We start from the raw sequence: 222,466 nt of genomic DNA, 5'->3' as shown, positions 1-222,466 counted from the left end.
ACTCGTCGCGGCAACGAAGGAGAAGCCGACCGAACAGCACCTCCCGATCGTACCACCGCCCCTGCTCCCCACCCCCAACCCGCCGCGCCCCTCCCACCGCCGCTCTCCATCACTCGACCACTCCATCACCCCATCGATCCGTCACTTCTGGTCGGAATAACACCGCCATAGCGACCTCAAGTGACGGATCGATGCCCGCAGCGTTGTGGGGGCATCAGACCTCGAGGCCGGCGGCGCGGAGAGCAGCGCGCGTGCGCGGCACGGCGACCCTGGGCGCGGAGTCTTTGCCGATGCGGATGTGCGTCCAGCGATCGGCGAGCAGATCGTCGTGGCGCTCGATGTCGCGCTGGTATTGCCGCGAGTCGGTTCGATGCTGCTGGCCGTCGTACTCGACCAGCACCTTCTCGTTCGGGTAGACCAGATCCCCGATGGCGATCCTGCGCCCGAACGAGTCGTAGATCGGATGGTTCGTCAGCGGCTCCGGCAAACCGGCATCGACGAGTTCCAACCGCAGGAACGTCTCCCGCGGCGACTCCACCCTCGGCCGCACCCTTTCGAGCGCGGCGCGCGCGAACCGACCGTGGCGGCCGGCGAACTCTCCGACGCGCCGCGCGAACTCGTCGACGCCGACGTAGGGGCGGGGATCGTCGAGAACCTGCACGATGGGATCGAGGATGAAGTGATCCCCGACCGCAACCAGCCATCGATGATCGAGGACGCCGGCCAACTGCAACCAGGTCGTGACGGGATCGGTGACCAACATGCCCTCGCGTCGCACCACCCGCACATGTGCGCCGCTGAGCTCGTGCCCGACGACCCCGCGCATCCGCACTCGGGATGCACCGGCCCGGCTCGCTACGTGCACGGGGCCGTCATCCATGCCGACGGGGAGAGGACACCCCCAGATCACCGCGGCCGTGACGTGGCTGAAGCAGTGGTCGGCGGACATGACGGCACGGAAGGCGCGGCATCGCTGCGCGTGCGTCACAGCGGAGGAGTTCGCGACCCGCGCACCGCGGAACGGAGCTGCGAGGTCGCGTGCGCGCATCCGTCTGGGCGAAACGCCCTGTGCGCGTGCTTCCCTCACGCCGAACGCCCTCGCACTCAGCGGGTCGGGCAATGGAGATGGCGTTCGCATGCCCCCATGCTCCCCGACCACCCGCCACCCACGTCCCTATTCCACAGCTCCACGCGCCACCCCCGAGTTATCCCCACCTCGATCCGTCACTTGTGGTCGGTATGACGGGCTCAAAGCGACCATAAGTGACGGATCGGCAGGAGGGGTGGGGGGGGGTCAGGCCGCGGGGGTGGGGGTGCGGCGCATCTTGATGAGGGAGGCGATCGTGGCCACCGCCATGGAGAGGATGATGACCGCGAGGCTGGTCCAGGTGTCGATGTCGGGGATCCACTCGATCGGGTGACCGCCGTTGATGAAGAACACCTCGTTCTCGTGCAGCGCGTGGAACACCAGCTTCACGCCGATGAACGCCAGGATGAACGCGATGCCGTAGTGCAGATAGACCAGCTTCTCGAGCAGCCCGCCGAGCAGGAAGTAGAGCTGCCGCAGACCCATCAACGCGAACACGTTCGCCGTGAACACGATGAACGGCGACTGCGTGATGCCGAAGATGGCCGGGATCGAGTCGAGCGCGAACAGCAGGTCGGTGGAGCCGAGCGCCAGGAACACGATGAGCATCGGCGTGAACATCTTCTTGCCGTTGAACGTGGTTCGCACCTTCGCACCGTCGAAGTCGGGCGAGATGTCGATGCGCTTGCGCAGCATCCGCACCAGGCCGTTCTCGCCGTCGCCCTCGTCCTGACTGCCGAAGGCCTGCTTCCAAGCCGTGTAGAGCAGGAACGCGCCGAAGATGTAGAAGATCCAGCTGAGGCTCTCGATCAGCTGCGCGCCGATGAGGATGAAGATGCCGCGCAGCACGAGCGCGATGATGATGCCCACCATCAGCGCCTCCTGCTGGTATTTCCGCGGCACGTTGAAGCGCGCCATGATGATCACGAACACGAACAGGTTGTCGATCGACAAGCTGTATTCCGTGAGCCACCCGGCCAGGAACTGGCCCGCGTGCTCCGCGTCGGCGAACACCAGCATGAGCAACGCGAAGATCAGCGCCAGCACGACGTAGAAGACGACCCAGAGCGTCGCCTCTTTGAACGAGGGAACGTGCGGACGCTTGAACGCGATGATGAGGTCGGCGGCCAGGATGAGCACGAGAACCACCAAGGAGGTGATCTCGAAGGCCAAAGGGAGCTCGAGGTGCAAGGGGAACCTTTCGGTCAGAGTTTCAGGCAGCACGAACTGCCGAAAGTCTCTCCCGCGCGGCACCGGTGAACCGGCCTCCGCGCCACCGCTCCCGGGCACCCGACGACGGATACCGTGATGACGACAACGGCGAGGTGGGATACTCCCCTTCTCACGGCAATACTACAGGGAGCGCCTCGGTAGAATTCCCCTCGTGAGCCAGGACGAGAGCCCCGACCGCCCGACCGCCGATCAGCCCCCGCGCACCTATCGCACCTCCGCGACATCCACCGCGCTCGGCTACTTCATCTTCGCCAGCCGCTGGCTGCAGGCGCCGCTGTATTTCGGCCTGATCGTGGCCCAGCTGGTCTACGTGATCGTGTTCATGGTCGACCTCGCGCACATCGTCGAAGACGTCGCGACCGGTATGACCGAGATCGACGAGACGAAGATCATGCTCGCCGTGCTCGGCCTCATCGACGTGGTGATGATCGCGAACCTGCTGATCATGGTGATCATCGGCGGGTACGAGACGTTCGTGTCGAAGATCAAGGTGACCGGGCATCCGGATGAACCGGAATGGCTCTCGCACGTCAACACCAACCTGCTGAAGGTGAAACTGGCGGTCTCGATCATCTCGATCTCGTCGATCCACCTGCTGCGCACCTTCATCGAGGTGGGCGACATCGGGTCGGAGCACCAGGAGTCGGAGACCGGCGAGACCTACACCGAGGCCGGCGTGTTCTGGCAGGTCGTCATCCACCTCTCCTTCGTGGTGTCGGCGCTGGCGCTGGCCTGGATCGACCGGATGTCGCACAAGCCCGTCTCGGGCCCGAAGAACCGCGGGCGCACCGACTACACCGAACCCACAGCACCGCTCCCCGCTGGGCCTGCCGTCGCCCCGCGCGACCGTCAGCCCCAGCTGGTGGGCTCCGCATCCGGCGAGGCGCCGGTGCCGGTGACCGCCGTTCGCGGGTACCTCGTCGACGGCAAGTTCATCGAGGCCTGAGCCGCTCGACGGCCGGCAGCCGCCCGGCCGGCGACCCCTCCGCGACGGGTGGGTCAGCGGGCCGAGGCGCGGGCGAGCTCGTCGCGCACCTCGGCGGTGACGTCGTTGAGGCGCTGCTTCAGCCGGGTCACGAGCTCGGGCGAGATGCCCTCGCGGGTGGCCGCCTTGCGGAGATCCAGGCGCAGTCGCTGCCGGAAATCGGTGATCGCCGCGTCGGCGTCGCGGAGCGCTTCGGCCGAATCGGCACGGGAGGCACGGGCATCGGACGCTCCGTTCACCGAACCGCCCGACATGGTCCAGCCCGCGCCCGAGGTGGGCGAGCCGGCTGAGCCCGACGGACCGCCAACGCCACCGGAGGCTCCTGACTTGGCGCTCGTGCGCGCCTCGCGAGCTGCCGAAGCGAGGTCGGCCTTGAGACTCTTCATGGCCTGGTCGACCCCCGACCGCACCTCGTCGGCGAGCCGCCGCACCGAGTCGGAGAGCTCCGCCTCGATGTCGTCGAGTTCGCCCCGGCGGGCGTCGAGTTCAGCACGGCCGGCATCCGTGATCGCGTAGACGGTCTTGCGGCCGTCGGCGGTCTTCGTGACCAGACCCTCTTCCTCGAGCTTCGCGAGGCGCGGGTAGATCGTGCCGGCGCTCGGGCTGTAGGTGCCGCCGAAGCGGTCGCTGAGCGCCTGGATGAGCTCGTAGCCGTGCTTCGGCGATTCGTCGAGGAGGCTCAGCAGGTAGAGGCGCAGGTGGCCGTGACCGAACACGGGGGTCATGCCGACGCCTCCTCGGCGGAGGTGCTCGTGGCGGTGGCTCCCGCGCCGGCTTGAGGGTCGGTCGCGGGCGTGGCCGTCTCGTCACGGAAGACGACGGTGATGTTCCCCGACACCGAGTTCGCGCGGAACTCGGTCCATTGCCCGTCGAGGGCGCCGGTGTGGCCGTTGTAGCCGCCGCCGCGCAGTCCCTTGATGGTGCTGGCCCCCAGCTGCAGGGTGCCCGACACCGAGTTGACGTTGTATCGTGCGGCCACGTCGTTGTCGAAGCGCACGGTGAGGTCGCCCGAGACGGTGTTGTTCTGGATCTCGTCAGGGGTTCCGGTGGTGTCGACGAAGACCTCGCCCGAGACGCCGTCGGAGGAGAAACGGCGGATGGCGCCGGAGGCCGTGATGTCGCCCGAGACGGTGTGGGCGTTCACCAGACCCGTGTGGTCGCGGATCGACACCTCGCCGCTGACGGTGTTGATGTCGAGATCGCCGGTGACCGAGTCGACGACGACCTCGCCGGTGACCGTGCTGATGCGCGCATCCGTCGTCAGGCCCGAGATGAGAGCCGAGGCGGAGATGACGCCGAACTTCAGCGCCACGTCGCGCGGCACCATGAGGCTGATGTCGGCCCGGGCGTTGCCGCGCCACGACTTGAAGACCTCGATGAAGTTGTCCCACCGCAGTTGCGGGTGGTCGATCTCGAGGCTGTCGCCGTCGATCGAGATCTTGAGGTCTTTGCCGGTGACCGAGTGCACCTCGATGCGGGCGCCCGGCTCGTCGTGCCCGATGATGTCGATCTGCCCGCCGATGAGGCCGACCTTGAGCGACCGCACCAACTCGATGTCGATGACCTTCGGCCCGTCGACGATCCACTTCTCCAGTACCACGATGTTCTCCAAACCTGCGTCGCGATATATCGCGTTGATGATGAAGACACGTTATATCGCGTTTGGCTAGGTGTCAAGCTATATCTCGATCGTGTACCGCCTCGCCACCTTCCCGCGCCCGGCCGGCCTCCGGCCGGTCAGGCCCTCATTGCTCGCGCCGCCGCTACTGCGGCGCGAGGCGACATGTTCGCGCGCGGTCGGAGGGCCCGGCCTCCGGTCGGACCCTCCGGCCACGCGCTCACCCTGGGTCGTCGAGCGCGGCCCGCGGCTTGCTATCTCGTCCCAGACGCCTTGGGAAGGGCACGATGCGCGGGACGGGTCTCGCGCGTTACCCGATCCCGTGCTCGCTCAGGAACGGCATCGGGTCGTAGCGCACGCCGTCGGCGCCGTACATCTCGAAGTGGGTGTGCTCGGTGGTGGCGTTGCCGGTGCGGCCCGTGAGGCCGATCACCTGCCCGGCAGTGACGATCGAGCCCACGCCGACGGTCAGCGATCCGTCGAGGAAGTGCATGTACATGCTGCAGACGGCCTGCCCGCCCACTTTGTGGGCGATCGAGGTGTAGACGCCGCCCGTTCCGCCGTTGCCGGATGCCGCGATCACGACGCCGTCGGCGATGGCGTGCACCGGGACACCGGGGCCGTTCAGCATGTCCACGCCCTTGTGGAAGCCCTCGGCGCGCGGGCCGAAGCCGTCGGACATCCGGTAGCCGTCGGGGTAGACCGGCGAGAACGCGGCGGATTCGCCGACCGCGTCGGCGCCGGCCTGGCACTGTGCCCCGCCGTAGCCGCCCTCGCTCGAGCCGCCCGACGACGCCACGGGTTTCGGCGTGGGAGTGGGGGTGGGCGTGTGGATGACGAAGCCGTCGCGCGAGACGGCCGGGCCTTCCCCTTCGAGGGCCGAGAACGACTGCTCTCCCCCGACCGCAGCATCGATCTGCACGTTGTCGAAGGAATCCGGGGTCGTCAACGAGGCCGCGGGCACCGATGTGGCGACGGCGACACCGAACACGAACGTCATGGCGACGACGCCGAGCAGTGGGCCTTGGTACTTCATCCGCCCCATTCAACAGGCCGGACCCGCACAACACAACCGGAGGCACCACGGACAGCGCTCATCGTCGCGTCGTGCACGACGCTCCCGGCGAGAAGGGACAGAATCGGATCATGCCACTTCCGATCGAGGATTACGCCATCATCGGTGACTGCCACACGGCCGCGCTGGTCGGCCGCAACGGGAGCATCGACTGGCTCTGCCTCCCCCGCTTCGACTCCGCCTCGACCTTCGGGGCGCTCCTCGGCACGGAGGAGCACGGGCGCTGGTTGGTGGCCCCCACCGACCCGGCAGCCACGTCGACGCGCAGCTATCTCGACGACACCTTCATCCTCATCACCCGGTGGGAGACCTCGACCGGGGTGGCCGAGGTGATCGACGCCATGCCGCACGGCGACCGCCGCGCCGACCTGGTGCGACGGGTGCGCTGCGTCAGCGGAACGGTCGAGATGCGCCAGGAGCTCGCCATCCGCTTCGGCTACGCCGATGCCCTCCCCTGGATGCGCCAGGCGCCCGAACACGGGCACAACGCCGTGGTCGGCGTGGCGGGCCCCGATGCCGTTGTCGTGCGCGGCCCCAAGCTGCAGGCCACCAATCACTTCCACGAATCGGTCTTCACCCTCGCCGAGGGCGAGCAGACCGACATCGTGATGACCTGGTTCCCGTCGCACCGCACGCCGCCCGAGCCGATGGACGTCGACGAGCGCCTCGAGCACACCGCGGCGTGGTGGCGCGACTGGGCGGCGTCGACCGAGTTGCCCGAGCCCTATCAGGCCGAGGTGCGCCGCTCGCTCCTCGTGCTCCGGGCCCTCACCCACGAAGACACCGGCGGCATCGTCGCGGCGGCCACCACGAGCCTGCCGGAGCAGTTCGGCGGGGCGCGCAACTGGGACTACCGCTACACCTGGCTCCGCGACGCCTCGCTCACCCTGGCCGCGCTGATGCTGCACGGCTACGAGTCCGAGGCCGGGCACTGGCGGCGCTGGCTGCTGCGCGCCATCGCGGGCGACCCTGCCGACATCCAGATCATGTACGGGCTCTCCGGCGAGCGGCACCTGCCCGAGTACGTGATCGAGAGCCTGCCCGGATACCTCGGCGCGTCACCCGTGCGCGTCGGGAACGGCGCATCCGGCCAATATCAGGGCGACATCTTCGGTGAGCTCATGGTGGCGTTGCGCGAGGCGCGGCGGATCGGGGTCGACGAAGACGAGTTCTCCTGGCCCCTGCAGCGCGCGCTGCTCGGATTCCTGGAGGAGAACTGGATGCGCCCCGACAACGGCATCTGGGAGATCCGCGGTCCGCAGGTGCCCTTCACGCACTCCCGGGTGATGATCTGGGCGGCGTTCGCGTGCGGGGTCGAAGCCGTGCGGGTGTACGGCCTCCCGGGCGACGCCGACCGGTGGGAACAGCTGCGCGACACGATCCGCGCCGAGGTCGAGGAGCACGGCTACGACCCGGTGCGCAACACCTTCGTGCAGCACTACGGCTCGACCGAGGTCGACGCCTCGCTGCTGCTGCTCTCGCAGGTGGGGTTCGTGAGCGCGACCGACCCGCGGATGCTCGGCACGGTCGCCGCGATCGAAGAAGACCTGCTGCACGACGGCCTGCTGCTGCGCTACCGCACGGAATCGGGGGTCGACGGGCTCGAAGGCGGGGAGCATCCGTTCCTCGCCTGCTCGTTCTGGCTGGTGCAGCAATACGCCCACTCGGGGCGCCTCGACGACGCCCGCGAGCTGATGGACCGGCTCGTCGCACTGGCGAACGACGTGGGCCTGCTCTCCGAGGAGTACGACGTGGCCGGCAAGCGGATGGTGGGCAACTTCCCGCAGGCCTTCTCGCACCTCGCGCTGGTGCGGGCGGCGGATGCGATCGCCACCGTGTCGATCGGGGTCACCCACACGCCTCTGCTCGAACCCTGAGCGCGCGCGGCGCGGCGGGAGCCCGCGTGGCTGGGGCACGGCACCGACGACACGCAGTGCGGCCGCGTCCTCCGGGTTGTACCTGATCATCCCGCCGTTCCACCGAGCCCTGCAGCGCTTGCGGTGGCCGGGCGAGCGATTAAGCTCGAATCGATGCTGCCACTCACCGAGTCGGAGATCCGCGCCTCCTTCACCAACACGAGCGCGCACGAGATCGCCCGCATGACGTTGCCCGGCCTCCACGAGATCGTGTGGGAGGACAGGGAGTTCCTCGGCTGGCGCGACGCCCACGCCATCCACCGCGGCTACATCGTCTACTGGCGCGACGACCGGCCCGTCGGCATCCTGCTGAAGGCAGCGGGCTCACGGATGCGGCCGGGCATCTCGGCGATGTGCTCGCTCTGCCGCACTCCCCTGCCGGGTGGCCAGGTCACCCTGTTCACGGCACCCCGCGCGGGGCAGGCGGGCATCGACGGCAGCACCATCGGCACCTACATCTGCTCCGACCTGACCTGCTCGATGCTCATCCGCATCGTGCCACCGAAGTCCGACATGCAGCCCGACCCGGCCGACGTGATCGCCTCCCGCGCCGAGGGATTGAGTTCCCGCCTGAACTCCTTCACCGACGACGTGCTCCGCGCGGGCTGAGTCACCACGCCGGACGATCGGTGGCGGTGCGCGGGGCCGGACGGCCGGGGGCGCGGCGGCCGGGCGCCGTGACGTCGCGAGCGGCCTCCGAGATCGCGGCGCGAGCGAGCTCCTCGAGGCTGGCGGATGCCGCTTCCGCACTCGAGGCCGCCGCGCCGTACCACCGGCCGCAGGTCACCACGACGACACCGTTGAGGGTCATGTACCAGCCGCGGCTGCCGGGGCGCGGACCGATGACGGGCGTCACCACCAGTTCGTCGATGCGGTCGCGCAGCTGCAAGACGTGCGCACGGGCGCTCGAAAAACTCGGATAGACGTGGGCCGAGCGGCACAATTCCCGGTTGTTGGTGGCGAGGATGCGCCAGATGCCGGTTCGTTCGGCGGCTCCTGACGCGATCGTCGAGGCCACCCCCGGGCGCGAGCCCGCCCGTTCGGGCGAGCCTGCCGACGACACGGGCGCCACGACCTGACGGAAGCGGTTCCACGAGTCGAGCATCGGATCGCCGCCCGCACGGAACGACGAGAAGACGACGCGTGACGTCTCCGACATGCCGTTACCCCCGATGGATTGATTACCGGGGAAACGATCGGGTCGCCGGATGACGGATGCACGCCCACCGGCTGAAGAAGAGGTAGACGGCGGATGAGGAAACACCCGATTGCTCTGTGTTAACGATCGCGGTGAATGGCCTGGGAAGGCGCTACGAAGACCCTCTGAAGAGCCTCAGCCGTCGTTCTCTTCGAGCGTCTGCTCGTCGGTGTCGATCTCCTGATCGGGGTCTTCCGGCTCGTCGGCGAGGGTCTCGTCGACGCCCGACGGCGCCGCATCCGTCGTGGGCCCGTTGCCCACCACGCCCTGACCGTCGGGGTAGCCGGCGCCGTCGGGGTATTCGATGTCACTGAGGTCGGGTTCGTTCTTGTCGGTCATGGTGTCCTCCCGGGTCGGCCGACGGCGATCGGTGGATCAGCCGTGTGCCAGCAGCTTAACCACGATCACGACCGCTGCGAACAACAACTCGCCCACGAACACCGCGAGCTTCGCCCACCACGGCAGTCCGGCGCGTGCCACGGCCGCGAAGGCGATCACCGCGAGGCCGAGGGCCATGGTGCCGATCGCGAAGACGAGACCCGTCGTGACGTCGATCCAGCCGAATCCGGCGGCCGCGAGAAAGGCGAGCGGCCAGGCGCTCGTCGAGTACGGCCCGCGGCCTGCACCTGGAGTTCCCACCTCTAAGGCGATGAGACGCCAAAACACGCCGCAACGACACGCCCCATACCGACCGTTTTTGGCGATTCGGTGACCGGAAGCCTTGGCGAAAGCCGCGGGCCGTACTCGACGGCAGCAGATACACGAAAACCCCCGGTTTCCCGGGGGTTTCGCATGTTGTGACCCCAGCGGGATTCGAACCCGCGTTACCGCCGTGAGAGGGCGACGTCCTAGGCCGCTAAACGATGGGGCCGTTCAGACAACTCATCGAGTATGCCACACACCGGAGGCCTTCTCAAAACCGGCGCGTCGGTGCGGGAGCCGGGCACCACCCGTCGCTCAGACGAGCACGGAGAGCGCCCCGGGCACCAGTTCCACCGTCAGCGGGAGCGGCCCGAACCGCTCCCCGTCGGCGTAGCCCACGATGCCGGGCGACGACACCGTCACGGTGCGCCCGCGCAGGAACTCCACGATCTCGAGCTGGGAGTGGGTGCCTGAGAACACCTTGGGGAACAGCCGGATGAACCGCAACCGCGACACCGGCTTCACGATGAACACGTCGAGCAGCCCGTCGTCGAGCAGGGCGTCGGGGGCCACCCGCATCCCGCCGCCGATCGTGGTGTTGTTGGCCACCGAGAGCAGGCACGAGTCCACCTCGTGACGCACCCCGTCGACGGTCAGCTCGTAGGGCCGGGAGCGCAGTGTGACGAGTTCGGCGACGAGAGCGAAGACATAGCGTGACGCGCCCTTGGGGAAGCGCATGCCGTTCGCCCGCTCGTTCACCCGGGCGTCGAAGCCGGCCGAGAGCACGCCCGCGAACCAGCGGTGAGGCGCGTCGCCCTCCCCTTCGACCCCGGTCACGCGGGCGGCGTCGATGACGCGGGGCTCGCGGTCGAGAGCCGCGCAGAGAGCCGCGATGGCGGCATCCGGATCTCCGGTGGGGATGCCGACGCCGGCCGCGAAGTCGTTGCCGGTGCCGGCCGGCACGATGCCGAGCGGGATGCCCGTGCCGGCCACCAGGTTCACCCCGAGATTGACCATGCCGTCGCCCCCGACCACGACCAGGGCGTCGGTCGGCGTGGTGAGCGCCTCCCGGGCCACCCGCACGAGTCCGTCGAAATCAGGGGCGCTCAGCGGCACGACCTCGTGCCCGCGCTGTTTCACCGCGGCGACGGCGGCCGGGCCCACCCGCCGGGTCTTGCCGAAGGAGGCGTTCGGGTTGATCGCGACGACGATCCGCTTCGCAGGGGAGACCATACCGACCGATTATTCACTACGTTGCACAACCGGATGCGCTGGTGTTGAGTCTGAAGACATGAGACTCACGAAATTCGAACACGCGGCCCTCCTCCTCGAGCAATCGGGCAAGAAGCTCTTCGTCGACCCGGGATCGTTCACGACCCCGATCACCGAAGCCTCGGAGACCGTCGCCGTCGTGATCACGCACCAGCACGCCGACCACTGGACGCCCGACCAGCTGAACCGCATCCTCGAGGCCTCGCCGAACGCCGTGATCTACGGACCGCAGGGTGTCGTCGAGGCCGCCTCCGACTTCGCGATCACTCGCGTCGACCCGGGCGACACCGTGGAGGTGGGGCCGTTCACGCTGCGGTTCTTCGGCGGCGTGCACGCCCTCATCCACTCCTCGATCCCGCTGATCGACAACGTGGGCGTGCTCATCAACGACGTGCTCTACTACCCCGGCGACTCCTTCGCCGTGCCCGAGGGCGTCGACGTCGACATGCTGGCGGTGCCGGCGGGTGCCCCGTGGATGAAGGTCGGCGAAGCGATGGACTACGTGCTCGAAGTCAAACCCAAGCGCGCCTTCCCGACCCATGAGATGGTGCTCTCGGTGGCCGGCAAGAACCTCTCGAACGACCGTCTCGGCTGGGCGACGGCGCAGGGTGGCGGCGAGTACTTCGCCCTGCAGCCGGGCGACACGCTCGACCTCTAGGAATAACTCCTAGGGCGCTCCTCCCCGTCCCCTCCTCGCGAACCGTCGATTTTGGCCCTTCCCGGCGCGTTTTAGGGCCAAAATCGACGGGTCGCGAGGAGGGGTCAGGGGGCCAGGGACGGGGGCTCCGTGCCGAAGACGTCGCGGAGCGCGGTGCGGGCGGCGTGCCAGCCGGCCATGCCGTGCACCCCGGGGCCCGGCGCGGTGCTGGCCGAGCAGAGGTAGACGCCGTCGAGCGGCGTGCGCCACGGAGTGCCCGAGAGCACGGGCCGGGCGAGCAACTGGCCCACCGTGGCGGCGCCGCTCGCGATGTCGCCGTCGACGTAGTTGGCGTTGTAGAGCTGCAGCGCCGAGGCCGGGATCGCGGCCGAGGCCACCACCCGGTCGCGGAAGCCCGGTGCGTACTGCTCGATGCGGGCGGTGACGGCGTCCGTCATGTCGCGGCCGGATGCGCGGGGCACGTGCGTGTAGGCCCAGACGATCGTGCGCCCTTCGGGCGCCCGGCCGGGATCGAACCCGCTCGGCTGCGAGACCAGCACGTAGGGGCGTTTCGGATGCGCTCCCCGCGCCAGTTCGCGTTCGGCCGCGTCGACCTCGGCCGCGGCGCCGCCGAGGTGCACCGTTCCGGCGCGGGCGACGTCGGGGTTCGCCCACGGCACCGGTCCGTCGAGCACGTAGTCGACCTTCGCGGCCGCGTTGCCGTAGCGGAACTGCCGCAACGCGCCGCGGTAGCCGCTCGGCAGCAGGTCGCCGCCGATGAGGTCGAGCGCGCGCGGCGTGACGTCGAGCAGCACGGCGTGCGCCGAGGGCAGTTCCCGGAGCGAGTGGATGCGCGTCTCGGTCACCACCTCTCCCCCGTGTGCGCGCAGGTCGGCCACCAGTGCGTCGACGATCGCCTGCGAACCGCCGACCGGGATGGGCCAGCCACCGGGTGCATGGGCGAGCATGCCGAGCAGGATTCCGGCCCCGCGCGCGCCGAGCGACGCGATCGGGCCGATCGAGTGCGCGCTCACGCCGGCGAGCATCCCGCCCGCCTCGTCGGTCTCGAAGCCGGCATCGGCCGCTCGAGCCGAGGCGAGCATCCGGGAGACCATCGACACCGCCGCGAACGGCCGGCGGGGCAGGCGCAGCATCGGCGACATCGCGAATTCGACCACCGCGTCCTGATGTTCGAGGAGCGGGCCGAAGAGCCGGCGCCAGGCCGCACCGTCGACGCCCAGCCCGTCCACGGTGCGGTCGAGATCGCGCCAGGCGATTCCGGCGCGGCCGTGGTCGAGCACCTGCGCGTAGGAGACCTCCGGGGTGACGAAAGACACGCGCTGCTCGATGCCGAACTCGCGGAAGAACGAGGATGCCAGAGCCATCGGATGCACCGCCGAGCACACGTCATGCCAGTGCCCCGGCAGCGTGAGCTCGGCGGACCGGGAGCCACCGCCCGCCGATCCGGCTGCCTCGAACACGCGCACCGAAAGGCCTGCCCGCGCCATGGTGACGGCGGCGGCGAGCCCGTTCGGCCCGCTGCCCACCACGACGACGTCGACCGGCCCCGAACTCATGTCGCCAGACTACCGAGCCTCTTCTCACGCACTCCGCCTACGACTCGTCCCAGATCGGGCGAGAATCAGAGTTTCTGCCTGAAATGGGACGAGTCGGAGCGGGCGGGGCTACTCCTTGGGGCCCTGAGAGCGGGTGCGGGAGCGCACACGGAGGATCGTGCCGATCGCGTAGGCGAGAGCGCCCGCCACGAGGAGCGCGATCGCCCAGGGCAGCACGTCGTTCAGCGAGAACCCGGTGTTCGCCAGCACCGCCGGCACGACGGGAACCGCAGTCACGGTGAGGGCGACCGGCGCACTCGTCGAGGCGAGGAAGTTCGGGTCGCCCAGGAACCGGGCGGTGATCTGCCCGGTTCCCGTGCCGGTCGTGGTCACCGAGAGCGACGCCGTTCCCGTCGCCGAGAGCGTGGCATCGCCGAGGTGCTGGGTTCCGCGATAGAAGGCCACCGTGCCCGTGGGCACGACGTCGGTGGCCGATCCGACCGTCGCGGTCAGGCGCGCCGACGATCCGGTGCGCACACTGGCCGGGTCGACCACGAGGGTGGTGGTGGTCGGCGCCTTGGCGATGGTGAGCGTCGTCTCGCTCGACGACGGCGCGTAGGGCGAGATGTCGTCGGGGACGAACGCCGCCGAGACCGCGTGGGTGCCGGCCGGATACGGAGCGGTGAGCGTGAACACCGCCTGCCCGTCGACCACCGGAGCGGTCAGCGGGGTGTCGGTTCCGATCATCAGCGAAACCGTGCCGGTGGGCAGGTCGGCCGTGGTGAGGTTCTCGACCGTCACGGTCACGGTGAGATCGTCGGCGAACACCGGCGAGGCCGGGACGATCGCGATCGACGTCGCCGTGGCGTACTCGATGCTGTAGACGATGGTCACGGATCCGTCGCCGAGTGCGGCGAGTCCGGTGCTCGTGTCTTCGAGGCCGGTGGTCGACGATCCGCCGCCGGCTCCGCCACCGCCGCCGCCGCCCAGGCCGAAGGTGATGCCCTCATCGGGCGAGCCCACGGCCGCGTCGGGGGTCGACGGGTCGCTGTCGTCGACGAACGGCAGCGCGCCGGCGTGGCCGCCTTCGCCGCCGGAGAGCCCGTCGCCGAAGTACGAGGCGCCACCGCCGCCGCCTCCACCGCCGAGGAAGTCGACGTCGCCGCCGTTGGTGCCGTCGCCGTCATCCGAGTCGTTCAGCACACCGCCGGCGCCTTCGGCCAGGCAGTGCAACCCGAAGTCGGGGTCGGCCGGCAACGCGTCGTCGTCGCGCGGCGCATGACCGGCTTCGCCGGCATCGCCGGCGTCGCCGCCGAAGCAGAAGCCCACCACACCGCGGCCTCCGCCGCCCGCTCCGGCCGCCGCCACGATCGCGTTCGCCGTGTCGCCGTTCACCACCACGGCCGTCGATCCGCCGCCGCCACCACCCGAACGCGCGAGGAACGAGCCGTGGCCGCCCTCGCCGCCCTCGGTCCAGCCCTGGCCGCCGACACCGGCGTCACCGTCGCTCGGCCCGTCGTAGCCGTCGTCGCCGGGTTCGAGGCGGTAGCCGTCGGTGCCTGCTTCGCCGACGTGCACCTCGAGTTCGTCGCCCGCCGTCACGGCGAGGGTTCCCGAAATGGTCGCCCCCACCCCGGCCGCTCCGCCGTTGGTGCCGCCGCCTCGGCCGCCCGAGGCGCCGTTCAAGGTGAGCTGAACGGAGGTCACTCCGGCGGGCACGGTCCAGGTGTCGACGCTGCCCGGAACGGTGAACTCCACCGGCGCCTGCGGGAGCGCGGCGTTGGCGGCACCGGCGCCGCCGCCGAAGAAGAGGCCGCCGGCCACGAGGGCGAACACGCCTCCCCCGGCGACGGTGGTGCGGATGCGCGAGCGCCCGTGAGCGCGTCGGTCGGTCTTCTGCCCTGGCGTCGTTGCCATCTGGTCCCCCTGAGGTCCACGGACGGCAGGCTCGACCCCGCCGTCGGTGCCGCTCACCCTAACAGTCGACGCCTCGCGGGTACAGACCTCGCGGCGGTCAGCCCCCGGCGTCGATGTTCTGCTCCATCCACCACTCCGTGAACTCGCTGGCCCGCCCGTCGTCGGCGAGGCGGATGACCCAGAGGTTGCTGTAGACCGGCCCGCCGGAGTAGACGGTGGTGCCCTGCACGACCGCGACGGGGCCGTCGACGGCGACCGGATGCCACGAGAACGTCGTCTCGCCCGGGTCGTCCTGCGCCTCGAGCCAGCCGGCCACGATCTCCTCGTGACCCGTCCAGGGGTCGGCGTAGGGCTCGGTGCGGTACTCGCCGTCTTCGGCGAAGAGGGCCCGGATGTCATCCGGATGATTCGACTCCCACGCTCGGCGGTAGCCGTCGATCCAGGCGGAAACAGGGGCGGTGACGTCGTCGGCCATGAGACAGTCTGGGCACGTCGGAGACGCCGGCGCAAGGGTTCGGGATGACTGCGCGGTGTTCGGCGCTGTATACCTGGAATCCGAACAGAACGAGGTCTCATGAGCATCAGCGCCCCCTCCGCACACACCACCGCCGCGGCCGCATCGGCCGGCAACACCGACTACGACCCCACGGCGTTGCGCCAGGTGTTCGAGCAGCATTTCACCTACGCCTCGGCGGTGGAGCGCAACACGCACCGGTACGCGAACCGCGCCGCGATCACCGATTCGACCACGGGCGAGTCCTGGACCTATCGGCAGCTCGGCGAGATCACCGGAGCGCTCGTCGCCGGGCTCGCCGAACACGGCATCGGGGTGGGTGACATCGTGGGCTACCAGCTGATGAACCGGCCCGAGTTCGCCTTCTTGTACGTCGCATCCCAGGGGCTGCGGGCGGTGTCGTCGCCGATGAACTTCCGGCTCGCGCCGGCCGAGACGGCGCACATCCTGGGCGAGTCGAAGCCGCGGATCTTCGTCTACGAAGCGTCGGCGGCCCCGGATGTCCGCACCGCGCTCGGCCTGACCGATTTCGTTCCCGAGGTGCTCGTCGCGGTCGGCGACGGGGCCGCCGTGGCCGCCGCGATCGAGCTCGTGCCGGGCACGATCCCGTTCGCCGACCTGCTCGTCGAAGGCGCCCCGACCTTCCGCGCCCCCGAGGGCGGTTCGGTGTGGGATGAGACCTCCCGCCTCTACACCTCCGGCACCACCGGCATGCCGAAGGCAGTGCCGCTGACCAGCCTCAACGAGGTGCTCACCGCGCACGACGCGATCATGCACTTCCCGCTCGGGCCCACCGACAAGACCATGAACATGTCGCCCTGGTTCCATCGCGGCGGCAACTACTGCGCCGGGCCCAACACCGCCTTCTACGTGGGCTCCGAGGTGGTGACGCTGCCGCAGTTCGAGCCCGGGCTCGTGCTCGACCTCGTGGAGCGGCACGGCCTCACCTACGTGATCGGGGCGCCCACGAACCTCGAGCGCCTGGCCGACGAGCAGGAGGCCCGGCCGCGCGACCTCTCCTCGCTCTCCGGCATCGTCACCATGGGCGCGCCGCTCGAGCGTGCCGCAGCCCTGCGCTACCAGCGCACCATCACGCCGCGCATCGCGAACGGCTACGGCACCACGGAGGCGTTCTGGAACACCTACCTGCGCCCCGACGACCTGCCCGACGCGGCGGGCGCATCCGGTCGCGCCTGTCTCGACGACGACGTGGTGGTGGTGAACGTCTACCCCGACCGGATGGCCGATCCGACCGACACCGTGCCGCAGGACGGCAGCACGGTGGGCGAAGTGATCATGCGCTCGGTGAAGAGCGGCTACGCCTACATGCACAACGCCGCGGAGCAGGAGAAGAAGTTCCGCGACGGCTGGGTGTACCCCGGCGACCTCGCCACCTGGAACGGCGACGAGATCGTGACGATCGTGGGGCGCAAGGACGACATGATCATCTCGGGCGGTGAGAACGTGCATCCGGTGCAGATCGAGGAGGTGCTGGCCGGGCATCCGGGAGTCGCCGACAGCATCGTGACGGCGGTTCCGGATGCGGAATGGGGCGAGGTCGTCGTGGCCTACGTGCAGCGCCGCCCCGGCTCGCTCGAGGACCCGGCCGCCGCCGCGACCGAGCTCGACCGCTTCTGCCAGGACAGCGTCGCCCTCGCCCGCTTCAAGCGGCCGCGGCGCTACGCCTTCGTCGATGAACTGCCCTACACGGCCACGGGCAAGAAGCAGCACTTCTTGATGAAGAGCCAAGCGCCCGCCGACCTGGCCGCGGGGGTGTTCGTGACCCCGTAGCGGCCCTAGTAGCCGGCTCCGGATGACGCGGGAGTGGCCGAGGTGAGCTCCTCACCCGAGGGCGAGACCGCGAACCAGATTCCTCCGACACCCTGTCCGGCCACGTCACCGGGCTTCTTGTCGTTCGCGAAGGTGTAGATCGGGCGTCCGTCGATGGTGATCTGGTTGCCGCCGTCGACGCCCTCGATGGTGGCGACGGTTCCGCTGACGCCGTCGACGACGGGGGTCGTGGTCGCCGATTCGATGGCCGGCCACAGCTTCGCGCAGTCGCCCGTGCACGCGCTCGTGCCCGAGCCGGCGGTGTCCTTGTCGAAGTAGTACGCGGTCATGCCCGTGCCGTCGACCACGATCTCACCGAGCGACGAATTCGCGGTGCTGACCTCGGCCGTGCCCGAGGAGGTGCCCGACGACGAGCTGGACGAACTGTCGGGTGACGTGCCGGCCGAGCTGCCCGACGATCCGCTGGACGAGCATCCGGCGAGCGCCAGGAGGGCGACCGCGGCGGCGGCGGCAGCGAGAGTGATTCGAGTGTTCATGATGGCTCCTTCGATGGTTTCAGCCTGTCGAAGGGGAAGACGGTGCATGACCCGGAATCGTTCAGGCTCCCAGCCGGATCCCAGTTGTGGGCCTGATCTGCACCGGATCGGGCCCACAATTGAACGCAACCGCCCCTCCTCCCGTTGTGGTGGTTGGAGGTATCGATGTCCGAGGATCAAGCCGAGCTGCTGCGGGCGATCCACGACGCCCACGGGCCGGCGCTCTTCCGGTACGTCGTGCGCCTCACCCACGACCAGAATTTCGCGCAAGACGTGGTGCAGGAGTCGCTGCTGCGCGCCTGGCGGTCGCCGGCCATCCTCGAGCAGAGCGACGAGGCCGCCCGCTCCTGGCTCTTCACCGTGGCCCGCAACCTGGTGATCGACGATCGCCGCAGCGCCCGCCATGCGCACGAGTTCCCGACCGACGAGGTACCCGATCGTGGCGTGCACGACGAGACGGATGCGGTGCTCGACAAATGGCTGCTCTCCGACGCGCTGCTGTCGCTGTCACTCGAGCACCGCACCGCCATCGTGAGCTCCTACTACCTCGGCCAATCCGCCGCCGAGATCGCCGAGCGGGAGAACGTGCCGGTGGGCACGGTGCGCTCCCGCATCCACTACGCATTGCGAGCGCTCCGCCTCGCCCTGCAGGAAAGGGGGGTGACCGAATGACCGACCCGAACGCGTCCTTCGACCCCGACCGCGCCCACGATCCGTATCGGGATTGGGATGCCGCCTACGTCTTCGGCATGCTCGGACCTGAGGAGCGCCGCGCCTTCGAACGGCACCTGGCCTCCTGCCCGGCCTGCACCGCCGCGGTCGCCGAACTCGCGGGCCTCCCCGGCATCCTGGGCAAGCTGAGCCCCGCCGAAGCCGTGGCGCTGCTCGACGAGTCGGTCACGCCGACCACGCCGCCTGCCCTCCCTCCCGCCGAGCCCGACCTCGTGCGGCATCTCGCTCGCTCGGTGCGGCGCCGGCGCACCCGCACGCGGCGCCGCACGATCGGCCTGGTGGCCGGGGTCGGCGCGGTGCTCGCCGTCGCCGGCCTGTTCGCCGGATTCGGGCTGGGGTCGGCCGGCGCGCCCGAAACGCCGCTCGCGATCGACACGGCGAGCCCGACGGCTGTCCCGACCGACGGTGCAGGCACCGAGGGCACACCCGGCGACGGCATCGCGCGCGCCATGGCGCAGGTCGAGCCCGGATTCGTCGACGCCGAACTCGCCATCACGGAGAAGACCTGGGGCACCCGGTTCGACTGGAGCTGCACCTACGGCGCCGACCGCCCCGTGTACCCCGGATCCGACACCATCACCTACGACCTGGTGGTGACGGATGCGCAGGGCGCCGAGACCACGGTCGCCAGCTGGTCGGCGGGCGGCGAGAGGGCAGGAAACCTGTCGGCCTCGACGAGCATCCCGACCAGCGAGCTGCAGTCGGTCGACATCCGCGTCGCCGGCAGCGATCGCCCCCTGACGCGCACCACGCTCTGATCGGATCGGGCAACGCCACCCCATCCGAAGTGGCAAGATTGACCCCGATACCTTTTCGTTGCCTGTGCGACTCCACTTGCCGGAGCCCGCGACACATCTTCAGGAGGTGCACTGGCGTGCAGTTGTTCGTAAGCGGTTCCGAGACCCCGATCCGCGGTGAGCTGAACATCCCCGTATCCAAATACCATGCGCATCGTGCCCTCGTGCTGGCGTCGCTGGCTCCAGGGCGCAGCGTCGTGCGCGGCCTCTCCGAGACCCGGCAGGTGGTCTGGACGGTGGGCGTGCTCCGCGCGCTGGGCACCCGTATCGACATCGACGGCGACACCTACGTGGTGCACGGCGGCCGCTACCACACCCGCAACGACGTGGTGGACCACGGCTCGATCTCGGCTCAGGGCGTGCTGAACGTCGGCTCCTCCGGCACCACCCTGTACTTCATGACGGGTCTCGCGTCGCTCGCCGACCGGCCCATCACCCTCACCGGGATGAAGTACTTCCGCCGCCGCCCCATCAAGGCGCTGCTCGACTCGCTCGGGCAGCTCGGCGTGAAGTACTCCGCCGACAACGACCGCCCGCCCATCACGGTGCAGCCGGGCGCCCCCGCCGGCGGTCACGTCACCATCCCGGGCACGCTGTCGCAATGGCTCTCGGGGTTGCTCCTGCTCGCCCCCTTCGCCGAGAAGGAGACGACCGTCGAGGTGATCGGCGAGCTCAACGAACGGCCCTACGTCGAGTTGACGGTGCGGATGATGCGGCACTGGGGGCTCGTGGTCGAGCACTCCGACGACTGGCGCACCTTCACGATCCCCGCCGGCCAGACGGCCACCGCGACCGACTACACGATCCCGCCCGACATCGGCTCGGCCGCGTTCGGGCTCGCGGCCGCCGCGATCCACCCCTCCGACGTGCTGTTCCGGGGGCTCACCGCCACCACCTCGGCCGAGACCGACCACCCCGAGGCCGAGTTCCTCGACCTCGTCGCCGCGATGGGCCTCCCGATGGAGCACGACGAGGAGACCGGATTCGTGCGCGTGCGGCACGACGGCATCGAGCTGAACCCGCTCGACATCGATTGCCAGCCCATTCCCGATCTGCTGCCCGTGCTGGCCGCCCTGGCGAGCTTCGCGCACGGCACCTCGAGGCTCCGCAACGTGTCGCACATCCGGCTCAAGGAGTCCGACCGGGTGAACGCGATGCTGCAGCTCAACAAGCTCGGCGGCGACCTCGTCGACACCGGATCGGAGCTGCTCATCACCGGCGTCGACGAGCTGCGCGGGGCCCCGATGTCGTCGTTCAACGACCACCGAGTGCTGATGTCGCTCTCCGTCGCGGCCACACGCGCCGACGGGGAGTCGCGGCTCACCTATCCGCGCGCCTACCGCATCTCCTATCCCACGTTCCTCCAAGCGATGACGAGCGTCGGGCTCGACATGGCGATCACCTCGCTCGCGGGCGCCGAGAAGTCGCGCTCCGAGCAGGCGCTCGCCTCGTGAGCGGCACCGGAACGGCTCCGTTCGCCTTTGCACCCGGCGTCACCGCCGCCGTCGATGTGCTCGCCCGCGAGCAACCGGATGCGCCGGCCGTGATCGAGGTCGGCGATCGCCCGCGCACCCTGAGCTGGGCGGAGCTCAAGGCCGAGGCCGACCGCGTCTCCGCGGTTCTGCTCGATCTGGGCGTGCAGCCCGGCGAATCCGTCGCCTTCCAGCTGCCCAACTGGGCCGAGTGCGTCACCGTGACACTCGGCGTGTTGCAGATCGGCGCCGTGGTCGCTCCGATCATGCCCGTGTTCGGCGAGCGCGAGGTGGCGATGGTGCTGGCCCGGGCGAAGGCACGCGTGCTGGTGCTGCCGCGCTCGTTCCGCAAGCGCCACCACGCCGAGGAGCTCGCCGCCGTGGTGCGCGAGGCCGCCGCGAGCGGTCGCACCCTGCTCGTCGAGCACGTTCTCGTGATCGGCGACACCGACCCCTCGGGCGCGCCCCGCGCGGGCGCCGCTCCCGCCGACTCGTCCCAAAGTGGGGTGGAAAGGGGTCGTTCTGCCCACTTCGGGACGAGTGAGCCGACGCTCCAGGCGTGGGAATGGCACGACTTCGACGCCGCCACCGCTGCCGCGCACGCCGAGCCGGCCGCGATCGCGGCGCGACGGCCCAGCGAGACGGATGTCGCTCAACTGCTCTTCACCTCGGGCACCACGGGCGAGCCGAAGGGCGTGCAGCACGCGCACCGCTCACTCGATCTCGCCACCGCCATGGAGGTCGCTCACCTCGGCCTCACCACCGACGACCGCATCTACATCCCCTCCCCGCTCGCCCACCAGACCGGTTTTCTCTACGGCCTACTGCTCAGCTGGCAGCTGGGTGTCGCATCCGTCGTGCAGCCGATCTGGGATCCGAAGGTCGCCCTCCGGCAGGCCTTCGGCGGCGCGCACGCCAGCTTCGTTCAGGCGGCCACCCCGTTCCTGATGGACGTGGTCGAAGCCGTCGAGGGCGGTGAGACGCAACCGTCGAGCCTGCGCATCTTCGTGGCGACCGGCGCCGCCGTGCCCCGCGAGCTCGCCGAGCGCGCCACCCGCGTGCTCGACACCGCGGTCTGCGGCGCGTTCGGCACCACGGAGACCTGCCTCGGCACCCTGTCGGCCCCGAGCGACCCGCCGGGCTCCGCCTGGGGAACCGACGGGCGGCCGCTCGACGGCATCCGCATCCGTATCGTCGACGACGAGGGCACCGAGTTGCCGGCCGGGCGCGAGGGCAACTACGAGCTGCTCTCCCCCACCCTCTTCCTCGGCTACCTCGACCGCCCCGACCTCACCGCCGAGGTGTTCACGCCCGACGGCTGGTACAAGACCGGCGATCTCGGCATCGTCGACACCGACGGATTCCTGCACGTCACCGGGCGGGTCAAAGACGTCATCAACCGCGGCGGCGAGAAGATCCCGGTGGTGGAGATCGAGAACCTGCTGTTCACGCATCCGCGGGTCAAGGATGTCGCGATCGTCGCGATGCCCGATCCGCGGCTCGGCGAGCGCGCCTGCGCGTTCGTGGTGACCGCCGACGGGCAGGAACCGCTCGGCTTCACCGAGATGCAGGAGTTCCTGGCCGCCGCGCGCGTGTCGAAGTACTACTGGCCGGAGCGGCTCGAGGCCATCGAGGCCCTGCCCCGTAACCCGGTCGGCAAGATCCAGAAGAACCTGCTGCGGGAGCGCGTCGCCGCGCTGCTGGCAGCCGAGAACGACAGCACCGCATTGGAGAGCACAGAAGCGTGAACACCGACACCGCCATCGACGAGAACGAGTTCCAGCAGCTGAAGGCCGAGATCGAGGCCTGGGTGCGCGGCCCGGGTGAGATCTGGGCCGAGCGCATCGAGGCGGAGGGCGACGTGCCCCGCGAGCTCTACGAGGAGCTGCGCGACCGCGGCTACCTCAGCCTCGCCGCCCCCGTGGAGCTCGGCGGGCGCGGCATCCCGTTCCCCCGCTACCTCGAGCTGCTCGAGATCGTGTCGCGCTCGCACGCGTCGATCCGGATGCTCGTGCACGTCAACAACGGCACCTGGCGCGCCATGGAGCCGTTCGCTAACGCGGAGCAGCGCGAGCTCGTGAAGAAGGCCGTGTCGGGCGAGGTGCTGGTGGCGTTCACGCTCACCGAGGCCACCGCCGGAACCGGGGCCGACCTGCGCTCCACCGTGCGCCGCGAGGGTGACACCTACTACCTCAACGGCGAGAAGCACCTCATCACCTTCGGCGTCAAGTGCGACTACTGGCTGCTCTTCGCCCGGCTCGAAGGCACCATCGGCAAAGACGGCACCGTCGCCCTGCTCGTGCCGAACACGGGCCTCCCGGGCGCCGAGGTCATCGACGACTCGCACACGATGGGCGTGCACGGCACCGACCACGCCATCCTGCACTTCACCGACACACCAGTGCCGGTGAGCGCGCGCCTCGGCGAAGAAGGCGACGGTCTGAAGGTCGCGCTCGGCGGCTTCCTGCTGCCCAGCCGCGTCTCGGTCGCGATGAGTGCCGTGGGGCTCGCAGAACGAGCGCAGGAGCTGGCGATCGAGTACGCGCTGAAGCGCGAGACCTTCGGCAAGAAACTCGCCGAGCGGCCCGTCATCCAGACCTACCTCGCCGAGAATTACGCCGACATCGCGGCCGCCCGCGCCCTCGTGCTGGAAGCCGCGCGCGCCTACGAGAACGACGCCCCGGATGCGGCGCCGCTCTCCAGTGCCTCGAAGATCGTGGCCGTCGACATGCTCGCCCGGGTCACCGACAAGGCGCTGCAGATCCACGGCGGGCAGGGCTACTGGGCCCGCAACCCGATCGAGCGGGTCTACCGGGATGCGCGCGCCCAGCGCTTCGAAGAGGGCACCAACGAGATCCAGAAGACCGTCGTGGCGCGGGCCGTGCTGCTCGACTACGCCGCCACCCATCCGACGACCGAGAACGCCGAGGCCTGAGCATGACCGAGAACACCGAGAACCAGAACCCCCGCGTCGTCGTCATCACCGGCGCCTCCCGCGGAATCGGCCGCCTGCTGGCGCAGAAGCTCGGCGCCCAGGGCGCCGCGGTGGTCGTGAACTACAAGGTCAACGCCGACCTGGCCGAGGAGTCGCTCGCCGACGTGGTGGCGGCCGGCGGATCGGGCTTCACCGTGCAGGCCGACATCGAGAACCCCGACGACATCGACCGCCTCTTCGACGAGGTGCGCCACCGTTACGGCCGGCTCGACGCCTTCGTCGCGAATGCCGCGGCGAGCGCGTTCAAGCCGGTCTCGCAGCTGAAGGTGCACCACCTCGACCGCAGCTACGCCATGAACACCCGCTCCTTCGTGCTCGGCGCCATCCGTGCCGCCGAGCTCATGGACCGGGGCGGCCGCATCGTCACCATCACGAGCTATGGATCGCTGCGAGCCTTCCCGACCTACGCGGCGCTGGGTGCCGCGAAGGCGGCGAACGAGGCCTACGTGAAGTTCATGGCCACCGAGTTCGGCCCGCGCGGCATCACCGTGAACGCGGTGAACGGCGGATTGATCGACACCGACTCGCTCGACTACTTCTACAACAAGGTGCCGGGCATGGCGCCGATGCAGACGGTGCTCGAGAAGATCCCGCTCGGCCGCCCCGGCACGGCCGACGACATGGCGGATGCCGCCGACTTCCTGCTCTCGGCGAAGGCCGGGTACATCACCGGTCAGGTGCTGCAGGTCGACGGCGGGCTCACGATCGTGGCGCCCCCGTTCTGGGCCGACACGACGGGTGATCTGCGCGAAGCGGTTCTGGGCGAGGGGGCATCGGGGGCCGCCGTCACACCGGCCGAATATTCGGGGGAATAGCCTCGGGCGGGTAGCCTTCCGGGTACCCGCACCTTCCTTCGTCCTCAACCCTCGACACATCGGAGCATCCGGATGCACGGCGACGACGCCACCCCCGCGCTCGAGCGCACCTTCTCGCCCTGGCGACTGGGCGCGCTGCAGCTGCCGCACCGTGTCATCACGGGCAGCATGCACACGGGCCTCGAAACGCTCGACGACGGGGGCGCGGCGCTCTCGGCCTACTACGCCGAACGCATCCGGGGCGGAGCGACGCTCATCATCACGGGCGGACTCGCGGTGAATGCCGAGGGCTGCGGGGCCGACGACTTCAGCGTGCTCGGCGACCCGGCGAGCGACGCGCGCTTCGCCGCCGCGGCCGCCGCCGTGCACGAGGCCGGCGGGTTCATCGCGGCCCAGCTCTTCCACGCGGGGCGCTACGCCCTGCTCGACGGGGTGACGGATGCGCACGGCCGGCCCGTGCATCCGGTCGCCCCCTCCCCCCTCGCCTGGCGGAGCGCCGGCGCACAGGTTCCGGTGGAACTCGACGAACTGGGCATCCTCCGCACCATCGACGACTTCCGCGTCGCGGCCGAACGCGCCGTCGAACTCGGGTTCGACGCCGTGGAGATCATGGCCTCGGAGGGCTACCTGATCAACCAGTTCTGCTCGCCCGTCACGAACCGGCGCGACGACGAGTGGGGCGGTGACGCCCGCCGCCGCCGACGTTTCGCGGTGGAGGTGCTGCGCGCCGTGCGTCGGGGCGTGGGCTTCGACGTGCCCGTGATCGTGCGGATGTCGGGAGCCGACCTGGTGCCGGAGTCGAGCACGCAAGACGAGACCGACGCGCTCGCCCGCGACCTCGTGCGGGCGGGAGCGGATGCGCTCAACGTGGGCATCGGCTGGCACGAGTCGAAGGTGCCGACGGTTCAGGCGGCGGTGCCGCACGGGGTGTGGCTGCGCTACGCCGAGGCGGTGGCGCGGGCGATCGCCCTGCCGTCCGACCCGACTGCGCCCACGGCCGTCCCCGTCATCGCGAGCAACCGGCTCACCGACCTGCGCGACGCGGAGGACATCCTGGCCCGCGGGGCCATCACGGCCGTCGCGCTGGCGCGGCCGTTCCTCGCCGACGCCGCGATCGTCGACCGCTCGCGCAACGGCCACTTCGACGCCGTGAACTCCTGCATCGGCTGCAACCAGGCGTGCCTCGACCGCTCGTTCGTGAAGCAGCCGGTGTCGTGCCTGGTGAACCCCCGGGCCGCAACCGAGACGCGGTATCCGCTCACGCTGAGCGCCGCCCCCGCGCACTACGCGGTGGTGGGAGGAGGTCCGGCCGGGCTCATCGCGGCCGAAGACCTCGCCGCCCGGGGCAACCGGGTCACCCTCTTCGAAGCGGATGCGCACCTCGGTGGGCAGTTCACGCTGGCCGCCCGCATCCCCACGAAAGAGGATTACGCACTGACCGTGGCGCACTACTCCGCCCGCCTGTCCGAGCTCGGCGCGCGGGTGGAGGTGTCGCATCCGGTGACCGTCGACGAACTGGCGGAAGGCGGATACGCCGGTGTGGTCGTGGCGACCGGAGTGCGGCCGCGCACGGTCGACATCCCCGGGGCGTCGCTGCCGCACGTGCTCTCCTACGAGCGGGCGATCCTCGACGGGGTGCCCGAGGGGCGCGTCGCGATCATCGGCGGTGGCGGCATCGGCATCGACACGGCGAAGTTCCTGGTGCTCTCGCACGACCCGGCCGTTCGGGCCCGGGCTTTCGAAGAGCAGTTCCAGCTGGCGTCGCCGAGCACGTACTTGGAGTCGGATGCGCTCCCTCAGCGCACCCGGGTGCGCGAGCGCCCCGGAGCGGCACCGTTCGCCCCGCGGCCCGGCAGTTCGGTGACGGTACTGCGCCGCACCGGCAAGTTCGGCGCCGGCATGGGTCTCACATCGCGCTGGGTCGCGCTCGGCGAGTTGCGGGAGGCGGGCGTGCAGTTCGTCTCCGACCTCGACTACCGCCGCATCACGCCGGAGGGCGTCGAGGTGATCTTCGCCGACGGCACGTCGTCGCTGGTTCCCGCGGACGTCGTCATCGTCTGCGCCGGGCAGGTCTCCCACGACCCCCTGAGCGCCGGTCTCGCGGCCCGGGGCATCCGCCACGAGGTCGTCGGCGGCGCCCTCGACGCCTCCCGCGTCGACGCCGTGCGCGCCACCCGCCAGGGCATCGACGCCGCCCGCCGCCTCGCCGCCTGAAAAGTGTGCGGTGCGACACGCCGCGGTGCTCCCGTACTGGGGACACCGCGACCGTTGCGCGCGACGATAAGCTCCCCCTGACATCGCATCTCGACGCACAGATGGAGGATCGTGGGCCGGATCACCTGGACCGATGAGGTCGCAGCCGTAGCGGTTGCGCTCCCCTACTCGGACATCTCGCTCTCCACCCTCTCCACCGATGAACTCGCGCGACTCCGCGCCCTCATCGAAGATCTGCGGGAAGATGCCGCGTACATGACACCGCACTTGGATTCACGCTTCCAAGAGCTGCTGCCCTTGGTCGAGGAGCAGCTCGGCCGTCTGTCGGCCTGAGGCCCTAGCGAAGCCCGGCGAACTCGTCGATGCTCGCTTCCCTCAGTCCGCCGAGCACGGTCAACGCCTGCTCCTCGGAGAGCCCTGACACCCGCACCGTGCCGCTGTCGAGCGTGACGTCGTAGTACGTCGGCGTGGCCTCGTTGTGGGTCACTGCGCCGCCGAGTGCCGAGCCGACGATGTCACAGCCGTACGCGCAGGGGTCGTGCTCGTGACCGTCGTAGAACTCCACGAAGAAGCCGCCACCCGTGCCGCTCTCGCTGGAGAAGGTGAGTTGCATCGAGGGGGTCGATCCGCCGCCGTACTCGTCGGGCAGTTCCACCCAGCCCAGGTCGTAGCCGTCGAGGAGCTCGTCGGGGTCGCCCGCCGGCACGAAGACCGGGCCGTGGTAGGCCGCATTGTAGGCGGCCTGTTCGGCGCCGCCCGCGATGGCCGTGACGGCCCACGAGGCGAGCGAGGCGGCCAGTCCCGCGGCGACCACGACGCCGGCTGCCCGGACCGGGATGAGCGATGCAGCGAACGCGGGCACCACCCACAGCAGTGGCAGCGCGAAGAAGACGAAGAACCCGAGTTCGACTCCCCCGAAGACGAACGGGAAGCCGAATGCGGCGAAGCCGTATCCGGCGATCAGGATCAGCACGAACAGGACCAGCACCGCTTCGAAGGCCCACACGAATCGCCGGCTCCCCGATCGCCGTAGAAGAGCGATCGGCACGCCGAGGGCCAAGATGAGCACGGTGGCGAGCTGAGCGACGCCGAGCATCAGCAGAGCCACGCCGACGCCGGCCCACGAGTTCGGGGAGGCCTCCTCCGCCTGGCGCCGCAGAACGTCTCCGAGCAGCACGATCGCCCAGCGCACGGCCACCACCGCGACGAGCGCAGCAGCGACCACGATGAGCGAATACCGCCAGGTCAGTGCCGGTCTGCCGGCTGCTGCCGCGCTGCCCGCGTCGCTCGTGTGTTCACTCGTCATCGATGCCCCCTGATCCGCCCCGTCCCCGTGGTGACAATCTAGAACTTCGTCCATGCCTCGAGGCGAATGCACCGCACGAGTGCGCCTGACGCGCCGCGGCCACGCGGTATAGCGTGGCTGTATGGCGAATCTGCTGCACCTGGACTCCTCCGCCGACCTCGAGACCTCCCGCTCGCGGGCGATCGGGCACACCTTCAGCGAAGCCTGGCTGGCCGCGGCACCCGGCAACACCGTCACGCATCGTGACCTGCACCGCGACCCGCTGCCGCACCTCGCCGACGCGGCACTGCACTGGCCCGCGCGGCTGCGCCCTGCCGGGTCGACGCCGCCGGCCGACGCCGAGGCGCTGCAGGCCTCGCTCATCGCCGAACTGCTCGCGGCCGACGCCCTGCTCATCGGCGCCCCGCTCTACAACTACTCGCTGCCGTCGAGCCTCAAGGCCTGGATCGACAACATCCACGTTCCGGCCGTGACGGCGCCGTTCGACGTCGACACCCAGCCGCTCGCGGGGCGACCGGCCGTCATCGTCACCAGTCGCGGCGCATCCTACGACCCCGGATCGCCGACCGACGGCTGGGATCACGAGGTGCCGGCCCTGCGGCTCATCCTCGGCACGGCACTCGGCATGACGGTGAGCGTCATCGCCACGAACCTCACGCTCGCCGAGACGGTCCCGGCCCTGTCCGACCAGATCGATCGCAGCCGCCGCGAGCTCGTCGAGGCCCACGAAGCCGCCGCCGCGCTCGCCCGCGAGCTGGGCGCCCCGACCGCCTGAGCAGCCCCACACTGCGTCGACCCGTCACTTGTGGTCGCTTTGAGACGCCCAGAGCGACACAAAGTGACGGGTCGACGAGGGTCGCCTACTCCCCCGAGAGTAGAGCGGACGCGACGTACGGCGGATGCCGCGCGCGAGGGGCACGGATACGATCGAGCCATGCCGTACCCGGGCCGCGCTGACGACGAACGCGGAGACGAGAGCGCCCGCGCGGGGCAAGAGGAGCGCGCGCCGCACGAGTGGCCGGGCCGGCGCGGGTGGTCGGCTGGCGACGGTGCCGGATGGGGCCCGCACGGGAGGTGGAGCGGCTGGGACGACCTCGGCGCCGAGCCGCGCTTCCGGTTCTCGCGCTGGGCGCGGCTGTGGCTCCCGGTCATCATCTCGTTCGTGGTGCAGGTGCCGGCGGCGCTGTTCACGTGGCGCCTCCGTCGGCTCGTCACCGTCGGCGCCGACGAACCGTGGCACCTCGCGGCCCGCGTCGGTCTGGCTCTGCTCGGCGCACTCGCGCTGATCGCCGCGCGCCGCTTCCCGGGCCCGGTGGTCGCCGTGGTCTCGGCCGCCGCGGGCGCCTATGCGCTCCTGGTGGCCGGCGAGTTCGCTCCTCCCTACATCGCGCTCGCCTTCGCGGTCGTCAGCGCGGTGGTGCGCGGCGCGCGGGTCTGGGCCTGGTGGTCGCTCGGCGTGGCCTGGGTGCTCACGGTGGGCGCCGGCATCCTCATCGGCGTCGACTGGCAGCCCGCCGCCGTGGTGGCCGTCACCCTCGGACTCGTGCTGCTGCTGGGCATCGGCGAAGGCATCCGCACGCGCCGCACCCGCATCGACGAACTCCGCCGCCGCGCCGCGGAGCGCCGGCTCACCGAGGTGCAGGCCGAGCGCGTGCGCATCGCGCGGGAACTCCACGACGTGCTGGCCCACTCGCTCAGCCAGATCAACGTGCAGGCCGGCGTCGGACTCCACCTCATCGACACGCAGCCCGAGCTGGCGGCGAGCGCCCTGGCGAACATCAAAGACGCCAGCAAGAGCGCGCTCGACGAGGTGCGCTCGGTTCTCGGCGTGCTGCGGGCGGGCCAGGATGCCCCGGGTGCGGAAGAAGACGCCGCGCCCCTCGTTCCCGAACCCGACCTCTCGCGGCTGGAGGGGCTCGTCGCATCCGTCGTGTCACAAGGGCTCCCGGTCACGCTCGAGAACGGCATCGCGCCAGGCGCTGACGCCGCGCCCCGCACCGGCCCACCTCCGAAGGCGGTCCAGCTCGCCCTCTACCGCATCGTGCAGGAGTCGCTGACGAACGTCATCCGCCACGCCGACGCGACCCGCGCCACGGTCACGCTCGCGGAGACCGCGGAGGCCTACACGGTGTCGGTGATCGACGACGGCACAGTCGCGGGCTCGGGCGCGGCTACGCGTGCGGACCAGACCGCCAGGGCGTCGCGGGCGCGCGATGCGGCACCCGACGCGGAGCCGGTGCGCCTCGGCCGAGGCCTGCTCGGCATGCGCGAGCGCGCCGAGCTGCTCGGCGGCGAATTCTCCGCCGGGCCCCGACCCGACGGGGGCTTCGTCGTGGCCGCGTCCATCCCGCGCCGGCCGGATCTCTCGCCCGTGCCGCCATCCCCCTCCGGCGCATCGGCCTCGCCCGTCGCACCGACGACCTCCACCGCGCCGGCAGCACCGAGCGCGTCGACTGCACCGACCCCACCGAGCGAGCCGACCGCACCCACCCCACCGAGCGAGCCGACCGCACCCACCCCACCGAGCGAGCCGACCGCACCCACCCCACCCATCGCACCGACCCCGACGACCGCGCCGACACCTCCGACCCCGCCCACAGCTGGAGCCACGCCACCCGAGGAGGCCCCGTGATCCGCGTCGCCATCGCCGACGATCAGCAGCTCATCCGCGGTGGGTTCCGCAGTCTGCTCGAGTCGGAGCCCGACCTCCACGTGGTGGGCGAGGCCGGATCGGGAACCGAGGCCGTCCAGCTGGTGCGCACGCAGCACCCCGACGTCATCCTGATGGACATCCGGATGCCCGACGGCGACGGGCTCTGGGCCACCGAGCAGATCACCGCCGACCCCGAGCTCGCCGCGACGCACATCGTGGTGGTGACGACCTTCGAGCTCGACGAATACGTGGGCCGCGCCATCCGGGCCGGTGCGAGCGGGTTCCTGGTGAAGGACACCGAGCCGGTCGAGCTCATCCGGGCCGTCCGCGTCGTCGCAGCCGGCGACGCGCTGCTCAGCCCGGGCGTCACGCGCCGCCTGCTCGAGCGGGTGTCGCACGATCTCACCGACCGACCGGATGCATCCCGCCTCGACGCCTTGACGGCCCGCGAACGCGAGGTGCTCGCGCTGGTGGGCGCCGGGCTCACGAACGAGGAGATCGGCGCGCGGCTCTTCCTCAGCCCGCTCACCGCGAAGACCCACGTCTCGCGGATCATGTCGAAGCTCGCGGCCCGCGACCGGGTGCAGCTCGTCGTGATCGCGTATGAGACCGGGCTCGTGACACCCGGACGGGCGTAGGCGGCGTCGGCCTCTCCGCGCCCCGTACTCCCCCGGGCGTACGGGGAATGCCGCCCGTCGGCAGATTCGCCCGAAGGCCGATGCGGCGAGGCTGTGAACAGAGGGTTCCGCACCGGAGCCCGAGAGAGAAGGAAATCGTGTTCACAACCGTCGCGCTCGCATCCGTCGCCGCCCATGCCGGCCCCTTCGTGGGCGGTTTCGGCTTTCTGTTCTTCCTGATCCCGCTGTTCTGGATCGCCCTGTTCGTCATCCTCTTCGCCACCGTCGGCCGCCGCTGGCGCCGCAACGCCTGGGCCGCCCGCGGGTGGGACCAGCCCGGCCGCCGCGCCGAGTCGACGCTCGCCGAGCGCTTCGCGCAGGGCGACATCGACGAGGTGGAGTACCGGGCGCGGCTGGAGGTGCTGCGGGCGAACAGCTCCTATCCGCAGCGGTAGGGGGTGCCGGGAGGGGTGCCGCTTGTTGAGGGGGCGACCGGACGGGGGTACCGCCCCGCCGCCCTTCGGGCTCGCCCGGCCTTCGGCTGGGCGAGCCCTTATTGCTCGCGCCGCCGCTTCTGCGGCGCGAGGCGACATGTTCGGCTGAGGTCGCTGACGCGGCCTCGGCCTCACCCTGGGTCATCGAGCAGGGCCCGATACGTGCAGTCTCGGTGGGGGTTTTGCGGGAGAATATTTGTATGCACATTGACGAACTGCCATTGCCTACCGGTCCGGCTTCGCTGGCTGCGCTCGACGTCGCTCAGGAGTATCAGTCGGAGGCGTTCGTCAACCATTGCGTGCGGTCATATCTGTGGGGCGCGGCACAGGGGCGGCTCACGGGGCTCGCGTTCGACGAGGAGCTGCTGTTCGTGTCGGCGATGCTGCACGACCTCGCCCTCGAGCCGGAGTTCGACAACCACACCCTGTCGTTCGAAAACGCCGGCGGCCACATCGCGTGGGTGTTCGGAGCCGGAGCCGGCTGGTCGCGGGAGCGGCGCACCCGCGCGGCGGAGGTGATCGTGCGGCACATGTGGGACGAGGTCGACCCTGCTGTCGACCCCGAGGGCCACCTGCTCTGCATCGGCACCGGGCTCGACATCTCGGGCCGCAACGTCGAGCTCTGGCCCGAGACGCTTCGCACCGAGGTGCTCGAGCGCTACCCGCGCCTCACCCTGCGCGACGAGTTCCTGCAGTGCTTCCGCGACCAGGCCGACCGCAAGCCGGTGAGCTCGGCGGCGGATGCGATCGCGTCAGGGGTGGCGGGACGGCTGGACACCAACCCGCTGGAGTGACGAGGGTTCCGACTCGTCCCCACCCAGGTTGCTCCAACGAGACTGAACGCAACAGGCCCTTATCGACGACCCAGGGTGACGGCGAGGCCGCGAAGCGACCTCACCGGAACATGTCGCGCGGCGCCGGGCAGGGACCGGCGACGCCCGAGGACGCCGCGCGAAGCACGGCGCCCGAGGCAGCTAGCACCGCTAGCGTGACCGGAAAAGTCGGCGGAACACGCCCATGACACCAGAGCGCCGCGCCACGGCGGGGGCGTCACCCGCGCGCCACCCGAAGCGCTTCTGCAGCGCCGCCGCCACCAGCGCGAAGCGCGCCGCATCGAGCGCCACCGCCTCCCGCCGCATGCCATCCTGATGCAACCGGAACACCCGCTCGAGGCGCACCCAGCTGGGCCGGCCCGCCGAATCCCAGGCGCCGCTGCCGATGCCCACGTCGTATTGGTCGTCGTGCGGCTTCGAGGTGAGCTGCATCGCCAGCACCGTGCCCCGGGGCTCGGTGGCGACGACGAGCACCGGGCGATCCTTGCCCCGGCCGTCGTTCTCCTCGTAGGGCACCCAGGTCCACACGATCTCGCCCGGATCGGCATCGCCATCGGTCACCGGGTTGTACGCCACACCCACGCGGCCCACCGACCGGGGGTCGATCTCCACGGTGGCGGATGCGCCGTAGCGACCGGGACTGCCGCCCTGGTCGTCGATTCTGCCGCTCATACGCCGACCCTATCGCCCGACCTCGTTGTGCCTCGTCAACGATTTGCGAATTGCCGTCGTCACCTCCCGGCCGCAGGGCCGGGTCGGGGTTGAATATTCCCCTGGGGCGCCGATCCGCGACGTGCCCGAGCTCAGAGGATCCATGGACACGTCACTCCGCGCCCGCCGCCGTACGCGCATCCGTGCCGCCGGCACCGCCTTCCTCGTCGTGGCGCTCACCGCCGCGGCCGCCATCACCGGCGCACCGGCCGCCTACGCCGACGACTACCCCAGCTGGGACGACGTGATCGCAGCCCGCGGCAACGAGGCCGCGAAGCAAGACGAGATCACGAAGCTGCAGACCGTGATCGCCGACAACGAGGCGAAAGCCGCCGCCGCCCAGCTCAAAGTGGCCGAGACCTCCGACGCCTACGACAAGGCGAGCGCGGCCCTCACCGCCGGTCAGCTCAAGTCCGACACCCTGGCCGCCACCGCGGCGGCCGCAGCCACGAAGGCCGAGCAATCGAAGAAGCGGGCCGCGCAGATGGCTGCCCAGTTCGTGCGCTCCGGCGGATCCGACCTCACCACGATGCTTCTCACGAGCGACTCCTCCCATGTCGACGACCTGCTCGCCCAGCTGAGTGCCGCCAGTCAGCTCACCCAGTCGGTGAGCGCCGTCTATACCGCCGCCGAGCAGGATGCGAACACGGCGACGTCGCTCAGCCAACAGGCCGAGGTGGCTAAGCAGGAACTCACCGAACTCGCCGATGCCGCCCAGGCCGCGCTCGAGGCCGCTGCTGCGGCACAGCGCGAGGCGGTGGCCATCCTGCAGGAGAACTACGCCCACAAAGACGAGATGAATGCACAGCTCGCGAGCCTGCAGCAGAATCTCGCCACCACCGAGCAGCAATACCAGGCCGGTGTCGCGGCCCGAGCCGCGGCGGCAGCTGCTGCCGCGGCCGCTGCAGCAGCTGCCGCGCACCAGGGCGGTCAGGTCGTCGGCCCCGTCTCCGGCGATGCGCAGGCCCTCGCCGAGGAGCTCATGGGCTACGTCGCCGCCGGCCAGTTCTGGGGTTCCACGCCCGACCACATCTTCGAGATCGCCTGGATCGCGCAGGGCCAGGATGTCGCGAACTGCGGCATCGACGTCACCATCCTCCAGGCGATGGTGGCCGCCGTGCGAGCCTTCGGCAGCGCCGGGGTCAGCGACATCAGCCGCCGCTGCACCGGCCAGATCGAGGGCGCGGGCACCGCATCCGCGCACTATCGGCAGGGCGGCGGCCACGCGGTCGACTTCACCTCGGTGGGTGGCGTGCGACTGACGGGCGCCAACGACGCCTCGCTCAACCTGATCGCGGTTCTCGACCCGATGATGCCCAACGGATCGCGGGTGGGCCAGTCGCAGTGCCGCTACGCCGCGGGCGACGAGCCGAACTTCCAGAACTTCATCGATTTCGAGGACAGCTGCGACCACCTGCACGTCGACGATTTCTGACTCGACGGGGTCCACCCGCGTGGCGATATCGTGAGCACATGACCTCCCCCGCCTCCGGAGCGCTCGCGCAGGCTGCACCGAGCGTCAAGCGTCTCGTCCAGCTGTCGATCCCGGCGATCCTCATCGGCGTCGTGAGCGCCTTGCTGCTGTTCGGCATCGAGTGGGTCGCCGACCAGCTCGAGTCGGTGATCTGGGATGTGTTCCCGCACGCCGCGGGAATCGACCCCGACAACGGGTGGTGGATCTTCAGCATCCTCACGCTCACCGGGCTGGTGGTGGGCCTGTGCCTGTGGCTGGTGCCGGGTCACGGTGGCCGCGACTCCGCCACGACGGAGCTCATCGCCCCGCCGTTGCCCTTGAGCGCACTGCCCTCCCTCGCACTCGTGGCGGTCGTCGGCCTGGCCGGCGGAGTGAGCCTCGGCCCCGAGAACCCGATCATCGCCATCAACACCGGCCTCCTCGTCGCCCTCATCGCACGCCTCTGGAAGGCGATTCCCCCCGCGCTCGTGATCATGATCACCGCCGCCGCCACCATCGGCGCCCTCTTCGGCACCCCGGTGGCCGCCGCCCTGGTGTTCACCGGTGTCGTCGGTTCGATCGCGGGCGGCGGCGCGCTCTGGGACAAGCTCTTCCTCCCCCTGGTCGCAGCCGGCGCCGGCGCCATCACGATGCGCTTCCTGGGTCACCCGACCTTCGCCCTCCCGCTGCCCGCCTACGACACCGTGCAGCCGTTCGACCTGCTGAGCGCGGCTGTGATCGCCGCGGTCGCCGCCGTGCTGGGGGTGGGCGCCGCCGCCGTGTTCCCACGCCTGCACGGCGCCTTCCGCCTGCTGCGCAATCCGGTCTTCTACGTCACGGCCGGCGGCATCGTGCTCGGTGTGCTGGGCGCCATCGGCGGGCCGATCACCCTCTTCAAGGGACTGCAGCAGACAGCCGAACTCGCCACGAACCGCGCCGACTACACCGTCGAGGCGTTGATCGTGATCGTGCTGGTCAAGGTGGTGGCGCTCACCGTCGCTGCGGCCGCCGGCTTCCGGGGCGGCCGCATCTTCCCGTCCGTGTTCATCGGCGCCGCCGTCGGCGTGCTGGCCAATGCCCTGGTCCCCGGCATCCCGGTCGCCCTCGCCGTGTCGGCCGGTGTGCTCGGCATGGTGCTCGCCGTCGCCCGCGACGGCTGGATCGCCCTCTTCATCGCCACGGCGGTCAGCGGCAGTCTCATCATCCTGCCCGTGCTCTGTCTCGCGATCCTGCCGACCTGGCTGATCGTCACGAAGGCCCCCGAGATGATCGTGCACCCCGACGGCGACAAGCCGATCCCGCTCGCCGGATCCGGCGTCGCGGCCACCGCTCCCTGAGGGCGTGACGGAGCACAGACGCCGAGGCGTCGGTACTCCGTCACAGGGCTCAGCGCCAGAACCCGGCGAGCCTCGCAGCGAGAGCTCGCCCCTGATCGAAACCGGCTCGTGCCGAAGCGGGACGCGAGGCGAGATTCATCATGGAACCGCCGAACGCCGCGAGCGAGTCACCGTCGGGCAGCACGGTCTCGACGCTGCTCCCGCCTGCCCTCAACTCGTCGACCTGCACGGCCAGCTGCATTCCCCAGTCGAGCGGCAGCAGCGTGCGCCCGCCGAGGGGCGAGAGCACCAGCACCCGCTGGTATCCCGCGGCCAGGTCGGCGTTCTCACTGGATCGCCGGTAGCCACCGTCGATGTATCGGCGGGCGCCGATGCGATAGGCGAAGCCGCCGGCGCAACTGGCGGCCACCGCATCAGCCAGGTCGACCCCGCTGTCACGGTCGAACACGACCGGTTCGCCGGTGTGCGCATCCACGGCCGTGATCGCGATGCGGTGTTCGGGCCAGTCCTGGCCGGGTAACCGGGCGGCGACGGTCGATCGCCAGCGCCCGTGCTCCGAGCCGTCCGACGTGACGTCCTTCGCGAGAGCCGCCGCGCCCTGCCGACGGCGCATGTCGACGACGTCCGCGGAGGCGGCGATGATCTCGGTCATCCGGCGCAACTGGTCGTCGGGTGAGCCGACGAACCCGCGGGAGCCGTTGGTTGCGACCGGGGCATGCCGTTGCGGGACCGGGGTGGAGAGGATGTCGGCATACAGCCGGGCCGGGCTCGCGCTGGTGATCTGAGCGGCGGCGGTCGATCCGGCCGACGTGCCGATCATGAGGTCGGCTTCGGTCACGTCGAGCCCGGAGTCGGCGAGCCCGGCGATCACGCCGATCAGCCAGGCGTTGCCGGCGGAGCTGCCGCCGCCGAGCACCAGGGCGCGCTCACGCGAGGGCGCAGAAGGAGACGTTTCGTGCAGAGAAGAAGGTTGTGTGTTCATGGGGGTGCCTTTCGCGATGCGAGGAGGGCGCTCCCGGTGGCGACTACGTCAGTCGCGCGATCGTGCACTGCGAGGGAGCACCCGTTACGGATACTGCGTTCATGGGTCTCACCTCCTGCCGATAGATCTGACGGGTCACGATCGCCCGTACGCTAGCACGCGGCCCGCACGGTGCACAACCGCCGCAGTTCCCCCGCCATCCCCGTTCACGACGGTCGTACAGCGTCACGCCGCCGCGTCAGAAAGGCGATCTCGGCCGCGTTGCCGGCCAGGCCGATCGCGGTGTCGTACGCCTCGCGCGCTGTCGAGACCCGGCCCAGGCGCCGCAGCAGATCCGCGCGTGCGGCATGGTAGGCGTGATACCCCGCCAGCTCGGGCTCGAGGTCGTCGACGAGCGCGAGGCCCGCTTCCAGCCCGTCGCGCTCCCCCACAGCGATCGCACGGTTGAGCCGCACGATCGGCGAACCGTCGAGCCGCACCAGCTGGTCGTAGAGCGCCACCACCTGCGCCCAATCGGTCGCGTCGCCGTCGGTGTGCACGGCGTTGATGGCGGCGAGCAGCTGGTAGCGCCCCGGCGCGATGCCCGAAGCCAGCCGGGAGCGCACGAGCGCGTGTCCTTCAGCGATCTGCGCGGCATCCCACTGTCCTCGGTCTTGATCGCCCAGGGGCACCAACTCGCCCGCCGATGAGACCCGGGCCGAACGGCGCGCATCGATGAGCAGCATCAGGGCGAGCATCCCGGTCACCTCGCCGGCGTCGGGGAGCAGTTGGTGCAGCATCCGTGAAAGGCGGATGGCCTCACCCGTCAGCTCCTCCCGCACGGGCGCGGTGTCGGGTGCGGATGCCAGATACCCCTCGTTGAAGATGAGGAACAGCACCGCCAGCACCCCGGTCAACCGCGCGGGGAGGTCCTCGGCCGACGGCACCCGGAACGGGATGCCCGCCGCAGAGATCTTCGCCTTGGCGCGCGTGATGCGAGCCCCCATCGTGGTGTCCTGTACGAGGAACGCGCGGGCGATCTCGGGCACGCTGAGTCCACCCACCATCCGGAGTGTCAGCGCGACGCGCGCCTCCATCGCGAGCGCCGGGTGGCAGCAGATGAAGATCAGCCGCAGCCGGTCGTCGTCGATGGCGCCGAGCGGTTCAGCGCCTGAATCGTCGACTCTGCCGTACACGAGCTCGGCCTCCCTGTGCTTGGCGTCGCGGGTGCTCTCGCGGCGCATCCGGTCGATCGCCTTGCGGGTCGCCGTGGTGGTGAGCCAGGCGCCGGGGTTGGGCGGGATGCCGTCCACCGGCCACCGCTCGATGGCGGTCGCGAAGGCTTCCGCGGCCGCGTCTTCGGCGATGTCGAGATCGCCGAACCGTTTCGCGAGCGTGGCGACCACCCGCGCCCACTCCTCGCGGTGGGCGCGGGTCAGAGCATCCTGCGCGTCTATTGGGGCTCCGGGAGGACGGGCCGCAGCTCGAGTCGCCGGTTGCAGGCCTTCGAGCCTTCGGCCATGAGCTTCAGGGCGACGTCGAGGTCGGGCGCTTCGATGATCCAGAACCCGGCGGCCCATTCCTTGGTCTCGACGAAGGGGCCATCGCTGAAGATCGGTTCGTCGCCGCGCCCGTCGATGACGGTCGAGACGGTGGGATCGGCGAGACCGGCCGCGAACACCCAGTGTCCGCCGGCCTGGAGCTTTTCGTTGAAGGCGTCGATGGCCACCATCTCCTCGGCTGTGCCCGAGTTGCTGCGGCCGTCGATGACGTTGACGAGATACTGCATGATCCGATCCTGCCCCTATTCCGCGTTCCGTGGCTGAGGTCCGACGCCCTCGGGGATGCCGGTGTGCAGCGTCGGCTTGTAGACGAGCTTCACCGTGCGCCCGTCGAGCACGGTCGACTCGAGGAGCTCGAGGTCGAACTCGGCGCCGTCGTGCAGGAGAGCGGCGTAGCCCGACTTGCCCGTGACGGCCGGGAACACCATGACCTCGAGCCGGTCGACGAGGCCGGCGGCCAGCAGGGCGCGGTTCAAGGAGATGCTGCCATGCGATCGCATCGGAACATCCGTGGTGCGCTTCAGTCGTTCGATCGCGGTGACGGCGTCTTCGTTGATGACGGTGGAGTTCTCCCACTCGAGCGGCTCTTCGAGGGTGCTCGAGAACACGATCTTCGGCAGGGCGGTCAGGCTGTCGTAGTAGGGCTCGTCGAAGATCTTGACGAACTTGCTGAACCCCCGGAAGGTGTTCGCGCCGAAGACGAGCACCTGCTCCTGCTCGAAGGTGCGCACGCGGTCTGCGATGATCTCGGGGCCCTCTTTGCCCCAGTATCCGGGCCAGCCTTCCGCCGATCCGTAGCCGTCCAGGCTGCTGAAGAAGTCGACGGTCAATGTGGTGCTCATGATGGTTCTCCCTGTTCGTCGTGCGGGCCGCCCCCGGTGGGTGCCTTCACTCCTGCTACGAACGGGCCGGGGTCATTTCGACAGGTCGGCGGAAATTCGCCGGGCGCCCGGGTCCAGTCGACGTACGGCGTCATCCCGTCAGCCCTCGCACGAGAGCGATGACAAGGCAGATCGCTCCGACGACCATGATCCCGATCGCCCACAGGCGGGCATATCGCACGTCGTTCTCTGTCGCCTCTCGCGAGCCGGGCCATCCGCGCGCTCGCATCCGCGCTAAGGATCGGGCGAAGACGAGCATCACGATCCCGACGACGACCAGGAGGATGCCGAAGAAGATCAGAAGCGCAGGGTCGTATGCCGCTCGGGCGTAGATCGCCACCGTCATGCTCGGAGTGTATCGGGCGGCAGTCACCGCTCACGCGGCACGGTGGTCGCTCACCAGCCTCACGGCTCCACTACTGTGGGCGCATGAACGACGTCGGGCTCGCCTACTCGCGTCGAGCTGCCGAGTACATCGAGCTCTTCGGCGAGATCGGCGCCGCGCATCCGTCGGATCGCCACCTCATCGCGACCTGGGCCGACACGCTCGAGGGGCCCGTGATCGATGCCGGGTGCGGACCGGGCCACTGGACCGACCACCTCGCCGAACGGGGACTCGATGCCCGTGGTGTCGACCAAGTGCCCGAGTTCATCGCTCGCGCCCGCAGCACCTACCCAGGGGTACCGTTCACGCTCGGCAGTCTGAACACGCTCGACGCGGAGAGCGGTTCGATCGGCGGGGTGCTCTCGTGGTACTCCCTCATCCACCACGAGCCGAGCACGATCGGGATGCCGCTACGCGAGTTCCGCCGCGTGCTGCGACCCGGCGGCGAAGTGCTGATCGGGTTTCTCGAGGGGCCCGTGGTGGAGGGATACGCGCACGCGGTCACCCCCGCCTACCTGTGGTCGGTCGACGCCCTCGGCGAGGAGTTGCAGTCGGCCGGTTTCGAGGTGACCGAGTCGCACGTTCGAAAGACCGCGGGGCAGCGTTCGCAGGCGGCGATCATCGCCCGCACTGCGCAAGACACGCACGAGGCACCTCAAGAGCGATAGGGCGAGCGCCTACGCCGTGGCGCCCGCGCCGCCCGGCAGCGCGCCCGCGCCGCGCAGGCTGCCCATCGTCGGCCCGGCCGGGTTCTGCAGCCAGCACGCCAACGCGCGATCGCCGGCGGCCCACGAGCCGTCGGAGGGGTAGACCATCTGCATCCCGTAACCCGACTGCTCCCACGGCACCCCGAGAAACTCCGAAACGGCCGGGGTGCACTGCGCGGCCGCGGCATCCGACAGCCACTCGGCGCCCGGATAATCGGGCCCGGCCGCTGCCTCGTCGACCGAGCCCACGTAGACGACCTCGGCGTCGTGTGCCTGATCGCATGACACGACGTCGGGCTGATCCATCTCCTGTTCGGCTTCGGTGGCCTGGCCGACGCCCGTGACGCACGATCCGACCGCGATGACGGGTTCGAAGGATGCCGGGGCCTGCGCGTTTCCGGCCGCTCCGCCACCCGATCCGAGCGCCGTCGCAGGTGCGCCGATGCCGCCGCCGTATCCGTTCGCCGTGAGCAGCCCGAGGATGGCGATCGACGTCACCGCGATTCCCAGCGGCGCGAGGAACATCGCGACCCGACCCCCGGCGGTACGGCCGCGCAACAACCCGATCAGGGTCGGCAGCGCTCCGAGCGCGCCGAGGAAGAGACTGAGCGCGGCGCTCCAGGCCACGGCCGCGGCCACCGACGGGTCGGCGAGATACGTGTCGGTCAGCCAGCTCCAGAAGCCCGGTTCGGAGAGCCCGCCGAACGTCGGCTCACTGGGTGCGTACATCGTGCTCGCGTCGAACAGCATCGAGGCGCCCACGCAGACGAGGATGGTGACCGATGCCACCACCGAGATGGCGACGGCGCCGCGAGTCGACACGTGCCCCTTCGCGCCGTAGCGGAAGAGTGCGGCAGCCCCGAAGGCCGTGCCGAACGCGACGATGCTCGAGATCCAGCCCGACTGCCAGATGATCAGCCACACCGGCACCGCGATCGGAACCACCAGCAGCGAGTAGCCCAGCCCCCGGCCGAAGTACCGGTCGTCATCCCGACCCCGCCTGCGCTCGGACGCGCCCCATCCGTAGTCCCCGTTCGACACCGTCGCCACCCCGCCTGTTGCTCGCGCCCGCGCAGATCCGGGCTGTCCGGAGGACACTCTATCGACACCTGTCGTCGATCAGGTGACGTGGTTGCCCAGCGCGGGCTAGTGGTTCGGGAGGCCACGAGCGCGATGGGAAGTCTGTCCACGTCTCCGCCGGCGGTAGCGCGGCGGCAGGTTGAGCGGCGGGTAGTCGGCGCCCGATTTCACGAACGTCGGTGGTCACATGCATTTCGGGAGGAGGAGACGATCACCGTGCCCTGTTCAGGCTGAGGTGTCCTTCTCCTCCTCCCGAAACGGAAGGCGAACGCTGAGCGAGTCGGCCGGCGACCCTATTTCGTGCCGGCGGTGGCCGCCGCCAGCGCGTCGACCAGCGAGTCGAGCCCCCACGGCAGCGACAGCGCGGTGGGCGGGGAGACCGCCGAGATGTTCGAGGTGCCCACGACCTGCGCCACGTGCCCGGACGCCACCGCGGGAATGACGGATGTCTGCGGGGCGGTCAGGAACGAATCCGCTTCGTCCTGCGTGGTGGCGTAGTCGACCAGCACGTCCGAGCTCAGCTTGTCGAGCTGCTCGTAGCTCAGCGTGTAGTAGAAGGTGGAGTCGCCGTTCGCCAGCTCGTCGACCGAGGGGGCGTTCACGAAGCCGAGGTCGAGCAGGAACTCGACCCGCGGGTCTTCCTTCTTGTACACGTAGAACGTGCCCGCCGAGTCGACGACCGCGGCGATGGTCTTGCCCTTGAACTCCGGATGCGCAGCCGCCGCGGCAGCGATCTGGGAGTCGATGTCGGCCAGCACCGTCTCCGCCTCGGCGGACTTGCCGAGCGCCTTGCCGACCGTGGTCACGACGTCGCGCCACGGGGTGCTCCACGCCTGGTCGGGGTAGGCGACGGTGGGGGCGATCTGCGACAGCGTCTCATACTGCTCCTCGGTGATGCCCGAGTAGACGGCGAGAATGACGTCGGGGTCGGCCGCGGCGATCGCCTCGTAGGGTGGCTCGTCGGGCGACTCGGGCAGCACCGTCGGGGTGTCGACCCCGGCCTTGTCGAGGGCGTCGGCCACCCACGGCAGCACGCCGTCGGAGTTGCCCGCGTAAGAGTCGAACGGGATGGCGACGGGGATCGTGCCGAGCGCGATCGCGGCATCCGTGCTCCCCCAGCCGAGCGTCACGACGCGCTGCGGGTCGGCGGGAACGGTGGTCTCGCCGAAGGCGTGCTCGATGGTGACGGGTCCACCGGCGTCGGCTTCGGCAGACGAGGTGGATTCGGCGCTGCTGCCTCCGGCGCATCCGGCCAGCACGAGGGCGGTGGCGACGGTGGATGCGACGAGAGCGGCCAGCTTCAGGCGTCGGGGCATGGATGTTCTCCTGCGAGTCGGGGCTGTGGATGCGACAGAATGTCGCGCAGTAAGGATTGCCTTACCTAACTACCCTAACGCATCCGCTCCCCCGATTTCAGCCCCGCCCGTGGAACCGACCCATCGGCACCACCATCGGGGAGCCGCTCACGGGGTCGTCGATGACGAGCGACTCGAGCCCGAACGCCTCCTTGACCAACGACGCCGAGATGACGTCGCGAGGCCCGCCCTCGGCCACGATCCGCCCCGCCGACATCACCACGAGGTGGTCGGCGTAGCGGGCGGCGAGGTTGAGGTCGTGCAGCACCATCACGACGGTGGTGCCGCGCTCCTGGTTGAGTTCTTGCAGCAGGTCGAGCACCTCGATCTGGTGGGTGACGTCGAGGAAGGTGGTGGGTTCGTCGAGCAGCAGGATGTCGGTCTGCTGAGCGAGGGCCATGGCGATCCAGACGCGCTGGCGCTGTCCGCCCGAGAGTTCTTCGATGTGGCGGGCGGCGAGGTCGTCGGTGCCGGTCGAGCGGAGCGCATGCGCCACGGCTTCGTCGTCGGCCGCCGTCCACTGCCGGAACAGCCCCTGGCGCGGGAAGCGCCCGCGCCCCACGAGATCGGCGACGGTGATGCCCTCGGGAGCGATCGGCTGCTGCGGAAGCAACCCGAGCACGGTGGCGAGCTGCTTGCTCGGGTACTTGTGCACATCCGTGCCGTCGAGGGATGCGACGCCCTCCTCGGGCCGCATCAACCGCGCGAGCGCCCGCAGCAACGTCGACTTGCCACACGCGTTCGGCCCGACGATGACGGTCACGCGCCCGTCCGGCACCACGAGGTCGAGCCCCTCGACCACCCGCCGCCCCTCGTACCCGAGCGCGAGCCCCTCGGCCCGCAGTTCATGCGAGGTCATGCAGCCCCTCTCCTTCGGTCGATTTCATCGCAGCAGGCGAGCCGGATGCGCGCGGTCGCGCTGGTCCTCTCACCGCCCGCTCGGTCAGGTCCCGTGGGCAGCGGGGGTGGGTTCGGCGCACGGCTCATGCGGCCCCCTTCGTTCGGTTGCCCCGCGCCAGCAGGAGAAGCAGGACGGGCGCGCCGATGATGCCCGTCACGATGCCGACGGGCACCTGCAGCCCAGGGAAGGCGTGCTGCGCCACGATGTCGGCACCCGTCACCACGACGGCCCCCACCAGCGCGCTCGTGACGAGCGCCGGCCCCGTCCCCCCGAGCAACCTCCGCGCGATCGGCGCCGACACGAAGGCCACGAACGCCACGGGCCCGGCCGCCGCAGTGGCAACCGCCGCGAATCCGACGCCCACGAGGGTGAGGAGCAGCCGGGTGCGGGTGACGCGCACCCCGAGTCCGGTGGCGGCTTCGTCGCCGAGTTGGAGCATCCGGAGCCGCGGTGCGAGAACAGCGAGCGCCACGGACAGCACGAGCGCCCCGACGGCCGTCACCACGAGCTCGGCGGGCTGCACGGTGCCGATGCTGCCGACGAGCCACACCAGGGCGGATTGCGCGTCGCGCACGTCGGCGCGGGTGAGCAGGTAGCCGATGATGGCCTGGGCGAGAAAGGCGAGGGCGATGCCGATGAGCACGAAGCGGGAGCCGACGGCCCCGGATCGTCCCGAACTCCCGACGGGCCCGAAGCCACCCGCGAGCAGAGTGATCGCCGCCGCGACGATCACGGCGCCCCCGAAAGCGGCGAACGAGACGGAGATGCCGCTCCATCCGAGAAGCAGGATGGCGCCGACGGCCGCGCCACTGGCTCCTTGCGAGATGCCGATGATGTCGGGGCTCGCGAGCGGGTTGCGCAGCAGACTCTGGAACACCGCGCCGACGAGCCCGAAGCAGGCACCGATGAGCAGTGCGAGGGTGAGACGGGGAAGACGGAGACCTTGCACGACGAAGCGGTCGCCGCCCGGTCCCTGGCCGAACGCGGCGGCCAGCACGTCGCCGGGCGCCACGATCCGGTTGCCGAGCATGAGCGCCAGAATGGCGAGCACCACGAGAACGGCGACGAGGATGCCGGTCACCACGAGAACACGCCGACGGGTCGCCGAGCGCACGGCTCCGAGCATCCGGATGTCTGAGTCGAGTGTCGACGTCACCGGATCACCGCCCGGTCGCGGCGCACGAGCACGATCAGCAGGGGTGCGCCGATGATGGCGACCACGATGCCCGCTTCGAGTTCGGCGGGCTGGGCGATGAGCCGCCCCACAGTGTCGGCGAGCACGAGCAGGATGGCGCCGAGCGGGATGGAGTAGGCGAGAATCCACCGGTAGTCGGGCCCCACGATGCGGCGGGCGACGTGGGAGACGACGAGTCCGACGAAGACGAGGGGTCCGGCGAGGGAGGTGGCCGATCCGCAGAGCAGGATGATGGCGATCCCGGCCACCGCGCGGGTGAGGCCGACGCGCTGGCCGAGGCCGCGGGCCACGTCGTCGCCGAGGGCGAGTCCGTTGAGGCTGCGGCCGAGGAGCAGCGCCAGGATCGCGCCCACGACGAGGAAGGGAAGGAGCGGCGGAACGGTGCCGAGATCGCGGGCGACGAGCGAGCCGACCGACCAGAACCGGTACTGCGCGAGGGTGTCGAGGTCGCGTAACAGCACGAGGGTGATGACGCTCGTGAGCACGGCGGTAACGGCGGCGCCCGCGAGCGTGAGGGAGAGCGGGGTGGGTCCGTTGCGTCCGGACGCGACGGCGTAGACGATCACGGCGGCGAGCGCGGCGCCGAGAAATGCGAACCACACGTATCCACTGGGCGCGCCGACGCCGAACACGGCGATGGCCACCACCACGGCGAGGGAGGCGCCGGCGTTGACGCCGAGCAGTCCCGGATCGGCGAGCGGATTCCGCGTCAGCCCCTGCATGAGCGCCCCCGCGAGCCCGAGGGAGGCGCCGGCGACGAGCCCGATCACGGTGCGGGGCACGCGCAGGTCGAGCACCACCATCTGCTCGGTGGCGTCGGCGCTGTGGCCGGTGAGGGCGGCGATGACGGCGCTCAGGTCGATAGCCCGCGACCCGAGGAAGAGGCTCGCCCCCACGGCCAGCAGCACTACCACGAGCAGGGCGACGAGCCCGAGGATGCGCGCGAGCCGCCGCCGCACGAGCGCCGGGCCGGGTGCGGATGCGGGCGCCGAGCCCGCGGGTCCCGCGACCGTCGCCGGCGCGGGGCGCGTCACTGCGCTTCGGCCTTGCCGCGACGCCAGTAGCCCATGAAGGCCACGCGGTGCCGGTCGACCCCCACCTCGGTGACGAGCAGCCGCCGCATCGCCTTGATGCACGCGGACTCCCCCGCCAGCCACGCGTAGAAGTTGGTCGACGGATGCTCGGCGTCGGGCTCCGGCGAATCCCACAGCATCTCCACGTCGACGTCGATGTCGGCGAGCTCCTGCTCTTCGGCGGCGAGCGCCGGGGCGATGCGGTCGCGGTGTTCTCCGACCCACGCGCGCACGGCGTCTTGCAGGTCAGGGTTCCCGGATGCGCGCCCCAGCCACGTGACGGACACGTCGGCATCCGTGCTGATGTCGACGGCGTCATCCGGATGCGGCACTTCGATGAACGCGTGCGCCCGGGTGCCGGCGGGCAGCGATTCGAGGATGCTGCAGATGGCGGGCGCGGCGGTCTCGTCGCCGGCGAGCAGGTAGTCGATGGCGTCGCCGGGTCGCCAGTCGAGGCCGAGCCTGTAGTCGACGCTGAGGTCGTCGGGCCCGACGATGACGATCTCGTCGCCCTCTTTAGCGCGTGCCAGCCAGTTAGCGGCGGGACCCGCGGGCGCGTCATGCCCCTCGTCGTGCACGACGAAGTCGACGTCGAGCTCGCGCTCGGCCTGCCGGATGGCGCGCACGGTGTAGGTGCGGAACGGGTTGCGCTCGGACTCGTCGAGCTCGCGCCACCGCTGATACCAGGTGCCGGCGGCGAGCACGTCGGGATCGAACCATCCGCACTCCCCGTACCCGCCGTCGGCGTGCGGGAGCACGACCTTGATGCGCTGGTCGAGTCCGGCGCTGCCGAACGTCGCGAACTCCTCGCCCGTGAACGTGACCCGTTTGAAGCTAGGGCTCACCTGCACGATCCGCGCCACGGTGGCGCGGTAAGGCCGGTACGAGGGTCGCTTGTCGCGCACGGTCTCGGAGCTCGCAGCATAGGTAAGCATTACCTAAGTATGCCAGGCCGCCTCGATGGGTGTCTCCGCCTGGTTGAACCTCGCCGCATCTCAATGTGCGGCTAGGCGAGACATGCCTTATTAGCTCTCGTCACAAGTCCTCACTTTGCTTTGCGAGCAACTTTTGGCGAATCCCGACAATCGCTGTCTCCCAGTTGTCGGCAAGCTGAGCTGACTTGATCATGCGGTGCACCGCGTTGGATACGTCTCGGGCGGGCTTTCGCAGCATTTTACTCATCCCGGCAAGCGCGTCGAGGGAGCTCTTGAACTGGCCAAAATTCTCCATCGCTTCTCGCGTGGACCTAGCAAGCCCGCCGATGCTATCGAAGAAATCTCCGGTGTCGTCATTAACCATTTCTGGATGTTCGTCGAGATACGCAAGAACTCCGGACAGTTGAGCATCCACGTTCGCCATCTGCTCTTCAAACTCGAGCGTCAGGCCATCAAGTTCATTTGCCTTGGGTTGAAGTTCTGTCGCGAACTTCGCGATGACTCCCAGACGCTGCTGCGCTGTCGCCCCGCTGTTGTTCGCAGACTGCATGTCTGCCGACGACAGCACGGCCAACTGCCCCATTCCCTCAACCACCTCGCCAATATTCGCTGTAGTAGCGACAACAGAGGGAACCACTAATTCGAATGCTGCGATCCGCTCAATGAATCCGTCGCCTTCCAACTCCGGATCGTACAATTCGGCTTCGCTCTCCGCAGTGGGCGGCTCTTCGATCTCTAGAAAGCTGGCACCTCCCGCGCTTCGTTCGTTCCAAAGGCGCGTCGCAGAGACCTCGCCGCTTCCTTCGGCCAAACCAATACTGAGCGCGCGTTCCAACTCCTTTCGCGCATCGATTAGCCCTCGCTCAGAACGCGAAAATTGGATGGTGCGGATTGCTGAAATATCGAAAGGGAGTTGGCCGTACTCTCCGATCTGAATTGTGAGTAGCGGCTTGGTGTGTCGTAAGCCAAGCTCGTACATGACGTTCGGATTACCGCCGCTCAGATCAGCAATCACAACCTCATCGTCGCGCAACCGCCGAAATACTTGTTCCGTGATCTCGCCGGTCGCGGCAATCTGGTCTGCTCGCACCGGATCAAGACCGAATGCGACGCACGCGGGACGCACCACTTTCTCGAATACGTCAAGGGCATCCTCGTAGATATCCCGCGCTGGGTCCCCTATTGGTGCGAATTTACTTCCGATTGGGCCAATCACGAAGCAGCGAAGAATCCGGCTTTCCAGGGTCATCGGGTCAGTCATGCGGCGACTGGCTCCTTTCGAGTAATCGTTCCGCCAACGCTAGACCAGTGGTCGCGTCCGCTTGTGTGCATCGCTGAATTGAGTATTGAGCCTTATGTTTGATGCTGAGCGCGCGCTGGAGTTGGCGACTTGCAGCACGATCAAGGCCTGCCAGGGTGCGAGTCGCTCGATTGTGATCGGCGGCGTTCGAAATTAGGCCCCCGTGGCTCAGAATAATCGCGTCAGACGCATTGATCGATGCAGATACGCTCATGCTGACAGCCGCGTCGAATGCTCCCGATTCGAATGCGTAGTTTGCCATGATGAAAAATTCCTCCGCCTTCGCGATCTTCGATCTGACCGCTAGACGCAATTCAGGCGACGGCACGCCCAAACTCTACGGCAGACCCATTTCGTTTTGGCGGCAGGAGTAGCCAAGTGCGCCTGCGCGGGTATCGACTCCTTGCCCGGGAGATGCAGCGCTCACGCGGTGGTATTGCCATAGGTCGTACCGACTACGGGACCACGCGGATCTAGAACGTGAGCAGCCGTTGCTCATCGTCGCGCTCGTCACCTCAAAGCGCGCCGATCAGGACTTGATTCCAACTCGTCCGCACATTGGGAGCGACCGGATTACTCTAGGATGCCAGGTCGTTCATCGTCCGCCGGATCGCTGCATCGTCAATTTCCACGCGGTCACTGAGCGTCTGCGTCGGCCAGACCTGAGTCCAGCCCGGCCCTGGTTCACGAAAGAAGCTACTCCATCGGCGCGCTGCAATCGCAGGGTTGATCTGGCGAGTGAGGAGCGCAACCCTACCAAGTGCGACTACGTGGTTACCAAACTGCGCTCGCGGCGGACTAAGTGCGGAACCGGTGACGTCGCTGGCGAAAAAGAAGATGCGGTTTGCGAGCATCACTTGGTCGGGCGATGACCGAGTCGCGGCGTACACGCGTGTCGCTCGACTAGGGCGCAGTTCCGTGGCGTCAGCAATCTGCTCGGTACTAAATGATGAGCCATCGACTCGCTCATTCTGAAGGGCGATAGCGACCTTGCATGCCCAACGAGCCAGGGTGAAACTGCCAAAGGGCTGCAGCGCGGGCAAGCCCATGTGCGTCATTGGCGCCAGAATAGGCTTGGTAGCTTCCTCAAGGCTACTCATCCAGCCGTTGTTGCACGAAAAACAAACTGAGGTTGTCGCGTGGAGCGGATGATCGATAGCACGTGTGGGCAACTTGTATCGGATATTCGAACCCGTTCCGAAGACGGGAATGTATCCAGGCAGGGACTCGCGTCGCATACGAGGATCTCGGGCCGCGTAGCCTTGTTCCACTGTCGGCAGTTTCCGCGCCCACTTAGGAATAATGTGCTCCTGCGTGCTCTGGCTCCGAGGGATGAGTACACGACAAAAGGCGCAGCGCTTTCCAGTTGACTCAGTGCCAGATCGGGTCGGCCGCACCGTCAGAGGGTCAGCACGCTTCACCAGTCAATCGTCACATAGCGCGCCGCCCCTCGCATCACCTACGGCACCTGTAAATCAGGACCTGTAGCCATAGGGTCTGCCTGTTGACATGGGCGAAGCATCGAGAGTGAGCTAGACGCTCGACGCTACGTAGTTGATGAGCGCTTCTCGCACTACGTCCGATACCGTTCGCCCTTCGCTCTCCGCCTTAGCAACTGCAGCTGCGTAGAGGTCGGCTGGGATACGGAATCCATGAATCGGCGTCTTGGGCACAATTTAGTGTGACACGACGCGCGTGATTTTTTATCAGTTTTTGCTTGACCAGTGTTCGAACACTGCTTAAAGTGGACCCATGCAGCCAACAAAATGGAGCTGATCGTCGGGGTTCCCGACCAGCTCGAACGGACGGCTCGTCTTATTGCCGCGGCACGAGGCGAGGACATCAATGCAGTGGTCTGCGCGGCCCTGCGCGAATACGTCGGGGCGGTGCCACGATGAACGTGCACGAGCGGTTCAGCAACCGGCTCCGGCGCTGCCGACACTGCGGCATCCGGGTACCCCGCGGGAAGATGATCTACAACCACCGGGCCTGCTCCGAGGACTGCGCCGACCACCTGTGGCTCAAAGACACATACGGGCCGGACTTCTACTAGAGGCGCCGTGCATCCGCGGGATGCGGAGGGGGCTTCCACTCGAGTCGTATATTCGGTCTGCTCAGCGCTCGCGCGGCGGGTCGGAAACGTGTCTCGGTCGGAGCCTCCCCCGCAAGTCGCCGGTCCGGCCGGCTCGCAATGAAGTGATCGCCCTAGTTGCCCATTCGGTACTGCGGATAAGGCACCCAGCGGGCAATTTCATCGGGCGGGACATTGGGACATACCAGTAACAACGGGACGCCCGCGCCCCGCGTAGGTGATTTACGCCCGCTGGACGACCAGACGGCGTAAGGCAGTTCGCACCGGGCACCAACATGGTGATTCGTCATCCTGCTACACAGGCAAACGAGCGCCTGTCGGAATAAGCCGCACTTGAGCGGCTTGCTACGCCGAGCGTGCTTGCTCACCTCGTGGATCACTGCGAGGTCGTGCACCCCACGGATGTGACCGGTGGACGATCCCTCAGCGTCCGAACTTCCCGGTCGTGCGCTTGGACTCCCACCGGTCCAGCTGGTGCAGTTCCTCCCGTGAATGACCGACCGCCGACATCGCTTCCTTGATGCGGGGGAGCGAGAGATTTTCTGCGACTGCGCGTTCAAGCAGCCTCGGCATCATTTCATCGGTCTGCCCATTCCGATCCCACCCGTTATTGCCGATGAAGTGCAGTGTTTCGAGAATTTCGTATTGTTCCTTGGTGAAACCGATCCAAGAAGGATTTGCGGGCGGAGGCATCATGCCTCCATTCTCCTGCTCTCCCTGAGCGCCCGTTACTCGACCCGATCTCTTGGAGGGCGCTATCTGCGGCTATGGCAACTTCCACTTGGCCTTACCATCGCTGAGCGTCAGGCTTAGTTCGCCGTCCATTTCGTGCAAGGTCAGTCCGAGAGAATCGAAGAGATTTGGGTCGTGACCGAATGTGTCAGACAGCGACAATGTTGGACCGCTCACTTCACTGAGCGGCAATGGTGTCTCGATCATGGTCCAGCGTCCGGAAACATCGATGTCTTCGTCTCGAACGATCTCGGTGTCGTCAACCGCCAGGAGTCGCAGTGGCACGTCTGTCAGTTGAAAGGTGCCGTCGGCGCGCAGTTCGAGATCGCCATCGCTTCTCGACGCCCACGAGCCAACGAGGTCCCGAGGAACAAGGGTCTCCGGGGGCGGGGTCGACGGAGCCTCAACACGCGTCAAGGTCAGATGCGACGGGAAGTCGATGTCGCCGTAGTAGAGGACTAGTTCGCTGCCCTGAGGGTTTAGACGGACGCTGCTGTAGATTCCCTCTCGCGCCGTGTCGCTCAGCGACACGTCAATGTCGGCGCCGGGCGTCCAGAATGACCAATCGCCGGTCGAATCGATCGTGTCTGCCCAGCTGAGTTGCGCTGGTCGGTCAGTCGCGACGACGGCCGCAGGTAGACCGGAAACCGTCGACGTTCCATCACCCGAAAGTTCGATCTGCAGGACGTTTTGGCCCTCCCGCGCCTCCCAAACGCCAAGCACATCGCTTCGGGTCATGGGGGCAGGAAGCAGGCTGCATCCTGCTGCTAGAACCGTGACGCTTGCCACACCGAACAAGCTGAGCACGATCCGAATTGCAAATCGCGAACTCATCCTCATACCGGCAGTATGTCAGCGCCGAGCGAGTACAACCGCCACCGTGAGGACTCGCGCTCGTGGAGGAAGGTTGTCGCGACGGCAACTGGCACAGTGTGGCCGTTGGTCGATCCGCGTCGGGCAGTTTCGTGCAACTATCTGAAGATGAACGACCCCCGCTGGAACCTGTTGGAAACCGCCGAACCGTTACTCTCAGCCGCTTTCTCGGCTCGCGGAGTCATCGAGGTACGTTTCGTCGCCGCCTTCCCCCTGTCGGGTCTCGGAGTTTGGTTGGTGACGGAATCGGACTCAACGGCCCAATCTCTGCGAGAAGTTCCGGAACTGAAGGCCAACGTCATTAGCGCGCTGCGAACAGCCGGATTCTTGCGCGCAGAACTCGACGAGCTGGGCGTCGTCGTGCAATCCCAAGAAACCGTGGAACGTGATTACGAGGGCAGCTGGTTCTACGCTATGCGTTAGTTCCGTGGGCAGGAATGTCGTCGGCGCGACATGGTTTGCAACCGACGCTTCCTTCATCGCATTGGATGCGAGACGCTTACTTCGCGAGACATCCGCCCCGAGCATCGCTCCACCCCGAGCGGTGGCAGCTAATCCTTGACTGGCAATCGCGAGCCCGCACAAGTCGACGGAAGGGTCCCACTGCGAAAGTACATGAGGTTGCGCCCTCGTCGCCACCCTCACGAACCAGGACGTACTGTGAGGAGTCATCGCCGACGGGAAGGTGTCATCACGAAGGCGCAGTCCCCCTATTCTCTATTCTCAAGTCATGGTGGAGAGATCAGAGGCGTTGGCGATTGCCGATGAGGTCGTCTCTGGGTGGGCAGTCCGGGAGGACAACGGCAAAGTCGTCATCTGGAGACTCGACGACCACGATCGTGCGTGGATCGCGCACTTCGCGACTGAACGCTGGCTCGAAACGCGGTCGGTCAGCGATCAGCTCGTCGGCCGCTGCCCGTTGGTCATCGAAAAGGTCACGGGTCGCGTTCACCAATACGGTTCGGGACCCGACGAATACGCCCGATTCTTGGAGTGGCTCGACCCCGAAACTGCCTGAAAGACTCACAACGCACAGCTACGATTGTGACCCGCTCGGTAACGACGGGCGCGCATCTCAATGAGTCGTTTGAAGTCATCGACCGCCGCTCTTCTAGGATGGGGACACCGTGAGCATGGATGTGTTTCTTCAAGACTTTTCCGAGGCGCCGTTGGATCGTCGGGGTCTCGTGGAGGACACACTGGCTCCCCTGCTCGATGCGCAGCAGGCGAACATCCTCACCGACGACGGATCGGCAGCGGTCTTCGGTGTCAATGACGTTCCGCTCGAGAGCCTCATGTTCAATCACATCCACGGTGACCAGGCGTGGGACGCGATCTACCGGGTCGCGGCGACTGGCGAGTGGGCGGTGCTTCCCGTCGGTGGACCTGTGTGTGTGCCTTCTCAGCGCCTTCTCGAATCGATCCCCCTCGAACTCGCAGAGGCAGGGCTCGTGGTGGTCACGTCGGGCGCCGAACTGCGCGCGGCGGTTGTCGGCTAGGGGCTACTCCGCGGCCTTATCGAGTTCCAGGCGAAAGGGTTGGAAGCGACTCTCACCGGGCCCGCGTGAACGCGACCATAGCGTCGGCGACGAGAATCAGTTTGGCCCATCCCAGGTCTTGGCCGGCCCGAGCCTCTGACCCAGTCGCGGCCAGAGTCGAATCCGCCACGTGTCATTGGGGTTCGTCGTGCCGGGCCAGCCGATCGCAACGAAACCGCGACCGCTGATCTCCACGAGGTAGTCGCCCGCGGCGAGCGCGTATCGATGCTCGTCGAGCGTCGGGGAGGCGATGAGGATTCCTGCGGCGTCCACCGCGAGCGCATGCTCGGAGACCTGTTCCCAATCACGACGATCGTCCCGCGGGCGGCCGTTCCACAGCTCGATGTCGATCGGCATCGCGAAGTTGTTCTGATGCGGACTCAGAACGAGGATGGTGTGCCCGTCGTCAGTGCTGGGCGGGGAGGCGATGGCCGCCTCGACGAGGGCGACCGGGTCGGACTCTCCCCCACCCGAGATCGTGAACTGGCCGTAATCCATCGCGATCTCGATCGATTCGCGCTCGATCCGATCGCCAGGGTGGATCTGGGCTTTGTCCCACCAGTCGGGATGGCCTTCCAGAATGGTGGCGAGTTCGTCGTAGTAGACATTCAGTGCGACGGGATCGCTGTCGAAGAAGGCTTCCCAAAACCCAGGTTCGCCCCAGGACGCCGGAGCCGTGCTCACCGCTCCATCACCTCGAACGGTCGTGATCCAATTCGGTGGCGCAGAGTCGTCGACCACGCTGAACAGCGATGCCGGGTATATCGGCGGTTCTCCCTCGTCGTTGATGATGCGAATCCAACCCCGTCCGTCTGGTGCGGAATTAGACTCGATCACCGGGTATTCGACGCCGACGGTCAGCGAAGCGCTCGACCCGATGCGATCACACCGAACGATCACCGCAGCACTCCCCTCAACAACCGCTCACGGAGCTCGACCAAATCAGTGCGGCCCTCTGCCCACTCGACGTCGAGAAGCAGCTCCAAAGCACGGAGACCCTGGACCTCGGTCAACCCGCCAACGGTCGAGTGAGGGTCTGACACCCATTCGGTGTCCAGTCCCTCGCGGACCTCCACCTCGGAGACTTCTCCCGTGGCAAGAATCACCCGCTGCATGCCCAATCGCCTTTCACCGTCAGGCTTTCGATCGGCCCAGCGGATGCCACGGCCTTCGAACAGAGCGGTGATCCAGTCATCCCAGTAGACCGGATCGTTCGTTCCGTCGTCCGACCAACCGCCCGTTGCTATTGCGTTGCGGAAGAACTCGAATCTGGGTGATCCGACCGAGATGTGGACGGCGATGAGTTCCGCCCAAGCCCGGCGAATTTCTTCGCTGCTGTAACGAGCCAGCACGGTCGCTCCCCCATTCAGTTACCAACCACATCCTGCCAGCCACGCGACATATGTAAGCGAACGCAGCGCGAACCGCTTGACTGTCGCCTTCTTGTGTGAGGATGTCGCCGCAGGTTAGCTATTGGCTATCGTTTCCGTCATGCGCAATGACGGCCGTCAGGATCGAGCTGGATGGCGACAACTCGACGATCTCGCTGCCGAGAATAGCTGGAATGCCTTCGACGAGCTCTACCGGTTCCGGCCGGGCGTATCTCCCTCGACGTGGCCGGCGATCCACGAACCCGCCCCGTCAATCACCTTCGATCTCTCGACAATTCCCGACGGAGCACCGCGAGCCGCAGCCGCGCGCGCCATCAACAATGAAGCGCGGCGGTGCTTCATCTGGGCGCTCGCCGGCGAGCCGATGGTTGTTCTCGACTGGCAGCACCCGACATGGTCGTTCTCTCCGACGGATGAAGCCTCCAACCTCGAGTACGACAGCCCGTTCAGCCACTACCCCGCTGTCTTTCCGGACGGCGACTACTACGCATTCCTGACCACCGATCTGCGCGAAGGAACGTTCGGCCACCCGTGGGAGCGCACCCTGTGCGTCATGGGCGACCGACTCATCCGAACTCTCGGAGCTTCTCTCTCGACCTGGCTTCCCAGCGTGAGAATCGATGGGCGCGCAATAGACCAGACGAGCAGCCCGACAGCGCCATAATGACCAGATGACCGATCCCACGAGCGGCGAAGTCGTCCTTTCTATCCGCGGCGAACTCGTCACCCAGTTGCGCTTCGATTTCGGGTTCACCATCGTGACCGAGGGCAGCGAAATCCGGATCGAGACACCCTTTCAGCTCATCGGCCTCGACGCTGAGACTCGAATGATCGACCCTGAGCAGCCGAGCCGCGCGGACGAACTACTGGAGCTGCACCAGGCATACGTCGACGGCGACTGCTTCGATGACGGAAGGCTCGAACTGAGATTCTCGAACGGCTTCACGGTGAACGTTGCTTCGGACATCAATTTCGAGGCCTGGGCGCTGACCCGTGGGAGCGGCGAGATGGCAGTGGCGACCCCGGGCGGCGGTGTTGCGATTTTCAGGGCCGGCGCTCCGAGCGAAGTCGACGTCGACGAGTGACGGCACCATCTCGACCTCTCACCTCAGAGGAGCATGCGCTCCTCGCATCCCTCCTCGAAGGCGAATGGGAAGGGGCAGAGCAAGCGCGACTCCAGCTCGATACGGCCACGCATGAAGGCTGGTGGTTCACCGGCTCGAAGAGTTTCGATATCGCGGTCGACTTAGACCGTCCGCTGATCCCTCGGCCCAACGGAATTCTCGCGCCGACGGACCGCGACGTGTACGAGGGCGACACCTGCACCGGCGGGGTTGTGGTCTGGCTTACCGAGGGCAGAATCAGCAGCTTCGAGTACTACTGGATGACCGACGAGATGCCCACGAAACTGCCCACACCCTCTGAGGTTGTGCCGCGATAGAAGTCTCCACTCGCGTTCGACGGAGACCCAGGACTCCCTGGAGCCAGCGACATCCGCACCGAGGTCCGCACGCGCGCCTTCTCTTCAGTTGGAACCAAGACGGAACTTTGGTGATGTGGAGCCCGCCCCCGTTCATTGGGAGTGCTCAGAGCTCGACTTTCCGCTGGCCGTTGGGACGGTCGGATGGCCGGGCCGTCGGGGCATCCTTTTGACAGGCCCACCGAGCCATCCGACCGCCCGTCATGCCACGGTCACTCGCGGGCCGGACTCCTCGATGATCAGTCCCACCAGATGTAAGCAGCACCCGTCACCGACGAAAGCGATTGTCCACGCACCTGCGTGTAGGCGAACGTGTTCCCCCACGAAACCGAAACGTCTTTGCCACCCTGACAACCGATCGCGGTCCAAGCCATACCTCCAGGGCTCTTGAAACTCTTGGCCTGGACGCACAGCTGAACCCCAGACTTGTTCGACCAGTTGTAGACGCGGTTGTAACCCGGATAGCCGATGACGGCGCACCCCGTGGTTGATTCAGCGTAGGAGAACGCTCCAGCCACAGCGTTCGCCCAGTCGTGGCAACCGCCGGACTTGAGCGGCTGGACCCCGTCTGCCTCGCCCGCAGTAGTCGGATCCAATGTTCCGGCGGCAACTCGGGCGCGGATGCTGGCGGCGACTTCAGGGAGTTCGCCGGCGTGCACTGTTGTCAGGACGTCGCCGGCTGTTGTGGCTACGATCACACTGCCTTCATAGGTCAGGGGATCGAGTGTGCCAGTTGATGACTGTCCACCTTCCGACGAGTCATTCTGACTCGCGAATGCTGCAGGCGCCGCCGTCAGGGCGATCATTGTCGCGCCAATGATGGCTGCTGTGATTGCCAGGCGGTTGGTGTTTCCTCTAGTCCGCTTCATTTGTGTGTGCCTTCCAGATCGATATGCTATTACTGAGGATCACTCAGCATGAGGTGAAGCATCCTCGCGGTATTGAAGGAACGCAAGCCCCACATCGAAAACTGTGCAAAGTGAGTGGAAGGCATCATGAATATCGGAAGACGCATGGTCATCCTCGGAGCAGGAATGATCATCCTGTCCGCGGCACTCGTGGTGGGGATTCCGACGATCGGATATTCAGTGTTGAACGCCAGCACTCAATCGGGCCAGGGAACGCTGGTGGCGATCGAGGTCATCGTGCGATTCATAGGTTCAGTGTTGCCTGCTTTCGGAGCATCGCTGATGGCAGCGGGAATCGTAGTCGTCCATGTGGAGCGGCGCGGCAGAGACTAGTGGGCCCGGTTTGGGCGCCTAGACTCACCAGGTGGGGACATCTGAGGAAATGATTTCGTTCGAAATTGGGGAATTGATCGCGACGTTCCGAGACGCGGTTCTGTCCTTGATTCCGGCTGCCGAACGAGCGCATCTCAGTTGGCGTGACGAGGATACTCACGACGATTGGGAGCGGCTGGTCGACATGGCCTTTCGCGTGTTCGTCGAGTCACCGATCTTTCTGGACCCAGCCAATCGGAGAGCAGCACCCCTTGCGCGGTACGACTTCGACCTTCCCACGTACGATTCGCTGAGCTGGATCGAAGTCGAGTCATCTGAGGGCCGGGGTGGGCTCGCCTTGGTGCGCTTCGAGGCAGGCGAAGGGGACTTCCGCGCGATGTGGCTCGCGGAAACGCGCTCTAGCCGGCATTCGGTAGCGGGAGGCGAGCGTCGGCTATGGAGTCCCGACGTCAAGTTCCGGTTCGCGCGGCGTGACCGCAGATCTGGCGTATCGCTGCACGACGTCGTGACGCCGGCTGAGTGAGTGCCACAGGGATCGCGTGAGACCAATAGCAGGTCTGTGTGTCGCTACGCGCTCTGCTCCCACACCAGGCCCGACGCGTCCGCCTGTGCTTCAAGAACTGCGCGAACCGTGCCGACGTCGGGTTCAGCGCATGCGACCGCGATCAACCTCGTCGAATACACGTCAACGAGACAGCCAAGCTGCGCGAGAGCTTCCGCGAGGGGTCTCCATGTGAGGGAGGGCGCGACATCCTCGCCGATCCAGATCCTGAACGTAACGAAGCTGCTGCGCTCTCGTATGGCGTCCACGACGAGAGCGTTGTCGCCCGCGCCAACCACGGACACTCGATCACCGAACCTGACGCCGTACGCCAGCGCAGGAACCGCTCGAAGCTCCAGGAGGTCGGTATCGATGGTTTGAGCGTTCAGAGCTTCCCAAACCTGCTCCCCCTCATTGTCGTTGGGAAGCGCGAGCCAGACCTCCGAATCGGCCTGGCTGGCCAACGAGGATGGCTGGATACGGCCGCCGCTCCACTCGCCGGTGTAGCTCGAGTGTCGTCGGAAGATCGGCATATCGGAAATCTAGCGGAGCGGCAGGTGTGCGGTCGCGAATGTCAGTCCGGTGGTCCCGCTGTCAGGGTCGTGGTTCGGTCGGGTGTTGGAGATGTGATCCTTCGGATGCGGCCATCCGCAACGAGATCTGCCACATCGAGTCGATGATTCGATCGCGGCGCCTCTCCGCCTCCCTAAACGAGATACCTGACTGCGGCGTCGGATAGATCGCCTCCAGCGGCCGGCCCATGCCCGCTGCCGAAGCCGCGAGGATCTTCGCGGTGGCCAGGTGTATCCCATCGACGTCGGGGGGCCGCCAAGATTCGATCCTTCTCGCGGAACCAGTCGGCGGGCTGAGGATGTCCACACTCCTCTAGAAGCTCGATGGCGGCTGCTACTTCACGTCGAAGCTCTTCAATGGCAGTTGTCATGGGCGAATTCTCCTCGGAACGTGCCCGGGCCCGGCGCAGGAACCCACTCGATGGTTCGAGTGCGGGGGTCATTCGCTGTTCGTCCGGGTCAACTCATTCTGCCTCGCGGCATACAACTCCCCAGACCGAGAGAGGGAGAAGAACGGAATGTGCGTGACCTCCTCACGACGCTAATCATGAAGTACAGGGTCCGGCGATAGACTCCACCCATGACCCTCGGTGGGATCGTCTTGTCAGTCGTCGCCTTCGCGCTCGCGCTCGGCTTGGTCGCTGGGATGATCGCCTTTCAGAAAGCCATCTGGAAGCATGTCATCAACTACCACACCAAGCCCAGCAAAGACGGGTTGGACCTGAACTACAGGATGAAATGAGACCGCGGTCGACGACAGCATGATCCAGTGGGGACGCGCGACCTTCTCCGTGAACTCCACCGCGACCACTCCGGAGCGAATCTCAGAGATTCTTGGTCTTATTCCGACCACCGTTGCTCACGCCGGTTCAGAACGCCGCCTCGGGAAGCCGCGCTCTCATCATCACTGGAGCATCGATGGACCGCGGGCTGAGAACACCGCAACGGACCAAACCGGCAAGGCTGCGCTAGCGGAGCTCGTATCTCTCATCAGTCCCGTGGCGGAGAACATCCAGAATCTTCCGGCGGACTGCGATGTGGCCATCTGGTGGTCTGCGGATTCCGATTCGACGCAGGGTGGCTTCGTGCTTCCTGCTGAGCTTTTGCGTGCGATCGCCGCGCTCGGCGTCGACGTCTATGCCACCGTCTATCTCGAGTCCGACGGCGCACACGATCGGGACGACTAGCACCGAGGTCACGCCCGTTTCTGCTCCGACTGTCTTCTCGTTGGCCCATCGACGCACGACCCGATGACGCCCGAGCCACGACTACTGCTCCGGATGCGCGCTAAGTGGGATTAGGACCAGAAGCGTGATTGCTCTGAAGGTCCCGTTCAGTGCAAGTCGAACGTCAAGTCGGGACGCGCACCGGCCAGCGAGTCGAAGAGCTTCTGGCCCGCGTCTGTCGCAATCGCCGCGCGATAGATTACGACCCCTGGGTGTCGCTCGATCAGGAGTTCGAGCATCCTCTTCGCCAAACCCTGCCGACGGTACGACGACGACCTCCACCGTATCGATACAGGCCGAGCCGTCACCGTAGAGCGAGTAATAGAGCCAACCGAAGACGGCTTCCCCGTCGAATACTTCGATCATGCCGCCCTGACCATCCGAAAACGGGAGGAAGCGAACGGACGGCACGGTCATGCGCAGAGCCTAGCGAGGCCGCCACGAGGTGAAACCCGCCATGTTCGTCATGGCCGTCCACCGCTTCGGCTCGCCTCACCGTGCTGTCGCACCTTCGAATGCACAGCTGAGACCACCTCACCTGCGCAATGATGTGGGTATGACGTCAGGCATTGACTACACGAGATTCCGGGCGGCATTCGGCGAAGAACCAGGCATCCTTCCCGATGGCGAGGTGCTCGGGACCTCAGAAGACGATTGGGATGCCGTTTTCGCGTTGCTTCGCGCGAGCGGCTGGAAGGTGACTCGCCGCGACCATGTTTCACCCCTCCCGCCGACGTGGCGCGAGCTTCCTGAGGGTGAGAGCATCGCGGTTTGGCCGGCCGTCGGAGTACAGGTGAACTTTTTTCCCGGCCCGGAAGTGGTGTACTTCGACATCGACTTGCGCGAGTTCGTCAACCAGGCGGCGATGGACGCGCTGGCCGACCTCATGAAGAGGCTCGGCGACGCCCTCGGTGGAGACGTCATCATCCTTCACGAAGGGGCAAGTGGTCCGCCGATCTTGCGGTACTCCCCCACCAGCGGTCTCTTCACTCTGAGCTGATGAAGTAGAGCCGCTGTCGGCATGGTCCCGGCCGGGAGCAGAATGTCCGTGTGAAGCTCATCCTCGATGCCGACATCAGCCACGGCGGCCCTGCGTATACTCCGCGCTACTTCACGGATGAGTTCGCAAGAGCCGGCTACAGCGGACGCTCATTCAACAGAGGCCTGCTGCGGTTTCATGACGCCGCCTCGGGACCGGAATTCCTCGAGTCTGTGCGCGTGGCGTTCCCGTCGATCACCGATCCACACGCATCCGCTGTCGCGTTCGATTGGATGGGCCGGCAGATCGTGTGCGCCCGAACGAAGAAGAGGTTCGGTTGGACCGAGCCGCGGTTGCTGCTGGCGGACGTCGACTTCGCTCAACTGGACGATATCGGTCACCCGGACTCGCTGGCCCGCATCCTCGCGAGCAATCAGTACCGACAAGCCTTCGAGGAGCCAGAGTTCGAATCCTGGCGCCAGGCAACGGGCGTGGAGGCGCTCGCGTTCGATGAGTGCGTCGAGTACGCCATCCCTCCATTTCTCGGCGGAGATCAGACACAGGAGAATCTGGCGCTCGTGGACACGAGCGTGCATTGGGTGCTCGTCAGTCAGCTCGTCGCGAAGACTCGAGGTTTGGCGCCCGGCACGCCGTTAGGGCCATTCACCGTTCGCCCCGAGTGAGGACTGGCGGAGAACATCTCCGACCGCTTCATTCGCACCGATCGATCTAGGACGGAGACTTCGAAGCGCTCGGTAGGTCGGAGGTATCGTTCAGACATGGATTGCCAGATCGACTTGGATCTCGCCGCGGAGGCTGCTTCCGCGAAGATCGCCGCGCTCACAATGCCTGGTCTCCAAGTCGACCCGTTGACGTGGCGCGACGCCGATGAGCCCTGGCCACAGAAATTCCGGACCGATCGGCGCTCCGTGTCCAACCCTGACTCATTCGGCATCCGAGCGCGACGAGCGGAAGCAGAAGGTAGCCTCGTACTCTTTGACGGCGGCTGGACGGATCTGATGTTCTTCGACCCGCGCACCGAAGTGGAGATCATCGATTCAGTCGGATGGGACGAGCGTCTTGACCTCGACAGCTATGCCTCGCTAGTCGATCGGTTCTTTGGTCTGTTCAGGTAGTCACTCCGGCAGCGGTGCTGCCGAGGTCGCGATCTCCCCTTTGGCCACCAGCTGGTGACCCTGGAATACCCAGAGCGGTGTCCCGGGCTGGAGGTATGGCTCTGCGTGTGCAGGCACCAGAAAAAAGAGCGCCACGTGTTCCCAGTCGGTACCTTCGGGGCGAAGGAGCCCCGTGAGGAGTGCTCCCTCGGACGTCGCCGACCGATTTGAAAATCCGGCTGGCGCTGCGCGACGACCAAACAACGAGGCCGGGGCTTCTACACGGCTCGCAGGCGCAGGGGGCACGTGACGAACCAGCCCGGCCCCGCGACGGTCACAAATGTTGCCCCAAGGTCGGACGAGCTGTAAGTCCAAGCGTCGAGGGTAAAGACGGCCCCCATGGTCGACGCGCCTTCGATCTCAAGCACCGTGCTGGTTCGGGGCGACTCGACCAACGTCTGGTGGAGCCGATCCGTCTCATCCGAATCCGGCACCCGGGTGCCGGCGCGGAACTCGGCCAAGTGACTGATGTGGTGGGTCACGCCGTGGTTCACGGCAGCCTCCTCTTGCGAAATACCGTTCGCGAGCCACGTCCACACCGAGGGTTGCACTCGCCCTTCCTCGTCGCCGCGCACCACGTAGGAGGCCTCAACGACGTCGAGAACACCGTCGTGGCCCTGGGTCGAGAACGCGCGCAGCTCGACATCCTCGCTCGTCGACAGGGCGATCGGATGCCCAAACTGTCGACTCACCGACTCGACCGATTCGCCGAACCCCATCCGATCGCCTGTCACGGTTCAGTACGTCGCTATCGGGTTGCCGGAACTGCAGATCCACCCGGCAGTGGTCACGGCTGTACCGCCCGCCATGGCCGATCCGATACTCGTGTAGGGCTCGACGATTCGCCGGATCGCTTGCCACGTCGCGCTATTCGCGGGTGCCGCACCTGAGAGGTTGTACGAACCGGTTCCTCCGGTTCGCCCAGTCGAGATCGTGGCGCTCCAGAGATGGCTGAATGCCTGCCCACGGTCGGGCTTGATTCGGTACCCGGTGCGGAACTGCGTGTTGCCGAACTGGAAGTAGATCCACGATGTTCCACAATCACCGTTCGCTTCCAGGCTCGCCACTCCGGACGACCGACCGTCGCTATAGGAATTGCTGAAATCCCCGGGCGCGTTGGTTACGGGAACCGAGAACTGCTCCCCCGCATCCGTCACCCGCAACTCTTACCCGTGAGCGGCGGCGGCTTCGGCGTCGAACCCAGTGACGCTCATATGCGCTTCTACCGTCACCGGCGTTGGTTGGGAAATCGTGTCGGCCTGCGCCGGCAGGGCGACGGTCATAGCGAGTATCCCTGCGCTGATCGCAGCCACCGAAAGCGAGATGCTGCGGATGGTTCCTCTAGTTCGGTCCATTGTGTGCCTTCCAGATAGATGTGTTATTACTGAGGATCACTCAGTCTTGGTGAAGCATCCTCGGAAAAGAGCACCGGCGCAAGGGGTGCGTTTGGCTCGCGGCAACACTTTGGAGGCGTCATGAACTACGGAAAGCGCGTTCTCACCCTTGGGGTGGCCCTGATCGTCATTTTCGGCCGTGCTCTACTTTGCGATTCCGACCATTGGGTATGCCGTGCTGGACACCGGCGCGCCCGGTACGCAGGCTTCTCTCAACCGTGCCGTCACAGTAGACGATCGACTGTCGGGCATGCGGTGGCCCGCCGTCGTCGTCGCGACAACTTATCCTCAGCGACAACTAGCAGTTCTCGGATTGCACCCAATGCTGACAGCCGCCACGGCACTACGACCAGCGTGGTGGCTCTCCGTCCGGGTCATAGACCCTGAACCCCTCCACGACGCGCACCTGCGGTCCGAGTTCGACCTGCAGCTCTCGCACCAAGCTTTCGCCCTCGGCAATCCATCGCCTGCCGACTTCGGCGTCCGGCCACCGAATTTCCTTCACGGGATCGAGCACCGTCTGCCAGGTGTGATTCCAGTTCCGCAGGCGCAGGCGCAGTGAATCGGAGATCGGCGTAGAACCGAGTAGATCCCTGGGGCCCCACTCGGGCCAGAGCAGCAGGACGTTCTGGCGATCTTTGTCGCCATCTTTTGAAGTGCCCATGACCGCAAGCGTAATGAGGTCGGTGCTGTATTACGCGCCCGTAAAACGGTCCTTCAGCGGGCAGCCAGTCGCCAGCAATTGCGAGCTATGGCAGCAGCGACAAATATTCTTCATGACATTTCGTGATTCTTGCCTCGGTAGCGACATTCCTATAGTGAGGGGGTGCGCATGGACGTAGTCGAGACTTCGGATGCTGAACTGTTGAGTGGTATGGCGAACGGAGACAAGGGAGCGCTAGCTGGCATTCTTCGGCGTCATTCTCCCGCCGTCACTCGATACGCGTGGGCTTTGGTTGCGAACCAGCATGACGTCGAAGAAGTTGTGCAGGACACCTTTCTCACGTGTTGGCGAAAGGCCGACAGCATCGACGTGGTCGACCGATCCCTGCTGCCGTGGCTGCTTTTGACGTGTCGCAACCTCGCGCTGAACCTGAACAGGTCTCGAGCGCGGCACGCCGCCGATGAGCTTCCCGACGACATCGTGATCCTGAACGACGACGACGAAGCTCGCGATCGCTTGCGATGGGTCACAGCCGAGATAGAACGTCTGTCTCCGCTCGACAGACGCGTGTGCGAACTCTGCCTCATCGAAGGCCGCACGTACGCCGAGGCGGCGGAAGCGACCGGCATCAGTGTGGGCGCAGTGCGGCAACGAGTCTCTCGCAGCCGCAGCAAGCTTCGAAAGGCGGCGATTGACAATGAGAACTGAACCTCCCGCGGGAGATGAATTCGAGCTTCTGCTCGACCGCATCACCCAGAACGTCCTCCTCAACGCCGACGCATCTTTGCAGGTGCCCCCACCCGTAGCGCTGCCCCGACGTCGCTTCCGGTTTGGCGCCGTCGTGGTTGCCGTACTCATCGTGCTCGGACTGGGCACTGCCGGTGGCGCCCTGGCCGTGGGCCTCAGCGTTTTCGGATCCGGAGACGCCGACGATGCGCCGCCCGCCCCGCTGCCTACGACCTCGTCGCCGACGCCCTCGCCGACTGTCCCCCCGACAGTCGCACCTCCGATCCCGGCGACACCGACGGTCTCCCTTGGCAGTGTCGCCTTCAGCCCTCCCGACTGGGGCGCCGGAGTCACCGCGAACCTCTCAGGGTTCGCACCCGACACGGAGTACATGCTCTCGATCGATTCTCGATATCGCGGCGAATCGAGCGCGCCCGACGCGTACTTCTCGGTCTTCAGCAACCCGACCATGGTGAGAACCGACGAGAACGGCGCGGCGACGATCACCTGGACCCCGGATGTTTTCCCCGAGAACTTCACGGAAAGCGGCGAAAGCGGTTATCTCCTGGGCAGTTACGTGCGCGTGGATGGCAGCGACGGACCGCAACACGATGATTCGATTTCGGGCTTCGCGGATCCGATCGTGCTCAGCCAGCCGCTGACGATCGAGTTCCTCCCGATCGAGGCCGTGACCGCGACGGCACCCTCCTGTATCGAACCAGCCCAGCTCCTCGCCGGCCAGGCCGGGCTTCCGGTTAGCTTCTCCGGCCTCCTTCCTGACGAGACCGTGTTCGTGGGGAGCGTCCAGACCGGAGGGCCCACGAGCTACAGCTTCCAAGGGTTCGGCACGGCAGACAGCGAGGGAAACGCAAGGATCATCGTCAGCGGCAACTCCGCGATGTATCCTGTGTCTTCCTCAGCCGACATCGCCCCGGGCACGTGGCAACTAAGTTGGTCGGCAAGCAATCGACAGACTCCTACCGATGAGCATCCCCTGGGAGTCCCGCTGACCGTAGGAGGGTGCTGAGACCGATCGTCCTGTCAACCGCATCGTCAATGGATACGGGCGTGTCGTTGTAGGGGGTGCCGGACTCAGCCAAGCTCGCGCGGCACGGAGTGCGACTTCAGGCGAGCGACGACGTCGGTGTTGCGCCCGGCGCGGACAACCGGCTCTCGCGACGGCGCTCGACACTCGATCTTCAACTTGAACAGGCACTGAGGCACCCCGAGTTCCGTGACACTCCTCGACCGCCCCTAGATTCAGAGTGAATCGTGAAGGTACCTCACCCACGGGCACGGCGACCACGCGTTCGGCGTCGGGATGCTGCGTGCAGCGTTCCCGGATGCCCGCATCCTGGCCACAGAGGGAACGATCGCCGAATTGCGCATCCAGACCGAGCCGGCGTACCTCACAGGCTTCTGGAAGAAGCTGTTCCCCGGCCAGATCCCTCCGGTCGAGTTCCCAGAAGCCCTCGACAGCGTCCACTTCGAGCTCGAGGGGAACGAGCTGAGCGTGATCGAGGCAGGCCATACCGACACAGAAGGAACCACATCCCTGTGGGTGCCGAACCTCCGCCTGATCGTGCGCGGCGACGTGGTCTACAACGCCACGTACCCCTATCCCGTCGAGACGACCCCGGAGGCTCGACAGAACTGGATCGCCGCCTTGACACGGCTGAAAGCGCTCAACCCGCGCTTCGTGGTCAGCGGGCACAAGCAACCGCAGCTCGGCGACTCCCCCGACGACATCGACGCGACCATTCAGTACCTTCGGGACGTGGACGAGATCGCAGAAACCTCCACAGACGCCCTCGACGTCGGATTACACCGTGGCATCCACCTGAGTGAGCGGCCGGAGGTGAATTCCGGACCCGTTTCGCATTCACGGCACAGGCCGGCCCCACCCGACCCGTCAGACCGAGTAAGAACCTCGGCACAGCCGGGCTAAGATCGTGGGTGCGTCGCGTGCTGGTGGCAGTCCGTGTCAGGCATGGAGGCGCCGAACCGAAGGACCGTTGATGCTCGCATCATTCCCTTCGTCGTCGCGTGACTGAGCGCGACACGACCAGGCTCATCGCCTGGAGCACCGAATTGCGCGCCGTGCACCGGCGCATCCGTGACGCCTTGCGCGTCACCCGCGAGGCTGCGCGCGAGCCTGGGTCTGCGGAGCAGGCAGGGCGGGACCTGCTGATCTACTGCCACGGATTCTGCGCAGCCCTCGACGGTCATCATCGGGGCGAAGACCGCGCCCTCTTTCCCGCGATCGAGAAGGCGCATCCGCACCTGGCACCCGTGCTGCGCGCCCTCGAGCGGGACCACTCGATGATCGGCCACCTGCTCGGCGGCCTCAGAGACGCGGTCGACCGGGCTGCATCTCCGGCCGAACTCGACCGTCACCTCGAGGGCGTGGCCGCGATCATGGAGAACCATTTCCGTTACGAGGAGCGGCAACTGCTGACCGTCCTGGAGGGCCTCGAGCTGCACGACGCAGTCCGCGACGTGCTGGGGCCGCTGTGAGCCCGCGGCGTTGGACTCTGCAGCCAATCGTCCGAGGAGCTGACACCAATGTCTGGCGCTCGAGACGCTCCTGACGCGAACAGGATGAGACGTCGCCGATTCGCGCGGACAGCTGGATCTCCACGCCGCCGCCCGGCATCTGTATCTCGAGTTCCACGAGGAGTCACCGCCGTGGAACGCGGGTGTGGATGGATTCAGCGTCTGGGTTGACGATTGAGCGAATGCGCCATCGGGCTCAGCGCGGATCGGTCGCCTTTTCGACGGAGACCTGGCGGCGGTAATGCCGCGCCGACTTGGTGCGTGCACCGCAGGTCTCCATGGAGTGCCAGCGGCGGCCACCATTGCGAGAGGTGTCGAAGAAGTACAGGACACAGTCGGGGTGGGCGCACTGCCTTACCCGGTCGGGTTGCGTGGCCAAGAGCGTCGTGTAGGCGAACGCCGCGCTCCAGGCGGCATACCAGCCGGGGTCGGTCTCGATCGCCTTTTCCGGGCGGCCCTCGACCATGAGGACACGTTCGTGGCCATGGCTGAGGACATCGTTGAGTGCGGCATCCGCCGCATCGCCCGGTTCGTCCAAGCATTCGCGGATCGCCCGGCGTGACGCGAGGAGCGCGTCGAGTCTCTCCGACTCAGGATCGAATCCATAGTCGCGGAACCAGACATCGGCGGCATCGGCATCGGCGAGGAAGTCGACCGGTGCACCGTGCTCCACCCATTCCGTGTTCACGAGGTCGAGCGACAGGGTTTCGCCCACGAGAAGTCGTTGCACCATGCCCTTACCTTACCACTCAAACCAGCTTGACAGGTTGGAATGTGCGTGGAATGGTTCTAACCATTCAACACACAGTTGATAGTTAGACAAGGAGATTCACTGTGACCACGTCAACACCCGTGCCGGTCGTCGAGAACAAGATCGAAGACCTCGATGGCTTCGAGATGTTCTATCGAGAGGCCGGCCCGAAGGATGCGCCCGTCGTGCTGCTGCTGCACGGCTTCCCGACCTCGTCGCACATGTTCCGCAACCTCATCCCGTATCTCGCCGACCGCTTCCGCGTCATCGCGCCCGATCTCCCCGGATACGGACAGAGCGCAGCGCCTGACCATGCCGAGTTCGACTACACGTTCGACAACGCTGCCGACATGGTGCAGAAGCTTCTCACGCGCCTGGGCATCACCCGCTACGCGGTGAACGTGTTCGACTACGGAGCTCCCACGGCTTGGCGCCTCGCCCTGGCCGATCCCGACGCCATCACAGCCCTGATCGTGCAGAACGGCAATGCCTACGACGAGGGCCTCGACAACGAGTTCTGGGCTCCGATCAAGCGCTACTGGGCCGACCAGAGCGCCGAGAACCGCAACGCGCTCCGCGGGCTGCTCACGATCGAGACGACGCGCTTCCAGTACACCGACGGCATGGCGAACCTCTCCCGCATCTCGCCCGACAACTGGATCACCGACCAGGCGCTGATGGACCGTCCGGGCAACGACGAGATCCAGCTCGACTACTTCCTCGACTACGGCACCAACCCCGGCCTCTACCCGGCGGTGCAGGAATGGCTTCGCACCAAGCAGCCCGCAACTCTCATCGTGTGGGGCGCGAACGACGTCATCTTCCCCGAAGCCGGCGCCCACCCTTACAAGCGCGACCTGACCGACCTGGAGTTCCACGTCTTCGACAGCGGACACTTCCTGCTCGAAGACCGTGCCGACGAGGTGTTCCCGATCATCCACGACTTCCTCGAGCGCAAGATCAGCTGACCTCGTCGCGCGCGTCGTACCCCGGGTGCCAAGACGGCACCGGGGTGCGACGCGCGCTGCATATCTCCCACCAAGTCCAACCCACCAGGAGCCACCGATGTCGACGCACCACGATCATTCACCACGACAGTGGCACCAGGGCGAAGAGGAGATGCACCGACTGCTGCATGTGCCGCCCAGCGGCAACCCGACGATCCGAGGTCTGCCAGACGCATACGCGCACTGGATGGCGCAGACCCCTCTTCTTGCCCTCGGCACCGTCGACGATCGGGGTCGCGTGTGGACGACGCTGCTGGGCGGCCAACCGGGCGTCACCATCCCGATCGCTCCTGGCATTCTGGGCGTGAGCACACCCGCGCACCTGTCGCCCGCATCCCGCCATGAGACCGGCGCGTGGACAGGGCTCGATCCCGTCCTGAACGCCCTGTTGTCCAACGAGACCGATGGCGCCGCCGGCGGCAAGCTGGTCGCGGGACTGGCCATCGACCTCGAAGAGAGAACGAGGGTCAAACTCGCGGGCCGCATGGTGCGAGGCATCGTCCGCGGCGACGAACCGCCGGCCGCGCGTCTCGGATCGATGGCCGACGCCCCGCGTGTCGACGTGCAGATGGCGATCACGATCGATGAGACGCTCGGGAACTGCCCGAAGTACCTCAACCGCAAGACCGTCTGGCCGCACGAAGCGCATCCAGCGTTGATCAGCGACTCGATGCCGCTGAACGACGCGGCTGTGCGATTGATCGACAAGGCGGACATCTTCTTCATCTCCAGTCGGCACGGCGACGAGAGCATGGACACCAACAACCGCGGCGGTGCGCCCGGCTTCGTGCGGGTCTTGAGCAATTCAGCCGCTGACGGGGTGACCCTGGTCTACCCCGAATACTCCGGCAATCGACTCCTCCAGACCCTGGGAAACCTCACGACCGACCCCGCCGTGGGCGTGACATTCCCCGACTTCGAGACCGGCGACATCCTCTACCTCACCGGGCGAGCCGACATCCTCGTCGGCGTGGCAGCCGCCGCGGTCATGCCGCACAGCACCGTCGCCGTGCGGATCGAGGTCGATGCCGCCCGCTTCGTGGAGGACGGTCTCTTCTTCCGCGGACGCCTGCTCGATCCCTCGCCCTATGACCCGCCCGTGCGCCCGCTCGCCGAAGAGCTCGGCGACCTCGGCCTGTCTCCCGCGACGACCCACCCGGTCGCCAGGGCGACGCTCGTCGGCAGAACGCCGATCACCCCCACCGTCGCACGGTACACCTTCGCTCTCGCGCCGGACACATCCTCGCCCGGTGCCGCCGAGGCGTACTCGACGCTCGAACCATGGCGTGCGGGCCAGCACGTGACCCTGGACTTCTCCGCCGACCTCGACCGGGGCTGGTCGCACATGCGCGATCACGACCCTGCGTCGCTGAACGACGATTACATCCGATCGTTCACGATCACGAGTGCGCCACCGCAGCGAGTCGATCCCGCCGCTGCCGACGCGAACCGCCCCGGGGAACCGGGGAGCATGCGCTTTGAGATCACGGTTCGCGAACACGGGCCGGTCACTGAGCACCTGGCCGAGTGGAAGGACGGCGCCGATGTCACCGCTGCCGTGCTCGGCTTCGGGAGTGACAACCTCGTGGAGCCGGGCACGGATGCCGACGTCGACACCGTCGTTGTCGCGGCCGGCGTGGGGATCACTCCCCTCGTGGCCCAGGCGGCTCCCCTGATCGAAGCGGGGTGTCTGCTGAGGGTGCTGTGGAGCGTGAGGGCCGACGACCTCCCTCTGGCGATCGACATCCTCCGGAGGATCGACGGCCTGGCCCCCTTGACGACGATGTTCATTACCGGAGAAGCACAGGCTGACCACGGCGACGAAATTCGGATGCTCGAGCAGGCCGGAGCCCGTGTTCGCCGCCGTCGGATGCAGCAGAGTGACCTCCTCGCCGAAGGCGCAGAAGGACGTCGAAGCTTCTTCGTCAGCGTCGGTCCCGACTTGCGAAAGTCGGCCATGGGATGGCTCGGCGGCCAGGATGCGCGGTTCACGAGCTTCACCTACTGAACGACCGCCGCCGCCCGCGGCCCTGAGGTCGCGGGCGGCGGATCTCATTGGTCCAGGTCGTCGTCGCAATCCGTCGCGGCAGAATTCATCGGCATCTCGCACACGCCGTCCACGCAGGCGGCGGCGTCCGGAACGTCAAGGGCGACCAGCTTCGACCTCGCCGTTCTCATCACTCCTCGACCACCTTCCGCTGCGCGAGCTGCCGCAATATGTCCGCGAAGGTGGACGGGTCCTGGGCACCCGAGACTCCGTAGGTGTCATCGAACACGTAGTACGGCACACCCCGGATACCGAGTTGGCGCGCGAGCAGCTCGTCGGCGCGCACATCCTCCCGGAAGCGGTTCTCCTTCAGCGCCTGCAACGCCTTCTCCCGGTCGAGTCCGATCTCGGCCGCCAGGTCGGCGAGGTCTTCGTCGCGGCCGACATGCCGCCCTTCCTCGAAGTGGGCGGCCAGGATGCGTTCCACCATGTCGAGCTGGCGACCTTCGGTCTGGGCCCAGCGAATCAGCTGATGACCTTTGAGCATGTTCGTGTGCCGCAGGATGTCGTAGTCGAAGTCGAGCCCGACCGCTTTCGCGGCGCCGACCAATCGCGTCAGCAGAGGCTGCACCTCGTCGGCCGAATATCCGCGGATCTCGAGATAGTCCTGTTCGCTGCCCTCGAACTCCTCGGGCAGATCCGGAGCGAGTTCGTAGGCGTGGTATTCGATCCCCACCGGGATGCCGCTTTCCGTGACGGCGGATTCGAACTTCCGCTTGCCGATGTAACACCAGGGGCAGGCGATGTCCGACCACACATCGACCTTGATCGGCGTCGTCTCGCTCATCGGTTCGCCTCCCGGTGGGGGAAGGCGTGCCCGCGGGCGAAGATCACGACGATGACGGTGAAGAGCACCAGCACCGCGACGGCGAGCAGGAGCGATGCCGAGCCGAGCCCAGCGAGGAGGATGCCGCCGATCAGTCCCCCGAGGCCGATTCCGCCGTTCCACATCGTGACCATGAGTGGCTGCGCTGCGTCGGCGTGCTTACCGGAGGCCGCCATCAGGGCGCCCTGGAACAACGTCGCCGAACCACCGAATGCCAGACCCCAGGCAGCGACGGCGATGTAGTCGACGATCGCGTTCCCCGACCAGAGTGTCAGAGCGACCGCGGCTGCGCCGAAGAAGATCGTGCTGAGAAGCACGAGGCGCCGGTGATGCCGGTCGACGAAGACGCCGGTGAGCCAGATACTCAGGATCGAGGCGATTCCGAAGTCGAGCAGAATCCACTGCACCTGGTCGGCCAGGCCGACCCCGGCGAGCACGGGAGCGATGTAGGTGTAGAGGATGGTGTGGGCGAGCACGAAGACGCCGGTGACCACCAGGATGGTGCGAAGCCCCTTGATCCGCAGGAGGTGGAGAAGGGGAAGTCGTTCGGCCGCTCTCTGACCGGGAACGTTCGGCAACTTCCACAGGGTCCAGCCGATGAGCAGCACCGTCAGGCCGGACATGAGGCCGAACGTCGATTGCCAGCCGACGGCCTGTCCGAGGAACGCCCCCAGGGGAACGCCGAGTGACAGGGCGACGGGCGTTCCGGCGAACGCGAAGGCCATCGCTCGACCCTTCAGGGCGTCGGGGGTGATGCGCTGCGCGTAGCCGCCGAGGATGCTCCAGGTGACTCCGGATGCCGCGCCCGCGATGAACCGCGCGATCATGGTGATGGTGTAGTCGAGGGAGATCGCGGTCACGATGTTCGCGATGAGGAATCCCGCGAGCGCGACGATCATGAGATGGCGCCGCGGCCAATTCGTCGTGAGGATCGACACGGGGATCGCTGTGAGCATGGTGGCGACCGCGTAGATGGTGACGGTCTGCCCGGCAACCGACTCGGAGACGCCGAGCGCGCTGCTCATCTGCGGCAGCACCCCAGCGGGTAGTGCCTCGGTGAGGGTGGTGATGAAGCCGGCTGTGAACAGCGCGATCAGACCGGCTATTGGAAAGCGATCGGTTCGTGAAGCCCCTACCTGAATGTCCCGGACTGTGGTCATTTCTTCTTCCTTCGTTTGACCGGGCAGCGCATGTGAGGCGCCGCCGGTCCGCGTTTCAGTGCCCGCGATGGCGGGACCTCAACGATCGTGCAACCTTGACATTGGTGTGAAAGCAAGCAGCCACAGTCGAGTTGATGAACGGACTTGCATTCACACCGATGTGAAGGTGTGAGGGTTGCTCCCATGACCGTGAACGACCTTCTCGAACCCCTGACCCTGCTGCACGGACCGGCGATGCGAAACCGGTTCATGATGGCGCCCTTGACCAATCAGCAGAGCGAGCCCGGTGGGTTCCTCTCGGAATTCGACCAGGACTGGATGCGCCAGCTCGCGGGCGGCGGGTACGGACTCATCCAGACCAGCGCCACCATCGTCGAGGCCGGCGGAATCGCGTGCGCGCGGCAGCCCGGCATCTTCAGCGACGACCACATCCCGGGCCTGACGGAGATGGCGACGTCGATCCGCGCCGGCGGCGGCCTCTCGGCGGTTCAGCTTCACCACGCCGGGCACCGCGCGAATCCCCATGTCGGCGGCGTCCCGTCGCCGGCCTCGGGTCGCACCGTCCCGGGCGTTTCGGCGCTGTCGACAGCCGACGTGGAACGCATCCGCGACAGTTTCATCGCGGGTGCCCTGCGGGCCGAACGGGCGGGCTTCGATGGAGTGTCCGTGCACGGGGCGTTCGGGTGGATTCTGTCCGAGTTCATGTCACCGCTCCTGAACGACCGCACGGACAAGTACGGCGGCAGCCTCGAGAACCGGGCGCGCTTCACCCTCGAGGTGATCGAGGGCATCCGTCACGCCTGTGGACCCGACTTCCAGATCGGGTGGCGGCTTTCGATCGAACGTTACGGCTTGCGCTTGGAGGAGCTGCGGGAGATGACCGCCGAGATCCTCGACCGGGAGTTGATCGACTACCTGGATCTCGCCCTGTGGGATTACAACCAGATCGTGACGGACGGCGCCTTCCGCGGGCAGACGATGCTCAGCGTCTTCGCGGAACTCCCCCGCAAAGGCGTCCGGCTCGGAGCTGCGGGGAGGATTCGAAGCGCTCGACGCGCAGCGCAACTGCTCGACGAGGGGTGTGACTTCGTGCTGATCGGAAGGGCCGGAATCCTCCAGCGGGACTGCCCCGAGAAGGTGAGATCGGACTCCTCCTACGAGAGCCCGGCTCTCCCGGTTCCCGCCGACTTCCTCCGCCGAGGAGGCGTCAGTGAGCGGTTCATCAACCATCTCCGAGGATGGGGAGACTTCGTGCTGCCCGGTAGTCGGTGACGTGTCAGGCAGCGGCCTCGGTCGGGCGCTTCCCGCCCACCGAGGTCAAGTACTCGTCGAGTGCTTTGAGGTTGTGTGACAGCAGAGAGACCCGTTCCCGGAGCCGGTCTCGTTCCCGGGCGATCCGAGCGACGAACTCCGGATCGTCGTACTTGGAGCACGCTGCTTCGGCCAGACAGGGAAGAACCTCGCGAATGATCTCCGTCGTCAACCCCACGTCGAGGAGGCCGCGGATCTGCTGCACCCGGGCCACCGCGTCGTCATCGTAGGAGCGATAGCCGTTCTCTTCTCGCCGAGGCGTGAGAAGGCCCTGTTCCTCGTAGTAGCGCAGCAGGCGGGTCGACACACCGACCTGCTCGGAGAGCTGTTTGATCCGCATCCGTCGATCCTCTCATCAGCTCAATTATCTTACCAGTGAACACATCTTGACAGGTTAGGAACTTTCCACTAGCTTCGCTCCTGTCAGAGCAAGGAGACCCACATGAGCATCGTCAATCCGTCCACAGAACGTCCCACTGTCGTGCTCGTGCACGGCGCGTTCGCCGAATCCGCGAGCTGGAATGCCGTTCTCGCGCACCTTCAGGCCGAGGGTTACCCGACCATCGCCATGGCCAACCCCCTCCGTGGAGTGGCGCACGACGCCACGCATCTGCGCGCACTGCTGTCGACCGTCTCCGGCGACGTCGTGCTGGTCGGGCATTCGTATGGCGGCTTGGTGATATCCGAAGCCGCTGAGGGGAATGCTCGGGTCACAGCGCTGGTCTTCATCTGCGCTTTCGCCGCCCTCCCGGGAGAGAGCGCCGCGGACCTGTCGAACAGGTTCCCGGGCGGCACGCTGGGAGAGACGCTCGTCGCCATCCCTCTCCCCGATGGTGAGACCGATCTGTACATTGCCCAAGACCGGTACCACGACCAGTTCGCAGCGGATTCCTCGCCCGAAGACGCTGCCGTCATGGCCTCCACGCAACGACCCATCACGGAATCTGCGCTCAACGAGCCTGCGGGAGCGGCGGCGTGGACGTCGATCCCTTCGTGGTTCTTGTTCGGCTCCGACGACAAGAACATCCCTGTCGAGAGCCACCGGTTCATGGCCGAGCGGGCTCACTCGCGACGGACGGTCGAGCTGGCCGGTGGCTCGCACACCGTGGGGATCCCCGAGTCCGCCCAGGTGGTCGACCTGATCAAAGAAGCCGCGGGAAACGCACCGGCCCGGTGACAGACCCCTGGGACGGGCGGAGACAACATACCGGCAGAGGTCGTCTGCCGAGCTGATGTCATGCCGGCCACCGCACCATCAATGAGTCAGGAACCATCGCATGACCGTGTCCGATCTCTTCGCACCACTCACCTTCCTCCACGGCCGGCCGATGCGGAACCGCATCATGCTGGCACCGCTGGTCACGCAGCAAAGCGAATACGACGGCTCGGCGTCTGAGTTCGACCTCGATTGGTACCGTCAGGTCTCCGACGGCGGCTTCGGGCTGGTGCAAACCGGCGCCACCACCGTAGAAGCCGGCGGCATCGCATACGGTCGACAACTTGGCATCCACGACGACAGTCATCTCCCTCGTCTGCGCGAGATCGCTTCGTCAGTCCGAGCTGGTGGCAGTCTGTCCGCGGCGCAACTCCACCATGCTGGCCACCGCGGCAATCCCGAGTTCGGGGGCATCCCTGCTCCAGCCTCCAGCACCACGTGGCCGGGGATCGCCGCACTCACCACCCAGCAGGTGGAGCGGATACGCGACAGCTTCATCGAGGCGGCCGTGCGCGCAGAACGTGCCGGATTCGACGGGGTATCACTTCACGGGGCGTTCGGCTGGGTGCTCTCGGAGTTCCTGTCCCCCGTCCTCAACGACCGGACAGACCGATACGGGGGCAGCGTCGAGAATCGGGCCCGCCTCACGATGGAAGTCATGGAGGGCATCCGGCGCGCATGCGGCCCCGACTTCCAGCTCGGGTGGCGCCTCTCGATCGAGCGATACGGCCTCCGCTTGGAGGAGTTGCGAGAGATCGCGGGGGAAATCCTGCACCGCGAGATGATCGACTACCTCGATCTAGCGCTGTGGAACTCCGAGCAGATCGTCACCGAGGGCGCATTCCGCGGGCAGACCATGCTCAGTGTCTTCACGACATTGCCCCGGAAGGGCGTGCGCGTCGGGGCCGCGGGCAAGATCACATCCGCCGAACGCGCCGCCCAGGTTCTCGACGAAGGATGCGATTTCGTGCTGATCGGCCGTGCCGCGATCCTGCAGCGCGATTGCCCGCGCCAGGTGCAGGCCAATCCCGGCTACACCAGCCCGCCCATTCCTGTTTCCGTGCAGTACCTTCGAGACGCCGGCCTGAGCGAGCGCTTCATCACCCATCTCCGCGGGTGGCCCTACTTCGTCAGGTGAGGATGCTCGTCAGTCTGTCAACGCCTCTGCCACGTGGTCGACAGGTGAGTCGGTGCTGACCGACGGCTCAGTTGCGCAGTGACCGGCCGCCCTACGGGCAGGATGAGCATGTGGACATCCGCTCTGTAATTGCTCGACGTTCGGTGCGCACGTTCGAAGCGTCACCCATTCCGCGAAGCACCGTGGCCCTCATCATCGATCAGGCGCGCTGGACCGGGTCGGCGAGAAATCGGCAGCCGTGGCGATTCGTCGCCGTCTACGATCAGGGCATCCGATCGCAGCTCGCCGGCCTCGGCGCCTATGCCGGGCATCTCGAGGCAGCGCCGGTCGTGCTCGTGCTTCTGAGCCCGGTGGCACAGCAGCTGGATACGGAGTTCGATCTCGGCCGGGTCGCACAATCGATCACACTCGTCGCTGCCGAACTGGGGTTGGGGTCGTGCATCACGAGCCTCTACCCCGAAGCCAACTCGCGGATCGCGGCGGATCTCGTCTCGGCAGATCCGGGATGGGCGGCCCGACACGCGATCGCGCTCGGCGTCCCTGCGCCGAAACCGACGGTCGGTCGATCAGCCATCCCCCTCGGCCGGCGGAGCGTGGCCGAGAGCCTTCGATTCCTCTAAGACGAGACGATGATCGCTGCGCCCTGAATAAGCCGCTCAACCCCCATATCCGGTGCACGACGCTGCGGAGTGCAGCGCGAGCACTGCGATGCTGACTCCTGTCCCGAGAAGGAACACACAAGCAGGGAGGAGCGCAGAGACCCGTGGCGACCGCACGGCCAGGACACTGATCGCAGCGGCAAGCGACGCTAGGGCAGGCCCGGCCAAGGCGATCAGGAACAACAGCCCCATGCCCCACCAGCTCTCGCCCGTGGAAGCTTCCTCGCGTGACATGCCCCAGAATCCGACGCCGAGGAGAGAGACCCAGCCGAAACACAGGACGCCCCCGCAGGCGACAGCCACAAGCCAACCAGCGAAGCCCCACCGGAGAGGATCGCGGCGAACCAACCACCCGGCAACTGCGAAGACCGCGGCCAAGGTAGCAATCGCGGCTGAATACACGAAGGGTTCATCGAACGGCTCGAGGGCTGGTCGGCACAGGGCGAATTGCACGACCAACGTCTGTTCGGCAGCGAACCCGCCGATGACGATTCCTAGGGCAGACAGCACCACCAGCCCCGCCCCTGTCGCGTAGGTGACAGCAGCGTGAGGGATGGGCGGCGCGTCGCTATCCGCCATGCTTCGTGCTGATCACTAGTTCCATGCCATTGGCTGCATCAACCTCGTTGAGTGCTTGCGAGGCGCCCCCCAGTCGGTGACTCCCAGGTACGAGTCTGGGCTCGGTAGGTCGAGGCTAGCGAAGTGCGATGAGACTCGCATTCCTCACACTCATCGGCGCGCGCTCGGTGGATTGGGGGTGGCGAGGCGGCGCGTTGTCGTCAGAGTCGCGGATCGACCGGCTCCGACTCCATGGCCAGCACTCCGAACACGGCTTGGTGCACCCGCCACAGCGGCTCATCGGCGACGAATCGCTCGACAGCCTCGACGCCGAGTGCGTACTCCCGGAGCGCCATCGACCGTTTGTGTCCGACATCCCGGTTGCGGAGGCGCGCCAGATTCGCTGGATCGAGGTAGTCGGGTCCGTAGATGATCCGCAGGTACTCGGGCCCACGCACCTTGATGCCGGGCTGCGCAAGTGATCGGGTTCCGCGCATGAGACCGGCCACCGGCTTCACGACCATGCCCTCGCCGCCCGCCGAGGTCAGCTCCTCCCACCAGCTCGTCGCTGCGGTTTCGGACCCAGGTGACGACAGGTCCACCTCGATGCGCCGGGTGCGGCGGATGAGGTCCCCGTCCGCATCCGCGAGACTGTCCGCTCTTGCGAGGTGCCAGGCGTGATCCTTCCCCAGGTGGCTGGTGCCCTCGGAGGCAAGCAACTGGAACGGGGCGAGCTGGACACCATCGAGCCCCGACACAGGCTGGCTGTAACGCCGGTAGGCGTCGCGGTAGCGGTCGGCATTCGACGCGCGCCGCTCGGTGCGGGCGAGCAGGTCGGCGACGTCGACACCGCGGGCGACAGCGGTCTGCAGAACACGCGAAGCGGCAGGAAGCGCCGACGTCGCTGCTGCCGCCACGCCCGCGTACTGCTCGCGGATCATCGCCCCCGCTTTCAGCGACCAGGGCAGCAACTCCGCATCGAACAGGAGCCAGGATGCGCCGAGCTCAGACCACAGCCCCGCGGTCTCCGCCACTCGGTCAAGGCGCGACAGGAATTCATCCGTCGTTGCTTCGTCGAAGAACGGCCGTCCGGTGCGGGTGTGGACCGCACCGCGCCAGCCCTCAGGCGCACCGAATCGAGATGCGTCGCGGGTCAGGAGCACGACCGCGCGAGAGCCCATGTGCTTCTCCTCGCAGATCACGTGATCAATGCCCTCGCGGCGATAGGCGTCGAATGCTTCGGCCGGATGCTCGAGGATCCCCTCTCGCTTCGACACCTGAGGCGGGCTCATCGTCGGAGGCAGATACACGAGCCGCCGAGGGTCTGTCGCGAACCGGCTCATGACCTCGAGCGCACCCGCGGCGTTGTCTTCGCGGATACCGACGTTGCCGAACGCCCGGGTCTCGACGACCTGCTTGCCGAGCACGTCGTCGATCCTGAGGAGAGCGGGATCACGCGTTGCATCTCGTGCAGAGGATCCGCCGTTCGCGCCCCGGCTACCCAGCGGCTTGGTCGGCTCGTACCAGACCTTCTCGGCCGGAACGTCGACCACTTCCTTCTCGGGGTAACGGAGAGCGCTGAGCTTGCCGCCGAACACACACCCGGTGTCGAGGCACATGGTGCCGTTGACCCACTCGGCCTCGAGAGTCGGGACGTGACCGTAGAGCACGGTCGCCGCTCCGCGATAATCATCGGCCCACGGCAAACGAATGGGCAGCCCGTACTCGTCGGTCTCCCCCGTCGTGTCGCCGAACAGTGCGAATGCGCGAACGCGCCCGGATGCCCGCCCTTGGTACTTCTCGATCAGACCGGCATGCGCCACGACCAATCGGCCGTCATCGAGCACGAGGTGCGACACCAGATCGCGGCAGAATTGCAGCACCTGCTTGCGGAACTCGGGTGTTTCATCCGAAAGCTGGGCGAGCGTCTCGGCGAGGCCGTGACTCACCTGGACCTTCTTGCCCTCGAGTGCGCGCACGAGTTTCGCCTCGTGGTTGCCGGGTACTGCCAGAGCATGACCTGCCGCGACCATGCCCATGACGAGTCGCAGCACGCCAGGGGAATCCGGACCCCGGTCGACGAGGTCGCCCAGGAAGATCGCTCGGCGGCCCTGCGGGTGAACGGCGTCGACTGGTCGTTCCTCGTCGTCACGGACGAGTTCGTAACCGAGCTTGCCGAGAAGCACCTCGAGCTCGGAACGGCAGCCGTGCACGTCGCCGATGGCATCGAACGGCCCCATCTCGGCGCGGCGGTCGTTGAGCAGCGGCTCGCGAACGAACTCCGCCGCCGCGATCTCGTCGACGCCGGACAGCACGTGCACACGCCGGAAGCCCTCCTTACCGAGGTGCCTGAGGGAGCGGTGGAGCTGATCGTACTGACGCTTCACGACGGATGCACCGAACGATCGGTCATCGCGTGCGGCGTTGCGTTCGACACACACGCTCTGCGGCACATCGAGCACGACAGCCACCGGCAACACATCGTGCTCGCGGGCGAGCGCCACGAGTGAGCGCCGGGATTCGGGCTGCACGTTGGTCGCGTCGATGACCGTCAGCAGACCGGCGTCGAGGCGCTTCCCCGCAACGAATCGGAGAGCCTCGAAGGCTGCGGGGGTTGCTGCCTGGTCGTTCTCGTCATTCGAGACCATTCCGCGGAAGAAGTCGCTGGACAGGGTCTCGAATGGCCCGAAATGCTGGGCGGCGAACGTCGACTTGCCGGAGCCCGAGGCTCCGACGAGCACGACAAGGGACATGTCGGGCAGGGGCAGGCGCGTCATCGGTCGGTGGCCTTTCGGAACAGAGCGAGCTGAGTCGGGGAGCCGAGATCCGCGTCGATGTCACCGATGGTGCGGTATTCGACCGTGTAACCACGGCGCAGGGCGACCCCGTCCGCCCAGGCCGCGAACTCGGCGCGTGACCACTCGAAGCGGTGGTCGGCGTGCCGGAAGGTGCCGGCAGCGAGCGACTCGAACAGCGCGTTGTAGTCGCCGTTGGGCGTCGTCACGACGACCGCGCCGGGCGCTGCGGCGCCGAAGACCGAGGCCTCGAGTGCAGCCAGCCGCTCCGGGTCGACGTGTTCGATCACTTCCATGAGCACGATCGCATCGAGGCCGGCCAGACGGTCATCCTGATAGGTCACAGACGACTGAACCAGCTGCACTCGCTCCCGCAGGCGATCGCTCGCCTCGCGCAGATTGAGAGCACGGTCTGCCTTCGCGAGGACGCTCGGCGACACATCCGAGCCGATGATCTTCGTGAAGGAGGGATCCGCGACCAGCCGTTTGAGAAGGGCACCTTCGCCGCAGCCGACATCGGCGACCGAGTGGGCGCTCACATCGCGAAGTGCCGAGAGCACCGCCTCCGCGCGCTGCGGGGCGAGCGGCGCCGGACGGGTCAGCGCACCGGGCCCTGCGCCGTCATCCGGGACGATATCGTCGAGTTCGGTCAGTCGCGCATCGGCCGCCAGGAGATCCGTCGCCGCATCGACCATCGAACGCTGATGGGCGAGGTAGCGGCGCGTGATGAGCTCGCGCTCGGGGTGATCGGGCAGCCAGCCCTGCCCGGCTCGGTGGAGCTTGCCCACTTCGTCGTCGCTCACCCAATAGTGCTTGGAGTCGTCGAGCACGGGCAGCAACACATAAAGGTGACGGAGCGCGTCGCTCAGCCGGATCTCGCCGCGCAGAACGAGGTCGACGTAGACGGAGTCACCCCACTCCGGAAATTCGGGGTCGAGAGGGATCGGTGTCTCCTCGACGACCCAGCCGAGTGGTTCGAAGAGGCGAGTGACCAGGCCGGCGGTGTCGCGGCCCCGGGCGGGCACCGCCGCGACGGTGATCTCGAGGGGCAGCGCAGCGGCCGCGAGTTCCGGAAACGACTCGCTCGTTCCGTTCATGGCCGTGCGGAAGACCTGGCCGAGCGCAACGGCGACCATCGAGGACGAGGCGTAGGGCCGGTCGTTCACGTAGCGGGCGAGAGCTGCGGCATCGCTTCCCTTGAAGTTCTTGTCGCGCACCAGCCCGATGGGATCGACCTCGAGGAGCATGGCCACAGTGCAGCGCTCGTCGGAGACCTCCGGGTAGAAGACGTGCGCCGTGCCGACGCTGAGCGAGAACTCCTGTGCGCGATCGGGGTGCTTGCGTAGCAGGTGGCTCAGATTGGATGCCGTGGGCGCGGTCGAGGTGACGGTGACGAGCACGAGGATCCTTCGATCAGCGGATGGTGGCCGTTCAGTTTATGGCTGTGTGTCTGCAGTTATCCAACGTTTGTAGGAACGACCCCGAACACGCGCGGTTGACGTCCATCACACCGCTACGATTGCCCGCCATGGAACCGTTCTCTCTGACCACTGAGCGCCTGGTACTCGACCAACCGGTTGCGAGGGACGTCGATCTCATCGCCTCGTACTGCGCTGATCCGGTGTTCGAAGGGTTCATGACGACGCCGTGGCCATACGAACGAAAGCACGCGGAGTACTTCGTCAGTTCGTTCGTGCCGGATGGGTGGTTACGCGGCGAGGAATGGACCTGGGCGATTCGCGAACGCCGTGGTCAGGACATGCTCGGCGCCATCGGAGTTCGCACGCACAGCGGGATGGTCGGCTTCTGGCTCGGTGCTCCGCATCGGGGGCGCAGCATCATGCCCGAAGCACTCGCGGCAGTGGTAGACGCCGTCTTCGAGCGGAGCGATCGGGCTGAGATCCTGTGGGAATGCGTCGTCGGCAACACGCCCTCGTTGAGGGTTGCTGAGAAGGTCGGCTTCCGATTCACGGGTGAGGAATTGGGGATCATTCCCGGTCGAGATGGTTCACTGACGCCATCGTGGACAGGACGCCTCGGTCGGAATGATGATCGAACTCCGCAACCAGGTTGGCCGGTGTGACGAGACCCGGCTTCAGACGAACTCTCAGACGGGATTTGCGATCGGCTGCGCGCCCTCGATGGAGTCGGGTGACCCGGCGGCGACGGCCGTGGAACATCGGGTGGGACACGGTTAGGCAACCCGGTGCTGATTGCGGAGGGCCGAGTCGCCCTCATCGACGGCGTTCTCGCCTTGGCCGGCCGATGCCTCAGAGCACCCGTGTCCGCGCTAGCATCACGACATGCGGATCGTCGTCTCGGGCACACACGCGAGCGGAAAGAGCACGCTGATCTCCGATTTCGCGCTTCGCCACCCGGACTTCGCGGTGTTGCCCGACCCCTTCGACCTCATCGACGAGGCCTGGGACCAACCGAGCGCCGCCCTGTTCGCCAGGCAGCTGCGTGTCGCAGCCGAGCGGCTCGGTTCTGACGAGGTGGCGGGAAACGTCATCGCGGAGCGTGGGCCACTCGACTTCCTCGCCTACTTGATGGCTCTCGAGGAGGTGACGGGCGCATCCAGCTCTCCCGAACTCCTCGAGCGGTCGGCGATCGTCACCGCGGAGGCGCTTGGTCATGTCGACCTGCTCGTCGTGTTGCCGCTCAACTCCGCCGATGCGATCGAAGTCGGCGCCGATGAAGACCCGGAGTTGAGGAGCGCGATGAACGACGTGCTGATGGATCTGGTGGATGACCCTGATCTCGTCGGTTCGCGACTGAAGGTGGTGGAGGTCGTCGGGAGCCCGAGCGAGCGGCTCCGCCAGCTCGAAGCGCTCGCGAGCGGGTTCTGACCCTGGCCGCGCCTGAACGCGGCTTCTGCGACACCGCGGCCAGGTGCGGTGTCAGTGACCTTGACGACGACGAAAGAGGAATCCCATGGGGGAAGCCAGCCGCTCGAAATCATCCGGGAACGACTCACGCGCCGCCGGATCGGGCTGCAGCTCGCTGATGACCGAGAGTTGGAATCCCGTAGCCGCGAACGGGTCGCGGAGATCCCCCACGTGCACGTCTGCGTCATCGCCGAGGCGGTGCCGGGCCAGGGCGATCATCTCGGCACTCTTGTCCAGCCCCGTAACGGTGGCGCCCCGTTCACGAAGTGCGGCAGCGAGCGGGCCGGCGCCGCATCCGGCATCGAGGATCCTGTGCCCGGTCACCTCACCGGCCAGGGCGAGCACCGCAGGCCGTTCGTAGTGGGCATTGACGAAATTGCTTTCGTTCTCCGCCGCGTATGCCTCGGCGAAGCTGTCGTAGTCGTTGGTCTGCACGCGGTCAACGCTACCGAGCACTGCCCACCGCACGATCGGCCCGCACGCGTGCGCCCGACGCCCACCACCGCGCCACGCGAAGATCTCCCGCGCCGAACCGGCCCTCGGGGAGTGCCGCTCTGATCAGGTCTTCGCTGAACGGCAGTGACGGCCGGATACCGACCGGAGGCTCTGGCGCGTAGGGCGCAGGCTCATTGACGCCCTCGGCGAGCATGCGCGCCTGCGCCTTCGCCACGAGAGGAGTGACCATCGTCCACTCCGTGAATTGCGCCAGCGCCTTGATCGCCCACACGGGCAGCGGCACGTAAAGGGGCCGCCGACCGGCGACTCGGGCGATACGCCTGACCGCGGCGCCGAGCTCGAGCTCTTCCGCCCCCATGACCGCGACCGTCGACTCCGGCACCTGTCCGGCGAGCGCCGCACGGAGCACCGCCACCGCCTCCTGCACGGGGATCGGGCGAACCTTCTTCTCCGTGAATCCGACGGTTCCGAACACCGGCCACGAGCGCACCGCCTTCGTGACGTGATCGATCATGTGATCGCCGGGACCGTAGATCATTCCCGCCTTGAGGATGGTGTGGTCGATTCCCGAACGGCGAATCAGTTCTTCCGCCGCCCACTTCGTCTCGTGGTAGCCCGAACCGCAGTCGGGCCGCGCCCGCAGAAAGCTCAACATCACGATCCGCTTCACTCCGGCTCGCTGTGCGGCCTCGACGACCGCACGCGTTCCTTCGACGTGCACCCGCTGGAATGTCTGGTCACCGATCTCGCGATTGATGCCGGCACAGTGCGCGACCGCGTCACACCCGGCGAACGCCGCCGTCAGAGCGTCGACGTCATCGATCTCCACGCCCGTACGCCGCGACACGATGACAGTGTCTTCTGCGTCGAGGCTCTCGGCCAGGTGACGGCCGACGAACCCAGCACCCCCGGTAATTGCGATCCGCATGACGACACTCCTTCGCTAATTAGCTATTTGGCTACACCGTATATCGCTAATGTGCTAGATTGCAAACATGACAGATTCGGCGTCGGACATCTTCTCCGCGCTCGCCCATCCGACAAGGCGGCAGATCTTGCAAGACCTCAAAGACGGCGAGATGGCGGCCGGCGAGATCGTGGCGCGGTTCAACGCCACGGGCCCCACGATCTCTCGCCATCTCAGCGTGCTGCGGCAGGCCGGCCTCGTCACCGAGCGGCGTGACGCGAACCGCATCCTCTACTCACTCGTGGGCGAAAGGCTCGCTCTCTCGGTCGGAGACTTCCTCTCGACCGTGTGCCCCGAGCAGATCGTTCTGCGTGAGGTCAGGAAGCGCTCATCGAGCCGACCGACGGAAATCCAGGCGTGATCGTTCTCTAGCCGGAGCAGTACGGCAGGATGAAAGACGGCAGTCAGGATCGACGCTCGGCCAAGGCACGTGCGCGCGGCTCGGGGACTCCGAGCATGAGCAGGCTCGTGATCGTCGGCGCCGCGACTCCGAGCGCGTCGCGCCTTCCGCGCGCTCCGCGGGACAGGTCGTCGTCGGCGATGGCGAACACCGCCGACCAGGCCACCTGGCTGAGGATGTCTGCGGGGAGGTGTCGGCCGAAGACCCCGGCATCCTGGCCCCGTTGGACCAGTTCGGCGAGCGTCTTCTCGATCGGTGCGAGAAGGGCGTGGATGTCTTTCCCGAATTCACCTCGTCGGAGAACCACTAGCACGCGGTAGCGGTGCACCAGCGGCCAGAGGCGCTCGATGAAGTCGGCCCACGCCTCGTCGGCGGCGGCATCGCCCGCGTCGTCGACGGCGGCGCTTTCGGCGAGCACGGCGGTGATCTCGCTCACCGCGCGCTCGGTGAGCGCCAGCACGAGACCGGATCGTGACGGGAAGTATCCATAGACGGTGCGCCTGACGACGCCGGCAGCCGAGGCGACGTCGGCCATGCCCGCATCCGGGTTCTTGCCGAGCACCTCGATCGCGACATCCAGGATCCGGTCTCTCGTCTCAACCACGTCACACGCCCCGGAATTCGATCGTCACGATCCGATCATTGCACACGCGTGTGCAATTGCGTAGTCTGCACAGCAGTGTGCATTGCACACCGGTGTGCAATTCGATTGCGCGCCTCGATCGAGATCAGGAGACCAGATGACCGCATCCACTCCCCCGACAGCAATCCGTCCCTTCCGCGTCACGATCCCGGACTCCGAGATCGACGACCTCACACAGCGGTTGGCCGGAACCCGGTGGCCCGTTCCGGAGACCGTTCCTGATTGGTCGCAAGGCGTTCGCGTGGAGAACGCCCGATCGCTCGTCTCCTACTGGCAGCGAGACTATGACTGGCGCCGCTTCGAGTCGGAGCTGAATTCCTTCCCCCAGTTCGTGACCACGATCGACGGGGTCGACATCCACGTCATCCACGTCAGGTCGGGAAACCCCGGTGCGATGCCTCTGCTCCTGACGCACGGCTGGCCGGGTGCGAACGCCGACTTCTTGAAGCTGATCGGCCCGCTCACCGACCCCGTCGCGCACGGCGGGGCCGTCAGCGATTCGTTCGACGTCGTCATCCCGTCGCTGCCCGGATTCGGGTTCTCCGGCAAGCCGACCGACACCGGCTGGACCGTCACCCGCATCGCGGAAGCATGGGTGGAGCTCATGAGTCGCCTCGGCTACCGCGCGTGGTCGGCGCACGGTGGCGACTGGGGCGCGGCCGTCACCACGGCCCTCGGCGCCCTGCGGCCCGACGGCCTCCTCGGAATCCACCTGAGCACGCCCTACGCCTTCCCGGATCGAATCCCCGACACGCTCACCGCCGACGAGCAGCACGCCGTGGACGGCCTGGCCCTCTACTCCGGACCGCTCGGCGGATCGAACCACCTGCAGGCCACGAAACCGCAGACCGTCGGATTCGCGCTGGCCGACTCGCCGGCCGGCCAAGCGGCCTGGATCTACGAGAAGTACCAGTCCAAGACCGACAACCGCGGACTGGCGGAGGACGCCCTCAGCGTCGACGCCATCCTGGATGCGATATCCCTCGCCTGGTTCACCAACAGTGCCGCCTCATCAGCGCGAATCTACTGGGAGAACCGGTCGGCCACCATGGCCGGGCCGAAACTCACCCTGCCGGTCGCTGTGACGGTGTTTCCCCGGGACATCCCTCGGTTGCCGCGAACCTGGATCGAAGACGCCTACAGCGATCTGATCCACTACGGCGAGGCCGACAACGGCGGGCACTTCGCCGCGCTCGAGCAGCCGGAGATCCTCGTCGAGGAGCTCCGCGCGGGGCTCAGGAGCCTGCGCGACCGACGCGGCATCCGTGCCGGATCCTCCGCGGCATGATCTACTTTTCCGATGCAGGAACGCAGAGTGGTGAAGGCCGACTCGAGCGCTCGATCGGAATTGGAGGCCCGTGGATGGGTCGTGATCGCTCGGTCGTGGGGAGCCGGACTCACGGTCGACGACGCCAGCCATCCGCGGCTGTCGGCTCTCCGTGATGGGGTCGAACCGCTCGTCACCGTCCGAGAACTCGAGCCGGCAGACGTCGACGCCGTGCTCGCCCTGGATCGGGAAACCCTCGACGACTACCCCGGCGATGTGGCGACCGCTCATGAGGCGCTGACGGAGGCCCGGGCGACGCCGACCCCAGACCACCGCGGGTGGGGCGCCTTCGCACACGATGCCCATCTCGTTGCCATGACGTTCGTCGACATCGGCCGCGAGGTCGTCGAAACGGATTTCACGGTGGTGCGTCGAGGATGGCGCGGCCAAGGCCTCGGGTCAGCGGTGAAGTCCGCGTCTGTGCTGGCGTTGAGCGAACAGGGGCACGTGCGCTTCCGCACGGGCGGCTCGATGGACAACCCCGCGAGCATCGCGGCCAACCGGGCCGTCGGATATGAACGGGACGAGGAGTGGCTCACCTTCGTCGCTGACGGCGAGGGGTTACGCGGCCGGCCGGTGAGGGCGGATGGGGCGGGTCGCAGCAACGGCGACGACGACACCGATTCGCGTGATCCGACGCGCATCCTCAGGCGAGCCGGCCGAACGGCTCAGCTCGGTCGATCGGTGGGGATGATCGTTCCCTGGTGAAACCGGATGCGCGGTCCGTGGATCTCCCAGAGCGACGAATGCCTGCTGTCGTGATCCACGCCGTGAACCCGATAGGTGACGAGCACGAATTCCGGGCTGAGCCGATTGAACATCCACTCCGAGGTCGCGGGCGCGTCGCGCGGGGACTCGTTCTGCAGCGCCGCCACCGTCTCGGAACGCGTCCAACGGCGTCCCGAGCGGCCGATCTCGGCGAAATCGGCCGAGAGCAGGGATGCCACGCGCTCCGTGTCGCCTCGAACCGCCGACGACAGGAGGGCGAGTTCGGCGGTCTGCACCGCCTCGTACTCCGAGGCATCCGATTCCCACATGCACCGACCGTAGCGCGATTCCTCGGCCCGTCGGCGCCCGGGCGATGTCAGTGGTCGAAGGAACAATGAAGCCATGAAGTCGGTCATCGTCCCTCCCCTCCTCTGCTCGGCGCTCGTGTACGCCCCCGTTCTCGACACGCTGTGGTCTCGAGGGCAGGTCACCGTCGCAGACACCCGCCGCGACACGTCCATCGCGGCCATGGCGGAGAGGATCCTGCGAGAGAACGACGGGAGCTTCGCCCTGCTCGGAACCAGCTTGGGCGGATATGTCGCCCTCGAAGTGATGCGGCAGGCACCCGAGCGCGTGACCGCACTCGCACTCGTCAGCACGTCGGCGCGGCCCGACACCGACGAGCAGAAGGCGGCCCGTGCTCGGCAATCGGCCCTCGTCGAGGCAGGGCAGTTCACGACTCTGATCGATGCCGCCTTTCCCGGCGTGGTCGCCGCGGAGAACGAGTCCGACGAAGCGCTCCTCACGACCTGGCGCGACGTCACCACCCCGGTCGGCGCCGAGGCATTCCTCCGGCAACAGCAGGCAGCGCTCGGCCGGGCCGACCTGCGTTCGATCTTGCCCACGATCACCTGCCCGACCGCGATCATCCACGGCGCCGGCGATCGCCTGATCCCTCCGGCTGCCGCGGAGGAGTCGGCAGCAGCGATCCCTGCAGCCACGCACACCGTCATCGATCATGCGGGGCACTTCCTGCTCCACGAGCAGCCGGCAGCGGCACGCGCCGCAGTCGCGGCATGGCTGGACCTGGTCGCCGCCTGATCCTCCGGCTCCGCTCATAGATCGTTCCCGTCGCCTCGCGCACCTGGGCGAGAGTGGCCTCGGCCACGGTGTTCGCCGTCTCGCCAGTGGTCACGCCGCGAACTCCCCGCCACCGGCGACCCCGCCAGCGTTCTCGACGACCCCGCCCGCCCCGCCGACACGACCCGCATCGGGCCGGCACCTGTCGACTCCACCACCGCTGCCGACTTCACCCGCTGGCACGCCTAGGGTGTGATGCGTCACTCGTGTTCGGGCAGCAGCGGCGTCGACCATCCCGGGTCGCGGCCGAGCTGCGCGGCCCGCGCGACCGACGTGGCGCCGAAGCGATCGTGCACCGCGTCGAGCACCGCGTCGAGGCGCCCTCGGTCGTTCCAGTCGATGGGCAGCTCGGGCTGGATGCTGTCGGCGCGCGACAGCTGCGAGAGCGAGACGCCGATGAGGGTGATGCCCCTCTCCGCGATCTCCGGCTGCGCAGAGGCGAGAAGCTCGCGCGCCACCGCGAGCAGCACTGACGTGCGGTCGGTGGGAACACCCACGGTGCGCGACCGGGTCGCTTTCGCGAAATCGCCCCAGCGGAGCCGCAGCACCACCGTGCGGCACACCCGGTCGCCGTCGCGCAGGCGCCGGGCGAGCCGGTCGACGATCTGCGTGAGGATGACGTCGAGCTCCCCGGCCGCGCGCGGCCGGCTGCCGAGCGCACGCTGCGACCCGATCGACCCGCGGCGCCGCGTGGTGTCGACGGGGCGCGGATCGCGCAGCCGCGCCAGCGCGTGCAGGTGCGCTCCCGTCGCCTTGCCCAGCAGCCGCCCGGCGGTCGCGGCTTCGAGCTCGGCCAGCTGCCCGACGGTGCTGATGCCGAGCCGGTGCAGCTTCTCGGCCGTCACGGCACCGACCCCCCACAGGCGCTCCACCGGGAGAGGGAGGAGGAAGGCCTGCTCCCTCTCTGGTTCGACGACGAGCAGTCCGTCGGGCTTGCTCACCGCACTGGCGACCTTCGCCAGGAACTTGGTGCGCGCGACCCCGACCGAGATCGCCAGCCCGACCTCCGTGCGAACCCGCTCACGCAACCGCACCGCGACCTGCTCGGGGGTGCCGGCGAGGCGCCGGAGACCGCCTACCTCCAAGAACGCTTCGTCGATGGAGAGCCCCTCCACCAGCGGTGTCGTGTCGCGGAAGATCGCGAACACGTCCTTGCTGGCCGCGGAGTAGGCGTCCATCCGCGGCGGCACGACCACAGCATCGGGGCACAGGTCGCGCGCCTGCCGCCCGCCCATGGCCGTACGCACCCCGCGCGCCTTCGCCTCGTAGCTCGCCGCCAGCACCACACCGCCGCCGACGATGACGGGCCGCCCCCGCAGCGCCGGGGCGTCGCGCTGCTCGACCGAGGCGTAGAACGCGTCGAGATCGGCGTGCAGCACGGTCGCCTCGCCTCGCATCCTGCCTCCCGCGCTCATCCGTCACGGCGATCGTCGCACGCACCGGCGACATCGAGCATCCCCCTCCGTGGGCGACCCTCGCCGGGCGTCCCCGTCGAGGGTCGACGTGCAGCGGTGGAAGGATGGGTGGCATGGGTATGCACCGTCAGCCGCGTCGAGCGGATGTCACGACCGTCGAACTCATCGGTGGCCCCGAGAGGCTCGAGGTCGGGCTGCGTGACGACCACGAGCGGTGGGCGGGCACGTATCGGGAACATCGGGAGCGCATCCGGAACGCCCTCACCGGAGCGGATGTCGCGATCGAGCACATCGGCTCCACCTCGGTTCCCGGGCTGGCGGCGAAGCCGATCGTCGACATCGTGGTGGCGGTCGACGACATCACCGCCGAAGAGGACTACCTCGATGCGCTTCTCGCAGCCGGATACGAGCTGCGGGTGCGGGAGCCCGGGCATCGCCTCGTGCGCACGCCGGCCCGCGACGTTCATGTCCACGTCTACGGGCGCGGTGATCCTGCGGTGCAGGAGTACATCCTCTTGCGCGACCGGCTGCGCTCCGACGCCGACGACCGCGCTCTCTACGAGAGCACCAAGCGGGATCTGCTGGCCACGCGGTGGGACGACATGAACGACTACGCCGACGCCAAGACCGAGGTGATCGTCGCGATCAAGGCGCGAGCCAGAGCCGCTCGCCCGCCTGCCTCGATGTGAGAGGGTGTCGGCGTGCCCTCTTCGCAGTCGCTGAGCCTCGATGATCGCCGGCTGGTCGCCGCCTGGGCGGCCGACTGCGCCGAGAGAGTCCTCCCCCTGTTCGAAGCGGAGGCTCCTGCCGATGGCCGGCCACGCGATGCGATCGAGCGAGCACGAGCATTCGCCCGGGGCGAGCTGGATGCCGCCGGCGAGATCCGCCGACGTTTCGTGGCGGGGCGCGCCGCCCATTCCGTGACCTCCCCCGCGGCCAAAGCCGCCGCCTGGGCTGCGGCCCAAGCCTCGGGAGTCGCCCACATGGGAGCCCACGCCCTCGGCGCCGCCGCCTACGCCGCGAAGGCGGCAGCCGCGGCCGGTCCCGACGGCGGGCGCGGGCCGGCCGAGATCGCATGGCAGATCGAGCACCTGAGCGATCCGGCGAGCGACGCGCTCCGGCGCCTTCCGCTGCTCGGGGACGACTCCTCGGGCCCGCTCGGCGAGGGACTCCTCGCGTCGGGTGCACTCGGGGCGAACATCCGTGCCCTCCAAGCCGCCCTGATGCGGCGCTCCTGAGCCGGTGCGCCCCCAGCGGGCGTTCAGAGAGTCCGAGGCGGGCGGGAAGCCCCACTGCTCGTCGCCACGGAGTGCGTGAGTACCATGCTGGGCATGGCAATCAGACTGGAGAACGTCGGGATCGCGGTGCGCGACCTCGAGGAGACCATCGCGTTCTTCACCGATCTCGGCCTCACGGTGCTGGGGCGCGACACGGTCAGCGGCGAGTGGGCCGACACCGCCGTGGGCCTCGACGGCAATCACGCCGAGATCGCGGTGCTGCAGACCCCGGACGGCCAGGGCCAGATCGAGCTGTTCGAATACATCCATCCCGACGCGATCGAGACGACGCCCACCCTCCCCAACGAGATCGGGATGCACCGCGTCGCCTTCTCGGTCGACGACATCGACGCGTCGCTCGAGATCGCCGCCCGGCACGGCTACCATCCCCTTCGCGGGGTGGCGACCTATCACGACATCTACAAGCTCACCTACCTCCGCGGGCCGAGCGGCATCCTCGTGATGTTGGCGCAAGCGCTGAAGCAGAACTGAAGTCGGGCTCGGCGGCGCGAACTGCCCGGGCGTGCCGATGTTCCACCTGGCCCCCTCCGCAGCGAGGCCATCGTCCCGCGGGGCGGCGGCATCCTGCTGACACTCGGGTCACAGGGCCCGAACGATCAGCAGCACGCCCAGCAGGGCGACCACGCCGTTCCCGATCACCGCCGACACCCTCCGGAACGAGGGCGTCGCCTTGCGCCGCAGGCCCGCCCCGAGCGCGATGAGCAGGGCTTGCCAGCCGAAGGATGCGAGACCGACGCCCGCGACGAAGGCCACCTTGGCCGGCGCCGACGTGGCGATCTGCTCCAGCCCCGGTAGGAGCGCGGCGAAGTAGACCAGCGTCGCCGGGTTGATCGCGGTCAGGGCGAGAAAGAGGCCGAAGTGACGGACGGAGTTCGATGACGTCGCGATCTCCGCGCCGGGATCGGACCTCGACCTCCTGCTCGCGATCAGACCATATCCACCCAGCACGACGAGCGCCGCTCCGCCGACGATCTGCGGCCACGGCTCCCAGGCTCGCACGATCGGGCCGACGAGCACGCCCGCGATCACGGCGATGGCGCAGTACGCCGTGTCCACGGCCGCCACCGCGCCCGCCGCGGGGAGTCCGTGACGCAGACCGCGCGCGATGCCCTCCTGGATCAGCAGCACGCCGATCGCGCCCAGCGGGGCCGCGAGAGCGAGGCCGGCGACGAGTCCAGAGGCGAAGGGGAGCAGCCAGTCCATGGATCGACTCTGAGACATCCGCCCACCCGGCACTGTGTGTTCGGGCAGTCACTTGAGAAGATGTGTCGTATGGATGCGACCGACGACAAGATCATCGATGTTCTCCGCGAAGACGGTCGCGCATCGTTCAGCGGAATCGGACGCCGTGTCGGCTTGAGCACGAACGCGGTCGCGGCTCGTGTGCGCCGCCTCGAGAAGGCCGGCGTCATCCTCGGCTACCGGGTGGTGCTCGACGCCGAGACGACGGATGCCGCCGACGGACTCGAGGCGTTCATCGACGTGCGCCTCGACCCCGCTCTCGACTCGGCGGCTTTCCTCGACTGGGCCCGGCGGGTGCCGGAGATCAGGGATGCCGTGCACGTCACCGGCTCCTACGACTATCTCGTGCAGATCCGCGTCGCCGACACCGGGGCGCTCGACAGATTGCTGCGGCGGCTCAAGCGCGACGGCGGCGCGACCCACACGCAGACCAGGCTCGCCCTCCGCTGAACGTCCGGATGCGGTGAGCCCCGTTCCTCTCAGCGGATTCCAATACCCCCGGGGGTATATTGATCGTCATGAAGATCATCATCATCGGCGGCGTGGCGGGCGGGATGGCAGCGGCCACCCGCCTCCGGCGGCTCGACGAGAGCGCGGAGATCATCGTGCTCGAGGCGGGTCCGTACGTGTCGTTCTCGAACTGCGGGCTCCCCTACCGGCTCGGCGGCGTCATCGACGACCGAGCGGCGGTCCTCCCGCGGTCGCCCGAGTGGTTCGCGCTCCGGTTCGAGATCGACGTGCGCGTCGGTCACCGGGTGACCTCGATCGATCCCCGCGCGGCGACGGTCACGGTCGACATCGCAGGAACCGGCCAGGTCGACACGCTCGGATACGACGAGCTGATCATCGCGACCGGCGCCACCGCCGACCTGCCTCCGACGCTGGTCTCGGATCACACCTTCGCGCTCCGCACCATCGACGACATGGACGCCATCGCCGAACGTCTCGACCGGCCCGACGTCCGGTCGGTCGTGATCGTGGGGGCCGGTTACATCGGGCTCGAAGCCGCGGAGAACGTCCGGCGACGCGGCCTCGACACCACTCTCGTTCAGCGCGGCCCGCAGATCTTCCCGGCGCTCGACCCGGAGATGGTGACCGCGGTGCATCACGAGCTGGTCGAACACGGCATCACGGTACTGACCTCCACGACCGTGCACCGCGTCGATCGAACCCAGGTGACATTCGACGACGGCGCCTCGATCGCCGCCGACCTCGTCATCGACGCCACCGGGATCACTCCGGCAAGCGCTCTCGCCGAAGCGGCGGGTCTCCGCATCGGCGCCGGCGGCGGCATCCGGGTCGACGGACTGCATCGCTCCAGCGACCCCCACATCTACGCCATCGGCGACGTGGCCGAGAAGACCGATCACGTGACCGGCGCGCCGACGCTGATCGCGTTGGCCGGCCTGGCGAACCGGGACGGCCGCGCCGTGGCCGACGCCATCGCCGGGATCGGCGAACCGACGGCTCCCGCGCTCGGCACGTCGATCATCGGGGTGTTCGGCGTCACCGCCGCCGCGGTCGGCTGGAACGAGACCCGCCTCCGTGCAGCACGACGACCGCATCGGATCGTGCACGTGCATCCGTCATCGCATGCGAGCTTCTACCCCGGCGGATCGGCCCTCGCGATGAAGCTGCTGATCGATCCCGACACCGATCTCCTGCTCGGGGCGCAGGTCGTGGGGCGGGACGGGGTCGACAAGCGCATCGACGTGCTCGCCGTCGCGATGAGCGCGGGCATCACCGCCTCGGGCCTGAAGAACCTCGAGCTCGCGTACGCGCCGCAGTACGGGTCGGCGAAAGATCCGGTGAACATCGCCGGATACGTCGCCGAGAACACCGCGCGAGCGCTGGTTCGCACGGTGCAGTGGCACGAGCTCGCCGGGCACATCGCTGCGGGCGCCTCCGTCGTCGATGTGCGCACTCCGGCCGAGTACGACAGTGGTCACATCCCCGGCGCCCTCAACGTTCCGCTCGACGAGATCCGTCACCGGATGGACGGGATTCCGGCCGGGCGGGTGATCGTGCACTGCCAGGTCGGGCAACGCGGGAGCACAGCGACCCGCATCCTGTCGCAGGCCGGACGCGACGTCACCAACCTCGACGGCGGGTATCTCACCTGGCTCGCCGGAACGACCACCACCCATCAGCCCACGATGAAAGAAGCACTCGTATGAATTCGACCACCGTCACCGCCCTCTCTACCGAGAACGCACCCATCGTCATCGATGTGCGGGAAGCCGACGAGTATGCCGGCGGGCACGTTCCCGGCGGGGTGAACATCCCGCTCTCACAGCTCGCCGATCGATTGGACGCCGTTCCCCGGCACTCCACCGTCTTCGTGATCTGCCAGTCCGGGGGCCGCAGCGCTCGCGCGACCGACTTCCTCACCGGCCAGGGCATCGACGCGATCAATGTCGAGGGAGGCACCGGTGCCTGGATCTCCGCCGGACTCCCGGTGGAGAGGGCATGATCATGGGACTGCGTTCCTTGTTCGGCAAGTCCTACGCCACGATCACGCCGGAAGAGGCGGAACGTCAGCTGGCGAGCGGCGCGATCCTCATCGACGTCCGCTCGGCCCGGGAGTTCGCCAACGGCCACGCCCCGGCTGCGCGGAACATCCCGCTCGAGCAGATCGCGGGGCGCGCTCACGAGCTTCCGAACGACGCCCCCATCGTCACGATCTGCCACTCCGGGGCGCGCTCGGCGATCGCCGCCCGCAGCCTCGCGAAACACGGGCACACGGTCTCCTCTTTGCGCGGCGGAACCACCGCCTGGATCGCTGCCGGGCTTCCCACCTCGAAGAAATCCACCTCGAAGAAATGAGGACGCGATGACCTCCCCGTCCAGCGCCGACATCCCGGTCGTGCCCGATGCCGATGCCGACCGTGCCGCACAGCAGCGCAAGATCGTGAACAGGCTGCGTCGAGCTCAGGGGCAACTCGCGGCGGTCATCACCGCCGTCGAGGCCGGTGCCGAGTGCCGCGACGTGGTGACCCAGCTCGCCGCCGTGTCCAAAGCACTCGACCGGGCGGGGTACACCATCGTGGCCACCGCCATGCGCAACTGCATCGCCGACCCCGACAGCGAACCGCTGACGCCCGACGAGCTCGAGAAGCTGTTTCTCACCCTCGCCTGAGGCCGGGGATGCGCCGATGCGCGCCGGCAACGGTAGCAACCGTCGACGACCTCGGCGCTCGCGAAGGCCGCGCCGTCGAGGATCGCTCTCCCGTCTCGGGCCCGAGCTCCCGACGGGGGCCTGCCGCGCCATCCCAGCGCGCACCGACGATGCCGGCGACCACATTCCCCGAGCGGCATACGCCCGCCCGTGCAGTCGATTCATCGCTCGACCGGGGGCTCCGGATGAACGAGCACGACGACGCGAAGGCCACGGCCCCCGCGTCGAGGGTGCTGCATCCGCTGTTCATCGGGCTCGTGACGGCCGTCTCCGCGCAGGCCGCCGATGACGCTGCAGAGCTGGCTCGGAGCAACGACGAGCGAGGTGGTCGCGCTGCTCGATCGGGCCGAGCTGATGACCGTGGAGCAGTTCGGCGAGTGGAATACCTGGCTGTTCGAGCGGGACAGGCGCGTCTGAGCGCAGCCGATCCGGCGCAAGGATCGAAAGTGAGTGAATGTCAGTGGCTCATGTTTGACTGTTCCCATGCAACCCACCCCGTCAGAGTTCCGCGAGATCGCCGCGCGCTTCAGCGCCTGGGGCGACTCCGCGGCCGCGCTCGACGACGGGGCGTTGCTCGCGTTCGCCGCGGCGTTCGACCAGGTGGCGAGGGTCGTGGGGGCGGTGCAGACGAGGGTGGCCGGCGAGATCGGCGCTCGGTCGCGCTCCGAGCTGGGTGAAGACGGCCTGAGTCGATCGCAGAACTTCTCCACGCCGGCCAAACTGCTCGCTGCCGTCACGAGAACGTCGACCCGGGAGGCCAAGGCCAGGCTCGATCTGGGCGAGCGGATGCGCGGAGCCGAGTTGCTCGGAGGCGGAGTCGCGCCCGATCCGTTCCCGCTCGTTCGCGAGGCGATGTCGCGCGGCGAGGTGGGCGTCGAATGCGCGGCGGTGATCACCGCTGAATGCGCCGCCCTCGTCAAACGGGGCACCGACCCGGTGCTGGTCTCCGAGGCCGAAGAGCACCTCGTGGCGGCCGCCCGCAACCCCCTGCTCACCGTGGACGACGTGCCCCGGCTCGCCGTGCGCATCCGGGAATCGCTCGACCCGGATGGCCTCGAACCACGTGCCGAGGCGCAGCGGGAGGCCCGTTCGTTCACCCTGAACCGCAGCACCGACGGGATGTACCGCGGGCGACTGGCCCTGCCGCCCGAAGACGGCGCGCTCTGGCTCGGTGCCCTTCAGGCCATGATCAGCCCGCGCACGACGCCGAGGTTCCGGTCGGAAGACGAGTTCGTCACGGAGACGATCACGGCTGACCCCAGAACTCTGCCGCAGAAGATGGCGGATGCCGCCACCGGGCTCATCGCCCGTGCGGCCGGCGCTCCCGAGATGCCTCACCTGGCTGGGGCGACCACCACCGTGAACGTGCACGTCAGCGTGGCCGACCTCGAGAGTGGTCGCGGCCCGGGGTGGATCGACGGAATCGATGAACCGGTGCCGATGTCCACCGTCGAGCGGCTGCGGTGCCATTCTCCCCAGGTGGTGACCGTGTTCGGGCATCATGGCGAGGTACTGCATCACGGCAAGGCCCGGCGTCTGTTCAGTCCTGCCCAGAATCGCGCGCTCGCGGCCCGCGACGGCGGATGCGTCTGGCCGGGCTGCGACCGGCCGCCATCCGGTTGCGAGACCCATCACGTTGAGGAGTGGAGGTCGCCGGCGCATCCACCCGGGCGAACGGATGTCGAGAACGGCGTGCTGCTCTGCCGGTTCCACCATGCCCGCATCCACAAACCGGCCTGGCGGCTCACCATGCGACACGGGGTGCCGCACATCGTGCCCCCACGGTGGAGAGACCCGAGCCAGACTCCGATCCCCGTCACCCGACGACGAACGTTCGCGCCGGAGTCGAGGTTCACGAGCGCGCCCGGATCACGCCCCGACACCGAGCGGCGCACCGTCTGATGCGCCGTGCGATGCACCATCGGATGCGCCGTGCGATGCGCCATCAGATGCGCCGTGCGATGGGCCATCAGCGGCGGAGGGCCGGAATCGCTCCCGCCCCGCGCACCCGGCGACACTATTCTGTCGCCTATGGAGGGACTCGAAGTCGCCGTCGTGCTGGGCCTCACGGTGCTGGCCGGTGGCCTGGCGAACCGCTATCTCCGCGTGCCGGCGCCCTGGGCCTGGCTCGCCGTCGGCATCATCGTCAGCTTCGTGCCGGGTGTTCCCGAAGTCGCCCTCCCGCCCGACATCGTGCTCTACATCTTCTTGCCGGCCCTGCTCTACTGGGAGTCGCTCAACATCTCGGTGCACGGCTTCCGGTTCGACCTGCGGGTCATCTCCTTGCTCAGCATCGGCCTCGTCTTCGTCACCGCCGCTGCCGTGGCCGGCATCGGCACTCTCATGGGGCTCGCCTTCCCGGTGGCCCTGGTGCTCGGCGCCGTGCTCTCGCCGACGGATGCCACGGCCGTCTCGGCCATGGCCCCTCGCCTGCCGAGGCGCATCGACACCATGCTCCGCGGCGAGAGTCTCGTCAACGACGCCAGCGCCCTCGCCCTCTACTCCGTCGCCGTGGCCGCGGTGGTGGCCGGGCGCGATCCGTCGATCGGCGAGATCTCGCTCAGCTTCGTCTGGGCCGTGGTGATCGGTGTGGCGCTGGGCCTCGCCGCCGGCTACGCCCTCTATCTGCTCCGGCGCATCGCCCGAACACCGTCGCTCGCCGCCACGGTCTCGGTCATCACGCCGTTCGTGCTCTACCTACCGGCGGAGATGGCACACGGGTCGGGTGTCGTCGCCGTCGTGGCCGGAGGACTCCTGCTCAGCCTCCTCCTGCCACGAGTCGTGTCGGCGAATGCCCGCACGCTCTCCTTCGACTTCTGGCGAGTGGCCAGCTACGTCATCAACGGAGCGCTCTTCGTACTGATCGGCCTCCAGGCCCACAGTGTGGTCGAGACCTACGCGACCGACGGCTGGCTCAGCGTGCTCCTGCTGACCCTCGCCGTCACCGTCGCCATTTTCGCCGTGCGATTCCTCTGGGTCGTCGCGATGGCTCCGGCCATCCGGCTGCTCGATCGCCGGCCCTCGCAGCGCGATCGGCGGGTGCCGTTCCGCATCCGCGCCATCCTCATCGGCGGCGGATTCCGCGGCGCCGTCTCATTGGCCGCGGCCCTCTCGGTGCCGGCGCTGATCGCCGACGGCATGGGCTTCCCCGACCGCCAACTGCTCGTCGCCGTCACCTTCGGCGTCATCGTGCTGCTGCTCGTCGGCCAGGGGGCGGCCATGCCCCTGATCCTGAAGCGGGCGCACCTGCCCCACGACGACGGATCGTCGGAGGAGTACCGGCTGGCCGTGACGACCATGGCACACGAGGCACTCGACCACCTCGACGCCGATGCCGCTGCGGCAGGCGCCTCGCCGGAGGCGCAGCGGATCGTGCGCGAGCGGATCGACGAGACTCTTGCGAAAGCGGGCGATCTCACCGACCGGGAGGCCGATGCCGCGGTGCGAGCCCTGCTGCTCACGGCGATCAGCCGCAAGCGCCACGCCATCGAGCAGCTCCGTGCGTCGGGGCGCATCGACGACCTGGTGTTCCTGCGTGTGCAGGGCGATCTCGACCACGAGGAACTGCGCCTGCACACCGAGCGGGAGTGACCCGCGTGTCGCGCAAACTTTCTCATTGCGAAAGTTTTCGCAGTGTGAAAGTATTTGGGCATGACATCCGTGGCACCGCATCCGGTCGACGAGACCCTGGGGCTGCGGGAGCGCAAGAAGCGTGAGACGGCGCGCGCCATCGAGGTGGCCGCCGTCGAACTCGTGGCGGAGTTCGGTCTCTCGGAGGTGACGGTCGATGCCATCAGCCACCGTGCCGACGTCACCAGCCGCACCTTCTTCAACTACTTCGCCAGCAAAGAAGATGCGGTGATCGGTGCCTCGAAAGCGTTCGGTCCGCCCGTGGTGCCGCCGATCGCGTACCAACCCGGGGTTCCCGTGCTCGACACGCTGATCGCAGCGGTGCGCGACGAGATCGCCTCGATCGACTTCGGCACCCCCGAACTGCAGGCGCAGCGGCGAGCCGTCGCGCTGGCGAATCCGTCGCTGCTGGTGAAGGACTTCCAGCGGCTCGGGGCGATCGAAGAAGATCTGGCGCAGCAGGCTCAGCGGTTGCTGCGGGAGGAGGGCCGCGTGCCCGCGCGTGAGCGGGCCGATCGGGCGTGGGCCATCGTGATGTTCGCAGGCGCGGTGCTGCGGCTCGGGCTGCAGACCTGGACGCACGAGACCGGCGTGCGCCGTCCCATCGCCGAGCACATCGAATCCGCCCGCCTCCACCTGCTCGGCCTCGCGGCCGACCTCTGCTGAACCGCCCGCGCCACCCACCGCACCCCGCGTCACCCGCTTTCGCCCACATCACCCGCCCCGCCCACGTCACCGTCCGACACCATTCCGAGGAAGAACTATGTCCAGCCCTGAACTGAACGAGGTCGCCGACCGCGACGAACCCGCAGCCGGCTCGTCCGCCGCCGCACCCACCACCGACGGGCCCCCGCAGCTCTCCCAGAAGCGGATCGGCCTCATCTTCGCCGCGCTCATGGTGGCGATGCTGCTCTCGGCGCTCGACCAGACCATCCTCGGCACGGCCCTGCCCACCATCGTCGGCGATCTCGACGGCGTGAACCACATGCTCTGGGTGGCCACGGCCTACATCCTCGCCTCCACCGTCGTGATGCCCGTCTACGGCAAGCTCGGCGACCTGATGGGGCGCAAGTCGCTCTTCGTCATCGCCCTCTCGATCTTCGTGTTCGGCTCGATCGTCGGCGGATTCGCCAACTCGATGGAGTGGCTGATCGCCGGCCGCGCCATCCAGGGGCTCGGCGGCGGCGGGCTGATGATCCTCTCGCAGGCCATCATCGCCGACGTCATCCCGGCCCGCGATCGCGGCAAGTACATGGGCTTCATCGGCGTCGTCTTCGGCCTCTCCTCGGTGGCCGGGCCGCTGCTCGGCGGGCTCTTCACCGACGTGCTCAGCTGGCGCCTCGCGTTCTGGATCAACGTGCCGCTCGGCATCGCCGCCATCCTCGCCGCCGTCGCCTTCATCAAACTGCCACCGGTGGGCGTGGGATCGAAACCGCGCATCGACGTGGCCGGCATGGTCACCCTCGCCCTCGCCGCGGCCGGACTGGTGCTCACCGCGTCGTGGGGCGGCACCGAATACGACTGGGACTCCCCCGTCATCATCGGCCTGATCATCCTCACCATCGTCTCGGCCGTCGCCTTCGTGCTGATCGAGCGCCGCTCGAGCGAGCCCGTCATCCCGATGTCGCTGTTCAAGAACCGCAACTTCACCCTCACCACCCTCGGCGGTCTGGCCATCGGCATCTCGATGTTCGGCGCCATCGGCTACATGCCGACGTTCTTGCAGATCGTGAACAGCGTCAACGCCACCCAGTCGGGCTTCATGCTGCTGCCGATGCTCGGCGGCCTCCTGATCACCGCGATCGGCGGCGGATTCCTCGTGACGAAGACCGGCCGCTACAAGTGGATGCCCATCGTCGGCTCGCTGATCATCGCGGCCGCCCTGGTGCTCTTCTCCACCATGCGGGCCGACACGCCGCTCTGGCTGATCCTCTCGTATCTCGCCATCCTCGGGCTCGGCATCGGACTCGCGATGCAGGTGCTCGTGCTGATCGTGCAGAACTCGGTGCCGCACTCGATGGTGGGCACGGCGACCGCGGGCAACAACTTCTTCCGCGAGATCGGGGCGTCGCTCGGATCGGCGATCGTCGGCTCGCTGTTCGTGGCACGGCTCACCGACCAGCTGGCGTCATCCGCTGCAGCCGCGGGCGGGGCGGCCGGCGCGGTGCCGAGCGACACCAACTCGCTGACACCCGCCGCGATCAACGCGCTGCCGCCGGAGCTGCACGCGATGATCGTCGATGCCTACTCCAACGCGCTCAGCCCGGTGTACCTGTACCTGGTGCCGCTGATGCTCGCCGCGGCACTGCTGCTCTGCTTCGTCAAGGAGATCCCCCTGGCGACGACGGTGGTGCAGTCCGAGGCCTGAGCACTCGGTGCCGATCAGCGCCGAGGCCGCGTTTCGGGAGGAGGAGAAGCGAACCGAGGCCGAATACGGCCGAGGTTCTGCTCTCCTCCTCCCGAAACGACGAGAGACGACGGCCTCAGGACTGGGGCACCGGTTCTGCGAGCGCGACCGAGGCGAAGAGCTTGTCGAAGACCGCGTGACGGTCGAACTGGAGGGCGTACGCGCGAGCGGCGTCGGCCGCCGCGGCGCGAGCGGCGGGGGTCGTGTGGAGCACCGCCTCGTCGATCGCCGCCGCGATCGCGTCGGGGTCGTTCACCGGCACCACCAGGGCGTGGTCGCCGATGGCCTCCCCGATGCCGCCCGTGAGCGTCGTGATGACCGGGCCGCCACCCGCGAGCATCTTCTCCGCCAGGGCGATGCCGAAGGTCTCCACGAACTCCGGGCGCGGCTTCGACGGCAGCACGAAGGCGGCGCAGCCCGCCATCAGGTGCGGCTTCTCGGCGTCTCCGACGTCGTCGAGAAAACGGATGCGCGACGCCAGCGGCGAGCGCGCGGCCAGGTCGCGGAGCGCGTCGGCTTGCGGGCCCCGGCCCGCGATCACCAGGGGCATGTCCGACGAGCGGGAGAGCGCGCTGCGTTCGAAGCCGGCGATCAAGTCGTCGACCCCCTTCGCATCCGTCAGCCGGGAAAGGAAGAGGAGGTAGCCGTCACGCGACAATCCCCGGGCCTGGAGCAGCGCATCCGTGGTGCCCGGATCGAGGTCGAGGTAGGCTGCCGCGTCGATGGCCGGGTAGGACACCGCGATGCGTTCCCGGCACTGCTCGGCGAAGCGGGTGCCGTGCTGCTCGTCGACGCGGGCCGCCTCCGAGATGATGAGGTCGCGGGTGTACTCCGAGACCGCGACGCAGTGGTCTTGCGACAGGTACGACGAGAGGATGTGCGCGGCCGCGCCCAGTCGCCCCTCCTCCACGGCGGTGCGCACGACGTTGGTGACGTCCGATCCCACCGCCTCGGCGATGGTGGTGACGTTCACCGGCAGGCCCGTGCCCCAGGCCGCGCGCACGGCGTCGGCCACGGCGATGGTGTGGGGTGAGAGGTAGAGCGACAGGGCCACTGTGGGCACACCGTCGGTGAAGAGCTCCACCAGGCGGCCGGTGATGCCCGCGAGGTAGCGTCCGTCCGGCACCTTGTAGTCGCCGACCGGCGCCGGGCGCTCGACGATGATGCCTGGACTGTAGGGCAGCACCGAATCGAGCGGTTTGAGGGGCAGACCGGCGGCTTCGAGGCGCTCGATCGGCCAGGTGACGATGCGCACCTCGTCGAAACCGCGGGTGAGTGCCGTCTCGGCGAGGTTGCGGCCCTCCACGGAGTGGCCGCAGATCACCGGATCGGCGCGAACGACGATGACGAGGCGGTTGCGGATCGCGTTCATGGGGTCTCTCCTGTCGTGAGGGTCGTGGCTGTCGTGAATGATGATGCGGTGGACGAGGAGGGCGGCACGAGTCGCGTACCCCAGTCGCTCGGCTCCGGGCCGAGTTCGAGCAGCAACTCTCCGCCGCCGTGGAACTCGGCGCCGGTCAGCCAGCTTCGGTCGAGCGGATGCCCGTTGAGGGCCGCCGCCTGCACGTACTGCACCGGCCCGCCGGCGACGGGTTCGCGGAACCCGGAGGTGCGCACCGAGAACGTCCCCCCGCCCACCGCGATCTCCGCGGCCCGGAACGACGGCGCGTTCACCAGCACGAGGTTCTGGCCCGCGACGGGGAACAGCCCGAGCGACGCCCAGACGAACCACGAGCTGAGTCCGCCCGAGTCGTCGTTGCCCGGCAGTCCGCCCCGCCCGGTGCCGAACTGCTGGTGCACCGCGTTGTGCACCACCTCGGCCGTGCGGTCGGGGCGGCCGGCGTAGTGATAGGCCCAGGGCGCATCCATGTCGGGCTCGTTGTTGAGGCCCTCGAAGCGGCCGAGCTCGTAGCCCGCGACCAGTTCGGCGACCCCGGGCGCGATGCCGAGTTGGCGCACGGGAGGCGCACCGAAGCCGAAGAATGCATCCAGGTGCGCGACGAACCGTTCGCGCCCGCCGCTCACCTCGATCCGCCCCGCCATGTCGTGCTGCAGGCGGAACGAGTAGTTGTGGCGACTGCCCTCGTAGTAGGTGGAATCCTTGAGCAATCCGGTCGACGGGTCGTAGGCGTTCACCCAGCGCGCGGCGAGCGCCTCGAACTGCGTGGCGAGCGCCCGGTCGCCCACGTGCCGCGCCACCTGGGCGGTGCACCAGTAGCCGAACGCGATGTCGAGGGTGTGCGTGATCGGATGCGCCTCCCCCCGCAGCAGGTACTCCTCGCCGTAGGTGCGGCGCAGGTCGTCGCTCATGTGCACGAGCGCCCAGTCCCAGTCGATGCCGGACACCCCGAGCTGGCAGAGGTCGGCGAGGAAGGTGTGCGCGAGGGCGCTGCCCTGGCGCGAGAAGCGGTCGCTGCCGCGCGCCATCCGGTAGCCGATCGGGAAGTTGCCCTCCTCCTCGCAGATGGTGAGCAGCGCATTCGCGAGCTCGACGGCCTTCTCGGGCTGGATCGCGGTGAGCAGGGGCAGCTGGGTGCGGTAGATGTCCCACATCGTCGCGATGTCGAAGGCGAAGGGGCCCTCGCTCGGCCAGAACGGGCTCTCGGAGGGCGCGAGCGAGGGCTTGATGAGCGAGTGGTAGAGCGCCGTGGAGAACACGGTCTTGCGTTCGGGCGACGGGGTGTCGACGGTGATGGTCTTGAGGTGCTTGCGCCAGGTCTTCTGCGTGCGCTCGCGCCGCGAATCGAAGCGCGCCGGCCCCGGCCCGCAGTCGGCGCGCAGGTTGCGCTCGGCCTGCTCGACGCCCCGCAGCGAGAACCCGATCCGCAACTCGATCGTCTGACCGGGCTCGCTGGGGCCCGCCCACATCAGGCCGAACGGCCGCAGGGTGGTGGGCCGGATGTGGTCGAAGTCGAGCCGCGTGCCGCCCGGCATCAGCCGCCGGTCGTACCAGAGCATCTGCCGCCAGTGCGGGGCGTCGCACTCCACGTGCACGGCGATCGGCGCACCCTCGGCCACCACCACACCGCTCGCGACACCGGGCTCGATGGTCTCGAGGTGCGCCCGCAGCGGGATGGTCGACCCGTAAGGGATCGCCAGGCCGCCGAGCGAGAAGTCGATCACGATGCGGGCGTTCTGGTGCCGCGGGAAGGTGTAGCGGTGCACGGCGCTCTTCGGCCCCACCGTGATCTCGGCGGAGATGCCCGAGTCGAGGGTGGCCGTGTAATAGCCGGGCGACGCCTCCTCCTCGGTGAGCGCCCAGGTGCGGCCCAGCACATCCAGCGGCTCCACCATCGGCGTCACCCGGAAGTAGTTGTAGTACTTGCGGATCGCGCCGGTTCCCGACTGCTGGAAGTGCGTGAACCCTGACGCCAGCTGCGCGTCGTAGATCGTCGGCGGCACGCCCTCGAGGCTGAGGTCGTAGCGGCCGTAGCCCGTCGGGTAGGCGCCCGAGTAGGCGCAGGCCGACACCATGCCGAGCGGATGCGTGGCCCCCGGATGCGTGTTGCCGATCTGCGGTTTCGGCCACCACCAGGTCGCCGCGAGACCTGTCGGCGCGGGCAGCGCCGTGGGCTCGGTTCCGATGAAGGGATCGACGTGGTCGATCATGCGCGGCGCCCGCATCCGGTGGTCATCGTCGGAGCGTAAGTTCCGGATGCGGACGCCGGGTGAACGATCGGTGACCGGTTCGCGAACGGATGCCGCGAGCATTTCATCTGCCGCACGATCCTCGAAAGCTGTTAACATCCGGAGCATGGGGTTCTTCGGGGTCGATCTTTCCGCGCGCTCGCGCCTGTCCAAGAGCATCGTCGCCACGGCTTCGCTGTTCGTTCTCGTCGGGATCACGGTCGCCGGCTGCAGCACGGATGCGGGGGCGCAGACGGCAGCCGATGCCGCGAGCACCGGGGCTCCGTCCGACGTCACCGGAGGCGCCTATGCCGGCGGCACCGGGGTCGGCACGGTCGATCCCACCACCGACGGGCAGTTCGGCATCCCCGACTTCTACACGCCGCCGTCGCCGCTGCCGCACGGCAAGCACGGCGACATCATCGACTCCGAGGAGGTGCCGGCGCCCGACGGTGCGCGTGCCTGGCGCATCCTCTACCTCTCCGAACTGCACGACGGCACGCCCGTCGCCGCGTCGGGCTTCGTGGTGGCGCCCGAGGGCGACGCCCCCGAGGGCGGCCGCAAGGTCGTAGCCTGGGCGCACGGCACTGAGGGCGGGGGCCGCAACTGCGCCCCGTCGCTCGCGCCGAAACCCGCGGTCGACCTGGTGGACTACTTCACCTACGAGAGCCCCTTCCAGCAGGATGTCGGCGTGCCGGCGCTCACCGAGATGCTGGCCGCGGGCTACGTCGTGGTCGCGACCGACTACCAGGGGCTCGGCACCCCGGGCGTGCAGCAGTACACCGTGCTCGACTCCGAGGCCAACAACGTCTGGGACTCGGTGAAGGCCGCGCAGCAGATCGACGCCACGAAGGCCGGCGACGACGTGGTCGTGCTGGGCTGGTCGCAGGGTGGTGGCGCATCGGTCTGGATGGCGCAGAACACCGAGTACGGGCATCCGCTCAACCTGCTCGGCACGGCGGCACTCGCCCCCGCCGCCGACAACGGACCGCAGTTCGCCGGACAGGTGGCACCCGGACCGGAGAACTCCGTCTCGGTCGCGCACGCCGCTGCCCTGCAGCTCAACGTCTACCGCGGGTTCCTCGCCGCCTATCCGGAGCTGAAGGCCTCCGACGTGGTGACGAAGGAGGGCGAGGAAGCCCTCGCCGCCGCCGGGGTCCAGTGCGTCAACCACCTCGCCTACGTGTTCAGCTCGAACCTCACGACGCCGTTCCAGACGCTGATCCAGCCGACCACGCCGGCCGACTGGCAGAAGCGCCTCGACGAGAACACGCCGGGATACGCGGCGCCGACCGCTCCGGTGCTCGTGATGCAGGGCACGGCCGACACGGTCGTGAATCCGAACGGCACCACGCAGTACTTCGAGAGGGCCTGCGGATTCGGGCAACCGGTCGAGTACACGATCTACAACGGTGCGACCCACCAGACCATCCCCACGGATGCGAAGGGCGAGTACACCTCGTGGATCGCCGACCGCTTCGCGGGCGAGCCCGCGCCGACCACCTGCGCTCCGGCCGGCAGCGCTCAGACGGCGCCGAGCCCCGTCCCGACCCCCTCCCCGCTGCCGACGGCGGCTCCCGCCCCCGCCGGCTGAACCGTCGGTCGCGAAAGGCTCGCGCTTCGGGCATGCTGAAGGCATGACAGCAGAGCCAATCATCGTCACCGTCGAGAACTTCGTGCGCGCGGAGACCGACCGCATGTTCGCCGGACTCGCCGCCGCAGCCGGCGGATCGAACCGATGGCGGCACGTCCGTGAGCCTGCTCCCCTCGACGAGCAGACGGTCGTGCGCCTGAACCGCGATACCCTCTACAGCTCGGCGATCGTCGACATCTCGAACGGGGCGACGATCACCATCCCGGATGCCGGCAGCCGCTACCTCTCCGTGATGATCGTGAATCAGGATCACTACATCAACGACGTGCTGCACGAGCCCGGCGACCACGAGTTGACGGTCGACAAGTACGACACCCCCTGGGTGCTCGTCGCGGTCCGCACCCTGGTCGATCCCGACGACCCCGCCGACGTGGCCGCGGTCGCCCGCGTGCAGGACTCGCTCGGTCTCGCGGTCGACTCCGACGCGAGCTTCACCGCCCCCGCCTACGACACCGCTTCGCTCGACGCCGTCCGGCAGAGCCTCCTCGACCTCGGTCGCGGAATCAAGGACTTCTCCGGAACCTTCGGTCGTGCGGCCGACGTCGATCCGGTGAAGCACCTGATCGGCACGGCCACCGGGTGGGGCGGCCTGCCCGCCAGCGAGGCCTTCTACGTCAACGTCGACCCGGGCCTTCCCGTCGCCGACTTCGAGCTCACCGCACGGGACGTGCCGGTCGACGCGTTCTGGTCGGTCACGGTCTACAACGCCGACGGCTACCTCGAACCCAACGAGAAGGGCGTGAACTCGATCAACAGCATCACCGGAGTCACGAACGATGACGGATCGATCACCGTCCGGTTCGGGTCGGGAGATGCGCCGAACACCATCCCGATCGTCGAGGGCTGGAACTACACCGTGCGTCTGTACCGGCCGCACGCCGAGATCATCGACGGGAGCTGGACCTTCCCGCAGGCCGTGCCGCGCTAGCCACGGGCGCGGCGCACGCGAGGCGTGCGCGGCGGGCCATCGTGCACGAGCGCCGGCAGACGGCGGTCGAGCAGTGTCAGGATGACCGCGATGATCACGCCGATCAGCAGGATGACGAGGCAGTTGCGCACGGAGTCGGCGAAGCCGATGAGCGACACGTCGAGGAACGGGTAGGGATACCAGTTCATGATCGCGCCCACCACGAAGGTGAACACCAGCCAGGCCACCGGCCAGATGAAGCCGAGCGCGGTGGTCGTCCAGGGCATCCGGGGGCGCGGACCGAACACGAACCAGCCGATGAGGGTGGCCCACGGCGAGATGTAGTGGAAGCCGATGGTGGCCGCGAGGGCCCAGCCGGTGGGATGCACGAGCGCGGCGAGGATGCCCTCGTAGACGAGCCCCGTGATGATGATGCCGAGCATCGCGTCGAAGCGCAGCACCCGCCAGACGGGCCCGTTCTTCCAGACGTTCAGGGCGAGCACGATCGAGGTGCCGAGCACGAAGAGGTTGCTCTGGATCGTGAAGTAGCTGAACAGGTGGAAGAAGCGGGTGCCGAGGCTCTGGCCCACCGTGCTCTGGAAGGCGTTGACATCCTGCCCGCCGGTGAAGATGAGCACGATCTGGATGATGAGCGCTGCACCCACCACCACGGCGATGCCGCCGAACCAGATGCGGGCGGCCAGGATGCGGCCCGTGCCTCCGCCGGTCACGATCGTCGGCTGCGCCGAAATCGACTCGTTCATGTGTTCGTGCTCCCCCCGAGAGCGGCCCCTCCGCCCGCACCATGCTAGCGGTGGTCACAGGCGTGGCGGCATCGCGGTCTTAGCTCGTGTTCCCTCCTCCTCCACGAAAGGACGAATCCCATGACCGAGCCCATCCTCGAACGCGAAGCCCAAGCCTTCGCCGACGCGGTCGCCAAACCCCCGTTCGTCTACGACCTCGGCCCCGCCGGCGCCCGCGCCGTGCTCGACGAGGTGCAATCCGCTCCCATCGACAAGCCCGACGTCGACGAGGAATGGATCACCGTGCCCGCCGAGGTGGGCGAGGTGCGCGTGCGCATCGTGAAGCCGCGGGGAGTCGACGACCCGCTCCCGACGGTGCTCTACATCCACGGCGGTGGATGGGTGCTCGGCGACGCCGTGACGCACGACCGCCTCGTGCGCGAGCTCGCGGTGGGCGCCGAGGCCGCGATGGTATTCGTGGAATACGACCGCTCCCCCGAGGCGCGCTACCCCGTCGCGATCGAGCAGGCCTACGCGACGGCCCGCTGGATCGTCGCCGACGGCGCCTCGAAGGGTCTCGACTCCACCCGCCTCGCGATCGCGGGCGATTCGGTCGGCGGCAACATGACCGCCGCCGTGGCCCTCCTCGCCAAGCAGCGCGGCGACGTGACCTTCATCCACCAGTCCCTCTATTACCCGGTCACGGATGCGGCGCAGGACACCGCGAGCTACCGCGAGTTCGCCGACGGCCCGCACCTGACGGCCAAGGCCATGGCCTGGTTCTGGGACAGCTACCTCCCCGACGTCGACCGTCGCGGCGAGATCACGGCCTCCCCGTTGCGCGCCTCGCTCGAGGACCTCGCCGGGCTGCCGGAGACCTTCCTGGCGGTCGACGAGAACGACGTGCTGCGTGACGAGGGCGAGGCCTACGGCCGCAAGCTCACGGCGGCGGGCGTGCGCACCACGAGCGTGCGGTACAACGCCACCGTCCACGACTTCATGATGCTCAACCCGGTGCGCTCGAGCGCCGCGGCGACGGCTGCCGTGGAGCAGGCCGTGCACGTGCTGCGCAAGGCGTTCGGCCGTGTCTGATCGTTCGGCACGGATGTCGCGCGGCGGCTCGGTTCACGAGACCGGTGCCGTCGGGCGACCCCCGTTCTCCTGGCGGAGCGCCGGGAGGTAGAGCAAGGCACCGACGACGCTGAAGGCGCCGGCCGCCACGAACGCGACGCCCGTGCCGAAGCCCTCGGCGAGCGGTGTGAAGAGCAGCAGGCCGAGGCTGTAGGCACCCCCGGCCACCATCGAGTTCATCGAGAGCACCACGGCGCGGTTCGCACTCGTGGCCTGCCGGTGCAGCAGCGTGCTGTGCATCGGACCGGCCGCGCCGTGGGTGAGGTAGGCGAGCCAGTAGGCCGCCACGAGGCCGACGACTCCCGCCGTCAACCCCATCACCACGACGAAGAGGCCGTTCAGGATGCGCGCCCCGATCGCCGTCCACGCCACGCCCACCCGACGGCTCGTGACCCCCGCGAGCAGCGACCCCGCGGCGAAGAGCGCCCACGCGGCGGCGGAGGCGGGGCCGAAGAGCGCGCCCGCGGCATCCTCTCCGCCGAGCAGGCCGGCCAGGCGTACCGGCGTGAGCGTCTCGAACGCGATCATCGCGACGCTCCAGAACACCTCCACGAGCACGATCGCGCGCAGCACCGGCGAGCGCCGAAGCAGCCCCAGCCCGGCGAGCACCACCCTCGGTGCCTCCCTATATGCCGCGAGTGCGGGCCCGGCGCCCCACTTTCTCGCCCTCCCTACGGCTTCGGCGCCCTCGCTGTGCACACCCGAAAGCGCCCCGCCGACTCCGCCCGCACCCGCCGCACCCGCTCCACCCGCTGCACCCGCTCGGGGCGGCTCGCGCACGAGCAGGGCGAGCAGCACCGTGTGCAGGGCGTACAAGGCGATCGCCACCGCGAACGGAACCACGAGCGCCGAGACACCGCCCACCGGATGCCACGCCACCAGGCCGCCGCCGGCGAGCGCCCCGACCGCGATCGCCACGCCGAGCATCGTGGCCGCGCGGCTCAGCCCACGCTCGATCGGCGCCGCGGGATCGGCCGCGTGCGCCGTGTCCACGTACCAGGCCTCGAGCGGCCCGGAGTCCAGCGCGCGGAACACGCCCTGCGCGATCATGGCGACCGCGAACATCCAGAACTCCGTCGAGAACGCGAAGAGCACCGTCGACCCGACCGCCAGCACGCCCGAGGCGACCAGCAGCGGTCGCCGGCCCAGCGCATCCGCCAGCCCACCGGTCGGCAGTTCGAGCGCGAGCACGACCACGCCCTGGATGGCGAGCAGTCCACCGACCTGCACCAGCGAGATCCCCCGCTCGAGCGGCAGCAGCACCGTCAGCCCGAACACGAGCCCCACCGGCAGCCACCGGGTCGCGGTGAGCAGCACGAGCCGCCGCTCGGCCGCCCGCACGGTGAGGTCGTCGCGCCCCACCCGGCTCACGCCCGCTCGTCCGCGATCGTGTGCAGAACGCCGTCCCGATTCAGCGCCAGAACGTGCGACCCAACGGGGTAGGGGCGCATCGTCAGGCCTCGGCACACACGCGGCGACGGCGACGGCGCCGACATTGTGCACAGAATCAGCACGACCGACGCCGTATATGGGGTCGGTGTCACGAATTCCCTGCATTCTCCGGCGCCCTCGCGGCATTCTCGATCGGCGGACGGAGGTCGAGGGGGCTCGACTGGAGCGACACGTGGATGCGCCGCGCCGCGGCATCCCCCGCTCCGGCCGCGCGGTATCGCGCCAGCACCGCGTCGAGCTCGTCGCGCAGAGCTGCCGCCTGGGTCGGCGTGACCTCCACGAACGAATCGTTGAGGCCGAGCACGTCGACCCACTCCTGCGGCCACGCCTCGGCCGCGTCGAGCCACCGCTCGGCCCGCACGGCGAACTGGCGGATGTAGTCGCGCTGCAGCCAGTCCAGTGCTGTGCGGGCATCCTCGTCGCCGGCGAAGTCGGAGTTGGTCCACGAGTGGTAGTCGGTCGAGGCCCGCCACAGCCGGCGCTTGCCCACTCCCTCGCCCGTGTCGGCGACGAGGCCCACCGATTCGAGAGCGCGCAGGTGATAGCTCGTGGCGCCGGTGTTGGTCTGCAGCATCGCGGCGAGCGACGTCGCCGTCGCCGGACCCTCGACCCGCAGGCGGCCCAGGATGCGCGAGCGAAGCGGATGCGCCAGCACCCGAACCGCATGTGCGTCCAGTCGCATGCCGGTGTAGTCGTCGTCAGAACCCATGCCCCCAGTGTCGCATGCACACTTTCTATGCACAATAGTTATGCAGAGAAGAGGAGAACCGCCCAGCCACAGGGACTACCGTTGTCGCATGGCCTCCACCAGCACCACCACCGCGTCGGCCGAGGCAGACACTGCCCCCGACTCGCAAACCTTCTCCGACCTCGGCCTCGACGACGCGGTGCTCAAGGCACTGAAAGACGTCGGCTACGAGACGCCTTCGGCCATCCAGGCCGCCACGATCCCTCCCCTGCTCGCCGGCCGCGACGTCGTCGGCCTCGCCCAGACCGGCACCGGCAAGACGGCCGCGTTCGCGCTGCCGATCCTCTCCCGGCTCGACCTCTCGCAGAAGACGCCGCAGGCCCTCGTGCTCGCGCCCACGCGCGAACTCGCGCTCCAGGTGTGCGAGGCCTTCGAGAAGTACGCGGCGCACCTCCGCGGCGTGCACGTGCTCCCGGTTTACGGCGGCCAGGGCTACGGCGTGCAGCTCTCCGCCCTCCGCCGCGGCGTGCACATCGTCGTCGGCACCCCCGGCCGCATCATGGACCACCTCGAGAAGGGCACCCTCGACCTCACCGAGCTCAAGTACCTCGTGCTCGACGAGGCCGACGAGATGCTCAAGATGGGCTTCGCCGAGGATGTCGAGACCATCCTCGCCGACACTCCCGACACCAAGCAGGTGGCCCTGTTCTCGGCCACGATGCCCGCCCAGATCCGCCGCATCTCGCAGAAGTACCTGCACGATCCCGAAGAGATCACGGTCAAGAACAAGACCACCACCTCGGCGAACACCACGCAGCGCTACCTCGTGGTGTCCTACCCGCAGAAGGTCGACGCGCTCACCCGCATCCTCGAGGTCGAGAACTTCGAGGGCATGATCGTGTTCACCCGCACCAAGAACGAGACCGAGACCCTCGCCGAGAAGCTCCGCGCCCGTGGCTACGCGGCCGCCGCCATCAACGGCGACGTGGTGCAGGCGCAGCGCGAGCGCACGGTGAACCAGCTCAAGTCGGGCAAGCTCGACATCCTGGTGGCAACGGATGTCGCGGCCCGCGGTCTCGACGTGGAACGCATCAGCCACGTGGTGAACTTCGACCTGCCGATCGACACCGAGTCGTACGTGCACCGCATCGGCCGCACCGGTCGCGCGGGCCGCACGGGCGACGCCATCAGCTTCGTCACTCCGCGCGAGCGCCGGATGCTCACCAGCATCGAGAAGGCCACCCGCCAGCCGCTCACCCAGATGCAGCTGCCGAGCGTCGACGACGTGAACTCCACCCGCCTGGCCCGCTTCGACGACTCGATCACGGCGGCGCTGGCCGATCCGGAGCAGATCCAGCGGTTCCGCGACATCGTGGGCCACTACGTGGAGCACCACGATGTGCCCGAGGCAGATGTCGCAGCGGCACTCGCGGTGGTCGCCCAGGGCGACACCCCGCTCCTGCTCGACGCCGAGGCCGAGCGTGCGCAGCGCTTCGACCGCTTCGACAAGGACGACCGGGGCGAGCGGATGCGCGGAGACCGCCCCGAACGAGGGCGTCGCGACGACCGCTCCGGCGCCACGGGCTCCTACGACCGCGGCGCCCGGGGCGACCGCCCCGACCGCGCCCCGCGCGGCGACGGCGGCCCGAAGACCACCTACCGCATCGCGGTGGGCAAGCGCCAGAAGGTCGAGCCGCGCCAGATCGTCGGTGCGCTCGCGAACGAGGGGGGTCTCAACCGCGGCGACTTCGGCGCGATCCAGATCCGGCCCGACTTCTCACTCGTCGAGCTGCCCGCGAACCTCTCCGACGACACGCTCCGCCGTCTCGAGAACACCCGCATCAGCGGTGTGCTGATCGAGCTGCGCCCCGACCGCGGCGGCAACTCCGCCAAGCGCGAGGACCGCCCCCGCTACCGCCGCGACTGAGCGGCGCGCATCACCCCAGGAGGGCGATGCGTGCGAGGGCGCCTGCAGGTCACACTCAGGCATGAGGAAATGGTCGGTCATCGTCGTGCTGGGCGCGGCGCAGTTCGTGATGGTGCTCGACGGCACCGTGATGAACGTGTCGATCTCCACCGTGGTGGCCGACCTCGACACGACGGTCTCCGCCCTGCAGGCGGCGATCACGTTCTACACGCTGACGATGGCCGCCGTGATGCTGCTGGGCGCCAAACTCGGCGACATCTGGGGCCGGCGGCGCGCGTTCGTCATCGGCTCCTGCGTCTACGCGCTCGGGTCGCTGACGACGGCACTCAGTCCGAACATCGCCGTGCTCTTCCTCGGCTGGTCGATCATCGAAGGCCTCGGGGCCGTGCTCGTCATCCCGGCCATCGCCGCCCTCGTCGCCGACAACTACAAAGACCGGGAGCGCATCACCGCCTACGCGATCATCGGCGCGGTCTCCGGAGGCGCCGTCGCGATCGGACCGCTGATCGGCGGTTTCGTCACCACCTACTTCAGCTGGCGCTACGTCTTCGTGGCCGAGGTGGTGATCATGGCCGTGGTCGTGATCTTCGCGCGACGGGTCTCGGATGCGACGCCGCGGCAGTCCGCGCACATCGACCTGCCGAGCGTGCTGCTCTCGGCCGCCGGCCTCGTCTTCGTGGTGTTCGGGATGCTGCAGAGCAAGACCTGGGGCTGGATCCGCCCCCTCGCCTCCCCCGAGATCGGCGGCGTCGAGATCGCGCCGCTCGGCGTCTCGCTCACCGCCTGGTTCATGCTGGTCGGCGGCCTGCTGATCTGGGCCTTCGTGGCGCGGCAGCTCACGCTGGTGAGGCGAGGGCGCCCGCCCCTCGTGCACATGCAGATGTTCTCCATCCGGCCGCTCCGCAGCGGGCTCAGCGTGCTCGGCCTGCAGTACACGGTGACCGCGGGACTGTTCTTCATCGTCCCGGTCTATCTGCAGATGACGCTCGGGCTGAACGCCCTCGAGACCGGTGTCAAGATCTTCCCGCTCTCGGTCTCGCTGGTGCTCCTCTCCATCATCGGAACCCGGCTGTCGAAGATCTGGTCGGCGCGGCGGATCGTGCGCGTGGGGCAGCTGATCCTCGTGTTCAGCGCGTTGCTGCTGCTCGGTTCGGCCACCGCGGACCTCCGGAGCGTGCTGTTCGCCAGTGGGATGTTCCTGGCCGGTGCGGGGCTCGGCCTCCTCGCCTCCCAACTCGGCAACGTGAACATGTCGGCGGTGTCGGAGAAGGAGTCGAGCGAGGTCGGCGGCCTGCAGGGCGTGTTCCAGAACCTCGGATCTTCGCTCGGCACCGCCTTGATCGGATCGATCCTGATCGGCGCGCTCGCGACATCCTTCGCCGGTGGAGTGGCGGCGAGCGACCTGCCGGAGGATGCGCGAACCCTGATCAGCCAGGCCACCGAGGGTGGTGTCACGATCGTGCCGGCGGCGAGCGTGACCGAGATCGGGCAAGAGGCCGGGCTCAGCACCGACGAAGCCGAGACACTCTCGGCCATCTACAGCGACTCGCAGCTCTCGTCGCTGCGGGTGGCGTTCTTCGGCCTCACCGCGGTCTCGGTGCTGGCTCTGCTGTTCTCCCGCGGCATCCCGGCCGAGGTTCCGGTGCGCGAGCGCGCACCCGCCTCACCGAGCCGGCGACGGTGAATCGACCCTAGACTGAAGGCACCGGATCGCGCTTGGGTCTTCCGCCAGCCGCTAAGGAGCACGCCATCACCGAACCGAACGAATCCCGCGTCGGCCTCTACATCGACTTCGACAACATCGTCATCTCGCGGTACCAGCAGCTGCACGGGCGCAACGCGTTCCAGCGCGACGGGATCCGCGACTTCGACAAGTCGGCGCCGGATGCCGACCCCGAGATCGCCGCCCGCCTGGCCGCCGCCACGGTCGACTTCAACGCCATCATCGACTTCGCCGCATCGTTCGGCACCCTGGTGGTCAACCGCGCCTACGCCGACTGGTCGGTGCCGGTGAACGCGGCCTACCAGCGCCAGCTGATGTCGCGCGCGGTCGACCTCACGCAGTTGTTCACCACCACCACCCGTGGCACGAAGAACGGCGCCGACATCCGGCTCGCCGTCGACGTGGTCGAAGACCTGTTCCGGCTGCCCGATCTCACGCACGTCATCATCGTCGCGGGCGATTCCGACTACATCGCGCTCGCGCAGAAGTCGAAGCGCCTCGGCCGATTCGTGGTGGGCATCGGGGTCGCAGGTTCGACCAGCACCTCGCTCGCCGCCGCGTGCGACGAGTTCGAGGACTACGACTCGCTTCCCGGCATCGAGAAGGTGGTGGCCTCGCCGCCTCCGACCACGGCCACCGGCACCGCCACGACGGCGACGGGCCGGAGGGGATCGGGTCGCCGCGCCTCGACCACCGGACCGGTCGACACGACCGCGGCGGCCGCTGCCGACTCCACGGACGCTGCGGACGAGCAGCCCAAGAAGGCCCCCACGAAGTCGCGCCGCGTCACCACGATCCCCACGTTCTCGCACAGCGAAGACGCGGCGTACGACGAGCCCGAACCGGCCGAGGACATCGATCCGCAGACCGTGGCGACCGAGCTGCTCGTGCGCGCCCTGCAGATCGGTCATGCGAAGGGCGATGCCGACGAGTGGCTCAACACGGGCACGGTGAAGAACCAGATGCGCCGTATGGACCCGTCGTTCAACGAGAAGCCGCTCGGCTATCGTTCCTTCACCGATTTCCTCTCCTCGCGGTCCGACGTGGCCGAGCTCGAAGAAGAGGGCCCGCAGCGCCTCATCCGCCTCCGTCCGGGGGCTGCCGGGCGTCGGTAGGGCGTGCCTGAGAGATCTGCGCCGCGCAGCCGCCGCAGATTTCTCCGACACGCCCTGGCCACCTCTATGCTGGAATCCGCCGCATCCGGGGGGATGGCCGGTGCGAAAGGGGATGGGCATGCCACGACGTCGGCAGAAGCGGGGGGCGGGTCGACTCGCCGGGATCGGAGCGGCGGCGGCACTCGCCGCGGCGACTCTGCTGGGCGGGATCGCGACATCAGCGCACGCGGCACCACCGGCGCAACCGGAGATCCCGGTGACGCTGCTGACCTCCGAGACCGGGAGCTATCTGCCCCGGGTGGAGGTGTCGATCAACGGCAGCGACCCCATCCCGATGATGATCGACACGGGAACCAACTTCATGGTGGTGTTCCCGGGCGCGATCGTGAATCCCGCCGAACCGGTGTTCGACACCGGCATCGCCCAGGGCATCGACTACGACGGCACGTCGGCGTCGGGCACGATCGCCCGCGCCCGCGTGGAGGTGGGCGGGGTCGTCTCGACTCCGGGCGACGTGGCGTTCCTCGACGCCACCTCCTGCACCCCGCACTGCCTCGGCTATCAGGACGACATCGGCGGTGTGATCGGAATCGGGCAGCGGCTCGCGGATGCGCACAACCAGGGCGATCCGAAGAACGACCTCTTCTCGCCCCTCGCCCAGCTCGACGAGCAGCAGAGCGTGGGCTTCACGGTGGACTTCACCGCCGAGAACCCCGTGATCCGGGTCGGCAAGCCCACGGATGCGGGCGAGACCGACACGGTGCTGCAACGCACGCAAGACGATGACCTCTTCTATCCGACGGGCCAGCCGGTGTTCGATGAACCCGAGGTCTGCTGGACGATCGACTACCAGGGCGACCACGCGAAGGCGTGCAACGACACCGTGTTCGACACCGGGCAGAGCACCGGGATGATCCGCGGCGACCAGTTCACGCCGATCGTCGATCCGGTGCACTCCACACCGGAGCCGGGATCGGGGGCGGTCCTTCTGGGCTGGGTGAAGACGGGCGCCTCCGTGTCGTGGGCGAGCTCCTCCACCGCCGAGCCGTATGCGGAGATCGAGGAGCCGGGTGTCAATCCCTACCGCTACGGCTTGTTCAGCGGCGACAAGAACGAGACCTTCAACGCGGGCAACGGCTTCTACCTCAAGCACACGATCGGCTTCGACAACACCACGGGAGAGGTGATCATCAGCGCGACGGCCGGCACGCCGACCGGGCCCGCGGAGGTGCACGCCGATGCCGGCACCGAATCGATCACCGCGCATTGGCAGGCGCCGCAGGACGCCGGTGGTTCGGCGATCACGCACTACCTGATCCGGGTCGCCCCGGTCGACGGCGGCGCTCCGGTGGTGATGAAGGCCGACGCGGATGCCACGCACAAGAAGGTCGACGGGCTCGTCGCGGGCCAGGCCTATTGGGTCTCCGTCGCAGCGGCCAACGACTACGGCGTCGGTCAGCGCGTGCGGGCTGCCGGGCAGATCGTGCCGACGGCGGCGGAGTCCCCGTCGACGCCGACTCCGACCGCGGGGCCGGCGTTGGCGAACACGGGCGACGGTGGGGTTTCCGGCGCCCTCTGGGGCGTGCTGCTGCTCGCCGGAGCGGGAGCCGCCCTGCTGCTGGTGCGTCGCGGCATCCGTCGGTCGTCGTAGCGTCGTAGCGTCGCTGCAGAGTGCGAGCAGAGCCTGGGCGAGCGTGTCAGGGCATGCGGTCGCGCAGGAACGATCCGGCGCGGTCGGTCGCCTCGGCAGCCTCCGGCGTGCCGAGCATCAACGGGTAGACGTGCGGGAGACCCTCGCCCACCTCGAGCCGCACCTCGACCCCGGCCGCGGTCGCCGCCTCGGCGAGGCGCTCGGAGTCGCTGAGCAGCAGATCGGCCGTTCCCACCTGCACGAGCAGGGGCGGAAGGCCGTCGAGCGGCGCGAACAGCGGCGAGGCCAGCGGCGTCCGAGCGTCGGCGCCGGCCAGGTAGTCAGCAGCCAACCGGGCGAGCAGCACGGGGGTGGAGATCGGATCCTGATCCACGCGCTCGGTCATCGACCGGCCCGAACCGGTCAGATCGACGGTCGGCGACATCAGCACGCCCGCCGCCGGTTCGGTGTCGCCGGCGTCGCGAATGGCCACCATCAGCGCGACGGCGAGTCCGCCGCCGGCCGAGTCGCCGGCCACCGCCATCGAACGCGGGTCCGCCCGCCGGTCGGTCCGCAGCCACCGCCACGCGGCCACGACGCCGGCCGACGCCTCTCTCACCCGCACGTCGTCGGGAATCGGATGCACGACCCCGGCAGGAGTGAAGCCGGCGCGCAGATCTGCCAGAGTCGGCGGTGGCGCGTCGGCGGCTGCACGCTGCCGGTCACGCAGCAGTGCCAGCGCGTCGAGCATCGCCTGGCTCGGCATCGCGAGGTCCTGGTTCCCGGCCGGACGACTACGGCGCCGCGACAGTCGCGTCGACCGGGAACACCTCGGTCAGTCGGCGCGAGGCGAGGTCGTAGACGAAACCGCGCACCGGCACGTCGGCCGAGATCCACGGGTGCGACCGCGCCTTCTGCATCTGCTCGCGGGTGTTCTGCTCGGTGTCGGTGAAGCTGTAGAACCGAGCCGGGGCGATCGGCCAGGCCCCGGTCTCGTGCCGGAGACGGTCTTGCAGCTCGTCGTCGGTGAACACCGTCATCCCGCAGCCGTCGTGGTTGATGATCATGATCTCGGTGGTGCCGAGCACCCGGGTGGAGATGACGAGGGACCGGATAGAGTCCTCGTCGATCACGGTGCCGACATTGCGGATCATGTCGACGTCGGCCTCGTTCAGCCCGAGCACCCCGAGGATGCCGCTCAGGCGCGGGTCGGCGCAGGTGACGATCGCGATCTTCGGCGCCGGAGGCCTCTCGCGATCGGGATCGTTGTCGGTGGCGATCGTGGCGTTGGCGCTCAGCGCGTCGTCGATGAGGCTCATGCCGCCTTCTCCTGACTCCACCGGTCGTGTTCCGATGAGGAAGGGGCGTCGTGCGAAGCCCCGCTTCGACGATAAGACGGTCGAAGCCCCATGATGCGTCGGTTTCCCGACAAGCGCTTGGCGGAACCCCGCCGTCTTCGCCGCCCGATCAGCCGCCGCGCGGCCCCCGGAGCGACCCGGCGATGACCGCGGCCTCGCTGAGACCGACCTCCTTCGTCGCCGTGAGCAGAGTGAGCGGCCCCGCCCCGGCGAGGTCACGGAGGTGCTGCAGCTCGGCGGCCCGCTCGGGCTCCTGGAGTTCGGTGAGGTAGCGGCTGCGGAACTCCTCGAACCGCTCGGGGAGGTGCGCGTACCACTGCCGGAGCTCGGTCGACGGCGCGACCTCCTTGCTCCAGTGATCGAGGTGCGCGCGCTCCTTGCTGACCCCGCGCGGCCAGAGCCGATCGACGAGCACGCGCGCACCGTCGTCGGCGGCGGGGGCGTCGTAGATGCGGCGAACGTGGATGCCGGCATCGGGGTCAGCGGCGGCCGCGTCGTGTCTTCTCCCTGAATCCATCATCGTCCTTCTTCCTGTCGCGGCTCATCCGGGCACCGGACGCCGGCTCTTCGCGGGCCGATACGCGCTCACCGTAGGATCGCCCGGCACCCAGAAGCGCCAGGGGAACTCCGCCCCGTCACCCGCCACACCGCTCACCCCGACCCGCGGACCGATGGCCGGTGTGATACGAGGCGCGTCGGGGATCCGGAACTCCCACTCCCCGCCGAAGAGGTCGTCGCCGTCGTCGGCCAGGGTCACGGCGAACGCCTGGGCCACGCGACCCGGCCCTCGGGCGAGGTCGCGCTCACTCACCGGCGACCGTCGTCGCGACTGCCGCCGGATGCGCGCGAGCTCCTCCCCCTCGACGACCCGCCCGGCGCGGACGAGGCATCCGTAGGGCTTGCCGACTCCGGTCGTGACCAGGTTGATCGCGTAGTGCAGTCCGTAGCTGAAGTAGCAGTAGATGTGCCCGGCCGGTCCGAAGATCGTCGCGTTGCGGGCCGTCTTCCCGCGGTAGGAATGCGCCCCCGGATCGCGCTCGCCGGCGTAGGCCTCGACCTCCGTGATGCGGATCGCGACCGTGCCGTCGGCGCCGGATCTCCTCAGCAGGCACCCGAGCAGGTCGGGCGCGACCTCGAGCACGTCGCGCTCGAAGAAGCTCCGATCCGTGTGCCGGAAGCCGCTGGGCATCATAGGAAGCATCCTGCCCGACCCACGACCCCGGTGTCTCCCTCTCCGACCTGGCGTTCCTCGACTTGTGGCGCCGTTGGCCCTACCCTTGACGAAACAGACTTTCGCGTTCGCCTGGACCTCGCCGGCACGGAGCAACCTACCTCCGAGGGGTGCACAATGACGAACGGATACTGGACCGACGACATCGCCGCGCTGGCGATCAGCACGCCCATCGACGAGATACGCCTCGACCGGCTCACGACCAGTGAACTCGATCGGCTGTCTGCGGCCATCGAGGAACTGCACGCCTCCGAGGGGTTCGCGGAGAACGCCGCCTTCCAGACGCGGTACACGGAGCTCCGGCGCCTCCTCGACCGCAGGACACCGCAGCCGGTGGACTGACCGAGGTCGCGCCGCGACGATCAGCGCTGGTGCGGGATCCCGTCTTCGATGAGCGGGGTGAGGAGGTCGCCGATCTCGGCGCGGGCCGCCGGCGCATCCTGGTCGGCGATCGCCTGCACCAGCCGCTCGTGCTGGCGGGCGTGCTGATCGACGTCGCCCTCGACATCGGCGCGCAGCACGGAGCGGAAGAGGTCGAGCAGCCCGTCGTAGAGCTCGACGAAGAGCTCGTTGTGGGTGGCGGCCGCGACGGCGCGATGCAGGGCGGTGTCGGCGGCCATCCGCTGTTCGATGTCGGGCTGTCGCCATGACCGGGCACGGGCGTCGAGGAGTGCGTGGAGGTCACGCACGTCGTCATCGGTGCGTCGTCGGGCGGCGAGTTCGGCCGTGGCGACGTCGATCGCGAAGCGCAGTTCGAGGCCGTCGCGGCGACCGGATGACGACACCCGGCGCTGCAGGGTCTGTGTGAGCTGGGAGCGTGCGATGACGAAGGTGCCGCGGCCCTGTTCGCGGCGCACGAGGCCGGCCTGCACGAGGGATTGCACGGCTTCGCGCACCGAGTTGCGGCCCGCTCCGGTCCAGCTCACGAGCTCGCTCTCCACCGGGATCCTCGCGCCGACGGCCCAGCGGCCCGAGCGGATCTCCTCGTGGAACAGGTCGGTGAGGTAGTCGGTCACGCCGGAGCGGGTGAATGGCGCGGCGGGCGGCGAGACGCTATTCTCGGGATTCATCCCATCATCCTATCTTTTGGATCGCCATGACCACGACTCCCGCTCCGGCCGCCGCTCCGGCGTCACTGTTCACCCCGCGACGCACGACGCTGTTGGTGCTCACCGCGCTCATCCTCACCGCCGTCAACCTGCGCACGGCGGTGACGGGTTTCAGTCCGCTGCTCGAGCAGATCGGCGGTGACCTCGGCTTCGGAACGGCGCTCTACGGCGCCTTCGGCACGATCGTGACCGCGTCGTTCGCCATCTTCGGCTTCGTGGCCTCCGCGGCGTCGCGCCGGTTCGGTCTCGAGCCCACGCTGGCGGCGGCGACCCTCGTGACGACGCTCGGCATCGCGTTGCGGGCGCTCAGTCCCGATCCGGCCGTGCTGGTGGCGTCGACGATCGTGGCGTTCGCCGGGGTGGGCACGTCGAACGTGCTCATCGTGCCGATCGTGAAGCGCTACTTCGCCTCGCGACTGAAGACGGTGAGCTCGCTCTACCTCGCGCTGCTGCAGTTCGGGCAGTTCGTGGCTCCGCTCATCGCGGTGCCGATCGCGCTCTCGGCCGGATGGCGGTTCGCGATCGGGATGTGGGCGATCCTCACGGCGACGGCGACGGTGCTGTGGGTCGTGGTCGCGGTGTCGGGGCGGGTGCGGATGCCGGGAGTCGGCTCCGGTTCCGTCGCCGGCGGGTCCTCACCCGCATCCGCTCCCCCGGCCCCGCTCGGCGGTGTGCCCGGCGCTTGGCGAACCCCCCTGCTGTGGTCGATGGTGCTCCTGTTCGCGATGACGGCGCTCAACACCTACGTCATCATCACCTGGCTGCCCACGATCCTGGTCGAGGCCGGGGCGGAGCCGGCGCTCGGTGGAACCCTGCTGGCGTTCTTCTCGGTGTTCGGACTGGGTGCGGCGTTCCTCGTGCCGCCGCTGACCCTGCACCTGCGCAACCCGGTGGCGATCGTCGTGGTCTGTGTGACGCTGCTGGCCGTGGGCTACACGGGCCTGCTCGTCGCCCCACTCGCGGGCGCCGTCATCTGGGTGGCCGCGCTCGGGCTCGGGGTGAGCACCTTCCCGATGTGTCTCACGCTGGTGAACGCCCGCACGCGCAGCACGGCCGGATCATCGCTGCTCTCCAGTCGCATGCAGGGCATCGGCTACGCCATCGCGTGCGTCGGCCCGCTGCTGATCGGCCTGCTGCACGATGCGCAGGGCGGCTGGGGCGGGTCGTTCGTCTTCCTCTACCTGAGCCTGGCGATTCTGCTCGTGGCCGGCATCCTCGCCTCCCGCCCGCGCGTGCTCGAGGACGAGGCGGAGCGTGTTCACGCGGTAGACGACTCCGTCGATGGTGACGACGGGCGGCTCGTCCTGTGAAATGCGCCAGCAACCGATTCCTTGCTGTCAGTAGTAGATCTCGGCGACGTCTTCGTAGTCGGGGTTCTCGGGTGTGCCATCCCGGGCGGCGATCCTAAGGTAGTCATTCATCCCTGGCTTGAACAGGTATGGCTGTCCCAGTGGACCGCTCGGGTACGTGCTCCAGAAGGCGTAAGCAGTCCCATCGTCTTCGACGCAGCTACCGGCCGACCCGCCCCAGCCCACGACTTCGACTTCTGGGCCGGATGAGCTGAACGTGCACCAGGCACCGCTAACCAGGCGCAGCGCGACCGGGTAGACGGTCGGCTCGGTTCCGTCATCGAAGGCAGGCTGCACCGGCGCCGTGAAGCCGTAGATAGTCCACGTATCGGTTGCCGGATCGCCACACGCGGCCTTGCTGGCGTCGTGATTGAGGAAGCAATCAGCGCCTGTTTCGCAGGTGACTCGGTCAGCGCGAAATGCACTCTGGTTGCACCAACCCACGAACTGTTCCTCGACGCCGCGAGCTTCGAGGGCCGCATCGTTCCAGGGGTCGACGCGCACGAACTCGGTGCGCGAGCCGGTGTCGGGAGTGGGCCGCGGCTGGCGGAACGCTTCTGCGACGGAGTCGCGGACGGTGAGATAGTCGGCGCGGAGATTCTCCGCTTGGCCACGAATCGTGCGCGTTTCATCGTCCTCCTGGGCGAGACACTCGCCACCACGACTCGTGGAGCTTGCGACCTGGCAGAAGAAGGCGGCCTTGCCGCTGTTGGTCAGGCCCACGGCGACGCGCAGCGTCCCACGGCTTGGCATACCGGGCCATGAGATCGTCATGTCATCCGAGCGCGCACCCTCGAACGGCACCGGCACCGGCGCGCCGTCGGCGTGCGCACGAATCGTCCCTTCGAAAGCGAGGTCACCCTGGATGAGTCCGATGAGCCCGACCGGGCTTGCTGCGTTTGCCGTGATGTCTGCCGCTTCTGGTCCATCGGCAGTCGGGGTGAGCGCACGCAGGGCACCCTCCGCATCCTCTTCCAGCCGGAGCAAAAGCGGCGTCCAGTCAAGCTCTCCGGGTTCGGCCTCGCCGGTTTGCAGCTGCGGCGCACCGCACTGGACGAGCAGCCCGTCGCGCGGCTCGGAGAACGCGCCGTCTGCACTGAACGAGACAGGAAGGGGCTCGGTGGACTTCGATCGCAGGAGCAGCGCCTGCGGGGATGGCAACAGCGTGCCGTACTCCGTCAGCCACACCGAAAGCTCCTCGCCGCAGTTCGTCGCGTCGCTACCCGTCGCATCGAGTTCTTCGAGCGGAGCCGAGAGCGGCACCCAGTACGCGACGTTCGTAGCCTTGCTGTCGAACTGGGCTGGCCGCCCCTCGTTGGTCACCGTAAGGGAGCTGGACGCGGGCTGGAGCACCACGATCACGACCGAGGCGACCGCGAGCGCCGCAATGCACGCGACCACCATCAGCGAACGCCGCCTCATTCCTTGCCCCACAGGTCGTCTAGCGCCGCACGCAAGCTCGCTGTGGTGCACGTCGGGAGCTCAGAGCCGTTGACCTTGCAACGGGAGGCATCGTCGGAGCTAGGGAGGGTGAACACGACGCTCTTGTCACTCGGCATGGCATGCCACTCGATCTCCCGAACGTTCGCCCCCTCGACGGCCGGGATGGTCAGCCGGGACGCCTCTCCCTCAGTAGGGAGTACGTCGACCGTCAGGGTCCCGGTGAAGTCCTCCTCGCCGGTCGGGTGGATCATCACACCAACGGTCTCGCCATCCGTCATGTCGCGCCAGAAATAGTCGCTGACACGCGTAGAGTCCCTCAATGTCGCGACAGCGTCTTCACCGAGTTCGAGCACGAGAACCGACCAGTCAATGTCGCCGCCCTCGCCACCGCCACTGCACTTCACGATCAAACCGGGCTGCGCTGGCGAGACGGTTCCACGCGAGGCGACTTCGGAAAGGCCGACCGTCCCGCCGCTGACATTCCTCACCGTGAACAGGAATACATCACGGTAGACGCCGTACTTCTGCAGCCACGCCCTCGCTCGTGGGTCGAAGCAACCGTCTGTGGTCTCTTCGAGCTCCTCGAGCGGTGCCGTGGCGGGAACCCAGAACGCGGTGTTCATCGTCCACTTCGGCGGTTCGCTCGCCACCGACTCCACCGTTGCCAGCGAGGCTGACGCTTCGGCTGCTCCTCGAGCGGCGCCCGTGATCCCGTTGGCGAGAAGGATCCCCGCTGTCACAACCGCGACCGCGGCCACAGCCACGCCGGCCCACAGGAGGGACTTCCGCCTCCGCGAACTCGATGGCGCATCCTCGAGCGGCGAGGCGGAGGTGTGCGCCTCCATCAGGTTCACGAGCGCGACATCGTTTCGCGAGAGCCGTCGGAATGCCCGTCCCACCGCATCACCGAAGTTGTCGCTCTCGATGTGCTTGTCCGGGCGGAGGGTCTGTGCGTTCTCTCCGAGCTTCGACACGACCGCGGCATAGTAACGGCGGAACGCGATGCTCGTGCCGTACGTGACCGAGTCGGAGCTCACCCCGCCTTGCTTCTTGAGTGTCACGCTGTTGACGCTGATCGACTTCATCAGGGCACGCGTGTCGTCATAGGGCGCCGGCTTCGTGGCGTCCCTCGGATCCGTGCCGACCTCCAGCATGTGGGACGCGGCAATGAGCAGCTTTGCGTCATGTGCGGATTCGGGGGCGCCGTTCGTTACCGCCCCGATCAGGAGCGCCCACGCCGCCGAGCGATCGAGCTCCCGGTCGCGATCCGGCGCGACGTGGTCGAGCCGGTCGGCAACGTGGTCGACAAGCACCTGGTCGAGATCGACCGCTGTCGGCGTACGTTTGCGACCTGCCCGGGCGCCACCCGACAGCAGCAGATCCCGCAGCGCGTCTGCGATCTGGTCGTCCGTCAGCCTCCCCATACAACGTACGTTAGCGGCTCTGCGGAGCACGTTCGAACCGGTGCTGACGTCCCAGGAGGTCCCGGCAGTTCCCAGGGGGCAGAGGACTCTCCCGTGATTCCGCGTACCAGGAAATCGCGTTTGACAACGCCCTGGGAGTGACTGGTGTGGATAGGGACAGCGGCGCTCGAAGGTCGAAAGGAAGCCTCATGAAAAGCACCCGGCCCAACCCGATTCCCCACCTGATAGCGGCGGTCGCCGAGCTCAGCTTCGCGCTGCGCGACCTCGACGCCGCACGCCCGGACGTCGTCGTCCATGGTCCGATCTCGCAGGACGGTGAGGAGTACGTCGACGAGATCGCCGCCCTGACCGCCCTCATCCTCACGCGCCTCCGCGAGGAGAACGGCACGTGAACCGACTCACAGTCCGAGCCGACGAACACCTCGTCACGTTCTTAGAAGTCGTACCAGTGGCCCACCACCCGGCGGCCCAACCAGCCGAAGGCGAAGAAGACCAGTACCCCGAAGAGTGACGCGGCAATGATCGCTGCGAACAGCTGAGGAGATTGCAGGCGTGACTGATAGGTACTGATCAATGAGCCCAGACCAGGCGTTCCGCGGCTGAAGAAGAAGTCGCCGACGATCGCACCGACGATGGTGAGCCCTGCGGCGATGCGGAGTCCGGCGAAGACCGCCGGCATCGCCGCGGGCAGTTCGAGTCGCCAGAGTCGCCCCCAACGACTCGATTTCTCGAGCAGGAACAGGTCCCGCTGCCCGGGATCGGTCGAGCGCAGACCGAAGAGCGTGTTCGACACGATGGGGAACAGCGAGATCATCACGCACACCACGATCCGCGCGGGGAGGTCGTAGCCGAACCAGAATCCGATCAGCGGCACCAGCGCGAGGATAGGGATGCACTGCAGGATGACGGCATAGGGGAACAGCGAATCCTCGACCCAGCGCGCCTGACTCATCGCGATGGCCCAGGCCATGCCGATGATGATCGCGGCGGCCAGTCCCAGGGCGGCGACGAGCGCAGTGCGCGAGAGACCGACGGCGATGTCGCTCAGAGTGGCCGGATCGAAGAACACCGCAATCACCTGGTGCGGTGGCGGAAGGAGGAACTGCCGGCTCGGCTCCAGCACCAGGTAGCTGACGAGATAGGCGATCGCGATCGCGATCAGGAGCACCAGGAGGGGCGCGACCCAGTTGACTCGGCCGCGACGGCGGCGGAGCAGGGTCTGTCGGGTACTCGAGGAGGCGCTCATGCCGAATGTCCTTCGCGGAGGTGGTGGGCGACCTGGCTCGTGACCTCGGCGAACTCCTTCGAGAAGCGGAAGTCGGGGTCGCGCGGATGGCTTTCGGGAATCCGGATGTCGGCGCGGATCGTTCCCGGCCGCCCCGACATCACGATGACCCTGGTACCGAGGTACACGGCCTCGGCAACGGAGTGCGTGATGAACAGGCCGGTGAATCGACGGAGACTGAAGATGCTGCTCAGCTCGTCGTTGAGGCGCTCCCGTGTGATCTCGTCGAGCGCACCGAAGGGCTCGTCGAAGAGGAACAACTGCGGGTCGCGCACGAGTGAGCGGGCCAGGGAGACGCGCATCCTCATCCCCCCGGAAAGCGCGCGTGGATAGTGCTGCTCGAAGCCGGTGAGCCCGACGAGATCGATGGCGTCGGCCGCACGCTGCGCTCTCTCCGCCGCCGGAACCCCGGCGATCTCGGCGAGGAGTTCGACGTTGCGGCGCACGGAGCGCCAGGGCAGCAGCGTGGCATCCTGGAACACGTAGCCGATCTTCTCGGTCGCGACGCGGACGTCGCCGTCGGTGATCGTCTGCAGGCCGGATGCCACGCGCAGCAAGGTGCTCTTGCCGCAGCCGGAGGGGCCGACCACTGTCACGAATTCCCCGGGCAGCACGTCGAAGTCGATGTCCTTCAGCGCTGTCGTCCCCGTGGGGAAGGTCAAGCCGGCGCGCTCGAAGGAGAGCACCGGATGTCGCGGACGCTCCGTCAGCGAGCGGCCTGGGTCCGGATCCGGGTAGCCGGCTTCCCTGCCCACTGGGAGGTGTTGTGGTGCTGACATGTCTGTTTCTCCTGGTCGCATGGAGCGGGTGGGCAGGGACGCCTGGGCTACTCGCTGGTGATCGACGTGTCGATGAACTGGTTGGTGAAGACGTCAGCCGCGGTCAGGCCGGGCTTGATCGTCACTCCCGACGCGCCCAAGGTCTTCGTCAGCAGCTCGAACGAGCTGTCGGCCCGGGTCTGCTCGAAGCTCCCCATCGGCACAGAGAGGTCGGTGCCGGTCATCGTCTGGTACTTCTTGGTCGCCGCGATTCCCGCGTCCGCGACACCGGCCGAGTAGACCCAGCCGGTGTTGTATTGCTCGGCGAGCGTCACGATGAGGTCGTTCGTCGCGGTCGGATCGGCGAGGTACGCCAGTTCGGAGCGCTGCAGCACCGGAACGAGCTTCTCCAGGCAGGGCGCCAGCGTGGTGAGGTCGCCGGAGCGGATGGAGAGGGAGTCAGGGTAGACGTCGTACCCGGCATCCTTGACCAGCTGGTACTTGACCGGCTTCCCCCACTGTGCGACCTCGTGCTCGTAGATGTACGGCTCCGAGGTCACGAAGCCGTCCTGGGCGATGCTCGGGTCGCTCACGAATCGCGCGGGGGTGCCATCGTAGGTCGGGTCGATCTGCGAGGCCTTCAGCACGCCCTGGGCCACCAGGGCGTCGGCGAAGAGAGCGCCCTTGGGCACGACGACGGCGGCATCCGTCTTTCCGATGTCAGCGATCGAGTTCCAGTCAGGGTGAGTCGCCGGATCCCACATCAGCATCAGGGGGCTGAGCTGCCGGGTTGCGAACACGCCGATCGTGGGTTGGGAGGTGGCGCCGGCGATCCGGTCCTCCGTGGTCACGCTGCCGAGAGTGATCGAGGTGTCGGTGTACATCTGGGAGGCCACGGGCTGGTAGCCGATCGCCGACCCCCCGGATCGGACTTCGATCGTGACTCCGGTGTCTTTCCCTCCATCCACGAGCGTGCCGGTGACGCTCTTCTTGGAGGTGTCGATCACGCGATCGGGTCCGACGAGGTTGTAGAAGGGGGCCTGGTCGACCTCGGGCTCCCAGGTCGCCTGCACCACGACCGTGGCCGGGCAGACTCCGCTGAGCGTGCTGGCTGCATCGGCGGCAGGGATGGCGGCATCCGAGGTGGGAGCCGGGGTACTGCCGGCACAGGATGCGAGCGACGCACCGACCACGATGACGAGTGCAGCGACGAGGGGACGCCGGAGACGATGTGCGGGGCTGTGAATCATGGGGATGAGCCTTTCGGATGGGCGCCGGGGTGCCGACGTCAGAAGAGGGAGGTGCAGAGGCACGAGCACCAGGATCGTGCTGTGGTGACAACGAGTCTGTCACTTGTAGGACAAGTTGACCACACTTCTCATACAAGTTAATGAAGTCGAAACACGCGAGAAACGTCGGGCGGGCACACGTCCGAACAAGCACCCCCGAAAGAGGCACGCAGAGGCTCAGCCCCGGGTGACTCTCCGTACCAGTACGTTGCGCAGCTGCGTCGGCGCCGGCAGCTGCACCTCACGGCACCAGTACGCCACGTCGCCCGCCGCACCGAGGCCGCAGTAGCTCAGCACGAGAGCAGGCTCGGGGGCATCGAGATGCATCGCCGCACGCTCGTCGTCGGAGAGAGCCTCGGCGGCCAGTGACACCGTCTCCCAGGCCACAGCCACGCCATTCAGTCGCTCGGCGAGGTCGAACACCGGTTCGGTGGCATCGAGCTCGTCGCGCGCATCCGCACCGGAGCGCCCGCCGACGATCGGGATGACGTCGTCGGCGAGCACATACGCCCGGCCGTCGGCACTCCACACCTTGCGCGTGCGCAGCACCGGCGTTCCCGGGGGAAGATCATGGAAGGGCTCAGGGGCACCCGGCACGGGCATGGCGATCACGTCATACGACGCCGACACCAGCCTCAGCCCCGGCTCGTAACCCGCTCGCGCGATTGCCACGAGGTGATCGCGCTGCTGATCGACGCGGGTCCCGAGCATTCCGAGGTTCGAGTTGATGACCGTTCGGGCGCCGTGCGAGCGATGGATGTAGCCGCGCTCCTCGAGGCGGATGAGGGCTTCGCGCACCGAGGTGCGGCTCGCTCCGGTCTCGGCCGCCAGCTGCGGTTCGGAGGGCATCCGTCCGTGTGCCTCATTGACCCGGGTCCAGATCGCGATCAGGGTGTCGATGAGATCTTCGGTCTCAGAGCGACCCTTCGACATCCAGACACCTCCCCCAGATCAGATCGAGCAGCAGGCATACGACCATCGGCGCCGATTCTACGGCATGCCGCCCGGGGTCCCGCGGGACACCCCGGAGCCGAGAATGCGAGCCAGCCACTCCTGCCGCGCTCGGATCATCCTGCGCGCGAGCGACGATTCCGGCACGAAGACGTCGAAGGCGTGAAATCCTCCGGGCCAGACGTGCAGTTCGGCGTCGCCCCCGGCAGCCCAGATCGCCGAGGCGTACGCCACGTCTTCGTCGCGGAAGATCTCGGCCGAGCCGCAGTCGATGAACGCGGGCGGGAGTCCGGAGAGATCGGTGGCTCGCGCGGGGGCGGCATAGATCGACACGGCATCCGTTCCCCGCCGCTCGCCCAGGAGAGCGGTCCACCCGGTGCGATTGCTTTCCCGGTTCCACGGCCCGCCGCCATCGGCCTGATGACTCGACGTCGACGTCGTCGTCTCCCGGTCGTCGAGCATCGGGTACATCAGCAGTTGACCACACAGCGCCGGCCCGTGGCGATCGCGCGCGAGCAGCGCCGTGCCGGCCGCAAGTCCTCCTCCGGCACTACCGCCGACGATCATCAGGCGATCCGGATCGACTCCCAGCTCCCCGGCGTGCCGATCCATCCAGAGCAGTCCGGCGTAGCAGTCCTCGATCGGCGTCGGGTCGGGGAACTCCGGCGCGAGCCGGTACTCCACGGTCACCGCCACCGCATTGAATCGGTGGAGGGCATCGAACAGGGCGGTCACCCCGGTCCAGCGATCGCCGAGGATCATTCCGCCACCGTGCACGTGGTAGAAACCGGCGCCCGTTCCCGTTCTGCCCTTCGGCCGCAGGATCGTCACGCCGATCTCCGCTCCGTCATAGCCGGTGACGACGGCGTCGTCCGCTTCGATCCCGGCGTCGTCGAGCATGCGCTGCGTCACCTCCCCCGTCTGCTCCCTGCGCAGGCGCGGGATCGCATCCGCAGTGATCGTCGATCGGATGTCGGCGGGCAACTGGGCCAGTGCGGTCGCCAGCTCGGGATCGAGCAGTGGATGCGCGGAGCGGGGGACGATCATGTCAGCCCTTCCATGTAACAAGGATGTAAACCCTATCGAAACTTGTCCAACAAGTTTGCCAACTACTTGTATGACAAGTGTACTCTGCTGTCACGAGGGCGTCGCTTCGAACGTCCCGCGAGGAGATAGGACCGACATGAGTGCGCCCACCGAAACAGTTCACCTCACCGCCGAAGCGGTGACCGACGAGAACTTCCGACCGTTCGGCGTCGTGCTCCATGCGTTGGAGGACGGGACACCGTTCACCGACGAGGAGGCCGCGCTCGACGTCAGCGAGGGAACACCGCGCTTCTACCTGATGACCCTGCGAGACAAGCCGCTCCAGTTCACTCGCATCACCCGCCATCTGCACACGACACAGACGCTGATGGCGGCCGGGGGTGCCGAGTGGTTCATCGCAGTGGCACCGGCAAGAGGGCTGTCGGAAGGCGAGGTGCCGCTCGTGGACGACATCAAGGCCTTCGCGATCCCCGGCGACGTCGCCATCACCATGGCGAAGGGGACGTGGCATTCCGGACCGTACTTCGCGGCGGAGGAACTCGCCTTCGTGAACCTGGAGCTCTCCGACACCAATATCGTCGACCACCACTCGTACCAGCTCGATCGCGAACTCGGCATCCGCATCGTCATCGACCCGGCATGATCGGCGCGACGCTCCCGGTCCCATTGCCCGACGCCCCCGCCAGGCTCGCACGGCTGAGCCGCGAAGCCCACAAACAGGCCAGCATCAGCGACTACCCGACTCCACCCTGGAACACGAACCACCAGGCGGGCACGAGTGTGCTGATCGTGGGCGGTGGGCAAGCCGGTCTGGTCACCGCCTACGGGCTCCGCCGCAAGGGGATAGCCGGGGTTCTCGTGGTCGACGCCGCGCCCGAAGGCTCTGCCGGCCCCTGGGACACCTACGCGAGGATGCACACCCTCCGCACCCCGAAGGACATCAAGTGGCCCACCTGGGGGGTGCCCGCGGCGAGCCCACGCGCCTGGTTCGACGCGCGGTACGGGGAGGACGCCTGGGAGCGGATAGACCAATTCCCCACCGCGGACTGGCACGCGTTCCTCGAGTGGTACCGCATCTCGATGGGGATCACGGTGCGCTTCGACACGACGGTGACCGAGATCAGCGGCGGCTCGGGGAATTCGCCGTTCCGTGTCGGTGTCCGCCACCACGACGGCTCCCGTCACACCGTCACAGCTCAGCGTGTGGTGCTCGCGACCGGCCTGGAAGGCGCGGGGGGCAGGAACATCCCTCGCGAGCTCTTCGCCGGCATCCCCACCGACCGGTACGCGCACACGCACGACCGAATCGACTTCGCAGCCCTCGCTGGCCAGCGGATCGGTGTTCTGGGCGGGGGTACAGGAGCGTTCGACAACGCGGCGACGGCGTTGGAAGCCGGAGCCGCCAGCGCCGTGGTGCATCTGCGGCGCCCGGCGATGCCCACGGTGAGCCCCTATCGCTGGATGGAGTTCCCCGGGATCATCGAGCACTACGCATCGTTCACAGATGAGCAGAAGTGGGCGTTCAACGTGCATCTGAGCCGGGTGGACCAGCCGGCGACTCAGAACGCGATCTGGCGGGCCTTCGCCTTCGAGACCTTCGCCTTCCGCTGCGCCTCCCCGTGGAATTCGGCGACCTGGACGGGAGAGGAGATCGTCGTGCGCACCCCACAGGGCGAGGAGCGCTACGACTTCGTGATCGCCGCCACCGGCATCTCCGTCGATGTCTCCCAGCGTCCCGAGTTGAGCGATCTCGCCGAGCACATCATGCTCTGGCGCGACAGGCTGGCCCCGGAGCTGATCGAGCTGATGCCGCACCTCGGGGCCTACCCCTATCTCGATGAGCACTTCGGGCTGCGCAGCGCGGATGCCGGCCACGAGCAGCGGCTGAGGAGGATCCACTTGTTCAACCACGGCGCACGTCTGAGTACGGGAGTGCTCAGCCACCAGATCTCCGGCCTGTACGGCGGGGTGCGCCGCTTGGTCGATGGAATAGCCGACGGGTTCTTCCGCGACGCTTCGTCTGCGCTTCTCGAACAGTTCCTGGGCTTCGACACCCCTGCAGGAGTCGTGATCGGACCGCGGGACGATGCCCAGCTGTTCCCGTCCGCACGGAGGCACGAACGTGCCTGACCAGTGGAATGCCTTCGTGCACGGCCCGTCCTTGATGGTTCCTCCGACCGGCCCGGGCAGCCTGGACGGTCTGTCTTTCGGGGTCAAGGACATCATCGACGTGCGCGGCTTGCCCACCGGATGCGGTCTCGAGTTCTCGGGGCCGGCCGCCGAGCGCTCCGGCCACGCTGTCGCCGCCTTGCTCCACGCGGGCGCGAGCTGCGTCGGGAAGACGACGACCGACCAGTTCGCCTTCTCGCTGAGCGGAGCCGACACCGCGACACGACATCCGATCAACCCCCGAGACCCGTCCCGTCTGGTCGGCGGCTCTTCGTCGGGGTCGGCTGCCGCCGTCGCCGCCGGGCTCGTGCCCTTCGCGCTCTCCACCGACACCGCCGGATCCGTGCGTGTCCCGGCATCGTATTGCCGAGTCGTCGGATTCCGGCCGAGCTGGGGCGCTGTCCCCCTCACCGGTGTCACACCGCTCGCGCCTCGTTTCGACACGCTCGGCTGGCATGCGCGCGACGTGCGGACGGCGGCGAGGGTAGGCGCGGTGCTCCTGCCCGAGGAACCTGAATCGGCGCCCTCCGTGCTGCGCTCGGCGCTCCTGGTCGACGAGGTGATGAGTGCGCTCGATCCGGGCCTGGCGGCCTCGGTCCTCGAGGCGACGGCCGCGCTGGGGCGTGAGCACGGATGGGCGACGCACCGGCTCCGTCTGGGCATCTCGCTCCGGGAGATCGGACGTGCCTTCCGCCAGTTGCAGTTGCAGGACATCGCCGCCACTCCCCGGGATTCCGCCGGGCTAGACGCAGCGCTCCCCCGCGTGCGCGAGAGATTCGCCGGGGCAGTGGCCTCCCGGGTGGAACCAGAACTCATCTCCCGCGTCGAGGCGGCAGTGCTCGACCTTCTCGCGGCTCTCGAAGAGGGCGCGGTCCTGGTGCTCCCTGCGGCGGGCGGGCCCGCCCCGACGCGCGACGACATCGATTCGGATGCGTATGCCGCGCACCGGGATCTCAGCATCGCCCTGAACGCCCTCGCCGGACTACTCGGTGCCCCGTGCCTGGTGCGGCCGCAGAAGGAAAGCGAGGTAGGGATCGCCTACGTCTCCGCCCCGGGGACGGACCGGATGCTCCTTCGAACGCTGTCAGAAGGCGAAGTCGCGCCCCTGCCGCATCACGACGCCCTGCTGACGGAGTTCTACCGCTACGAGCGCGCTCTGACGTGCGGTGACCTGGACACCCTCGACGCCTTGTTCGCGGCGAGTTCCCCGTGCATCCGTTTCGCGCCGGAAGGAGCCGCCTACGACCGGTCGTCCATCGCGGCCTTGCGCACCGCGCAGACTCGGCCGGCGACTCCGAGAGAATTCCTGCATGTCTCCGTCGAGTCACTGAGTGACGAGATCGCCATCACCGCCCTGCGCTTCCGACGGGTCCCCTCGGGCGTCTGCGGCTACCAGACCCAGACCTGGCAGCGCGACCCCGACGGATGGCGCATTCGCATGGCGCACGTCTCCATCACCGACTCCGCCGGGTGACACCCGGCAGCGACGCGAGAATCACGCGCCCGCCGACCCGACGTGCACCGGAAGGGATCGGGTGCTCTTCGGCTCGGCGGCTCTCCGCATCGCCTCGTCGACGGCAGCGACCGCGCTGCTCGCGAACCCGATCGCGACGGTGCGGCGCTCGTCGAGCCAGGCTCCCTCGAACAGCGCGGGGCGGATCCTGTCCGCCCAACCACCGCTGCCTTCCACCACGACGACGGGAGTGCCGAAGTCGTACGCGATCGTGAGTTCGTTGAGGGTTCCGGCACCGCCGCCGATCATCATCAGGGCATCGCAGCACCGGGCGGTCAGCAGATTCCTCATGGTGCCCATGCCGGTCGGGAAGGCGATGTCGAGGTCAGGACTGGCACGCGAATAGTCTGCCTCCGGCAGGAAGCCGACCACGAAGCCCTCCGCCTCACGGGCGCCCTGAGAGACAGCCGCCATCACTCCAGTGGTCCCGCCGCTGACCAGCACGGCCCCCGCCTTTGCGATCTCCGCGCCGACCTGCCGGGCAAGGCGCATGATCTCGTCTCCGGCGCTACCCGGGATCTCTCCCGAGCTCCCGATGACCCCGATCGTCGTCTTCCTCATATCTCCTCCACACCGGCCGCGATGATCAGGCGTCGGTCTTCATAGTCCTGCCACCTGATCGTGGCGAGATCCAATGGCGTCCTGGCCGCTGTGGCGAAGGATGCCGCGGAGGCCCCTGCGACGGCAGCGGCCACGAGGTCGCCGGATTCCGCCATGGCGGAAGCACAGGCACCCCCGAAGACGTCGCCGGCTCCGGTCGGGTCGAACTCCCCTGAGTCGCGATACACCGGAACGTGCCATCGTCGCCCCTCGCACGACACCACGGCGCCTTCCTCACCGCACTTCAGCACGACGGACTCGGCGCCCCACGCATGAAAGGCGTCGAGGAGTTCCGCCGGCTTCATCCCGGGCAGGAACACCGCTGCGTCCGAGGTGCTGGGCAAGAACACGTCCACTGCGGGGAGGACCTCGCGGAGCACCCCGCTTCCTTCTCGTCGCAGTTGATCCCTCTCGGGACAGTCGAGCTGCAGGTATCCGACCCCTCGCAGGCCGGCGACCAGATCACGCACGCGAACAGCCGGCAGCAGACCGAGGTGCCAGGCCTGCCGATTGCGCTCGTCCCTCGGGCCATCCGCCGAGAGGCTCAGGTCGTGCACGGTCGGCAGCAGCGCGAGCACGAGCTCCTCGCGACGGGTGTTGTCGATGAATCCCGCCCGGTCGTGAGGGGGAATGTCAGCGAGCATCGCTTCGTCGGCGGGCTGGATGCGAGATCCATCCTGCGCGTAACTGAACGTCACTCGGGTGCTCGCCAACTCGTTCCGGCGTATGACGCCGCGGGCGTCGATCCCCAGCTCGGCGAGCCGGGCGAGTGCCCGGGCCGGATAGTCGGCGCCGACGACGGCGTGCACCGAGGCGGCTCGCCCGACGAGCCAGGCGCCAAGGGCGGCCCAGAAGGCATTTCCGCCCAGACGATTCACATCGTACGAGCCATCGGGGTAGCGCACGGCATCGATGCTGAATCCGCCGAGAACGTGGGCACCCGTCATGTCTCAGGCCCGGCGGTCTTCTTCGAAGGCGATCCTCACGAACTCGTCGACGACCGATCTCAGCGGTCTCGTCGCGATCCGCACCGTGGGCCGGGACACCGCGCTCGCGACGGGCCGTCGGTCCACGCAGGTCATCCCACGAGTAGCGGTGCCCGTCAACTCGACCACGACCGGTGCCTCCAGGCATTCGGCAAAGCCGCCATCGATGGCGAGCACGGCCGCGGCCGGGTCGTGCAGGGGAAACCCGACCACGCCGAGGTCGCGTCGATTGAACTCGAGATACCGGGGAAGCATCCCGCGAACGAGGTCGACCCCCGCCCTGTGCGGCGCCGACGAGATCCTCTCGATCTCACGCTGCGTGATGCGGCACTGCATCGTGAAGTCCAACGGCACGAGCGTGATGTTCTCGAGCGCGGCGAAGACCTGATCGGCCGCTTCCGGATCATGCCGGATATTGGCCTCGGCATGGGCTTCCATGTTGCCGGGCACACCGATCGCACCACCCATGATCACGACCGAGCGAAGCAACGACCCCAGGGCCGGCTCGAGGGCGAGGGCGAGGGCGACGTTGGTCAGTGGGCCCGTCGCGAGAAGTGTGAGCTCGCCCGGGCGGTCGCGGGCCAGTCGAACGATCTGTTCGGCCGCCGAATAGTCGACGAGAGCCCCCGGTGGTTCGCTGGCGGAGGCCATGCCGCCGATCCCGTCGTCACCGTGCACCTCGGATGCGTAGCTCACCGGCTGGTTCAGCGGCTCAGCGCCTCCACGAGCGATCGGAACGGCGCCCAAACCGAGTTCGGCTAGCACCTGGCGGGCATTTCGCGCGGCCTGAGCTGACGACGTGTTGCCGTGCACGCTTCCTACGGCCACGATCTCCGTTCTTCCCGAACGCGCCAGATACAGCGCAGCCATCGAGTCGTCGATGCCGAAGTCCATGTCGAGAATCAACGGGAGCGCACTCATCGGGATCGATTCCTTGTCGCGAGGGGATCAGAACAGCTCAGCGGCCTGCGTCTGATTCTCGCACATGTCCCACAACTTACGCGTTCTTGTCATACAAGTTGGGGAATGGTTGGATACCACAAAAGGCGATTCGGTTCGCGATCCGCATCCTCACCGAAGGAAAACGAGCAACAAAAAAGGCCCCTCAGTGAGGAGCCTCGTCTTGCTGGGGTACCTGGACTCGAACCAAGAACAACTGAACCAGAATCAGCCGTGTTGCCAATTACACCATACCCCACCGGCCGCACCGAAGCCCGGGCCGACGGTTTACTTTAGCCTATCCGGGCCGTCTGTCCAAAAGCGCCCGAGCGCTCGCGCGAGACGGGCCCCGGCCGTAGCGTGGAGGACGTGAGCACGAAGACGATCGGCATCCTCCTGTTCGAGAACGTCGAGGAACTCGACGCCGTGGGGCCCTGGGAGGTGCTCGCTTACTGGACCCTCCACCACCCCGAAGACGGCTACGAGGTGCGGATGCTCGCCGACACGCTCGACCCCGTCAGTTGCGCCAAGGGCCTCCGCCTGCTGCCCGACACGACGCTCGCGGAGGCTCCCGCGCTCGAGGTTCTGATCTACCCGGGCGGGCAGGGCACCCGCCCGCGACTGAAAGACCCGGCCGAACTCGACTGGGTGCGCCAGCAGCGCGCATCCGTTCCCCTTCTCGCCAGCGTCTGCACGGGCGCACTGGTGTATGCCGCCGCGGGAATTCTTGCCGGCCGACCCGCCACCACGCACTGGCAGTCGCTCGACCTGCTCTCCGAACTCGACCCGAGCATCCAGGTGCAGGCAGAGGCGCGCTTCGTCGACGACGGCGACGTCGTCACGGCCTCGGGCGTCTCGGCCGGCATCGACCTCGCCCTGCACCTCGTGGCCCGCCTTGCGGGGCGAGAGCGCGCCGTCGAGGTGCGGCGCGGCATCCAGTACGACCCCGAACCGCCCGTGTGACGCCGGGTTTCGGTGCATCTGAGCATGAGTGGTGGCCTATAGGGGCTCGGTCACTCTGAAATGCACCGTTACTCGCCATCAGCTGCGCACCGGGCGGATGCGGTCGTTGCGCAGGTGCTCGTAGACCACCGACGTACGCACATCCGCGACCTCGGGCCGCTCGGTGAGACGATCGATGACGAAGGCATACAGACTCTCGTTGTCGGGCACGGCGACGTGGATGAGGAAATCCTCCGATCCCGAGGTCACGAACACCCCGAGCGTGTCCGGCAGCGCACTCACCCAGTTGCGGAACGCCTCGATGTTGCGCCGCGAGGGCGGCCGGATGCGCACAGCGATCAGGGCCTGCACGGGCCGGCCGATGGCGGGCAGGTCCACGTCGAGCGTCGCACCACGGATCACGCCGCGTTCGCGCAGCGCCCGCGTGCGGTCGAGCGCGGTGGTCGGCGAGACCCCCACGGCCGCCGCGACGTCGCGATTCGTGCGCCGCGCATCCGTCTGCAATTCGCGCAGGATGGCCGTATCTAGTTCGTCGAGCATCGCGGAAAATCCTCTCAGATCGTATTAAGTACGGCCACATTGTAGACATCTCGGATGTGTGCTTACCCTCTTCCTCGCCAGCCGAATTGAGGAGAACCGTGACCATCGAGCATCCGACGCCACCCGCCTTCGCCGTCGACGAGATCGAGACCGGCGAGTCCACCCGATCCGCCCGCCTGAAGTGGGCGATCGTGGTCGACACCGCCCTGCCGCCCGGGCGCATGGTGAACGCGGTGGCGTGCGTCGCGTCGGCCACCGGGGTCGCGATCGGCGGGCTCGAGGGGCCGGACGGCACGGACGCGAGCGGTCAGGCGCATCCGGGACTGCCCTGGGCCGGATGCACGGTGCTCGGCACCACCGCCGAGCGGCTCGAGAACGTGCGCACCAAGGCGATCGCCGCCGACGGTGTCTGGCTGGCCGACATGCCGCTCAGTGCGCAGACGACCCGCGTGTACGACGACTACCTCGCCACCCTCGCCGAGACCGCACCGGCCGACCTCGCGGTGTGCGCCCTCAGCGTCGTGGGCCCGCGCGCCACCGTCGACGCCCTCGTGAAGAAGCTGCGCCTGCTCTGAGCTGCGTGCGTTCCGGGAGCGCCCGCACCCAGAGCGAGGCGGCGGGTAGGCTCTCGGCATGGCGGGATCGGGTCACGAGGATGCGGAACTCGGCGGGCGGCGACGCGGGCGGCGACGCGCAGCGCGGGGCGACACACGCAGCATGATCCTCGAGGCCGCCACCGCCGAGTTCTCCGCACACGGATACGACGCCGTGTCGATGCGGGCGGTCGCCCGGCGGGCCGGCGTCGATCCCGCACTCCTGCACCATTACTTCGACGACAAGGCGGCCTTGTTCACGGAGAGCATCGGGGCTCCGGTGCGGCCCGACCGCGTTCTCGCCGAGGTGCTCCGCGGCCCGCGTGACCAGGTCGGAGAGGCGCTCGTGCGCATCCTGCTCACCACCCTCGACTCCGAGCCGGCGCAGGGCCGAGTGCTGGGCATCATCGCCACCGCCCTTCGACAGCCGTTCGCGGCCGGCATCCTGCGGCAGTTCCTCGTGCGCGAGGTGCTGCATCAAGTGGCCCAGGAGTTCGGCGACGATGCGGGAGACGATGGCGAACTCCGTGCCACGCTCGCCGCCTCGCAGATCGTGGGCCTGATCGTGGCCCGCTACGGACTCCGAGTCGAACCCCTCGCGAGCGCACCCGTCGACGAGCTCGTCCGTCGGGTCGGACCGGTCATCCAGTGGCATCTCGCGGGCGATCCGGAGGGCATCGCCGCCCGTACCGACGACTGACGGCGAACGGATGCTTCCCGCACACTCTTGACGCCGAGGGTCTCGGGTCGAATAATTCATCACATGGTGAATTCGCTCGCGATCGAGTGCGACGCCCTGCGCGTGCGGCGGGGCCGCGAGGAGGCGCTGCACGACGTCGACCTGCGCATCCAGTCGGGCAGCCTGGTCGCCGTGCTGGGCCCCAGCGGAAGCGGCAAGACCACTCTCCTGCGCTCGATCGTCGGCGCACAGCGCATCACCGGAGGGCAGGTCACCGTGCTCGGCTCCCCCGCCGGTTCGGCCGCGCTCCGCCGGCGCGTGGGGTACGTCACGCAGGAGGCGAGCGTCTACGACGACCTCACCGTGCGTCAGAACCTCGGCTATTTCCGTTCCATCGTGGGCGCACCCCGGGGCGATGTCGAGCGCGTGCTCGACGCCACCGGCCTCGCCGATCTCGGCGGCCGGCTCGTCGCGTCGCTCTCCGGCGGTCAGCGGAGCCGCGTCTCGCTCGCTGCGGCGCTTCTCGGCGAACCCGAACTGCTCGTGCTCGACGAGCCGACCGTGGGACTGGATCCGGTGCTCCGCGTGCAGCTCTGGAACGAGTTCCGCGCTCTCTGTGACGCCGGCACCACCCTCCTCGTCTCGAGCCACGTCATGGACGAGGCGACCCGCTGCGACCGCCTGATCCTGCTGCGGGAGGGCACCGTGCTCGCCGACGACACGCTCCCCGCCCTGCTCGCCGCGACCGGGGCGACGGATGCGGAGGACGCCTTCCTGAGGCTCGTCGCCGCCGAGCCCGGCGGTGCCGCATGAACGCCCGCCGAACCCTCGCCACCACCGGCCGGGTGCTGCTGCAGATCCGCCACGATCCGCGCACCATCGCTCTGCTGCTCGTGGTGCCGAGCCTCCTGATCGGCCTGATCGCCTGGCTCTTCACCGACACCGGCACCTTCCAGCAGATCGGCCCGGCCGTGCTCGGCCTCTTCCCGTTCATCACCATGTTCCTCGTGACGAGCGTCTCCACCCTCCGGGAGCGCCGCTCCGGCACACTCGAGCGTCTGCTGACCCTGCCGATCGGCCGATCGGACTTCATCCTCGGCTACGCCCTCGCCTTCTCGCTGCTCGCCATCGCGCAGGCTCTCGTCGCGGTGGGATTCGCGGTCTGGGTGTGCGGACTGGAGGTGGAGGGCCCGATCGGGCTGCTCGTCGTGGTCGCCGTGGCCGACGCCATCCTCGGCACCGCACTCGGTCTGCTCGCGAGCGCCTTCGCGCGCACGGAGTTCCAGGTGGTGCAGTTCATGCCGGCGCTCGTGTTCCCCCAGGTGCTTCTCGGCGGCATCCTGTTGCCCCGCGATCAGATGCCGGAGGTGCTGCAGGCCGTCTCCGACTGGCTGCCCCTCTCCTACGCGGTCGACGCCCTGAACTCCGTAGCGGCCGGCGACGCGGTGGGTGAGGTGGGCCTCGACCTGCTCGTCATCGCCGCCTTCGCCGTGGGCGCGATCGTGCTGGGCTCCCTCACCTTGCGCCGGCGCACCGCCTGAAGGAACTCCTTGCCCCGAAACGCCTTGAATCCGAGATTCTTGGGCGGGAAGGGGCGAGAAGTCGGGGTCAGACGGGCTCGACGCCGGCCGGCACCCGGGAGAAGAGGCCCGGGTACTCCACGACGAACCCGAACTCGTCGACCACCACGTCGCGCGTGAAGTCGCTGTCGAGCGACTGGTAGCGGTAGACGTCGGGCAGCAGCCGGGTGTAGCGCTGCGGGTCGGCCGTGACCGTCATCGTCGGCACATCGACGTAGGCGCTCACGATGTCGGCGCTCTGACCCACCTCAATCCCGAGCCGTCGCACGGGCAGCGTGTTGCTGAACGGGGTCGCGCTGATGTCGACGTCGATCGCGGCATCCAGGTGGCGCAGCAGGCGTCCGTCGTCGCTCGTCCAGCGGCCCTCGCCCCGCGAGCGCATCTCCACGCAGCGACTGCTCGACGTCTCGGAGACGCAGACGTACCGGGTGCGCCACAGTTCGTCGACCTCCACCCGGTAGTACACGTCGAAGGGGACCGGATCGGTGCCCACGATGTGACCCACGGCGACGCATCCGCCGTCGTCGATGATCACCGTGGTCTCTTCGAGCCCGGTTCCGGATGCGGGCGCCCAGGCGAGCGAGCGCGTCACGCTCTCCATCGCATCACCCCCGGCCGGTCGGGCGAATCCTGTGCGAAGAAATCTACTCCTGGTCGGCGGCCTTGCGAACCCCCGATTTGCGAGCGGCTGCCCGCTGACGGAGATAGGCGAACAGGGCGGAACCGACGGTCAGCACGACGATGCCGATCAGCACCCACTCCATGTAGCGCTCGACGATCGACGCCACCGACGGGATCGAGCCGAGCGCGTAGCCCAGCCCGATGATCGCCGTCGTCCAGAGCGCCGCTCCGAGGGCATTGAACCCCGCGAAATGGGTGTACTTCATCTTGCCGACACCGGCGGCGACCGGGGCGAAGGTGCGCACCACTCCGACGAAGCGGGCGATGGTGACGGCCCAGCCGCCGAATCGGTCGAAGAAGGCCTGCGTGCGGTCGACGTTCTTGCGGCTGAAGATGCCGGAATCGCGCCGCTCGAAGATCGCCGGCCCGGCGCGCCGGCCGATCACGTAGCCGAGCTGGTCGCCGAGGAACGCGGCCACGAAGACGCAGAGGATGACCACCGCGAGCGGGAACGGGATCGCCCCGGTGAAGGTGAGCAGTCCGGTGAAGAAGAGGAGGGTGTCGCCGGGTAGGAAGAAACCGATCAGGAGGCCCGTCTCGGCGAACACGATCGCGCAGACGATGAGAAGGCCCCACGCTCCCGCACCTTCGATGGCGCCCTGCATGTTGAAGAGGTCGGTGGGCGCCATGGATCTGACCCTAGTGCGTTCGCCTGCACAGCGAATCCATGCATTCTCAGCCGGATCGGTGGGCGACAGGGGCCCTGCGGAGTGGCAGGCTGGAAGCATGCAGTTCGGTCGCCAACTGACACCCGACGAGTTCTGGACGCATGTCGACGAGACGGATGCGCGACTGCGCTCCACCTTCGCGCCCACCCACGCCTTCGGCCTGGTGCGCTGGCCCGGATTCTCGATGGTGACCGAGTGGGATTTCGGCGGCCAGACCCGCGTGCTGTCGTATGCCCGGGCGATGCCCGCGGTCATCCCGCCGAGCCCGCGAGCCGACGAGGATCCCGCCGCGGTGGGTGGGTTCGCATCCGATCGCGACGGCTACCGCGATTCCCCGGCGACCCGCGACCACGCCGACGCCGACGACGACGCCGCCACCCTCGCGTCGCTCGAGGCACGCCTCACCGGCGCCGGCGGCAGCGCCGCCGCCGAGGGTGCCTCGACGGTCGCGGCGTCGGCCGCCGCCTTGTCCGACCCCTTCGACGTGCACGTGCACTGGCGCACCGGCGACAGTCGCGCCGTCGTGGACCGGCTGCGCCACCGCGAAAGCCTGCTCCAGGCGCGCACCACCTCCTGGTACCGTCCCGTCTCCCCCACCGAGCACCTGCCCGACCGCATCGTCGACCTCAAGGTCGACGGCCGGCGCGAGCCGTTCGAGGTCTGGGTGCGCGGCGCCGTGTGGTGGGCGGCCACGACGCTCGGCGGTCGCACCCTCGCGGTGGTGGCCCGCGACGTGCCCTTCGAAGACGTCGCACTCCTCCGCGTGACCGACATCGAGCCGTACATCGACGGGCGACGGCTGTGGCTCCGCCGGATGCGCGGCGAAGCCTGATTGCCGACTTGGCGCGAGAATCGGCGAGACCTGCCAGATCGGCGGTGCCACGCCCGACCGCCGAGCGATACCATCTCTCAACCCCGCACCATCGAAGGAGCACGACATGAGCGACTACGCCGTCATCAATCCCGCCACGGGCGAAACCCTGCGGGAGTACCCCACGATCAGCGACAGCGAGCTCGAGGCCGCGATCGGCGCCGCCTCTGACGCCTTCGAGGGCTGGTCGCGCAAGGTCGGTGTGGCGGAGCGGGCGGCGCTGATCGCGCGGGTCGCCGAATTGCACACCGAACGCCGCGAGCAGCTCGCCGAGATCGTGGTGCGCGAGATGGGCAAGCCGCTCGAGCAGGCCCTCGGCGAGGTCGACTTCGCCGCCGCGATCTACCAGTACTACGTCGACAACGGCGCCGAGTTCCTCGCCGACGAGCCCATCGAACTCTCCGACGGCACCGGCTCCGCGTTCATCCGCCGCGCCGGACTCGGTGTGCTGCTGGGCATCATGCCGTGGAACTTCCCCTACTACCAGGTCGCCCGCTTCGCCGGACCGAACATCGTCGCCGGCAACACCATCCTGCTCAAGCACGCACCCCAGTGCCCCGAGTCGGCCGCCGCGATCGCCGACATCTTCGCCGAGGCAGCCGCATCCGTCGGTGCACCGGCGGGCGTGTACGTGAACATCTACGCCACCAACGCGCAGATCGCCACCGTCATCGCCGACCCCCGCGTGCAGGGCGTCTCGGTCACCGGATCCGAACGGGCCGGCGCCGCCGTGGCCGAGCTCGCGGGCAAGCACCTCAAGAAGGTCGTGCTCGAGATGGGCGGCTCCGACCCCTTCATCCTGCTCTCCACCGACGACGTGGATGCGGCGGTGCAGGATGCCGTGAACGCCCGTCTCGACAACAACGGCCAGTCCTGCAATGCCGCCAAGCGCTTCATCGTGCTCGACGGCCTCTACGACGACTTCGCCGCCAAGTTCACCGAGGCGTTCACCGCGGCGCAGCCCGCCGACCCGATGGCCGAAGGCACCGTGCTGGGCCCGCTCTCCTCCGCCGCCGCAGCCGAGCGGCTCAGCGAGCAGGTCGACCGGGCCAAGGCGCAGGGCGCCACCGTGCTGGCCGAAGGCTCCCGCTCGGGCAACTACTTCGGCCCCACCGTGCTCGCCGACGTCACCCCGCAGATGGACGCCTACCACGAGGAGTTCTTCGGCCCTGTCGCCGCGCTCTACCGGGTGGCCTCCGAAGACGACGCCGTGCGCCTGGCCAACGACACCCCGTTCGGCCTCGGCTCCTACGTCTACACCACCGATCCCGAGCAGGCCCTCCGCGTGGCGGACGCGATCGACGCCGGCATGGTGTGGATCAACCTCGTGCTCGGCGACGCCGCCGAACTGCCCTTCGGCGGCGTGAAGCGCTCCGGCTCCGGCCGCGAGATGGGCCGCTTCGCACTGGAAGAGTTCGTGAACAAGAAGCTCATCCGCATCGCGTAGAAGGGGCGTCGGCGCCGATCGGTACCAGCGGTGGGCGTGCCTGTACCTCCGGCGGATGCAGCGGCACTTGCGGCCGCCGTAACGTGCCGGGAATGACGTCACTCCCTTCGACGGCGATCACGGCCGCCGGTCCGCTGCTCACCGTCGACCTCGATGCGGTCGCCGCCAACACCCGGTTCTTCGCCGCGCGCACCGCAGGCGAACTGATGGCCGTGGTCAAGGCCGACGGCTACGGCCACGGCGCCGTCGCCGTGGCCGAGACGGCCCTGGCCAACGGAGCCGCGCGGCTCGGCGTCGCCACGATCGACGAGGCGCTCGCGCTGCGCCGAGCCGGCATCGCCGCGCCGATCACCTGCTGGCTGAGCCATCCGGGAGACGACTACCAGGGCGCCGTCGACGCCGGTGTCGACCTCGCCGCTCCGAGCGTCGACCACCTGCGATCGATCGCCGGCACCACGGGCGTCGCCCGGGTGCACCTGCACCTGGACACCGGCATGGCCCGCGACGGCGCCGAGCCGACCGGCTGGATCGACCTCTGCCGCGAAGCGCGGCATGCCGAGCTCGCCGGCCGCATCCGGGTGGTGGGCCTGATGGGTCACCTCGCCGACGGCGACGACCCCGGAGCACCGAGCAACCGCCTCGGCCGCGCGCTCTTCGAGTGGGCGCTCGATGTCGCCCGGCTCACCGGCCTGGATCCGCAGATCCTCCACCTCGCCGCGACCTCGGCCACCCTCACCCTGCCGAGCACCCACTTCACGGCCTGCCGGGTGGGAGCCGGACTGGTGGGCATCGATCTCTCCCGCACCGCGCGACTCACGTCGCCGATGACCCTCACCGCACCCCTGCTCCTCGTGCGGAAGGTCGCGCTCGGCACCTCGGTCGGCTACGGGCACGACTGGGCGGCTCCACGCTCGACCCGGCTCGGACTCATCGGTCTCGGCTACGCCGACGGCCTGCCCCGCAGTGCGACCGGGCGGGCGGAGGTGCTGGTGCGGGGGCGGCGGCATCCAGTGGTCGGGCGGATGTCGATGGACCAGGCGGTGATCGACCTCGGCGATTCCGGCGCCGGCGTGGGCGAATCGGTCACCGTGTTCGGGCCCGGTGGATCGGGCGAACCCACGGTCACCGAGTGGGCGGACTGGGCGGGCACGATCGAGCACGAGATCGTCACCCGCGTCGGGAGCCGGGTGCGACGGCGTACGGTGGGCGGATCGCGGCGCGGCTCGGCCGGCGAGCCGCTGCAGCTGCAGGCCACCGGGGGTGTCGCGTGAGCCGCCTGCAGGCCGTCGTGATCGGCGGCGGACGCAACCCCGAGCACGAGGTGTCGCTGGCCTCGGCCGCAGCGGTCGCGGCGGGGCTCGACCGATCGCGCTACGACGTCATCGCCCTCACCATCGACCGGGCCGGGCACTGGCGCGACGACGCGGGGATCGAGATCGGCTTGGCGCGCGCGATCGACGTGCTCCGCGGATGCGACGTCGCGATCCCCATGGTGCACGGGCGACTCGGCGAAGACGGCGCCCTCGCCGCTCTCTGCGAGCTGACCGGCGTGCCCTACGTCGGGTCGGGCATCGGCGCGGGGGCGATCGGCATGGACAAGCGCGTCACCAAACTGCTCGCGAACGCCGCCGGCATCCCCACCGCCGCTGCCGTGCTGCTGGACCGCACCACGGCGCACGCCTATCGCTTCCGGGAGCCCGTGGTCGTGAAGCCGGTGTCGGCCGGATCGAGCGTCGGGGTGTCGCTCGTGACCTCGGCGGCCGCGCTCACCGATGCCGTCGCGGCCGCGCTCGCCGTCGACGACCACATCCTCGTCGAAGAGCGACTCGAGGGCCGCGAGATCGATGTCGCGGTGCTGCGTCTGGCCGGCGGCGCGACGATCGTCACACCGCCGTTGGAGATCGTGGTCGACGGCGTGTTCGACCGCGGCACCAAGTACGGCGGACACGCCGTCTTCCGGGTTCCGGCGGTGCTGCACGACGAGGAGCGCTGGGAGCTCGAGCGGGCGGCGGAACGGATGTACGACGCCCTCGACTGCTCGGGCGTCGCCCGGATCGACTTCTTCCTCACCTCCGACGGACCGGTGCTCAACGAGGTCAACACCACTCCCGGTTTCACCGCGCAATCGCAGGTGCCGCGGATGTTCGCGGCGGCCGGCATCCGCTACTCCGAGCTGCTCGATCTGCTGGTCGAAGGCGCCCTGGCCCAGCGGCAGACGGCGGATGCTCGGCCGGATGCTCCGCCCTCTGCCCATCCCACTCAGCAGGTCGAAGGATGCTCAGCCTCTCCGGAGATAATGGCATGATGCACTCGCCGATCGTGCGCACCTGGGCCCCCGATGTCGCCATCGGGTTCGTCATCCTGCTGCTGGGCTTCTGGGAGGCCTACACCAACGCGTATTCCGGCTACGCCGGCGGCACGGTCACGCTGGTCGTCGCCCTCGGCACCGCCGTGGCGGTCGCGCTCGTGCGGCACGCCGGATGGTGGTCGTTCGGCATCCTCTGGGCACTCCTGGTGCTGCAGGCCGCCACCACGACCGATCTCATGGTGATCGAGCTCGCGGTGGTGGGCGTGGCCTTCGGGCTCGCGCGCTGGGGCTCACGGCCGCTTCTCTGGGCCAGCGGGCTCTCCATCCCGATCGCGACGTTCTTCGCCATCAGCTACGTCGGCATCCTCGCCAACGGCCTCTGGGGCACCCGGGTGCTGCGCAACGTGATCGTGCCGCTCGTCGACAGCGGCATCTCCTGGCCACTGGTCGTGCTGCCGATGATCGCCGGCGTGCTCGCGCTGCCCTGGTTCGCCGGGCTCGCCGCCCGCTACTGGGGTGCGGCTCGCGCCTCGCAGCGCTCCCAGTCGGAGGCGGAGGCCGAGGCGCTGAGCGCTCAGCTCGAGCGGGCGAGGATGACCGAGATCGCGGCACTCCGGGAGAGTCAGGCCCGACTCGCCCGCGACGTGCACGACGTGGTGGGGCACTCGCTCACCGTCATCCTGGCGCAGGCGGAGTCGGCCCAGTTTCTCGACAGCGCCGACCCGGTCGCACTCAAGCGCACGATGGCGAACATCGCCTCCACGGCTCGCACCTCGCTGCAGGAGGTTCGGGGGGTGCTCGCGTCACCCGACGGCGATCCGGAGCACCGCACCGACCTCGACACGCTCATCGACACCACGCGCGCCAGCGGCAACGAGATCCTCGTGACCGACCTCGGGTCGCCGCGGCCGCTGCCGCCCGAGCTCGCCACGGTGGCGTTCCGGGTGCTGCAGGAGATGCTCACGAACGCCCTGAAACACGGTCGGCGCGACGGCGCGATCGCGGTCACCCGGCAGTGGGACGACCGGTTGCGCATCACCGTGACGAACCACACCGATCCTGTCTCGTCTGTCGGCGGGGAGTCCGAGGGCGCGTCCGGCGACGACCCCGCGACCGGCCTCCCCGGCGGCAGCGGCATCGCCGGGATGGCGCGGCGGCTCGAATCGGTGGGCGGCTCGCTCGAGGTGCACGACTCCCCCACCGGGTCCCCGGTCTTCAGTGTCACCGCTTCCCTGCCCGTGCGCGCGGGGCGCCCGCTCGAGACGGCGCTGCCGTGAGCGAACCGGTGAGCGGCGACCCGCCCACGATCCGCGTGCTGCTCGTCGACGACCAGGACCTCTTCCGCGAGGGCATGCGCGTGATCATCGACGCCCAGCCAGGCCTGGAGGTCGTGGGAACGGCGAGCGACGGGGCCGAGGCCGTGCAGCTCGTCGACGCACTCGCCCCCGACGTCGTGCTGATGGACATCCGGATGCCCGAGCTCGACGGCGTCGAGGCCACCCGCCAGATCTTCCTCCCCGACCGCGCGCAGCAGCGCTCGCACCCGGTGCGCGTGCTGGTGCTGACCACCTTCGACCTCGACGACCGCGCGGCCACCGCCATCCGACACGGCGGGAGCGGATTCATCCTGAAGGACACCACTCCTGCGATGCTGATCGACGCCATCCGCACTGTTCATGCTGGCAACGCCGTGCTCGCACCGCAGAACCTCGCGGCGCTGCTGAGCGGGCGGTTTCCGGAGCGGGCCCCGGCGCCGGAGAGCTTCGGCACGCTCACCGAGAAGGAGCGCGACGTCTTCGACGCCGTGGCACGGGGAGCCTCCAATGCCGAGGTGGCGAAGGCTCTCTTCACCAGCGAGTCGACGGTGAAGACCCACGTGGGCTCGATCCTGCGCAAGCTCGCGCTGCGCGACCGGGTGCAGATCGTCGTGTTCGCCTACGAGTACGACCTGGTCTGAGCGGCCGGTCTCCGGCACCTGAGGTCACTCGTCCGGGTCCGAGGTGCAGAGATCCGGGCACCTGCGGTGGAGCCGATCGGAACCGCGTGCGGATTCGCGAGCCGGCGGCGATGGCGAGGCTGGATCCGATCAGAAAGGATCTCTCGTGCATCTCCGTTCCCTCCTCGCCGCCGCCGCTGCGGCATCCGTTCTCCTCGCCCTCTCGGGCTGCGGTCTCGTGGGCGGTGTGGCCGCGGCGCAGAGCGCGGGCACACCCGACCGCCTCCCCGTCGGCGCCTCCGCCGAGCTCGGCCCCGATGACGGCTTCATCCCGGTGGGCGAGAGCGTGGCGTTGACCGACGACGTGCCGGCCGTCACCCAGCTCGACAGCCGGCTGCGCGACGCACTGCAGCGCGCGGCCGAGGCCGCCGCCGCCAGCGACGTGCGGTTCACCCTGGTCGACGGTTGGCGGAGCGCCCGCTACCAGCAGTACCTCTTCGACCAGGCGGTCGCGCAGTACGGCAGCGTCGACGAAGCGGCCCGGTGGGTGAAGCAGCCCGACCAGTCGAAGCACGTGCTCGGTGAAGCCGTCGACATCGCCACCGCCGACGCCATGGACTGGCTCAATCGCTTCGGTGGCGAGTTCGGCCTCTGCCAGATCTATGCGAACGAGGCCTGGCACTTCGAACTCGCGGCCGACGACACCGGCACCTGTCCGCCGCAGCTCACCGACGGTTCGGCGGGGTGACTAGAGGGCCTTGACCAGCTTGTCGAGGCGGGCGATGGTCTCCTCCTTGCCGAGGATCTCCATCGACTCGAACAACGGCGGCGACACCTTGCGGCCCGCGACCGCCACGCGGAGCGGACCGTAGGCGATGCGCGGCTTGAGACCGAGCCCGTCGACGAGTGCGGTGGCGAGCGCCGCCTGAATGGTGTCATGCGACCACTCCGGCAGGGCGACGTCTTCGAGTGCGTTGATGGCGCCGTTGAGCACGAGCCCCACGTTGTCGGGCAGGGTCGCCAGCGCGTCTTCGGTGTAGCCGAGCTCCTCGGTCGTCACGAAGAAGGGGCCCACGAGGTCAGGCGCCTCGCCGAGCAGCGCCATCCGGGTCTGCACGAGCGGCGCGACCGCCGACAGCATGCCGCGCTGGGCCTCGCTCAGCGGAGCGCTCACCACACCGGCCGCCTCGAGATACGGCACGAGCCGCTCGGCGAAGTCGTCGACCGCGAGCAGACGGATGTGGTCGCCGTCGATCGATTCGGCCTTCTTGAGGTCGAAGCGCGCCGGGTTGGGCAGCACGTCGACCACGTCGAAGGCGGCCACCATCTCGTCGAGCGAGAACACGTCGCGATCGGGCGCGAGCGACCAGCCGAGCAGCGCGAGGTAGTTCACCAGACCCTCGGGGATGAAGCCGCGGTCGCGGTGGTGGAACAGGTTCGACTCGGGGTCGCGCTTGGAGAGCTTCTTGTTGCCCTCGCCCATCACGTAGGGCAGGTGGCCGAAGCGCGGAACGAACGTGGTGATGCCGATGTCGATGAGCGCGTGGTAGAGCGCGATCTGCCGTGGGGTCGACGAGAGCAGGTCTTCGCCGCGCAGCACGTGGGTGACGCCCATCAACGCGTCGTCGAGCGGGTTCACCAGCGTGTAGAGCGGATGGCCGTTCGGCCGCACGATCACGAAATCGGTGAACGACCCGGCCGGGAAGGTGATCTCGCCCCGCACCAGGTCGTCGAACGACAGATCGGTGTCGGGCACCCGCAGCCGCAGGGCCGGCTCCCGGCCCTCGGCGCGGAAGGCGGCCTTCTGCTCTTCGGTGAGGTCGCGGTCGAAGTTGTCGTAGCCGAGCTGCTTCGCGCGGCCGGCGGCCTCGTTGCGGGCGTCGATCTCCTCGGCGTTGGAGAAGCTCTCGTAGACGTGGCCCGACTCCAGCAGCTGCGCGATGACGCGGCGGTAGATGTCGTAACGCTGCGACTGCCGGTAGGGCGCGTGCGGGCCTCCGACGTTGACCCCCTCGTCCCAGTTCAGGCCGAGCCAGGTGAGCGCGTCGATGATCTGCTCGTAGCTCTCTTCGGAGTCGCGGCTCGCATCCGTGTCCTCGATGCGGAAGATCATCTTTCCGCCGGTGTGCCGGGCGTAGGCCCAGTTGAACAGGGCGGTGCGCACGAGACCGACGTGCGGAGTGCCGGTGGGGCTCGGGCAGAACCGGACGCGGACGTCGGCTCCGGTGGCGGTGGAGAACGGATGCGGGGAAGTTGCGCTCATGACCCGTCGATTCTACGGGGCGGCGCTCGTCGAGGGTGCCGGGCCGCGCATCCTGTGGAGCGATCCGCCTTCTCCACAGGCGTGCCGTGGAGAAGACGCGGTGCCACGCTGGGGAGATGACCGCGACCCCGAAACGCGCCGTACGAGACGTCAGCCGGAGCCGCATCTTCCACGTGCTCGCCCGATCGGGCTTCGCCGTGAACGGACTGCTGCACATCCTGATCGGCGGAATCGCGATCGGCATCGCGTTCCACGGCGGGCAGGGCGGCGACGCCGACCAGACGGGAGCGCTCCAGGGGCTCTCCGACACCCCCGGCGGACTCGTGGTGCTGTGGATCGCGGTGGTCGGCCTCTTCGCGCTCGGCCTCTGGGAGGTCGCTCAGGTCATCCTCGCCTCCGATCCGGATGCCAAGAAGAAGTGGGGCAGGCGCGCCACCGAAGCCGGCAAGGCCGCGGTCTACGTCGTGCTCGGCAGCACGGCGTTGATCTTCGCGCTGGGCGGATCGAGCGACTCCTCCGAGAACAGTCAGTCCGCGAGCGCCACGCTGCTCGCCACGCCGGGCGGAGTCTTCTTGCTCGTGGCGGTCGGGCTCGCCGTCGTGGGGTTCGGGATCGGGTTCGTCTCGATCGGTATCCGACGCACCTTCCGCAAACTCATCCACACGCCGGCGGGCACGGCCGGCCGAGTGGTCACGGTGGTCGGCGTGGTCGGGTACCTCTCCCAAGGCGTGGCGCTCGGCGTGGTCGGCGTGCTCTTCGTGGTTGCGGCGGCGACCTACGACGCCGAGAAGGCCTCCGGTCTCGACGGCGCCCTGAAGGCGCTCACCGACCTGCCGTTCGGCGTCGTGGTGTTGGTCGCGGTGGGCGTCGGCCTCATCTTCTACGGCCTCTTCCTCGGCGCCCGAGCCCGCCTGGCTCGTCTCTGACCCCTCGGGGCCGCCACGCTCCCGGGCGGTACCGCTAACTCAGCCCCACCACCGCCACCTCGAAGCTCGCGAAGTCACGATCCTGGGTGAGGATCTCGGTCACGCCGTGATCGATGCAGATCGCGGCGATCCGGGCGTCATGAACACGTGGCCCCACCACGCCGGCCCCGTCGAGGATGCGCTCGAGCGTCACCCAATGCGAACTCGTCTCACCCAGAAGCTGCAGCGACGGCGACGACCGCCAGACGTCGATCTGCCGTCGCGCCGCCGAGGCGAGCGACCCACCCGCGAAGATCTTCGGATTCGTCACGACGGCGTAGAACTCATGGATGCACGGCCACGGGATGGCCCAGGCCGCCGGGCTCTCGGCGAGTTCGCGAACGGCGGCCGCGGCCCGGTCATGCAACGGCGAATCGGCGAGGAATGCGTAGATCAGCACGTTCGTGTCGACGGCGCGCATCCGTCTACCGCTCGTACGACTGCAGCACGAGGTCGTGCAACCCGCGGTCTCGCTCGACGCGCCCGCGCATGGTCTGCTCCATGGCGCTCCACCCGACGACGCTCGCATCGGGCAACCTGAAGCTCTTCTCCGTCGACGCCTCCTCCACCACCCGCGTGAGCGCTTGTTGCACGATCGCTCGCGCGGTCACGCCCCGTTCGCGCGCGATGCGCTTGATCTCCTTCACCAGGGGTTCCGGGATGTCGAACGTCGTCTTCATGGTCATACCCTACATCTGATACTGCTAGCAGTATCGATGGAACCTCAGGCAACGATCTGTGGAGAGATCACCCTCCGCGCCGATGAGGGTAGGAGTGGACGAGGCGGCTAGGCCGCCGAGCGCTGGGCACGGAGGCGCACCAGGAGGTCGGGCGCCCGCTGGTCGAGCTGGGCGCCACCGATGCGCACCCCGATGACGAAGAACACCGTTCCGAGCACGATCCCCACGACCAGCGTCAACCAGCCGAGGAGGACCGACGAGAACACCAGACTCAGCACGGCGAGCACCGATGCCGGGATCATCAGGAGCAGCAGCACCCCCCACGTTGCGAAGGCCGAGAGCGCCGTGGTGAAACCCGCGCCGGGCGCCGACTTGAACGGATTGTCACCCGCCGCCGGCACCGGCACGATGAGCTGCGACGACGAGACGCTCACCACCCCGAAGCCGCCGAGGAGCGCGGCGGCACACAGGCCGAAGAGCATCGGCAGCAACGACCAGGACCCGCTCACGGCCACGGAGCCCACCGTGATGAGGATCACGAGAGGCACCGCGATGATGGCGAGAGCCGCCACCCGGCCGATGCGATCGTCGCGCCCGCGCACGCCGTCAGCGATGTGAGTGGCGAACGCCGTGCCGTCATAGGAGATGTCGGTGTAGAGGCCGAGGGCGAGCAGGAAGGCGATGATCGGGCCGGCCGCGTTCAGCAGAGCGAGCGAGCCCATGTTGTTGGAGTAGAACCAGAGCAGCACCGGGATGAGCGGCACCACGATGAGCTGTCGCGCATAGCGCGGATCGCGCCGCCAGTAGGTCAACGCCCGCGCCGCGATCGCACCGGCCGGTGTGGCCGGCAGCACCCCGAACAGCCCCGTCTTGCCGCGCGCGACGCGCTTGCCGCCCGAGCTCACGGGTGAGACGAGCGCAACGCCGAGGCTCCAGCGCCAGATCACCACGAGCAGCGCCAGGGTGGCCAACGCGATGAGGAACTTCAGCCCGGCTGCCCCGAAATCGCCGATCGCGATGTCGGCCGGCACCGCCCAGGGCGCGCCGAGCGGCGACCAGCTGAGCGCCCGCGCGATGCCGGGCAGCGCATCCGCCGACAGCGCGATGCCGCGCGAGAGCCCGACGATGATCGGACCCAGCAGGATGAGCGGGATGAACACGAGGATGCCCGCGAGCTCGCGGAACCGCCGCCGCGACTGCAGACTCGTCGAGAGGGCGGCCACGGTGCGCGACCCGACCACGCAGGTCAGCACGGCGAGCACCGCGCAGACCGCCGCAGCGACGGCGGCGAACGGCGAGCGGATCCAGGTGGCGATCGTGGCGAGCGCCGCGATCGAGGTGACGATGCCAGGCACGCCGAGCACGCCGGCGGCGGTGAGGCCCACCAGCAGCTTGCTCATCGGCAGAGGGAACACCACGAGCCGCGCCGGGTCGAGCGTCTGCTCGACGCCGAAGGCCACGAGCGGCACCACGATCCAGCCCAGCACCACCGCCGACCCGGCGAGGACCACCACGGTCGTCGCGAGTTCGGTGGGCGCGAACCCGAGCGCCACCAGACCCGCCACGGCGACGCCGAGGATGCCGAGCCCGTAGACGGCGCCGATGATCACGGCCACCAGCTGCCAGACGCTCCGCTTCAGCGAGTTGCGGAGCACCAGGAAGCGGAGCTTTACGAGCGTCGCAACCATTCCGGCCCCTCTGCGTGGGTGCGGCCGCCGACGAGTTCGACGAAACGGTCCTCCAGCGTCGACGAGCCGCGCACCTCGTCGACCGTGCCGGCCACCAGCACGCGGCCGTGGGCGACGACGGCGACGTGGTCGCACATCCGCTGCACCAGGTCCATCACGTGGCTGGAGACGATCACGGTGCCGCCGTTCTGCACGTAGCCGGTGAGGATGTCGCGGATGTTCGCCGCCGACACCGGGTCGACCGACTCGAACGGTTCGTCGAGCACGAGCAGCCGAGGTGCGTGCACGAGAGCGCAGGCGAGGGCGATCTTCTTCGTCATGCCGGCCGAATAGTCGACCACGAGGGTGCCGGCCGCCTGCTCCAGGTCGAGCAGCTTCAGGAGGTCGCCGACGCGTTCGGCCACCTCGGCGCGGTCGAGACCGAAGAGCAGGCCGTTGTAGGTGACGAGCTGTTCGCCGGTGAGACGGTCGAAGAGCTTGACGCCGTCGGAGAGGTTGCCGACGAGGGACTTGGCCGTGATCGGATCGCGCCACATGTCGACGCCGTGAACGAGCGACTGACCGGCATCCGGTCGCAGCAGGCCCGTGGCCATGGAGAGGGTGGTCGTCTTCCCGGCGCCGTTGGGGCCCACGAGACCGTAGAACGAGCCGACGGGCACGGTGAGGCTCAGGTCGTCGACGGCCACTTTCTCGCCGAAGCGCTTGGTGAGGCCGGTGAGCTGCAGAGCGGGCGGCCCGGCGGATGCGGGACCGGATGCGGCCGCCGGGCCGGGCACGGCCGTCGGGGCGGACATGGCCGGTGGCGCGGCGGCGGGCACCGGCGCGGAATGGTCTGACATGCGTGTTCCCCCTACGGTCAAGGCCCTTCCACTCTGGTCCGAACCCGCGCGGGCGACAACTCCACCCGCCGACGACGCGCGAATCGGCTTTGCCATCGCGACGACGGCCGGCCCGAGCGGGTCGACGAGAAGGCCGGGCCATCGAGCCGGTATCGGCCCGCTGACCCGGCCCCCGGGTGGTGCGGTCGCGCGGTGACGCGCGGAGGTCGAGGCCGATCAGGCCGCGACGGACTCCTCGAGCTCGTCGAGGTCGATCGAGCCGGCGCGCAGCGGCGCCAGAGCCTTCGACCAGGCCACGAGCTGATCGAGCATGACCCCGACCTGCGGCTCGAGGTGGTCGCCCGGCTTGAAGGTCGAGTAGTTCTCGAACTCGGTGACGATCGAGATGGCGACCTGGGCGCGCACGGTGGCGAGCTGCAGCTCCGAGGCGATGAGACGCAGATGTTCGACCGCGCGGGCTCCACCCACGCCGCCGTAGCTCACGAATGCCGCGGCCTTGTTGTTCCACTCGGTGTAGAGGTAGTCGAGCGCGTTCTTCAGCACGCCCGAGGTGGAGTGGTTGTACTCCGGCGTCACGAACACGAAGCCGTCGAACTCGGCGATCTTGGCCGACCACGCCTTCGTGTGATCGTTCTGGTAGGCGTTCATCGACGGGGGCACGGCCTCGTCGAGGTGCGGCAGTGGGAAGTCGGCCAGGTCGACGAGCTCGAACTCGGCGTCGTCGCGGCGGGAGGCGATCTCCGTCACCCACCTCGCCACGGCTTCGCCGTTGCGTCCCGGACGGGTGCTGCCGAGGATGATCCCGATCTTGGTCATGTGGTGTGTCTCCTTCAGGAACGAATCGTGCGTAATGCGCGTTGTCAGTGATGCACAACAACGCCGATGCGGATTTAGTCCCGCTCCCGGCCACGCACTTTGAGGTGCGTGATGAACATGAGAGGACGTAACCCGACATGACGGCAGAGCTCGTGGATTCCTACGACGAACTGGAGCGAGTCTGCGATGTGAATGAGAGCCGCGAGCTCGTGCGCGACATCTTCACGATGACGGGCGACAAGTGGTCGATGCGGGTGATCAAGGCGCTCGACGACGGCCCGCACCGCTTCACTCGCCTGATGGCGGAGGTCGAGGGCATCTCCCACCGGATGCTCACCCGCACGGTTCGCGCGCTCGAACGCGACGGGCTGGTGCGCCGGCAGAGCTACGCCGAGTCGCCCCCGCGCGTGGAGTACTCACTCACGGAACTGGGTGAGACGGTGATCGAACCGGTGATGGCCTTCATCCAGTGGACGCATACGCACCAGGCCGAGATCGAGGCGAGCCGGGCGCGCTTCGACGGCTGAGCACGTCGCTGATCCGAAGAAGCGTGGACGTCAGCCCATCCAGCCCGCGTGCTTGAACATCCGACGGACCTCGAGCACCGTCGCCTCGGAGACCGGTACGCCGTCGGGGCGCCGGATCTCGAGGCGCTGGTTGCCGAGGTGCACGTCGATCTTGCCGCCGCCGTGGCTCTCCTCGACCTCCGCCACCTCCTTCAGCATGGTGACAAGGTCGTTCCACCCGATCTTGTGGGTCGTGGCGTGGTACTCGATCTGGTCGAGGATCTGGCGCGAGTCGGGGGTGATGTTCTGCGGTGCGGCCATCGTCGGAACCTTCCTGGAGAGTTGCCCTCAGATTATCGATCAGCCGGTCGCGGGTGAAGAGGGCCGTGACGCGGCGTCTCGGGGCCATCTCCGGGCCGTGACGAAATCGTGGCGAAGAGATTCTGGCGCTCGGCCATCGACGTGTGTTACTTTGTGCAGGACTTAATTTATTCCTGAAGTAACGGATGCATCGTGGCACGATACAACAGCGCTGACGTCAGCAGATCCGCCGTGCTGGCACGGCTCGGAGCGGTCGGGCCGGCCTCGCGGGCGGAGCTCGCCCGCACGCTCGGCGTCTCCCCCGCTCTCATCACGCAGCTGACGAAAGACCTCATCGCCGACGGTTTGGTGGAGGAACGCGAGCAGCTCCCCTCCCAGGGCGGCCGCCCCGCGCGACTGCTCGGCCTGGTGTCCAACGCCGGCCGGGTGGTGGGCGTGAAGGTGTCGGCCGATCATCTCGCCTTCGTGGAGTCGGGGCTCGACGGCCGGGTGCTCCGATCGGCGAGCGAACCGTTCGACGCCACCGACTCGATGTTCCTCAGCCGTTTGATGGAACTCATCCAGAGATTCATCGAAGGAGGCAACGCCCTCCCCCTGCTCGGCGTGGGCGTCGGCGTGCCGGGCAGCGTCGACCGGCAGGGCAACGGCGTGGTCGACTCGGTGCAGCTGGGCTGGAACCAGGTGCCGGTCGGCGACGTGCTGCGGCGCGGGCTCGCGCTGCCGGTGATCGTGGAGAACAACGTCAACGCCCTCGCCGTCGCCGAGCGCCTCTACGGCCTGGGCCGCAACGCCGACAACATGCTCGTGGTCACGATCGGTACCGGTATCGGCGCCGCGATCGTGACCGACGGGATCATCCTGCGCGGCGGCAGCGGGGGCGCCGGCGAGATCGGCCACATCCCGGTCAGCGACGACGGTCCGCTCTGCGTCTGCGGCGACCACGGCTGCCTCGAGAGCTACATCGGCGAAGCCGCCCTGGTGGCCCGCGCCAGAGAGGCCGGTGCACTCGGCGAGCACAGCGGCATCGCCGAGCTGCGCGCCTCGGCCGACGACGGCGACGAACGCGCCGCCCGCATCTTCGGCGAGGCGGGTGCGCTCCTCGGCCGCACCATCGCCGGGGTCGTGCACACCGTCGATCCGGAACTCGTGGTGGTGCTCGGCGAAGGAACCGCGGCCTGGCGCCACTGGTCGTTCGGGTTCGAACCAGCCCTCCGCTCCCACCTCATGGCGCGCCGCCGCGGCATCCCGGTGGAGGTGGAGACCTGGCAGGACGACAGCTGGGCGCAGGGCGCCGCCGCCCTCGTGCTCGCCACGCCGTTCGACTCCGAGGGCGTCGCCGGCGACCAGGGTCGCCTCGTGCGCGAGCGGCTCGTCGAGCAGTCGAGCTCGCGAGAGGCCGGCGCATCGTGACCGCCGTTCCCGCCACCGCGATCGCCGCGGAGGAGACGGATGCGCCACGCCGGCCCGTTCCCCCGCGCCCGGTGACAGGGCGCGGGCCCGGACGCCGCTCGCGCCTCCGGTACGCCCTCGTGGTGCTGGCCTTCCTGCTGCCGAGCGCCATCCCCATGCTGCTGTTCGTGCTCGGGCCGATGGTGGCCGCGGCCGGCATCAGCTTCACCGACTGGAACCTGCTCGCCCCGGCGAAATGGATCGGTCTCGATAACTACGCATCGCTGCTCACCGACCCGCGCACCGGAGACGTGTTCCTGCACACCCTCTATTACATCGTCGGCTACCTGCCGCTGGTCTACGTGGGCGGGCTCGCCCTGGCGCTCGCGCTCAACTCGGCGCTGAAGGGCCGCACCCTCCTGCGCGGCGTCTACTTCCTCCCGGTCGTCACGAGCTGGATCGTCGTGGCCCTGGTCTGGCGCTGGCTGCTGAATCCGTCGAACGGCGTGGTGAACACCGTGCTCGGGTTCTTCGGCATCGCCGGCCCCGGCTGGTGGACCGATCCGAACTGGGCGATGCCCTCGATCATCCTGGCCTCGGCCTGGAAGGATCTCGGCTTCGTGATGGTGATCCTGCTGGCGGGCCTGCAGACGATCAACCCCGACATGTACGACGCCGCGAAGGTCGACGGCGCGGGTTGGTGGCGACGATTGTTCTCGGTGACGCTGCCGCTCCTGTCGCCCTCGACGTTCTTCGTGCTGATCATCTCGCTGATCAACGGCTTCCAGGTGTTCGACCAGGTGTACGCGATGACCGGCGGTGGTCCGGCCGGCGCATCGCAGGTGGTGGTGCAGCAGATCTACGACCTCACCTTCCGCTACGGGCGGGCCGGGGAGGCCAGCGCGCTCTCGTGGATGCTCTTCATCGTCATCCTGGCGGTCACCGTCGTGCAGATCCGCGGTCAGAGGAGGTGGGTGAACTATGGCTGAGTCGCTGACGACCCGGATGCCCGTGGCCAGTCTCGCCCCCGTGCGCCGGCGCCGCCGGGTGAGCGTGCGCTTCGTGGTGCTGCACGTGGTGATGATCGCCGGCGCGCTGATCATGTTCTTCCCCTTCTACTGGACGCTCGTCACCTCGCTCAGCCCCGGGGCAGGCCTCGGCGTGACGCCCGAGGTGGTGCCGACCGATCCGTCGCTCGCCGCGTACCAGCAGCTGTTCACCGAGCGGCCGTTCGCGCAGGTGGTGCTGAACAGCATCCTGTTGGCCGCGATCACCACGATCGTGCAGCTGTTCACCAGTGCGACGGCGGCCTACGCCTTCAGCCGTCTGGCGTTCCGGGGCCGCACCGCGGTGTTCGGCGTCTATCTCGCCACCATGATGATCCCGTTGCAGGTGCTGATCGTGCCGCTGTTCGCGGAGCTCAAGGCCTTCGGCCTGATCGACACCTACCTCGGCGCGCTGCTGCCCACCTTCGCCTCGGCGTTCGGCATCTTCCTGCTCCGGCAGGCGATGAACCAGGTGCCCTTCGAACTCGACGAGGCGGCGACGCTGGACGGCGCGGGGCACTTCCGCATCTTCTGGACGATCATGCTGCCGAACATCCGGCCCGCCATCGCCACCCTCGTTGTGTTCGCCTTCATGGGCAGCTGGAACAGCTTCCTCTGGCCTCTCGTGGTGCTGCGCTCGCCCGAGCTGCAGACCCTGCCGATCGCCCTCGCCGGGCTACAGGGCCAGTACACGACGCAGTGGGACATCGTGATGGCCGGCTCCGTCGTGAGCATCATCCCGATGCTCGCGCTCTACCTCTTCGCCCAGAAATACGTCATCCAGGGCGTCGCCAACTCCGGGATCAAGTAGCCCGAAGCACCATCACATCAAAGGAGATACCAGCATGAAACGCCACCTCTTGGTCGTCGCCGGCCTCACGGCCTCGGCCACCGTCCTCGCATTGGGCGGATGCTCGTCGTCGGGCACCGGCGGCGACGACGCCGTCACCATCACCTACTCGAACTTCATCTCCAACGACGGGAACGAAGAGAACCTGCAGACCATCGTCGACGGATTCGAGAAGGCGAACCCGGGTATCACGGTTGACGTGAAGACGCTCCCCTACGCCGACTACGGCACCGCACTGCAGACGGATCTGGCCGCCGGCACCGCCGCCGACGTGTTCGACATCGAGTACGCCAACTACGCGCAGTACCAGGCCAACGGTGTTCTCGCGCCGCTGACCGTCGCCGATCCGGCCGCCTACCGCCCCACCCTGCTCGAGGCCTACCAGACCGACGGCACGCAGTACGCGCTGCCCAGCTCGTTCTCCGACGTGGTGCTCTACTACAACAAGGATCTCTTCGACGCCGCGGGCCTGTCGTACCCCACCTCCGACTGGACCTGGGCCGACGAGAAGGCCGCCGCCGAGAAGCTGACCGATCAGGCAGCGGGCATCTGGGGCGACCACCAGCCGGTGAGCTTCTACGAGTACTACAAGACGCTCGCCCAGAACGGCGGCAGCTTCCTCGACGACTCGGGCACGAAGACCGCTTTCAACACTCCCGAGGGCATCGAGGCCGCGAAGTGGCTCACCGAGAAGAGCGGCACCGTGATGCCCACCATCGAGCAGGGTCAGGGCACCCCCGACTTCGACACGAAGCTCTTCACCGACGGCAAGCTCGCCATGCTGCACACCGGCATCTGGGTGTTCAGCTCGATGGCCGACGTGCCGTTCGGCTGGGACATCGCGGTGGAGCCGGGCAACACCGACAAGGCGAGTGCCGTGTTCTCCAACGCCGTCGCCGTCTCGGCGTCGTCGAAGCACCAGGATGCCGCCGCGAAGTGGGCCGAGTACCTCACTTCGTCCGACGTCATGGTGCAGACCCGGCTCGACGCCGGCTGGGAGCTCCCGCCCATCTCCGACGAGGCGCAGCTCGACACCTACCTCGGCAAGGGCGACCCCGCCAACCGCCAGGCCGTGTTCGACTCGCTCGACGGCATCGCCCTGCCTCCCGTGGTGGCCACCGGTCAGCAAGAGATGCAGGACATCATGACCGAGGAGCTCGTGGAAGCCCAATCGGGACGCAAGAGCGTCGAAGACGCCCTCTCCTCGGCTCAGGAACGGATCGACGCCGTCATCGGCGGCTGATCCCGCATCCCGCCCCGTCCCGCCGCCCGTTCCGTCGCGACATCCGTCGACCGACTCCGCACCAGAAAGAGAATGATGACCGACGCCGCCACCCGGCCAGCCGCTGCGCAGACGCCCGCATCACTGGCCGCCCTCGCCTCGAGCAGCTACGAGCTGATCGTGGCCGAGCAGCACGCCTCCGGAGCCTACCCCGCGAGCCCGACCTTCTCGGCGTATGCCGGCTACAGCTGGTTCCGCGACGGCGCGTTCACCGCCGACGCGGTCTCCGCGTACGGCGGAGTGGAGTCGGCCGGCCGGTTCTTCGACTGGTGCGCCGGGGTGCTGCAGGCACGCTCGGCGTCGATCGAGCGGATCGTGCAGCGGGCGGGGGCGGGCAACCCGGTTCCCGACGCCGAGATGCTGGCGACCCGGTTCGCTCTCGACGGAACCGAGGGCACCGACGACTGGTGGGACTTCCAGCTCGACGGCTACGGCACCTGGCTGTGGGCGCTCGCCGAGCACGCCGAGCGGCACGGCGTCGACACCGAGCGGTGGCAGGTGGCCGTCGAGCTGTCGGTCGACTACCTCCTGTCGTCGTGGCGCCGGTCATGCTTCGACTGGTGGGAGGAGCACGCGAGCGAGGTGCACGTCTCGACCCTGGGCTGCATCGCGGCCGGCCTCCGGGCCGTCTCGCGGTCCGGGCTCGTCGGCGGCGAGCGGCGGGCGGGGGCGGATGCCGCGGTGGCGGCCATTCTCGACCTGATCGAGCGCGAGGGCACGAGCGACGGGCATCTCGCCAAGTGGCTCGGCTCTGCCGAGGTCGATGCGAGCCTGCTCGCGGTGATCAGCCCGTTGGGCGTGGTGGATGCCCGGAGCGAGCTCGGCCGGCGCACCGTGGCCGCGGTCGACGAGCAGCTGAACGCCGACGGCGGCGTGCACCGGTACCTCGCCGACACCTTCTACGGCGGGGGTCAATGGCCCTTGCTCAGCTGCTTCCTCGGGCTGGCCCGATTGGCCGGAGGCGACCGCGCGGGAGCTCTCGACGCGCTGGAGTGGGCGGCCTCGACCGCCGCCGACGACGGGCAGCTGCCCGAGCAGGTGGGCCGCCACCTGCTCGCCCCTGACCGCACGGCCGAATGGGTCGACCGGTGGGGCGAGGTGGCGTCGCCGCTCCTCTGGAGCCACGCGATGTATCTCCGCCTCGCCGTCGACCTCGGCGTCGTGGCACCGCTCGGAGCGGAGGGCGACCGATGATCCGTCACCGGCCGGCCGGCTCCGGGCATCCGTTCTCGGTCGACACCGAGCAGCGCGAACCGTACTTCCCCGTCGCCGGCGAGCCGCTCGTTCTCGGCGTGCGCACCTCCCCCGGCGTCACGGGCGTCGAGCTGGAGCTCGAACGGCACCGGCCGGGCGAATCGGCTACGAGCGCCGTGCTCCCCGCTGAAGCCGTCGAGCGCACCTCGCGCGGCCAGACGATCGACGGCGGTCACCTCGCCTCGGCCCAGGCGCGGCTCGCCCGCAGCTCGGGCGGCTGGCGCGTGGTGCTCGACGACCTGGTGGCGGACGAACGCATCCGCTACCGCTTCGCGGGCACCCGGGCCGACGGCACGACCGAACGCACCCGCTGGTTCGAGGCCCCGGTGCATGCCTGGCGCGACGCCGCCGACAGTGGGGTGTCGACCGAGGCATCCGGGGGCTTCGAGCGCCTGGTTCCGGGCAGTGTGCGCGTGCTCACCGACGGCGAGCGGGTGCGCCGGGTGGCGTTCGCTCTCGAGTTGGCTCCCACCGAGCACGTCACCGGATTCGGCGAGCGCTTCGACACCGTCGACCACCGCGGCTCCGAAGTCGACTCGGTGCTGTTCGAGCAGTACAAGAGCCAGGGCGCCGAGCGCAAGACCTACCTGCCGATGCCGTTCGCCCACGTGGTGGGCGGCGAGGGCTGGGGATTCCACGTGCGCACCTCACGTCGTGTGCTGTTCGACGTGGGCGCAGCCGACCGCTCCCGGCTGGCCGTGGAGGTCGAGACGGACGCGCCGCTCGAGTCTGCCGAGCCGTGGGTCGACGTCGCGCTCTATCCGGGCGACCCCACCTCCGTGCTCGATGCCTTCCTCACCGAGGTGGGCCGCCCCACGGAGCTGCCGTCGTGGGTCTTCCGGCTCTGGGCGAGCGGCAACGAGTGGAACACGCAGCACGAAGTGATGCTACAAGCCGAACTCCACCGCGAGCACGACATCCCCGTGGGCTCGATCGTGATCGAGGCCTGGAGCGACGAGAGCACCTTCACCGTCTTCCGCGATGCGCGCTACCAGGTCGCCGCCGACGGCGGACCGCTCACGCTCGACGCATTCGAGTTCCCCGCCGAAGGCGCGTGGCCCGACCCCAAGGGCATGGTCGACGAGCTGCATGCGCGCGACATCCGCTTGCACCTGTGGCAGATCCCGCTGATCAAGATGCGGCCGCACCCGGCCGGGCAGGTGCGAGCGGATGCCGAAGCCGCGGTGCGCGAGAACATGCTGATCCGCGAGGAGGCGCCTGACGGCACCATCCGTCCGTACCGCAACCGCGGCTGGTGGTTCCCCCTCGGTCTCATGCCCGACCTCACCGACGAACGGGCGGCGCGGTGGTGGACCGAGAAGCGACGCTACCTGGTCGACGAGGTGGGCATCGACGGGTTCAAGACCGATGGCGGCGAGCACGCCTGGGGTCGGGAGCTGCTCTACCTCGACGGCACCCGCGGCGACGAGGGCAACAACCGCTTCCCCGTCGCCTACGCGAAGGCCTACGGCGATCTGCTCGAGCGTTCCGGCAAGGCACCCGTCACCTTCAGCCGCGCCGGGTTCACCGGTTCGCAGGCGCACGGCGCGTTCTGGGCCGGCGATGAGAACTCCACCTGGGAGGCGTACCGCTGGTCGCTTAACGCCGGGCTCTCCGCAGCCGCCTGCGGCATCCTCTACTGGGGCTGGGACATCGCGGGGTTCTCGGGCGACGTTCCCGACGCCGAACTGTACCTGCGGGCATCCGGAACCTCGGTGTTCGCGCCGATCATGCAGTACCACTCCGAGTTCAACCACCACCGCCTGCCCTCGCGCGACCGCACGCCCTGGAACATCGCCGAGCGCACCGGCTCGGCGGAGGTGCTGCCGGTGTTCCGCGAGTTCGCCCAGCTGCGGGAGCGGCTCGTGCCGTATCTCACCGCGGCGGCTGCCTCGAGCATCCGCAGCGGGCGCCCGCTGATGCGACCGCTCTACTTCGATCACGGGCATGACGAACGGGTGTGGGAGCATCCACTGCACTGGTATCTCGGCGACGACCTGCTCGTCTCTCCTGTCGTGCAGCCCAGCGAGACGACCCACGAGGTGCTGCTGCCGGAGGGCCGCTGGGTGGATGCCTGGACGGGTGAGGAGTCCCGCGGCGATCGGATGCTGGAGCGGCCGACGCCGATCGGCGAGGTGCCGGTGTATGTGCGGGCAGAGGCCTGGCCGGCGCTCGGCGAGCTCTTCCCGGGCGGCGCGTAACGGTGTTACGGCGCACGACGCCGTGTGACGAGGCGGGCGGGCGCCGAGGGCAGGCGGCTGCCTAGGGTCGACAGGACCGTTGCACCCCGAACCGAGGAGACCTTGGCTGGCGCGCAAGGCATTCCGCCGCTGAGGCGGACTCCGGTTCAGCGTGGCTGGGCTACGAACTCGTTCCAGAGCTGGTCGGAGAAGCGACCGGGCAGGGGCAGCGCCTCCCGCTCGGCCGCGATCTCGGCCGCGTGCTGGAGGAGGGCCCGCGCCACGCGGTCGTTCTCACGGAACGCCACCGCGTTGGTGCGGGGCCTCGAGAACGCACCGACGAACGGCGAGTTCGTGTACGGCCCGATGGCGTAGCTGCGGTCGGACGGATGCTCGGTGCCGTGCAGCACACGCCGGTCGGCCGGGCGCACGGCCAGGCGCCCGGTCGGCGACGAGAAGTCCGCGTCACGGGCGATCTCCTCCAGGCCCGTGCCCGACGCCACGAGCGCGCGCAGCAGCTCGTTGTCGCTGCGGGCGATGCTCGTGTCGGGCAGGCGGGCATCCACCAGGGCGGTCGCGGTGACCACCCGGTCGAGGTTCGCACTGCCGGCGCGGAAGCATCCGTTCTCCTCGTCGGCCTCGAGCCACATCTCGCCGCCGAGGAACTCCACCACCCCGGCCTCCGAGAGCGCCAGCAGTTCCTCGAGCCGATGGGCCGGCGGACCACTGGCGATGAAGCTGAACCAGCCCAGCCACCAGCCGTTGATGTCGCGCACCCGTGATCGGGCCGTCCACTTCGGCGACGGGATCAGTTCGGCGAAAGCGAAGAGCGCCGTCAGCAACGCGATGAACAGGCCCAGGGTCGCGCTGTGCTCGGGCAGGGTGCGCAGACGCAGGTCGCGCTCGATGTACTCGCGCACGGCGCGTTGCAGTCCCTCGGCGTCGTCGAAACGGGCGCCGTGCAGGGGCCGGTCGAGCGCGGGCAGGAACACGCGGTCGATCTCGTCGATCACGGATGTCTCGATCAGCGCGGTCAGAGCCGTCGCGTCGCGTCGCACCCGGGCTTCGTCGTCGGGGTCGCCGAGATCGGGCCGGGCGTGACCCTGCGAACGCGACGGGGCGGACGCCTGCGCGGGCCCGGTCGCCGACGCCTCGGCCAGGATCGACGCCCGCGGGTCGAGGACCTCGAACCGCGCTGCGAACTCCGCCCAGCCGAGGCTCACGCGCTCCGGATGCCCGGTGAACAGTTCGCGGTAATAGCCCCAGAGCATCTCCTGCGCGATGAGCGGCCAGACGTCGGAGGCGAAGTCGAGGGTGTCGCGCTCGGCCTCGAGGGCCGCCGCGATGGCGGGCGTGAAGAATCGCGCCACGGGGGCCTCGCCCACCAAGGTGGAGCCGATCTTCGAATGGTAGGGCACACCCCGCCGGGAGCCCACGACGATCCGCGGTTCGCGGCCCGACGGCTCGTAGCGCAACGGGCCGGTGCCGTCGCCCGCGCCCTCGCGCACGAACCGTCCGCCGCGCCCCTCGGTCAGCAGCACGATCAGGTCGACCGCGGCGAGACCGAAGCCGCGCACGAGTACCCGCTGGCCGGGCGCGATCGCCCGGGTGTCGGCGTCCGCCGTGAAGGCGGGTGGCAGGTAATACAGCTCCCGGCGCGCCGCGAAGTCGATGAGGCGGGCGTGCTCCGGCTCCGGATCGGCGCCGGTGTGCCCGAGGGAGTAGAGCACGAGGTCGACGGTGAGCGCCTCGCCGCCTTCGAGAAGCACCCGCTGCCGGCCGTCGCGGGTCTCCTGCACGGATCGCGCCCGTGCCCGGTGCTCGCGCACCTCGACGGTGTCGGGCAGCTGGGCGAGCGTCTCCCGGTGGAACCAGCGCAGATACAGGCTCTGCAGCCGGCGGGTGGGGAAGCTCGCCGGTGCGAGGTGCAGCAGCTCCGACCGGAGCGCGTCGTCGAGGTCGGTCGGGGGTATCCGGATGACGCCCGATCGCACCTGCTCGGCCCATTCCACGAGCGAGGGACCCGGTCGCACCGGTCCATCGATGGTGGAGCACTCGTCGGTGAACATCGTGACGTCGGCGGCCATCGAGTTGAGCTTCAGCAGTGGTGACTGATCGTGGCGCCAGATGCGACCCGGGCCTGCCGGGTGCGGGTCGACGAGGTGCACCAGAAGCGGGGTGCCGTCGCTCCAGAGTTCGCCGAGGTTGGCGGCGATCCGCTCGAGAACGCCGACGCCGCGGGGACCGGCGCCGATCACGGCGAGGGAGACGGGCGTGCGCGAGGAGGCCGTGAACGACGGTGGAAAAGAGGCGGTCATTCCACAAGCGTCGGCATCCTGTCCACCACGCGGGGGCATTGTGACGGTGCGTGACACCGGTGACGAAATGTGAACGAGCGGCGTTGCCCGGCCCACGCGGACCGCCCTACCGTCAGGCAATCACCCACCGGAAGGGAGCCTGACGTGCCCATCGAATTCCTCGGCATCGCCGGATTGAACGACAGCAGCGAGACCCGTGCCCGAAGCGGATCGAGCTTCGACAAGGACTACACGCTGCGATTGGCGCGAGCGCACGAGGACAACGGCTGGGACCGCATCCTCTTCGCCTACCACTCCGGCGCCCCCGACCCGGCCACGGCGGCCGCGTTCGTGGCGTCGAAGCTCGACCACCTGAAGATCCTGCTCGCCCACCGGCCGAACGTCTCCTACCCCACCTACGCCGCGAAGGTCGTGGCGACCCTCGACCAGATCAGCGACGGCCGCGTCAACGTGCACATCATCACCGGCGGGTCGACGGCCGATCAGGCGGCGGAAGGCGACTTCCTCACGAAAGACCAGCGCTACGCGCGCACCGGGGAGTACATCCGCATCCTCAAGCAGGCCTGGACGAGCCGCGAACCCTTCGACTTCGACGGCGAGCACTACCGCTTCGAGAACTTCGTCAGCGACGTCTGGCCGGTGCAGCAGCCCCGCCCGCAGGTCTCCTTCGGCGGCTCCTCGGCCGCGGCCTACGCGATCGGCGCGGCCGAGAGCGACATCTACGCCCTCTGGGGCGAACCGCTCGCGAACACCGCGGAGCAGATCGCGACGATCACGGATGCGGCCCTCGCCGCCGGCCGCCCGTCGCGTCCGCGCATCCAGGTCGCCTTCCGTCCCATTCTCGGCGCCACGGAGGAGCTGGCCTGGAAGAAGGCGGAGGACATCCTCGGCCGGGTCGAGCAGCGCACCGAGGCGATCTCCGCGGCCGTCGGCGACCTCCGCAACCCCGAGAACGCCGGATCGCAGCGCCTGCTCTCCATCGCCGAGCAGGGCGACCGCTTCGACCGGGCCCTCTGGACCAAGGTGGCGGCGGCATCGGGCGGCCGGGGCAATTCCAACGCCCTCGTCGGCACCCCGGAGACCGTCGCGGCGGCGCTACTCGACTACATCGATCTCGGGGTCGACATCATCTCGGCCCGCGGGTACGACTTCGTCGACGACACCATCGACTTCGGCCGCTACGTCATCCCCCTGGTGCGCGAGGAGGTCGCGCGCCGTGACGCTGCCGCCGCCGCTTCCTCGCCCGCCCCCGAATCCGCGGAGGAGTCCGACCGTGTCGCTGCTTGAGAACCAGCCGGTGACCGAGGAGTTCGTCTACGTCGCCGCCGACGACGAGCTCGCGAGACCCCTGCTCACCGAACTCGCCGAGGAGTACGACTCCCGCTACGGCCACGCCTGGGGCGAGCCGGCCTCGGTGGAGCTGAGCCGCTACCCGGTGGCCGAGTTCAGCGCGCCTCGCGGCGCCTTCGTGCTTCTGCTGCGCGACGGCGTGCCCGTCGCCGGCGGCGCCTTCAAGACCTTCGACGAGCAGACCACGGAGCTCAAGCGCATCTGGACCTCCGCGGCCCACCGGCGCCAGGGCCTCGCCCGGCGCGTGGTGGCCGAGCTCGAGGAGGAGTCGCAGCGCCGCGGCTTCCGCCGCGTCTACCTCACCACCGGGCCACGCCAGCCCGAGGCCCAGCGGCTCTACTTCGAGACCGGGTACACGCCGTTGTTCGACGTGACCCTGACGCCGGAGGAGGTCGTGGTGCACGGTTTCGCCAAGTCGCTCACCGACGAGCCGCTCGATGTCGACGACATCCGGCGCCGGCACGACGCCTCGCTGGTTGAGTTCTACGCAGCGCTTCCCGGCGGGCGGCTCGGCGACGGACTCGGAGCGGCCGAATGACCGGCGTCGTCTCGGCCCGCCCGACCGAGACCCTCGAACCCGAGCCCGAACGCGCATCCGCATCCGGCGCCCTCCCACCCGGCATCGACCTGAAGAAGCTCGCAGAACGCAAGGTGGTGCCGTTGCGGCATCCGCTGCGCTGGATCGTGACCGCGGTGGTGCTCGTGCTGCTGCTCAACTTCGTGCAGACGCTCTTCACGAACCCGTCGTGGGAGTGGGCGAAGGTCGGGCAGTGGTTCTTCAGCCCCGCCATCCTCAAGGGCCTGCAGCTCACCCTGGTGGCCACCGGCATCAGCGCCGTGGTCAGCTTCCTCGGTGGCATCGTGGTGGCGCTCGGCCGTATCTCACCGAATCCGGTTCTCAGCACGGTGAGCTGGCTCTACATCTGGCTGTTCCGTTCGGTTCCGCTCATCCTGGTGCTGATCTTCCTGTTCAATCTGGGCAACCTCTACCCCACCATCGGCGTCGGCATCCCGTTCGGGCCGCAGTGGGAGGTGCCGACCTTCACCGTGCTCTCCTCACTCACCCTGGGCGTCATCGGGCTGAGCCTCTCGGAGATCGCGTACAGCGCCGAGATCGTGCGCGCGGGCATCCTCGCCGTCGACCAGGGGCAGCACGAAGCGGCGAAGGCGCTCGGCATCCCTCAGCGACGGCAGTTCACCCGGATCGTGCTGCCGCAGGCCCTGCGCTCGATCGTGCCGGCCTACGTCAACCAGATCATCGGATTGCTCAAAGCCAGTTCGCTCTTGTTCTACGTGTCGCTGCTCGACCTGTTCGGCGTGGTGCAGAACCTCGGCAGCACCTACCCCACCGACATCATCCCCCTGCTCGTGGTGGCCACCATCTGGTACCTCATCCTCACCAGCGCGATCTCGATCGTGCAGTACTACATCGAGCGCTTCTACGCCCGCGGCTCCGTGCGCGAGCTGCCGCCCACGCCGTTCCAGCGGGTGCGGCGTACCCTCGCCGGCGTGCGCTCCGGCGAACGGGAGACTGTCGCATGAGCATCGCGATCGAGATCCACAACGCCACGAAGAGCTATGGCGACAAGACCGTGCTGAAAGGCGTCGACCTCACCGTGGAGGCCGGCACAGTCACTGTCATCCTCGGTCCTTCCGGCTCCGGCAAGTCGACGCTGCTGCGCGCCATCAACCACCTCGAACAGCTCGACGAGGGCTACGTGGCGCTGAACGGCGAGCTGATCGGCGTGCGCGTACAGGGCGACCGGCTGAAAGAGCGGCGGGAGAAGGACATCCTGCGCCAACGCGCGAAGATCGGCTTCGTCTTCCAGAACTTCAACCTTTTCTCGCACCTCACCGTGCTCGACAACGTCAGCGAGGCGCCCGTCTCGCAGGGTGCCAAGCTGAAGGAGGCGCGCGAGCATGCCCGCGGCCTACTCACCCGGGTGGGCCTGGCCGACAAGGAGAGCGCCTATCCCCGGCAGCTCTCGGGCGGCCAGCAGCAGCGCGTGGCCATCGCCCGGGCGCTGGCGCTCGAGCCCGAGGTCATCCTGTTCGACGAACCCACCTCCGCGCTCGATCCCGAGCTCGTGGGCGAGGTGCTGCAGGTCATCCGCGGCCTCGCAGGCCTCGGCAAGACCCTCATCGTGGTGACCCACGAGATCGGCTTCGCCCGCGAGGTGGCCGACCAGGTGGTGTTCGTCGACGGCGGCGTCATCGTGGAGCAGGGCTCCCCCGCCGACGTGCTGTCGAACCCCCGCCACCAGCGCACCCGCGACTTCCTGGACAAGGTGCTCGCCTGAGCAGCGCCCGTTCTGAAGGCGTGCTTGCACGCATCCGTCCCACCGCAACCCCACACAGCAAAGGAACCACCATGACCAGACCCACCCGCCTTCGAGTCCTCGGGGCTCTCGCCACCGCGGCCGCGCTCGTCGCCGGACTGGCGGCTTGCGCGAGCGACGCCTCCGCCTCGGGCGAGACGGATGCCGCGGCATCCGGCACCGTCACCGTCGGCGCGTTCTCGAACGGCGCCGCCACCGAGACCGAGATCGAGGTCTCGCAGGTCGACGAGATCCGCGACACCCTGCCGAAGGAGGTGCTCGACAGCGGTGAGTTCACGATCGGCGTGGGCGCGCTGCCCGCCGGCTTCCCGCCGCTCGCCTACACCGGCGACGACAACGAGACGCTCACCGGCGCCGAACCCGACCTCGGCCGCCTGGTCGCCGCCGTCTTCGGCCTCAAGCCCGTGGTGAAGAACTCCACCTGGGACAACCTCTTCGTGGGCATCGACACCGGCGCGACGGATGCCGGGTTCTCGAACATCACCGACACCGAGAAGCGCAAGGAGAAGTACGACTTCGCCTCCTACCGCGGCGACAACCTCGCCTTCCAGGTGCTCGCCTCGAACGACTGGGAGTTCGACGGCGACTATGAGAACCTCGACGGCCTCACCGTGGCCACCGCCAGCGGCACCAACCAGGAGAAGATCCTGCTGGAGTGGAAGTCGAAGCTCGAGGCCGAGGGCAAGACACTGAACGTGGTCTACTTCCCCGACGCGAACTCCATCACGCTGGCCCTGAACTCCGGCCAGATCGATGCGCAGTTCAACCCGAACCCGGGCATCGCCTACCAGAACACGGTGTCGAAAGACGGCGCGAACCCCACCCGCACGGCCGGAACCTTCTCGGGCGCGGGCGCGACCCTCGACGGCCTGATCGCCGCGACCGTGAAGAAGGACTCCGGGCTTGCCCAGCCGATCGCAGATGCCATCAACTACCTGATCGAGAACGGCCAGTACGACCAGTGGCTGGCCGCCTACGACCTGCAGAACGAAGCGGTCGAGACCTCCCTGGTGAACCCGCCCGGGCTCCCCCTCGACAACAGCTGAGCCGATCCACCTCCGACTCGTCCCGAAGTAGGCAGAACCTCCCGGTTTCGCCCACTTCGGGACGAGTCGTTTCTGCGTTCAGCCCGCTCTGCGTTCAGCCCGCTCTGGGTTCAGCCCGTGAGCGCGAAGAGGGAGGGGGTGGCCCGTGTGCCCTCGACGAGGTCGGCGAGGAGGGCTCCCACGGCCGGGGTGAACTTGAAGCCGTGGCCCGAGAAGCCTGCGGCCACGGCCACGGGGCCGCGGGAGTCGATCACGAAGTTCGAGTCGGGGCTCGTGGTGTAGGTGCAGCTGATCTCGGTGAGCACCTCGGCGTCCGCTCCCGGCAGCCACTCCCGCACGTAGCGGCGCAGCAACTCGAGCTGCTCGGGCTCGGACCGGAAGGTGCGGGCATCCGGATCGCTGACGGGGCCGACGCCGTGCCAGCCCGCCTTCACGCCCTCGCCGGGGGTGAGCATGCCGTAGACCGGTGAGGGCCAGAAATCGAAACGCGGATCGCCGGGAGTGGGCGCGTGGTTGAAGCCCGGCCATGCGGCATCCGGGTCGCGCACGGCGAAGTGAGCGGGTTGCTCCTGCGTGACGACGAGACGCGGGAGCGGGAGCACACCGCCGAGGAGCTTCGTGGTCCAGGCGCCGAGCGCCACCACCACCCGGCGGGCATCGAAGTGCTCGGTGTCGCCGGTCTCCTCCCCCGTGGCCGGGTCGAGCACGAGGGCGCGGATGCTGACGTGATCGTCGTCGACCGGTTCGATCGAGGTCACCCGCCGGTGGTGGGCCACCCGAGCCCCGTGCGCGGCCGCCGCGGTCTGCAGGGCGCGCACCGCGGCATCCGCGTTCAGCCGGCCGGCCTGCGGGGTGAAGAGCACGCGGGTGTCGAAACGGATGCCGGGCCAGCGGCGCCCGGCCTCGACCGGGTCGACGAACTCGGCGTCGAAGCCGTGCCGCGCCAGGGCGGCCGCCACAGTGTCGTATCCGGCACCGCCCTGGTTCACCGCGCCGCCGTGGTTGACGATGCCCACCTGGTCGAGCAGGTGCTCGCCGGTCTCGCCCTCGAGCCGGCGCCAGAGCGGCAGGGCCTCCTGGAGCAGGGCGAGGTAGTCGGGATCGGCGTAGCTGAGGTTGAAGTTGCGCGATGCGCCGTGCGAGGCGCCGTTCTTGTGCCCCGGCGCGAACCGTTCGAGCAGCACGACGTCGCGACCGCGGCTCGCCAGCTGCCAGGCCGCGGCGGAGCCCATCGCCCCGCCGCCCACCACGACGACGTCGACACGGGTGGCGGAACGGTCGGTCATAACGCGCGCAATCCTACGACACCGTCGAACGCGCTCGCGCTCGCCGCCACGCGGCGGTCGGCCTCGCGCGGACGAGCCGGCCGAGGGGTCCACTCGGGCCGAGCCGATCCGAGATGGCCGCGGAGGGTCTTCGACCCGTAGTCGGCGCGGAACAGGCCACGCTCCACCAGCACGGGCACCACTTGACGGGTGAACGCCTCGAACTGCTCGTGCAGGTAGGCGCTCTGCACCGTGAACCCGTCGGCCGCGCCGGCGCGGAACCAGGTCTCGATGTGGTCGGCCACGTCGGTCGCGGAGCCCACCACGAGCGGGGCCGGGAAGAGGTGTGCCACGAGCAGGTGCCGGTAGTCGGTGGCGCGCGGCCCACCCGGAACACGGCCCGAGCGGCGGCGCACGGTCTCGATCAGCCGCTGCCCCGCCGCGTTGAACCGTTCAGCATCGCTGAGACTGACCGGATCGTCGAGTTCGCGGTCAAGGAGCGGTACCCCGACGAAGCGGCGGATCGCGGCGGCCGTGCGATGCGGCGGAAGGCCCGGCAGAGCGTCGCCGCCTCCGCGCCCCACACCTTCGTCGACGGGCACCAGTTCCACGAGTCGGTCGTAGAGGCGCCACGCGGCCTCGCGCGTCTCGGCCACCACCGGGAGGAGCGGCACCACGACGGTCACCGAATCCGCCTCGCGCCCGTGCGCGGCGACGGCCGCGTGGATGTCGCGCACCAGCTGCACGCCCTCGCGGAGCCCCGCGGGCGACACGATGTGCAGTTCGGCGTACTCGGCGGCGAACTCGCGGGCGCGCGGGGAGACATCCGCGTGCACGATCGGCACGTGCCCCTGCACCGGCCGAAGCCCGAGTGCCGGGCCGGCGACGCGGAAGTGCCGGCCGTCGTGGTCGATCGGCGAGATCTTCGAGCGATCGATCAATGCGCCGCGCTCGGCGTCGGCCACAACCGCGTCGTCGGCCCAGCTGTCCCAGAGACCGGTGAGCACGGCGAGGTACTCGGCCGCGACCTCGTGCCGGTTCGCGCCCGGGCTGGTGGGCGCATGGTTGGCGTCGGCCCGTGGTTCGGCGCCCACGGCGAGGTTGAGGCCGAAGCGACCCCCGCTCAGGTGGTCGAGCGACGCCGCCGTGCGCGCGACGGCGAAGGGATCGGAGTAGCTCGTGTTCACCGTGGCGATCAGGCCGATCCTGCTGGTCGACGACGCCAAGAAGCCGACGGCCGAGAGCGGATCGATGCGGGCGAGCAGATAGGGATCGGTGAACTCCAGCTCGAGGTTTCCGGAGAGCCAGTCGCCGAAGAACAGGTAGTCGAGGTGCGCCCGTTCCGCCTCCTTGGCCAGACGCTTCAAGGCCTGCGGATCGCCGGCCGGGTCGCGGTGCGCGCCCTCGACGCGCCACCCCGACGGGAAGGCGCCCAGGGTGCGCACGGCGGCGCCGAGCACCACGGCGCCCTCGCGACGCGGGAGCGATGCAGAGACGCTCATCGACCGGCCTTTCCCCTCGTGGAGCACGGGTGCAGTCGCCTCGCACCCGAACTCCGAGCTTGCACAGACGCGGCATCCGATCGCCGGAATGTTTCGCACTATGGCGAACATTCCGATTCGTTACGGACGCGTTGCGGAAAGGGATGTCGCGCGTGATCGGCTCGAGGCATGACACGTGCTCTCCACCTCGCGGTCGCGCTCGACGGCACCGGCTGGCATCCAGCCGCCTGGCGCGAAGCCTCCGCCCGCCCCACCGAGATCTTCACCGCCCGCTACTGGCTCGACCTCGTGCTCGCCGCCGAACGCGGCGGCGTCGACTTCGTGACCATCGAGGACTCGCTCTCGCTGCAGTCCTCCGTGTTCGCCGCGCCCGACGACCGCACCGACCAGGTGCGCGGCCGACTCGACGCGCTTCTGATCGCCTCGTCGGTGGCCCCGCTGACCACGCGGATCGGGCTCGTGCCCACCGTCACCACCACCCACACCGAACCCTTCCACGTGGCCACCGCTCTGCAGACGCTCGACTTCGCCAGCGAGGGCCGCGCCGGCTGGCGGGTTCAGGTGTCGGCGTCCTCCGCCGAGGCGCGGCATTTCGGGCGGCGCACCATCGAGCCCCTCGACCTCGAGGCTTACCGCCGTGGCGAGGGCGAGGCGCTCATGCGCGAGCTCTTCGACGAGGCCGGCGAGGTGATCGAGGTCGTGCGGCGCCTCTGGGACAGCTGGGAGGACGACGCGATCGTGCGCGACGTCGAGAACGGCCGCTTCCTCGACGGATCGAAGGTGCACTACACCGATTTCGCGGGCCGGTTCGTGAGCGTCACGGGGGCGTCGATCACCCCGCGCTCCCCTCAAGGCCAGCCGCCGGTGACCGCGCTCGCGCACGCGACGATCCCCTACGAACTCGCGGCCGAACACGCCGATCTCGTCTACGTGACACCGCACTCCCCCGACGACCTCGAGCGCATCCTGGCCGAGGTGCACGACGCCGAGGCGCGACTGCGCGACCCCGTGCGGCCGCCCCTGCTCGTGTACGCCGACCTCGTGGTGCTGCTCGAGGAGCAGGCGGATGCCGCGGAGAACGCCCTGCGCCTGCTCGACGACCTGGCCGGCGCACCCCTCACCTCCGACGCGCTCGTAGTGGCCGGCACCCCGGCCGCCCTGGTCGAGCGCCTGCTCGACGGGCACCGGCGCGGCCTCGACGGCTTCCGGCTGCGGCCCGCGCGGCTGCCCGCCGATCTCGACGCGATCGCCGGGTCGGTGATCCCGGCGCTCGAAGCGGCCGGGGTGCGCGCCGCCGCGGCATCCGACCAGTCCGGTGCGTCGGCTTCCGGCTCGGCAGCGACCCTGCGCGACCGACTCGGGCTGGAACGGCCCGCCAACCTGTTCACCGCCTCGACGCGCCCCACGGAGGTGCGCGCATGAGCACGTCCGAGCTCCGCCAGGTGCACCTGGCCGCCCATTTCCCGGGCGTCAACAACACGACGGTGTGGAGCGATCCGAGCTCCGAGAGCCAGATCGCCTTCTCATCGTTCCGCCACTTCGCGCAGAACGCCGAGCGCGGGTACTTCGACTACCTCTTCCTCGCCGAGGGCCTCCGCGTGCGGGAACACAAGGGGCGCATCTACGAAGCGGATGTCGCGGGCCGGCCGAACACGCTCGCCATCCTCGCCGCGGTCGCCGCCGTCACGGAGCACATCGGCCTCGTCGGCACGCTCTCGGCCACCTTCAACGAGCCCTACGAGCTCGCCCGGCAACTCGCGACCGCCGACCACCTCAGCGGCGGACGGATCGGCTGGAACGTCGTCACCACCTCCGACGCCTTCCACGGCGCGAACTTCCGGCGGGGCGCCTTCCTCGACCGTGACGACCGCTACCGCCGCGCCGCCGAATTCCTCGAGGTCTCGAGGCAGCTCTGGGACGGTTGGGCACCGGATGCGGTGGTCGCCGACAAGGCCGGCGGACGCTTCCTCTCCCCGGCGGGCGTGACGGAGGTCGACTTCCACGGCGACTTCTTCGACGTGACCGGCCGGGCCACCGTGTCACGGAGCCCGCAGGGTCATCCGCTCATCGTGCAGGCCGGCGACTCGGCCGCCGGACGCGACTTCGCGGCTCAGCACGCCGACGTCATCTTCTCGCTGCACAGCGAGTTCGCCGACGCTCAGGCCTTCTACACCGACGTGAAGTCCCGGCTGCCGGCGTTGGGCCGCGACGAGGACTCGCTCAAGGTGCTGCCGGCGGTGACCTTCGCCCTCGGCGACACTCAGGCCGAGGCCGAGGAGCGCGCCCGCGACATCGCGCTCGCGCAGACCAGCGGGGCGACGGCCATCGCGTTCCTCGAACGCATCTGGGGGCGTGATCTCACCGCCTACGACCCCGACGGCCCTCTGCCGTCGATCGACCCCGATCCGGCCGGCGCGGGCATCACGCAGGGGCGTGCGAACAACGCCGCCGATCCCCAGTCCACCGCCGACGCCTGGCGGGCACGGGCAGAGGCCGAGAAGCTCAGCATCCGGGAACTCGTGATCGCCCTGTCGGCGCGGCACGGCTTCGTCGGCACGCCGTCGCGGGTGGCGGAGGAGATCAACCGCTTCGTGCAGGAGCGCGCGTCCGACGGCTTCGTCATCGTGGGGCACACCAACCCCTACGGGCTCGACGAGTTCGTCGACACGGTCGTGCCCGAGCTCCAGAACCGGGGCGTGTACCGCACCTCGTACGAGAACGGGGAGACGCTCCGGCACCGTCTCGGCGTGCGCGAGTACGCCTGAGGGGGCCGGGCGGGCGAGCCGGGGCATCCGTCCGGCCCGCCCGGCGCGCTCAGTGCTGGTGGGCGCCGGAGAGCTTGAACGCCAGCCGGCCGTGGGCGTAGCCGCCGCCGGCCCGGATGGCGGTGGCCACCCACGCCGCCTCGGCCAGTTCGCCCTCGGTCGCTCCGGTCTTCACCGCGTTCTGGCTGTGGGCGTCGATGCAGTAGACGCACTGGGTCGTGATGCTCACCGCCAGGGCGATCAGTTCGCGGTACTTCAACGGGATTTCCCGGCCCTCCGCCTGGAACACCGCGTTGTCGAACGCGGTGAAGGCGGTGAGGATGTCGGGCGTCTCCTTCTTGTAGACGGCAGTGTATTTGCGGTCCTCGGTGCGGTCGAAGTAGTCGGCCATGGTGTCCTTTCGTGGAGGGGTCAGGGGATGGTCGTGAGGGCGGTGGCCATGGCGAGCACGGCGTCACCCAGGATCGGGCGCGGCATGGCGAAGACGAGACGCACGAAACCCTCGTATCCGACGCCGCAGAGCGCGCCGTCGGTGAGGGTCACGCCGGCTCGTTCGCGGAAGAAGTCGGCCGGCTTCTCGTCGATTCCGAGCCCGCGCACGTCGAGCCAGGCGAGATAGGTGGCCTCGGGAACGGCGTAGCCGACCCCGGGCAGGTGCTCGTCGAGCAGGTCACGCAGCAGGCGGCGGGTGCCGTCGAGGTAGTCGACCACGTCGCCCAGCCACTCGCGGCCGTGCCGGTAGGCGGCGGTCGAGGCGATGACTCCGGGGGTGGCGGCGCCGTGCTGCACCGCGAATCCGAATCGGCGGTACCGCTCCTGGTCGGCGTCGTTCGAGGTGATCAGCTGCGCCGCCTTGAGGCCGGGGATGTTCCAGGCCTTCGACGCACTGGTGCCCGTGATCGTGTGCCCGGCGGTGGTCTCGGAGAGCGAGGCGTAGGGGATGTGGCGGCGTCCGTCGTAGCGCAGCGGGGCGTGGATCTCGTCGGCGAACACGCGTCCGCCGTTGCGGTCGACGACGGCGGCGATCGCCTCGAGTTCGGCGCGGTCGAGCACGGTGCCGGTGGGGTTCTGCGGGTTGCAGAGCAGGAGGGTGTCCGCTCCCGCGCGGAACGCGGCGTCGATGCCGTCGAGATCGTGTCGCCAGCGCCCGCCCTCGATCACCCCCGGCACCTCGAACACCTCCCGCCCGAGGGTCGGCGGATAGGTGAGGAACGGCATGTACGCCGGTGTCGGCACGATGACGCCCGATCCGGGGCGCGAATACTCGGTGACGGCCACGCCGAGTGCGGCCATCACGTCGGAGACCGGATGCACGCGCTCCGGGTCGATCTCCCAGCCGAACTCGTCGGAGTGCCACTCGGCGGTCGCCTCACCGAGCTCCCGCGCTGTGCCGGGTGACAGGTAGCCGATCACGCCGTCGTCGATCGCGCGATGGAGGGCATCCGTCACGGCCGGAGCGGTGCCGAAATCCATCTCGGCCACCCAGGCGCCGATCGTGCCCGGGTGCAGGCTCCACTTGCGGCTGCTCGGCACGTCGAGTTCGGCGGCGGAGATCGAGTCGAAGCGGTGCATGGTCTTTGCATCATCGCCCGTCGGACGGATCGGGAGGCGTGCATGACAAAATGCGTCCGGCATCCGCTCTCCCCCCTTTGCCGCTGCCCTGCCCTGGCCTGCCGGTGCGGGTGCCGCAGAACCGGTAGAGTGCTCGGAGTAGACCCCTCGAAGAAGGAGCATTCGACGTGACGAGTGTTGTTGTTCACGAATCCCCCCGTCGGGAGCTGCCGAAGGCGGCCAAGGGCGGCGTGTTCGTGCTCTTCTGGATCATCGCGATCGTGCTCTGGATCATCGCTCCCACCATCTCCGACCCGCGCTGGGGAGCCTTCGTCGTCGACACGGGCATCGTCTTGGCCTCGGTGGGTTTCGCGGCACCGGGCATCACCTGGACGAAGCCGTTCCGCAACACGCTGATCGCCGGTGCCATCGCGATCCTGCTGTTCCTCTGGGCCGACCTGAACGACGTGCAGGTCGTCGTCTACTTCCTGCGGATGTTCGTGCCCTTCGCGGCGCTGCTCACGTCGGTCTACACGCTGGTCGGCAAGGTCAAGGTCTGGTACTAGACCGCGCTGCGCGAGCTCTGACCTAGTCATCGTCCTGACGAGTCGGGTGCCGTAGCAGTCTTTTTCGCACGCCTCAGGGCGTCATGCGTCGGGCGCGATCGGCCTTCGCCGGAGCATCCAGGTGATCCACACGGCTGGGCGCCCGTCGCGTCTCCCCCGCTCGCTCCAATGTCGGTAGCTCATGGTTGACTTATTCTCATGAACCAGTCGACCGTCGCCTTCACCCCGGCACCCGCCGCCGTGCCGGGCGAGCGCGGTTCGCAGATCGACCCTGGTGAGGGCGCGCACGAACTGGCCACTCCGAGCGAGCCGTTCGGTCGCACCCGGACCTCCGCCAGTCTGGGTGAACTGGGTGCCCGCTTCGATGCGGTCGTGCGTGGCATCACGGCGGAAGACGCGGTGGTCGCCGCGTCCGACGCGCGCCGCGCCCGTCTCCTCGCCGAGGCCGCGTCCCTCACCGACCGGATGGCGCGACTGGACGGATCCGCGGGCACCGCGACCGGGCGGGAATGGGCGCGGCGGAAACTCACGACCGAGATCGCCTGCGCCACCCACCGGTCCGAGCGCGCGGTCACCCTGCTGATCGATGACAGCGAGAACCTCGTCGACCACCTCCCCGCAACCCTCACCGCCCTGGAGACCGGCCGGATCTCCTACCGGCACGCCCAGGCGATGGTCGCCCACGCCCGCACCCTCCCCGAACCCGCCCGCGCCACCTTCGAACAACACGTCCTCCCCCACGCCGAAGCGTTACCCGCGCACCAGTTCGAAGACCGGGCCCGCCGCCACCGCGAACACACCCACCCCGACACCATCACCATTCGCTCGAAGACGGCCCGGGACGAACGCTACGTCGCGTTCCACCCCGACCCCGACGGCATGGCCACCCTGCACCACCACCTCCCCGCCGTCGACGCCATCGCGATCGACGACCTCATCGACCGCATCGCCCGCACCGACCGCACCACCCGCAGCACTGACAACACCGACCCCGGCACCACGAACAGCCAGAACACACGCACACACGCACAACGCCGCTGCGACGCCCTCACCGACCTCATCCTCGGCCGCCGCGACCGACCCCGCATCACCCCCACCATCCTCATCACCGCCCCCGCCACCACCATCGCCGGCACCACCGGCACCACCGACACCCCCGGCACCCTGCACGGCTACGGCCCCATCGACCCCGACACCACCCGCACCATCGCCGCCACCGCCCCCACCTTCCTCCGCGCCCTCCTCCACCCCGAAACCGGCGAACCGGTCACCATCACCCGACACCGGCACCGCCCCACCGCCGGACCCGTACCACCCCAGCCCGCCGGCACCACGCCCGCAGGCCCGATCAGCCCGGCCACGACGCTCCCCACCCCCGCCACGCTCGACACTCCAGCCACGCTCGACAGCCCGGCCGCGCTCACCGACGCCGAAACCGGTGAAACCGGTGAAACCGGTGAAACCGATGAAACCGGTGAAACCGGCGAAACCACCATCGTGGCGCGGGCGGCTCCGACCGCTCCCTCAGGCCGCGACCGGTACACCCCCTCCCCCATCCTCCGCACCGCCCTCACCCTCCTCGATGAGACCTGCCGATTCCCCGGCTGCGGCCGCCGCGCCAACCGCTGCGAACTCGACCACACCACCGCCTGGGCCGACGGCGGCACCACCACCCCCGACAACCTCGCCCACCTCTGCCCCCGCCACCACCACCTCAAACACGAGGGCAACTGGAAAGTCACCCAAGACCGACACGGCACAAGACGCCTCACCTGGACCAGCCCCCGCGGCGCCACCTACACCACCACCCCCGACCCACCACCACCGCACACCGCACGATGACCGAACTCCCATGACGCCAAGCACCTCGTACTTGCCTACCTCAGGCTCGGACGCAGTGGCCTGCACCCGTGCGCCCCGGAATCATCCGGCCACCTGTCGCGCGCAGCGCCGACCCGCGAACGCGAGGGGCGGGGCTGCGGCGTCAGGGTCTGGTAGCTCCGGTGTGGCGGGCGTTTACGGGCAGAGCTGCCAGACCCTGACGCCGCAGCCCCACCCCGACCCGACCGGAGCCGACCCGACCCGACCCGAGCCCCACTCATCCCACCCACGACCGACCGCAACAAGGGTCTAGCCCCCGCAGCGACAGAGGCATAGTGTGCGTGGCATGACGAATCAGGATGACCAACCGTCCATCGACGAGGTAGAGCTTCCCGAGTCCGGAGAAGCCACCTTCTGGCGCGATGGAGTCCAGCACACCATCCGTGCCGACGGCTCGGAAGACGACGAACCCACCTACACCCTCCATGCCGAAGAGGCCTTGATCGCCCACATCAGCCGCCGCGAGGGCAAGTGGATCGGCGCGACCGTCGAACCGTCACGCCAGGTGGTGTCCGACTCCGACTGGCGTCAGGTCGTCATCGACGTGACCGACTGAGTTCGCCCGGGGCTGCGCCTGCGTGGTTCTCCGCAGAATGAGGGATCGCCCCAACTGAATTGAGGGATGGCCCCGATGCCGCCGGACCGGTGACCGCGCGAGAGTCGGATCGGCGACGACCTCCGCCGCCTCACCACCGATGCCGAGGAGAGCACCATGACCATCACCGAAGACCGCACCGCCATCCGCCCCTTCACCGTCGACGTGGAGGCGTCCGAGCTCGACGATCTGAAACGCCGGGTGCGTGCGGTCAGGCTGCCCGAACGGGAGACCGTCGACGACGCCTCCCAGGGCGTGCAGCGGCAGGTCGTCGACGACCTGATCCGCTACTGGGCCGACGAGCACGACTGGCGGAAGGTGCAGGACCGCCTGAACGCACTGCCGCAGTTCGTCACGGAGATCGACGGCGTCGACATCCATTTTCTCCACGTACGGTCGGCGCACGACGACGCGCTGCCGATGATCGTCACACACGGCTGGCCGGGCTCTGTGATCGAGCAGCTGAAGATCGTCGGGCCTCTCACCGATCCCACCGCGCACGGCGCGAGCGCATCCGACGCCTTCCACCTCGTCATCCCGTCCCTGCCCGGTCACGGATTCTCGGGCAAGCCGGAGAAACCCGGCTGGGACCCGGTCCACATCGCCCGGGCCTGGGCGGAGCTCATGCACCGACTCGGCTACGACCGCTACGTCGCCCAGGGCGGCGACTGGGGCAACGCCGTCACCGAGCAGCTGGCCTTGCAGACGCCGCCCGGCCTGATCGGCATCCACACCAACATGCCCGCGACCGTGCCCGATGCCATCCAGGCCGCACTCGACGCCCGTGAGCCACCTCCCACCGACCTCACCGCCGAGGAACGCAGCGCCTGGGATCAACTGGCCACCTTCTACTCCCACGGTCTGGGCTACGCCCAGGAGATGGGCAACCGTCCGCAGACCCTCTACGCCCTCGCCGACTCGCCCGTGGGACTGGCGGCGTGGATGCTCGATCACGACGCCGCGAGCTACGCGCTGATCGCCCGGGTGTTCGCGGGCGCAACCGAGGGCCTGACGCGCGACGACATCCTCGACAACGTGACGCTTTACTGGCTCACGAACACGGCGGTCTCGTCGGCGAGGCTCTACTGGGAGAGCAAGCTCGCGTTCTTCGCCCCGAAGGGAGTGACGCTCCCGGTGGCGGTCAGCGTCTTCCCCGACGAGATCTATGCCGCACCGCGCAGCTGGGCGACGGAGGCCTACCCGAATCTCATCCACTTCAACCGGCTCGACCGCGGCGGCCACTTCGCCGCCTGGGAGCAGCCCGAACTGTTCTCGCAGGAGATGCGCGCCGGATTCCGGTCGCTGCGATGAGCGGGATCGTGCGCACGCTCGCCCATCGCCTGTCGGGCGACGCCCGAGCGCTCCCCGACGAGGGACGCCTGCCCTCCTTCGACCGGGCCACGGGGTGGCTGAACTCCCCACCGCTGACCCCGGCAGGCCTCCGGGGCCGGGTGGTGCTGGTCGACTTCTGGACGTACACCTGCGTCAACTGGCTGCGCACACTCCCCTTCCTCCGGGCCTGGCACGAGAAGTACGCGGCGGCGGGGCTCACCGTGGTGGGCGTGCACACACCGGAATTCGGCTTCGAGGGCGACATCGACAATGTCACCGAACACGCCCGAGCCCTCGGCGTGGAGTTCCCGATCGCGGTCGACACCGCGTACGGGGTGTGGGATGAATTCGCGAACCACTACTGGCCGGCCGTCTATCTCGCCGACGCGGAGGGGCGCATCCGGTTCCACCATTTCGGCGAGGGCGAATACGCCATGACCGAGATGGCCATCCAGCAACTGCTCGTGGAGGCCGGCGCGAAGAACGTCGACCTCGGCCTGGTGGCTCCCGAGGCGGCCGGGCTCGAGGTCGCCGCCGACTGGTCTTCCGTCCGCTCGCCGGAGACCTACCTCGGCTACGGGCAGAGCAGCGGCTTCGCCTCCGAGAACCCCGCCCGGTACGATCGGCCGCACGTCTACACCGGGCACGAACGGCTCGCGCTCAATTCCTGGGACCTGACCGGCGACTGGACGGTCGCCCGGCACGCCGCCATCCTCAACGAGTCCGGTGGACGGATCGCGTTCGCCTTCCACGCCCGCGACGTCAACCTGGTGATGGCGCCCGACGCCGAGGGCGCGGCCGTTCCGTTCCGGGTGTCGCTCGACGGTCGACCCCTGGACCACGCGGGTGGCAGCGACGTGGACGATGCGGGCCGCGGTGTGCTCGACAGCCCGAACACCTACCAGCTGATCCGGCAGCACGAGCCGATCGTCGACCGGGTGTTCGAGATCGAGTTCCTCGAGCGCGGAGCCGAGGCCTACTGCTTCACCTTCGGATGATCGTGCAGGTCGCGCCCGGACTCACACGACCCCGTGCCGCAACGCGAACGCGGTGGCCTCGCTGCGCCGCGCCACGCCGATCTTGCGGTAGAGGCCGGTGATGTGCCGCTCGACCGTGCGGTCGCTCAACCACATGACGCCGGCGATCTCCTTGTTGCTGAGCCCCTGGGCGAGCAGGCCCAGCACCTCGAGTTCCCGGCGCGAGAGCGTCACGAGGTCACGGGCGGTCGCGGAGGCCGAATCCGTGCCCGCTCCCTCCGTGGTGTGCGGCAGCGCGGATGCGTGCCCCGGCGATCGCGACCGATGCGCGGGATCGGTCCCGGTCTCGGTCACGACCCTCGACGCCTCGTGCACGCGGCGCGCGATCTCGGCGAGCGAGGGCTCGACGTCGTCGACCAGCGACCGCAGCAACCGGTTCTGCTGCGCCAGCGCCTCCTCCGCGACCGCCCGGGCGGCGTGCTCACGGGCGAGCCGGCGGGCCGCGTGGATGGCGATGGCCGCTTGACTGGCCGCGACGCGCAACTGATGCGTCTCCAGCTCGGTCGGGAAATCGGCCCGCGCCGCTGAGACCACCACCAGAGCGGTGCCCCAGGGGAGGGAGAGCGGAAGGCTTGCGACGCGCACCGTGCCGGCCCCGCTCCCCGCGGCCGGAGCCGAGTCCCAGGCGAAGACCGATGCCGAGGCCGCACTCGTCGTCAGCGCCGACGCCGGGGTGCGTTCCGCCTCGCGCATCACCTTCAGCTCGCTCGGCACGGCCGGACCCGACGGGCGCCAGGTCTCGAGCGCGCGGCCCCCGGGATCCTCGAACCGAGCGTACCCGCCGTCGAGATCCAGCACCCCGAAGAGCACGCTGAGCAGTCCCTCCGCGATCTCCGGCGGCTCGTGGTCGACCCAGAGCGCCGGCAACGCGAGCAGTGCGCCCACGTCGCGCAACCAGCGCCCCGTGTCCGACGCCGAACGGTCGGGCTCGGCCGCAGCAGCGCGTGACTCTCGGTCCATGCCGACCTCGACGTGTGCGATCAGCCTTGCGCCGGTTCGGTGCCGGGCCGGTCGTGAGCTGCCATCCGCTTCTCGATTCACGAATTCGGACTGTCGCGGGCATCGACGAGTCCGATTCGAGCAGAGTAGCCCACGGCCATCCGACGACACAACGGCGATCGGATCGGGCCGCCGGGAGCAACATGTCAACAGGTTGTACGCTAGGGCCGGGGCTTTCGACGGCCGCAGGAAGCAGAGCACGTGGAAGAGGTGGTCACGCCGACGGGGCAGCGGATGATCCGCGCCCTTCCGAAGGCGGAGGTTCATGTGCACCTGGAGGGAGCCATCGATCTCGCCGACCTGTTCGAGCAGGCGAGGGCGACCGAGCAGGTCGCTCCGGGGGTGCGAGCATGACCGATCCGGCCGAAATACTGCGGCGCGGCGTTCTCGCCATCGCCCGCGAGGTGAGCACCACCGGCGGCGCTCTGCCGGGCGAACACGAATTGGCGCGGCGACTCGATGCCAACCGGCCCCAGGTGCGCCGCGTGCTGGCCCAGCTCGAGCAGCAGGGCATCGTGCGGCGGCACCAGGGTGCGGCCACGACCGTCGATCCGATCGCGTTGCAGATGACCGTGCGGCTCGAAGATCAGCTGGAACACCGCGAGCTGCTCGACCGGCTCGGCTACGAACCCGGCGTCGAGCTGCTCGGCCAGGAGCGGATCGAGCTCACCTCCCCCCTCACCGAGGTGCTCGCGGCGCCCGCGCCCGCCCCGGCGATCCTCGCGAGGAAGCGATGGACCGCCGATGGCCGACCCGCCATGCTCGCCGAGAACGTGCTGCTGCTGCCGGCCGGTCCCGACACGACGGGCGGGCCCGACGCCGCGACGGGCTCCGACCCGATCGACGCCGGGCGCTCCATCTTCCCGCTCGTGGAGGAGCTCTGGCACGAGCCCGTGGTCTGGGAGGTCGCGACACCCGGCGTCGAGAACGTGGCCGAACCCCATGCCACGCTGCTCGGTCTCGCGCCCGGCGCGGCCTGCATGACCTTCACCATCGTCGGCGTGCTGCGCTCGGGGCGGCGGGTGTTCCACGCCTTCGAGCGCCACAACCCGGCCATCGTGCAGTACTCGGTCGTACGGAGGTTTCCCGAACCATGGACCTGATCGACAACCGCGGCCTGATCGACGGCATCACCCTCTGGGACGGGCGCTCCGAGCGCGGCATCGTCTCGCTGCGCTGGAACGGCGGCACCATCGAGGGGCTCGAGGGCGCGGCATCCGATCGCCACTCCGGTCTCTCGGTCATTCCGGGCCTCGTCGACACGCACGTGCACTTCGATACCGAGATCGCCGACGACGGCCGCCCGCAGGATGCCGCCTGGCCGATCGTGACCCCAGATGCGGAGAAGGCGATGCACGTCGCCGGAAATGCTCTGCGCTTCGCCGCACACGGCGTCACCACGATGCGCGACCTCGCGTCGTCGCCGGTGCAGATCGCGGTCGCTCGGGCCTTCGAGCAGGGCGTGATCGCCGGGCCGCGGCTGCTCGCCTACGGACCGGTCGGCATGACGGCCGGTCACGGCGACCTCTTCACCCCGCCCGCCCTGCGCGACCGTCCGCCGGTGGCCGACGGCGTCGACGAATGCCGCAAGCTCGTGCGGCAGTGGGCGCGCGCCGGGGCCGACGGCATCAAGATCTACACCTCGGGCGGCATCCTCTCCACCGGCGACAAGGTGGGCTGGCGCAACCACACGCGCGCCGAGACCGAGGCGATCCTCGATGAAGCGCATGCGCTGGGCCTGCGCGTGGCGGCGCACGCGCACAGCACCGAAGGTTTCGACATCGCCCTGGCGGTGGGCGTCGACTCGATCGAACACGGCACCGGAATCACCACCGAGCACCACGGCGAGCTGCTGCGCCGCCGACTGCCCGTCGCGCCCACGGTGATCGTGCACGACGCGATCCTCGCCGGCACCGACCCGCGCCGGGCCGCGGCCCGGGAGAAGGCCAGAGTCACATTGGCCCGGCGCGACCCGGCGTTCCGCGCCGCGGCCGAGGCCGGCGTGCGGTTCGTTCTCGGCACGGATGCCAACGGTCACCTCGTGCGCTACGGCGGCCAGCTCGACGAATTGCGGCGGATGCGCGACCTCTTCGGCTGGACCGCCGAACGCACCCTGGTCTCGGGCACCTCCGACGCGGCCGACGCCGTGGGTCTCGGCGACATCGTCGGCACCCTCGCGCCGGGCTACGGCGCCGACTTCGTGGTGGTGCGCGGGCGGCCGTGGCGCGACCTCGACAACCTCACGAGCGACCGGATCGTCGCGGTCGTCGCGCGGGGCCGCCTGCTCGCCGGCGCGCTCCCCCGCGGCTGACCCGCGCGCGCCCGCGAGTCCGCGCCCGCTCGTCCGCGCGTTTTGACAGTACTCGGGCGCGGCATTTCACCAAAACCCGCGGATGAGCGCGCTGCCGTCAGCTCGTCTTCTCGCCCACGTCGCGGCCCACGGCGAACTCGGGCGGCTCGGTGCCGTTGAGGGCGTGGTCGCCGAGCAGGCGCGCCTTGAACGGGTAGGGGTTGTGCGACGCGAGCGCGCGGGCGTTGCGCCAATGGCGGTCGAGGCCAGCCGCGGCGTCGAGCGAGGAGGCGCCGAGCACGTCGAGCAGATGCGCCGTGGTGGTGAGGGCGAGCTCCGAGATCACAACCTGGGCCGAGCTCACGGCGAGTTCGACGTCGATGAACTGCCGGTCGATCTCCTCGTCCGTGGCCGCGGGATCGCCCCAGGTCGCCCAAGCCGCTTCGAGCCGGCGGCCGATCCCGTCGACGATGAGCGACGACGCATCCGAGGCGGCCCGGGCGCGCCCGAGCTGCTCCTGCACCACGGCGTCGTGCCGCGGCAGCTCGCCCGTGCCGGTGAAGTACACCCGCCGCTTGGCGCGCAGGATGTCGGTGAGCTCGCGCGTCGCCGCTTCGATCACACCGCTGAGCGCCGCGAGCAGCACGGCCTGGTGCAGGCCCGAACCGCCGCGTGTCGGGCCGCCGGCCGCGAAACGCCGCACCTCGTCTGGCTGCACCACGACGTCCTCGAAGAGCGTCGTGCTGGTGGCCGTGAGGCGCTGGCCGAAGCCGTTCCAGTCGTCGAGCAGGGTGACGCCCTCGCGATCGACGGGCACCACCGGCACGACCGGCACACCCTCCTCGTCGACCGCACCCACCGGGATCCACTGGGCATACGCGTTGCCCGTCCCGTAGATCTTGCGCCCATTCAGTCGGTACGACCCGTCGGATGCCCGACGCAGCACGGTCGACACCTGGCCGATCGCGGAGCCGTGCGGCTCGGTCGTGCCACTGCCGAACAGGTCACCCGCCGCCACCCGGTCGAGCCAGACGGCGTTCACCTCGTCGCCCGGTGCACGCAGCAGCAGCTCGACCTGGAAGAAGTGCTGCCGCAGCGCCTGAGGGAGGTTCGAATCGGCGGCACCGAGTTCGCGCAGAAGCACGATGAGCTGCCGGACCGACGCTCCGTGCCCGCCGAGTTCGACGGGCAGGCGGAGCGCCCCGAAGCCCGCTTCGCGGAGGGCGGCGACCTCGGCGTGCAGCAGCGTTCGCGTGCGCTCACGTTCGGCCGAGCCGCTTGCGATGGACTCGAAGAGCGGCTGGAACCGAGCGAGCAGCTCGGCGTCGGTGGGCCCGGAGGCGGGCCCGGAGGTCAGGGTCGTGGTGGTGCTCATGCTCGCTCCTCGATGGGGTGGTGAGCGTCGACCGGCGATGCGTCGACGCGCGGTGTGTCGACGACGGGTGCGTCGGCGTTCACGGGAAGCCCGGCAGCCCGGCGTTGGGCGAACTCGGCGCGGATGCGCCGGGCGGGATGCCGCTCGGGCAGGTACGGGCCCGAACCCGTCACCTTCTCGCGCGCCGTTCCCGGCTCGTATTCGGCGCGCATCGTGCCGCGCTCCACGAGCAGGGGGCGCACCTGGTCGACGAAGTCCTCGAACGATCCCGGCGAGACCAGGTATTGCAGGTTGAGGCCGTCGATGCCGGCGTCCTGCCAGGCGTCGATCTCGTCGGCCACCTGCTCGGGCGTACCGACGACGTGCCGGTTGGCCGCCCAGCGCACCAGCGTCTCGAAGGTCCAGGAGACATCCGGAGCCCCGGACAGCACCTGCTTCGCCAGCGGGCCCGGCGATCCGTCGTTCAGGATGTCGGCGACGGTGGAGGAGAGTTCGTAGCGCGACAGGTCCTCCTGCCAGAATCCGGAGAGCTTCACCAGGATCGACTCGAGCGACTGGATGTCGCGCAGTTCGGCATCCAGTCGCCGCGCCTCCTGCTCGGTGCTGCCCACCACGACGCCGAGCCCACCGAGGATCTTGACGTCGCTCGCGGCCCGGCCGGCCGCCACGGCGGCGGCGCGCAAGGTGCGGATGCTCGCCGGTGCGCCCTCGCGCCCGCCCGAGGTGAAGAGCACCTCGGCGTGCTTGCCGGCGAACTCGATGCCGGTTCCGGATGCCGCCGCGTTGAACAGGAACGGCGTGCGCTGCGGCGACGGCTCGGTGAGGTGCGGGCCCGGCACGTCGTAGTAGGGCCCGACGTGGTCGACCGTGTGCACCTTGCTCGGATCGGTGTAGATGCCGCGCTCCCGGTCGGCGATCACGGCGTCGTCGTCCCAGCTCGCCTCCCAGAGCTTGTAGGCGGCCGTGACGTAGTCCTCGGCGCGGCCGTAGCGCTCCTCGTGGCTGGGCAGGCCCGAGTGCCCGAGGTTGCGGCCGGCTCCCGGCAGGAAGCTGGTAACGATGTTCCAGGCGATCCGCCCGCCGCTCAGGTGGTCGAGCGTCGAGATCTTGCGGGCGAAAGTGTAAGGCGGCTCCTGCAGGATGTTCTCGGTGAGCGCGAAGGACAGGTCCGTGGTCTCGTGCGCGAGGATCGGGATGAGCACGGCGGGGTCGTTCACGGGCGTCTGCATGCCCGTGGCGATCGCCGCGTCCCGGTTGCCGCCGTACAGGTCGTAGGGAGCCAGCACGTCGGCGAAGAACAGGAAGTCGAACCTCCCCCGTTCGAGCAGTTTCGCGAGATCGATCCAGTATCCCGTCGTGTTCAACTCGGTCTGGCGGCTGTCGGGCCGGCGCCAGGCGCCGTGGTCGTGGTGCGAGAGCACGAACTCGTTGAAGGCGCTGAAGATCAGCGGCGGACGCTTCGTCATGCGCGCACCCCCGCCGACTCGGCAGGCGCGGCGGAGGGACGGAGCATTGGTCGGGCCTCTCTGGAATGTGGGAGTGCCGGATGTCGGCGGTGCAACTTGTCAACAAGTCACACTGTACGAAGCTCCGCGCTCCCGTCCTCCTCTGTTGCCCTCTATTACGCACGCGCGGGGTCGCGCGAAAGGGGCCCGGCGATCCTTCCGCCAGGCCCCCGCGATCGGTCGGCTACTCGCCCACGGCCTCCACGGCCGCGAGGATGGCCGCGATGGCGGCATCCGGATGCGACACCATCGACACGTGCGACGCCGAGACCTCGCTGATAATCGCCCCCGCACGCTCGGCCATCGAGCGCTGGGTGGCCGGCGGGATGACGCGATCCTCCGTCCCGATGACCGCCCACACCGGGCGACCCTTCCAGGACGGCGGGCCCGACGGCGTGGTGTTCGCACTCAGGGAGATGGGGCGCTGGGTGGCGGCGATCAGCCAGCGGTCGGCCTCCGGAAGGTCTTGGGCGAAGGCGTTGTGCACCGTGTCGGGCTTGAGGAACGCCTCGAGGTCGCCCTCGGGGGCGCCCGGGTAGCTGCCGAGGTCGAGCACGGTGGTCGGGTCTTCGACGGCGAGCGCGGATCCGGAGCCGCCGAGGATCTGGAACACGAACTCCCCCTCGTCGGGGATGAAGGCATCCACGTACACGAGCGCTTTGACGTCGTCGCCGAACTGCGCGTTCGTGATGACGAACCCGCCATACGAGTGGCCGCCGACGATCACGGGACCCTCGGTGTGCTGCTCGACGAACGACGCGACCGTCGCCGCGTCGTTGACGACACCGTGGAGGAGGTTGGGCGGCACCAGCACCGTGAAGCCCTGGCTCTGCAGTTCCGAGGTCACGGCGTTCCAACTGGAGCCGTCGGCCCAGGCCCCGTGCACCAAGACGATCGTGGGTTTCGACATGGCTTTCCTTTTGCTGGAGCGGTTAAGGGTGCAAGTGGCTGAGAGACTACTCCCGCGGCGTGTCCAGGGGAACCGCGCGCCGGTCCGGATGTCGATCCCGAACCTCAAGCGGAGGCCTGCCCGCCCTGAGGCCGCGCGTTCCCAGGTGCTCGTAACCTGGGGCGGGAACGCTGACGACATGGCCCAGAAGAAGAACGAGCGCGAAGCCATCGACGACGTGATCCGCCGGCTGAAGAAGAAATACCCCGACGTGCCCGGCAAAGATCTGGAGAAGATCGTGGAGAGCAACTACGCCGCGTTCCAGAACGCCAAGCTCCGCGACTACATCGCGGTTCTCGTGGAGCACGGCGCGAAGTCGGAGATCACGGCCCGCAAGCACAAGCACCACTGACGCCTCGAGCACCACTGACGGCTCGCGGTCGATCTCGCCTCGAACGGAGGAGAAGCTCGACCTCTGGCCCGACGTCACAAATCTCTGCCCCGATCTGTCTTAAGGAATGACGGAAGGCGGAGAGATGAGCAGAGCGAGGGACGCGAGAGGCGGCCGATCGCTCAGCGACCGGATCGCCGTGCGCCTGGATGACAGCACCGTGTTCGGCCACCGCATTCGCGACGTGCGCGCGGAGCTGAATCGCCGGATGGTGCCGAACCACTGGTCGAGGCTGTTCGGTGTGGTCGCGATGGCCAGTCTGGTCGTGATCCTGGTGACGGGGCTCCTCCTGATGTTCTTCTACGTGCCCTCCAGCGAGACCGTCACCACCACGACGCACTACCCGCCCCTCGCGGGCGTCGAGACCTCGAAGGCCTTCGCCTCGACGCTCCAGCTCTCGCTCGACGTGCAGGGCGGGCTGTTGCTGCGGCAGGCGCACCACTGGGCGGCCCTCATCCTGCCCGCGGCGCTCGTCCTGCACCTTCTCACCACCTTCTTCACGGGCGGATTCCGCCGTCCCCGGCGCGGTCAGTGGGTGCTGCTGTTCCTCATCCTCATCGTCAGCCTCGTCGGCGGCTGGAGCGGCTACGCGCTGCCCGACGACATGCTCTCGGGCACCGGGCTCCGCATCGTCGAGGGAATCGTGCTCGGCATCCCCGTGATCGGCACCTGGGCCTCCGGCCTGCTCTTCGGCGGCGAGTTCCCGGGAGAGATCATCGAACATCTCTACCCGGTGCACGTCGCCGTGGTGCCCGCCGCCTTGATCGTGCTCATCGGGCTGCGCGCCCTCGCGGGGTGGACCCGGAAACCACCGCAGTTCCGCGGGGTCGGGCGCACCGAGGAGAACGTGGTGGGCATTCCGCTGCCCAATGCCGCGGTGCGTGCGGTGGGCCTCGGGGCGCTGGTCTGCGGCGTCATCCTGCTGATCGCCGCGACCGTCACCATCAACCCGATCTGGGCCTACGGCCCCTCCTCCCCCGGCGATGCGTCGGCCGGCAGCCAGCCCGACTGGTACACCGGCTTCCTCGACGGCGCGCTGCGCCTGATTCCCCCGGGCTGGGAGTTCGAGTGGCTGGGACACACCTGGACGCTGGCGCTGCTGATCCCGCTCGTCGTGGTCTCGCTCTTCTTCGCGATCGTCGCGCTCTACCCGTTCTTGGAGGAATGGATCACACGCGACCACCGCGACCACAACCTGCTCGACCGCCCGCGCAGCCGCCCCACGCGCACCGGCATCGGCGTCGCCGCCGTCGTGTTCTCCGGCACGCTCTGGGCCGCCGGCAGCGCCGACGTCATCGCCGCGCAGTTCCACGTGACGTTCGAGGGCGTGATCCTGTTCTTCCAGATCACGGTCCTGGCCGGTCCACCGGTGGCCTTCTGGATCACGCGGCGCGCCGCCATCGGATTGCAGCGCCGCGATCTCGACATCCTGGAGCACGGCTTCGAGACGGGACGGATCGTGCGGCTGCCGGGAGGCGAGTACGTCGAGGTGCACGCGCCGGTCGACGGCGCCGAGCGCGCCCGTCTCCTCGCCGGCGTCGCGGCCGGGCCGTCGAGTGCCGGTGGATTGACGGATGGCCGCTCCGAGGAGTCCGAGCTCGATCGGCGCGCGCTCGCTGGAGGGTCGCACTGAATCCGCGTAGCGTCGGTGCATGACGAATCTCATCGAGAAACTAGCGGAATCGGTGCCCTCCTGGGGCGCGACCATGGCCTACGGCGAGAAGACCACGGTGGGCGGGCAGGAGCTCGTACCTGCCGCACTGGTGATCTTCGGCTTCGGCGCCGGTGAGGGCTCCGGCGAGTCGCCGGAAGGCGGCCCGACGCCGGCGGGCACGGGTGAAGGGCGCGGCGGTGGTGGCGGTGGTTACGCCCTGCCCGTCGGAGCCTATGTCGCCGGGCCCGACGGCCTGCGATTCCGCCCCAACCCGATCGCCCTGATGGTGGTGGCCGTGCCCCTGGTGGCCGCCGCCGGCCTCGCCCTGGCGCGGATCGTGAGCGCGGCCGTGGGCGGCCGATCCGTCTAAGCCGGTTCGCTCTCCTTCGACTGGGCGAACGGCGGTGCCGCGCCCGTAGCCGCCGAGCGTTCGGACCGCGGTGGCGCCGATGCGGTGCCCCCGGGATCGCCACCGGCTTCAGCTGCACCAGCTCGAAGCGCCGGTCAGCAGTCCGTTGGTCTTCATGGGCCATGCCCCAGCCTGCTTCAGAGGGTCTTCCGGCGCCAGGAGGAGACGGGACGACCGAATCGTGCGAAGCTGGACGGGTAGGTAGTCCTGGACCCAGGCCGCTCGCACGCACCATCCGATCGCCGGCACAGGGTCAGGAGGACTCCATCCCGTCAGCACAAGCAGGAGCGTCCGCCGATCTCTGCGGCGCCTTCACCACCGCGCTGCCGATCTCCCGGGCCGCCATCGCCACTCTCGGCCAGCCCTTCGACACCGAGACGGTGTGCACGAGCGACGACCTCGCCGCGAAGATCAGCGAGCTGCAGCTCGACCTCGGCGAAGGCCCCGGCTGGGACGCCTATGCGAGCAGGGCGGCCGTGCTGGCGCCCGATCTCGCCACGCTGCCTCCAAGCACCTGGCCCCTGCTCCGGCCGAGCCTCACCGCGTGGAACGTGCGGGCGGTCTACTCCTTCCCTCTCCTTATCGGATCGCTGAAGATCGGCGCGGTCGACCTCTACGCCGAGTCGTCGAGTGCCCTCAGCAGCACGGATGTCGCGGATGCCGCCGCCCTCGCCGATCAGGCCGCCACCGACGTGATGCGCAACGCCCTGGCCCATCGCCACGACGAGGCCGAGTCGGACGGCCCGTACTCCCGCCGGGAGGTGCATCAGGCCACCGGCATGGTGATCGCGCAGCTCGGGATCGCGGCCGAGGATGCGTTGCTCCTCATCCGTGCGCACTCCTACGCATCCGGCCGCCCGGTGCGAGATGTCGCAGCCGACATCACCGCGCGGCGGATCACGCTGGAGCCGTGACGTCGCCCCGCACCGGCGGTAGATTGGGCACATGACGGGTCGAACTCGAGAGGAGCAGCTCGCGGAGACGTTCGTGAGCCTCGCCGACACGCTCGTCGCCGACTACGACGTCGTGGAGCTGTTGCACACCCTCGTGCAACGGTGCGCGCAGATCCTGGGCGCCGCGGATGCCGGCATCCTGCTGCCCGACGCCGACGGCAACCTCGAGGTGATCGCCTCGACGAGCGAACGCAGCCGTCTGATCAGCCTGCTGCAGCTCTCGTCGGGCGAAGGACCGTGCGTCGACGCCTACGAGACCGGCAAGGTGGTCTCGGTCGACGACATCGCAGCCACGTCGTCGCGCTGGCCGCGATTCGCGACCCAGGCGGCGGGGCTCGGCTACCACTCGATGTACGCCATCCCGATGCGACTGCGCGACCAGACCATCGGGTCCCTCAACCTGTTCAGCGACGGCGCCGGGCCGACCGACCCGCAAGATGCCGCGGCCGCCCAGGCGCTGGCGGATGTCGCGACCATCGGCATCCTGCACGAACGAGCGATCCGCGAGGCCGATATCGCTCGCGACCAGCTGCAGCACGCCCTGAACAGCCGGGTGATCATCGAGCAGGCCAAGGGTGTGATCGCCCACACCGACGGCGTCGACATGGAGGAGGCGTTCCAGCGCCTGCGCACCCGGGCGCGCAACAGCGGCCAGTTGTTGTCCATCGTGGCGCGCGACGTGGTGGAGTCGGCCAGCCGCCACTGACCGCCGGCCCGGCCGGCCGTCAGGCAACCCGAAGCAGATACCCAGCGCGCGAGCGCTCCTCACTCTTGCCGGATCGAGGCCCGAGACGTAGCGTGAGCAATAGACGTTCCCCTGGACCCGGTTGCGATGCAGCCGGCCGCTCGGGCCGGTGCCGCAGACGGCAGGGGCCATCGTGAGCACGGTCGAATCTCTCCCACAGGCCACCGCCGCGCGGCGCGGCAACAGCGAGTTCACGGAGCTCGCCCAGCGCATCCAGGAGTCGGGATTGCTGCGCCGGCGCTACGGCTACTACTGGACCAAGCTGCTCCTGGTGCCCGTGGCCTTCGCCGCGAGCATCTGGATGTTCGTGCAGATCGGCGACACCTGGTGGCAACTCGCGACGGCCGCCCTCTTCGCCGTGCTGTTCACCCAGACCGCGTTCCTCGGCCACGACGCCGCCCACCGGCAGATCTTCCGGTCGGGCAGGTGGAACGACTGGACGACGCTGGTGCTCGGCAACCTCTTCGTCGGCCTCAGCTACGGCTGGTGGCAGCACAAGCACACCCGGCACCACGCGAACCCCAACAAGCTGGGCTCCGACCCTGACATCGACGTGCCCGCCATCTCGTTCACGGCCGAGCAGATCCAGCGGCGCCGCGGGGTCGTGACGTCGTGGCTGATGGCGCATCAAGGAGCGTTCTTCTTCCCGATCCTGGCGCTCGAGGGCCTGTCGTTGCACGCCTCAGGGGTGCGACGGGTGTTCAGTCGCGAGCCGCTGAAACGTCGCCGCGTGGAGATCGCGTTCCTCCTCATCCGGATCGGCGGGTTCATCGCCCTGGCGTTCCTCGTGCTCTCCCCCGGTGTCGCTGCGGCCTTCCTCGGCGTCCAACTCGCCCTGTTCGGGTTCTACATGGGATCGTCGTTCGCTCCGAACCACAAGGGGATGCCCCTGGTGCCGAAGTCGATGAAGCTCGACTTCCTGCGCCGCCAGGTGATGATGAGCCGCAACATCCGGGGCAACCGCGTGCTCGACGTGGCGATGGGGGGCTTGAACTACCAGATCGAGCACCACCTCTTCCCGTCGATGCCGCGCCCGCACCTGCGGCGGGCCGCCCCGATCGTCGCCGCCTACTGCCGCGATCGCGAGGTGCCCTACCTCGAGACGGGTCTGTTCGAGTCGTACCGCATCGTGCTGCACTACATCGATCGTGTCGGCCTCGGCGACCGCGACCCGTTCGCCTGCCCCTTGGCAGCGCAGCGCATGACGATCTGAGCCCGGTCGGCCCGGGCCGCCGGGCGAATCCCCTGCCCACCCGCCGTCCGGCACGCGCTTCCGCCGTGCTGGTCGTCACAACGGACGGGGCCGCCCGGTCATCCTCACAGAGGGTGCAACAGGCATCCGTCCAGCAGAAAGGCTCATCATGGCCAGAATCATCGTCGTCGGAGGTGCGGGCCACATCGGGTCGCGCGTCGTCGAGAAGCTCATCGCCCACGGGCACGACGCGGTCGCGGTGTCGCGGCGCACCGGTGTCGACTCCGTCACGGGCGAGGGCCTCGCCGAGGCGCTCGCGGGCGCCGAGGTCGTCATCGACCTGACCCAGTCGCCCTCCTTCGCCCCCGCCGACCTGCTCGCGTTCTTCACCGCGTCGAGCGCGAACATCGCCGCGGCGGCGAAGGCGGCCGGTGTCGGGCACCTCGTCGTCTTCACCGTCGTCGGCACCGACCGGCCGCAGGACATCGCCTACTTCACCGCCAAGGCGGCGCAGGAGCAGGCGGTGCGCGAATCGGGCGTTCCCTACTCGATCGTGCACTCGACGCAGCTGTTCGAGTTCATCGCCAGCATCGTGTTCACCTCGACCGACGGCGACGTGGTGCGGGTCTCGGATGCGCTCATCCAGCCACTCGCACTCGACGAGGCGGCGTCCGCGATCGCCCGCACCGCTGCCGGCCGACCGCTGAACGCCGACGTCGAGCTCGCCGGGCCCGAGGTCTTCGGTCTCGACGACCTCATCCGCCGCACCTTCGCGGCCCAGCGAGACCAGCGCTCGGTCGTCACCGATCCGGCCGCGCCGTATTTCGGGGGGCATCTCGAGGAGCGCACGCTGCTCCCCGTCGAGGGCGCCCAGCTCGGCGACACCCGTCTCGACGAGTGGCTGCCCTCGACCGAGCGGGCCGCCTGACGCGCCGGTCCCACGCGCCGGGAGGCCGTGAACTGTTCGGGAGGCCACTGCGGCCTCCCGAACGTGCGCTCCGCCCCCGCGGCCTCCCGACGGCCCGCCGTCTGCTGATTTCCGAAACTTCCGGCGATCTTTCGGGGGCGGGCCTCCGCCATCCACCCCACCGCGCGTCCTTCCGCTGTTAGCCTCCTGAGTCACGCACCGCGTCCCGCACCGCGCGATCGAGGAGGATCGATGACCACCCCGCACATCCGCGACTTCCATCCCGACGACCTCGACGGCATCCTGCACCTCTGGGAGCAGGCCAAGACCTCCGACGCCGAGCCGGTCTACGCGCTCTCGGAGGTGATCGCCTCCTGCCAGATCGACCACGCCGTCGTGGCCGTCGACGGCGACCGTGTGGTGGGCGCCGCGGTCGGCCGAGCCGCCCACGCGCAGGGCTGGATCGTGTTCTTCGCCACCGACCGCACCGTCGCCTCCGTGCGCGATTCCGCCGTCGGGGCACGGATGCTCGCCGCGCTCGAACGACACATGGCCCCGCTCGGCCTCGCCAAGCTCTCGGCACTGATGCCGGAGTCGCAGACCCGCCTCGACGACTTCGTGGCACAGGGCTTCGAGTTGAAGAAGAACCTGCGCTACGTCGAACGCGAACTCCCCGTACAGCGCGAGGAACTCGTGGTGCTGCGCGAGTTGGGGGGCCGGCTGCTCTCCCGCGGACTGTGGGAGGGCGTCGGCGGCATGCAGAAGGAGAAGGAGCTGCTCGAGCTGCGCCTCGTGACCCCGCTCGCCGAACCGGATCTCGCCGAGCGCTTCGGCGTGGTGCCGCCGCGCGCCGTGATGCTGTTCGGGCCGCCGGGAACCGGAAAGACCACCTTCGCGAAGGCGATCGCGTCGCGCCTCGAGTGGTCGTTCGTCGAGGTGTTCCCGTCGCGCCTGTCCGGCGACCCGAAAGGCTTGGCCGGCGCTCTGCGCGAGACGTTCCAGAAGATCTCCGAGCTCGAGCACGCCGTCGTGTTCATCGACGAGGTCGAGGAGATCGCCTCCCACCGGCAGGGCGAGCCGCCTTCGCCGCTCCAGGGAGTCACCAACGAGCTGCTCAAACTGATCCCGGAGTTCCGCGAGCAGTCGGGCCGGCTGCTCATCTGCGCCACCAACTTCATCCGCTCGCTCGACACGGCATTCCTCCGGCACGGCCGCTTCGACTACGTGGTGCCGATCGGACTGCCTGACACGGGCGCCCGGCGCGCGATCTGGTCGGGCTATCTACCCTCGGATGTCGCGGCCGCCGGCCTCGTCGACCTCGATGCGCTCGTGGCGCACACCGACGGCTTCACCCCTGCCGACATCGAGTTCGCCGCACGCCGGGCGTCGCAGGCGGCGCTCGAGCGGGCGCTGCACTCGCCCGGCGGCACCGGAGCCGGGGTGGAAGCAGGCCCCACCACCTCGGACTACCTCGAAGCCGTTCGCTCCACCCGTCGCACCGTCTCGGAGGAGGTCGCCTCCGAGTTCCTCGAAGACATCGACCGCATCGCGCGCCTCTGAGCGCCGGTATTCGCGCCCCGCGAGCCCTACGGGCGCTTCGCCCGCGGCAGCCCCGCCACCACGAGGTCGTAGGAGTTCACGACGAGGTCGGTCACGAGTTCGCCGTCGGTCGTCGGGCCGAGGGTGACCGTGATCCAGTGCCGCTTGTTCATGTGGTAGCCCGGGATGATCCAGTCATGGTCGCGCACGAGCGCCTCGGCGTGCGGTGGGGCGGCCTTGAGGGTGACCCTGCACGGCTCGTCGTCGAGGTTCGTCAGCGCGAACACCTTGCCCACGACTTTGAACACGGATGTCTCGGGCCCGAACGGCCGCACGTCGGCCGTGGCGGGCAGGCCGGCGCACACCTCGAGCACGTCTTCGCGGGTGATGCGCTTGCTCATGGTGCGAGCGTAGCGGGGAGCACCGACACCGGGCAGATCACCCGCCCGCTGGTGCCGGGATGTCCAGAACCGCAAACGTGGTTCCCACCGACCCCCTCTCGAGGGCGATCACCACGACGTTTGCGCCTTCCAACACGATGTGCCGCCCAGAGCGTGGGACGCGCTCGCAACCCAGGGCGAGCGCGCGAAGGGGTGCTCGTCAGGCCGAGACGGTCGACCCGGCGAGGTAGGAGCTGACCACTCCGCGAGCCGCCGCGATGGCCGCCTCGTCGCCCTCGGGCGCCCCGAGGAACGCGCGCACCAGCAGGGCGTCGGCGATCGTGAGCGCGATGTCGATGCGAGCGGCCAAGCCGTCGTCGTCGACTCCGAGCTCGTCGGCCACGATGGCGGCCAGCGGGCCGGCGACGCGCGCGGCGGCGGTGCCCCCCTCCACCTCGGGCAGGGCGATCTGGTCGCTCAGCCGGATGGAGGTGTAGCCGGGCTCGGTGCGGTGCAGCTGCACCGACGCGTCGATCAGGCAGTCGAACACCCCGTCGAGGGTGGTGGGGCGCACCCGCTCGAGGTTCTCGACCCCCAGCCGCAGAAAACGCTCGAAGCCGCGCAGGCTCATGGCACTGAGCACGGCGATGCGATCGGGGAAGTAGCGGTAGACCGTTCCGATCGAAGCACCGGCTCGCTCGGCCACCATCGCGGTGGTCAGCCGTTCGATCCCGACTTCGGCGACCACGGCCGACGCAGCGTCGAGAAGCGCGCCGATGCGCTCACTGCTCCGCGCCTGGACCGGTTCGTTGCGAACCTGTCCGGTCGACGTGAGTGCTCCGTTGATTAGGTCGTTGAATGACACTCCGCCCGTTCCTTCCCGAATCCCGACACCCAAGTCTAGTTCCGACATACTGGCAGTCGCATACACGAACGACGGCCGGTCGCGAAGACGTGACAGACTGGTCTGGTGCCAGAGAAGACAGTCGCGGCACCTCGGCTGCACCGTGCCGCCCGTATCGACGACGCGATCCACGCAGTCCGCGAGAGGTGGGCCAGGCGTCGTGGGCACCTCCCGACGGTGATTCCCTACACCGGATACGGCTCGACCACCCGCATCCGGGTGCTCGGCCGGGTGCTCTTGACGAAGCAGCCGAAACCCGGCTCGCGCGCCGCCCGCACGATGCAGCGCCGCGAGGAGCGGGTGCGCGGCTGGCGCAGCTTCACCAGTGTTCCGGTGGGTGATGTGAGTGTCACCATCGAGGTCGAAGGCATCGTGCGCACCGTGCAGGCCGACCGCGGCGGTGTGGTCGACACTCCCGTCGACGTCGAACTCGAGCCCGGCTGGCACACCATCACGATGCAGACCGAGGGATCGGATGCGGTCGAGGCGCCGATCTACATCGTCGCGCCCGGCACCGACTTCGGGGTGGTCTGCGACATCGACGACACGGTGATGGTGACGGTCCTGCCCCGGCCCTTCCTCGCATTCTGGAACACCTTCGTGCTCGACGAGCACGCGCGCATCCCGACCCCCGGCATGGCCGTCTTCCTCGAACGGATGATGACCGAGCACCCGGGAGCCCCCGTCATCTACCTCTCCACCGGAGCCTGGAACGTGGCGCCGACGCTGTCACGGTTCCTCTCCCGCAACCTCTACCCGCGGGGCCCGCTGCTGCTGACCGACTGGGGCCCGACGCACGACCGCTTCTTCCGCAGCGGTCGCGAGCACAAGGAGACGAACCTGCGGCGCCTGGCCGCGGAGTTCCCCGACATCCGCTGGGTGCTGATCGGCGACGACGGGCAGCACGACGAGGAGATCTACGGCGAGTTCGCTCTCGACCACCCCGATCACGTGCGGGCGATCGCCATCCGTCAGCTCTCCACCAGCGAGGCGGTGCTGGCCGGCGGTCGCTCGAAGCTCGACCAGCTCCCCGCCGAGGCGGCCACCCCCTGGGTCTTCGCCCCCGACGGCGCGGGCCTCAGCGACAAGCTCTCGAAGCTCACCTAACTGGCCGAGTGCGCTTCTAAGAACTGGTAGACCTCGTTCTCGTCGACGCCCGGGAACTTGCCCGACGGCAAGGGGGCGAGGATGTGGGCGTGCAGTTTCGCGCTCGGCCACGCCGCCGACGACCAGCGTTCGGCCAATTCGGAGGCGGGCTTGCGGCAGCACGACTCGTCGGGGCAGGTCGACTGCACCCGTCCTTGCGTGTCACGACCACGGAACCACTTGGCCTCGGAGAACGGCACGCCGAAGGAGATGGAGAACTCGCCGGCATCCGTCTTGCCGGTCTGAGTGGCGCACCAGAAGGTGCCGGCCGGCGTGTCGGTGTACTGGTAGAACTCGGTGGTGCGGTTGGTGCGCCCGAGCGCGCCGCGCGCCGCCCACTTGCGGCACACCAGCTGCCCCTCCACGGCACCGGTGACGTCGGCGGGCAGGGGCAGTCCGTCGTTCTCATACGCCTTGTAGATCGCGCCGTCCTCCCCCACCCGCAGGAAGTGCACCCCCATGTCGAGGTGCGAGGTGGCGAGGTTCGTCATCCGCAGCGCCGCGGCCTCGTGGGTCACGCCGAACGCGTCGCGGAAGTCTTCGACCGACAGGTCCTTGCGCTGCTTCGCCGCGCTGAGGAAGGCGACGGATGCCGTGCGGGGCATGAGGCACGCCGCCGCGAAGTAGTTGATCTCGAGCCGCTGCTGCAGGAACTCGGCGTAGCTCTGCGGCGGTTGATGCCCGAGCAACCGGTGCGCCATCGCCTGCAGCGCCATCGAGCGCAGACCGTGGCCGCCCGGGATCGACGCCGGCGGCAGGTAGATCCGCCCGTTCTCGAGATCGGTGACCGAACGTGCCGAATGGGGCAGGTTGTCGACGTAGATCAGCGTGAACCCGAGGTTCTCGGCCAGCAAGGACACGCTGCGGTGCGTGAGGGCGCCCGAGCTGTGGCCCACGGTGGCGAGCGTCTCCTCGGCCAGTTGCTCGAGATCGGGCAAATAGTTGTTCTTGAGACGCATCGCCAGACGGTTCTCGGTGTTCGCCCGCCGGGCCTCCTCAGGCGTCGCGATCGACTCGGTGGCGCGGCGACGCAGTTCCCGGTGCAAGCCCACGAGGGACTCCAGCGTCTCGAGCGGCAGAGAACGACTCGCGGGCACCGTGGGCAGTCCGAGCGAGGCGTAGAGCGGCGCCTGCTGCGCCTTGGCGAGCTCGATCTCCAGGGCGGTGCGCGCATCCGGGGCCTCGGCACTCAGCAGATCGGGCACCGGCACGCCCAGCTCGGTGGCCAGCGACTGCAGCAAGGAGAGCTTCGGCTCGCGGCGCCCGTTCTCGATCAGCGACAACTGGCTGCCCACGACGCCCACGCGAGCGCCCAACTGGTCGAGGGTCAGCCCGTTCAGCTTGCGGTGGTGACGGATGCGCCGCCCCAGTGTGATCAGGTCGCTGCTGTCGTTCAATTTTTTCTCCTGTAAAGATCCGCTGATCTTTTCGCGCTTGACGCCCAAATTTACCGCGAATAGCTCGCATAGTGGAAGGACCGCCAGAGAATTGACGAGAAAAAGGTCTCCGATGAGCATCCTCGAAACCAGGACCATGATCGATGTAGACGGCCCGAGCAAGAACGCCGCCGTGAACGAGTGGGTGCGCGACGTCGCGCTGCTCACGAAGCCCGACTCCATCGTGTGGTGCGACGGCTCCACCCGCGAGTGGGACGAACTGACCAAGATGATGGTCGCCCAGGGCACCCTCATCCGTCTGAACCCCGAATGGCGTCCCAACAGCTTCCTCGCCCGCAGCGACCCGGCCGACGTCGCGCGCGTCGAGGACCGCACCTTCATCTGCTCCGAGAACGAAGCGGATGCCGGCCCCACCAACAACTGGCGCAACCCCTTCGCCATGCGCGAGGAACTCACGAAGCTCTTCGCCGGCAGCATGCGCGGCCGCACGATGTACGTGGTGCCCTTCTCGATGGGCCCGCTCGGCGGGCCGATCTCGCAGCTCGGCGTGCAGGTCACCGACTCCCCCTACGTGGTCGTGAGCATGCAGCTGATGACCCGGATGGGTGCCGCCGCCCTCGACCTGATCGAGGAGGAGACCCCCTGGGTTCCCGCGCTGCACTCGGTCGGGGCTCCGCTCGTCGACGAGGACGGCACCCGTCACGACGACGTGGCCTGGCCGCACAACCCGACGAAGTACATCTCGCACTTCCCGGAGACCCGCGAGATCTGGTCGTTCGGATCGGGCTACGGCGGAAACGCCCTGCTCGGCAAGAAGTGCTTCGCCCTGCGCATCGCGAGTGTGATGGCGCGCGACGAGGGCTGGCTGGCCGAGCACATGCTCATCATCAAGATCACGAGCCCCGAAGGCAAGGTCTACCACGTGGCGGCCGCGTTCCCGAGCGCGTGCGGCAAGACCAACCTGGCCATGCTGAACCCGTCGATCCCCGGCTGGCAGGTCGAGACCATCGGCGACGACATCGCCTGGATGCGCCCCGGGGCTGACGGCAAGCTCCGAGCCATCAACCCCGAGCGCGGCTTCTTTGGCGTGGCTCCGGGCACCGGCATCACCACGAACCCCACCGCGGTCGACACGGTCTGGGGCAACACCATCTTCACCAACGTCGCGCTGCGTGACGACGGCGACATCTGGTGGGAGGGCCTCACCCCGAAGGCGCCTGCGCACCTCATCGACTGGCAGGGCAACGACTGGACCCCGGATTCGGCGACCCCGGCCGCGCATCCGAACTCCCGGTTCACCGTCACCGCCGACCAGTGCCCCTCGATCGCGTCGGATTGGGACGCGCCCGAGGGCGTCGTGATCGACGCGATCATGTTCGGGGGGCGCCGCCCCACGACGGTGCCGCTGGTGTCGCAGGCCCGGGACTGGTCGCACGGCGTGTTCATGGGAGCCACGATGGCCTCCGAGACCACGGCCGCGGCCGAGGGCGCCGTCGGCCGGCTCCGCCACGACCCGTTCGCGATGCTGCCGTTCTGCGGCTACAACATCACCGACTACTTCGGCCACTGGCTGGAGGTCGGCGAGCAGCTCGGTACGGATGCTCCCCCGATCTTCTCGGTCAACTGGTTCCGCAAAGACACCGACGGCCGGTTCATCTGGCCCGGTTTCTCGGAGAACTCGCGCGTGATCGAGTGGATCGTGCGCCGCATCGAGGGCGAGGTCGAGGTCGTCGACTCCCCCGTCGGCAAGCTGCCGCGTGTGCGCGACTTCAACGTCGAGGGCTTGGACCTCGGCTACGAGGACCTGCAGTCGATCCTCTCGGTCGACCGCTCCGCCTGGTCCCGCGAGGTCGACCAGATCGGCGCCTACTTCGACGAGCTCGGCGAGGCGGGGACCATCCCCGCGCAGCTCACGCAGCAGTTGGCCACCCTGCGCGCGAACATCAAGTAAAGGTCTCTGTTCCGGGGCTCCGGACACCATACGGCGCCCCGGAACAGCGAACTGTGCTGGCTGCCGTGGGCGCCGTGCTTCGCGCGGCGTCCACGGGTCGCGCCGGTCCCTGCCCGGCGCTCCGCGACATGTTCGCGTGAGGTCGCTTCGCGGCCTCGCGCTCACCCTGGGTCGTCGAGTACGGCCTGTCGCCTTTGCATCTCAGATCTCTGTTCCGGGGCTCCGGACACCCATAGGCGCCCCGGAACAGCGAGTCCACTATCCTGGTAAGTAACAATCAGGCACCTCACCACTTGACACGGTGCCGTCTATAGCCAGGAGGCCTCCCGTGACCGCGAACGTGCCCGACAAACCTGCCCTCGAAGGGCTCGAAGCCAAATGGGACGCCGAGTGGGCCGCCCGCGGCACCTATCTCTTCCCCCGCGAGGGCGCCACGCGCGAGACGGTGTACTCGATCGACACGCCCCCGCCGACCGCCTCCGGCTCGCTGCACATCGGGCACGTCTTCAGCTACACCCACACCGACGTGATCGCGCGCTACCACCGCATGCAGGGCCAGCGCGTCTTCTACCCCATCGGCTGGGACGACAACGGCCTGCCCACCGAGCGCCGCGTGCAGAACTTCTACGGTGTGCGCTGCGACCCCTCGCTCCCCTACGACGCCGGCTTCGAGCCGCCGTTCGAGGGGGGCGACAACAAGAGCTCCAAGGCCGCCGATCAGCTGCCGATCTCGCGCCGCAACTTCATCGAGCTCTGCGAGCGCCTCACCGTCGAAGACGAGAAGCAGTTCGAAGCCGTCTGGCGCGACCTCGGCCTGTCAGTCGACTGGACCCAGACCTACCGCACCATCTCCCCTGAATCGCAGACCGCGTCGCAGCTTGCCTTCCTCCGCAACGTCAAGCGCGGCGAGGCCTACCAGGCGATGGCGCCGACGCTCTGGGACGTGACCTTCCGCACCGCGGTCGCCCAGGCCGAGCTCGAAGACAAGGAGCAGCCGGGCGCCTACCACCGCCTCGCCTTCCACGCGCCGAACGGCGACGACGTGCTCATCGAGACGACCCGCCCCGAACTGCTTCCTGCCTGTGTGGCGCTGGTGGCGCATCCGGATGACGAGCGCTACCAGGAGCTGTTCGGCACCACCGTCACCACCCCGCTCTTCGGTGTCGAGGTGCCGGTCGTGGCCCACCACCTCGCCCAGGCCGACAAGGGCTCGGGCATCGCCATGATCTGCACCTTCGGCGACCTCACCGACGTCATCTGGTGGCGCGACCTTGACCTCCCCAACCGCGCGATCATCGGCTTCGACGGCCGCATCGTGAGCGAGGCCCCGGATGCGATCACGAGCGATGCCGGCAAGGCTGCCTATGCGCAGCTGGCCGGCAAGACGGTGTTCTCGGCCAAGCAGGCCGTGGTGGAGCTGCTGCGCGCATCGGGCGAGCTGATCGGCGAACCCAAGCCGATCGTGCACCCGGTGAAGTTCTTCGAGAAAGGCGACCGACCGCTCGAGATCGTGTCGACCCGTCAGTGGTACGTGAAGAACGGCGCCCGCGACGAGGAGCTCCGCGCGCGGCTGCTCGAGCTCGGCGCGGAGCTCGACTGGCACCCCGATTTCATGCGCGTGCGCTACGAGAACTGGGTGGGGGGCCTCACGGGCGACTGGCTCATCTCCCGCCAGCGCTTCTTCGGCGTGCCCCTGCCGGTGTGGTACCCCCTCGACGGCGACGGCAACCCGAAGTTCGACGAACCGATTCTGGCGACTCGCGACATCCTGCCGGTCGACCCGTCGTCGGATGCGGCGCCCGGCTACGACGAATCGCAGCGCGGCGTCCCCGGCGGCTTCCAGGGCGAGGTCGACGTGATGGACACCTGGGCCACGTCCTCCCTCACCCCGCAGCTGGCCGGCGGCTGGAAGCGCGACGAGGAGCTCTGGGGAATGGTGTTCCCCTACGATCTCCGGCCGCAGGGGCAGGACATCATCCGCACGTGGCTGTTCTCCACCATGCTCCGCAGCGCCCTGGAGACGAACGAGAAGCCGTGGGCGCACGCCGCGCTCTCGGGCTTCATCGTCGACCCCGACCGCAAGAAGATGTCGAAGTCGAAGGGCAACGTGGTGACGCCCGCCGACATCCTGAAGGCGCACGGCTCGGATGCGGTGCGTTACTGGGCCGCGTCGTCACGGCTCGGCACCGACGCGGCCTTCGATGAGAAGAACCCCACGCAGATCAAGATCGGGCGCCGGCTCGCCATCAAGATCCTCAACGCGGCCAAGTTCGTCTACGGCTTCGCGCTGCCCGAGGGGCACACCACGATCTCCGAGCCCGTCGACCAGAGTATGCTCACCGCGCTCGACCAGGTCGTTCGGCAGGCCACGACGGCGCTGGAGAACTACGACCACGCCCGGGCGCTCGAGATCACCGAGACCTTCTTCTGGACCTTCTGCGACGACTACCTCGAGCTCGTCAAGGAGCGCGCCTACCGCGAGGAGTCGGAAGCGGCGGGCAAGGCCTCGGCCGTGCTGGCCCTGCAGAGCGCGATCGACGTGCTGCTGCGCCTGTTCGCGCCCTACCTCCCGTTCGCCACCGAAGAGGTCTGGTCGTGGACGCACGAGGGCTCGGTGCACAATGCGGCCTGGCCCGCATCCGTCGCCGCGTCGCTCCCCGCGGGCGTGACCGCCGAGTTGCCCGCGCACGCTCCGCTGCTCGGACTCGCCGGCAAGGCCCTGGTGGGCATCCGCGGCGCGAAGACCGCGGCGAAGGCCTCGCAGAAGACCGCGGTGGCGTCGGCGACGATCGCCGGGCCGGACGACGAGATCGCAGTGCTGCAGCTCGCCGCTGCGGATCTGAAGGCGGTTGGCCGCATCGCAGAACTGCGGTTCGCCTCGGCTCCGGAGCTCGTCGTCAGCGATATAGTTCTAGCGCCCGACGAGACGACGGAGGGCCCCCAGTGAGCCAGGAGGCGACGATGCCGATCGAGGTCCGACCCGTCCAGACGAGCGAATTCTTCCCGTGGCACGCGGTGTACACCGGCTACGGGGAGTTCTACGAGACGCCCTTGCACGACGAGAAGGCCGTGCTGGTGTGGAGCTGGATCACCGACCCCGCGAACGAGCTGGAGTGTCTGGTGGCGGTCGACGAGCACGGCGAGGTGGTGGGCCTGGCCCATTTCCGCGAGTTCGCCCGGCCCCTGGCCGGGAGCCGCGGCCTCTACCTCGACGACCTCTACGTGCTGCCCGAGAAGCGCAAGCAGGGCATCGCCAGCGCGTTGATCGAGGGCGTGGCCGACGTCGGCCGAGCCCGGGGAGCGAGCATCGTGCGCTGGATCACCGCGAAAGACAACGAGACCGCGCGTTCGCTCTACAAGAACGTGGCCGAGAAGACCCAGTGGGTCACCTACGACAAGGAACTCTGAGTGAGAGGAACAGCCCGATGATCCAGCTCGGAACCCGGTGGCTGGTGGGCGACGAACCGCCGTCGCGCCTGCCCCAAGTCGTCATCGACGCGATCTACGAGGTCGAGGGCGAGCTCGCCGAGGCCGGCGTCGACGCCGCCGAGTGGAGCTGGACCCTCACCTGGCTCGAGGGCAAGCCCGTGGTCGAACTCGACGACGAGACGGTCATCGAATACGACGCGGACACCGACACCGCCGTCGTCACGCCCGGGGCGTAACCCACCCATCGAGTCGCCAAAACACGCCGCAATGCTCCCCCGCATTCCGTCGGTTCTTGGCGATTCGACGGCGGAGGAGCCGCGCTCGGCGCTCAGAACCCTTCGGGGCGGCGCGGCGTGTAGGGCGCCGCGAGGGCGGCGAGCTCCTCGGCGTCCAGCGTGAGGTCGAGCGAGGCGATCGCGTCGTCGAGCTGCTGCACCTTCGTCGCGCCCACGATCGGCGCCGAAACGGCCTCCTGCTGCCGAACCCAGGCGAGGGCGACCTGGGCCCGGCTCACACCGCGGGCGTCCGCGATCCGGCCCACCGCGTCGACGATGGCGCGATCGGCCTCCTCGGCCTGCCCGTACATCCGCTTGGTCACCTCATCGGTCTGGGTGCGCGCCGTCTCCACACCCCACGGCCGGGTGAGGCGGCCCCGGGCGAGCGGGCTCCACGGCAGCACGCCCACGCCCTGATCGAGGGCGAGCGGATGCATCTCCCGCTCCTCCTCGCGCTGCAGCAGGTTGTACTGGTCCTGCATCGAGACGAAGCGCGTCCATCCGTTGCGCTCGGCGGTGTGCTGGGCCTTCGCGAACTGCCAGGCCCACATCGACGAGGCACCGATGTAGCGCGCCTTGCCCGACCGCACCACGTCGTGCAGTGCCTCCATCGTCTCCTCGATGGGCGTCGTGTCATCCCAGCGATGGATCTGGTAGAGGTCGACGTAGTCGGTGCCGAGCCGGCGCAGGCTGCCGTCGATGGAGCTGAGGATGTGCGCGCGGGAGAGCCCACGGCTGTTCGGCCCGTCGTGCAGCGGGAAGTAGACCTTGGTAGCGATCTGGATCTCGTCGCGCCGAGCGAATTCGCCGAGCGCGCGCCCGGCGATCTCCTCGCTCGACCCGGCAGAGTAGCTGTCGGCCGTGTCAAACGTGGTGATGCCCGCCTCGAGCGCCCGGCGGTAGAACGGTCGCGATTCCTCCTTGGGCAGCGACCACGGATGGGTGCCGCGGCCCGGCTCGCCGTAGCTCATGCAGCCCAGCACGATCGCCGAGATCTCGAGACCCGACCGGCCGAGGCGTGTGTACTGCATCCGATTCCCCTTCGATGTGACGGCGGGTCTCACGACCCCTCGATCACCTTACGACGCCGCCACGGGAAGGCGCTCCACAGCATGATCACGCCCCCCACGAGCAGGCCCCAGAACGCCGATCCGATGCTCACAATGGAGACTCCGGATGCCGTCACCAAGAAGGTGGCGATGGCCGGGATGCGGTGCGCCGGGTCTTCGATGGCGTTCGACACGGCCGCCACCAGGGCGCCGAGGAGCGCCAGCCCCGCGACGGCGGTGATGAGGATCGGGGGCGCCGCGGAGATGAGGGCCGTGGCGACACCGGCCGCCAGCCCGAACACCACGTACAGGATGCCCGCCGTCACCGACGCCACCCAGCGCTTGTCGCGGTCGGGGTGCGAGTCGGGCCCGGCCATGATGGCCGCGGTGATCGCCGCGAGGTTGACGGCGTGGCCGCCGAAGAACGATGCCGTCACGGTGCCGAGCCCGGAGGCGAGGAGCGCCGGGCGCGGCGGGACGGCGTAGCCGAAGGTCGCCATCACGGCGAAGCCGGGAACGTTCTGCCCGGCCATCGTGACGATGAACAGCGGTAGCCCCAGACTCACGATCACGAGCGGATCGAAGGCCGGCACCACGAAGCTGAGGCTCGGCGCGAGGCTCGCCTCGGTCAGCCAGCCCGACCCGGCCGTCACACCGATGCCGATCCCGGCCACCACCATCGCCGCCGGAACGGCCCAGCGCTGCGCGAGGCGGAAGAAGATGAGCCAGGTGACCACCACGGGCAGCGCCAGCCACGGAATCTCGACCGAGGCCTGGATGGGCGCGAGACAGATCGGGAACAGGATTCCCGCGAGCATGGCGCTCGCCAACGGCTTCGGGATGCGCGTGATCGCCCGCCCGAGAGCCGGCCAGAGTCCGCAGACCACGATCAATGCCCCGCAGACCAGGAAGGCGCCGACGGCGGCCCGGAAGTCGTCGGTGGTCGCGGCCGCGGCGACCAGCAAGGCCGCGCCCGGTGTCGACCACGCGAACGAGATCGGCATCCGGAACGACCACGCAAGTAGGATGCAGCAGAGGCCGCTGATGACGCAGACGGCCAGCAGACCGCTGGAGGCCTGAGCATCCGTGGCTCCGACGGCATGGAGGCCGGCGACCACGAGAACGAACGAACTGGCGAACCCCGTGATGGCGGAGACGATCCCCGCCGAGATGGGTTGGATGATGAGCGTGCCTTCCCCCGGCCGGCGTCGAGTCGGTTAGGCCGACTTCTCCTCACGCCGGGGTTTGCGCGGAACGATCGTGGGCGCCGCGTTCTCGAGCACGGCCTCGCGCGTCACGATCACGCGGCCCACCTCGTCGGTCGAGGGCACTTCGAACATGATGGGCCCGAGCACCTCTTCCATGATGGCGCGGAGTCCGCGGGCGCCGGTCTGGCGGAGCACTGCGAGATCGGCGATGGCCTCGAGGGCGTCGTGCTCGAAGTCGAGTTCGACGCCGTCGAGCTCGAACATGCGCTGGTATTGGCGCACGAGGGCGTTGCGCGGCACGGTGAGGATCTGCATGAGCGCGGCCTGGTCGAGCGGCGTCACCGTGGTGACCACGGGGAGGCGGCCGATGAACTCGGGGATGAGCCCGAACTTGTGCAGGTCTTCGGGCAGCACCTCGCCGAACAGGTTGGCTTCGGCCTTCTTGCTGTAGAGCGGCGAGTTGAAGCCGATGCCGCGGCGGCCGGCGCGCTGCGAGATGATCTCCTCGAGACCCGCGAAGGCGCCCGCCACGATGAAGAGCACGTTCGTGGTGTCGATCTGGATGAACTCCTGGTGCGGATGCTTGCGCCCGCCCTGCGGCGGAACACTCGCCACCGTGCCCTCGAGGATCTTCAGCAGCGCCTGCTGCACACCCTCGCCGGAGACGTCGCGCGTGATCGAGGGGTTCTCGGCCTTGCGGGCGATCTTGTCGACCTCGTCGATGTAGATGATGCCGGTCTCAGCGCGCTTGACGTCGTAGTCGGCGGCCTGGATCAGCTTCAGCAGGATGTTCTCGACGTCTTCTCCGACATAGCCGGCCTCGGTGAGGGCCGTGGCATCCGCCACCGCGAAGGGAACGTTCAGCCGCTTCGCGAGGGTCTGCGCGAGATAGGTCTTGCCGCATCCCGTGGGCCCGATGAGCAGGATGTTGCTCTTCGCGATCTCGACCTCGGAGGCCTGCGCCTCGGCCGAGACGATCGCCGTGCGGGCGCGGGTTCGCTTGTAGTGGTTGTAGACCGCGACGCTCAGGGCACGCTTCGCAGCGTCTTGCCCGATCACGTACTCCTCGAGGAAGGAATAGATCTCCTTCGGCTTCGGGAGTTCGAACTCGCTGGCCGCCTCTTCGCTGGCCTCGGACAGACGCTCCTCGATGATCTCGTTGCACAACTCGACGCACTCGTCGCAGATGTAGACACCGGGACCGGCGATGAGCTGCTGAACCTGCTTCTGGCTCTTTCCGCAGAACGAGCACTTGAGCAGGTCGGCGCTCTCTCCTATGCGTGCCATGCCCAGCCTCCTAAACGCTGTGTTCTGACGAGCCTAACCCGAACCCCGGACAAGCACGGCCAACGACGCCACATTCCCCTCATCCGTCGGTCAATCGACGATGTGACGCAGGTACCGTCCGGGGGCGTCGAGGAAACTGCGCCAGTGCTGCACGATCTCGAGATCGTCCCACTCGGACTCGCGGATGCCCCACTCGCCGAGTTCGAGGATGGTCGCGCCCGGCAGCGAGGCCAGCACCGGCGAGTGCGTGGCACACACGATCTGCGCCCCTGCCTTGGCCAGGGTGTCCAGCTGCCCGAGGTAGTGCAGCGTCGACGAGAACGAGAGTGCCGCTTCGGGTTCGTCGAGGCAGAAGAAGCCGGGCGAGTCGATCTTGCGGTCGAGCAGGGCGAGGAACGATTCGCCGTGACTCATCTCGTGGAAGTCGCGATCCGGCGAATCCGGCAGCGCCTCGAGATAGCTGTAATAGCCGTGCATGGTCTCGGCGCGCAGGAAGAAGCCCCACTTGGGCGCCACGAGCCCGCGTTCGAGCTTCAGCCACTCGCCGAGCGGCGACTCGCTGCGGCGCGTCGAGACGCCACCGTTCCGGCTTCCGCCCTCGGCCGGGAATCCGAAGGCCATCGCGATGCCTTCGAGCACGGTGGACTTGCCGCTGCCGTTCTCACCCACCAGGAACGTGACCCCGGGCGCGAGATCGAGGCCGTCGTCGTGGAGCTGTGCCACGGCCGGAACGGTCATGGGCCAAGATGCAGCGACAGCCGGGGCGTCCGCGAAGAAGGAGATTCTGCGGACGGCCCGGCTGTCACTCAACCAGTCCGTTTCGGGCATGGCCCGGATGGGTTCTTCTCTAGCTGACGAGCGCGGGGACGTTCTTGCGCGACGAGAGCACCTGGTCGATGAGGCCGTATTCCAGCGCCTCCTCGGCCGAGAGGATCTTGTCGCGGTCGATATCCTTGTTGACCTGCTCGAGCGTGCGGTTCGAGTGGTGCGAGAGCGTGCCCTCGAGCCACTCGCGCATGCGCAGGATCTCGCGCGCCTGGATCTCGATGTCGGATGCCTGTCCGCCGCCCTGGCCGGTGGCCGGCTGGTGGATCAGGATGCGCGCGTTCGGCAGCGCGAGTCGCTTGCCCGGCGTCCCGGCCGCGAGGAGCACGGCGGCGGCGGAGGCCGCCTGGCCGAGGCACACGGTCTGGATCTGCGGACGCACGTACTGCATCGTGTCGTAGATCGCGGTCATCGCGGTGAACGAGCCACCGGGAGAGTTGATGTACATCTCGATGTCGCGATCCGGGTCCTGCGACTCGAGCACGAGCAGCTGGGCCATGATGTCATCGGCCGAGGCGTCGTCGATCTGCACACCGAGGAAGATGATGCGGTCCTCGAACAGTTTCGCGTAGGGGTCCTGGCGCTTGAAGCCGTAGGCCGTGCGCTCCTCGAAGCTGGGGAGGATGTACCGGCTCGAGGGCGTCGTGCCGTTGCCGTACGCGCTCGCACCGAATGTGGGGGTCTCCATGAGTCCTTTTCCTTTTCTCGTGAATCCGGTGCCGGCTAGGCCTGGTCCGCCGCGGTGCCCGCGCCGCCGATGACGTCGCTCGCGAACTCGCGCACGTGGTCGACGAACCCGTACTCCAGCGCCTCCTGGGCGCTGAACCAGCGGTCGCGGTCTCCGTCTTCGTTGACCTGCTCGACGGTCTTGCCGGTCTGGGCTGCGGTGAGCTCGGCCAGACGCTGCTTCATGCTCAGGATGAGCTGGGCCTGGGTCTGGATGTCGGACGCGGTGCCGCCGAAGCCACCGTGCGGCTGGTGCAGGAGCACACGAGCGTTGGGCGTGATGTAGCGCTTGCCCTTGGTGCCCGACGTGAGGAGGAACTGGCCCATCGATGCGGCCATTCCGATGCCCACGGTCACGATGTCGTTCGGAACGAACTTCATGGTGTCGTAGATCGCCATGCCGGCCGTGATCGAGCCGCCGGGCGAGTTGATGTAGAGGTAGATGTCGCGCTTGGGGTCTTCAGCCGCGAGCAGAAGGATCTTGGCGCAGATCTCGTTCGCGTTGTCGTCGCGAACCTCTGACCCGAGCCAGATGATGCGGTCCTTCAGCAGACGGTCGAAGACGCTGGATGGAAGAGCCGTTTCGGCCATGTGTGTCGCTCCAATTCACTTGCAGTGGTTTGAATCTACTGGGTGCAACCGGCCGCGGGGGCTGTGTTCGCCGTCGGCAGAGCCGGGAACGGCGAAGGGCCCGCATCCGTCACCGGATGAGGGCCCTTCGTGGCGTGCCGCGAGGTCTAGTGCGAGTGACCCGCGTGGTCGTGGTCGTGACCGGCGTGGTCGTCGGCACCGAGGGTGCTTGCGCCCACGAGGTTCTCGCCCTCGTCGTCGGCCGCGAGGGTGGTGAACTCGGAAATGTCGACGGCCTTGCCGTCGGTGTCGACGACCTTGGCCTTCGACAGGATGATCGCGAGCGCCTTGTTGCGGGCGACCTCGGCGACCATGGCCGGGATCTGGTTCGACTCGGAGAGGATCTTCACGAACTCGTTCGGGTCCATGCCGTACTGGGCGGAGGACTGCACGAGGTACTGGGTGAGCTCGTCTTGCGAGACCTTGACCTCTTCTTTGTCGACGACCGCGTCGAGCAGGATCTGCGTGCGGAAGGTGTTCTCGCTCGACTCGGTGACCTCGGCGCGGTGCACGTCGTCTTCGAGGCGGTTCTCGCTCTCGAGGTGACGCTGCACCTCGTCTTCGATGAGCGCGGGCGGAACCGGCACGTCGACCTTCTCGAGCAGGCTCTCGACGATCTTGGTGCGGGCCTCGGAGGCCTGACCGAACGCCTTCTGCTTCTCGACCTGGCTCTTGAGGTCGGCCTTCAGCTCGTCGAGGGTGTCGAACTCGCTCGCGATCTGGGCGAAGTCGTCGTCGGCCTCGGGCAGCTCGCGCTCCTTGACGGCGTTCAGCGTCACGGTGACGAGCGCGTCGCGCCCGGCGTAGTCGCCACCGAGGAGCGGTGCCTCGAAGGTGGTGGTCTCACCCGCGGTGAGAGTGTCGAGCGCCTCGTCGATGCCCTCGAGCAGCTCGCCCGAGCCGATCTCGTAGGAGATGCCGGAGGCGGTGTCGACCTCCACGTCGTCGACGGTGGCGACCAGGTCGAGCTGGGCGAAGTCGCCGGTCTTGGCGGGGCGGTCGACCGTGACGAGGGTGCCGAAGCGGCTGCGCAGGCGCTCGAGTTCCTCGTCGACATCCGCATCGGTCACGACGGCGGGCTCGACGGTGACCTCGAAGCCCTCGTAGTCGGGAAGCTCGATCTCGGGGCGCACGTCGACCTCGATGGCGAGCTCGAGGTCGCCGGAGAAGTCGGCGGCCTTCGGCCACTCGACGATGTCGGCCTGCGGGCGGCCGAGCGGACGCAGCTCGTTCTCGTTCACGGCGGCGCGGTAGAAGCCGTCGAGACCGTCGTTGACGGCGTGCTCGAGCACGGCCTCTTTGCCGACGCGCTGGTTGATGATGGGCGGCGGCACCTTGCCCTTGCGGAAGCCGGGGATGTTCACCTGTTCGGCGATGTGGCTGTACGCGTGATCGATGCTGGGCTTCAGCTCGTCGGGGGTGACGAAGATGGCGATCTTCACACGCGTGGGGCTGAGCTTTTCGACCGTGGTCTTCACGTTGGGGTCTCTCCTGATGGTTGTGAGGTTCGGCGTCGTGTCGGGGCGACAGGATTCGAACCTGCGACCTCCCGCTCCCAAAGCGGGCGCTCTAGCCAAGCTGAGCTACGCCCCGGCGGCGAAATGGCCTCGGCAAGTCTACTGCACGCCCGAGGGCCGACACACAGCACCCCCGAAGCTGTACTACGATGTTCGGGTGCCTGGGGTGAAAGCCCCTCGCGGGGATGTAGCTCAATGGTAGAGCCTCAGTCTTCCAAACTGATCACGCGGGTTCGATTCCCGTCATCCCCTCTGTGTTGTTCGCGACGCCGCCGCTCCTGCGGCGTCGCAGCGGCCCGTTGTGGGCGTCGATGTGCGGGCCACTACTCACGTGTCACGGGGACGCCGCCGAGGAGTTCTTGGGACATGCCCTTGGTCTGGTCGCGGACGGCCTGGACGACCGCGGCGACCGCTGGCAGGACCAGTGAGTCCGGCCGTAACACCATCCAGTAGGCCAGCCTCTCCGCGAAGTCATCCGGGAGAAGGCGTACGAGGTCGGGGTGCCGGTCGGCGACGAAGCAGGGCAGGAATCCGATTCCGGCGCCCGCTCTCGTGGCCTCCACGTGCACGAAGACGTTCGTCGACGTCAGCGAGTCGCGCATGGTCGGAACGAGCCGACGGGGTGCGTCGAGGTCGTCGACCTCGAGCATCGAGTCGATGAAGTAGACGAGCGGATGCTCGCACAACTCCTCCGCCGTCGCCGGCACGCCGTGGCGCTCGAGATAGTCGCGCGAGGCGTACATGCCGAGCGTGTACTCGCCGAGCAGGAAGGTCTCGGCGCGGTTCACCTGGGGGCGCCCGACGACGACCTCGATGTCGAGACCGAATCTGTGCTGCAGCGCCCGGCGCGTGACGGTCACGATCTCGACTCGGAGATCGGGGCGCTGCCCCTGCAGCCGGGCGACCGCCGGCGCCGCCACGAAGGCACTGAACCCGTCCGTGGCCGACATGCGCACGACGCCGGACAGCCGAGGCGATTCGGCAGGATCCGACTCCAGCATCGCCATCGCCGACTCGACGCCCTCCGCCGCCCGCATCGCCTGGCGCCCCAGTGCGGTGACCTGCCAGCCGCCGCCGGCCCGCGTGAGCACCCGCCCACCCAGGCACCGCTCGAGAGCCGCGATGCGCCGTGAGATCGTCGTGTGGTTCAAGCCGAGAGCCGCCGCAGCGGTCGTGAAACGTCCGCTCCGGGCGACCGCGAGCAGCACCAGCAGATCCTGCGGGTCGGGCGGTTGGTGGGCGATCGAGGGCGATCGAGGCGGCATATCTGCAATTATGCACATCGCCTGCGACGAAGTGGCCATTGCTGACGCATCGATCTGCACGAATACTCGTCCTGTCAACGATGACCCCGAAGGAGCAGTCATGAGCGTGAACCAACGCCTCACCACCGATGGCCCGGATGCGCGGCGATCCCGCGAGACAGAGGCCGCCCCGAAAGGTCTGAAGACCGTCGTGATGGCGTCGATGGCCGGCACGGTGGTCGAGTGGTACGAGTTCTTCCTGTACGCCACCGCCGCCAGCCTCGTCTTCGGCACGGTGTTCTTCCCGAACGCCGGCACCCAGCTCGACGGCATCATCGCCGCCTTCCTCACCTACGCGGTCGGATTCGTGGCCCGTCCGCTCGGCGGAATCGTCTTCGGGCAGATCGGTGATCGACTGGGCCGCAAGCACACCCTGCAGGTCACGATCCTCCTGATCGGCGCCGCCACCTTCTTGATCGGCTGTCTGCCGGGGTTCGACACCATCGGCTACTGGGCGCCGGCGCTGCTGGTCGCCCTGCGCTTCATCCAGGGCTTCGCCCTCGGCGGCGAATGGGGCGGTGCGGTGCTCCTCGTCGCCGAACAGAGCCCCGACCGCTCACGCGCCTTCTGGTCGAGCTGGCCGCAGGCAGCCGTTCCCGTCGGGAACCTCCTGGCCACCCTGGTGCTCCTGACCATGTCGGGCATCCTGCCCGCCGACCAGTTCCTCGGCTGGGGCTGGCGAGTCGCGTTCTGGCTCTCGGCCGTGATCGTGCTGGTCGGCTACTACATCCGCACCCACGTGAACGAGGCACCCATCTTCCTCGAGGCGCGCGCCGCGACCGAGAGCGCCGCACGCTACGGCGCCCTCGAAGTGGTGCGGCGCTACCCGGGCGGCGTGCTGAAGGCCATGGGCCTGCGGTTCGCGGAGAACATCCTCTACTACATCATCGTCAGCTTCTCGATCGTGTATCTCGTGACCGTGCACCAGTACGACACCAGTCAGCTCCTGCTCGCGCTCCTGATCGCCCACGCCGTGCATTTCGTCGTGATCCCCCAGGTGGGCCGACTCGCCGACCGGATCGGACGCAAACCCGTCTACTTCGCCGGCGCAGTGCTCGGCGCCACCTGGGCGTTCTTCGCCTTCCCCCTGTTCGACACCCTCAACCCGGTGTTGATCGTGCTGGCGATCGCCGTGGGACTCTGCTTCCACGCACTCATGTACGCCGGGCAGCCCGCGATCATGTCGGAGATGTTCCCCACCCGGATGCGCTACTCCGGCGTGTCGCTCGGCTACCAGGTCACGTCGATCCTCGCGGGTTCGCTCGCGCCCATCATCGCGTCGGCCCTGCTGCAGCAATACCACTCCTGGGTGCCGGTGGCGATCTACATCCTGATCGCCTGCGCCATCACGGCCGTCACCGTTCTCACCCTCCGTGAGACGCGCGGGGCCTCGCTCCGCGACATCGACGCGGCCGACGCCCGCCGGGCAGCCTCCGAGACGACGGGAAGCCGATCCTCGTGAGCTACCACCCCGGCGCCCTGCCCCTCCAGGGCCGCCACGCTCTCGTGACCGGCGGGGCGAGCGGCATCGGTGCCGCGAGCGTGCGGGCGCTGGCGGAACGCGGCGCGCACGTGGTCGTGGCCGATCGCGACGATGAGGCGGCGGCGGCCCTGGCGACCGAAGTCGGGGGCACCGCCTGGGCCGTGGATCTGCTCGATCCGGATGCGCTCCAGGACGACCGGCTGGCGGAGATGCTCGCGCCGGTCGACATCCTGGTGAACAACGCCGGGGTGCAGAGCATCGGTCCGATCCAGGATTTCGATCCCGCCGACTTCCGCCGCATCCTCACGCTGATGCTCGAAGTGCCGTTCCTCCTGGTGCGCTCGGCCCTGCCCCACATGTACGCCCGGGGATTCGGCCGGGTGATCAATGTGTCGTCGGTGCACGGGATTCGCGCGTCCACCTTCAAGAGCGCGTACGTGGCCGCCAAGCACGGCCTCGAGGGCTTTTCGAAGGTCACGGCGCTCGAAGGCGGGCCGCACGGCGTCACCAGCAACTGCGTCAATCCCGGTTACGTGCGCACCCCGATGGTCGAACGGCAGATCGCCGACCAGGCGGCCGTGCACGGCATCGCCGAGTCGGAAGTGCTCAGCCGGGTGCTGCTCACCGAGAGCGCCATCAAACGCCTCGTCGAGCCCGAGGAGGTCGGCTCGCTCGTGGCGTGGCTCGCCTCCGACGACGCGGGCATGGTCACGGGCGCGAGCTACACGATGGACGGGGGCTGGTCGGCGAGGTGAGTCGAACTCACCCCGCCGACCGGGAGCCCGGGGCGACTGAAGCCGCCCGCCCTCAGTTCGTGAAGCGGGCCGTGGTGTACTCGAATCCGGGAGCCACGTCGTAGACGATGTCGTTCGCATCGGCGACCGAATAGGCCTCGACGTAGGTCACCGTCTGCCCCGCGGGGATCGAGTCGACCGGCGGCAGGCCCTGGATCCCGTTGTCGGGGTCGATGATGAGGCTCGCGGCGACGCCGCCTGAGGTGACGGTGGAGAACGAGAACG

Annotated in this window: 228 protein-coding genes, 4 tRNA genes and 1 pseudogene (1 of these 233 running past the window's edge); 128 read left to right on the top strand and 105 right to left on the bottom strand. The window is 68.6% G+C overall.

Annotation, left to right across the window (positions count from 1 at the left end; genetic code table 11):
- Positions 1-214: 214 nt before the first annotated feature.
- Together BLW00_RS15720 and BLW00_RS15715 are read right to left on the bottom strand one after the other, a co-directional pair.
- Positions 215-949 carry a hypothetical protein gene (locus tag BLW00_RS15720; protein ID WP_139256742.1) on the bottom strand — a complete coding sequence of 245 codons (735 nt, stop codon included), beginning with the start codon at positions 947-949 and terminating at the stop codon, positions 215-217.
- Positions 950-1,294: 345 nt separating this feature from the next.
- Positions 1,295-2,278 carry a TerC family protein gene (locus BLW00_RS15715; protein WP_092555806.1) on the bottom strand — a complete coding sequence of 328 codons (984 nt, stop codon included), beginning with the start codon at positions 2,276-2,278 and terminating at the stop codon, positions 1,295-1,297.
- Positions 2,279-2,471: 193 nt separating this feature from the next.
- Here BLW00_RS15715 and BLW00_RS15710 point away from each other — a divergent pair, with 193 nt between their 5' ends.
- Entirely contained in the window at positions 2,472-3,266 is a 795-nt protein-coding gene (locus tag BLW00_RS15710) for a TIGR00645 family protein (RefSeq protein ID WP_092555804.1), read from the top strand.
- A 53-nt stretch (positions 3,267-3,319) separates the two neighbouring features.
- Here the strand turns inward: BLW00_RS15710 and BLW00_RS15705 are convergent, their stop codons facing one another.
- The 3 genes from BLW00_RS15705 to BLW00_RS15695 form a co-directional block, all read right to left on the bottom strand.
- Entirely contained in the window at positions 3,320-4,030 is a 711-nt protein-coding gene (locus BLW00_RS15705; protein ID WP_092555802.1) for a PadR family transcriptional regulator, read from the bottom strand.
- Positions 4,027-4,905: a DUF4097 family beta strand repeat-containing protein gene (locus BLW00_RS15700; protein ID WP_092556177.1), complete on the bottom strand. Its 879-nt coding sequence runs from the start codon at positions 4,903-4,905 to the stop codon at positions 4,027-4,029. The genes BLW00_RS15705 and BLW00_RS15700 overlap by 4 nt, the downstream gene beginning before the upstream one ends.
- A gap of 328 nt (positions 4,906-5,233) precedes the next feature.
- On the bottom strand, positions 5,234-5,959 hold the full coding sequence (locus tag BLW00_RS15695) for a M23 family metallopeptidase (protein WP_175494313.1): 726 nt from the start codon (positions 5,957-5,959) through the stop codon (positions 5,234-5,236).
- Between the two features lie 110 nt (positions 5,960-6,069).
- Between BLW00_RS15695 and BLW00_RS15690 the strand changes: the two genes are divergently transcribed.
- Positions 6,070-7,875: a glycoside hydrolase family 15 protein gene (locus BLW00_RS15690; protein WP_092556175.1), complete on the top strand. Its 1,806-nt coding sequence runs from the start codon at positions 6,070-6,072 to the stop codon at positions 7,873-7,875.
- A 153-nt stretch (positions 7,876-8,028) separates the two neighbouring features.
- The gene (locus BLW00_RS15685; RefSeq protein WP_092555798.1) at positions 8,029-8,523 is read left to right on the top strand and encodes an FBP domain-containing protein; all 495 of its coding nucleotides are present in this window, start codon (positions 8,029-8,031) and stop codon (positions 8,521-8,523) included.
- Between the two features lies 1 nt (position 8,524).
- Here BLW00_RS15685 and BLW00_RS15680 read toward each other — a convergent pair whose 3' ends face one another.
- The 5 genes from BLW00_RS15680 to BLW00_RS15660 all read right to left on the bottom strand — a co-directional run bounded on the left by BLW00_RS15680 (position 8,525) and on the right by BLW00_RS15660 (position 10,987).
- Entirely contained in the window at positions 8,525-9,073 is a 549-nt protein-coding gene (locus BLW00_RS15680) for a hypothetical protein (RefSeq protein ID WP_092555796.1), read from the bottom strand.
- Between the two features lie 174 nt (positions 9,074-9,247).
- Positions 9,248-9,451: a hypothetical protein gene (locus BLW00_RS15675; protein ID WP_092555794.1), complete on the bottom strand. Its 204-nt coding sequence runs from the start codon at positions 9,449-9,451 to the stop codon at positions 9,248-9,250.
- A gap of 36 nt (positions 9,452-9,487) precedes the next feature.
- Positions 9,488-9,751 carry a hypothetical protein gene (locus tag BLW00_RS15670; RefSeq protein ID WP_092555792.1) on the bottom strand — a complete coding sequence of 88 codons (264 nt, stop codon included), beginning with the start codon at positions 9,749-9,751 and terminating at the stop codon, positions 9,488-9,490.
- A gap of 159 nt (positions 9,752-9,910) precedes the next feature.
- Positions 9,911-9,983: transfer RNA gene (locus BLW00_RS15665), tRNA-Glu, on the bottom strand.
- A gap of 86 nt (positions 9,984-10,069) precedes the next feature.
- A complete protein-coding gene (locus BLW00_RS15660; protein ID WP_092555790.1) occupies positions 10,070-10,987 on the bottom strand; it encodes a diacylglycerol kinase family protein in 918 nt (305 codons plus the stop codon).
- A 58-nt stretch (positions 10,988-11,045) separates the two neighbouring features.
- Here BLW00_RS15660 and BLW00_RS15655 point away from each other — a divergent pair, with 58 nt between their 5' ends.
- Positions 11,046-11,684: an MBL fold metallo-hydrolase gene (locus tag BLW00_RS15655; protein WP_092555788.1), complete on the top strand. Its 639-nt coding sequence runs from the start codon at positions 11,046-11,048 to the stop codon at positions 11,682-11,684.
- Positions 11,685-11,788: 104 nt separating this feature from the next.
- Here the strand turns inward: BLW00_RS15655 and BLW00_RS15650 are convergent, their stop codons facing one another.
- From BLW00_RS15650 to BLW00_RS15640, 3 genes are all read right to left on the bottom strand, one after another.
- Positions 11,789-13,240 (bottom strand): phytoene desaturase family protein, encoded by a 1,452-nt coding sequence (locus BLW00_RS15650; protein WP_092555786.1) that lies wholly within the window; start codon positions 13,238-13,240, stop codon positions 11,789-11,791.
- 108 nt (positions 13,241-13,348) lie between these two features.
- Positions 13,349-15,136 (bottom strand): Ig-like domain-containing protein, encoded by a 1,788-nt coding sequence (locus BLW00_RS15645; protein ID WP_092555784.1) that lies wholly within the window; start codon positions 15,134-15,136, stop codon positions 13,349-13,351.
- A 97-nt stretch (positions 15,137-15,233) separates the two neighbouring features.
- A complete protein-coding gene (locus tag BLW00_RS15640; RefSeq protein WP_092555782.1) occupies positions 15,234-15,611 on the bottom strand; it encodes a nuclear transport factor 2 family protein in 378 nt (125 codons plus the stop codon).
- Between the two features lie 99 nt (positions 15,612-15,710).
- Here BLW00_RS15640 and BLW00_RS15635 point away from each other — a divergent pair, with 99 nt between their 5' ends.
- On the top strand, positions 15,711-17,441 hold the full coding sequence (locus BLW00_RS15635) for a class I adenylate-forming enzyme family protein (protein WP_092555780.1): 1,731 nt from the start codon (positions 15,711-15,713) through the stop codon (positions 17,439-17,441).
- Between the two features lie 5 nt (positions 17,442-17,446).
- On the opposite strand, the gene BLW00_RS15630 is transcribed toward BLW00_RS15635, so the two are convergent.
- A complete protein-coding gene (locus BLW00_RS15630; protein WP_092555778.1) occupies positions 17,447-17,977 on the bottom strand; it encodes a COG4315 family predicted lipoprotein in 531 nt (176 codons plus the stop codon).
- 165 nt (positions 17,978-18,142) lie between these two features.
- Here BLW00_RS15630 and BLW00_RS15625 point away from each other — a divergent pair, with 165 nt between their 5' ends.
- The 8 genes from BLW00_RS15625 (at position 18,143) to BLW00_RS15595 (ending at position 27,335) form a co-directional block, all read left to right on the top strand.
- Positions 18,143-18,649 carry a sigma-70 family RNA polymerase sigma factor gene (locus BLW00_RS15625; protein WP_092555776.1) on the top strand — a complete coding sequence of 169 codons (507 nt, stop codon included), beginning with the start codon at positions 18,143-18,145 and terminating at the stop codon, positions 18,647-18,649.
- Complete coding sequence (locus BLW00_RS15620) at positions 18,646-19,467, top strand: anti-sigma factor family protein (protein ID WP_092555774.1); 822 nt, start codon at positions 18,646-18,648, stop codon at positions 19,465-19,467. The genes BLW00_RS15625 and BLW00_RS15620 overlap by 4 nt, the downstream gene beginning before the upstream one ends.
- 116 nt (positions 19,468-19,583) lie before the next feature.
- Positions 19,584-20,960 carry a 3-phosphoshikimate 1-carboxyvinyltransferase gene (gene aroA / locus BLW00_RS23820; protein ID WP_217634394.1) on the top strand — a complete coding sequence of 459 codons (1,377 nt, stop codon included), beginning with the start codon at positions 19,584-19,586 and terminating at the stop codon, positions 20,958-20,960.
- On the top strand, positions 20,957-22,726 hold the full coding sequence (locus BLW00_RS23815) for an AMP-binding protein (protein ID WP_217634393.1): 1,770 nt from the start codon (positions 20,957-20,959) through the stop codon (positions 22,724-22,726). The genes aroA and BLW00_RS23815 overlap by 4 nt, the downstream gene beginning before the upstream one ends.
- Positions 22,723-23,913 carry an acyl-CoA dehydrogenase family protein gene (locus BLW00_RS15610; RefSeq protein ID WP_092555772.1) on the top strand — a complete coding sequence of 397 codons (1,191 nt, stop codon included), beginning with the start codon at positions 22,723-22,725 and terminating at the stop codon, positions 23,911-23,913. The genes BLW00_RS23815 and BLW00_RS15610 overlap by 4 nt, the downstream gene beginning before the upstream one ends.
- 2 nt (positions 23,914-23,915) lie before the next feature.
- The gene (locus tag BLW00_RS15605; protein ID WP_092555770.1) at positions 23,916-24,788 is read left to right on the top strand and encodes an SDR family oxidoreductase; all 873 of its coding nucleotides are present in this window, start codon (positions 23,916-23,918) and stop codon (positions 24,786-24,788) included.
- A 72-nt stretch (positions 24,789-24,860) separates the two neighbouring features.
- A complete protein-coding gene (locus tag BLW00_RS15600) occupies positions 24,861-27,002 on the top strand; it encodes an oxidoreductase (RefSeq protein WP_092555768.1) in 2,142 nt (713 codons plus the stop codon).
- 111 nt (positions 27,003-27,113) lie between these two features.
- Positions 27,114-27,335, top strand: a complete 222-nt coding sequence (locus tag BLW00_RS15595; RefSeq protein ID WP_092555766.1) for a hypothetical protein — start codon at positions 27,114-27,116, stop codon at positions 27,333-27,335.
- Positions 27,336-27,339: 4 nt separating this feature from the next.
- On the opposite strand, the gene BLW00_RS15590 is transcribed toward BLW00_RS15595, so the two are convergent.
- Positions 27,340-28,308: a hypothetical protein gene (locus BLW00_RS15590; RefSeq protein WP_092555764.1), complete on the bottom strand. Its 969-nt coding sequence runs from the start codon at positions 28,306-28,308 to the stop codon at positions 27,340-27,342.
- A 121-nt stretch (positions 28,309-28,429) separates the two neighbouring features.
- On the opposite strand from BLW00_RS15590, the gene BLW00_RS15585 reads away from it, so the two are divergent.
- From BLW00_RS15585 to BLW00_RS15565, 5 genes are all read left to right on the top strand, one after another.
- On the top strand, positions 28,430-29,083 hold the full coding sequence (locus BLW00_RS15585; RefSeq protein ID WP_092555762.1) for an FMN-dependent NADH-azoreductase: 654 nt from the start codon (positions 28,430-28,432) through the stop codon (positions 29,081-29,083).
- Between the two features lie 159 nt (positions 29,084-29,242).
- Positions 29,243-30,940: a sensor histidine kinase gene (locus tag BLW00_RS15580; protein WP_175494312.1), complete on the top strand. Its 1,698-nt coding sequence runs from the start codon at positions 29,243-29,245 to the stop codon at positions 30,938-30,940.
- On the top strand, positions 30,937-31,599 hold the full coding sequence (locus tag BLW00_RS15575; protein WP_092555760.1) for a response regulator: 663 nt from the start codon (positions 30,937-30,939) through the stop codon (positions 31,597-31,599). Before BLW00_RS15580 ends, BLW00_RS15575 begins: the two co-directional genes overlap by 4 nt.
- 137 nt (positions 31,600-31,736) lie before the next feature.
- Entirely contained in the window at positions 31,737-32,033 is a 297-nt protein-coding gene (locus BLW00_RS15570; RefSeq protein WP_175494311.1) for an SHOCT domain-containing protein, read from the top strand.
- A gap of 239 nt (positions 32,034-32,272) precedes the next feature.
- Positions 32,273-32,866: an HD domain-containing protein gene (locus tag BLW00_RS15565; RefSeq protein WP_092555756.1), complete on the top strand. Its 594-nt coding sequence runs from the start codon at positions 32,273-32,275 to the stop codon at positions 32,864-32,866.
- 189 nt (positions 32,867-33,055) lie between these two features.
- Here the strand turns inward: BLW00_RS15565 and BLW00_RS15560 are convergent, their stop codons facing one another.
- Positions 33,056-33,577, bottom strand: coding sequence for a type II toxin-antitoxin system PemK/MazF family toxin (locus tag BLW00_RS15560; RefSeq protein WP_092555754.1), 522 nt, complete (start codon positions 33,575-33,577; stop codon positions 33,056-33,058).
- A gap of 142 nt (positions 33,578-33,719) precedes the next feature.
- Here BLW00_RS15560 and BLW00_RS15555 point away from each other — a divergent pair, with 142 nt between their 5' ends.
- Both BLW00_RS15555 and BLW00_RS15550 read left to right on the top strand, forming a co-directional pair.
- Positions 33,720-35,051 (top strand): coiled-coil domain-containing protein, encoded by a 1,332-nt coding sequence (locus BLW00_RS15555; RefSeq protein WP_092555752.1) that lies wholly within the window; start codon positions 33,720-33,722, stop codon positions 35,049-35,051.
- A 38-nt stretch (positions 35,052-35,089) separates the two neighbouring features.
- Complete coding sequence (locus BLW00_RS15550) at positions 35,090-36,406, top strand: ion channel protein (RefSeq protein WP_092555750.1); 1,317 nt, start codon at positions 35,090-35,092, stop codon at positions 36,404-36,406.
- A gap of 49 nt (positions 36,407-36,455) precedes the next feature.
- Here the strand turns inward: BLW00_RS15550 and BLW00_RS15545 are convergent, their stop codons facing one another.
- The 5 genes from BLW00_RS15545 to BLW00_RS15525 form a co-directional block, all read right to left on the bottom strand.
- The gene (locus tag BLW00_RS15545; RefSeq protein WP_092555748.1) at positions 36,456-37,388 is read right to left on the bottom strand and encodes a patatin-like phospholipase family protein; all 933 of its coding nucleotides are present in this window, start codon (positions 37,386-37,388) and stop codon (positions 36,456-36,458) included.
- Positions 37,389-37,594: 206 nt separating this feature from the next.
- Entirely contained in the window at positions 37,595-38,773 is a 1,179-nt protein-coding gene (locus tag BLW00_RS15540; RefSeq protein WP_175494258.1) for an RNA polymerase sigma factor, read from the bottom strand.
- A gap of 47 nt (positions 38,774-38,820) precedes the next feature.
- A complete protein-coding gene (locus BLW00_RS15535; RefSeq protein ID WP_092555746.1) occupies positions 38,821-39,156 on the bottom strand; it encodes a YciI family protein in 336 nt (111 codons plus the stop codon).
- Between the two features lie 15 nt (positions 39,157-39,171).
- Positions 39,172-39,771 (bottom strand): dihydrofolate reductase family protein, encoded by a 600-nt coding sequence (locus BLW00_RS15530; protein ID WP_092555744.1) that lies wholly within the window; start codon positions 39,769-39,771, stop codon positions 39,172-39,174.
- Positions 39,772-39,901: 130 nt separating this feature from the next.
- Positions 39,902-40,156 (bottom strand): hypothetical protein, encoded by a 255-nt coding sequence (locus BLW00_RS15525; protein ID WP_092555742.1) that lies wholly within the window; start codon positions 40,154-40,156, stop codon positions 39,902-39,904.
- Between the two features lie 83 nt (positions 40,157-40,239).
- On the opposite strand from BLW00_RS15525, the gene BLW00_RS15520 reads away from it, so the two are divergent.
- On the top strand, positions 40,240-40,863 hold the full coding sequence (locus BLW00_RS15520; protein ID WP_092555740.1) for a class I SAM-dependent methyltransferase: 624 nt from the start codon (positions 40,240-40,242) through the stop codon (positions 40,861-40,863).
- Positions 40,864-40,872: 9 nt separating this feature from the next.
- Here BLW00_RS15520 and BLW00_RS15515 read toward each other — a convergent pair whose 3' ends face one another.
- From BLW00_RS15515 to BLW00_RS24445, 10 genes are all read right to left on the bottom strand, one after another.
- A complete protein-coding gene (locus tag BLW00_RS15515; protein WP_139256740.1) occupies positions 40,873-41,943 on the bottom strand; it encodes a septum formation family protein in 1,071 nt (356 codons plus the stop codon).
- Between the two features lie 332 nt (positions 41,944-42,275).
- A complete protein-coding gene (locus BLW00_RS15510; RefSeq protein ID WP_092555736.1) occupies positions 42,276-43,298 on the bottom strand; it encodes an iron-siderophore ABC transporter substrate-binding protein in 1,023 nt (340 codons plus the stop codon).
- 97 nt (positions 43,299-43,395) lie between these two features.
- Positions 43,396-44,196 (bottom strand): ABC transporter ATP-binding protein, encoded by an 801-nt coding sequence (locus BLW00_RS15505; protein WP_092555734.1) that lies wholly within the window; start codon positions 44,194-44,196, stop codon positions 43,396-43,398.
- 124 nt (positions 44,197-44,320) lie between these two features.
- Positions 44,321-45,394, bottom strand: coding sequence for a FecCD family ABC transporter permease (locus BLW00_RS15500; RefSeq protein WP_245741616.1), 1,074 nt, complete (start codon positions 45,392-45,394; stop codon positions 44,321-44,323).
- Positions 45,391-46,467, bottom strand: coding sequence for a FecCD family ABC transporter permease (locus BLW00_RS15495; protein ID WP_217634392.1), 1,077 nt, complete (start codon positions 46,465-46,467; stop codon positions 45,391-45,393). Before BLW00_RS15495 ends, BLW00_RS15500 begins: the two co-directional genes overlap by 4 nt.
- Complete coding sequence (locus BLW00_RS15490) at positions 46,464-47,441, bottom strand: siderophore-interacting protein (protein ID WP_092555732.1); 978 nt, start codon at positions 47,439-47,441, stop codon at positions 46,464-46,466. Before BLW00_RS15490 ends, BLW00_RS15495 begins: the two co-directional genes overlap by 4 nt.
- A gap of 100 nt (positions 47,442-47,541) precedes the next feature.
- Positions 47,542-48,702: a hypothetical protein gene (locus BLW00_RS15485; protein ID WP_092555730.1), complete on the bottom strand. Its 1,161-nt coding sequence runs from the start codon at positions 48,700-48,702 to the stop codon at positions 47,542-47,544.
- Positions 48,695-49,069 (bottom strand): HEPN domain-containing protein, encoded by a 375-nt coding sequence (locus BLW00_RS15480; protein WP_092555728.1) that lies wholly within the window; start codon positions 49,067-49,069, stop codon positions 48,695-48,697. Before BLW00_RS15480 ends, BLW00_RS15485 begins: the two co-directional genes overlap by 8 nt.
- A 250-nt stretch (positions 49,070-49,319) precedes the next feature.
- A complete protein-coding gene (locus tag BLW00_RS23025) occupies positions 49,320-49,841 on the bottom strand; it encodes a hypothetical protein (RefSeq protein WP_217634391.1) in 522 nt (173 codons plus the stop codon).
- Positions 49,842-50,273: 432 nt separating this feature from the next.
- Complete coding sequence (locus tag BLW00_RS24445; RefSeq protein WP_175494310.1) at positions 50,274-50,414, bottom strand: ribbon-helix-helix protein, CopG family; 141 nt, start codon at positions 50,412-50,414, stop codon at positions 50,274-50,276.
- Between the two features lie 93 nt (positions 50,415-50,507).
- Between BLW00_RS24445 and BLW00_RS24275 the strand changes: the two genes are divergently transcribed.
- Entirely contained in the window at positions 50,508-50,639 is a 132-nt protein-coding gene (locus tag BLW00_RS24275; RefSeq protein ID WP_281242416.1) for a hypothetical protein, read from the top strand.
- Between the two features lie 617 nt (positions 50,640-51,256).
- Here BLW00_RS24275 and BLW00_RS15475 read toward each other — a convergent pair.
- Both BLW00_RS15475 and BLW00_RS15470 read right to left on the bottom strand, forming a co-directional pair.
- On the bottom strand, positions 51,257-51,529 hold the full coding sequence (locus tag BLW00_RS15475; protein ID WP_092555726.1) for a hypothetical protein: 273 nt from the start codon (positions 51,527-51,529) through the stop codon (positions 51,257-51,259).
- Positions 51,530-51,598: 69 nt separating this feature from the next.
- Positions 51,599-52,303 (bottom strand): hypothetical protein, encoded by a 705-nt coding sequence (locus BLW00_RS15470; RefSeq protein ID WP_092555724.1) that lies wholly within the window; start codon positions 52,301-52,303, stop codon positions 51,599-51,601.
- Between the two features lie 243 nt (positions 52,304-52,546).
- Between BLW00_RS15470 and BLW00_RS15465 the strand changes: the two genes are divergently transcribed.
- From BLW00_RS15465 to BLW00_RS15455, 3 genes are all read left to right on the top strand, one after another.
- Positions 52,547-52,861, top strand: coding sequence for a hypothetical protein (locus tag BLW00_RS15465; protein WP_139256738.1), 315 nt, complete (start codon positions 52,547-52,549; stop codon positions 52,859-52,861).
- A 307-nt stretch (positions 52,862-53,168) separates the two neighbouring features.
- Positions 53,169-53,456, top strand: coding sequence for a YrhB domain-containing protein (locus tag BLW00_RS15460; RefSeq protein ID WP_092555720.1), 288 nt, complete (start codon positions 53,169-53,171; stop codon positions 53,454-53,456).
- 169 nt (positions 53,457-53,625) lie between these two features.
- Positions 53,626-53,937, top strand: a complete 312-nt coding sequence (locus tag BLW00_RS15455) for a hypothetical protein (protein WP_092555718.1) — start codon at positions 53,626-53,628, stop codon at positions 53,935-53,937.
- Positions 53,938-54,033: 96 nt separating this feature from the next.
- On the opposite strand, the gene BLW00_RS15450 is transcribed toward BLW00_RS15455, so the two are convergent.
- Both BLW00_RS15450 and BLW00_RS15445 read right to left on the bottom strand, forming a co-directional pair.
- Positions 54,034-54,660: an SH3 domain-containing protein gene (locus BLW00_RS15450; RefSeq protein ID WP_139256737.1), complete on the bottom strand. Its 627-nt coding sequence runs from the start codon at positions 54,658-54,660 to the stop codon at positions 54,034-54,036.
- Positions 54,661-54,872: 212 nt separating this feature from the next.
- Positions 54,873-55,328, bottom strand: coding sequence for a hypothetical protein (locus tag BLW00_RS15445; protein WP_092555714.1), 456 nt, complete (start codon positions 55,326-55,328; stop codon positions 54,873-54,875).
- A gap of 139 nt (positions 55,329-55,467) precedes the next feature.
- On the opposite strand from BLW00_RS15445, the gene BLW00_RS15440 reads away from it, so the two are divergent.
- The 3 genes from BLW00_RS15440 to BLW00_RS15430 are packed head-to-tail and all read left to right on the top strand — an operon-like array spanning position 55,468 to position 56,808.
- A complete protein-coding gene (locus tag BLW00_RS15440; RefSeq protein ID WP_092555712.1) occupies positions 55,468-56,031 on the top strand; it encodes a DUF2716 domain-containing protein in 564 nt (187 codons plus the stop codon).
- Positions 56,032-56,038: 7 nt separating this feature from the next.
- A complete protein-coding gene (locus tag BLW00_RS15435) occupies positions 56,039-56,452 on the top strand; it encodes a DUF6188 family protein (RefSeq protein ID WP_092555710.1) in 414 nt (137 codons plus the stop codon).
- Positions 56,449-56,808 carry a hypothetical protein gene (locus BLW00_RS15430; protein WP_092555708.1) on the top strand — a complete coding sequence of 120 codons (360 nt, stop codon included), beginning with the start codon at positions 56,449-56,451 and terminating at the stop codon, positions 56,806-56,808. Before BLW00_RS15435 ends, BLW00_RS15430 begins: the two co-directional genes overlap by 4 nt.
- A 278-nt stretch (positions 56,809-57,086) precedes the next feature.
- Here the strand turns inward: BLW00_RS15430 and BLW00_RS23015 are convergent, their stop codons facing one another.
- A complete protein-coding gene (locus BLW00_RS23015) occupies positions 57,087-57,653 on the bottom strand; it encodes a hypothetical protein (protein WP_139256736.1) in 567 nt (188 codons plus the stop codon).
- A gap of 189 nt (positions 57,654-57,842) precedes the next feature.
- Between BLW00_RS23015 and BLW00_RS15425 the strand changes: the two genes are divergently transcribed.
- Both BLW00_RS15425 and BLW00_RS15420 read left to right on the top strand, forming a co-directional pair.
- Positions 57,843-58,088, top strand: a complete 246-nt coding sequence (locus tag BLW00_RS15425) for a hypothetical protein (RefSeq protein WP_139256735.1) — start codon at positions 57,843-57,845, stop codon at positions 58,086-58,088.
- A gap of 31 nt (positions 58,089-58,119) precedes the next feature.
- Positions 58,120-58,611, top strand: a complete 492-nt coding sequence (locus tag BLW00_RS15420; RefSeq protein ID WP_139256734.1) for a hypothetical protein — start codon at positions 58,120-58,122, stop codon at positions 58,609-58,611.
- A 44-nt stretch (positions 58,612-58,655) separates the two neighbouring features.
- On the opposite strand, the gene BLW00_RS15415 is transcribed toward BLW00_RS15420, so the two are convergent.
- Entirely contained in the window at positions 58,656-59,162 is a 507-nt protein-coding gene (locus BLW00_RS15415; protein ID WP_092555702.1) for a DUF4265 domain-containing protein, read from the bottom strand.
- 619 nt (positions 59,163-59,781) lie between these two features.
- Between BLW00_RS15415 and BLW00_RS23510 the strand changes: the two genes are divergently transcribed.
- The 5 genes from BLW00_RS23510 to BLW00_RS15395 all read left to right on the top strand — a co-directional run bounded on the left by BLW00_RS23510 (position 59,782) and on the right by BLW00_RS15395 (position 62,542).
- A complete protein-coding gene (locus BLW00_RS23510; protein ID WP_175494309.1) occupies positions 59,782-59,943 on the top strand; it encodes a hypothetical protein in 162 nt (53 codons plus the stop codon).
- A 19-nt stretch (positions 59,944-59,962) separates the two neighbouring features.
- Positions 59,963-60,388, top strand: a complete 426-nt coding sequence (locus BLW00_RS15410) for a DUF4279 domain-containing protein (protein WP_092555700.1) — start codon at positions 59,963-59,965, stop codon at positions 60,386-60,388.
- A gap of 496 nt (positions 60,389-60,884) precedes the next feature.
- A complete protein-coding gene (locus tag BLW00_RS15405; RefSeq protein WP_139256733.1) occupies positions 60,885-61,427 on the top strand; it encodes a Rossmann-fold NAD(P)-binding domain-containing protein in 543 nt (180 codons plus the stop codon).
- A 50-nt stretch (positions 61,428-61,477) separates the two neighbouring features.
- Positions 61,478-62,089, top strand: a complete 612-nt coding sequence (locus BLW00_RS15400; RefSeq protein WP_092555696.1) for a T6SS immunity protein Tdi1 domain-containing protein — start codon at positions 61,478-61,480, stop codon at positions 62,087-62,089.
- A gap of 96 nt (positions 62,090-62,185) precedes the next feature.
- Entirely contained in the window at positions 62,186-62,542 is a 357-nt protein-coding gene (locus tag BLW00_RS15395; protein WP_092555694.1) for a hypothetical protein, read from the top strand.
- Positions 62,543-62,799: 257 nt separating this feature from the next.
- Here BLW00_RS15395 and BLW00_RS15390 read toward each other — a convergent pair whose 3' ends face one another.
- The 3 genes from BLW00_RS15390 to BLW00_RS15375 form a co-directional block, all read right to left on the bottom strand.
- Positions 62,800-63,300: a hypothetical protein gene (locus BLW00_RS15390; protein WP_092555692.1), complete on the bottom strand. Its 501-nt coding sequence runs from the start codon at positions 63,298-63,300 to the stop codon at positions 62,800-62,802.
- Positions 63,301-63,318: 18 nt separating this feature from the next.
- A complete protein-coding gene (locus BLW00_RS15385) occupies positions 63,319-63,738 on the bottom strand; it encodes a hypothetical protein (protein WP_139256732.1) in 420 nt (139 codons plus the stop codon).
- A 580-nt stretch (positions 63,739-64,318) separates the two neighbouring features.
- Positions 64,319-64,639, bottom strand: coding sequence for a hypothetical protein (locus BLW00_RS15375; RefSeq protein ID WP_092555686.1), 321 nt, complete (start codon positions 64,637-64,639; stop codon positions 64,319-64,321).
- Positions 64,640-64,807: 168 nt separating this feature from the next.
- Between BLW00_RS15375 and BLW00_RS15370 the strand changes: the two genes are divergently transcribed.
- From BLW00_RS15370 to BLW00_RS15355, 4 genes and pseudogenes are all read left to right on the top strand, one after another.
- Positions 64,808-65,347, top strand: a complete 540-nt coding sequence (locus tag BLW00_RS15370) for an RNA polymerase sigma factor (RefSeq protein WP_092555684.1) — start codon at positions 64,808-64,810, stop codon at positions 65,345-65,347.
- A 409-nt stretch (positions 65,348-65,756) separates the two neighbouring features.
- The gene (locus tag BLW00_RS23010) at positions 65,757-66,392 is read left to right on the top strand and encodes a hypothetical protein (protein WP_139256731.1); all 636 of its coding nucleotides are present in this window, start codon (positions 65,757-65,759) and stop codon (positions 66,390-66,392) included.
- A gap of 267 nt (positions 66,393-66,659) precedes the next feature.
- Positions 66,660-67,313 (top strand): annotated as a pseudogene (locus BLW00_RS15360) (MBL fold metallo-hydrolase); the annotation flags it as partial.
- 98 nt (positions 67,314-67,411) lie between these two features.
- Positions 67,412-67,882: a hemerythrin domain-containing protein gene (locus BLW00_RS15355; protein WP_092555678.1), complete on the top strand. Its 471-nt coding sequence runs from the start codon at positions 67,412-67,414 to the stop codon at positions 67,880-67,882.
- 235 nt (positions 67,883-68,117) lie between these two features.
- Here BLW00_RS15355 and BLW00_RS15350 read toward each other — a convergent pair whose 3' ends face one another.
- On the bottom strand, positions 68,118-68,654 hold the full coding sequence (locus BLW00_RS15350; RefSeq protein ID WP_092555676.1) for a CGNR zinc finger domain-containing protein: 537 nt from the start codon (positions 68,652-68,654) through the stop codon (positions 68,118-68,120).
- Between the two features lie 101 nt (positions 68,655-68,755).
- Between BLW00_RS15350 and BLW00_RS15345 the strand changes: the two genes are divergently transcribed.
- Both BLW00_RS15345 and BLW00_RS15340 read left to right on the top strand, forming a co-directional pair.
- Complete coding sequence (locus BLW00_RS15345; RefSeq protein ID WP_092555674.1) at positions 68,756-69,640, top strand: alpha/beta fold hydrolase; 885 nt, start codon at positions 68,756-68,758, stop codon at positions 69,638-69,640.
- A gap of 97 nt (positions 69,641-69,737) precedes the next feature.
- Entirely contained in the window at positions 69,738-71,687 is a 1,950-nt protein-coding gene (locus BLW00_RS15340; protein WP_092555672.1) for a pyridoxamine 5'-phosphate oxidase family protein, read from the top strand.
- 169 nt (positions 71,688-71,856) lie between these two features.
- Here BLW00_RS15340 and BLW00_RS15335 read toward each other — a convergent pair whose 3' ends face one another.
- Both BLW00_RS15335 and BLW00_RS15330 read right to left on the bottom strand, forming a co-directional pair.
- A complete protein-coding gene (locus BLW00_RS15335) occupies positions 71,857-72,513 on the bottom strand; it encodes a DsbA family oxidoreductase (RefSeq protein WP_092555670.1) in 657 nt (218 codons plus the stop codon).
- Positions 72,510-73,712 (bottom strand): MFS transporter, encoded by a 1,203-nt coding sequence (locus BLW00_RS15330; RefSeq protein WP_092555668.1) that lies wholly within the window; start codon positions 73,710-73,712, stop codon positions 72,510-72,512. Before BLW00_RS15330 ends, BLW00_RS15335 begins: the two co-directional genes overlap by 4 nt.
- A gap of 183 nt (positions 73,713-73,895) precedes the next feature.
- On the opposite strand from BLW00_RS15330, the gene BLW00_RS15325 reads away from it, so the two are divergent.
- Positions 73,896-74,984 carry an NADH:flavin oxidoreductase gene (locus BLW00_RS15325; RefSeq protein WP_092555666.1) on the top strand — a complete coding sequence of 363 codons (1,089 nt, stop codon included), beginning with the start codon at positions 73,896-73,898 and terminating at the stop codon, positions 74,982-74,984.
- A gap of 4 nt (positions 74,985-74,988) precedes the next feature.
- Here the strand turns inward: BLW00_RS15325 and BLW00_RS15320 are convergent, their stop codons facing one another.
- Positions 74,989-75,363 (bottom strand): MerR family transcriptional regulator, encoded by a 375-nt coding sequence (locus BLW00_RS15320; protein ID WP_092555664.1) that lies wholly within the window; start codon positions 75,361-75,363, stop codon positions 74,989-74,991.
- A 102-nt stretch (positions 75,364-75,465) separates the two neighbouring features.
- Between BLW00_RS15320 and BLW00_RS15315 the strand changes: the two genes are divergently transcribed.
- The 3 genes from BLW00_RS15315 to BLW00_RS15305 all read left to right on the top strand — a co-directional run bounded on the left by BLW00_RS15315 (position 75,466) and on the right by BLW00_RS15305 (position 77,997).
- On the top strand, positions 75,466-76,200 hold the full coding sequence (locus BLW00_RS15315; RefSeq protein ID WP_092555662.1) for an alpha/beta fold hydrolase: 735 nt from the start codon (positions 75,466-75,468) through the stop codon (positions 76,198-76,200).
- Between the two features lie 100 nt (positions 76,201-76,300).
- Positions 76,301-77,377, top strand: coding sequence for an NADH:flavin oxidoreductase (locus BLW00_RS15310; protein ID WP_092555660.1), 1,077 nt, complete (start codon positions 76,301-76,303; stop codon positions 77,375-77,377).
- A gap of 110 nt (positions 77,378-77,487) precedes the next feature.
- On the top strand, positions 77,488-77,997 hold the full coding sequence (locus tag BLW00_RS15305; protein ID WP_092555658.1) for a nitroreductase family protein: 510 nt from the start codon (positions 77,488-77,490) through the stop codon (positions 77,995-77,997).
- A gap of 818 nt (positions 77,998-78,815) precedes the next feature.
- Here the strand turns inward: BLW00_RS15305 and BLW00_RS15295 are convergent.
- Together BLW00_RS15295 and BLW00_RS15290 are read right to left on the bottom strand one after the other, a co-directional pair.
- Positions 78,816-81,371 carry a polynucleotide kinase-phosphatase gene (locus BLW00_RS15295; RefSeq protein WP_092555654.1) on the bottom strand — a complete coding sequence of 852 codons (2,556 nt, stop codon included), beginning with the start codon at positions 81,369-81,371 and terminating at the stop codon, positions 78,816-78,818.
- The gene (locus BLW00_RS15290; RefSeq protein ID WP_092555652.1) at positions 81,368-82,789 is read right to left on the bottom strand and encodes a 3' terminal RNA ribose 2'-O-methyltransferase Hen1; all 1,422 of its coding nucleotides are present in this window, start codon (positions 82,787-82,789) and stop codon (positions 81,368-81,370) included. Before BLW00_RS15290 ends, BLW00_RS15295 begins: the two co-directional genes overlap by 4 nt.
- Positions 82,790-82,917: 128 nt before the next feature.
- On the opposite strand from BLW00_RS15290, the gene BLW00_RS15285 reads away from it, so the two are divergent.
- Both BLW00_RS15285 and BLW00_RS15280 read left to right on the top strand, forming a co-directional pair.
- Positions 82,918-83,472, top strand: a complete 555-nt coding sequence (locus BLW00_RS15285) for a GNAT family N-acetyltransferase (protein ID WP_175494308.1) — start codon at positions 82,918-82,920, stop codon at positions 83,470-83,472.
- A 220-nt stretch (positions 83,473-83,692) separates the two neighbouring features.
- The gene (locus tag BLW00_RS15280) at positions 83,693-84,238 is read left to right on the top strand and encodes an AAA family ATPase (protein ID WP_092555648.1); all 546 of its coding nucleotides are present in this window, start codon (positions 83,693-83,695) and stop codon (positions 84,236-84,238) included.
- 51 nt (positions 84,239-84,289) lie between these two features.
- Here BLW00_RS15280 and BLW00_RS15275 read toward each other — a convergent pair whose 3' ends face one another.
- Together BLW00_RS15275 and BLW00_RS15270 are read right to left on the bottom strand one after the other, a co-directional pair.
- The gene (locus BLW00_RS15275; RefSeq protein WP_175494307.1) at positions 84,290-84,712 is read right to left on the bottom strand and encodes a class I SAM-dependent methyltransferase; all 423 of its coding nucleotides are present in this window, start codon (positions 84,710-84,712) and stop codon (positions 84,290-84,292) included.
- Positions 84,713-84,722: 10 nt separating this feature from the next.
- A complete protein-coding gene (locus BLW00_RS15270) occupies positions 84,723-85,661 on the bottom strand; it encodes an NAD(P)H-binding protein (RefSeq protein ID WP_092555644.1) in 939 nt (312 codons plus the stop codon).
- Positions 85,662-85,728: 67 nt separating this feature from the next.
- Here BLW00_RS15270 and BLW00_RS15265 point away from each other — a divergent pair, with 67 nt between their 5' ends.
- Entirely contained in the window at positions 85,729-86,061 is a 333-nt protein-coding gene (locus tag BLW00_RS15265; RefSeq protein WP_092555642.1) for a metalloregulator ArsR/SmtB family transcription factor, read from the top strand.
- 43 nt (positions 86,062-86,104) lie between these two features.
- Here BLW00_RS15265 and BLW00_RS15260 read toward each other — a convergent pair whose 3' ends face one another.
- The gene (locus tag BLW00_RS15260) at positions 86,105-86,704 is read right to left on the bottom strand and encodes a TetR/AcrR family transcriptional regulator (protein WP_092555640.1); all 600 of its coding nucleotides are present in this window, start codon (positions 86,702-86,704) and stop codon (positions 86,105-86,107) included.
- A gap of 136 nt (positions 86,705-86,840) precedes the next feature.
- Between BLW00_RS15260 and BLW00_RS15255 the strand changes: the two genes are divergently transcribed.
- Together BLW00_RS15255 and BLW00_RS15250 are read left to right on the top strand one after the other, a co-directional pair.
- Positions 86,841-88,031 carry an epoxide hydrolase family protein gene (locus tag BLW00_RS15255; RefSeq protein WP_092555638.1) on the top strand — a complete coding sequence of 397 codons (1,191 nt, stop codon included), beginning with the start codon at positions 86,841-86,843 and terminating at the stop codon, positions 88,029-88,031.
- Positions 88,032-88,043: 12 nt separating this feature from the next.
- Entirely contained in the window at positions 88,044-88,778 is a 735-nt protein-coding gene (locus BLW00_RS15250) for a GNAT family N-acetyltransferase (protein WP_175494306.1), read from the top strand.
- On the opposite strand, the gene BLW00_RS23505 is transcribed toward BLW00_RS15250, so the two are convergent.
- Positions 88,739-89,107 carry a nuclear transport factor 2 family protein gene (locus tag BLW00_RS23505; protein WP_175494305.1) on the bottom strand — a complete coding sequence of 123 codons (369 nt, stop codon included), beginning with the start codon at positions 89,105-89,107 and terminating at the stop codon, positions 88,739-88,741. The two genes, BLW00_RS15250 and BLW00_RS23505, sit on opposite strands and share 40 nt — an antisense overlap.
- Positions 89,108-89,180: 73 nt before the next feature.
- Between BLW00_RS23505 and BLW00_RS15240 the strand changes: the two genes are divergently transcribed.
- Positions 89,181-89,879, top strand: coding sequence for an alpha/beta hydrolase (locus BLW00_RS15240; RefSeq protein ID WP_092555636.1), 699 nt, complete (start codon positions 89,181-89,183; stop codon positions 89,877-89,879).
- Between the two features lie 239 nt (positions 89,880-90,118).
- On the opposite strand, the gene dinB is transcribed toward BLW00_RS15240, so the two are convergent.
- Positions 90,119-91,315 carry a DNA polymerase IV gene (gene dinB / locus BLW00_RS15235; protein ID WP_092555634.1) on the bottom strand — a complete coding sequence of 399 codons (1,197 nt, stop codon included), beginning with the start codon at positions 91,313-91,315 and terminating at the stop codon, positions 90,119-90,121.
- A 131-nt stretch (positions 91,316-91,446) separates the two neighbouring features.
- On the opposite strand from dinB, the gene BLW00_RS15230 reads away from it, so the two are divergent.
- From BLW00_RS15230 to BLW00_RS15220, 3 genes are all read left to right on the top strand, one after another.
- Positions 91,447-92,022 (top strand): GrpB family protein, encoded by a 576-nt coding sequence (locus BLW00_RS15230; RefSeq protein ID WP_092555632.1) that lies wholly within the window; start codon positions 91,447-91,449, stop codon positions 92,020-92,022.
- A 12-nt stretch (positions 92,023-92,034) separates the two neighbouring features.
- Positions 92,035-92,571 (top strand): putative immunity protein, encoded by a 537-nt coding sequence (locus BLW00_RS15225; RefSeq protein ID WP_092555630.1) that lies wholly within the window; start codon positions 92,035-92,037, stop codon positions 92,569-92,571.
- A gap of 93 nt (positions 92,572-92,664) precedes the next feature.
- Complete coding sequence (locus BLW00_RS15220) at positions 92,665-93,102, top strand: VOC family protein (protein ID WP_092556166.1); 438 nt, start codon at positions 92,665-92,667, stop codon at positions 93,100-93,102.
- 108 nt (positions 93,103-93,210) lie between these two features.
- Here the strand turns inward: BLW00_RS15220 and BLW00_RS15215 are convergent, their stop codons facing one another.
- On the bottom strand, positions 93,211-93,834 hold the full coding sequence (locus BLW00_RS15215) for a LysE family transporter (protein WP_175494304.1): 624 nt from the start codon (positions 93,832-93,834) through the stop codon (positions 93,211-93,213).
- A 69-nt stretch (positions 93,835-93,903) separates the two neighbouring features.
- On the opposite strand from BLW00_RS15215, the gene BLW00_RS15210 reads away from it, so the two are divergent.
- The 10 genes from BLW00_RS15210 (at position 93,904) to BLW00_RS15170 (ending at position 103,049) form a co-directional block, all read left to right on the top strand.
- On the top strand, positions 93,904-94,323 hold the full coding sequence (locus BLW00_RS15210; RefSeq protein WP_092555626.1) for an Lrp/AsnC family transcriptional regulator: 420 nt from the start codon (positions 93,904-93,906) through the stop codon (positions 94,321-94,323).
- 68 nt (positions 94,324-94,391) lie between these two features.
- Entirely contained in the window at positions 94,392-96,050 is a 1,659-nt protein-coding gene (locus BLW00_RS15205; protein WP_092555624.1) for an FAD-dependent oxidoreductase, read from the top strand.
- Entirely contained in the window at positions 96,047-96,346 is a 300-nt protein-coding gene (locus BLW00_RS15200) for a rhodanese-like domain-containing protein (RefSeq protein WP_092555622.1), read from the top strand. The genes BLW00_RS15205 and BLW00_RS15200 overlap by 4 nt, the downstream gene beginning before the upstream one ends.
- A gap of 2 nt (positions 96,347-96,348) precedes the next feature.
- Positions 96,349-96,699 carry a rhodanese-like domain-containing protein gene (locus BLW00_RS15195; RefSeq protein ID WP_092556164.1) on the top strand — a complete coding sequence of 117 codons (351 nt, stop codon included), beginning with the start codon at positions 96,349-96,351 and terminating at the stop codon, positions 96,697-96,699.
- A gap of 7 nt (positions 96,700-96,706) precedes the next feature.
- A complete protein-coding gene (locus BLW00_RS15190; protein WP_092555620.1) occupies positions 96,707-97,012 on the top strand; it encodes a metal-sensitive transcriptional regulator in 306 nt (101 codons plus the stop codon).
- Positions 97,013-97,336: 324 nt separating this feature from the next.
- Complete coding sequence (locus BLW00_RS24270) at positions 97,337-97,468, top strand: hypothetical protein (protein WP_281242415.1); 132 nt, start codon at positions 97,337-97,339, stop codon at positions 97,466-97,468.
- A gap of 66 nt (positions 97,469-97,534) precedes the next feature.
- Positions 97,535-98,953, top strand: a complete 1,419-nt coding sequence (locus tag BLW00_RS15185; RefSeq protein ID WP_092555618.1) for an HNH endonuclease signature motif containing protein — start codon at positions 97,535-97,537, stop codon at positions 98,951-98,953.
- 129 nt (positions 98,954-99,082) lie between these two features.
- Positions 99,083-100,642, top strand: coding sequence for a Na+/H+ antiporter (locus BLW00_RS15180; protein WP_092555616.1), 1,560 nt, complete (start codon positions 99,083-99,085; stop codon positions 100,640-100,642).
- A gap of 60 nt (positions 100,643-100,702) precedes the next feature.
- Positions 100,703-101,347, top strand: coding sequence for a TetR/AcrR family transcriptional regulator (locus tag BLW00_RS15175; RefSeq protein WP_092555614.1), 645 nt, complete (start codon positions 100,703-100,705; stop codon positions 101,345-101,347).
- A gap of 97 nt (positions 101,348-101,444) precedes the next feature.
- Positions 101,445-103,049 (top strand): MDR family MFS transporter, encoded by a 1,605-nt coding sequence (locus BLW00_RS15170; protein ID WP_092555612.1) that lies wholly within the window; start codon positions 101,445-101,447, stop codon positions 103,047-103,049.
- Between the two features lie 115 nt (positions 103,050-103,164).
- On the opposite strand, the gene BLW00_RS15165 is transcribed toward BLW00_RS15170, so the two are convergent.
- Together BLW00_RS15165 and BLW00_RS15160 are read right to left on the bottom strand one after the other, a co-directional pair.
- Positions 103,165-104,460, bottom strand: coding sequence for a glycosyltransferase (locus tag BLW00_RS15165; protein ID WP_092555610.1), 1,296 nt, complete (start codon positions 104,458-104,460; stop codon positions 103,165-103,167).
- Positions 104,457-106,835 carry a glycoside hydrolase domain-containing protein gene (locus tag BLW00_RS15160; protein WP_245741614.1) on the bottom strand — a complete coding sequence of 793 codons (2,379 nt, stop codon included), beginning with the start codon at positions 106,833-106,835 and terminating at the stop codon, positions 104,457-104,459. The genes BLW00_RS15165 and BLW00_RS15160 overlap by 4 nt, the downstream gene beginning before the upstream one ends.
- A 7-nt stretch (positions 106,836-106,842) precedes the next feature.
- Here BLW00_RS15160 and BLW00_RS15155 point away from each other — a divergent pair, with 7 nt between their 5' ends.
- The gene (locus tag BLW00_RS15155; protein ID WP_175494303.1) at positions 106,843-108,309 is read left to right on the top strand and encodes a lipase family protein; all 1,467 of its coding nucleotides are present in this window, start codon (positions 106,843-106,845) and stop codon (positions 108,307-108,309) included.
- 43 nt (positions 108,310-108,352) lie between these two features.
- Entirely contained in the window at positions 108,353-109,297 is a 945-nt protein-coding gene (locus BLW00_RS15150; RefSeq protein ID WP_092555604.1) for a DUF1254 domain-containing protein, read from the top strand.
- Here the strand turns inward: BLW00_RS15150 and BLW00_RS15145 are convergent.
- Positions 109,294-110,040, bottom strand: coding sequence for a Pr6Pr family membrane protein (locus BLW00_RS15145; protein WP_175494302.1), 747 nt, complete (start codon positions 110,038-110,040; stop codon positions 109,294-109,296). The two genes, BLW00_RS15150 and BLW00_RS15145, sit on opposite strands and share 4 nt — an antisense overlap.
- A 120-nt stretch (positions 110,041-110,160) precedes the next feature.
- On the opposite strand from BLW00_RS15145, the gene BLW00_RS15140 reads away from it, so the two are divergent.
- A complete protein-coding gene (locus BLW00_RS15140) occupies positions 110,161-111,111 on the top strand; it encodes an alpha/beta hydrolase (RefSeq protein WP_092555602.1) in 951 nt (316 codons plus the stop codon).
- Between the two features lie 33 nt (positions 111,112-111,144).
- Here the strand turns inward: BLW00_RS15140 and BLW00_RS15135 are convergent, their stop codons facing one another.
- Both BLW00_RS15135 and BLW00_RS15130 read right to left on the bottom strand, forming a co-directional pair.
- Complete coding sequence (locus BLW00_RS15135) at positions 111,145-112,521, bottom strand: MFS transporter (protein ID WP_245741613.1); 1,377 nt, start codon at positions 112,519-112,521, stop codon at positions 111,145-111,147.
- A gap of 169 nt (positions 112,522-112,690) precedes the next feature.
- Entirely contained in the window at positions 112,691-113,311 is a 621-nt protein-coding gene (locus BLW00_RS15130) for an ArsR/SmtB family transcription factor (RefSeq protein WP_092555598.1), read from the bottom strand.
- 88 nt (positions 113,312-113,399) lie between these two features.
- Between BLW00_RS15130 and BLW00_RS15125 the strand changes: the two genes are divergently transcribed.
- The 4 genes from BLW00_RS15125 to BLW00_RS15110 all read left to right on the top strand — a co-directional run bounded on the left by BLW00_RS15125 (position 113,400) and on the right by BLW00_RS15110 (position 119,706).
- Positions 113,400-115,217 carry a DEAD/DEAH box helicase gene (locus tag BLW00_RS15125; RefSeq protein ID WP_092555596.1) on the top strand — a complete coding sequence of 606 codons (1,818 nt, stop codon included), beginning with the start codon at positions 113,400-113,402 and terminating at the stop codon, positions 115,215-115,217.
- A gap of 61 nt (positions 115,218-115,278) precedes the next feature.
- On the top strand, positions 115,279-116,901 hold the full coding sequence (locus tag BLW00_RS15120) for an MFS transporter (protein WP_092555594.1): 1,623 nt from the start codon (positions 115,279-115,281) through the stop codon (positions 116,899-116,901).
- A gap of 32 nt (positions 116,902-116,933) precedes the next feature.
- A complete protein-coding gene (locus tag BLW00_RS15115; protein WP_245741612.1) occupies positions 116,934-118,055 on the top strand; it encodes an NYN domain-containing protein in 1,122 nt (373 codons plus the stop codon).
- Between the two features lie 118 nt (positions 118,056-118,173).
- On the top strand, positions 118,174-119,706 hold the full coding sequence (locus tag BLW00_RS15110; RefSeq protein WP_175494301.1) for a fibronectin type III domain-containing protein: 1,533 nt from the start codon (positions 118,174-118,176) through the stop codon (positions 119,704-119,706).
- A 46-nt stretch (positions 119,707-119,752) separates the two neighbouring features.
- Here BLW00_RS15110 and BLW00_RS15105 read toward each other — a convergent pair whose 3' ends face one another.
- From BLW00_RS15105 to BLW00_RS15090, 4 genes are all read right to left on the bottom strand, one after another.
- Positions 119,753-120,451 (bottom strand): alpha/beta hydrolase fold domain-containing protein, encoded by a 699-nt coding sequence (locus BLW00_RS15105; RefSeq protein WP_092555590.1) that lies wholly within the window; start codon positions 120,449-120,451, stop codon positions 119,753-119,755.
- Between the two features lie 28 nt (positions 120,452-120,479).
- Complete coding sequence (locus tag BLW00_RS15100) at positions 120,480-121,004, bottom strand: beta-class carbonic anhydrase (RefSeq protein WP_092555588.1); 525 nt, start codon at positions 121,002-121,004, stop codon at positions 120,480-120,482.
- A 148-nt stretch (positions 121,005-121,152) separates the two neighbouring features.
- The gene (locus tag BLW00_RS15095; RefSeq protein WP_245741611.1) at positions 121,153-121,563 is read right to left on the bottom strand and encodes a DUF488 domain-containing protein; all 411 of its coding nucleotides are present in this window, start codon (positions 121,561-121,563) and stop codon (positions 121,153-121,155) included.
- Positions 121,564-121,584: 21 nt separating this feature from the next.
- Positions 121,585-122,232: a DNA-3-methyladenine glycosylase gene (locus BLW00_RS15090; RefSeq protein ID WP_092556158.1), complete on the bottom strand. Its 648-nt coding sequence runs from the start codon at positions 122,230-122,232 to the stop codon at positions 121,585-121,587.
- Between the two features lie 159 nt (positions 122,233-122,391).
- On the opposite strand from BLW00_RS15090, the gene BLW00_RS15085 reads away from it, so the two are divergent.
- Positions 122,392-122,616, top strand: coding sequence for a hypothetical protein (locus BLW00_RS15085; protein ID WP_092555584.1), 225 nt, complete (start codon positions 122,392-122,394; stop codon positions 122,614-122,616).
- Between the two features lie 20 nt (positions 122,617-122,636).
- On the opposite strand, the gene BLW00_RS15080 is transcribed toward BLW00_RS15085, so the two are convergent.
- A complete protein-coding gene (locus BLW00_RS15080) occupies positions 122,637-123,344 on the bottom strand; it encodes a FadR/GntR family transcriptional regulator (protein ID WP_092555582.1) in 708 nt (235 codons plus the stop codon).
- Positions 123,345-123,370: 26 nt separating this feature from the next.
- Between BLW00_RS15080 and BLW00_RS15075 the strand changes: the two genes are divergently transcribed.
- Positions 123,371-124,693 (top strand): MFS transporter, encoded by a 1,323-nt coding sequence (locus BLW00_RS15075; RefSeq protein WP_175494300.1) that lies wholly within the window; start codon positions 123,371-123,373, stop codon positions 124,691-124,693.
- Between the two features lie 27 nt (positions 124,694-124,720).
- Here the strand turns inward: BLW00_RS15075 and BLW00_RS15070 are convergent, their stop codons facing one another.
- Positions 124,721-126,154, bottom strand: coding sequence for a hypothetical protein (locus tag BLW00_RS15070; RefSeq protein WP_139256730.1), 1,434 nt, complete (start codon positions 126,152-126,154; stop codon positions 124,721-124,723).
- A complete protein-coding gene (locus BLW00_RS15065; protein ID WP_139256729.1) occupies positions 126,151-127,629 on the bottom strand; it encodes a hypothetical protein in 1,479 nt (492 codons plus the stop codon). Before BLW00_RS15065 ends, BLW00_RS15070 begins: the two co-directional genes overlap by 4 nt.
- A 158-nt stretch (positions 127,630-127,787) precedes the next feature.
- Between BLW00_RS15065 and BLW00_RS15060 the strand changes: the two genes are divergently transcribed.
- A complete protein-coding gene (locus tag BLW00_RS15060; protein ID WP_092555574.1) occupies positions 127,788-127,991 on the top strand; it encodes a hypothetical protein in 204 nt (67 codons plus the stop codon).
- A 41-nt stretch (positions 127,992-128,032) separates the two neighbouring features.
- On the opposite strand, the gene BLW00_RS15055 is transcribed toward BLW00_RS15060, so the two are convergent.
- The 5 genes from BLW00_RS15055 to BLW00_RS15035 form a co-directional block, all read right to left on the bottom strand.
- Entirely contained in the window at positions 128,033-128,845 is an 813-nt protein-coding gene (locus BLW00_RS15055) for an ABC transporter permease (protein ID WP_092555572.1), read from the bottom strand.
- Positions 128,842-129,663: an ABC transporter ATP-binding protein gene (locus BLW00_RS15050; RefSeq protein WP_092555570.1), complete on the bottom strand. Its 822-nt coding sequence runs from the start codon at positions 129,661-129,663 to the stop codon at positions 128,842-128,844. Before BLW00_RS15050 ends, BLW00_RS15055 begins: the two co-directional genes overlap by 4 nt.
- A 47-nt stretch (positions 129,664-129,710) precedes the next feature.
- Complete coding sequence (locus tag BLW00_RS15045; protein WP_092555568.1) at positions 129,711-130,892, bottom strand: hypothetical protein; 1,182 nt, start codon at positions 130,890-130,892, stop codon at positions 129,711-129,713.
- 216 nt (positions 130,893-131,108) lie between these two features.
- Positions 131,109-131,864 carry a GntR family transcriptional regulator gene (locus tag BLW00_RS15040; RefSeq protein ID WP_092555566.1) on the bottom strand — a complete coding sequence of 252 codons (756 nt, stop codon included), beginning with the start codon at positions 131,862-131,864 and terminating at the stop codon, positions 131,109-131,111.
- A 57-nt stretch (positions 131,865-131,921) separates the two neighbouring features.
- Positions 131,922-132,929 carry an alpha/beta hydrolase gene (locus BLW00_RS15035; RefSeq protein WP_092555564.1) on the bottom strand — a complete coding sequence of 336 codons (1,008 nt, stop codon included), beginning with the start codon at positions 132,927-132,929 and terminating at the stop codon, positions 131,922-131,924.
- Between the two features lie 136 nt (positions 132,930-133,065).
- On the opposite strand from BLW00_RS15035, the gene BLW00_RS15030 reads away from it, so the two are divergent.
- From BLW00_RS15030 to BLW00_RS15020, 3 genes are read left to right on the top strand one after another with little or no spacing between them, the layout of a single operon-like run.
- Complete coding sequence (locus tag BLW00_RS15030; protein WP_092555562.1) at positions 133,066-133,572, top strand: ureidoglycolate lyase; 507 nt, start codon at positions 133,066-133,068, stop codon at positions 133,570-133,572.
- A complete protein-coding gene (locus tag BLW00_RS15025) occupies positions 133,569-135,059 on the top strand; it encodes an FAD-dependent oxidoreductase (protein WP_092555560.1) in 1,491 nt (496 codons plus the stop codon). Before BLW00_RS15030 ends, BLW00_RS15025 begins: the two co-directional genes overlap by 4 nt.
- Entirely contained in the window at positions 135,052-136,572 is a 1,521-nt protein-coding gene (locus tag BLW00_RS15020; RefSeq protein WP_175494299.1) for an AtzH-like domain-containing protein, read from the top strand. The genes BLW00_RS15025 and BLW00_RS15020 overlap by 8 nt, the downstream gene beginning before the upstream one ends.
- 21 nt (positions 136,573-136,593) lie before the next feature.
- On the opposite strand, the gene BLW00_RS15015 is transcribed toward BLW00_RS15020, so the two are convergent.
- From BLW00_RS15015 to BLW00_RS15000, 4 genes are all read right to left on the bottom strand, one after another.
- Positions 136,594-137,172, bottom strand: coding sequence for a TIGR00725 family protein (locus tag BLW00_RS15015; protein ID WP_092555556.1), 579 nt, complete (start codon positions 137,170-137,172; stop codon positions 136,594-136,596).
- Positions 137,169-138,158 (bottom strand): carbohydrate kinase family protein, encoded by a 990-nt coding sequence (locus BLW00_RS15010; RefSeq protein WP_092555554.1) that lies wholly within the window; start codon positions 138,156-138,158, stop codon positions 137,169-137,171. The genes BLW00_RS15015 and BLW00_RS15010 overlap by 4 nt, the downstream gene beginning before the upstream one ends.
- Before the next feature lie 3 nt (positions 138,159-138,161).
- Entirely contained in the window at positions 138,162-139,118 is a 957-nt protein-coding gene (locus BLW00_RS15005) for a nucleoside hydrolase (RefSeq protein WP_092555552.1), read from the bottom strand.
- A 205-nt stretch (positions 139,119-139,323) separates the two neighbouring features.
- Positions 139,324-139,395, bottom strand: a tRNA-Gln gene (locus tag BLW00_RS15000).
- 110 nt (positions 139,396-139,505) lie between these two features.
- Between BLW00_RS15000 and BLW00_RS14995 the strand changes: the two genes are divergently transcribed.
- Entirely contained in the window at positions 139,506-140,099 is a 594-nt protein-coding gene (locus BLW00_RS14995) for a DJ-1/PfpI family protein (RefSeq protein WP_217634388.1), read from the top strand.
- Between the two features lie 78 nt (positions 140,100-140,177).
- Here the strand turns inward: BLW00_RS14995 and BLW00_RS14990 are convergent, their stop codons facing one another.
- Positions 140,178-140,639 carry an Lrp/AsnC family transcriptional regulator gene (locus BLW00_RS14990; protein ID WP_092555548.1) on the bottom strand — a complete coding sequence of 154 codons (462 nt, stop codon included), beginning with the start codon at positions 140,637-140,639 and terminating at the stop codon, positions 140,178-140,180.
- Positions 140,640-140,737: 98 nt separating this feature from the next.
- Here BLW00_RS14990 and BLW00_RS14985 point away from each other — a divergent pair, with 98 nt between their 5' ends.
- The 4 genes from BLW00_RS14985 (at position 140,738) to BLW00_RS14970 (ending at position 143,452) form a co-directional block, all read left to right on the top strand.
- Positions 140,738-141,214, top strand: a complete 477-nt coding sequence (locus tag BLW00_RS14985) for a DUF2000 domain-containing protein (protein WP_245741610.1) — start codon at positions 140,738-140,740, stop codon at positions 141,212-141,214.
- Between the two features lie 58 nt (positions 141,215-141,272).
- Positions 141,273-141,932, top strand: a complete 660-nt coding sequence (locus BLW00_RS14980) for a TetR/AcrR family transcriptional regulator (RefSeq protein ID WP_245741609.1) — start codon at positions 141,273-141,275, stop codon at positions 141,930-141,932.
- A 63-nt stretch (positions 141,933-141,995) separates the two neighbouring features.
- Positions 141,996-142,724 carry an ABC transporter ATP-binding protein gene (locus BLW00_RS14975; RefSeq protein ID WP_092555544.1) on the top strand — a complete coding sequence of 243 codons (729 nt, stop codon included), beginning with the start codon at positions 141,996-141,998 and terminating at the stop codon, positions 142,722-142,724.
- The gene (locus BLW00_RS14970; RefSeq protein ID WP_092555542.1) at positions 142,721-143,452 is read left to right on the top strand and encodes an ABC transporter permease; all 732 of its coding nucleotides are present in this window, start codon (positions 142,721-142,723) and stop codon (positions 143,450-143,452) included. Before BLW00_RS14975 ends, BLW00_RS14970 begins: the two co-directional genes overlap by 4 nt.
- A 67-nt stretch (positions 143,453-143,519) precedes the next feature.
- Here the strand turns inward: BLW00_RS14970 and BLW00_RS14965 are convergent, their stop codons facing one another.
- Positions 143,520-144,092: a putative glycolipid-binding domain-containing protein gene (locus BLW00_RS14965; RefSeq protein ID WP_092555540.1), complete on the bottom strand. Its 573-nt coding sequence runs from the start codon at positions 144,090-144,092 to the stop codon at positions 143,520-143,522.
- Between the two features lie 43 nt (positions 144,093-144,135).
- Positions 144,136-144,801 carry a DedA family protein gene (locus tag BLW00_RS14960; RefSeq protein WP_175494298.1) on the bottom strand — a complete coding sequence of 222 codons (666 nt, stop codon included), beginning with the start codon at positions 144,799-144,801 and terminating at the stop codon, positions 144,136-144,138.
- 97 nt (positions 144,802-144,898) lie between these two features.
- Between BLW00_RS14960 and BLW00_RS14955 the strand changes: the two genes are divergently transcribed.
- From BLW00_RS14955 to BLW00_RS14925, 7 genes are all read left to right on the top strand, one after another.
- Positions 144,899-145,672 (top strand): hypothetical protein, encoded by a 774-nt coding sequence (locus BLW00_RS14955; protein ID WP_175494297.1) that lies wholly within the window; start codon positions 144,899-144,901, stop codon positions 145,670-145,672.
- 106 nt (positions 145,673-145,778) lie between these two features.
- Entirely contained in the window at positions 145,779-147,158 is a 1,380-nt protein-coding gene (locus BLW00_RS14950; protein WP_092555534.1) for an NAD-dependent succinate-semialdehyde dehydrogenase, read from the top strand.
- A gap of 92 nt (positions 147,159-147,250) precedes the next feature.
- Positions 147,251-148,429: an alanine racemase gene (gene alr, locus BLW00_RS14945; protein WP_092555532.1), complete on the top strand. Its 1,179-nt coding sequence runs from the start codon at positions 147,251-147,253 to the stop codon at positions 148,427-148,429.
- Positions 148,426-149,463, top strand: coding sequence for a D-alanine--D-alanine ligase family protein (locus tag BLW00_RS14940; protein ID WP_092555530.1), 1,038 nt, complete (start codon positions 148,426-148,428; stop codon positions 149,461-149,463). The genes alr and BLW00_RS14940 overlap by 4 nt, the downstream gene beginning before the upstream one ends.
- Entirely contained in the window at positions 149,463-150,743 is a 1,281-nt protein-coding gene (locus BLW00_RS14935; protein WP_175494296.1) for a sensor histidine kinase, read from the top strand. The genes BLW00_RS14940 and BLW00_RS14935 overlap by 1 nt, the downstream gene beginning before the upstream one ends.
- Positions 150,740-151,423 (top strand): response regulator, encoded by a 684-nt coding sequence (locus BLW00_RS14930; protein WP_092555526.1) that lies wholly within the window; start codon positions 150,740-150,742, stop codon positions 151,421-151,423. Before BLW00_RS14935 ends, BLW00_RS14930 begins: the two co-directional genes overlap by 4 nt.
- A gap of 145 nt (positions 151,424-151,568) precedes the next feature.
- Positions 151,569-152,150: a M15 family metallopeptidase gene (locus BLW00_RS14925; protein ID WP_092555524.1), complete on the top strand. Its 582-nt coding sequence runs from the start codon at positions 151,569-151,571 to the stop codon at positions 152,148-152,150.
- Here the strand turns inward: BLW00_RS14925 and gltX are convergent, their stop codons facing one another.
- Entirely contained in the window at positions 152,151-153,665 is a 1,515-nt protein-coding gene (gltX, locus tag BLW00_RS14920) for a glutamate--tRNA ligase (RefSeq protein ID WP_092555522.1), read from the bottom strand.
- 116 nt (positions 153,666-153,781) lie between these two features.
- Between gltX and BLW00_RS14915 the strand changes: the two genes are divergently transcribed.
- The gene (locus BLW00_RS14915; RefSeq protein ID WP_092555520.1) at positions 153,782-154,591 is read left to right on the top strand and encodes a DUF1206 domain-containing protein; all 810 of its coding nucleotides are present in this window, start codon (positions 153,782-153,784) and stop codon (positions 154,589-154,591) included.
- Between the two features lie 34 nt (positions 154,592-154,625).
- On the opposite strand, the gene BLW00_RS14910 is transcribed toward BLW00_RS14915, so the two are convergent.
- The 5 genes from BLW00_RS14910 to BLW00_RS14890 all read right to left on the bottom strand — a co-directional run bounded on the left by BLW00_RS14910 (position 154,626) and on the right by BLW00_RS14890 (position 158,653).
- Positions 154,626-155,051: a type II toxin-antitoxin system VapC family toxin gene (locus BLW00_RS14910; protein WP_092555518.1), complete on the bottom strand. Its 426-nt coding sequence runs from the start codon at positions 155,049-155,051 to the stop codon at positions 154,626-154,628.
- A gap of 4 nt (positions 155,052-155,055) precedes the next feature.
- Positions 155,056-155,310: a DUF2191 domain-containing protein gene (locus BLW00_RS14905; RefSeq protein WP_139256727.1), complete on the bottom strand. Its 255-nt coding sequence runs from the start codon at positions 155,308-155,310 to the stop codon at positions 155,056-155,058.
- 107 nt (positions 155,311-155,417) lie between these two features.
- Positions 155,418-156,998: a transporter gene (locus tag BLW00_RS14900; protein ID WP_092555514.1), complete on the bottom strand. Its 1,581-nt coding sequence runs from the start codon at positions 156,996-156,998 to the stop codon at positions 155,418-155,420.
- The gene (locus tag BLW00_RS14895) at positions 156,980-157,792 is read right to left on the bottom strand and encodes an ABC transporter ATP-binding protein (protein ID WP_092556154.1); all 813 of its coding nucleotides are present in this window, start codon (positions 157,790-157,792) and stop codon (positions 156,980-156,982) included. Before BLW00_RS14895 ends, BLW00_RS14900 begins: the two co-directional genes overlap by 19 nt.
- Positions 157,793-158,053: 261 nt before the next feature.
- Positions 158,054-158,653 (bottom strand): NADPH-dependent FMN reductase, encoded by a 600-nt coding sequence (locus BLW00_RS14890; protein WP_092555512.1) that lies wholly within the window; start codon positions 158,651-158,653, stop codon positions 158,054-158,056.
- A gap of 137 nt (positions 158,654-158,790) precedes the next feature.
- On the opposite strand from BLW00_RS14890, the gene BLW00_RS14885 reads away from it, so the two are divergent.
- On the top strand, positions 158,791-159,180 hold the full coding sequence (locus tag BLW00_RS14885; RefSeq protein WP_092555510.1) for a winged helix-turn-helix transcriptional regulator: 390 nt from the start codon (positions 158,791-158,793) through the stop codon (positions 159,178-159,180).
- Between the two features lie 30 nt (positions 159,181-159,210).
- On the opposite strand, the gene BLW00_RS14880 is transcribed toward BLW00_RS14885, so the two are convergent.
- The gene (locus BLW00_RS14880) at positions 159,211-159,480 is read right to left on the bottom strand and encodes a hypothetical protein (RefSeq protein ID WP_092555508.1); all 270 of its coding nucleotides are present in this window, start codon (positions 159,478-159,480) and stop codon (positions 159,211-159,213) included.
- A gap of 192 nt (positions 159,481-159,672) precedes the next feature.
- On the opposite strand from BLW00_RS14880, the gene BLW00_RS14875 reads away from it, so the two are divergent.
- The 6 genes from BLW00_RS14875 to BLW00_RS14850 all read left to right on the top strand — a co-directional run bounded on the left by BLW00_RS14875 (position 159,673) and on the right by BLW00_RS14850 (position 167,502).
- Positions 159,673-160,890 (top strand): ROK family transcriptional regulator, encoded by a 1,218-nt coding sequence (locus tag BLW00_RS14875; protein WP_092555506.1) that lies wholly within the window; start codon positions 159,673-159,675, stop codon positions 160,888-160,890.
- Positions 160,887-161,858: a carbohydrate ABC transporter permease gene (locus tag BLW00_RS14870; RefSeq protein ID WP_217634387.1), complete on the top strand. Its 972-nt coding sequence runs from the start codon at positions 160,887-160,889 to the stop codon at positions 161,856-161,858. The genes BLW00_RS14875 and BLW00_RS14870 overlap by 4 nt, the downstream gene beginning before the upstream one ends.
- Positions 161,851-162,726, top strand: a complete 876-nt coding sequence (locus tag BLW00_RS14865; protein ID WP_217634386.1) for a carbohydrate ABC transporter permease — start codon at positions 161,851-161,853, stop codon at positions 162,724-162,726. The genes BLW00_RS14870 and BLW00_RS14865 overlap by 8 nt, the downstream gene beginning before the upstream one ends.
- Positions 162,727-162,760: 34 nt before the next feature.
- Entirely contained in the window at positions 162,761-164,008 is a 1,248-nt protein-coding gene (locus BLW00_RS14860) for an ABC transporter substrate-binding protein (protein ID WP_092555504.1), read from the top strand.
- Positions 164,009-164,083: 75 nt separating this feature from the next.
- Positions 164,084-165,241: a glycoside hydrolase family 15 protein gene (locus BLW00_RS14855; protein WP_092555502.1), complete on the top strand. Its 1,158-nt coding sequence runs from the start codon at positions 164,084-164,086 to the stop codon at positions 165,239-165,241.
- Complete coding sequence (locus tag BLW00_RS14850) at positions 165,238-167,502, top strand: glycoside hydrolase family 31 protein (protein WP_092555500.1); 2,265 nt, start codon at positions 165,238-165,240, stop codon at positions 167,500-167,502. The genes BLW00_RS14855 and BLW00_RS14850 overlap by 4 nt, the downstream gene beginning before the upstream one ends.
- A 146-nt stretch (positions 167,503-167,648) precedes the next feature.
- On the opposite strand, the gene BLW00_RS14845 is transcribed toward BLW00_RS14850, so the two are convergent.
- Positions 167,649-169,799, bottom strand: a complete 2,151-nt coding sequence (locus BLW00_RS14845) for an FAD/NAD(P)-binding protein (RefSeq protein ID WP_175494295.1) — start codon at positions 169,797-169,799, stop codon at positions 167,649-167,651.
- A 144-nt stretch (positions 169,800-169,943) separates the two neighbouring features.
- On the opposite strand from BLW00_RS14845, the gene BLW00_RS14840 reads away from it, so the two are divergent.
- The 5 genes from BLW00_RS14840 (at position 169,944) to BLW00_RS14820 (ending at position 174,534) form a co-directional block, all read left to right on the top strand.
- Entirely contained in the window at positions 169,944-171,086 is a 1,143-nt protein-coding gene (locus BLW00_RS14840) for an LLM class flavin-dependent oxidoreductase (RefSeq protein ID WP_092555496.1), read from the top strand.
- Positions 171,073-171,687 carry a GNAT family N-acetyltransferase gene (locus BLW00_RS14835; RefSeq protein WP_092555494.1) on the top strand — a complete coding sequence of 205 codons (615 nt, stop codon included), beginning with the start codon at positions 171,073-171,075 and terminating at the stop codon, positions 171,685-171,687. Before BLW00_RS14840 ends, BLW00_RS14835 begins: the two co-directional genes overlap by 14 nt.
- A complete protein-coding gene (locus tag BLW00_RS14830) occupies positions 171,684-172,691 on the top strand; it encodes an amino acid ABC transporter permease (RefSeq protein WP_092555492.1) in 1,008 nt (335 codons plus the stop codon). The genes BLW00_RS14835 and BLW00_RS14830 overlap by 4 nt, the downstream gene beginning before the upstream one ends.
- The gene (locus BLW00_RS14825; RefSeq protein ID WP_092555490.1) at positions 172,688-173,449 is read left to right on the top strand and encodes an amino acid ABC transporter ATP-binding protein; all 762 of its coding nucleotides are present in this window, start codon (positions 172,688-172,690) and stop codon (positions 173,447-173,449) included. Before BLW00_RS14830 ends, BLW00_RS14825 begins: the two co-directional genes overlap by 4 nt.
- Positions 173,450-173,520: 71 nt before the next feature.
- Positions 173,521-174,534 carry a transporter substrate-binding domain-containing protein gene (locus BLW00_RS14820; RefSeq protein ID WP_092555488.1) on the top strand — a complete coding sequence of 338 codons (1,014 nt, stop codon included), beginning with the start codon at positions 173,521-173,523 and terminating at the stop codon, positions 174,532-174,534.
- A gap of 110 nt (positions 174,535-174,644) precedes the next feature.
- On the opposite strand, the gene BLW00_RS14815 is transcribed toward BLW00_RS14820, so the two are convergent.
- Together BLW00_RS14815 and BLW00_RS14810 are read right to left on the bottom strand one after the other, a co-directional pair.
- Complete coding sequence (locus BLW00_RS14815; RefSeq protein ID WP_092555486.1) at positions 174,645-175,820, bottom strand: FAD-dependent oxidoreductase; 1,176 nt, start codon at positions 175,818-175,820, stop codon at positions 174,645-174,647.
- Positions 175,817-177,301, bottom strand: coding sequence for an NtaA/DmoA family FMN-dependent monooxygenase (locus BLW00_RS14810; protein WP_175494294.1), 1,485 nt, complete (start codon positions 177,299-177,301; stop codon positions 175,817-175,819). Before BLW00_RS14810 ends, BLW00_RS14815 begins: the two co-directional genes overlap by 4 nt.
- A gap of 168 nt (positions 177,302-177,469) precedes the next feature.
- Here BLW00_RS14810 and BLW00_RS14805 point away from each other — a divergent pair, with 168 nt between their 5' ends.
- Positions 177,470-178,723, top strand: a complete 1,254-nt coding sequence (locus tag BLW00_RS14805) for an LLM class flavin-dependent oxidoreductase (protein ID WP_092555480.1) — start codon at positions 177,470-177,472, stop codon at positions 178,721-178,723.
- Positions 178,720-180,066, top strand: coding sequence for an NtaA/DmoA family FMN-dependent monooxygenase (locus BLW00_RS14800; protein ID WP_092555478.1), 1,347 nt, complete (start codon positions 178,720-178,722; stop codon positions 180,064-180,066). Before BLW00_RS14805 ends, BLW00_RS14800 begins: the two co-directional genes overlap by 4 nt.
- Before the next feature lie 49 nt (positions 180,067-180,115).
- Here the strand turns inward: BLW00_RS14800 and BLW00_RS14795 are convergent, their stop codons facing one another.
- Positions 180,116-180,457 carry a carboxymuconolactone decarboxylase family protein gene (locus BLW00_RS14795; protein ID WP_092555476.1) on the bottom strand — a complete coding sequence of 114 codons (342 nt, stop codon included), beginning with the start codon at positions 180,455-180,457 and terminating at the stop codon, positions 180,116-180,118.
- A gap of 20 nt (positions 180,458-180,477) precedes the next feature.
- Positions 180,478-181,638, bottom strand: coding sequence for a MalY/PatB family protein (locus BLW00_RS14790; RefSeq protein ID WP_092555474.1), 1,161 nt, complete (start codon positions 181,636-181,638; stop codon positions 180,478-180,480).
- A gap of 167 nt (positions 181,639-181,805) precedes the next feature.
- On the opposite strand from BLW00_RS14790, the gene BLW00_RS14785 reads away from it, so the two are divergent.
- The 5 genes from BLW00_RS14785 to BLW00_RS14765 all read left to right on the top strand — a co-directional run bounded on the left by BLW00_RS14785 (position 181,806) and on the right by BLW00_RS14765 (position 186,989).
- Complete coding sequence (locus BLW00_RS14785) at positions 181,806-182,183, top strand: hypothetical protein (protein ID WP_139256725.1); 378 nt, start codon at positions 181,806-181,808, stop codon at positions 182,181-182,183.
- Positions 182,184-182,381: 198 nt separating this feature from the next.
- Positions 182,382-184,025: an HNH endonuclease signature motif containing protein gene (locus tag BLW00_RS24085; protein ID WP_092555470.1), complete on the top strand. Its 1,644-nt coding sequence runs from the start codon at positions 182,382-182,384 to the stop codon at positions 184,023-184,025.
- 325 nt (positions 184,026-184,350) lie between these two features.
- A complete protein-coding gene (locus tag BLW00_RS14775) occupies positions 184,351-184,620 on the top strand; it encodes a hypothetical protein (protein ID WP_092555468.1) in 270 nt (89 codons plus the stop codon).
- 156 nt (positions 184,621-184,776) lie between these two features.
- Entirely contained in the window at positions 184,777-185,970 is a 1,194-nt protein-coding gene (locus BLW00_RS14770) for an epoxide hydrolase family protein (RefSeq protein ID WP_092555466.1), read from the top strand.
- A complete protein-coding gene (locus tag BLW00_RS14765; RefSeq protein WP_092555464.1) occupies positions 185,967-186,989 on the top strand; it encodes a redoxin domain-containing protein in 1,023 nt (340 codons plus the stop codon). Before BLW00_RS14770 ends, BLW00_RS14765 begins: the two co-directional genes overlap by 4 nt.
- 21 nt (positions 186,990-187,010) lie before the next feature.
- On the opposite strand, the gene BLW00_RS14760 is transcribed toward BLW00_RS14765, so the two are convergent.
- Positions 187,011-187,988, bottom strand: coding sequence for a helix-turn-helix transcriptional regulator (locus BLW00_RS14760; protein WP_092555462.1), 978 nt, complete (start codon positions 187,986-187,988; stop codon positions 187,011-187,013).
- A gap of 240 nt (positions 187,989-188,228) precedes the next feature.
- Between BLW00_RS14760 and BLW00_RS23495 the strand changes: the two genes are divergently transcribed.
- The 3 genes from BLW00_RS23495 to BLW00_RS14750 are packed head-to-tail and all read left to right on the top strand — an operon-like array spanning position 188,229 to position 190,338.
- Positions 188,229-188,381, top strand: a complete 153-nt coding sequence (locus BLW00_RS23495) for a hypothetical protein (protein WP_175494293.1) — start codon at positions 188,229-188,231, stop codon at positions 188,379-188,381.
- Positions 188,378-189,130, top strand: coding sequence for a GntR family transcriptional regulator (locus BLW00_RS14755; protein WP_092555460.1), 753 nt, complete (start codon positions 188,378-188,380; stop codon positions 189,128-189,130). The genes BLW00_RS23495 and BLW00_RS14755 overlap by 4 nt, the downstream gene beginning before the upstream one ends.
- Positions 189,121-190,338 (top strand): amidohydrolase family protein, encoded by a 1,218-nt coding sequence (locus BLW00_RS14750; RefSeq protein WP_092555458.1) that lies wholly within the window; start codon positions 189,121-189,123, stop codon positions 190,336-190,338. The genes BLW00_RS14755 and BLW00_RS14750 overlap by 10 nt, the downstream gene beginning before the upstream one ends.
- 97 nt (positions 190,339-190,435) lie before the next feature.
- Here the strand turns inward: BLW00_RS14750 and BLW00_RS14745 are convergent, their stop codons facing one another.
- From BLW00_RS14745 to BLW00_RS14735, 3 genes are all read right to left on the bottom strand, one after another.
- Entirely contained in the window at positions 190,436-191,692 is a 1,257-nt protein-coding gene (locus BLW00_RS14745; protein WP_092555456.1) for an acyl-CoA dehydrogenase family protein, read from the bottom strand.
- A complete protein-coding gene (locus BLW00_RS14740; RefSeq protein ID WP_092555454.1) occupies positions 191,689-193,158 on the bottom strand; it encodes an NtaA/DmoA family FMN-dependent monooxygenase in 1,470 nt (489 codons plus the stop codon). The genes BLW00_RS14745 and BLW00_RS14740 overlap by 4 nt, the downstream gene beginning before the upstream one ends.
- 223 nt (positions 193,159-193,381) lie before the next feature.
- Entirely contained in the window at positions 193,382-194,107 is a 726-nt protein-coding gene (locus tag BLW00_RS14735) for an alpha/beta fold hydrolase (protein WP_092555452.1), read from the bottom strand.
- A gap of 178 nt (positions 194,108-194,285) precedes the next feature.
- On the opposite strand from BLW00_RS14735, the gene BLW00_RS14730 reads away from it, so the two are divergent.
- The 8 genes from BLW00_RS14730 (at position 194,286) to BLW00_RS14695 (ending at position 201,957) form a co-directional block, all read left to right on the top strand.
- Positions 194,286-194,498 (top strand): three-helix bundle dimerization domain-containing protein, encoded by a 213-nt coding sequence (locus BLW00_RS14730; protein ID WP_092555450.1) that lies wholly within the window; start codon positions 194,286-194,288, stop codon positions 194,496-194,498.
- 124 nt (positions 194,499-194,622) lie between these two features.
- Positions 194,623-196,170, top strand: a complete 1,548-nt coding sequence (gene qcrB / locus BLW00_RS14725; protein ID WP_092555448.1) for a cytochrome bc1 complex cytochrome b subunit — start codon at positions 194,623-194,625, stop codon at positions 196,168-196,170.
- Positions 196,171-196,189: 19 nt separating this feature from the next.
- Positions 196,190-196,561 carry a hypothetical protein gene (locus BLW00_RS14720; protein ID WP_092555446.1) on the top strand — a complete coding sequence of 124 codons (372 nt, stop codon included), beginning with the start codon at positions 196,190-196,192 and terminating at the stop codon, positions 196,559-196,561.
- A 161-nt stretch (positions 196,562-196,722) separates the two neighbouring features.
- Positions 196,723-197,514 carry an ANTAR domain-containing protein gene (locus BLW00_RS14715; RefSeq protein ID WP_092555444.1) on the top strand — a complete coding sequence of 264 codons (792 nt, stop codon included), beginning with the start codon at positions 196,723-196,725 and terminating at the stop codon, positions 197,512-197,514.
- Positions 197,515-197,545: 31 nt separating this feature from the next.
- The gene (locus BLW00_RS14710; protein ID WP_092555442.1) at positions 197,546-198,259 is read left to right on the top strand and encodes a GAF and ANTAR domain-containing protein; all 714 of its coding nucleotides are present in this window, start codon (positions 197,546-197,548) and stop codon (positions 198,257-198,259) included.
- Between the two features lie 172 nt (positions 198,260-198,431).
- Positions 198,432-199,511 carry a fatty acid desaturase family protein gene (locus BLW00_RS14705; RefSeq protein ID WP_245741607.1) on the top strand — a complete coding sequence of 360 codons (1,080 nt, stop codon included), beginning with the start codon at positions 198,432-198,434 and terminating at the stop codon, positions 199,509-199,511.
- 148 nt (positions 199,512-199,659) lie between these two features.
- Positions 199,660-200,418: an SDR family oxidoreductase gene (locus BLW00_RS14700; RefSeq protein WP_092555438.1), complete on the top strand. Its 759-nt coding sequence runs from the start codon at positions 199,660-199,662 to the stop codon at positions 200,416-200,418.
- Between the two features lie 231 nt (positions 200,419-200,649).
- Entirely contained in the window at positions 200,650-201,957 is a 1,308-nt protein-coding gene (locus BLW00_RS14695; protein WP_092555436.1) for an ATP-binding protein, read from the top strand.
- A gap of 26 nt (positions 201,958-201,983) precedes the next feature.
- Here BLW00_RS14695 and BLW00_RS14690 read toward each other — a convergent pair whose 3' ends face one another.
- Both BLW00_RS14690 and BLW00_RS14685 read right to left on the bottom strand, forming a co-directional pair.
- Positions 201,984-202,337 carry an MmcQ/YjbR family DNA-binding protein gene (locus BLW00_RS14690; protein WP_092556148.1) on the bottom strand — a complete coding sequence of 118 codons (354 nt, stop codon included), beginning with the start codon at positions 202,335-202,337 and terminating at the stop codon, positions 201,984-201,986.
- Between the two features lie 199 nt (positions 202,338-202,536).
- The gene (locus tag BLW00_RS14685; protein ID WP_175494292.1) at positions 202,537-203,181 is read right to left on the bottom strand and encodes a TetR/AcrR family transcriptional regulator; all 645 of its coding nucleotides are present in this window, start codon (positions 203,179-203,181) and stop codon (positions 202,537-202,539) included.
- Between the two features lie 102 nt (positions 203,182-203,283).
- On the opposite strand from BLW00_RS14685, the gene BLW00_RS14680 reads away from it, so the two are divergent.
- Positions 203,284-204,327 carry an App1 family protein gene (locus BLW00_RS14680; protein WP_407650974.1) on the top strand — a complete coding sequence of 348 codons (1,044 nt, stop codon included), beginning with the start codon at positions 203,284-203,286 and terminating at the stop codon, positions 204,325-204,327.
- On the opposite strand, the gene BLW00_RS14675 is transcribed toward BLW00_RS14680, so the two are convergent.
- Positions 204,324-205,763, bottom strand: a complete 1,440-nt coding sequence (locus BLW00_RS14675; protein ID WP_245741605.1) for a helix-turn-helix transcriptional regulator — start codon at positions 205,761-205,763, stop codon at positions 204,324-204,326. The genes BLW00_RS14680 and BLW00_RS14675 overlap by 4 nt on opposite strands.
- Positions 205,764-205,875: 112 nt before the next feature.
- Between BLW00_RS14675 and BLW00_RS14670 the strand changes: the two genes are divergently transcribed.
- From BLW00_RS14670 to BLW00_RS14655, 4 genes are all read left to right on the top strand, one after another.
- Positions 205,876-207,714, top strand: coding sequence for a phosphoenolpyruvate carboxykinase (GTP) (locus tag BLW00_RS14670; RefSeq protein ID WP_092555417.1), 1,839 nt, complete (start codon positions 205,876-205,878; stop codon positions 207,712-207,714).
- A 328-nt stretch (positions 207,715-208,042) separates the two neighbouring features.
- Entirely contained in the window at positions 208,043-210,661 is a 2,619-nt protein-coding gene (gene valS, locus BLW00_RS14665) for a valine--tRNA ligase (protein WP_245741604.1), read from the top strand.
- A gap of 14 nt (positions 210,662-210,675) precedes the next feature.
- The gene (locus BLW00_RS14660; RefSeq protein WP_092556142.1) at positions 210,676-211,122 is read left to right on the top strand and encodes a GNAT family N-acetyltransferase; all 447 of its coding nucleotides are present in this window, start codon (positions 210,676-210,678) and stop codon (positions 211,120-211,122) included.
- Between the two features lie 17 nt (positions 211,123-211,139).
- On the top strand, positions 211,140-211,379 hold the full coding sequence (locus tag BLW00_RS14655) for a hypothetical protein (protein WP_245741603.1): 240 nt from the start codon (positions 211,140-211,142) through the stop codon (positions 211,377-211,379).
- 92 nt (positions 211,380-211,471) lie between these two features.
- Here BLW00_RS14655 and BLW00_RS14650 read toward each other — a convergent pair whose 3' ends face one another.
- The 8 genes from BLW00_RS14650 to BLW00_RS14615 all read right to left on the bottom strand — a co-directional run bounded on the left by BLW00_RS14650 (position 211,472) and on the right by BLW00_RS14615 (position 218,736).
- Positions 211,472-212,449 (bottom strand): aldo/keto reductase, encoded by a 978-nt coding sequence (locus BLW00_RS14650; RefSeq protein WP_092555415.1) that lies wholly within the window; start codon positions 212,447-212,449, stop codon positions 211,472-211,474.
- 29 nt (positions 212,450-212,478) lie between these two features.
- Entirely contained in the window at positions 212,479-213,627 is a 1,149-nt protein-coding gene (locus BLW00_RS14645) for a benzoate/H(+) symporter BenE family transporter (RefSeq protein ID WP_281242423.1), read from the bottom strand.
- A 57-nt stretch (positions 213,628-213,684) separates the two neighbouring features.
- A complete protein-coding gene (gene clpX, locus BLW00_RS14640; protein ID WP_092555411.1) occupies positions 213,685-214,962 on the bottom strand; it encodes an ATP-dependent Clp protease ATP-binding subunit ClpX in 1,278 nt (425 codons plus the stop codon).
- 90 nt (positions 214,963-215,052) lie between these two features.
- Positions 215,053-215,685 carry an AAA family ATPase gene (locus tag BLW00_RS14635; RefSeq protein ID WP_245741601.1) on the bottom strand — a complete coding sequence of 211 codons (633 nt, stop codon included), beginning with the start codon at positions 215,683-215,685 and terminating at the stop codon, positions 215,053-215,055.
- A gap of 124 nt (positions 215,686-215,809) precedes the next feature.
- Positions 215,810-216,475 carry an ATP-dependent Clp protease proteolytic subunit gene (locus tag BLW00_RS14630; RefSeq protein WP_092555407.1) on the bottom strand — a complete coding sequence of 222 codons (666 nt, stop codon included), beginning with the start codon at positions 216,473-216,475 and terminating at the stop codon, positions 215,810-215,812.
- 35 nt (positions 216,476-216,510) lie between these two features.
- Entirely contained in the window at positions 216,511-217,104 is a 594-nt protein-coding gene (locus BLW00_RS14625) for an ATP-dependent Clp protease proteolytic subunit (protein ID WP_092555405.1), read from the bottom strand.
- 146 nt (positions 217,105-217,250) lie between these two features.
- Positions 217,251-218,621, bottom strand: a complete 1,371-nt coding sequence (gene tig / locus BLW00_RS14620) for a trigger factor (protein WP_175494291.1) — start codon at positions 218,619-218,621, stop codon at positions 217,251-217,253.
- Between the two features lie 40 nt (positions 218,622-218,661).
- Positions 218,662-218,736: transfer RNA gene (locus BLW00_RS14615), tRNA-Pro, on the bottom strand.
- Between the two features lie 105 nt (positions 218,737-218,841).
- Here BLW00_RS14615 and BLW00_RS14610 point away from each other — a divergent pair.
- Positions 218,842-218,912, top strand: a tRNA-Gly gene (locus BLW00_RS14610).
- 71 nt (positions 218,913-218,983) lie between these two features.
- Here BLW00_RS14610 and BLW00_RS14605 read toward each other — a convergent pair.
- Positions 218,984-219,925, bottom strand: a complete 942-nt coding sequence (locus tag BLW00_RS14605) for a LysR family transcriptional regulator (protein ID WP_245741600.1) — start codon at positions 219,923-219,925, stop codon at positions 218,984-218,986.
- Between the two features lie 100 nt (positions 219,926-220,025).
- On the opposite strand from BLW00_RS14605, the gene BLW00_RS14600 reads away from it, so the two are divergent.
- Both BLW00_RS14600 and BLW00_RS14595 read left to right on the top strand, forming a co-directional pair.
- Positions 220,026-221,426, top strand: coding sequence for an MFS transporter (locus BLW00_RS14600; protein WP_092555399.1), 1,401 nt, complete (start codon positions 220,026-220,028; stop codon positions 221,424-221,426).
- The gene (locus BLW00_RS14595) at positions 221,423-222,202 is read left to right on the top strand and encodes a 3-hydroxybutyrate dehydrogenase (protein WP_245741599.1); all 780 of its coding nucleotides are present in this window, start codon (positions 221,423-221,425) and stop codon (positions 222,200-222,202) included. Before BLW00_RS14600 ends, BLW00_RS14595 begins: the two co-directional genes overlap by 4 nt.
- A gap of 52 nt (positions 222,203-222,254) precedes the next feature.
- Here BLW00_RS14595 and BLW00_RS14590 read toward each other — a convergent pair whose 3' ends face one another.
- Positions 222,255-222,466: the end of a DUF4190 domain-containing protein gene (locus BLW00_RS14590; protein WP_139256724.1), read on the bottom strand. It continues 961 nt past the right edge of the window; 212 of the gene's 1,173 nt are visible here — the last part of the coding sequence; its start codon lies beyond the right edge, outside the window — the gene reads right to left on this strand; it ends in the stop codon at positions 222,255-222,257.

The organism is Herbiconiux ginsengi (assembly GCF_900107435.1).
Classification (GTDB): domain Bacteria; phylum Actinomycetota; class Actinomycetes; order Actinomycetales; family Microbacteriaceae; genus Herbiconiux; species Herbiconiux ginsengi.
Note: the sequence above shows the minus strand (reverse complement) of the source record. Positions and strands in the feature narration are given on the sequence as shown.

Excerpts from the sequence above, each read along its gene's own strand:
- BLW00_RS15180 (WP_092555616.1), top strand. The coding sequence starts at position 99,083 with ATGGAGGGACTCGAAGTCGCCGTCGTGCTGGGCCTCACGGTGCTGGCC.
- BLW00_RS15320 (WP_092555664.1), bottom strand. The coding sequence starts at position 75,363 with ATGCGGATCAAACAGCTCTCCGAGCAGGTCGGTGTGTCGACCCGCCTG.
- BLW00_RS14730 (WP_092555450.1), top strand. The coding sequence starts at position 194,286 with ATGGCCCAGAAGAAGAACGAGCGCGAAGCCATCGACGACGTGATCCGC.
- BLW00_RS15475 (WP_092555726.1), bottom strand. The coding sequence starts at position 51,529 with ATGATGCCTCCGCCCGCAAATCCTTCTTGGATCGGTTTCACCAAGGAA.
- BLW00_RS15655 (WP_092555788.1), top strand. The coding sequence starts at position 11,046 with ATGAGACTCACGAAATTCGAACACGCGGCCCTCCTCCTCGAGCAATCG.
- BLW00_RS15490 (WP_092555732.1), bottom strand. The coding sequence starts at position 47,441 with ATGCTTACCTATGCTGCGAGCTCCGAGACCGTGCGCGACAAGCGACCC.
- BLW00_RS15395 (WP_092555694.1), top strand. The coding sequence starts at position 62,186 with ATGGATTGCCAGATCGACTTGGATCTCGCCGCGGAGGCTGCTTCCGCG.
- BLW00_RS15295 (WP_092555654.1), bottom strand. The coding sequence starts at position 81,371 with ATGACGCGCCTGCCCCTGCCCGACATGTCCCTTGTCGTGCTCGTCGGA.
- BLW00_RS24270 (WP_281242415.1), top strand. The coding sequence starts at position 97,337 with ATGACGCTGCAGAGCTGGCTCGGAGCAACGACGAGCGAGGTGGTCGCG.
- BLW00_RS14810 (WP_175494294.1), bottom strand. The coding sequence starts at position 177,301 with ATGAGCGTCTCTGCATCGCTCCCGCGTCGCGAGGGCGCCGTGGTGCTC.
- dinB (WP_092555634.1), bottom strand. The coding sequence starts at position 91,315 with ATGCGAGGCGAGGCGACCGTGCTGCACGCCGATCTCGACGCGTTCTAC.
- BLW00_RS14900 (WP_092555514.1), bottom strand. The coding sequence starts at position 156,998 with ATGGTTGCGACGCTCGTAAAGCTCCGCTTCCTGGTGCTCCGCAACTCG.
- BLW00_RS14990 (WP_092555548.1), bottom strand. The coding sequence starts at position 140,639 with ATGCTCGACGAACTAGATACGGCCATCCTGCGCGAATTGCAGACGGAT.
- BLW00_RS15105 (WP_092555590.1), bottom strand. The coding sequence starts at position 120,451 with ATGCCGAGCCAGGCGATGCTCGACGCGCTGGCACTGCTGCGTGACCGG.
- gltX (WP_092555522.1), bottom strand. The coding sequence starts at position 153,665 with ATGAGCGCAACTTCCCCGCATCCGTTCTCCACCGCCACCGGAGCCGAC.
- BLW00_RS14700 (WP_092555438.1), top strand. The coding sequence starts at position 199,660 with ATGGCCAGAATCATCGTCGTCGGAGGTGCGGGCCACATCGGGTCGCGC.
- BLW00_RS15025 (WP_092555560.1), top strand. The coding sequence starts at position 133,569 with ATGATCGGCGCGACGCTCCCGGTCCCATTGCCCGACGCCCCCGCCAGG.
- BLW00_RS15675 (WP_092555794.1), bottom strand. The coding sequence starts at position 9,451 with ATGACCGACAAGAACGAACCCGACCTCAGTGACATCGAATACCCCGAC.
- BLW00_RS14650 (WP_092555415.1), bottom strand. The coding sequence starts at position 212,449 with ATGCAGTACACACGCCTCGGCCGGTCGGGTCTCGAGATCTCGGCGATC.
- BLW00_RS15125 (WP_092555596.1), top strand. The coding sequence starts at position 113,400 with ATGGCCTCCACCAGCACCACCACCGCGTCGGCCGAGGCAGACACTGCC.
- BLW00_RS15190 (WP_092555620.1), top strand. The coding sequence starts at position 96,707 with ATGACCTCCCCGTCCAGCGCCGACATCCCGGTCGTGCCCGATGCCGAT.
- BLW00_RS15285 (WP_175494308.1), top strand. The coding sequence starts at position 82,918 with ATGGAACCGTTCTCTCTGACCACTGAGCGCCTGGTACTCGACCAACCG.
- BLW00_RS14860 (WP_092555504.1), top strand. The coding sequence starts at position 162,761 with ATGAAACGCCACCTCTTGGTCGTCGCCGGCCTCACGGCCTCGGCCACC.
- BLW00_RS15040 (WP_092555566.1), bottom strand. The coding sequence starts at position 131,864 with ATGTCGAAGGGTCGCTCTGAGACCGAAGATCTCATCGACACCCTGATC.
- BLW00_RS15410 (WP_092555700.1), top strand. The coding sequence starts at position 59,963 with ATGATCCAGTGGGGACGCGCGACCTTCTCCGTGAACTCCACCGCGACC.
- BLW00_RS15100 (WP_092555588.1), bottom strand. The coding sequence starts at position 121,004 with ATGAGCCTCATCGACGACGCGCTGAGCGCCAACGCCACGATCGCCACC.
- BLW00_RS15370 (WP_092555684.1), top strand. The coding sequence starts at position 64,808 with ATGGACGTAGTCGAGACTTCGGATGCTGAACTGTTGAGTGGTATGGCG.
- BLW00_RS15650 (WP_092555786.1), bottom strand. The coding sequence starts at position 13,240 with ATGAGTTCGGGGCCGGTCGACGTCGTCGTGGTGGGCAGCGGGCCGAAC.
- BLW00_RS15555 (WP_092555752.1), top strand. The coding sequence starts at position 33,720 with ATGGACACGTCACTCCGCGCCCGCCGCCGTACGCGCATCCGTGCCGCC.
- BLW00_RS14905 (WP_139256727.1), bottom strand. The coding sequence starts at position 155,310 with ATGAAGACGACGTTCGACATCCCGGAACCCCTGGTGAAGGAGATCAAG.
- BLW00_RS15085 (WP_092555584.1), top strand. The coding sequence starts at position 122,392 with ATGACGAACGGATACTGGACCGACGACATCGCCGCGCTGGCGATCAGC.
- BLW00_RS15035 (WP_092555564.1), bottom strand. The coding sequence starts at position 132,929 with ATGATCGTCCCCCGCTCCGCGCATCCACTGCTCGATCCCGAGCTGGCG.
- BLW00_RS15120 (WP_092555594.1), top strand. The coding sequence starts at position 115,279 with ATGAGGAAATGGTCGGTCATCGTCGTGCTGGGCGCGGCGCAGTTCGTG.
- BLW00_RS15590 (WP_092555764.1), bottom strand. The coding sequence starts at position 28,308 with ATGACGAGTGAACACACGAGCGACGCGGGCAGCGCGGCAGCAGCCGGC.
- BLW00_RS15695 (WP_175494313.1), bottom strand. The coding sequence starts at position 5,959 with ATGAAGTACCAAGGCCCACTGCTCGGCGTCGTCGCCATGACGTTCGTG.
- BLW00_RS15310 (WP_092555660.1), top strand. The coding sequence starts at position 76,301 with ATGACCGTGTCCGATCTCTTCGCACCACTCACCTTCCTCCACGGCCGG.
- BLW00_RS14865 (WP_217634386.1), top strand. The coding sequence starts at position 161,851 with ATGGCTGAGTCGCTGACGACCCGGATGCCCGTGGCCAGTCTCGCCCCC.
- BLW00_RS15095 (WP_245741611.1), bottom strand. The coding sequence starts at position 121,563 with ATGATGGATTCAGGGAGAAGACACGACGCGGCCGCCGCTGACCCCGAT.
- BLW00_RS14895 (WP_092556154.1), bottom strand. The coding sequence starts at position 157,792 with ATGTCCGCCCCGACGGCCGTGCCCGGCCCGGCGGCCGCATCCGGTCCC.
- BLW00_RS15505 (WP_092555734.1), bottom strand. The coding sequence starts at position 44,196 with ATGACCTCGCATGAACTGCGGGCCGAGGGGCTCGCGCTCGGGTACGAG.
- BLW00_RS15630 (WP_092555778.1), bottom strand. The coding sequence starts at position 17,977 with ATGAACACTCGAATCACTCTCGCTGCCGCCGCCGCCGCGGTCGCCCTC.
- BLW00_RS14970 (WP_092555542.1), top strand. The coding sequence starts at position 142,721 with ATGAACGCCCGCCGAACCCTCGCCACCACCGGCCGGGTGCTGCTGCAG.
- BLW00_RS15440 (WP_092555712.1), top strand. The coding sequence starts at position 55,468 with ATGCGCAATGACGGCCGTCAGGATCGAGCTGGATGGCGACAACTCGAC.
- BLW00_RS14820 (WP_092555488.1), top strand. The coding sequence starts at position 173,521 with ATGACCAGACCCACCCGCCTTCGAGTCCTCGGGGCTCTCGCCACCGCG.
- BLW00_RS15565 (WP_092555756.1), top strand. The coding sequence starts at position 32,273 with ATGCACATTGACGAACTGCCATTGCCTACCGGTCCGGCTTCGCTGGCT.
- BLW00_RS15620 (WP_092555774.1), top strand. The coding sequence starts at position 18,646 with ATGACCGACCCGAACGCGTCCTTCGACCCCGACCGCGCCCACGATCCG.
- BLW00_RS14795 (WP_092555476.1), bottom strand. The coding sequence starts at position 180,457 with ATGGCCGACTACTTCGACCGCACCGAGGACCGCAAATACACTGCCGTC.
- BLW00_RS14830 (WP_092555492.1), top strand. The coding sequence starts at position 171,684 with ATGACCGGCGTCGTCTCGGCCCGCCCGACCGAGACCCTCGAACCCGAG.
- BLW00_RS15160 (WP_245741614.1), bottom strand. The coding sequence starts at position 106,835 with ATGTTAACAGCTTTCGAGGATCGTGCGGCAGATGAAATGCTCGCGGCA.
- BLW00_RS15255 (WP_092555638.1), top strand. The coding sequence starts at position 86,841 with ATGACCGCATCCACTCCCCCGACAGCAATCCGTCCCTTCCGCGTCACG.
- BLW00_RS24085 (WP_092555470.1), top strand. The coding sequence starts at position 182,382 with ATGAACCAGTCGACCGTCGCCTTCACCCCGGCACCCGCCGCCGTGCCG.
- BLW00_RS15055 (WP_092555572.1), bottom strand. The coding sequence starts at position 128,845 with ATGAGCGCCTCCTCGAGTACCCGACAGACCCTGCTCCGCCGCCGTCGC.
- BLW00_RS14715 (WP_092555444.1), top strand. The coding sequence starts at position 196,723 with ATGCCCCAGCCTGCTTCAGAGGGTCTTCCGGCGCCAGGAGGAGACGGG.
- BLW00_RS14965 (WP_092555540.1), bottom strand. The coding sequence starts at position 144,092 with ATGGAGAGCGTGACGCGCTCGCTCGCCTGGGCGCCCGCATCCGGAACC.
- BLW00_RS15050 (WP_092555570.1), bottom strand. The coding sequence starts at position 129,663 with ATGTCAGCACCACAACACCTCCCAGTGGGCAGGGAAGCCGGCTACCCG.
- BLW00_RS15090 (WP_092556158.1), bottom strand. The coding sequence starts at position 122,232 with ATGCCCAGCGGCTTCCGGCACACGGATCGGAGCTTCTTCGAGCGCGAC.
- BLW00_RS15015 (WP_092555556.1), bottom strand. The coding sequence starts at position 137,172 with ATGAGGAAGACGACGATCGGGGTCATCGGGAGCTCGGGAGAGATCCCG.
- BLW00_RS15545 (WP_092555748.1), bottom strand. The coding sequence starts at position 37,388 with ATGAACACACAACCTTCTTCTCTGCACGAAACGTCTCCTTCTGCGCCC.
- BLW00_RS15645 (WP_092555784.1), bottom strand. The coding sequence starts at position 15,136 with ATGGCAACGACGCCAGGGCAGAAGACCGACCGACGCGCTCACGGGCGC.
- BLW00_RS14605 (WP_245741600.1), bottom strand. The coding sequence starts at position 219,925 with ATGCCGCCTCGATCGCCCTCGATCGCCCACCAACCGCCCGACCCGCAG.
- BLW00_RS23505 (WP_175494305.1), bottom strand. The coding sequence starts at position 89,107 with ATGTGGGAATCGGATGCCTCGGAGTACGAGGCGGTGCAGACCGCCGAA.
- BLW00_RS15185 (WP_092555618.1), top strand. The coding sequence starts at position 97,535 with ATGCAACCCACCCCGTCAGAGTTCCGCGAGATCGCCGCGCGCTTCAGC.
- BLW00_RS14735 (WP_092555452.1), bottom strand. The coding sequence starts at position 194,107 with ATGTCGAAACCCACGATCGTCTTGGTGCACGGGGCCTGGGCCGACGGC.
- BLW00_RS15580 (WP_175494312.1), top strand. The coding sequence starts at position 29,243 with ATGCCGTACCCGGGCCGCGCTGACGACGAACGCGGAGACGAGAGCGCC.
- BLW00_RS14980 (WP_245741609.1), top strand. The coding sequence starts at position 141,273 with ATGGCGGGATCGGGTCACGAGGATGCGGAACTCGGCGGGCGGCGACGC.
- BLW00_RS15170 (WP_092555612.1), top strand. The coding sequence starts at position 101,445 with ATGTCCAGCCCTGAACTGAACGAGGTCGCCGACCGCGACGAACCCGCA.
- BLW00_RS15625 (WP_092555776.1), top strand. The coding sequence starts at position 18,143 with ATGTCCGAGGATCAAGCCGAGCTGCTGCGGGCGATCCACGACGCCCAC.
- BLW00_RS14850 (WP_092555500.1), top strand. The coding sequence starts at position 165,238 with ATGATCCGTCACCGGCCGGCCGGCTCCGGGCATCCGTTCTCGGTCGAC.
- BLW00_RS23015 (WP_139256736.1), bottom strand. The coding sequence starts at position 57,653 with ATGATCGCCCTGACGGCGGCGCCTGCAGCATTCGCGAGTCAGAATGAC.
- BLW00_RS14955 (WP_175494297.1), top strand. The coding sequence starts at position 144,899 with ATGCAGTTCGGTCGCCAACTGACACCCGACGAGTTCTGGACGCATGTC.
- BLW00_RS14755 (WP_092555460.1), top strand. The coding sequence starts at position 188,378 with ATGACCGATCCGGCCGAAATACTGCGGCGCGGCGTTCTCGCCATCGCC.
- BLW00_RS15240 (WP_092555636.1), top strand. The coding sequence starts at position 89,181 with ATGAAGTCGGTCATCGTCCCTCCCCTCCTCTGCTCGGCGCTCGTGTAC.
- BLW00_RS14655 (WP_245741603.1), top strand. The coding sequence starts at position 211,140 with ATGATCCAGCTCGGAACCCGGTGGCTGGTGGGCGACGAACCGCCGTCG.
- BLW00_RS15045 (WP_092555568.1), bottom strand. The coding sequence starts at position 130,892 with ATGATTCACAGCCCCGCACATCGTCTCCGGCGTCCCCTCGTCGCTGCA.
- BLW00_RS15460 (WP_092555720.1), top strand. The coding sequence starts at position 53,169 with ATGGTGGAGAGATCAGAGGCGTTGGCGATTGCCGATGAGGTCGTCTCT.
- BLW00_RS15150 (WP_092555604.1), top strand. The coding sequence starts at position 108,353 with ATGACAGCAGAGCCAATCATCGTCACCGTCGAGAACTTCGTGCGCGCG.
- BLW00_RS15640 (WP_092555782.1), bottom strand. The coding sequence starts at position 15,611 with ATGGCCGACGACGTCACCGCCCCTGTTTCCGCCTGGATCGACGGCTAC.
- BLW00_RS23510 (WP_175494309.1), top strand. The coding sequence starts at position 59,782 with ATGACCCTCGGTGGGATCGTCTTGTCAGTCGTCGCCTTCGCGCTCGCG.
- BLW00_RS14760 (WP_092555462.1), bottom strand. The coding sequence starts at position 187,988 with ATGGACCGAGAGTCACGCGCTGCTGCGGCCGAGCCCGACCGTTCGGCG.
- qcrB (WP_092555448.1), top strand. The coding sequence starts at position 194,623 with ATGAGCAGAGCGAGGGACGCGAGAGGCGGCCGATCGCTCAGCGACCGG.
- BLW00_RS14800 (WP_092555478.1), top strand. The coding sequence starts at position 178,720 with ATGAGCACGTCCGAGCTCCGCCAGGTGCACCTGGCCGCCCATTTCCCG.
- BLW00_RS15635 (WP_092555780.1), top strand. The coding sequence starts at position 15,711 with ATGAGCATCAGCGCCCCCTCCGCACACACCACCGCCGCGGCCGCATCG.
- BLW00_RS15600 (WP_092555768.1), top strand. The coding sequence starts at position 24,861 with ATGCACGGCGACGACGCCACCCCCGCGCTCGAGCGCACCTTCTCGCCC.
- BLW00_RS15325 (WP_092555666.1), top strand. The coding sequence starts at position 73,896 with ATGACCGTGAACGACCTTCTCGAACCCCTGACCCTGCTGCACGGACCG.
- BLW00_RS14910 (WP_092555518.1), bottom strand. The coding sequence starts at position 155,051 with ATGCGCGCCGTCGACACGAACGTGCTGATCTACGCATTCCTCGCCGAT.
- BLW00_RS15215 (WP_175494304.1), bottom strand. The coding sequence starts at position 93,834 with ATGGACTGGCTGCTCCCCTTCGCCTCTGGACTCGTCGCCGGCCTCGCT.
- BLW00_RS15080 (WP_092555582.1), bottom strand. The coding sequence starts at position 123,344 with ATGAATCCCGAGAATAGCGTCTCGCCGCCCGCCGCGCCATTCACCCGC.
- BLW00_RS15405 (WP_139256733.1), top strand. The coding sequence starts at position 60,885 with ATGTTCGTCATGGCCGTCCACCGCTTCGGCTCGCCTCACCGTGCTGTC.
- BLW00_RS14975 (WP_092555544.1), top strand. The coding sequence starts at position 141,996 with ATGGTGAATTCGCTCGCGATCGAGTGCGACGCCCTGCGCGTGCGGCGG.
- BLW00_RS14885 (WP_092555510.1), top strand. The coding sequence starts at position 158,791 with ATGACGGCAGAGCTCGTGGATTCCTACGACGAACTGGAGCGAGTCTGC.
- BLW00_RS15465 (WP_139256738.1), top strand. The coding sequence starts at position 52,547 with ATGAACGACCCCCGCTGGAACCTGTTGGAAACCGCCGAACCGTTACTC.
- BLW00_RS15140 (WP_092555602.1), top strand. The coding sequence starts at position 110,161 with ATGACCGAGCCCATCCTCGAACGCGAAGCCCAAGCCTTCGCCGACGCG.
- BLW00_RS14720 (WP_092555446.1), top strand. The coding sequence starts at position 196,190 with ATGACGAATCTCATCGAGAAACTAGCGGAATCGGTGCCCTCCTGGGGC.
- BLW00_RS15605 (WP_092555770.1), top strand. The coding sequence starts at position 23,916 with ATGACCGAGAACACCGAGAACCAGAACCCCCGCGTCGTCGTCATCACC.
- BLW00_RS15525 (WP_092555742.1), bottom strand. The coding sequence starts at position 40,156 with ATGACGGTGGCGATCTACGCCCGAGCGGCATACGACCCTGCGCTTCTG.
- BLW00_RS15060 (WP_092555574.1), top strand. The coding sequence starts at position 127,788 with ATGAAAAGCACCCGGCCCAACCCGATTCCCCACCTGATAGCGGCGGTC.
- BLW00_RS15375 (WP_092555686.1), bottom strand. The coding sequence starts at position 64,639 with ATGGGCACTTCAAAAGATGGCGACAAAGATCGCCAGAACGTCCTGCTG.
- BLW00_RS15130 (WP_092555598.1), bottom strand. The coding sequence starts at position 113,311 with ATGGGTTCTGACGACGACTACACCGGCATGCGACTGGACGCACATGCG.
- BLW00_RS15535 (WP_092555746.1), bottom strand. The coding sequence starts at position 39,156 with ATGCAGTATCTCGTCAACGTCATCGACGGCCGCAGCAACTCGGGCACA.
- BLW00_RS14625 (WP_092555405.1), bottom strand. The coding sequence starts at position 217,104 with ATGGCCGAAACGGCTCTTCCATCCAGCGTCTTCGACCGTCTGCTGAAG.
- BLW00_RS15005 (WP_092555552.1), bottom strand. The coding sequence starts at position 139,118 with ATGAGTGCGCTCCCGTTGATTCTCGACATGGACTTCGGCATCGACGAC.
- BLW00_RS15530 (WP_092555744.1), bottom strand. The coding sequence starts at position 39,771 with ATGAGCACCACATTGACCGTCGACTTCTTCAGCAGCCTGGACGGCTAC.
- BLW00_RS14600 (WP_092555399.1), top strand. The coding sequence starts at position 220,026 with ATGAGCGTGAACCAACGCCTCACCACCGATGGCCCGGATGCGCGGCGA.
- BLW00_RS14960 (WP_175494298.1), bottom strand. The coding sequence starts at position 144,801 with ATGGCGCCCACCGACCTCTTCAACATGCAGGGCGCCATCGAAGGTGCG.
- BLW00_RS14845 (WP_175494295.1), bottom strand. The coding sequence starts at position 169,799 with ATGACCGCCTCTTTTCCACCGTCGTTCACGGCCTCCTCGCGCACGCCC.
- BLW00_RS14750 (WP_092555458.1), top strand. The coding sequence starts at position 189,121 with ATGGACCTGATCGACAACCGCGGCCTGATCGACGGCATCACCCTCTGG.
- BLW00_RS15230 (WP_092555632.1), top strand. The coding sequence starts at position 91,447 with ATGGGTATGCACCGTCAGCCGCGTCGAGCGGATGTCACGACCGTCGAA.
- BLW00_RS15265 (WP_092555642.1), top strand. The coding sequence starts at position 85,729 with ATGACAGATTCGGCGTCGGACATCTTCTCCGCGCTCGCCCATCCGACA.
- BLW00_RS15315 (WP_092555662.1), top strand. The coding sequence starts at position 75,466 with ATGAGCATCGTCAATCCGTCCACAGAACGTCCCACTGTCGTGCTCGTG.
- BLW00_RS15145 (WP_175494302.1), bottom strand. The coding sequence starts at position 110,040 with ATGAACGAGTCGATTTCGGCGCAGCCGACGATCGTGACCGGCGGAGGC.
- BLW00_RS15660 (WP_092555790.1), bottom strand. The coding sequence starts at position 10,987 with ATGGTCTCCCCTGCGAAGCGGATCGTCGTCGCGATCAACCCGAACGCC.
- BLW00_RS15685 (WP_092555798.1), top strand. The coding sequence starts at position 8,029 with ATGCTGCCACTCACCGAGTCGGAGATCCGCGCCTCCTTCACCAACACG.
- BLW00_RS14630 (WP_092555407.1), bottom strand. The coding sequence starts at position 216,475 with ATGGAGACCCCCACATTCGGTGCGAGCGCGTACGGCAACGGCACGACG.
- BLW00_RS15520 (WP_092555740.1), top strand. The coding sequence starts at position 40,240 with ATGAACGACGTCGGGCTCGCCTACTCGCGTCGAGCTGCCGAGTACATC.
- BLW00_RS15690 (WP_092556175.1), top strand. The coding sequence starts at position 6,070 with ATGCCACTTCCGATCGAGGATTACGCCATCATCGGTGACTGCCACACG.
- BLW00_RS14670 (WP_092555417.1), top strand. The coding sequence starts at position 205,876 with ATGAGCATCCTCGAAACCAGGACCATGATCGATGTAGACGGCCCGAGC.
- BLW00_RS15110 (WP_175494301.1), top strand. The coding sequence starts at position 118,174 with ATGCCACGACGTCGGCAGAAGCGGGGGGCGGGTCGACTCGCCGGGATC.
- BLW00_RS15330 (WP_092555668.1), bottom strand. The coding sequence starts at position 73,712 with ATGACCACAGTCCGGGACATTCAGGTAGGGGCTTCACGAACCGATCGC.
- BLW00_RS15560 (WP_092555754.1), bottom strand. The coding sequence starts at position 33,577 with ATGAGCGGCAGAATCGACGACCAGGGCGGCAGTCCCGGTCGCTACGGC.
- BLW00_RS14690 (WP_092556148.1), bottom strand. The coding sequence starts at position 202,337 with ATGAGCAAGCGCATCACCCGCGAAGACGTGCTCGAGGTGTGCGCCGGC.
- BLW00_RS15270 (WP_092555644.1), bottom strand. The coding sequence starts at position 85,661 with ATGCGGATCGCAATTACCGGGGGTGCTGGGTTCGTCGGCCGTCACCTG.
- BLW00_RS15585 (WP_092555762.1), top strand. The coding sequence starts at position 28,430 with ATGGCGAATCTGCTGCACCTGGACTCCTCCGCCGACCTCGAGACCTCC.
- BLW00_RS23010 (WP_139256731.1), top strand. The coding sequence starts at position 65,757 with ATGCTCTCGATCGATTCTCGATATCGCGGCGAATCGAGCGCGCCCGAC.
- BLW00_RS15510 (WP_092555736.1), bottom strand. The coding sequence starts at position 43,298 with ATGCCCCGACGCCTGAAGCTGGCCGCTCTCGTCGCATCCACCGTCGCC.
- BLW00_RS15390 (WP_092555692.1), bottom strand. The coding sequence starts at position 63,300 with ATGGGGTTCGGCGAATCGGTCGAGTCGGTGAGTCGACAGTTTGGGCAT.
- BLW00_RS23025 (WP_217634391.1), bottom strand. The coding sequence starts at position 49,841 with ATGAGTAGCCTTGAGGAAGCTACCAAGCCTATTCTGGCGCCAATGACG.
- BLW00_RS15070 (WP_139256730.1), bottom strand. The coding sequence starts at position 126,154 with ATGAGGCGGCGTTCGCTGATGGTGGTCGCGTGCATTGCGGCGCTCGCG.
- BLW00_RS15010 (WP_092555554.1), bottom strand. The coding sequence starts at position 138,158 with ATGACGGGTGCCCACGTTCTCGGCGGATTCAGCATCGATGCCGTGCGC.
- BLW00_RS15220 (WP_092556166.1), top strand. The coding sequence starts at position 92,665 with ATGGCAATCAGACTGGAGAACGTCGGGATCGCGGTGCGCGACCTCGAG.
- BLW00_RS15425 (WP_139256735.1), top strand. The coding sequence starts at position 57,843 with ATGAATATCGGAAGACGCATGGTCATCCTCGGAGCAGGAATGATCATC.
- BLW00_RS14660 (WP_092556142.1), top strand. The coding sequence starts at position 210,676 with ATGCCGATCGAGGTCCGACCCGTCCAGACGAGCGAATTCTTCCCGTGG.
- BLW00_RS15415 (WP_092555702.1), bottom strand. The coding sequence starts at position 59,162 with ATGCCGATCTTCCGACGACACTCGAGCTACACCGGCGAGTGGAGCGGC.
- BLW00_RS15195 (WP_092556164.1), top strand. The coding sequence starts at position 96,349 with ATGGGACTGCGTTCCTTGTTCGGCAAGTCCTACGCCACGATCACGCCG.
- BLW00_RS15280 (WP_092555648.1), top strand. The coding sequence starts at position 83,693 with ATGCGGATCGTCGTCTCGGGCACACACGCGAGCGGAAAGAGCACGCTG.
- BLW00_RS15485 (WP_092555730.1), bottom strand. The coding sequence starts at position 48,702 with ATGACTGACCCGATGACCCTGGAAAGCCGGATTCTTCGCTGCTTCGTG.
- BLW00_RS15175 (WP_092555614.1), top strand. The coding sequence starts at position 100,703 with ATGACATCCGTGGCACCGCATCCGGTCGACGAGACCCTGGGGCTGCGG.
- BLW00_RS15155 (WP_175494303.1), top strand. The coding sequence starts at position 106,843 with ATGGGGTTCTTCGGGGTCGATCTTTCCGCGCGCTCGCGCCTGTCCAAG.
- BLW00_RS15250 (WP_175494306.1), top strand. The coding sequence starts at position 88,044 with ATGCAGGAACGCAGAGTGGTGAAGGCCGACTCGAGCGCTCGATCGGAA.
- BLW00_RS14950 (WP_092555534.1), top strand. The coding sequence starts at position 145,779 with ATGAGCGACTACGCCGTCATCAATCCCGCCACGGGCGAAACCCTGCGG.
- BLW00_RS15435 (WP_092555710.1), top strand. The coding sequence starts at position 56,039 with ATGACCGATCCCACGAGCGGCGAAGTCGTCCTTTCTATCCGCGGCGAA.
- alr (WP_092555532.1), top strand. The coding sequence starts at position 147,251 with ATGACGTCACTCCCTTCGACGGCGATCACGGCCGCCGGTCCGCTGCTC.
- BLW00_RS14775 (WP_092555468.1), top strand. The coding sequence starts at position 184,351 with ATGACGAATCAGGATGACCAACCGTCCATCGACGAGGTAGAGCTTCCC.
- BLW00_RS14855 (WP_092555502.1), top strand. The coding sequence starts at position 164,084 with ATGACCGACGCCGCCACCCGGCCAGCCGCTGCGCAGACGCCCGCATCA.
- BLW00_RS15205 (WP_092555624.1), top strand. The coding sequence starts at position 94,392 with ATGAAGATCATCATCATCGGCGGCGTGGCGGGCGGGATGGCAGCGGCC.
- BLW00_RS15550 (WP_092555750.1), top strand. The coding sequence starts at position 35,090 with ATGACCTCCCCCGCCTCCGGAGCGCTCGCGCAGGCTGCACCGAGCGTC.
- BLW00_RS14825 (WP_092555490.1), top strand. The coding sequence starts at position 172,688 with ATGAGCATCGCGATCGAGATCCACAACGCCACGAAGAGCTATGGCGAC.
- BLW00_RS14915 (WP_092555520.1), top strand. The coding sequence starts at position 153,782 with ATGACCGCGACCCCGAAACGCGCCGTACGAGACGTCAGCCGGAGCCGC.
- BLW00_RS24275 (WP_281242416.1), top strand. The coding sequence starts at position 50,508 with ATGGAGCTGATCGTCGGGGTTCCCGACCAGCTCGAACGGACGGCTCGT.
- BLW00_RS14745 (WP_092555456.1), bottom strand. The coding sequence starts at position 191,692 with ATGAGCACCACCACGACCCTGACCTCCGGGCCCGCCTCCGGGCCCACC.
- BLW00_RS15075 (WP_175494300.1), top strand. The coding sequence starts at position 123,371 with ATGACCACGACTCCCGCTCCGGCCGCCGCTCCGGCGTCACTGTTCACC.
- BLW00_RS15030 (WP_092555562.1), top strand. The coding sequence starts at position 133,066 with ATGAGTGCGCCCACCGAAACAGTTCACCTCACCGCCGAAGCGGTGACC.
- BLW00_RS15680 (WP_092555796.1), bottom strand. The coding sequence starts at position 9,073 with ATGTCGGAGACGTCACGCGTCGTCTTCTCGTCGTTCCGTGCGGGCGGC.
- BLW00_RS15470 (WP_092555724.1), bottom strand. The coding sequence starts at position 52,303 with ATGACCCGAAGCGATGTGCTTGGCGTTTGGGAGGCGCGGGAGGGCCAA.
- BLW00_RS15335 (WP_092555670.1), bottom strand. The coding sequence starts at position 72,513 with ATGAGCGAGACGACGCCGATCAAGGTCGATGTGTGGTCGGACATCGCC.
- BLW00_RS14815 (WP_092555486.1), bottom strand. The coding sequence starts at position 175,820 with ATGACCGACCGTTCCGCCACCCGTGTCGACGTCGTCGTGGTGGGCGGC.
- BLW00_RS15165 (WP_092555610.1), bottom strand. The coding sequence starts at position 104,460 with ATGAACGCGATCCGCAACCGCCTCGTCATCGTCGTTCGCGCCGATCCG.
- BLW00_RS14770 (WP_092555466.1), top strand. The coding sequence starts at position 184,777 with ATGACCATCACCGAAGACCGCACCGCCATCCGCCCCTTCACCGTCGAC.
- BLW00_RS14890 (WP_092555512.1), bottom strand. The coding sequence starts at position 158,653 with ATGACCAAGATCGGGATCATCCTCGGCAGCACCCGTCCGGGACGCAAC.
- BLW00_RS14805 (WP_092555480.1), top strand. The coding sequence starts at position 177,470 with ATGACACGTGCTCTCCACCTCGCGGTCGCGCTCGACGGCACCGGCTGG.
- BLW00_RS15720 (WP_139256742.1), bottom strand. The coding sequence starts at position 949 with ATGTCCGCCGACCACTGCTTCAGCCACGTCACGGCCGCGGTGATCTGG.
- BLW00_RS14790 (WP_092555474.1), bottom strand. The coding sequence starts at position 181,638 with ATGCACCGCTTCGACTCGATCTCCGCCGCCGAACTCGACGTGCCGAGC.
- BLW00_RS14710 (WP_092555442.1), top strand. The coding sequence starts at position 197,546 with ATGACGGGTCGAACTCGAGAGGAGCAGCTCGCGGAGACGTTCGTGAGC.
- BLW00_RS14740 (WP_092555454.1), bottom strand. The coding sequence starts at position 193,158 with ATGACGAAGCGTCCGCCGCTGATCTTCAGCGCCTTCAACGAGTTCGTG.
- BLW00_RS14935 (WP_175494296.1), top strand. The coding sequence starts at position 149,463 with ATGCACTCGCCGATCGTGCGCACCTGGGCCCCCGATGTCGCCATCGGG.
- BLW00_RS14880 (WP_092555508.1), bottom strand. The coding sequence starts at position 159,480 with ATGGCCGCACCGCAGAACATCACCCCCGACTCGCGCCAGATCCTCGAC.
- BLW00_RS15200 (WP_092555622.1), top strand. The coding sequence starts at position 96,047 with ATGAATTCGACCACCGTCACCGCCCTCTCTACCGAGAACGCACCCATC.
- BLW00_RS15210 (WP_092555626.1), top strand. The coding sequence starts at position 93,904 with ATGGATGCGACCGACGACAAGATCATCGATGTTCTCCGCGAAGACGGT.
- BLW00_RS15350 (WP_092555676.1), bottom strand. The coding sequence starts at position 68,654 with ATGGTGCAACGACTTCTCGTGGGCGAAACCCTGTCGCTCGACCTCGTG.
- BLW00_RS14695 (WP_092555436.1), top strand. The coding sequence starts at position 200,650 with ATGACCACCCCGCACATCCGCGACTTCCATCCCGACGACCTCGACGGC.
- BLW00_RS14765 (WP_092555464.1), top strand. The coding sequence starts at position 185,967 with ATGAGCGGGATCGTGCGCACGCTCGCCCATCGCCTGTCGGGCGACGCC.
- BLW00_RS15340 (WP_092555672.1), top strand. The coding sequence starts at position 69,738 with ATGTCGACGCACCACGATCATTCACCACGACAGTGGCACCAGGGCGAA.
- BLW00_RS15705 (WP_092555802.1), bottom strand. The coding sequence starts at position 4,030 with ATGACCCCCGTGTTCGGTCACGGCCACCTGCGCCTCTACCTGCTGAGC.
- clpX (WP_092555411.1), bottom strand. The coding sequence starts at position 214,962 with ATGGCACGCATAGGAGAGAGCGCCGACCTGCTCAAGTGCTCGTTCTGC.